This is a genomic window from Streptomyces sp. NBC_01176, assembly GCF_045039825.1.
Classification (GTDB): Bacteria; Actinomycetota; Actinomycetes; order Streptomycetales; family Streptomycetaceae; genus Streptomyces.
Genome location: NZ_CP108600.1, coordinates 8,447,793 through 8,678,478, shown reverse-complemented (window position 1 = coordinate 8,678,478; position 230,686 = coordinate 8,447,793). Strand labels below are relative to the sequence as shown.

General features: G+C 71.0%; 187 protein-coding genes and 4 pseudogenes (2 of these 191 only partly in view). 101 read left to right on the top strand and 90 right to left on the bottom strand.

What is annotated here, in order from left to right:
• Positions 1–27, top strand: the end of a protein-coding gene (locus OG199_RS37740; RefSeq protein ID WP_405833320.1) for a SpoIIE family protein phosphatase. The gene continues 2,136 nt to the left of window position 1, outside the view; the window shows 27 of its 2,163 coding nt (coding positions 2,137–2,163); its start codon lies off the left edge, out of view; its stop codon occupies positions 25–27.
• Positions 28–307: 280 nt separating this feature from the next.
• Here the strand turns inward: OG199_RS37740 and OG199_RS37735 are convergent, their stop codons facing one another.
• Both OG199_RS37735 and OG199_RS37730 read right to left on the bottom strand, forming a co-directional pair.
• Entirely contained in the window at positions 308–850 is a 543-nt protein-coding gene (locus OG199_RS37735) for a GNAT family N-acetyltransferase (RefSeq protein ID WP_356802539.1), read from the bottom strand.
• A gap of 112 nt (positions 851–962) precedes the next feature.
• Positions 963–2,024, bottom strand: coding sequence for a hypothetical protein (locus tag OG199_RS37730; protein ID WP_405833318.1), 1,062 nt, complete (start codon positions 2,022–2,024; stop codon positions 963–965).
• 72 nt (positions 2,025–2,096) lie between these two features.
• Here OG199_RS37730 and OG199_RS37725 point away from each other — a divergent pair, with 72 nt between their 5' ends.
• Positions 2,097–2,357 (top strand): hypothetical protein, encoded by a 261-nt coding sequence (locus OG199_RS37725; RefSeq protein ID WP_356802543.1) that lies wholly within the window; start codon positions 2,097–2,099, stop codon positions 2,355–2,357.
• 786 nt (positions 2,358–3,143) lie between these two features.
• Here OG199_RS37725 and OG199_RS37720 read toward each other — a convergent pair.
• Together OG199_RS37720 and OG199_RS37715 are read right to left on the bottom strand one after the other, a co-directional pair.
• Positions 3,144–3,887, bottom strand: a complete 744-nt coding sequence (locus tag OG199_RS37720) for an SOS response-associated peptidase (RefSeq protein ID WP_405833316.1) — start codon at positions 3,885–3,887, stop codon at positions 3,144–3,146.
• Positions 3,888–4,090: 203 nt separating this feature from the next.
• Complete coding sequence (locus OG199_RS37715) at positions 4,091–5,107, bottom strand: LysR family transcriptional regulator (protein WP_405833314.1); 1,017 nt, start codon at positions 5,105–5,107, stop codon at positions 4,091–4,093.
• 133 nt (positions 5,108–5,240) lie between these two features.
• Between OG199_RS37715 and OG199_RS37710 the strand changes: the two genes are divergently transcribed.
• Both OG199_RS37710 and OG199_RS37705 read left to right on the top strand, forming a co-directional pair.
• Positions 5,241–5,936 (top strand): type 1 glutamine amidotransferase domain-containing protein, encoded by a 696-nt coding sequence (locus tag OG199_RS37710; protein WP_405833312.1) that lies wholly within the window; start codon positions 5,241–5,243, stop codon positions 5,934–5,936.
• Between the two features lie 496 nt (positions 5,937–6,432).
• Positions 6,433–7,143 (top strand): SDR family NAD(P)-dependent oxidoreductase, encoded by a 711-nt coding sequence (locus OG199_RS37705; protein ID WP_405833310.1) that lies wholly within the window; start codon positions 6,433–6,435, stop codon positions 7,141–7,143.
• Between the two features lie 267 nt (positions 7,144–7,410).
• Here OG199_RS37705 and OG199_RS37700 read toward each other — a convergent pair whose 3' ends face one another.
• Complete coding sequence (locus OG199_RS37700; protein WP_405833308.1) at positions 7,411–8,253, bottom strand: helix-turn-helix transcriptional regulator; 843 nt, start codon at positions 8,251–8,253, stop codon at positions 7,411–7,413.
• 101 nt (positions 8,254–8,354) lie between these two features.
• On the opposite strand from OG199_RS37700, the gene OG199_RS37695 reads away from it, so the two are divergent.
• Together OG199_RS37695 and OG199_RS37690 are read left to right on the top strand one after the other, a co-directional pair.
• Entirely contained in the window at positions 8,355–9,158 is an 804-nt protein-coding gene (locus OG199_RS37695; RefSeq protein ID WP_405833306.1) for an SDR family NAD(P)-dependent oxidoreductase, read from the top strand.
• A 446-nt stretch (positions 9,159–9,604) separates the two neighbouring features.
• A complete protein-coding gene (locus tag OG199_RS37690) occupies positions 9,605–9,889 on the top strand; it encodes a hypothetical protein (protein ID WP_405833304.1) in 285 nt (94 codons plus the stop codon).
• 636 nt (positions 9,890–10,525) lie between these two features.
• On the opposite strand, the gene OG199_RS37685 is transcribed toward OG199_RS37690, so the two are convergent.
• The 3 genes from OG199_RS37685 to OG199_RS37675 form a co-directional block, all read right to left on the bottom strand.
• Positions 10,526–12,073 carry a histidine kinase gene (locus tag OG199_RS37685; RefSeq protein WP_405833303.1) on the bottom strand — a complete coding sequence of 516 codons (1,548 nt, stop codon included), beginning with the start codon at positions 12,071–12,073 and terminating at the stop codon, positions 10,526–10,528.
• A gap of 225 nt (positions 12,074–12,298) precedes the next feature.
• A complete protein-coding gene (locus OG199_RS37680; protein ID WP_401801983.1) occupies positions 12,299–13,306 on the bottom strand; it encodes an amidohydrolase family protein in 1,008 nt (335 codons plus the stop codon).
• A gap of 46 nt (positions 13,307–13,352) precedes the next feature.
• Positions 13,353–15,050 (bottom strand): FAD-dependent monooxygenase, encoded by a 1,698-nt coding sequence (locus OG199_RS37675; protein WP_356805229.1) that lies wholly within the window; start codon positions 15,048–15,050, stop codon positions 13,353–13,355.
• 221 nt (positions 15,051–15,271) lie between these two features.
• Between OG199_RS37675 and OG199_RS37670 the strand changes: the two genes are divergently transcribed.
• Positions 15,272–16,540 carry a cytochrome P450 gene (locus OG199_RS37670; RefSeq protein WP_356805231.1) on the top strand — a complete coding sequence of 423 codons (1,269 nt, stop codon included), beginning with the start codon at positions 15,272–15,274 and terminating at the stop codon, positions 16,538–16,540.
• A gap of 606 nt (positions 16,541–17,146) precedes the next feature.
• Here OG199_RS37670 and OG199_RS37665 read toward each other — a convergent pair.
• On the bottom strand, positions 17,147–17,401 hold the full coding sequence (locus OG199_RS37665) for a hypothetical protein (RefSeq protein WP_405833300.1): 255 nt from the start codon (positions 17,399–17,401) through the stop codon (positions 17,147–17,149).
• A 70-nt stretch (positions 17,402–17,471) separates the two neighbouring features.
• Positions 17,472–18,116 carry a TetR/AcrR family transcriptional regulator gene (locus OG199_RS37660; RefSeq protein WP_356805234.1) on the bottom strand — a complete coding sequence of 215 codons (645 nt, stop codon included), beginning with the start codon at positions 18,114–18,116 and terminating at the stop codon, positions 17,472–17,474.
• A gap of 73 nt (positions 18,117–18,189) precedes the next feature.
• Here OG199_RS37660 and OG199_RS37655 point away from each other — a divergent pair, with 73 nt between their 5' ends.
• Positions 18,190–18,849, top strand: coding sequence for a hemerythrin domain-containing protein (locus OG199_RS37655; RefSeq protein ID WP_405833299.1), 660 nt, complete (start codon positions 18,190–18,192; stop codon positions 18,847–18,849).
• On the top strand, positions 18,846–19,823 hold the full coding sequence (locus OG199_RS37650) for a hypothetical protein (RefSeq protein WP_401801977.1): 978 nt from the start codon (positions 18,846–18,848) through the stop codon (positions 19,821–19,823). Before OG199_RS37655 ends, OG199_RS37650 begins: the two co-directional genes overlap by 4 nt.
• Positions 19,824–20,180: 357 nt before the next feature.
• Here the strand turns inward: OG199_RS37650 and OG199_RS37645 are convergent, their stop codons facing one another.
• Positions 20,181–20,768, bottom strand: coding sequence for a TetR/AcrR family transcriptional regulator (locus tag OG199_RS37645; protein ID WP_405833297.1), 588 nt, complete (start codon positions 20,766–20,768; stop codon positions 20,181–20,183).
• Positions 20,769–21,307: 539 nt separating this feature from the next.
• Here OG199_RS37645 and OG199_RS37640 point away from each other — a divergent pair.
• The 5 genes from OG199_RS37640 (at position 21,308) to OG199_RS37620 (ending at position 24,805) form a co-directional block, all read left to right on the top strand.
• Positions 21,308–21,706: a nuclear transport factor 2 family protein gene (locus tag OG199_RS37640; protein WP_148014332.1), complete on the top strand. Its 399-nt coding sequence runs from the start codon at positions 21,308–21,310 to the stop codon at positions 21,704–21,706.
• 478 nt (positions 21,707–22,184) lie between these two features.
• A complete protein-coding gene (locus tag OG199_RS37635) occupies positions 22,185–22,505 on the top strand; it encodes a nuclear transport factor 2 family protein (RefSeq protein ID WP_405833296.1) in 321 nt (106 codons plus the stop codon).
• A 3-nt stretch (positions 22,506–22,508) separates the two neighbouring features.
• Complete coding sequence (locus OG199_RS37630; RefSeq protein WP_405833295.1) at positions 22,509–22,637, top strand: hypothetical protein; 129 nt, start codon at positions 22,509–22,511, stop codon at positions 22,635–22,637.
• Positions 22,638–23,041: 404 nt separating this feature from the next.
• Positions 23,042–24,265 (top strand): MFS transporter, encoded by a 1,224-nt coding sequence (locus OG199_RS37625; protein WP_405833294.1) that lies wholly within the window; start codon positions 23,042–23,044, stop codon positions 24,263–24,265.
• A gap of 42 nt (positions 24,266–24,307) precedes the next feature.
• The gene (locus tag OG199_RS37620; RefSeq protein ID WP_405833292.1) at positions 24,308–24,805 is read left to right on the top strand and encodes an Rrf2 family transcriptional regulator; all 498 of its coding nucleotides are present in this window, start codon (positions 24,308–24,310) and stop codon (positions 24,803–24,805) included.
• Positions 24,806–25,034: 229 nt separating this feature from the next.
• On the opposite strand, the gene OG199_RS37615 is transcribed toward OG199_RS37620, so the two are convergent.
• Positions 25,035–27,734, bottom strand: coding sequence for an alpha-L-rhamnosidase C-terminal domain-containing protein (locus OG199_RS37615; RefSeq protein WP_405833290.1), 2,700 nt, complete (start codon positions 27,732–27,734; stop codon positions 25,035–25,037).
• A gap of 454 nt (positions 27,735–28,188) precedes the next feature.
• Between OG199_RS37615 and OG199_RS37610 the strand changes: the two genes are divergently transcribed.
• Positions 28,189–28,977, top strand: coding sequence for a PIG-L deacetylase family protein (locus tag OG199_RS37610; RefSeq protein WP_405833289.1), 789 nt, complete (start codon positions 28,189–28,191; stop codon positions 28,975–28,977).
• 442 nt (positions 28,978–29,419) lie between these two features.
• Here OG199_RS37610 and OG199_RS37605 read toward each other — a convergent pair whose 3' ends face one another.
• Positions 29,420–29,812, bottom strand: a complete 393-nt coding sequence (locus OG199_RS37605) for a hypothetical protein (protein ID WP_405834794.1) — start codon at positions 29,810–29,812, stop codon at positions 29,420–29,422.
• A 327-nt stretch (positions 29,813–30,139) separates the two neighbouring features.
• Here OG199_RS37605 and OG199_RS37600 point away from each other — a divergent pair, with 327 nt between their 5' ends.
• The gene (locus OG199_RS37600; protein ID WP_405833287.1) at positions 30,140–30,727 is read left to right on the top strand and encodes an immunity 21 family protein; all 588 of its coding nucleotides are present in this window, start codon (positions 30,140–30,142) and stop codon (positions 30,725–30,727) included.
• A gap of 27 nt (positions 30,728–30,754) precedes the next feature.
• Here OG199_RS37600 and OG199_RS37595 read toward each other — a convergent pair.
• Together OG199_RS37595 and OG199_RS37590 are read right to left on the bottom strand one after the other, a co-directional pair.
• A pseudogene (locus tag OG199_RS37595) lies at positions 30,755–30,967 on the bottom strand (transposase); the annotation flags it as partial.
• 72 nt (positions 30,968–31,039) lie between these two features.
• Positions 31,040–31,807, bottom strand: a complete 768-nt coding sequence (locus OG199_RS37590) for an alpha/beta hydrolase (RefSeq protein WP_405833286.1) — start codon at positions 31,805–31,807, stop codon at positions 31,040–31,042.
• 407 nt (positions 31,808–32,214) lie between these two features.
• Between OG199_RS37590 and OG199_RS37585 the strand changes: the two are divergent.
• Positions 32,215–32,929 (top strand): annotated as a pseudogene (locus OG199_RS37585) (helix-turn-helix domain-containing protein); the annotation flags it as partial.
• Between the two features lie 58 nt (positions 32,930–32,987).
• Here the strand turns inward: OG199_RS37585 and OG199_RS37580 are convergent.
• The 5 genes from OG199_RS37580 to OG199_RS37560 all read right to left on the bottom strand — a co-directional run bounded on the left by OG199_RS37580 (position 32,988) and on the right by OG199_RS37560 (position 37,628).
• Positions 32,988–33,620 carry a DUF6368 family protein gene (locus OG199_RS37580; RefSeq protein WP_356806148.1) on the bottom strand — a complete coding sequence of 211 codons (633 nt, stop codon included), beginning with the start codon at positions 33,618–33,620 and terminating at the stop codon, positions 32,988–32,990.
• Between the two features lie 112 nt (positions 33,621–33,732).
• Positions 33,733–34,680: a WD40 repeat domain-containing protein gene (locus tag OG199_RS37575; protein ID WP_405833285.1), complete on the bottom strand. Its 948-nt coding sequence runs from the start codon at positions 34,678–34,680 to the stop codon at positions 33,733–33,735.
• 146 nt (positions 34,681–34,826) lie between these two features.
• Positions 34,827–35,642 carry a hypothetical protein gene (locus OG199_RS37570; RefSeq protein WP_405833284.1) on the bottom strand — a complete coding sequence of 272 codons (816 nt, stop codon included), beginning with the start codon at positions 35,640–35,642 and terminating at the stop codon, positions 34,827–34,829.
• A gap of 182 nt (positions 35,643–35,824) precedes the next feature.
• Positions 35,825–36,676, bottom strand: a complete 852-nt coding sequence (locus tag OG199_RS37565) for a maleylpyruvate isomerase family mycothiol-dependent enzyme (protein WP_405833283.1) — start codon at positions 36,674–36,676, stop codon at positions 35,825–35,827.
• A gap of 331 nt (positions 36,677–37,007) precedes the next feature.
• Positions 37,008–37,628, bottom strand: coding sequence for a TetR/AcrR family transcriptional regulator (locus OG199_RS37560; protein ID WP_401801947.1), 621 nt, complete (start codon positions 37,626–37,628; stop codon positions 37,008–37,010).
• 83 nt (positions 37,629–37,711) lie between these two features.
• On the opposite strand from OG199_RS37560, the gene OG199_RS37555 reads away from it, so the two are divergent.
• Together OG199_RS37555 and OG199_RS37550 are read left to right on the top strand one after the other, a co-directional pair.
• Positions 37,712–38,656, top strand: coding sequence for an aldo/keto reductase (locus OG199_RS37555; protein WP_401801946.1), 945 nt, complete (start codon positions 37,712–37,714; stop codon positions 38,654–38,656).
• Between the two features lie 1,332 nt (positions 38,657–39,988).
• Positions 39,989–41,437, top strand: coding sequence for a BTAD domain-containing putative transcriptional regulator (locus OG199_RS37550; RefSeq protein WP_401801944.1), 1,449 nt, complete (start codon positions 39,989–39,991; stop codon positions 41,435–41,437).
• 194 nt (positions 41,438–41,631) lie between these two features.
• Here OG199_RS37550 and OG199_RS37545 read toward each other — a convergent pair whose 3' ends face one another.
• Genes OG199_RS37545 through OG199_RS37530 form a run of 4 tightly spaced genes read right to left on the bottom strand, consistent with a single transcriptional unit; the run spans position 41,632 to position 46,056 of the window.
• A complete protein-coding gene (locus OG199_RS37545; RefSeq protein WP_405833281.1) occupies positions 41,632–42,732 on the bottom strand; it encodes an SIS domain-containing protein in 1,101 nt (366 codons plus the stop codon).
• 49 nt (positions 42,733–42,781) lie between these two features.
• On the bottom strand, positions 42,782–43,591 hold the full coding sequence (locus tag OG199_RS37540; protein ID WP_405833279.1) for a BtpA/SgcQ family protein: 810 nt from the start codon (positions 43,589–43,591) through the stop codon (positions 42,782–42,784).
• A gap of 18 nt (positions 43,592–43,609) precedes the next feature.
• Positions 43,610–45,178, bottom strand: coding sequence for a pyridoxal phosphate-dependent aminotransferase (locus OG199_RS37535; protein WP_356800937.1), 1,569 nt, complete (start codon positions 45,176–45,178; stop codon positions 43,610–43,612).
• A 23-nt stretch (positions 45,179–45,201) separates the two neighbouring features.
• Positions 45,202–46,056 (bottom strand): TauD/TfdA family dioxygenase, encoded by an 855-nt coding sequence (locus tag OG199_RS37530; protein ID WP_405833278.1) that lies wholly within the window; start codon positions 46,054–46,056, stop codon positions 45,202–45,204.
• A 392-nt stretch (positions 46,057–46,448) separates the two neighbouring features.
• Here OG199_RS37530 and OG199_RS37525 point away from each other — a divergent pair, with 392 nt between their 5' ends.
• The 19 genes from OG199_RS37525 (at position 46,449) to OG199_RS37435 (ending at position 66,311) form a co-directional block, all read left to right on the top strand.
• Positions 46,449–47,129: a cupin domain-containing protein gene (locus OG199_RS37525; RefSeq protein WP_405833277.1), complete on the top strand. Its 681-nt coding sequence runs from the start codon at positions 46,449–46,451 to the stop codon at positions 47,127–47,129.
• A 3-nt stretch (positions 47,130–47,132) separates the two neighbouring features.
• On the top strand, positions 47,133–48,770 hold the full coding sequence (locus tag OG199_RS37520; protein ID WP_405833276.1) for a class I adenylate-forming enzyme family protein: 1,638 nt from the start codon (positions 47,133–47,135) through the stop codon (positions 48,768–48,770).
• 94 nt (positions 48,771–48,864) lie between these two features.
• On the top strand, positions 48,865–50,235 hold the full coding sequence (locus tag OG199_RS37515; protein ID WP_405833275.1) for an aldehyde dehydrogenase family protein: 1,371 nt from the start codon (positions 48,865–48,867) through the stop codon (positions 50,233–50,235).
• Complete coding sequence (locus OG199_RS37510; RefSeq protein ID WP_356800942.1) at positions 50,232–50,783, top strand: hypothetical protein; 552 nt, start codon at positions 50,232–50,234, stop codon at positions 50,781–50,783. Before OG199_RS37515 ends, OG199_RS37510 begins: the two co-directional genes overlap by 4 nt.
• Complete coding sequence (locus OG199_RS37505; RefSeq protein ID WP_356800943.1) at positions 50,780–51,778, top strand: aldose epimerase family protein; 999 nt, start codon at positions 50,780–50,782, stop codon at positions 51,776–51,778. Before OG199_RS37510 ends, OG199_RS37505 begins: the two co-directional genes overlap by 4 nt.
• 11 nt (positions 51,779–51,789) lie before the next feature.
• Positions 51,790–52,062 (top strand): phosphopantetheine-binding protein, encoded by a 273-nt coding sequence (locus OG199_RS37500; protein ID WP_356800944.1) that lies wholly within the window; start codon positions 51,790–51,792, stop codon positions 52,060–52,062.
• On the top strand, positions 52,046–53,047 hold the full coding sequence (locus OG199_RS37495; protein WP_405833273.1) for an LLM class flavin-dependent oxidoreductase: 1,002 nt from the start codon (positions 52,046–52,048) through the stop codon (positions 53,045–53,047). The genes OG199_RS37500 and OG199_RS37495 overlap by 17 nt, the downstream gene beginning before the upstream one ends.
• 146 nt (positions 53,048–53,193) lie before the next feature.
• Positions 53,194–53,523 carry a putative quinol monooxygenase gene (locus tag OG199_RS37490; RefSeq protein ID WP_401801928.1) on the top strand — a complete coding sequence of 110 codons (330 nt, stop codon included), beginning with the start codon at positions 53,194–53,196 and terminating at the stop codon, positions 53,521–53,523.
• A gap of 74 nt (positions 53,524–53,597) precedes the next feature.
• Positions 53,598–55,052, top strand: a complete 1,455-nt coding sequence (locus tag OG199_RS37485) for a pyridoxal phosphate-dependent decarboxylase family protein (protein ID WP_405833272.1) — start codon at positions 53,598–53,600, stop codon at positions 55,050–55,052.
• Entirely contained in the window at positions 55,049–55,966 is a 918-nt protein-coding gene (locus tag OG199_RS37480; RefSeq protein WP_356800948.1) for a phytanoyl-CoA dioxygenase family protein, read from the top strand. Before OG199_RS37485 ends, OG199_RS37480 begins: the two co-directional genes overlap by 4 nt.
• Positions 55,967–56,054: 88 nt before the next feature.
• The gene (gene hppD / locus OG199_RS37475) at positions 56,055–57,158 is read left to right on the top strand and encodes a 4-hydroxyphenylpyruvate dioxygenase (protein ID WP_405833270.1); all 1,104 of its coding nucleotides are present in this window, start codon (positions 56,055–56,057) and stop codon (positions 57,156–57,158) included.
• Positions 57,155–58,303 (top strand): alpha-hydroxy acid oxidase, encoded by a 1,149-nt coding sequence (locus OG199_RS37470; protein ID WP_405833269.1) that lies wholly within the window; start codon positions 57,155–57,157, stop codon positions 58,301–58,303. Before hppD ends, OG199_RS37470 begins: the two co-directional genes overlap by 4 nt.
• A complete protein-coding gene (locus OG199_RS37465) occupies positions 58,300–59,640 on the top strand; it encodes a PLP-dependent aminotransferase family protein (RefSeq protein WP_405833268.1) in 1,341 nt (446 codons plus the stop codon). Before OG199_RS37470 ends, OG199_RS37465 begins: the two co-directional genes overlap by 4 nt.
• Before the next feature lie 157 nt (positions 59,641–59,797).
• On the top strand, positions 59,798–60,970 hold the full coding sequence (locus OG199_RS37460) for a pyruvate carboxyltransferase (protein ID WP_356800952.1): 1,173 nt from the start codon (positions 59,798–59,800) through the stop codon (positions 60,968–60,970).
• Positions 60,967–62,370 carry a 3-isopropylmalate dehydratase large subunit gene (gene leuC, locus OG199_RS37455; RefSeq protein ID WP_405833267.1) on the top strand — a complete coding sequence of 468 codons (1,404 nt, stop codon included), beginning with the start codon at positions 60,967–60,969 and terminating at the stop codon, positions 62,368–62,370. The genes OG199_RS37460 and leuC overlap by 4 nt, the downstream gene beginning before the upstream one ends.
• Before the next feature lie 10 nt (positions 62,371–62,380).
• Complete coding sequence (gene leuD / locus OG199_RS37450) at positions 62,381–63,001, top strand: 3-isopropylmalate dehydratase small subunit (protein ID WP_356800954.1); 621 nt, start codon at positions 62,381–62,383, stop codon at positions 62,999–63,001.
• Between the two features lie 9 nt (positions 63,002–63,010).
• Complete coding sequence (locus tag OG199_RS37445; protein ID WP_405833264.1) at positions 63,011–64,036, top strand: isocitrate/isopropylmalate dehydrogenase family protein; 1,026 nt, start codon at positions 63,011–63,013, stop codon at positions 64,034–64,036.
• A gap of 62 nt (positions 64,037–64,098) precedes the next feature.
• Positions 64,099–65,154: an SAM-dependent methyltransferase gene (locus OG199_RS37440; RefSeq protein ID WP_405833262.1), complete on the top strand. Its 1,056-nt coding sequence runs from the start codon at positions 64,099–64,101 to the stop codon at positions 65,152–65,154.
• Positions 65,151–66,311, top strand: a complete 1,161-nt coding sequence (locus OG199_RS37435) for a pyridoxal phosphate-dependent aminotransferase (RefSeq protein WP_405833260.1) — start codon at positions 65,151–65,153, stop codon at positions 66,309–66,311. The genes OG199_RS37440 and OG199_RS37435 overlap by 4 nt, the downstream gene beginning before the upstream one ends.
• Positions 66,312–66,589: 278 nt before the next feature.
• Here OG199_RS37435 and OG199_RS37430 read toward each other — a convergent pair whose 3' ends face one another.
• The 3 genes from OG199_RS37430 to OG199_RS37420 are packed head-to-tail and all read right to left on the bottom strand — an operon-like array spanning position 66,590 to position 69,692.
• Entirely contained in the window at positions 66,590–67,183 is a 594-nt protein-coding gene (locus OG199_RS37430; protein ID WP_405833258.1) for an HD domain-containing protein, read from the bottom strand.
• Between the two features lie 50 nt (positions 67,184–67,233).
• Positions 67,234–68,442, bottom strand: coding sequence for a cytochrome P450 (locus tag OG199_RS37425; protein ID WP_405833256.1), 1,209 nt, complete (start codon positions 68,440–68,442; stop codon positions 67,234–67,236).
• Positions 68,439–69,692: an MFS transporter gene (locus OG199_RS37420; RefSeq protein WP_401801898.1), complete on the bottom strand. Its 1,254-nt coding sequence runs from the start codon at positions 69,690–69,692 to the stop codon at positions 68,439–68,441. Before OG199_RS37420 ends, OG199_RS37425 begins: the two co-directional genes overlap by 4 nt.
• A gap of 162 nt (positions 69,693–69,854) precedes the next feature.
• On the opposite strand from OG199_RS37420, the gene ileS reads away from it, so the two are divergent.
• The 7 genes from ileS (at position 69,855) to OG199_RS37385 (ending at position 82,683) form a co-directional block, all read left to right on the top strand.
• A complete protein-coding gene (gene ileS / locus OG199_RS37415; protein WP_401801895.1) occupies positions 69,855–73,007 on the top strand; it encodes an isoleucine--tRNA ligase in 3,153 nt (1,050 codons plus the stop codon).
• A complete protein-coding gene (locus OG199_RS37410) occupies positions 73,004–74,557 on the top strand; it encodes an amino acid adenylation domain-containing protein (protein ID WP_405833253.1) in 1,554 nt (517 codons plus the stop codon). The genes ileS and OG199_RS37410 overlap by 4 nt, the downstream gene beginning before the upstream one ends.
• Before the next feature lie 3 nt (positions 74,558–74,560).
• The gene (locus OG199_RS37405; protein WP_356800963.1) at positions 74,561–74,857 is read left to right on the top strand and encodes an acyl carrier protein; all 297 of its coding nucleotides are present in this window, start codon (positions 74,561–74,563) and stop codon (positions 74,855–74,857) included.
• Entirely contained in the window at positions 74,854–75,900 is a 1,047-nt protein-coding gene (locus OG199_RS37400; RefSeq protein ID WP_405833250.1) for a GNAT family N-acetyltransferase, read from the top strand. The genes OG199_RS37405 and OG199_RS37400 overlap by 4 nt, the downstream gene beginning before the upstream one ends.
• Positions 75,901–76,334: 434 nt before the next feature.
• Positions 76,335–78,965, top strand: coding sequence for a valine--tRNA ligase (locus tag OG199_RS37395; protein ID WP_405833248.1), 2,631 nt, complete (start codon positions 76,335–76,337; stop codon positions 78,963–78,965).
• 249 nt (positions 78,966–79,214) lie between these two features.
• The gene (locus OG199_RS37390; protein ID WP_405833246.1) at positions 79,215–80,369 is read left to right on the top strand and encodes an FUSC family protein; all 1,155 of its coding nucleotides are present in this window, start codon (positions 79,215–79,217) and stop codon (positions 80,367–80,369) included.
• A 490-nt stretch (positions 80,370–80,859) separates the two neighbouring features.
• The gene (locus OG199_RS37385; RefSeq protein WP_405833244.1) at positions 80,860–82,683 is read left to right on the top strand and encodes an ABC transporter ATP-binding protein; all 1,824 of its coding nucleotides are present in this window, start codon (positions 80,860–80,862) and stop codon (positions 82,681–82,683) included.
• 33 nt (positions 82,684–82,716) lie between these two features.
• On the opposite strand, the pseudogene OG199_RS37380 reads toward OG199_RS37385, so the two are convergent.
• The 5 genes and pseudogenes from OG199_RS37380 to OG199_RS37360 form a co-directional block, all read right to left on the bottom strand.
• A pseudogene (locus OG199_RS37380) lies at positions 82,717–82,977 on the bottom strand (GNAT family N-acetyltransferase); the annotation flags it as partial.
• Positions 82,978–83,024: 47 nt separating this feature from the next.
• Positions 83,025–84,998 (bottom strand): discoidin domain-containing protein, encoded by a 1,974-nt coding sequence (locus OG199_RS37375; RefSeq protein WP_405833243.1) that lies wholly within the window; start codon positions 84,996–84,998, stop codon positions 83,025–83,027.
• 152 nt (positions 84,999–85,150) lie between these two features.
• Entirely contained in the window at positions 85,151–88,714 is a 3,564-nt protein-coding gene (locus tag OG199_RS37370; protein WP_405833242.1) for a choice-of-anchor D domain-containing protein, read from the bottom strand.
• Between the two features lie 590 nt (positions 88,715–89,304).
• On the bottom strand, positions 89,305–92,496 hold the full coding sequence (locus OG199_RS37365) for a discoidin domain-containing protein (protein WP_405833241.1): 3,192 nt from the start codon (positions 92,494–92,496) through the stop codon (positions 89,305–89,307).
• Positions 92,497–92,969: 473 nt separating this feature from the next.
• Positions 92,970–93,911 carry a MerR family transcriptional regulator gene (locus OG199_RS37360; protein WP_405834792.1) on the bottom strand — a complete coding sequence of 314 codons (942 nt, stop codon included), beginning with the start codon at positions 93,909–93,911 and terminating at the stop codon, positions 92,970–92,972.
• Positions 93,912–94,035: 124 nt separating this feature from the next.
• Here OG199_RS37360 and OG199_RS37355 point away from each other — a divergent pair, with 124 nt between their 5' ends.
• The 3 genes from OG199_RS37355 (at position 94,036) to OG199_RS37345 (ending at position 96,749) form a co-directional block, all read left to right on the top strand.
• Complete coding sequence (locus OG199_RS37355) at positions 94,036–95,556, top strand: alpha/beta hydrolase (protein WP_405833240.1); 1,521 nt, start codon at positions 94,036–94,038, stop codon at positions 95,554–95,556.
• Positions 95,557–95,801: 245 nt separating this feature from the next.
• Positions 95,802–96,074, top strand: coding sequence for a DUF4190 domain-containing protein (locus OG199_RS37350; protein WP_356809507.1), 273 nt, complete (start codon positions 95,802–95,804; stop codon positions 96,072–96,074).
• Between the two features lie 228 nt (positions 96,075–96,302).
• Entirely contained in the window at positions 96,303–96,749 is a 447-nt protein-coding gene (locus OG199_RS37345) for an ATP-binding protein (RefSeq protein ID WP_401801877.1), read from the top strand.
• 293 nt (positions 96,750–97,042) lie between these two features.
• Here the strand turns inward: OG199_RS37345 and OG199_RS37340 are convergent, their stop codons facing one another.
• Positions 97,043–98,812, bottom strand: coding sequence for a lectin (locus OG199_RS37340; RefSeq protein ID WP_405833239.1), 1,770 nt, complete (start codon positions 98,810–98,812; stop codon positions 97,043–97,045).
• A 17-nt stretch (positions 98,813–98,829) separates the two neighbouring features.
• Positions 98,830–101,628, bottom strand: a complete 2,799-nt coding sequence (locus OG199_RS37335) for a PQQ-dependent sugar dehydrogenase (protein ID WP_405834790.1) — start codon at positions 101,626–101,628, stop codon at positions 98,830–98,832.
• A gap of 537 nt (positions 101,629–102,165) precedes the next feature.
• On the opposite strand from OG199_RS37335, the gene OG199_RS37330 reads away from it, so the two are divergent.
• Both OG199_RS37330 and OG199_RS37325 read left to right on the top strand, forming a co-directional pair.
• On the top strand, positions 102,166–102,804 hold the full coding sequence (locus OG199_RS37330) for an RNA polymerase sigma factor (protein WP_401801872.1): 639 nt from the start codon (positions 102,166–102,168) through the stop codon (positions 102,802–102,804).
• Positions 102,801–103,862, top strand: coding sequence for a CU044_5270 family protein (locus OG199_RS37325; RefSeq protein WP_405833238.1), 1,062 nt, complete (start codon positions 102,801–102,803; stop codon positions 103,860–103,862). Before OG199_RS37330 ends, OG199_RS37325 begins: the two co-directional genes overlap by 4 nt.
• A 117-nt stretch (positions 103,863–103,979) precedes the next feature.
• On the opposite strand, the gene OG199_RS37320 is transcribed toward OG199_RS37325, so the two are convergent.
• Complete coding sequence (locus tag OG199_RS37320; protein WP_405833236.1) at positions 103,980–104,828, bottom strand: LysR family transcriptional regulator; 849 nt, start codon at positions 104,826–104,828, stop codon at positions 103,980–103,982.
• Positions 104,829–104,932: 104 nt separating this feature from the next.
• Here OG199_RS37320 and OG199_RS37315 point away from each other — a divergent pair, with 104 nt between their 5' ends.
• Positions 104,933–105,676, top strand: a complete 744-nt coding sequence (locus OG199_RS37315; RefSeq protein ID WP_405833235.1) for an SDR family oxidoreductase — start codon at positions 104,933–104,935, stop codon at positions 105,674–105,676.
• Between the two features lie 173 nt (positions 105,677–105,849).
• Positions 105,850–107,235: an MFS transporter gene (locus OG199_RS37310; RefSeq protein ID WP_405833234.1), complete on the top strand. Its 1,386-nt coding sequence runs from the start codon at positions 105,850–105,852 to the stop codon at positions 107,233–107,235.
• Positions 107,236–107,283: 48 nt separating this feature from the next.
• Here OG199_RS37310 and OG199_RS37305 read toward each other — a convergent pair whose 3' ends face one another.
• From OG199_RS37305 to lnt, 4 genes are all read right to left on the bottom strand, one after another.
• Positions 107,284–109,206 carry a helix-turn-helix domain-containing protein gene (locus OG199_RS37305; RefSeq protein ID WP_405833233.1) on the bottom strand — a complete coding sequence of 641 codons (1,923 nt, stop codon included), beginning with the start codon at positions 109,204–109,206 and terminating at the stop codon, positions 107,284–107,286.
• A 78-nt stretch (positions 109,207–109,284) separates the two neighbouring features.
• Positions 109,285–110,085 carry a 3-hydroxybutyrate dehydrogenase gene (locus OG199_RS37300; protein WP_405833232.1) on the bottom strand — a complete coding sequence of 267 codons (801 nt, stop codon included), beginning with the start codon at positions 110,083–110,085 and terminating at the stop codon, positions 109,285–109,287.
• Positions 110,086–110,145: 60 nt separating this feature from the next.
• Positions 110,146–110,619 (bottom strand): NUDIX hydrolase, encoded by a 474-nt coding sequence (locus OG199_RS37295; RefSeq protein WP_401801855.1) that lies wholly within the window; start codon positions 110,617–110,619, stop codon positions 110,146–110,148.
• Between the two features lie 119 nt (positions 110,620–110,738).
• Entirely contained in the window at positions 110,739–112,352 is a 1,614-nt protein-coding gene (lnt, locus tag OG199_RS37290; RefSeq protein WP_401801852.1) for an apolipoprotein N-acyltransferase, read from the bottom strand.
• A 298-nt stretch (positions 112,353–112,650) separates the two neighbouring features.
• Between lnt and OG199_RS37285 the strand changes: the two genes are divergently transcribed.
• Positions 112,651–113,724 carry an O-antigen ligase family protein gene (locus OG199_RS37285; RefSeq protein ID WP_405833230.1) on the top strand — a complete coding sequence of 358 codons (1,074 nt, stop codon included), beginning with the start codon at positions 112,651–112,653 and terminating at the stop codon, positions 113,722–113,724.
• A 47-nt stretch (positions 113,725–113,771) separates the two neighbouring features.
• Here the strand turns inward: OG199_RS37285 and OG199_RS37280 are convergent, their stop codons facing one another.
• A complete protein-coding gene (locus OG199_RS37280; RefSeq protein WP_356806012.1) occupies positions 113,772–114,317 on the bottom strand; it encodes a hypothetical protein in 546 nt (181 codons plus the stop codon).
• A 106-nt stretch (positions 114,318–114,423) separates the two neighbouring features.
• A complete protein-coding gene (locus OG199_RS37275; RefSeq protein WP_405833229.1) occupies positions 114,424–115,209 on the bottom strand; it encodes a glutamate racemase in 786 nt (261 codons plus the stop codon).
• Between the two features lie 58 nt (positions 115,210–115,267).
• On the opposite strand from OG199_RS37275, the gene OG199_RS37270 reads away from it, so the two are divergent.
• The gene (locus tag OG199_RS37270; RefSeq protein ID WP_405833228.1) at positions 115,268–116,443 is read left to right on the top strand and encodes a glycosyltransferase; all 1,176 of its coding nucleotides are present in this window, start codon (positions 115,268–115,270) and stop codon (positions 116,441–116,443) included.
• 4 nt (positions 116,444–116,447) lie between these two features.
• Here OG199_RS37270 and OG199_RS37265 read toward each other — a convergent pair whose 3' ends face one another.
• Positions 116,448–117,791, bottom strand: a complete 1,344-nt coding sequence (locus tag OG199_RS37265; RefSeq protein ID WP_356800995.1) for a TerD family protein — start codon at positions 117,789–117,791, stop codon at positions 116,448–116,450.
• Between the two features lie 293 nt (positions 117,792–118,084).
• Here OG199_RS37265 and OG199_RS37260 point away from each other — a divergent pair, with 293 nt between their 5' ends.
• The 4 genes from OG199_RS37260 to OG199_RS37245 all read left to right on the top strand — a co-directional run bounded on the left by OG199_RS37260 (position 118,085) and on the right by OG199_RS37245 (position 122,812).
• Entirely contained in the window at positions 118,085–118,531 is a 447-nt protein-coding gene (locus OG199_RS37260) for a DUF6643 family protein (protein ID WP_405833226.1), read from the top strand.
• Positions 118,532–118,575: 44 nt separating this feature from the next.
• On the top strand, positions 118,576–119,403 hold the full coding sequence (locus OG199_RS37255; protein WP_405833225.1) for an MOSC domain-containing protein: 828 nt from the start codon (positions 118,576–118,578) through the stop codon (positions 119,401–119,403).
• A gap of 215 nt (positions 119,404–119,618) precedes the next feature.
• On the top strand, positions 119,619–120,224 hold the full coding sequence (locus OG199_RS37250; protein ID WP_401801836.1) for a hypothetical protein: 606 nt from the start codon (positions 119,619–119,621) through the stop codon (positions 120,222–120,224).
• Between the two features lie 158 nt (positions 120,225–120,382).
• Positions 120,383–122,812 carry a right-handed parallel beta-helix repeat-containing protein gene (locus tag OG199_RS37245; protein WP_356800991.1) on the top strand — a complete coding sequence of 810 codons (2,430 nt, stop codon included), beginning with the start codon at positions 120,383–120,385 and terminating at the stop codon, positions 122,810–122,812.
• On the opposite strand, the gene OG199_RS37240 is transcribed toward OG199_RS37245, so the two are convergent.
• Entirely contained in the window at positions 122,782–125,181 is a 2,400-nt protein-coding gene (locus OG199_RS37240; RefSeq protein ID WP_405833224.1) for a hypothetical protein, read from the bottom strand. The genes OG199_RS37245 and OG199_RS37240 overlap by 31 nt on opposite strands.
• A gap of 281 nt (positions 125,182–125,462) precedes the next feature.
• On the opposite strand from OG199_RS37240, the gene OG199_RS37235 reads away from it, so the two are divergent.
• Positions 125,463–126,293 carry a DeoR/GlpR family DNA-binding transcription regulator gene (locus OG199_RS37235; protein WP_356800989.1) on the top strand — a complete coding sequence of 277 codons (831 nt, stop codon included), beginning with the start codon at positions 125,463–125,465 and terminating at the stop codon, positions 126,291–126,293.
• 110 nt (positions 126,294–126,403) lie between these two features.
• Positions 126,404–126,883 (top strand): SRPBCC family protein, encoded by a 480-nt coding sequence (locus OG199_RS37230; protein ID WP_405833222.1) that lies wholly within the window; start codon positions 126,404–126,406, stop codon positions 126,881–126,883.
• Between the two features lie 59 nt (positions 126,884–126,942).
• Here the strand turns inward: OG199_RS37230 and OG199_RS37225 are convergent, their stop codons facing one another.
• Positions 126,943–128,067 carry a PLP-dependent cysteine synthase family protein gene (locus OG199_RS37225; RefSeq protein ID WP_401801828.1) on the bottom strand — a complete coding sequence of 375 codons (1,125 nt, stop codon included), beginning with the start codon at positions 128,065–128,067 and terminating at the stop codon, positions 126,943–126,945.
• Between the two features lie 363 nt (positions 128,068–128,430).
• Between OG199_RS37225 and OG199_RS37220 the strand changes: the two genes are divergently transcribed.
• Complete coding sequence (locus tag OG199_RS37220) at positions 128,431–128,754, top strand: hypothetical protein (RefSeq protein ID WP_168526651.1); 324 nt, start codon at positions 128,431–128,433, stop codon at positions 128,752–128,754.
• Between the two features lie 262 nt (positions 128,755–129,016).
• Complete coding sequence (locus tag OG199_RS37215; RefSeq protein WP_356800986.1) at positions 129,017–129,541, top strand: ATP-binding protein; 525 nt, start codon at positions 129,017–129,019, stop codon at positions 129,539–129,541.
• A gap of 65 nt (positions 129,542–129,606) precedes the next feature.
• Here the strand turns inward: OG199_RS37215 and OG199_RS37210 are convergent, their stop codons facing one another.
• From OG199_RS37210 to OG199_RS37200, 3 genes are read right to left on the bottom strand one after another with little or no spacing between them, the layout of a single operon-like run.
• The gene (locus OG199_RS37210; protein WP_405833220.1) at positions 129,607–132,168 is read right to left on the bottom strand and encodes an ABC transporter permease; all 2,562 of its coding nucleotides are present in this window, start codon (positions 132,166–132,168) and stop codon (positions 129,607–129,609) included.
• Positions 132,165–132,923: an ABC transporter ATP-binding protein gene (locus OG199_RS37205; RefSeq protein ID WP_356800984.1), complete on the bottom strand. Its 759-nt coding sequence runs from the start codon at positions 132,921–132,923 to the stop codon at positions 132,165–132,167. Before OG199_RS37205 ends, OG199_RS37210 begins: the two co-directional genes overlap by 4 nt.
• Positions 132,920–133,228: an SHOCT domain-containing protein gene (locus OG199_RS37200; RefSeq protein ID WP_356800983.1), complete on the bottom strand. Its 309-nt coding sequence runs from the start codon at positions 133,226–133,228 to the stop codon at positions 132,920–132,922. The genes OG199_RS37205 and OG199_RS37200 overlap by 4 nt, the downstream gene beginning before the upstream one ends.
• 208 nt (positions 133,229–133,436) lie before the next feature.
• Here OG199_RS37200 and OG199_RS37195 point away from each other — a divergent pair, with 208 nt between their 5' ends.
• The 3 genes from OG199_RS37195 to OG199_RS37185 all read left to right on the top strand — a co-directional run bounded on the left by OG199_RS37195 (position 133,437) and on the right by OG199_RS37185 (position 135,669).
• Positions 133,437–134,021 carry a TetR/AcrR family transcriptional regulator gene (locus tag OG199_RS37195; protein ID WP_405833218.1) on the top strand — a complete coding sequence of 195 codons (585 nt, stop codon included), beginning with the start codon at positions 133,437–133,439 and terminating at the stop codon, positions 134,019–134,021.
• 125 nt (positions 134,022–134,146) lie between these two features.
• Positions 134,147–134,731, top strand: a complete 585-nt coding sequence (locus OG199_RS37190; RefSeq protein WP_405833216.1) for a DUF4865 family protein — start codon at positions 134,147–134,149, stop codon at positions 134,729–134,731.
• Positions 134,728–135,669, top strand: coding sequence for a phosphotriesterase (locus OG199_RS37185; RefSeq protein ID WP_405833214.1), 942 nt, complete (start codon positions 134,728–134,730; stop codon positions 135,667–135,669). Before OG199_RS37190 ends, OG199_RS37185 begins: the two co-directional genes overlap by 4 nt.
• A 182-nt stretch (positions 135,670–135,851) precedes the next feature.
• On the opposite strand, the gene OG199_RS37180 is transcribed toward OG199_RS37185, so the two are convergent.
• Both OG199_RS37180 and OG199_RS37175 read right to left on the bottom strand, forming a co-directional pair.
• Entirely contained in the window at positions 135,852–137,093 is a 1,242-nt protein-coding gene (locus tag OG199_RS37180; RefSeq protein WP_401801812.1) for an ROK family protein, read from the bottom strand.
• Positions 137,094–137,151: 58 nt separating this feature from the next.
• A complete protein-coding gene (locus OG199_RS37175) occupies positions 137,152–137,856 on the bottom strand; it encodes an alpha-ketoglutarate-dependent dioxygenase AlkB (RefSeq protein WP_356800978.1) in 705 nt (234 codons plus the stop codon).
• A 123-nt stretch (positions 137,857–137,979) separates the two neighbouring features.
• On the opposite strand from OG199_RS37175, the gene OG199_RS37170 reads away from it, so the two are divergent.
• Complete coding sequence (locus OG199_RS37170) at positions 137,980–139,128, top strand: methyltransferase (protein ID WP_405833212.1); 1,149 nt, start codon at positions 137,980–137,982, stop codon at positions 139,126–139,128.
• A gap of 136 nt (positions 139,129–139,264) precedes the next feature.
• Here the strand turns inward: OG199_RS37170 and OG199_RS37165 are convergent, their stop codons facing one another.
• Positions 139,265–140,134: a class II fructose-bisphosphate aldolase gene (locus tag OG199_RS37165; protein WP_356800976.1), complete on the bottom strand. Its 870-nt coding sequence runs from the start codon at positions 140,132–140,134 to the stop codon at positions 139,265–139,267.
• Between the two features lie 33 nt (positions 140,135–140,167).
• Positions 140,168–141,058 carry an SIS domain-containing protein gene (locus OG199_RS37160; RefSeq protein ID WP_405833210.1) on the bottom strand — a complete coding sequence of 297 codons (891 nt, stop codon included), beginning with the start codon at positions 141,056–141,058 and terminating at the stop codon, positions 140,168–140,170.
• Positions 141,059–141,200: 142 nt separating this feature from the next.
• Between OG199_RS37160 and OG199_RS37155 the strand changes: the two genes are divergently transcribed.
• Positions 141,201–141,980 (top strand): DeoR/GlpR family DNA-binding transcription regulator, encoded by a 780-nt coding sequence (locus OG199_RS37155; RefSeq protein WP_405833208.1) that lies wholly within the window; start codon positions 141,201–141,203, stop codon positions 141,978–141,980.
• A gap of 21 nt (positions 141,981–142,001) precedes the next feature.
• On the opposite strand, the gene OG199_RS37150 is transcribed toward OG199_RS37155, so the two are convergent.
• Complete coding sequence (locus tag OG199_RS37150; protein WP_405833206.1) at positions 142,002–144,095, bottom strand: GH92 family glycosyl hydrolase; 2,094 nt, start codon at positions 144,093–144,095, stop codon at positions 142,002–142,004.
• A gap of 290 nt (positions 144,096–144,385) precedes the next feature.
• Between OG199_RS37150 and OG199_RS37145 the strand changes: the two genes are divergently transcribed.
• Genes OG199_RS37145 through OG199_RS37135 form a run of 3 tightly spaced genes read left to right on the top strand, consistent with a single transcriptional unit; the run spans position 144,386 to position 146,903 of the window.
• Positions 144,386–145,525 carry an ABC transporter ATP-binding protein gene (locus OG199_RS37145; RefSeq protein WP_405833204.1) on the top strand — a complete coding sequence of 380 codons (1,140 nt, stop codon included), beginning with the start codon at positions 144,386–144,388 and terminating at the stop codon, positions 145,523–145,525.
• Complete coding sequence (locus OG199_RS37140; RefSeq protein WP_266696940.1) at positions 145,522–146,232, top strand: ABC transporter permease; 711 nt, start codon at positions 145,522–145,524, stop codon at positions 146,230–146,232. Before OG199_RS37145 ends, OG199_RS37140 begins: the two co-directional genes overlap by 4 nt.
• Positions 146,229–146,903: an ABC transporter permease gene (locus OG199_RS37135; RefSeq protein WP_266696941.1), complete on the top strand. Its 675-nt coding sequence runs from the start codon at positions 146,229–146,231 to the stop codon at positions 146,901–146,903. Before OG199_RS37140 ends, OG199_RS37135 begins: the two co-directional genes overlap by 4 nt.
• Positions 146,904–146,982: 79 nt before the next feature.
• Here the strand turns inward: OG199_RS37135 and OG199_RS37130 are convergent, their stop codons facing one another.
• The 4 genes from OG199_RS37130 to OG199_RS37115 are packed head-to-tail and all read right to left on the bottom strand — an operon-like array spanning position 146,983 to position 151,202.
• Positions 146,983–147,594, bottom strand: coding sequence for a GTP-binding protein (locus OG199_RS37130; RefSeq protein WP_401801796.1), 612 nt, complete (start codon positions 147,592–147,594; stop codon positions 146,983–146,985).
• Entirely contained in the window at positions 147,545–147,976 is a 432-nt protein-coding gene (locus tag OG199_RS37125; protein ID WP_266705695.1) for a DUF742 domain-containing protein, read from the bottom strand. The genes OG199_RS37130 and OG199_RS37125 overlap by 50 nt, the downstream gene beginning before the upstream one ends.
• Before the next feature lie 59 nt (positions 147,977–148,035).
• Positions 148,036–148,509 carry a roadblock/LC7 domain-containing protein gene (locus OG199_RS37120; protein ID WP_356800997.1) on the bottom strand — a complete coding sequence of 158 codons (474 nt, stop codon included), beginning with the start codon at positions 148,507–148,509 and terminating at the stop codon, positions 148,036–148,038.
• A 2-nt stretch (positions 148,510–148,511) separates the two neighbouring features.
• Positions 148,512–151,202 (bottom strand): ATP-binding protein, encoded by a 2,691-nt coding sequence (locus tag OG199_RS37115; protein ID WP_405833202.1) that lies wholly within the window; start codon positions 151,200–151,202, stop codon positions 148,512–148,514.
• A gap of 452 nt (positions 151,203–151,654) precedes the next feature.
• On the opposite strand from OG199_RS37115, the gene OG199_RS37110 reads away from it, so the two are divergent.
• The 3 genes from OG199_RS37110 (at position 151,655) to OG199_RS37100 (ending at position 155,037) form a co-directional block, all read left to right on the top strand.
• Entirely contained in the window at positions 151,655–152,617 is a 963-nt protein-coding gene (locus OG199_RS37110; RefSeq protein WP_405833201.1) for an ABC transporter substrate-binding protein, read from the top strand.
• A gap of 100 nt (positions 152,618–152,717) precedes the next feature.
• Positions 152,718–154,319, top strand: a complete 1,602-nt coding sequence (locus tag OG199_RS37105) for an aromatic amino acid ammonia-lyase (RefSeq protein ID WP_405833199.1) — start codon at positions 152,718–152,720, stop codon at positions 154,317–154,319.
• 232 nt (positions 154,320–154,551) lie between these two features.
• Complete coding sequence (locus OG199_RS37100) at positions 154,552–155,037, top strand: DUF6924 domain-containing protein (RefSeq protein ID WP_356800969.1); 486 nt, start codon at positions 154,552–154,554, stop codon at positions 155,035–155,037.
• Positions 155,038–155,077: 40 nt separating this feature from the next.
• Here OG199_RS37100 and OG199_RS37095 read toward each other — a convergent pair whose 3' ends face one another.
• The 6 genes from OG199_RS37095 to OG199_RS37070 all read right to left on the bottom strand — a co-directional run bounded on the left by OG199_RS37095 (position 155,078) and on the right by OG199_RS37070 (position 177,203).
• Positions 155,078–155,857, bottom strand: a complete 780-nt coding sequence (locus OG199_RS37095) for an alpha/beta fold hydrolase (RefSeq protein ID WP_401801785.1) — start codon at positions 155,855–155,857, stop codon at positions 155,078–155,080.
• A gap of 61 nt (positions 155,858–155,918) precedes the next feature.
• The gene (locus OG199_RS37090; protein WP_405833196.1) at positions 155,919–157,055 is read right to left on the bottom strand and encodes an alpha/beta hydrolase; all 1,137 of its coding nucleotides are present in this window, start codon (positions 157,053–157,055) and stop codon (positions 155,919–155,921) included.
• Complete coding sequence (locus OG199_RS37085; protein WP_405833194.1) at positions 157,052–159,736, bottom strand: thioester reductase domain-containing protein; 2,685 nt, start codon at positions 159,734–159,736, stop codon at positions 157,052–157,054. Before OG199_RS37085 ends, OG199_RS37090 begins: the two co-directional genes overlap by 4 nt.
• Positions 159,737–159,811: 75 nt before the next feature.
• Positions 159,812–174,418, bottom strand: a complete 14,607-nt coding sequence (locus OG199_RS37080; RefSeq protein WP_405833192.1) for an SDR family NAD(P)-dependent oxidoreductase — start codon at positions 174,416–174,418, stop codon at positions 159,812–159,814.
• Positions 174,419–174,752: 334 nt separating this feature from the next.
• Positions 174,753–176,480 carry a fatty acyl-AMP ligase gene (locus OG199_RS37075; RefSeq protein ID WP_405833190.1) on the bottom strand — a complete coding sequence of 576 codons (1,728 nt, stop codon included), beginning with the start codon at positions 176,478–176,480 and terminating at the stop codon, positions 174,753–174,755.
• A 507-nt stretch (positions 176,481–176,987) separates the two neighbouring features.
• Positions 176,988–177,203 (bottom strand): hypothetical protein, encoded by a 216-nt coding sequence (locus OG199_RS37070; RefSeq protein ID WP_194280770.1) that lies wholly within the window; start codon positions 177,201–177,203, stop codon positions 176,988–176,990.
• Positions 177,204–177,492: 289 nt separating this feature from the next.
• Between OG199_RS37070 and OG199_RS37065 the strand changes: the two genes are divergently transcribed.
• Entirely contained in the window at positions 177,493–178,809 is a 1,317-nt protein-coding gene (locus OG199_RS37065) for an MFS transporter (RefSeq protein ID WP_405833188.1), read from the top strand.
• Between the two features lie 451 nt (positions 178,810–179,260).
• Positions 179,261–180,021 (top strand): annotated as a pseudogene (locus OG199_RS37060) (maleylpyruvate isomerase family mycothiol-dependent enzyme).
• Here OG199_RS37060 and OG199_RS37055 read toward each other — a convergent pair.
• A complete protein-coding gene (locus OG199_RS37055; RefSeq protein ID WP_405833186.1) occupies positions 180,008–180,472 on the bottom strand; it encodes a MarR family winged helix-turn-helix transcriptional regulator in 465 nt (154 codons plus the stop codon). The pseudogene OG199_RS37060 and the gene OG199_RS37055 overlap by 14 nt on opposite strands.
• 85 nt (positions 180,473–180,557) lie before the next feature.
• Between OG199_RS37055 and OG199_RS37050 the strand changes: the two genes are divergently transcribed.
• Both OG199_RS37050 and OG199_RS37045 read left to right on the top strand, forming a co-directional pair.
• Positions 180,558–182,036 (top strand): MFS transporter, encoded by a 1,479-nt coding sequence (locus OG199_RS37050; RefSeq protein ID WP_405833184.1) that lies wholly within the window; start codon positions 180,558–180,560, stop codon positions 182,034–182,036.
• A 202-nt stretch (positions 182,037–182,238) separates the two neighbouring features.
• Positions 182,239–182,520 carry a DUF6332 family protein gene (locus OG199_RS37045; RefSeq protein WP_356802677.1) on the top strand — a complete coding sequence of 94 codons (282 nt, stop codon included), beginning with the start codon at positions 182,239–182,241 and terminating at the stop codon, positions 182,518–182,520.
• Here OG199_RS37045 and OG199_RS37040 read toward each other — a convergent pair.
• The 3 genes from OG199_RS37040 to OG199_RS37030 form a co-directional block, all read right to left on the bottom strand.
• Positions 182,481–183,146, bottom strand: a complete 666-nt coding sequence (locus OG199_RS37040) for a response regulator transcription factor (protein ID WP_266696957.1) — start codon at positions 183,144–183,146, stop codon at positions 182,481–182,483. The genes OG199_RS37045 and OG199_RS37040 overlap by 40 nt on opposite strands.
• On the bottom strand, positions 183,143–184,408 hold the full coding sequence (locus OG199_RS37035) for a sensor histidine kinase (protein WP_405833182.1): 1,266 nt from the start codon (positions 184,406–184,408) through the stop codon (positions 183,143–183,145). Before OG199_RS37035 ends, OG199_RS37040 begins: the two co-directional genes overlap by 4 nt.
• Positions 184,409–184,616: 208 nt before the next feature.
• Entirely contained in the window at positions 184,617–185,354 is a 738-nt protein-coding gene (locus tag OG199_RS37030; protein ID WP_356802682.1) for a TetR/AcrR family transcriptional regulator, read from the bottom strand.
• A 147-nt stretch (positions 185,355–185,501) separates the two neighbouring features.
• Here OG199_RS37030 and OG199_RS37025 point away from each other — a divergent pair, with 147 nt between their 5' ends.
• Positions 185,502–185,951 (top strand): nitroreductase family deazaflavin-dependent oxidoreductase, encoded by a 450-nt coding sequence (locus OG199_RS37025; protein ID WP_356802684.1) that lies wholly within the window; start codon positions 185,502–185,504, stop codon positions 185,949–185,951.
• 261 nt (positions 185,952–186,212) lie between these two features.
• Here the strand turns inward: OG199_RS37025 and OG199_RS37020 are convergent, their stop codons facing one another.
• On the bottom strand, positions 186,213–187,418 hold the full coding sequence (locus tag OG199_RS37020; RefSeq protein ID WP_405833179.1) for a geranylgeranyl reductase family protein: 1,206 nt from the start codon (positions 187,416–187,418) through the stop codon (positions 186,213–186,215).
• Between the two features lie 183 nt (positions 187,419–187,601).
• Between OG199_RS37020 and OG199_RS37015 the strand changes: the two genes are divergently transcribed.
• The gene (locus OG199_RS37015; protein ID WP_356802688.1) at positions 187,602–188,957 is read left to right on the top strand and encodes a dipeptidase; all 1,356 of its coding nucleotides are present in this window, start codon (positions 187,602–187,604) and stop codon (positions 188,955–188,957) included.
• A 182-nt stretch (positions 188,958–189,139) separates the two neighbouring features.
• Here the strand turns inward: OG199_RS37015 and OG199_RS37010 are convergent, their stop codons facing one another.
• On the bottom strand, positions 189,140–190,180 hold the full coding sequence (locus OG199_RS37010) for an NUDIX domain-containing protein (RefSeq protein WP_405833177.1): 1,041 nt from the start codon (positions 190,178–190,180) through the stop codon (positions 189,140–189,142).
• Between the two features lie 138 nt (positions 190,181–190,318).
• Positions 190,319–190,513 (bottom strand): hypothetical protein, encoded by a 195-nt coding sequence (locus OG199_RS37005; RefSeq protein ID WP_356802692.1) that lies wholly within the window; start codon positions 190,511–190,513, stop codon positions 190,319–190,321.
• Positions 190,514–190,656: 143 nt separating this feature from the next.
• On the opposite strand from OG199_RS37005, the gene OG199_RS37000 reads away from it, so the two are divergent.
• The 4 genes from OG199_RS37000 to OG199_RS36985 all read left to right on the top strand — a co-directional run bounded on the left by OG199_RS37000 (position 190,657) and on the right by OG199_RS36985 (position 195,420).
• Positions 190,657–191,145: an excalibur calcium-binding domain-containing protein gene (locus OG199_RS37000; protein WP_401801749.1), complete on the top strand. Its 489-nt coding sequence runs from the start codon at positions 190,657–190,659 to the stop codon at positions 191,143–191,145.
• A gap of 88 nt (positions 191,146–191,233) precedes the next feature.
• Positions 191,234–191,911, top strand: coding sequence for a PASTA domain-containing protein (locus tag OG199_RS36995; protein WP_405833175.1), 678 nt, complete (start codon positions 191,234–191,236; stop codon positions 191,909–191,911).
• Between the two features lie 210 nt (positions 191,912–192,121).
• Complete coding sequence (locus tag OG199_RS36990) at positions 192,122–192,919, top strand: transglutaminase domain-containing protein (RefSeq protein WP_405833173.1); 798 nt, start codon at positions 192,122–192,124, stop codon at positions 192,917–192,919.
• Between the two features lie 455 nt (positions 192,920–193,374).
• Entirely contained in the window at positions 193,375–195,420 is a 2,046-nt protein-coding gene (locus tag OG199_RS36985) for an NPCBM/NEW2 domain-containing protein (protein WP_405833171.1), read from the top strand.
• Positions 195,421–195,695: 275 nt separating this feature from the next.
• Here the strand turns inward: OG199_RS36985 and OG199_RS36980 are convergent, their stop codons facing one another.
• On the bottom strand, positions 195,696–196,658 hold the full coding sequence (locus tag OG199_RS36980; RefSeq protein WP_356802702.1) for an ROK family protein: 963 nt from the start codon (positions 196,656–196,658) through the stop codon (positions 195,696–195,698).
• 195 nt (positions 196,659–196,853) lie between these two features.
• Between OG199_RS36980 and OG199_RS36975 the strand changes: the two genes are divergently transcribed.
• Both OG199_RS36975 and OG199_RS36970 read left to right on the top strand, forming a co-directional pair.
• Positions 196,854–197,918 carry a LacI family DNA-binding transcriptional regulator gene (locus OG199_RS36975; protein WP_356802732.1) on the top strand — a complete coding sequence of 355 codons (1,065 nt, stop codon included), beginning with the start codon at positions 196,854–196,856 and terminating at the stop codon, positions 197,916–197,918.
• 125 nt (positions 197,919–198,043) lie between these two features.
• Positions 198,044–198,214: a hypothetical protein gene (locus OG199_RS36970; protein WP_405833169.1), complete on the top strand. Its 171-nt coding sequence runs from the start codon at positions 198,044–198,046 to the stop codon at positions 198,212–198,214.
• 333 nt (positions 198,215–198,547) lie between these two features.
• On the opposite strand, the gene OG199_RS36965 is transcribed toward OG199_RS36970, so the two are convergent.
• Entirely contained in the window at positions 198,548–199,852 is a 1,305-nt protein-coding gene (locus OG199_RS36965; RefSeq protein WP_405833167.1) for a DUF6986 family protein, read from the bottom strand.
• Positions 199,853–200,030: 178 nt separating this feature from the next.
• Between OG199_RS36965 and OG199_RS36960 the strand changes: the two genes are divergently transcribed.
• Positions 200,031–200,933: an endonuclease/exonuclease/phosphatase family protein gene (locus tag OG199_RS36960; protein WP_405833165.1), complete on the top strand. Its 903-nt coding sequence runs from the start codon at positions 200,031–200,033 to the stop codon at positions 200,931–200,933.
• 56 nt (positions 200,934–200,989) lie between these two features.
• On the opposite strand, the gene OG199_RS36955 is transcribed toward OG199_RS36960, so the two are convergent.
• The 5 genes from OG199_RS36955 to OG199_RS36935 all read right to left on the bottom strand — a co-directional run bounded on the left by OG199_RS36955 (position 200,990) and on the right by OG199_RS36935 (position 204,231).
• Positions 200,990–201,952, bottom strand: coding sequence for an electron transfer flavoprotein subunit alpha/FixB family protein (locus OG199_RS36955; RefSeq protein WP_356802710.1), 963 nt, complete (start codon positions 201,950–201,952; stop codon positions 200,990–200,992).
• Between the two features lie 74 nt (positions 201,953–202,026).
• Positions 202,027–202,812 carry an electron transfer flavoprotein subunit beta/FixA family protein gene (locus OG199_RS36950; protein WP_405833164.1) on the bottom strand — a complete coding sequence of 262 codons (786 nt, stop codon included), beginning with the start codon at positions 202,810–202,812 and terminating at the stop codon, positions 202,027–202,029.
• A 208-nt stretch (positions 202,813–203,020) separates the two neighbouring features.
• Positions 203,021–203,530 carry a flavin reductase family protein gene (locus OG199_RS36945; RefSeq protein ID WP_356802714.1) on the bottom strand — a complete coding sequence of 170 codons (510 nt, stop codon included), beginning with the start codon at positions 203,528–203,530 and terminating at the stop codon, positions 203,021–203,023.
• A gap of 80 nt (positions 203,531–203,610) precedes the next feature.
• Positions 203,611–203,691 carry a putative leader peptide gene (locus tag OG199_RS36940; protein ID WP_351629460.1) on the bottom strand — a complete coding sequence of 27 codons (81 nt, stop codon included), beginning with the start codon at positions 203,689–203,691 and terminating at the stop codon, positions 203,611–203,613.
• A 126-nt stretch (positions 203,692–203,817) separates the two neighbouring features.
• Complete coding sequence (locus OG199_RS36935; protein ID WP_405834786.1) at positions 203,818–204,231, bottom strand: TlpA family protein disulfide reductase; 414 nt, start codon at positions 204,229–204,231, stop codon at positions 203,818–203,820.
• 75 nt (positions 204,232–204,306) lie between these two features.
• On the opposite strand from OG199_RS36935, the gene OG199_RS36930 reads away from it, so the two are divergent.
• Both OG199_RS36930 and OG199_RS36925 read left to right on the top strand, forming a co-directional pair.
• Positions 204,307–204,723, top strand: a complete 417-nt coding sequence (locus OG199_RS36930; protein ID WP_405833161.1) for a DUF4395 domain-containing protein — start codon at positions 204,307–204,309, stop codon at positions 204,721–204,723.
• Positions 204,724–204,910: 187 nt separating this feature from the next.
• Positions 204,911–205,639, top strand: coding sequence for a lysophospholipid acyltransferase family protein (locus OG199_RS36925; RefSeq protein ID WP_356802718.1), 729 nt, complete (start codon positions 204,911–204,913; stop codon positions 205,637–205,639).
• Between the two features lie 4 nt (positions 205,640–205,643).
• On the opposite strand, the gene OG199_RS36920 is transcribed toward OG199_RS36925, so the two are convergent.
• The 5 genes from OG199_RS36920 to OG199_RS36900 all read right to left on the bottom strand — a co-directional run bounded on the left by OG199_RS36920 (position 205,644) and on the right by OG199_RS36900 (position 210,279).
• Positions 205,644–206,336: a B3/4 domain-containing protein gene (locus OG199_RS36920; protein ID WP_405833159.1), complete on the bottom strand. Its 693-nt coding sequence runs from the start codon at positions 206,334–206,336 to the stop codon at positions 205,644–205,646.
• A 22-nt stretch (positions 206,337–206,358) separates the two neighbouring features.
• Positions 206,359–206,931: a transglutaminase domain-containing protein gene (locus tag OG199_RS36915; RefSeq protein WP_405833158.1), complete on the bottom strand. Its 573-nt coding sequence runs from the start codon at positions 206,929–206,931 to the stop codon at positions 206,359–206,361.
• 98 nt (positions 206,932–207,029) lie between these two features.
• Positions 207,030–208,103 (bottom strand): low specificity L-threonine aldolase, encoded by a 1,074-nt coding sequence (locus tag OG199_RS36910; protein WP_356802724.1) that lies wholly within the window; start codon positions 208,101–208,103, stop codon positions 207,030–207,032.
• On the bottom strand, positions 208,100–208,846 hold the full coding sequence (locus tag OG199_RS36905; protein WP_356802736.1) for an SDR family NAD(P)-dependent oxidoreductase: 747 nt from the start codon (positions 208,844–208,846) through the stop codon (positions 208,100–208,102). The genes OG199_RS36910 and OG199_RS36905 overlap by 4 nt, the downstream gene beginning before the upstream one ends.
• A 35-nt stretch (positions 208,847–208,881) precedes the next feature.
• Positions 208,882–210,279, bottom strand: a complete 1,398-nt coding sequence (locus OG199_RS36900) for a DUF6421 family protein (protein ID WP_405833156.1) — start codon at positions 210,277–210,279, stop codon at positions 208,882–208,884.
• Positions 210,280–210,712: 433 nt separating this feature from the next.
• On the opposite strand from OG199_RS36900, the gene OG199_RS36895 reads away from it, so the two are divergent.
• On the top strand, positions 210,713–211,396 hold the full coding sequence (locus OG199_RS36895) for a glycerophosphodiester phosphodiesterase (RefSeq protein ID WP_402181227.1): 684 nt from the start codon (positions 210,713–210,715) through the stop codon (positions 211,394–211,396).
• A gap of 84 nt (positions 211,397–211,480) precedes the next feature.
• On the opposite strand, the gene OG199_RS36890 is transcribed toward OG199_RS36895, so the two are convergent.
• Positions 211,481–212,023, bottom strand: a complete 543-nt coding sequence (locus OG199_RS36890) for an N-acetyltransferase (protein ID WP_356802730.1) — start codon at positions 212,021–212,023, stop codon at positions 211,481–211,483.
• 269 nt (positions 212,024–212,292) lie between these two features.
• Between OG199_RS36890 and OG199_RS36885 the strand changes: the two genes are divergently transcribed.
• Positions 212,293–212,685, top strand: coding sequence for a VOC family protein (locus OG199_RS36885; protein WP_405833153.1), 393 nt, complete (start codon positions 212,293–212,295; stop codon positions 212,683–212,685).
• Positions 212,686–212,836: 151 nt separating this feature from the next.
• Here the strand turns inward: OG199_RS36885 and OG199_RS36880 are convergent, their stop codons facing one another.
• Together OG199_RS36880 and OG199_RS36875 are read right to left on the bottom strand one after the other, a co-directional pair.
• Positions 212,837–213,400, bottom strand: a complete 564-nt coding sequence (locus OG199_RS36880; RefSeq protein WP_356804951.1) for a MarR family transcriptional regulator — start codon at positions 213,398–213,400, stop codon at positions 212,837–212,839.
• Positions 213,397–215,076: an FUSC family protein gene (locus OG199_RS36875; protein ID WP_405833152.1), complete on the bottom strand. Its 1,680-nt coding sequence runs from the start codon at positions 215,074–215,076 to the stop codon at positions 213,397–213,399. The genes OG199_RS36880 and OG199_RS36875 overlap by 4 nt, the downstream gene beginning before the upstream one ends.
• Before the next feature lie 203 nt (positions 215,077–215,279).
• Here OG199_RS36875 and OG199_RS36870 point away from each other — a divergent pair, with 203 nt between their 5' ends.
• The 3 genes from OG199_RS36870 (at position 215,280) to OG199_RS36860 (ending at position 217,910) form a co-directional block, all read left to right on the top strand.
• Positions 215,280–215,870, top strand: coding sequence for a DUF5134 domain-containing protein (locus OG199_RS36870; protein ID WP_401801724.1), 591 nt, complete (start codon positions 215,280–215,282; stop codon positions 215,868–215,870).
• A gap of 113 nt (positions 215,871–215,983) precedes the next feature.
• Positions 215,984–216,919, top strand: a complete 936-nt coding sequence (locus OG199_RS36865; protein WP_356804947.1) for a M56 family metallopeptidase — start codon at positions 215,984–215,986, stop codon at positions 216,917–216,919.
• A gap of 292 nt (positions 216,920–217,211) precedes the next feature.
• Positions 217,212–217,910: an HAD family hydrolase gene (locus tag OG199_RS36860; RefSeq protein WP_405833150.1), complete on the top strand. Its 699-nt coding sequence runs from the start codon at positions 217,212–217,214 to the stop codon at positions 217,908–217,910.
• Between the two features lie 22 nt (positions 217,911–217,932).
• Here the strand turns inward: OG199_RS36860 and OG199_RS36855 are convergent, their stop codons facing one another.
• Positions 217,933–218,178, bottom strand: a complete 246-nt coding sequence (locus tag OG199_RS36855; RefSeq protein WP_168526749.1) for a DUF2630 family protein — start codon at positions 218,176–218,178, stop codon at positions 217,933–217,935.
• A 186-nt stretch (positions 218,179–218,364) separates the two neighbouring features.
• On the opposite strand from OG199_RS36855, the gene OG199_RS36850 reads away from it, so the two are divergent.
• On the top strand, positions 218,365–219,039 hold the full coding sequence (locus OG199_RS36850) for a helix-turn-helix domain-containing protein (RefSeq protein WP_356804944.1): 675 nt from the start codon (positions 218,365–218,367) through the stop codon (positions 219,037–219,039).
• Here OG199_RS36850 and OG199_RS36845 read toward each other — a convergent pair.
• Entirely contained in the window at positions 219,027–220,529 is a 1,503-nt protein-coding gene (locus OG199_RS36845) for a hypothetical protein (protein ID WP_356804943.1), read from the bottom strand. The two genes, OG199_RS36850 and OG199_RS36845, sit on opposite strands and share 13 nt — an antisense overlap.
• Positions 220,530–220,722: 193 nt before the next feature.
• Here OG199_RS36845 and OG199_RS36840 point away from each other — a divergent pair, with 193 nt between their 5' ends.
• On the top strand, positions 220,723–221,376 hold the full coding sequence (locus tag OG199_RS36840; protein ID WP_356804953.1) for a DUF305 domain-containing protein: 654 nt from the start codon (positions 220,723–220,725) through the stop codon (positions 221,374–221,376).
• A 37-nt stretch (positions 221,377–221,413) separates the two neighbouring features.
• Here the strand turns inward: OG199_RS36840 and OG199_RS36835 are convergent, their stop codons facing one another.
• Positions 221,414–221,881, bottom strand: a complete 468-nt coding sequence (locus tag OG199_RS36835; RefSeq protein WP_356804942.1) for a DUF6214 family protein — start codon at positions 221,879–221,881, stop codon at positions 221,414–221,416.
• A 207-nt stretch (positions 221,882–222,088) separates the two neighbouring features.
• Here OG199_RS36835 and OG199_RS36830 point away from each other — a divergent pair, with 207 nt between their 5' ends.
• Together OG199_RS36830 and OG199_RS36825 are read left to right on the top strand one after the other, a co-directional pair.
• Positions 222,089–223,468 carry an FAD-dependent oxidoreductase gene (locus tag OG199_RS36830; RefSeq protein WP_356804941.1) on the top strand — a complete coding sequence of 460 codons (1,380 nt, stop codon included), beginning with the start codon at positions 222,089–222,091 and terminating at the stop codon, positions 223,466–223,468.
• A gap of 210 nt (positions 223,469–223,678) precedes the next feature.
• The gene (locus OG199_RS36825) at positions 223,679–225,034 is read left to right on the top strand and encodes a nucleobase:cation symporter-2 family protein (RefSeq protein WP_405833147.1); all 1,356 of its coding nucleotides are present in this window, start codon (positions 223,679–223,681) and stop codon (positions 225,032–225,034) included.
• 45 nt (positions 225,035–225,079) lie between these two features.
• Here the strand turns inward: OG199_RS36825 and OG199_RS36820 are convergent, their stop codons facing one another.
• Positions 225,080–225,439, bottom strand: a complete 360-nt coding sequence (locus OG199_RS36820) for an ArsR/SmtB family transcription factor (RefSeq protein WP_405833145.1) — start codon at positions 225,437–225,439, stop codon at positions 225,080–225,082.
• A gap of 162 nt (positions 225,440–225,601) precedes the next feature.
• Between OG199_RS36820 and OG199_RS36815 the strand changes: the two genes are divergently transcribed.
• Positions 225,602–226,681 carry an NADH:flavin oxidoreductase/NADH oxidase gene (locus OG199_RS36815; protein ID WP_405833143.1) on the top strand — a complete coding sequence of 360 codons (1,080 nt, stop codon included), beginning with the start codon at positions 225,602–225,604 and terminating at the stop codon, positions 226,679–226,681.
• Between the two features lie 49 nt (positions 226,682–226,730).
• On the opposite strand, the gene OG199_RS36810 is transcribed toward OG199_RS36815, so the two are convergent.
• Positions 226,731–227,744, bottom strand: a complete 1,014-nt coding sequence (locus tag OG199_RS36810; RefSeq protein WP_405833141.1) for an alpha/beta hydrolase — start codon at positions 227,742–227,744, stop codon at positions 226,731–226,733.
• A 302-nt stretch (positions 227,745–228,046) separates the two neighbouring features.
• Here OG199_RS36810 and OG199_RS36805 point away from each other — a divergent pair, with 302 nt between their 5' ends.
• Positions 228,047–228,520, top strand: coding sequence for a carboxymuconolactone decarboxylase family protein (locus OG199_RS36805; RefSeq protein ID WP_401801707.1), 474 nt, complete (start codon positions 228,047–228,049; stop codon positions 228,518–228,520).
• Positions 228,521–228,737: 217 nt separating this feature from the next.
• Positions 228,738–229,502: an SDR family oxidoreductase gene (locus OG199_RS36800; RefSeq protein ID WP_356804931.1), complete on the top strand. Its 765-nt coding sequence runs from the start codon at positions 228,738–228,740 to the stop codon at positions 229,500–229,502.
• 203 nt (positions 229,503–229,705) lie between these two features.
• Here OG199_RS36800 and OG199_RS36795 read toward each other — a convergent pair whose 3' ends face one another.
• Positions 229,706–230,443 (bottom strand): SDR family NAD(P)-dependent oxidoreductase, encoded by a 738-nt coding sequence (locus tag OG199_RS36795; protein WP_356804929.1) that lies wholly within the window; start codon positions 230,441–230,443, stop codon positions 229,706–229,708.
• Positions 230,444–230,614: 171 nt separating this feature from the next.
• Between OG199_RS36795 and OG199_RS36790 the strand changes: the two genes are divergently transcribed.
• A protein-coding gene (locus OG199_RS36790; RefSeq protein ID WP_405833138.1) for a TetR/AcrR family transcriptional regulator crosses the window boundary here: on the top strand, positions 230,615–230,686 show its 5' portion. 552 nt of this gene lie beyond the right edge of the window; 72 of the gene's 624 nt are visible here — the first part of the coding sequence; the start codon lies at positions 230,615–230,617; its stop codon lies beyond the right edge, outside the window.

The window sequence follows — 230,686 nt, the reverse complement described above, 5'->3', positions numbered from 1 at the left end:
AGGACCGAAGACCGCTGCGCCCGGTAGGTCGCTCGACGACGGACTGCCGCGACTGACAGCAGCTCCGGCCGCGGACGGGCATCGGGCGGCCGAAAGGCATCTCGTGGGCCGGCTCGCGTGTGCACGCGCACACCGAGATGACCGTCAAGGACAGCCCACCAGCGAAGATCCCCCGCCGCCGAGCGTCGCCCGCAGCCGATCGGTCACCGAGTGCGTTCGCGGTCGGGGCGCGTGGCGGGGAGCGTGAACGCTCGTCCGGCGGATCGTGCGGGTGTCCGCCGGCAGCCGTTCATCAGGACATCCATGCTCAGGGGCGGTTCAGACCCCACGTCTGCAGGGCGTAGGGGCGCCCCTTCTCCTCCCCCGTGACCAGCGGCACGTCGAGCAGTTCGAAGCCCGCCTTGGCAGCCACGGCGACACTGGCGGCGTTCTCGGCCTCCAGTTCCAGGATCACCTGCTCCGTGCGCAGCTGCTCGAAGGCGTAGGAGGCCATCACCCGCACCGCCCGCGACGCCAGACTCCGGCCACGGTGCGCCGGGCCGACCGCGTAACCGATCTCCGTGCCCTCGGGGGCACGCCGCAGCATCACCTCGCCGAGAGGTGCGCCGCCGTCGACGGTGATGGCGAGCAGGATGGCCGTGCCCTCCGCCCGCAACTGCCGGTCCCGGTCCAGCCGTGTTCGGGCGGCCGCTTCGTCGAAGGGGGAGACGATCGGTGTCCAGTACGCGATGTCGGGGTGGTCGAACAGGTCCGGCATCGCGGCCAGGTCCGCCTCCGTCCAGTCACGGAGGACGAGGCCCTCCCCCGAGAGCTCGATCCGCTCGGGAAAGGGCGACAAGGTACTGCTCACGGTGCGGACCTCCCTGGCCTGTTCAGGACAGAACAAGATAGCCGGGGAGCCGGGCGAGACGAGAGGCGCCCTCGGCAATGCGGCCCCCGAGTGTCCCTGGGGGCCGCATGACTCACTCCGCCGGGCCGCGCACGACCAGGTCCTGAAGGCGGGCGGACGTCCCGTCGCGCCGCGCACGCCACAGCCCGTACTTGGCCAGTAGCCCGTTCGAGACGGTCAGCAGGTTCTTGAACGGAGGTGCGGCCAACCCCTTTGATGTGTGAGGTGCGTAGACGGTGCCCTCCTCCGTGACGGTGACCCAGCCGGTGAGCGTCCGCATTCCCAGGCCGACACATTGCGGCTCGAAGGCGTGGGCGAGGAAGCCGGCTCGACGGCCGCCCGGCGGGAGCAGTCCACGTGGTACGTCGAGGTGCAGTCCCGCGCCGTCGTGGCCCGTGACTCTCACCGGGACGATGACCGGAAATCCGTCCGCCCCTCGGTAGGCCAGCAGTCGATGCGGCAGCCGGCGGATCCGCCGCGCGACCGCGGTGACGTCGAGGCGTGGGCCGGTACCGTTTTTCGGTGCCGTCTGTTCCCTTGGTGGTTGCGGCCAGGTGGTGCCCGTGACCGCTCTTGCACCTCGGGCTGCCAAGTCCTCCCACACGGCGACACGTTCGAGCTCGACGTCGACGAAGACGCGCTCTTGGTGGTATTCGCGCAGTAGCCAGTCCCACAGCGGCCCGTGCCTGGTTTCTCCGAGGAAGGGCACCGAGGCCCGCATCAGCTCGGCCAGACGTTCCCGCGAGGGGCGCAGGTCGACCGACGCGGTTCCCTGGGCCAGCACGTACGAGCTGCTCGCGGCAAAGCCGTGCTCACGGGTGTGATAGGCCAGGGAGACCTGCGGGTTGTGCAGGATCCGTTCCAGTTTCTTCGGCTCTTCGTGTGCCAGGCAGTCGGACACAGTGCCGCGTACCGTCACGGCCGCGGCGTGCAACGCGGTACGCACTGTTGCGTCACTGGCCCCGTCATGGTCGGTGCGGGGTCTGGCCGTCCCGCTCGGATCGCCGTCGGTGCCGCCGCCGTTCAGGGCGACGGCGGCCAACTGGTCGAGTGCCGCGTCGAGTCGCTCATGCTCTTCGCTGAGCGACTGGAGCTCGTGCGCGGCGGCTGGCCGGTCGCGACGATCCGAGGCCACAGGTCGTCGTCCTCGCTCTCGTGGTGATGGCGCAGGTTCTTCACCCCGCAGGCGCACCGCCTCATCAGCGTCATGCCCGCCTCGGCACCCATGCTCACCGGCCTCAACTCGGCCACCCTGTACGTCGGCGTCTCCCTCGCACCGTTGGTTGGACAGGCCGGGATCGCATGGACCGGCGCTCACCGGCTCGGCCCCATAGGCGCCGTGCTCATCCTCGCCTCCCTCGCCACCGCGGAGCGGGCCCACACCGTCATCCGCCGCCACACCCCGCATCCCGCGCCCACCTCCCGGACGGCACGGTCCACATCGCCCGAGGCCACCAGGGCCACCTGACCGACAGTCAGGAGGCCTGGACACACAAGCCACGTCTCGGCGGCACCGCCTGACCAGCGGGCATCAGCGATCGCACTTCGGTTGAGAGACTGCTTCTCAGTTCGTCTTTTGTCCTCTGCCCGCGTCGTACGGCGGTGACGGTTGGTTCCAGACGTCATCACACCTGCTGACGATCTGACGGAGTTCGCGGGCAGTTCGAGGCGACAGGGCCTGCGTCACGGCGTCGAGAAGAGCACGCGCTTCAAGGGGATTGCCGCAGCAGTACCAGTGCACGTTGCCCCACTCGTGGTCGTGCCACAGCTCGCGCTCGGGACGACGGACGTAGTCCTTCCACAAGCGCACGGCCGCGCTGACGTCGCCTGGCTGCAGATAATTCCGGGTGCGCTCGAGACGGTAGACCTCGGACAGTGCACGCGAGGACAGGCCGTCGATGACGGGGTTTGCGTCGGGTCTCCGGTGGCGGCGGGAGCTGCCGGCCCGGATGTGTCCTGGCCGTCTACGCGGCATGGACCTTTCGGTTCGTCGTCATGTCGAACATGGTGCCATGACTCCGAACGGCATCTCGAACGGGTTCGCTCGTCCGGGGATTCGCCCGGCATGCGCACGTCCCTCGCACAATCCTGCGTTCCGCCACGGCATCAGTTTCATACGAAGGCCACAGAGGTGAGAGTGCTGGACCGCCTGGCCGGCGGGACGCGTTCGCCCTGACGCTGCCGGCCGAGCACCGCCGTGGGCACGGTGCGTCGTACGGCGCCCTGATCTGCGGCCATCGCCGCGGTCGCGCGCCTACACGGTGATCTCGTCCAGGAGTTGTGGGCCGTTGTTGCGGACGCTGTTGACGGTGGTGGAGACCGGCCGGGTGTCGAGATGACCGTCGGCGGGCTGGGTGAGCAGCGCGCGCAGGTCGGCGGGGTCCTGGTGGTGGGGGTCGAGCCAGGCGTCGTAGTGGCCGGGTGTGAGGGCGAGGGGCATGCGGGGATGTACGCGGCCGGCCGCGTCGGTCGCTTCGGTGGTGAGGATGGTGCAGGTCGTCAGCCAGGCGTCCGGGTCGTCGTCCTGCTTGATCTCGGGGTTGCGCCAGTACTCGTACAGGCCGGCCAGTGCCATCACCTGGTCGTCCTCGGGGTGGATGAAGTACGGCTGCTTGTGGGCCTTGCCGGTGGTCTCGTCCTTGACCTGCTCCCATTCGTAGAAGCCGTCGGCCGGCAGCAGGCAGCGGCGTTTGAGGAACGCCCGGCGAAAGGCGGGCTTCTCGTGCACGGTCTCCACCCGCGCGTTGATCATCCGTGCGCCGATCTTCACGTCCTTCGCCCAGGACGGGACGAGGCCCCAGCGCAGTGTGCGCAGCTCCCGCCGCGCCGGCGCGGCGTCCTCCTGCTCGCGGGGCGCGCGTTCGAGGACGGCCCACACGGTGTCCGTCGGGGCGACGTTCCAGTTCGGTGCCAGCGCTTCTTCGGGACGCCGGTCGGCGACCTGGAAGAGCTGGACCAGGTCCGCCGGGCTGCGAGTGGAGACGTAGCGGCCGCACATGCAGCCACTGTGCCACCACCGCTTCCGGACCGCCGGTCATGCCGTCCACGGGCCGATGGGTGTCGGAACCCGGGCTCGTAGCGCGTCATGCGGTGACGGTCCCAGGGCCACGGCGGCGATACGACCCGCGACACGACCTGCGTGGAGGAGCGCGTGAGCACGCCGAGAAGACCGACAGCGGGAGCACGCGGGGGCGGCCCCCGTCACCAGGACCGGGCCGCCGTGAGGAGTTGCTCCCGGACGGCGGTGACCGGCGCGCGGGAGGGTGCGCCTGCCCGCTCCACCAGGAACCCCGTGTTGATGGGCGGGTCGTCCGGCGTGAGCAGTGGCACCAGTGCGCCGGACGCCAGCTCGGTCTCGCACAGGTAGCGGGGCAGGACCGTGACCCCCGCTCCCGCGGTCACGGCGGCCAGGACTCCGCGCAGGTCCGGTACGACGAAGGCGGGCCGAGCGGTCAGGCGGGTCCGGAAGACATGGCGCCAGTAGCGGCGCAGGATCGGCAGGTCCTCGGCGTACGCCACCAGGGGGACGCCGCGCAGGGGGCCCGGGTCGTCGCAGTCGACCGGTCCGATCCGCCGGGCCCACGCCGGAGACGTGACCAGGACGAATTCCTCGTCCATCAGCGGGACGGACACCAGCGTGCGGCCGCGCGGCCGCACTGCGGACAGGACCAGGTCGAAACGTCCGGTGTGCAGCCCCTCGAGCAGGTCCTCGGCGAGTCCGTGGGTGACGCGCAGCAGTACGCCGCGGTCCGCGAGCGGCGCCAGGGCGGGCACCGCCCGGGCCGACAGCATCTCGGCGGGGCCGCCCAGATGCACCGGCTCCGGCGGTGCGTCCAGCCCCGTACGGCCGCGGTCGGCGACTTCGGCGAGGGCATCCAGCGGCCCGGCGATCTGCCCGGCCAGTTCGTCGGCCACCGTGGTGGGGGCCACTCCGCGGGGAAGCCGCTCGAAGAGCTGACGGCCCAGTTGCTGCTCCAGAGCGCGCACTTGCGCGGTCACGGTGGGCTGGGAGATTCCCAGCACGCGGGCGGCGGTGGTCAGCGAGCGGCCCCGGTGAACGGCGAGGAAGGTCCTCAGCAATCCGATGTCGAGGGGCCCGCCGGCAGTCGGAGCGATCGAGCGGGCCCCCTGTGCCTCGTCCTGGCCGACTTCGGCCACGGCCCGGCGTCGGCCGGTACCGGACCGGGCGGCATTTTCATCGGATTCCTGATGACCCATGTCAAGGATCCTATTGGTTTCCTGATGGAAGGGCGATCTAGGGTCGTCGACGTTCCGCCGCCGTGCACCGGCGGCCACGACCCCGCGCCCCCTGAAGAGCAGGGGCCATGGGCCAACCAGGGAGTACCCCGAGATGTCAGAGATCCTTCTCGTGCTGACCGGCACCGACCACGTCACGCTGACCGACGGCACCGAGCACCCCACGGGCTTCTGGGCCGAGGAGTTCACCGCCCCGTACCGGGCCTTCACCGAGGCCGGCCACCGGGTGGCCGTCGCCACCCCGGGCGGCGTCGTCCCCACGGCCGACCCCGTCAGCCTCACCCCCGAGGTCAACGGAGGCCCGGCCGGCGCCGCCGCTGTCGCGGCCGCCGTGGAAGCCGCCGCCGAACTCCGCACTCCACTGACCCTGGCGGATGTCGACCCCGGCCGGTACGCCGCCGTTTTCTACGTCGGCGGTCACGGGCCGCTGCAGGATCTGGCCCAGGACGCCGACTCCGCCGGACTGCTGCGCGCCGTTCACGCGGCCGGTACACCGTTGGCCGTGGTCTGCCACGGAGTGGCCGCGCTGCTCGCCACGGAGGACGCGGACGGTCTCTCGCCGTTCACCGGCTACCGGCTCACCGGCTTCAGCGCGGCGGAGGAGCGGCAGACCGGACTGGCCGACCGACTGCCGTGGCTGCTGGAGGAGCGGCTGGTCGCCCTCGGCGGCATCTACTCGGCGGGCGAACCGTGGGCGCCGCACGTCGTCGTCGACCGCACCCTGCACACCGGGCAGAACCCCGCCTCCTCCGCGCCGCTGGCCGCCGCCCTGCTGAAGACCCTCGGCTGACCCGGGCGGGCAGCCCGGCACGTTCCACTCATCCATGGAAGTCCCCCTGTCACTCCCGCTGGCGCGCGGCACCGTATGGGGTTGGACCTCGGGCCGCACACTCGGCTGCTTCTCCGCCGCCGCGATCGCGGCAGCGGTCTGGGTACGAGTGGAGCGGCTCCATCGCCCGCCCGGTGGGCGGTTCGGTGGCCGGCGCCCCGCTCGCCCCCGCTCGTCCCGGCCGCCGGCTCCTCGGGCCACCATCCGGCCGCCGAGAGCCGCTTCACGTTGGGCTTCGCGCTCGCCGGTGGAGCGTTCGCTCCGGTCGCGGCGCTCCCCCGCTTCGGTGTGAGCGGATCCCTCAGTGACTCCGCCTCGTACCGGCCGTCGGACGCCGCGGGCAGCCCCGCGCCGGAACCGGTCCGCCGGCCCTGAGGCCGTCCCCCGGACGCACATCCCTTCACGCAACCCCTGTCGGGCGGCACCCGCGTGCCGCCCGACCCGAAAGGTGTACGACATGGCAACGATCCTCATCACCGGAGCCTCCGACGGCCTCGGCCGCGCTCTCGCCGAGGACCTGGCCGCCGACGGCCGGCACACCCTGCTGCTGCACGGCCGCGACCAGGGCCGTCTGTCGGAGGTCGCCGCGGCCACGGGCGCCGAGACCTACCGGGCCGACCTGTCCTCGCTCGCCGAGGTCCGGCGGCTCGCCGCCGACGTCGCCGACGCGCACGACCGGCTCGACGTGCTCGTCAACAACGCCGGAGTCGGCTTCCACGCCGCCGGCACCAGCCGGCTGACGTCCCCGGACGGACACGAACTGCGCCTGGCCGTGAACTACCTGGCGCCCGTCCTCCTGACCCGGGAACTCCTTCCGCTCCTGCGCCGGGCGAGGCCCTCCCGCGTCGTCAACGTGGCCTCGGTCGGGCAGCAGCCGATCGACTTCGACGATCCGCAACTCACCCGCGCCTACACCGATGTCGCCGCCTACTGCCGGTCCAAGCTGGCCCTGATCAGTCACGGCCTGGACCTCGCCGAGGAGTTGTCCGGCAGCGGCATCACCGTCAACAGCCTCCACCCCGCGTCCTACAGGAGACGGGAGTGGCGGCCACCCGGCGTCTGGTCGACGCTCCCGAACTGGGCGGCGTCACCGGGCGGTACTTCGACGGCCGGAAGGAGGCGCGGGCAGCGTCCGAGGCGTACGACCCGGAGTACCGCAAGCACCTAGCCGCACTCACTGAGTCGCTGCTCTGAATCCCCGACGCCGAACACCACCCCGGCGCGTCCCGGCAAGATCCGGCCACGGCCTCGGACGGACCTCCCGCGTGACCGCCGTGACCGCGCTGGACGGCGCCGACGGCGACGCCGGACCGCAGCGGTCGTACCGCGGGACACCGCCGGCCGGACCGTCGAGGAACTCTCCGACCCGCGCGCCGCCTTCACCGGCCTCCTGGGCGGTCGGCGGCGTTCGCCGCGGCGGCGCGTACCGGCCCGGTCAGGGTCTGGGCGCCGCGTTCCAGCTGGCCAGGATCGGCAGGACGCGGGCCGTGGGAGAGTCGGGCTCGGTCGTGTAGACGACCAGCCGCTGGTCGGGCTCGTGCGGTGCGCAGACGATCTCGATGTCGAAGGACAACGGGCCGGCGGCGGGATGCTCGACGCGTTTGGTCACCGACGCGTAGTCGCGGACGGTGTGGTCGTCCCACCACCGGGCGAAATCGCCGTCGGTGATCCGCAACTCGTCCACCAGCACCGTGAGGAGGTTGTCGTACGGGCGTCGGGCGATCTCCCTGCGCATCGTGGCGACGGTGGCCGAGGCGAAGTCGGCCCAGTTCATGATCCGCTCGCGTGCGACCAGGTCCTGGAACATGAAGCGGACGAACGACGCCCCGGGCTCCAGCGGGCGGCCCAGTACCGCTGTCAGCAGGTTGTTGCGGGCCAGGACCTCTCCGCGGTGGCCGAGCAGCAGCACCGGGACATGGTCCAGCGTGCGCATCAGCCGCAGCAGCCCGGGATCGGGGCGCTGGGCCGCCTGCGGGCTCGCGGTGCGGTGCCGCGCGGTGGGTGCGGCGAGGTCGTGGAGATGCGCGTGTTCGACCTCGTCGAGGCGTAGCGCGCGGGCCAGTGCGTCGAGCACCTCGGTGGAGATGTTGGCCTGGCGCCCCTGTTCGAGGCGGCTGTAGTAGTCGGGGCTCAGGCCGGCCAGCACGGCGAGTTCCTCCCGCCGCAGCCCGGGCACCCGCCGGGCACCGGGAAACGCTTCGATGCCCGCCTGGGACGGGGTGAGGCGGTCCCGGCGGGAGCGCAGGAACGCCCCGAGCGCGGAGCGGTCGCGTGACATTCCTCCAGGGTAGGCGGGCCGCCGGCGCCCCGGGTGGTCCTGCCGTGCCCAGGTTCGTCCTGTCCTGGCCCGGCTCCCGGGGCCGCCCTAGAAAGGGACCCATGACTTCTTCACTTCACACGAACGACAGCACCCCTACCGTCCCCGGCTCCCGGCTCACCGGCCGCACCGCCGTTGTCACCGGCTCGACCAGCGGGATCGGCGAGGCGATCGCCCGCGTCCTGGCGGCCGAGGGCGCACACGTCGTGGTCAGCGGCCGGCAGCGGAGCAGCGGCGAGCGGGTCGTCAAGGAGATCCGCGGTGCCGGCGGCCGCGCCGACTTCGTCGCGGCGGACCTGGCAGGCAGCTACGAGCAGCTGCGGGCCTTCGCCGCACAGGCCGCGGAGGCACTCGGCGGCCGAGTCGACATTCTGGTCAACAACGCCGGCATCTACCCGGCGACGCTGACCGAGGACCTGCCGGACACCGACCTCGACGCCATGCTCGCGGTCAACATCCGTGCCCCGCACGTCCTGGTCGCCGCGATGGCTCCGGCCATGGCCGAGCGGGGCAGCGGTGTCATCGTCACCATCGGCTCCTGGATGGCGCGTCTCGGCACTCCTTACGGAGCGATGTACAGCGCGACCAAGGCCGCCGACGAGCAGCTCACCCGGAGCTGGGCCGCGGAGTACGGGCCGCGCGGCGTGCGGGTGAACACGGTCGCGCCCGGAGCGACCCTCACGCCCGGCAACGAGCAGGCCCGCGCCGCGCTCGACGCCATGACCGCCACCACTCCGGCAGGCGTCGTCGTCCGGCCGGACGACATCGCCAAGGGCGTCCTGTACCTCGCCGGCGACGACGCGACCATGGTCCACGGCATCACGCTCTACGTCGACGGCGGCATCTCCGCCACCCGCCCGGCCTGATCCGGGGGCGGCCGGGATCAGGCCGGCAGGATCAGGCGCGTGCCGACCGGCTCACCGCCGAGGTTGCACCTGGCCGGGCGGCGGTGGGGCGTGGAAGGACCTGACAGGCGCGGCATCAAGCCGGATGGGCGTCCGTCCTGTCGTGTCGGGAGCCGGGGCCACTCCTCTACCCGCGCCTGTCCACGCACCGTTCGACGGTGTTCCGCTGCCGGGGGGATCACGGCCGAAGGTCCGGCGGCCTGCCGCCGGACCTTCGGCCGCGCCGACTACGGGCGCCAGGCGGTCCGGCTGATCGACCGAAGAGGCAATGCTGCGTGGACGCGCCGCGCGGTGGGGCCGAGGCGGATCGATTCGCCACGGGACGGTGCTCCTAGGGTCGGGCCCGCAACACCGTCGCCACCGCCCTCGGCGCCCTCACCCTGGTCCTGGCGCTGCCGGGGTCGGCCTTGGCGGCCACCGGCGACTTCACGTACAAGTACGTCACCGACCTCGGACACGAGGAGCAGGTGACCCTGCACAATCCGCACAGCGGCAAGTGCATCGACCTCTACGCGGTCGGCGACGACGAGGTGCCCGCGGGCTACGGCCCCCACAACCGGACCGACACCCCCGTGACCGTCTACCGCGGCTCGAACTGCACGGGTGCCCAGTGGCGGCTTCGAGCGCACGGCAACCCGGCCACCGATCAGCTCGAAGTGCGCTCGGTGCGCTTCGACGCCCCGAACAGCTAGGCCGTTTCGTTCGGTTCATCGTGCTGACCGGATGAGTACGCCGGCGAGGCGGATGGCGACGGTCTTGTCGTACCGGGCGGCGGGACCGCGCCGTTGCTTCGACGCGCCGCTCAACGGCGTCGCGCCGCTCAACGGCGTCGCGCCGCTCGACGGCGTCGCGCCGCTCGTATGCCTCGTGGTCGAAGGACGGTGGCCTGCCGCCGCGCCGGCCCCCGCGACGTGGGCGAGCGCGTTGGCCCGCCGGGACACGGGGACGACGCCCGGATGCTGCGGCCGCGCGGGCGGTCGCGGATGGCGCGAGAGAAGTACGACGGTGCCGCCCGCTGCGGCAGGCGGCGGTGCACGGCGTGCGGGCAGGTGATCAGCCCCTGGCCCCCCGTGGGCACCGCAGTCCGCCGACATTCCCTGGTGCGGCCCGCCTTGACAGTTGCCGACGCGCTCGGACATCACCACTCCAGGACGAGCACGGCCGGGTCCTCTGCGGCCTGCGCCACCCCAACTCGGCCTACGGACAGCCCAGTGACACTTCATGGGCGGCCGCGGCGAGCGGGAGGGCTCAGAACGGCTGCCTGGTACGGGAAGTCCGGACGGAAGCGGGCCCGCTCATCGAGGCGCCGGTGAGCAGAACGCCGATCGTCATGTCCGGCTCCCCGGCACTGCCTCCGGCGTCGCACCGTCCTCCACCGTGGCGGAACGCAGGGGAAGTTCAGCGATCACGGTGAATCCGCCCTCGGGCCGCGGTTGCGCGGTGAGGTTCCCACCCACGCTGGCCGTCCGCTCTCGCATGCCGATCAGTCCATGGCCGGTTCCCTGCTGCGGCCCGTGCGGGATCGCGCAACCGTCGTCCTCGACAGTGACCGTCAAGCAGTATCGTCCGAAGCTCAGGTGCAGCCGCGCCTTGTCCGCGCTGCCGTGCTTGCGCACATTGGTCAGAGCCTCCTGGACGATGCGGTAGGCGGCCAGATCGACCGCGGGCGCCAGCGGATGGGCATCTCCACTCCGGGTGCACAGGACGTAGAGACCGACGCGTTCGAACGAGGCCAGGAGATCCGGGAGCTGCGCCAGGCCCGGAATCGGATCCCGCGGTGCATCGCCGTCGTCGCACTGGCGTAGCAGGCTCACGGTCGCGCGCAACTCGTCCAGCGCGGACCGGCTCGCTTTCTGGATGTCCACGAGAGCGGCCAGGATCTGCTCGGGCCGCTCCTTCCCCACATGGACCGCGACGCCGGCCTGAGCGTTGATCAGGGCGATGTTGTGGGCGACGATGTCGTGCAGCTCACGGGCGATCCGGACGCGCTCGGCCGCCACCCGCTGCCGTGCCTCCTGTTCACGGGTCCGCTCCGCGTGTTCCGCGCGTTCCTCCACGGCCGCGATATAGGCACGGCGCGAGCGCACCCCGTCCCCGACCGCCGCCGGCAGCGCCGTCCACGCCAGCATCGCGGCGCTGCCCGGATGCAGCCACGAACCCGGCTCGTACACCACCTCCGCCCCGACGAGTACGGCAGCCGAAGCCGCCGCCACGCCCCAGGCGGCACGGCGGTCGGTCAACGCGGCCACCGAGTAGACCGACACGATGACCGGGCTTGTCACCAGCGGACTCTCGCGGAACCCGAGCACTTGGAACGCCGCCCCACAGCTGACCGCCAAAGCCGCTACGGCAAAGGGGTACCGGCGGCGCCACGGCAGCGCGAGGCAGCCCACGGCTGCGAGCAGGACGGCAGGCCATCTCAGGTCGAAGCGGTGCTCGCGCGGAATGATGGAGGCGGCCACGACGGACAGCACGAACAGCCCCAATGCCACTGCCACGTCAGAGGGCCTGCCGCGGAGGCCACGCCCTGGCCTGCTACCGATGCTCACCGCCATGGCACCACCGTAGGGACACCGCCCGCGTGCTGCTTGCCGGCGAAGGCGGCCGGCGGCTTGATTTCCCAGCCCCGAGGGCCCAGCACCACCCCGGCGGGAGTTGATCTCTTTGAGTGATGAGCGGCTACGAGACTGCTTCGCCGGATCGATCGTCGGTTCACATGGCGCTGGACGCGTGGACGCTCCGGTGCCGTCCTCGGCCGCCAGGCCCGGATCGATCCAGCCGGGCCCGGTCCAGACGGCCGGAGCGGCCATCAGGCGGCCGGAAAAACCACCAGCATGGGACACGCACTGACGGCGCTCGCCGGCGGCGGTGGGCACGGGGATGTCCTCGGAGAGCGTTTCACCCGGCGAGGCCGAGCATCCCGACTCGGTGCGCGTCTTGGAGACGTGACGGAACCCGCCGCCACGGATGATCGTCCGTGGCGGCGGGTTGGATGCGGAGCGGTCGTGCGGCGGTCGCGATCAGCGCGGCGTCGTCGAGGCGTCCGCCGGTGTGGGTGAGGAGATCGCACCGGATGTGCTGCGGACTCGGGCCCGACCGGGTCAAGCCCAGGCAAGCGCCGGTATCAGGCGCAGCGCGTTGTCCCGGTTGATGCCGCGGAGCTGGTGGCCGGCGATGGCCGGGTCGCTGTCCAGGGCCGGTGCCGCGATGTCCGAGACGATGTGGGCGGGGGTGGGCGGCCAGTCGGTGCCGAAGAGGATCCGGTCGGGGTCGACCGTGGCCATGAGGGTGGGGGTCGAGGACGGGGACATGGGGCCCGCCGTGTCGTAGTAGAAGCGGTGCAGGTAATCGCGTATCCGGGACGGTTCGATCTCGGGGGTGAGGTGGTTCCCGAAGAGCTCCAGGCGGGTCGCCAGGTGCGGGAGGAAGCCGCCGCCGTGCGGGAGGACGAAGGTGAGGTCGGGGTAACGGTCCAGGGTGCCGTTGAGGATGAGGTTGATCGCCGCGCGAGTCGTGTCCATGAGGAAGTCGCACATGAACGGCGGCAGGCCCGGGACACCCACCCCGTCGGCGTTGCCACCGGGTACGTCCATCGGGTGCGTGCTGATGATCGCGGAGCGGTCGTTCAGCTCGGCGAGGAGACGGTCGTGGGAGGGGTCGCCGAGATAGACGCCGCCCGCGCTGGTGCGGGTGCTCACCCCGACGGCGCCGAGGTCGTCGAGGCCGTACTTCAGCGACCAGCTCGACAGGTCGAGGTCGTCGAGGAAGACCGGCGTGAAGAAGGCGAAACGGGTGGGGTGGTCCGCGGCGATCTTCGCCGCCGCCTGCAGCGCGACCCGTGCGCTCTCCTCGCGCTTGCCGCGCTCCTGGATGCGGCCGAGCATCGCCACGGTCATGACGGTGGTGCGGATTCCCGTACGGTCCATGAGGGCGAGCGCGGAGTCGAGGTCCCAGCGGGTCCACCAGGGCAGCTTGTCGCGCCTGACCAGGCCCTCCGCCTCGGCCCAGTCGAGCCAGTCGGGTGCGGTGAAGTGGTGGTGGACGTCCACGCGGGAGGTCCGGGCGTCGTCGTCGGCCGCGGCGGACGCCGAGGAGTGGGGAGATATCATCGTGGGCTCTTTCTCCGTTCGTAAGCGGCGTTCAGATGGGGGTCCCTCAGACACGCCCGTCGGACACCGTCGCCAGCGGCTGCTCCGCCGCGGCTTCGGTCACGGCGTTCGGTGGCGTCTCGCGGCGAAGCACCGTCATCAGCGTGTCCGTGAGAGCCCGTTCCGGGTCCGGCACGAGCCTGGGCGACCGCCATGCCACGAAGCCGTCGGGGCGGACGAGGACGGCACCGGTCTCCGCCGTGCCGTGCACCGCCGCCCAGTCGGCCCCGTCCTCGGGGACCAGGTCATGGTTCGCGCCGACGACGTAGGTTTCCACCGGGATGCCCAGGCGGGCGGTGACATCGCGGGCCGCGGTGCGCCAGGCCTCGCCTCCGGGGCCGGTGAGGACGACGAAGGACCCTTCGTAGACGTCCAGAGTGGAGATCCGCCGGCCGTCCCGGGTGGTCACCCACATGTGCGGGGCGCGGCTCCCGGGAGCGCCGCCCAACTGGAACTGGTCGGGCACGATCGCGGCGTCGGGGTCGGCGCCGACGACGGCGCCCGACGGGTAGCGGTAGCACAGGGCCACCGTCAACGCGTCGGCCGGACCGTCCTTGCGCTTCTTCTCCGGGGTGTAGCCCGGGTGCTGTTCCTCGTTCGCCTGGAACAGGGCGCGGGCGGTCGTCGCGAGCGCGACCGGCCGACGTTCCGTCTGGTAGGTGTCGAGCAGCCCCGGTCCGGCCCAGCCGCGCAGGGCGGCCGCGATCTTCCAGGCGAGATTGTGGGCGTCCTGGATACCGGTGTTGGAGCCGAAGGCCCCGGTGGGGGGCATCTCGTGCGCCGAGTCACCGGCCAGGAAGACCCGGCCCTGGCCATAGCTGTCGGCCACACGGTCCGCCGCGTGCCAGGGGGCCTTGCCGGTGACCTCGACGTCGAGATCGGGGACACCCGCCGCGGCTCGGATGTGGGCGACGATGCGCGCGTCGGTGAAGTCGTCCAGCGTCTCGCCCCGGTCCGGGGCCCAGGGGGTGTGGAAGACCCACTGCTCGCCGTTGTCCACCGGCAGCAGGGCGCCCTCTCCCGCGGAATCGGTGATGTAGCAGACGACGAAGCGCCTGTCACCGACGACGTCCTGCAGCTTCTTGCTGCGGAACGTGACGCTCACGTTGTGGAACAGCGCGCCCGGTCCCGACTGGGTGATGCCCAGCCGCTCGCGCACCGGACTGCGGGGCCCGTCGGCGGCCACGAGGTATCGGGCGTGCACGATGCGCGTCTCGCCGCTGTCCCGGTCCCGTACCTCCGCGTGCACCCCTTCGGCATCCTGCGTGAAGGACACCAGCTCGGTGCCGAAGCGGATGTCGCCGCCGAGGGAGCGGGCGTAGCGCAGAAGGACCGGCTCGAGGTCGTTCTGGCTGCACAGGCACCAGCCGGACGAGGTGATCTGCGACAGGGAAGGACCCGTGTCGATGGCCTTGACGATCCACCGGCCGTCACCGCCGGAGAGCGTGCTCACCTGGAGGACGCCGTCGTTTCCGGACAGGGCGCTCGCCGCGGCGTGGATGTCCTTCTCGACGCCCGCGGTCCGGAACAGCTCCATGGTGCGCAGGTTGTTCCCACGGCCGCGGGGGTGGGTGGACGTCGCGGCGCGACGCTCGACGAGAAGGTGCTCGACGCCGAGGCGACCGAGAAAGACTGACGTGGACAGGCCCACCAGGGAGCCGCCCACCACCAGAACCGGTACGGATTCCACGGCTCGTCTGCTCATCGACTGATCCCCAATCGTCTGTCGTCATCGTCTGTCGTCCGAAGCCGAACGCTCCAACCGTGGGAGACGGCGCTCGGGGCCTTTCCATTCGGCATCAACTCTTCGCGCGCTTCACGGGCTCCGCACCTCCTGTTGCTCCGATTGCGACGCCGCGTCCCGACGCCGCACCGGATGGGCTAAGGACGTTTGCTGACGGCTGCCTGCCGGGAACCGTCGAGGCCATGACGCGAACCCCCATGCAGACCGAACCCGGATCCGCGGACCCCGTGGCCGCCGCCTCCCGATGCACCGCCGACTTCCGCGCCAATCCGCACCCCGTGTACGCGGAGTTGAGGAAGACCGCCCCGGTGTGCCCGCTGCAGCCGCCGCACGGCGTGGAGACCTATCTGATCACCCGTTACGACGACGCGCGCGCCGCGCTGGCCGACCCCCGGCTGAGCAAGGACATGTACGGCGCCCTCGACGCGTACCACAGCATCTTCGGCGACTCCTCCATCGCGCTCGACGACAACATGCTGTTCTCCGACCCGCCCAAGCACACCCGGCTGCGGAGGATCGTGCAGGGTGCCTTCACCCCGCGCCGCGTGGAGATGCTGCGCCCGCGTATCCAACAGGTCACCGAGGAACTGCTGGAGCGCTGCCCGACCGACGCGTCCATCGACCTGCTCCGGAACTTCGCGTTCCCGCTGCCGCTCCAGGTCATCTGCGAACTCCTCGGCGTACCGGAGGACGAACGCGAGCGCGCCCACCAGTGGGCCGGGACCGTCGCGAAGACCGGATTCGGCCCGGAGGCCAAGAAGGCTCTCGAGGAGGCCGAGGGGAAACTGCGCGACCTCCTGGTCGACCTCGTGGCGCGCAAGCGCAGCACGCCCGGCGACGACCTGATGAGCGCGCTCATCGCGGCTCAGGACCAGGACGGCGCTCTGACGGACCATGAGCTGGTGTCAACGGCGTGGGTGCTGTTCTTCGCGGGTCACAAGACCTCCGCGTACCTCATCGGCAACGCCGTCTTCCATCTGCTCTCGAAGCCGGACCAGCACCGCGCGGCCCTCGCGAGCCCCGAGGCCCTGAAGCAGGCCGTCGAGGAACTGCTGCGGTACGAGGGGTCGGTGGAGAGCTCCACCTTCCGTCACGCCACCGAGGACATCCCGATGCGCGGTGTGGTGATCCCCAAGGGCGCCCTCGTCCAGATCGCCATCACCTCCGCGAACCGCGACCCGGAGGCGTACGCCGAACCCGACCGGCTCGACGTGTCGCGCACGGGAGGCCAGCCCCACCTGGCCTTCGGGCACGGACCCCACTACTGCGTCGGGGCGCCGCTGGCCCGCCTGGAGATGCACATCGCGCTCACCACGCTGTTCCGCCGGTACCCAGAGATCACGCTGGCCGTGCCCCCGCACGAGGCGCGCTGGCTGACCGTGCCCTTCCCTGCGTTCCGCGGACTCGTCGAGCTGCCCGTGGTGCTCGATCCGGAGCGGATCGCCGACTGAACGGCTGAACGCGGCGCCGAACGGTGCGCCCACTGCCGTGGTCCGGCTCGTGCTCGGGTGCGATCACCAGGCCGGCCGACCACGCATCACACGCGGCGCTGGGCGACGGCGGACAACTCGGACAGCACCCATCGTGAGCGCGGCCACCGCGCCACTCGATCGACCGGTCGTCGTCCAGGATGCTGTCGGGCTCCTGGACGCCGAGGCCGAACCGCTGCCCGGATACGTTCGGTCCACCAGGAATCCGACCGCACTCACGGCGTCCTCAGGGTCGAGGTCGTCCCGTGCTTCCGGCCCGAAACTCGTCGAGGGCCCGCGACCCGGCCTCACGGGCCCGGTCGGCGGAGACGAGGCGCGCGCCCGCCTCACCTCGCCTCGCCTCGCCTCGCCTCGCCTCGCTGGAGCACACCGCGCGCATCCCGTCGACTCGCGCCTCCGCCGAACGGAGGCCGGCGGAGGCGCGGGTCGGGTCGGGTCGGGTCGGGTCGGCGAAGCGCGCACGGCCACTGGCTCTACTGGATTGCCGCATCCGCCGGCGCCGAGCCGGCGTCATGGAGACGCCGGGCCCGACGCGGCACGCCGCGCTCAGTACTGGGTGCTGAGCGGTCAGCGCTGATAGATGGTGTGCACGCCCTTGGCCATCTTCGTGCAACGGCCTCCCGTGCCGAGGCCCTCGCGGACCCAGATCGTCCGCACACTCGACGCGAAGGTGTAGCCGCCCCCGGGGCCGATCCTTTTCCCGTTCTTACTGCTCGTGTACACCCACTCGTCGCGAGTGCCGCCGTCCGCGTACTTGGCGTGGATCTGGACGCAGGCCGCCTTGTGGTCGTACTTGGTGTCATCGAGTCTTCCGTCCACCATGATCCGGCCATGGTCGAGGGGACCCCTGTCCCCGTGCGCCCCTGCCCCCGCGATGTCCCAGTGCGTGGTCCTAGCTCGAACTGGCTGGGGAACGATCAGGCAGAAGTGCGTGACGTGCCGAGCGGGCAATCCAATCCTGCGCCCGCTCGAACGGCCATCCACGCTCGCCGACGAGCGTGATCCAGGCGTGCGGCCCCAGATAGAACCAGAGCAGGTCGATGGCCTCAGCACGGTCCACCCCGGCGCGGAGCGCATCGAGCTCGGCCAGGCGATCAGCGACCAGGGTCAGAGCATGGACGTAGCCGTCGGCTCCCTTGTCGAGGACGGCCTTGACGGCGGGCTCGCCGGGCGGGTTCCGGTAGAAGACTTCGTACACCAGGTCCCAGTGACGCTCATGCGTGAGCCGGGTGCCCGCGGCCGTCAGGTCGATCACGGCGCGCGGATCGTCGGCGGCCTCGACTGCCGCGAGGGTCGTGGCGATGGCGGGGTCGGTGAGTGCCGGCTCCAGAAGAGCCGTCAGGATCCCGGGCTTGTTGCCCACGCTGCTGTACACGGTCGGTACGGCGACCTTTGCCGCGTCCGCGATCTCCGCGACGGTCACGCCGGCGTACCCACGCGCGAGGAAGAGCGCATGCGCGCTGCTCAGGATGGCTTCGCGGGTGGCGGCCGCCGAGCTGACGCGTCGGGTCGAGGTGTACTTCCGGGTCGTCGTCACAGACGCAGTGTACCGCGTGCACGATAGGTGACTATATTGACAATAGGCTCCTATAATGAATATGTTGCGCTACATGACACTGACACCCCCCACGGACGTACCGGCGGTCGTCGAGACCCGGCTGGCCCACGACGTCCACCGAGTGGCCACCACGCTGCTGGCCGAAGCAGCCCTCGACGCCTCGGTCCCCCTCGACGCGACCGTGCAGCTGCGCGACTTCCTCGTCGCCAACCTCCGGCACCACCACCAGACCGAGGACGACGACCTGTGGCCCCTGATCACCGCGAAAGCGCCGACAGCCGCACAGGCGCTGGGCTCGCTGACCGACGAGCACGACCAGCTGGACGCGGCGCTCGACCGGCTGGCCGGCGTCGCCGTCCACGACGGTGCGGCCTCCACAGGTGAGGCGGCGGTTCGCGCCGAGCTCTACGACGCCGCGGTGACGGTCCGAGACGTCGTGCACGACCACCTGACCCATGAAGAGCCCCTCCTCTTCCCAGCGCTCCGCGAGCACGTCAGCCCTGCGGAGTGGCAGGACTTCGCACAGCGCGTGATCGCGACCACTCCCCCCGTCGCAGGGCACCTCATGGTCGGCTTCCTCGACGAGGTGGGCACCCCCGCGGAGGTCGAGTCGGTGCTCGCGGGCCTGCCGGAACCGGTGCGCCCTCTGGTCCCCGCGATGCGCCTCCAGGCCGCGGCCGATCTCGGCGTCCTCCGCGGGACCGACGCATGACGTTCGCACCGCTCAGGTGGCCCGACGCCGCGGACCCTGTGATCAGGGGCGACCTCACCGTGGCGGTCGCCTATGTCACTCCGGCCGGCGGCGCCGTGGTCACCAGCGTCTCCCCGCTGGGCCTCGGGAACCGTGAGGCCGGGCGGGTCGGGTTCACCACCTCGCTCGGCTTCCCGAAGAAGCTCGAACGGATCCTGCGCGACCCTAACGTCGCCGTCGCCTATCACACCCGTGAACACGGCTTTGCAGCCAGTGACGCGTACGTGCTGGCCCAGGGCGCCGCGTCGGTGGACATGCACCCGTCGCCGGAGCGCCTGGCAGAGCTGATGCGTGCCTCCGAGCCGTTCCTCGGAGAAGTGAGGCGTGGGCCGTTGTGGGACTGGCTCCTGCGTGAGTACCACCAGGAACGCGTCTTCGTGGACATCGAGTTGCAGCGTGTCGCGGTGTGGGAGAGCCTCTCGGCCCGAGGGGCGAGAGCGGTCACAGGCGTCGCTTGGCCTCAGTTCCCGGCGGAGCAGGACGCACCGAAGAACGGCACGGGCCCGCGCGTCGACGTCGCCGTGGTCGCCCGTCAGGTCCAGCGACTGCCGCACCGGCTTCTGGCCTATCGCGGCGCGGACGGTCTGCCCGTCATCGTCCCCGTGAGAGTCACCGGCCACGACGAGGCCGGACTGCACCTGGAGGTCCCCGCAGGGCTGCTTCCGCCCGGCGGCCGCAGGGCGGGCTTCCTTGCCCACGCCTTCCAACCGCAGTGTGTCGGGCTGGGAATGCGCTCGCTCACCGGCTGGCTCACGGTCACTGAGAAAGAGGCCGTCTACGCACCGCACACGTCCAAGGGACTGGCCGCTCCCCCGTACAGGACGCTGCTGACCGTCTCCAACGGACTACTGGCAAAATACGGGCTGTGGCGTGCGCAGCGTGACGGTACCTCCGCCCGCCTGCACGCCCTCGCTGCCCAACGCCTGACGGACTGACACTCCCTTCTGTCCGCGGTCTGTCGGAAGAACCAGCCGCCCCTGTACGCAAGGCCCAGCGTCAGCGCCTGTCACTGCGGATCACTCAGCAGCCGGGCGGACCCATTACCTGGCGGGATCCATTTCGCGAGACTCGCTGAATCGCGATAGGCCTAGCAGAGTCCAGCACGATCGTGTCCCCTTCGCCTGCGCTGCCTCTTTGGACGTCGAGGCGTTCGCCAATGAGCGCGGTATGCGGCCGGGGTCGCGTGCGCTCCCGGCCGTGGGGTTCGACAGGGAGGACCGAATCCCCCGCCCCATCCGTACTTGCGAGTCAGGATCGGCTTCTCCCCCAGGGCCACTCGATCGACACGTGGTTCAGGGGCGCGGGAGGTTCGCCATCGCGGAGCGGCCGATCTGGACGAGGGCCGAGGCGTCCATGTTGGTCTTGGCGAGGAACTCGATGCCCTGCAGGACTGCGAGCAGCAGGCCGCCCACGTCCTCCGGGCTGGCGTCCGCCGATAGGTCTCCTTCTCGCTGCGCGTCCTTCACGCAGGCGGTCAGGAGGTCTTGGATCTCCTGGTACGTCGTGCGAGCGCGCGCGGTGACGTCCGGCTCCTGAGCGTGCAGTTCGGAGGTGCTGCCGGCCAGGAAGCAACCGCGCCGCTGGATGTCGTTCGCGTAACCGCGGGAAGCGCCGTCAAGGAGGTTCCCGAGTCGCTCAAGTCCCGTGCCCGGCCCGGTCAGCGTCCGCCGGACGCCGTCGAGCTGCTCGTCGCGGTAGTCGTCCAGTGCGCGCAGGAAGAGCTGGCGCTTGTCACCGAACGCCCCGTACAGGCTTCCCTTGCCCAGCCCGGTGGCGGCCATGAGGTCGTCCATGGATGTGGCGGTGTATCCCCGGTTCCAGAACTGCTCGCGCGCGTTCTGTAGAACCTGGCTCTCGTCGAAGCGTCGTGGGCGACCCATCAGGCCAATGTAACAGTTGTTGACCCATCGGTCCATTAGGGTGCGTTGCCAGCCACCCCCAGCATCTCCGAGGACAGGGATGCGACCTTCCTGCACCTGACGCATCGCCGCTCCCGATCCACTTCCACTTCGCACCAACAGTCAGCAGTTGTCGCCGAGAGCACATGCGTCGATACATCCCGCATCGAAGAGGGAGGTATCTGTCCGTCGCAGGAGGACAGGCATTTCCACGGTGCGGCGATCGAGTCAACCACCCCCACACGGCAAGGCCCGCTTGATCGACAGACAGGGGTCGCCCGGGGCGGCCCCGTGCGATATCGCCACAAAGGCGGCCACGGGCTCGGCTGCACAGAGTGACCTCCGCGACAACGCCTCTTCTTGACCGTTCAGTCCATATGTGTTTGACTCGACCGCGAGACTGCAGCTCATATGCCCCGGTATGCCCTTCGGATGAACACCTCCTCCCCGCCGCGCCGCAGGAGCCGCGAAGCGCCGGCGGGCTGCAGCTACCCCCCTCCACGGAAGAAGGATGCGCAAACATGACCACACGCGAGGTCGTCGAAAAGTTCCTCGGTCTGCTCGGCGCCGGAGACCCGGATGCCGTGGCGAAGGTCTTCGCCGAAGTGATCGACTGGTACGTCCCCGGATCTGACCAGCTTCCCTGGACGGGACGGCGCACGACGCCGGCCGAGGTCGCCGACTACCTCAGGGTCCTGGGCGAGAACATCGTGCCGGAAGAGAACGTCGACAAGGTCGAAGCCCTGATCGTGGAAGGCGAACACGCCGTGCTCCTGGGCGAGTTCACCCGCACCGCAAGAAGCACGGGCCGCGTCTACGAGATGCCCATCGCCATGCACTTCCAGGTCGTCGATGACAAGATCAGCAAGCTGTACCTGTACGAAGACACTGCCAAGGTCGCACAGGCATACGCGCAGTAAGAGATCCGAGGCGTGGTCTCCACCCGCCCCTTCGGCGAGCCCCGCCGGGGGTGACTCAGCACCCCTCACGAGTGGACGCAGCGGCCACCGCTGCCTCCACATACGCCCCCGGACGACCGGCCGCAACGGGATCATCCATCCCTGGCCCAGCGGCTGACGGTCGGCTCCGGGATCCTGCACAGCGAGAAGAGGGCTCCGGCTCCCTCGCCCAAGGGGATGCGGCACGCATCACCGGCTCCGAAGGCCAACGCATCAGGGCAGGCGGCCCGGCGCGGAGGTACTGATGCGGGAAATGGACACAACCATCAGCTCTCGGTGAGCCCACTCCGTGACGCGGCCGTGTGCGGTCGACAGCCGGTTCACAACAAAACCCGCCCCGCACGAGTCATGCCGGTCAGGACAGGTGCCCGGTCGAGCGCCCGCAGTGGGTCCGCCGCACCTGACGTACGCAAGACATGAGATTCTCAAAGGAGTCAGAATGAACGAGAAGCAGAGCGCCCTCCAGGCAGCACGCGAAGAGGCAGCAGTCAGGTACTTCCGTATGGTGGACTCCGCCGACCCGAAAATCCTCGACCTCTTCACGGACGACGCCCAGATGTTCTTCCCGAAGTTCGGTATTGCCACCGGGAAGGATCAGATAGCAGCCTTCGCCCAGGGATTCGCCGGACAGATATCCTCGATCCAGCACGACATCCCGGGATTCACCGTCATATCCTCCGGACATTACGTGGTCACCGAGGGTTCAGTACGGGGCACCACCACGTCCGGCGCCGCGTTCCCTGACGGAACGGCGTCCTAGGGGTTGTTCTGCAATGTCTTCGAGTTCGAGGGTGAACGCATCAAGAGGCTCCACATCTACGAAGACCCGGACTTCGCCGGTACGCACGCCGACGGGATCATCTGGGGCCAATCAGTGCGCGGCAACATCTAGCCCCTGCCGTCAATCTTCTGCACTCCCGCACTCTCTCCAGGAAGGAGGGCGGGGCGGGGCAAGAAGCCATAGTTTCGGTGGTCGCACGCACCAACTGCTGTGACTGATATTGGCGCCTAGCCAGTCGATTCGTACAGGACAAAATCACGACCTCAGTCGTAACAATTGTCGTTACCTTCAATCCACTGGCGGGTGAACCCCCATGTGACAGCGCGAGGAGAAGACGGCTGTCGTGACGGGCGCCAACCAGCGGTGCGGCCCGGGAATCCATCGGTCCGGGCGCTCGTCTCGTTCCTCAGGTCACGTCGGTGTGACCGATGCCGCTCCCGTCCCAGGGCGGCGCAGCCTCCGCGCACAACGCGGCACGGGCCCCCGCGGCCCCCGTCCTTTCCAGGAGAGAAAGCATGAGTGAGCATTCCAGCGCGGCATCGGTCGTCCGCCGTCCGGAGCCGATACAAGTGAGCGCCCACGGCAAACCTTCACCGCTGAGCGACTGGCCGGCCGTCGTCTCGGTGGCCTTGGTGTCCTTCGTGCTGGTGCTCTCGGAATTTCTGCCGATCGGGCTCCTGCCTGTCATCGGATCCAGCCTCCACGTCACCGTCGGCACCGTGGGACTGGTCGTCGTCGTGCCCGGTCTCATGGCTGCGGTCACAGCGCCTCTGCTCACCATCGCCTCAGGAAGGCTCGACCGGCGCAAGGTTCTGATCGCGCTCGCACTGTTCATCGCGGCCTCCAACGTCCTGGCAGCACTGGCCCCCAACATGGCGGTGATGGCAGCGGCCAGGATCCTGCTCGGTGTCGGCGTCGGCGGATTCTGGGCGATGGGTGCCGGCGTCGCCGCCCGACTGGTGCCCGCCGACGCCGTTCACCGGGCCACGTCGCTGATCACCGCAGGCATCTCGGCCGGCACCGTAGTCAGCCTGCCGCTGGGCGCATTGGTCGGCCATGTAGCGGGGTGGCGAACCGCGTTCGTGGTTGCCGCCGGTGCTGCCCTGCTCGCCCTTGCGGCTCTGGCGCTGCGACTGCCCTCGCTGCCGCCCACCGGAGCCATCCGGATGGCCACGCTCACGTCGTCCCTGCGCAGTCCCGCTGCCCGCATCGCCCTGCTGGCCACCGCTCTGATCTTTTTCGGGCACTTCGCGGCCTACACGTACATCACCCCCTACCTTGAAGAGCAGGCGCATTTCGGCTCGTCCGCCGTGACACTGGTCCTGCTCGGATACGGCGTGGCGGGACTGGCCGGCAACTTTGCCGCCGGCGCGGTCATCGGCCGGAGCCTGCGTACGGTCTACGTCACCGCCGCTGTCCTGGTCGCCGCCGCGGTCGGTCTGCTCAACACGCTGACAGGCGTGGCACCCGCAGTCGTCCTGCTCGTCATGATCTGGGGTGCGGCCTTCGGTGCGGTGCCGTTGGCGCTGCAGACATGGATCCTGCGCGCGACCCCCGAGGCTCCGGAGAGCGGCATGGCGCTCCTGGTCAGCGCATGCCAGATCGCGCTCGCCGCAGGGTCACTCATCGGGGGCATGGTCGTCGACGGATACGGCACCTCGGCCGGCTTCGCCCTCGGCGGCGCGCTCGCCCTGCTCAGCGCGGCCACCCACATCCGCCCGCGCCTGCCCCGCGCATGAACCTGGCCGCGAGCGTGAAGTCCGGCCGGCAGGAGGGAACGAGTGAGCGCGAACAGCACAATGACCACTGCGGTCCATGTGCTGACCTTGATGTCCCTCAACCATCAGGCCAATGAGGTCACCACCTCGCAGCGCATCGCGGAGAGCGTCAACACGCATGCCGTGGTGATCCGCCGATGCCTGGGCGATCTCCGCAGAGCCGGCCTGGTTCGATCCAGGAGGGGAGCCGGAGCAGGCTGGGCCCTGGCCCGGGAGCCCGAGCACATCACGCTGCTCGAGGTGTGCTCGGCCGTGGACGCCGGGAGCCCGTTCGGGCTGCACCGCACGCCGCCGAACTCCGCTTGTCCAGTCGGCTTCCGAATCCGGCCGGCCCTGTGCGTGGTGTACGGCAGCCTGGAGGAGCAGCTGCGGAAGGAACTGGCTCGCACCACGATCGCCGATGTGCTGCGAGAGGCTCTCGTTCAGCAGCGACAGAGGATCCGAGGGCTCCTGGGCCCGGCTCCGGAACGCACGAGCACGACATCACTTGCTTCGAGCTGAGCTGTTCGGGCAAGGACCCGAAAACAGAGGGATGCGGCGACCCCTGGACCTCCGCCCTCACCAAGGTCCAAGGCGTCTACGTCGAGTCGCGCTACAGCGACTCCCACAAGTCCGCCTGGACACACATCAGTTCATCACGGCCAAGCTGCCGGCGCTGCTCACCTCAGGACATTGTGGTGCCTGCCACAGCGAACTGTGGCAGGCACCAGGGCGTTGCCCGAGGCGTCAACTAACGTGAGGTGACCTTGTAGCTTCCGTGCTGCTTCACCTTCAGGTAGACGTAGCCGGATTCGAAGTGGCCGCCGGTCACTCCAGGCGCCGCGGTGAACGCCCCGTGGCGCCACACCACCTTGCCGTTGACGGCGACGCTCCGGGCCCGCCCGGAGACCGGGATGGCAAGGGTGCCGCTGGTGCCCTTGGGGGAATCGACGGTCAGAGTGAACCGATCTGCGCCGGGCTTTGCGGTCCAGTGGACGTCGATGTCTCCGTGCGGAGTAGGCACACCTCCTCGCGCCCAGGTGAGGTCTCCAGGGTGGGGTTGAACCGTCCAGCTGGTGTATCCCGCTGTATCCGGTCGAACGCCCAGGACGTAGCTGGACAGTGCGGAGGTCGGGGCTGTGGACCATCCGTGGGACAGGCTCGCCCCCGCCCCCAGGCCGGGCGTGCCGTCGCGGCCGGAGATGTTCTCCCACATGGTCCCGGTCTGGTTCGGTCCGGGAGCGATCATGTGGCCCCACACATTGTGCAGGAGCTCCTGTGCGTTCGCGGTGTCGCCGGCCGCCAGACGTGCCTGGAGTTCGAACCCGCTGACGAAAGGGCTGACCAGATCTCTGTTGCCGGCGTCGGAGGAGAAGGGAAGCGGTCCGTAAGGGGTGGTCCACAGGGCCGACTTGAGCTTGGCCAGGATCTCCGCCTGCTTCGAGGTCGGCGCGACTCCGTACAGGACTGCCAGGGCGTTGGCGTCCTGGGCGACTCCGGACTGCGTGTCGCTGATTTTGTAGAGGCCACTCTTCGGGTCGTATAGACGTTCGTTGATCCGCGTCCTCAACGCCTCCGCGTCGGCCTTGTAGGCCGCGGCTTGTGAGGCGTCTCCCGCGGCGGTCGCCAGTGCCGCACCGTCCAGCAGCGCCTTGTAGTAGAGGATGTTGTAGGCGGATACCTCGCCGCCCTTGTCGCTGTCGTAGAAGTCCCAGTCTGCGCCGTCGACTCCGGCTCTGGTCGAGAACAGGCCGTTCGCGTCCAACCGCGTCGCGTTCCAGGCGAGTTCACGCTTGACGGTGGGCCACTCCTTGGCGACGAAATCCTTGTCACCGGTGTGGAGGTAGTAACTTGCCAGGCCTGAGACGAAGTACATGGAGTACGTGGCCGAGTAGGTCGTCGTGTCGCCCGGGGTGAGCGGTCCGAGGTGCGGCACGCTTGCCGGGTGGAGGGCGCCGGGAACGAATCCGCTGGAAAGCTGCCGGCTGCCCAGCAGGTTCAGGGACTGCTTGATGTACTCCGGATTGTTCACGGAGTAGTAGTCGGTGAGGCCCTCCACCAGGATGTCGCCACTCCAGATGGCACGGTCACGCCTGGCACCGTCGAGGACCGACGCCAGCGCGTTGGACCCCGGAGGAGTGAAGTCGGCGAGCGTGGCAGGCGTGGTCAGAGGATTGCTGTAGAGCGTCTTGCCTGTACCGCTGACGACGGTGAGGTCCTTGAAGGCCGCCTCCTCGTCGCCGAACTCACGAAAGCCTATGGTGCCGGTCGGACAGGCAACGGCGCCGGAGGGCAGAGCCGACGTGTCGGCACGGTCGACCTGCGTGCCGTCCAGCGAGATCGTCATGCTGGTTCCGGACACCGTGGTGGCCACTGTGTGCCAGGTGCCCTCGTCCACGGGAGACGGCAGAGCCACAGAGCCGAGGCTCGTGTAGGCCCCGTCATGGACATTGAACTTCTGCAGCGTGTTCGGGGCACCGCCGGTGTCGGTGCTGTCGTCGAGGATGAAGAGGTAGCCGTTCTGCGTGTTCTGCGCGCGTACCATCCATCCGGCCTGGTTGTGAAGGATCTTGGTCCGGAAGGTCGTCGTGTAGTCGCTCCAGTCGGATCCGCGGTTCAGGACCCCGGCACCGTCATTGATCTTCGACCCGCCGGCATCCATGGCACCGTCCTGGACGGACCAGGTCCCGGGAAGGGAGTTGGTCGGAACGAGATTGGTCTGCAAGGTGTAGGCACCGGCGTACCAGATCTTGTTCAACTCGTCCGAACTCGAGAGGAAGTGGCCCCCGTATCCGCTTGCTTGGGTGCGGTCGGCGATGTACTTGATGCCCACCTTGCTCAAGGTGAGGCGACCCGGCGTGGAAAGCGTGATCTGCTCGTACCGCTCACCTCCCTGCGCGGAGCGGTTGGTGATCGTGCCCGGCCCGGACACCGGATAGGTGTCGAACCGGGAACTGTCCCCGTCGGCCCAGGGCGGCGACCCGTCACCGGACGGGGTCATGTACTGCAGGCCCTCGCTGTACGCCGCCTTCAGGGTCGGGGACCCGGACTTGGCGGAGACGGTGAAGTAGGGCAGACCGCCTACCTCTTGGCCGTAGTCGAGAAGGACGGTAGGTGCTTCTCCGCTGCCGTCGTAGGTCAGCGTCGCTCCGCCGGAAGCGCCGCACAGGAGGTTTCGGGCGCCTTCGACCGCGCCCGTTGTGCTGACCACGGAAACCGGGCAGACGTCGGATCGCTTCGGAGTCCGGACGTACTCCCGCCAGTCGCTCGTGGCCCGGGGCGCCTTGGACTGGGCCGCGTGTTCTGCGGGGACGGGAGCAACCGTCGCCGCTGCGGCGGAGATTGCCATCGGCTGGGCGATCAGGGCGACGATGAGGGCAAGGCCCAGCGAGAACGCCGCACCAGCCACACCACGTCTGCGGGGCAGACGCCTTCTACCAGAAATGATCATGCGGACTCCGAGGTTGCGATGCTGCCTTGAGGGCCCAGCCGCGACGACGTTCACGAAAGAACGGGCAGGCCAGAGTGGGTTCGTGACGGCTCAAAAGTTTATTGAAACGATTCATTCCGATTCTGCAAGACGCAACGTATGCAGAAGCTGTAGGTGCGTCAACCCATAACGCAGGACTCGTCGCGTCGACCCGGCCCGTTCCGTGCCGTGTCCCAGGGGATGCTCGCGATGTAGCTGCCGATCACAGTGATTTCGGCGAAGGTTCCACCCCGCAATCACGGGCGTTGGCGGTCTCCACGTGGTCCGCGCGCTTGCGAGGAGGCTTGGACGTGGCCTCCCGATCCCCCGCACGAAGTACGCGTCGCCCCCCGCCAGCGGGGGCAGTTCCCCAGCGTCGGCTGCCGCGAGGCCCCGGCGCCTTGTCCAACAGTCACCGCGAGAAGGGGCACGACCTATGACCGCATCCGCGTCAGCATCCGCATCCTTGCCCTCACTACTCGGCGTGTTCGCTCACCCCGATGACGAAAGCCTCCTCGCAGGAGGCGTCCTCGCCCAACATGCCGCCGGAGGCGCACGCACCAGGGTCATCACCGCTACATGGGCTCCCGACAGCCACAGGGCGGCCGAGCTCGCTGAGGCACTGACAGTCATCGGCGCCGGCCCTCCACGCATGCTCGGATACCGCGACGCCCGCAACGACGCATCGGCGCCTGAGAGCCCTCGATTCTGCGATGCTCCCGTTGACGAGGTCATCCTCCAATTGGTCGCTCAGCTCCGGGAGTTGCGTCCCGACATCGTGGTCACTCATGACGCCGTCGGTCAGCTGACCGGCCACCCGGACCATCGCCACACCCACCGGGTGACCCTGCTCGCCGTCCAGGCGGCTGGGCTCGCCCACCTCTACCCCGACGCCGGCGAGCCCTGGCAGATCCGCTCACTCTACGCAGCCACCCACCCGCACTCGGGCGTCGGTGCCCTGGGACCCCTGCTGACCGACGTCGGCAAGACCGTACTCTCCGTCCCGGACGAGTACGTCACCACAACCGTCGACGTGACGACCTGGGCCGACCAGAAGTGGCGCGCAATCACCGCACACCGCGGCGAAGTCGCGCGCGCACGCTCCCTGCCCGGCATCCTCACCCGCCTGCCCGAGGACAGCCGCCGCACGATCATCTCCACCGAGCACTTCACGCGCCTCTCGGCTCTGCCTGTCCCGGGAAATCCACATCAGCTGACGACCTGAGATTCAGAGCTACCCGTTACTCGCAAAGGCCGCCAACCGGTGGCCGCACCCGATTCGATCTGCGGAATTTCACAGCCTCCCAGTTTCGCGAATTACCCACCTCCTTGTTCAGGGATTCGAGCAGGAGCGGACCGGCATATGCGACCCCCGGCCGCCGAAGTCGCTTCGCCGCTGTCCGGCGCATGGACGAAGTCCGGCCTCGGAGTTCGCGGATCGCCTAAACGGCGGCGTCGAGAGCATCCGGACCGAGCACGGCGCCGCTCGCCTGGACAGACAGCGGCCCCTGGCCCGTCACCTCGGCAACCGCGGACGGATGAGCGACACCGTCCAGGCCATCGGCGACCTGCTGTCTGATCAGCAAAGCGTGCACCGGCCCCGACACGGCAGGGCTGAACTGCGCTCCACGTCGCCCCACCGCCTGCCGTGTACGGGCTTGTTGGACTCATTTTTGCGCCGGCCCAAGGACGTACCGCATCAGTTCCGCGTCCTTTTTCGGAATCGCCAGGTCGTACGTCCCATCAGCCGTGACCACTTCATACTGCTCGAACTTCGGCGCCATAGGCACTCTTTCGCCAGTGGGTTTGATACCGAAGGGTGGCCTCAAGGTCGCACTCCTGCTTCCCCGCCGATCGCTCCACACCGGCTCCTCCCCCACGACCAGGCGCAAGGACCCCGACCTGAGCCGCGCGATCTGCTTGCCGCGGCCGACCGACACCATCGCCGCCCCACCGATACTCCTCGTGAAACCCACAACCTGAAGCGGCCGCCCGTTCCTGAAGTCCTCGATGTCCTGCGCGGGCGTACGCCGCCGGACCCACGTCCAGCGCAACAGCACGTCCAACCCGGTCTCCGTTCCTGCGGAGCGCCGTGCTGTCGTCATTCCCTGCCCCATCAAATCCCCACTCCCACAATTGCCGGCCACCGCACCAGGACAGTGCGCCGCGCGCGATCGAACTTGCTCTGAGGACACGAAGTCTGCCGCTTGGTCCTCTCGTCCAGGACAGAAGTCGCCGGACTCTCCGATCATCCGCGGCGACGCCGCCGCATACCTGGCCAAGGGCTGTCCCGTAACTGCACGTCGCCGCAGACCCTGGGCCGTTCCTGTCCTGAGTGCCCATCGGCCGCCGTAGGCGTTGTCAGTGGGCGCGGGCACACTGACGCCATGAGCGTTTCTTCGTCTACCGAAGCCCACGCGTCCCACACCTCTCCTGTGTGGGTGGAGTCGATGGGCGGTCCTTTGATCGTCATCCCCGTCTCCGCGTTGCCTGCATGGCGTGGGTGTACGGAGACCGGGGTCATGGCGGGGGACGCCACCGCCCCGGACGACTACGACCGAGCCTGCGCGGTGGACGATCTGGCCGGTGTGATCACCGTTGGCGAGCACGGTGCGCAGGCACTGGTGCTGGCGGACGAGCCGGCCACCAGCTGTTACCTACCCGAGCATCGGGCCTTCCTGCGGTGGCTTGCCGCCGACTCCGAGGCCGAGCTGACGGCGGCGGCCAGGGCTGTCCTGGCAGACCCCGCCACCGCGTGGGAGGAGTGCGGCACGTGGTCGTCGGACGGTCCAGCCACACTCATGGACTCCGCCGAAGCAGGCTCCGCGCTGGACATCGAGTATCCCGGCGGCGGGATGCCCTCCCAGGCATGGGTTTCGCTGCCCGCCGGCCGCTGGAGGGTCCGAGCCACCCGTACCAAGGCGGACGAAGAGAACTGGGTCGGCCTGGTCCAGATCCTGCCCATCGAATCTTGAACGGTCAGGTGCTTCGGTCGAGTGCGGTCACGCGTTGCGCGAAAGGTTGTACAGAGGGGCGATGCCGAGCACCGCGTGGTGCACGCCTTCGCCTTTCGACCGGCAGTCGCGGAGGATCTCCCAGGTCTTCATCCGCGCGAAGGCGTGCTCAATGCGGGCGTGGACCTGCTGGTGTGAGCGGTTGCGGTGGTACTCCTGCTCCCACGTGGGCAGTTCCTTGCCCGGCCACCGATGGTGGGGCGGATACGCGACCTCAACCCTGGCCGCGGTCGCGGCGCCCGACCGGCAAGCGGGACGCCGCGACCGCTCAGGTCAGGCCGACGCGGTGACCCCTCCGCCGAGGTGCCGGGCGAAGAACCGGACCGCGCTGTCGACCTCGAACCGGGGCAGCTCCTTGTGCTTGCCCGAGTTCACGTGCAACGACTTCTCCTTCGAGGCGAAGGCGTCGAACAGCGCGAGACCCTCCTCGCGCGAGATGTGCTCGTCGTCCCACTGCATGTCGAACTCGACCGGGATGGTGATCTGCTTCGCCCTGTCGGCCAGGGCATCGGGCCAGTGCTGACCGAAGACCGCGGCGGTGACCCTGGGTTCGATCGCCACGAACGGTACGCCGATCGCGGTTCCCATGTTGATGCCCCAGAAGCCGACCAGCCCGTCGGTGCCGATCTCCGGGAGTTCCTGGAGGGCATCCAGGGTCGCCTGGTACTCGGGCACGGCGAGCTCCGCCAAGTGGTGGTTGTAGCGCACGACGATCGGGCCTTCCGGCTCGCCCGCCGCCCTCGCCCGGAACAACTCGGCGATTTCCGCCTCGTCGTGCGCCGTACGCGGCCGGTCGCCGTGACCGGGCGCGTCGATGACGGCGACGTGGAAACCGCAGCCGGTCACGAGGCGCTGGGCGCGGCCGGACATCGCCGGGTGCTTCTTGTGGTTGCCGCCGCCGTGGGCCATCAGAACCAGGGGCGCGCGATCGGCCGCGTTGGAGGCCGGTGACCAGAGGACGCCGGGGATACCGCCCACGGTGAAGTCACGTTCGAGGATGCCGTTCGACGACGACCCGGCGGTGAACTGCAGAGAGCGCATAGGTGTTGCCTTTCGGGAGTGCCTTGTTGTCGAGGCGCTCCCGGCGACACCTACGTCAATCGCCGGCCGTGACGGCAAGGGGGAGCACCCACATGGATACGGCGTTCATGGGTCTCACCTCCTCAGACGGTGTCACGGTCGACCGAAAGTTATCAGAACGACCATCACCCCTCCAGCCCTTTTCCCCGCCATGTGATCACAGCCCCGGGCAGGCCCTACCTGCCGACCGGGTGACAACTCGTCGTCCCATTCAGAGCTGGGCGAACGTTGCCCGACGCGGCACTGGTAATTCATTGCCACCACGACGTGAACGCACGCGACAACCACGCCCACACGGGCAACGGCCAACGCGATCAACGCACGGCCGCGCATTCCAGTGATCCCGGCAATGGGCGCCCGACCGGACCGTGTTGCTTGTTCGGCCGGCAGGACCGCGTCGGGGTACTCACCGTCGTCGTCCCAGCCGTCGCTACCGGCGGGCGACGACGCTGCTGGCCTCGCCGGAGGGAACCGGGTGCCGGTGGTCGCCACTTGGTGCAGGCTGACGAGCACACCGTCGGGGATGTGATCCATCCATTCAAATGAAACGGGCTTGGCCTGCCTGGTCCCTCGGTGGGCGGAATGCCGTCTCCGCCAACTGACCGATGGTGACGCAGACTTGGTCATCGCAACGGCCACCGCCCGCCTCGTCGAGCTCGGCCAGCCGTTCACCCGCTGGTCGCTGCGCAAGCTGATCGCCTACCTGTGCAAAGTGCACGGACCGGGTGATCCGCATCGGCCGTGAGACGTTACGGTGCCTGCTCGCCCACCGCGGCGTCGACTTCCAGCGCCGGCATCCGTCGCTGAGCGAAGAACCACAAGGTCGAGCTGTGGTTCACCCCGGCCTACGCCTCGCGGGCGAACCCGATCGAAGGGCGCTTCGGACCCCTGCGGCAGTTCACCATCGCCATCTCCCACCACCTCAACCACACTGTGCAGACCCGGGTCCTGCATGCCTACCTCCGCCGGCGCAACGCCAACGCCCGCCACCGCGACGCCCTGGCCGGCGAACGTAAGGAACGCGCCGGCATCCGCAGCGAGAAAGGCATCCACTGGGCGGTCGGCCCGCCCTCGCCGCATGCTCAGGCAACATGGCGAACGATCCAGGTCACAGCACCACCTTCGCGATGGTTTGTCTGGGTTATTTGACCAGCCGGAAGGCGGGGTGCCCCACCCAGGCCCGCAGGAACTCCACCGTTCCGAGCGCCATCCAGTCGTCGTCCGCGATCCCCGACACCCCCGGAAGGCCGGCGACGACCGACGCCTGTCCGTCCAGCAGCTCGGCTTTGGCCACGCCCCCGATGACGTCCATGACAGCGGCGGTCAGCAGGGCCGTGGCCACGTGGTCGATCTCGCGATTGCAGCCGGCGCTGACGTTGACGGCGTGGGTCGGCCTGAAGCCGAGGATGGCCTGTACCTCGGGCTCGTCCGCGTGCTCAGCCTCGAAGAGGCTCTCGTCGCCGACACCCGGCCCCATCAAGTAGACCAGGAAGGGGCGACGCCAGTCCTCTCGCCGCGGATTGAATCCCACCAGGGCCGTGAGCTCCTCGTCCGCGGAGGTGTTGCCGAGGAGTGGCAGCGGGAACGGCTTTCTCCAGTCCTCCTCTCGCCTGTCCTCGACACCCAGTCGCTCCGCGGGCACGTTGACGTCGAAGAACCCGGGCCGCTTCTCAGCGAAGTGGGAAGAGAGCCCCACCATCAACGCGCGGAACTCCCGCAGCGCATCCGGGGAGAGCGGATCCGCCAACTCGATGACCAATGTCGGACCAGACATGCTGGAAGCCTAGTTTGATCGGTTCCGCGACCGCTCAAAATTGTTCCCACACCGGAGCCAGCCGGTCCGAGCACCAACACCGCCAGTCCGGCGAACCAATGCGGCCAGAGCACTAGCCGACGCGGAGTGCGCACGCGTGGATCACGATGTCGCCCTGCACGGTACTTGTGGCCAGGAGAGCCGTCCCGTCCGGCTGCGCAAGGGCACTCACGACAGAGCTTCTCAGAAGGAGGTCGATGGCCTCACCGGTGTCCGCGTCCCAGGCGCGGACGACCTCGTCGGACCCTGCAGCAAACATCACCGCTGTCCCTCCGACACGCGCCGTTGCGAGGGCATACACCTCGGCCCTGATCTCGATCGGTGGGCCGGCCTGCGCTCCGGTCGCCGCATTCCATCTCTTCAGTACACCGTCTTGATCGCCGGAGACGAACAAGAGCCCCTCGGCAGAGGGCAGCGCCCGGATGAGGGAGACCCCGGAATCATGTCCCTCGACAGGTTCACCCAGCTGGTGTCCGCTGGCCGCATTCCACCGCCAGATCCGGCCGTCATCGTCGCCGGAGACCAGTACACCCCAACCGTCAGGAGAAGGTACGAAGCCTACGGCCGTCATGATTCCCCGGCCCTTCGATGGTGTGTCCCCCAGCGGCTCACCCGTGACCGGGTCCCACCGGTACACCACGCCGTCGTGGCCCGCACCCAGGAGAATGGGGCGGCCGTCCGGCAACACCCCGTCGGCGACGGCCCAGATGGTCCACCCCTCCCAGGTCATCTCCGGCAGGCGACGCCCCGTCAGGGCGTCCCACCACTCGATGCCGTCTTCCGTGGCGATGGCAAGCCGGAGACCGCCGCCGGAAATCCGCACCAGGGCCTTGTCATTGCAGCCGGACATGCCCTCGCGGTCACACCAAACCTTGCCACCAGTTCGGATGTCCCAACGGCTGACCTCCCACCCGTCCGCCACGGAAGAGAAAAGGAGAGGGTTCCCGTCCTGCCCCGTCCCAAGCAGAGGCCCCGCCATGTGGCCGGATCCGGACGAGAACCTGGCGATCTCCTGCACCATCAAATGCCGCATCCGCATCCCTCTCCCCCATCCGCCTCTCCTGCCCCTGTGATGGTGAAGCGCACACTCGCGTGCGGGCAAGCTCCGCCATTCGAGAATCTGCGGTGCGACGCCTTTGACAACAGCAGAGCGGATACCGCCGGGTATCACTCGAAGTCGAGCCGGCGACCCCATTCGTCGCCCCAGCCACCGCGCCAGACGGCCAGTCCCGCGTAGGTGAAGAGGCAACCGACGCCGATGCCCCATTCATCGCCTTCGTAGCGGATAGCGGGGTCCGCGAGGGCAGTGCGGAGATCCTCAAGAGGAATGACGGTGAAGGCATCGCTGCCCTCGTCCGGACAGTGCTGGACCTCGATCCAGCCTTCGCGGACGAAGGGCAACAACGGGGCAAGTTGCCGATCCACCCAGGCCAGGCGCTCAGCGGTGCCCAGGGCGGCCGGCGGATCCTCCCAGATCCCGAACGCCCCGGTGAGCATGCCGCTGAATTCGGCCGCGCAGACCAGGATTTCGCGTTCCTCGACACTCAACTCGTCCCAGGTGGGAAGCGCACTGGTGTCGGCGGTCGGATGCGCGCCGTCGAACCAGCGCTCACCCACTGCCTGCGGGGCCGTGAGACTGAAGTGGCGACGCGGTCCGGGGCTCCACAGCCAACTGATCGGATCGGTGAGGACCTCTACGAGTTCCTGCCCGACCACCAGGACAGGGGGGACGGCGCGGTAGCTCTCGCCCTCGTGGACGGTCAGCAGCCCGCGTTCGGCGAGATCGAGGGCCACGGTGGCGAGTCGCGGGACCAGAGCGCGTTGCTCGTCCTCGGTGTAGCTGCGCGGGGGCGGCGCATCCGCGACACCGGCCCAGCGCAGTGCCACGCCATAGTTCTGGACCGTCCCGGCCAGGGAGTATCCCGAAATGGCACGACGCATGAGCGTCTGTTCAGCGATCGTCAGCGATTCCCAGGAGTCCACGACGTGCATGATCGCACTGCGAACGGGGTGGAGCCGTAGTCCAGTCCTGCCAGGTCTGCCGGCTGACCTGGCGAGTGCCCTGCGCTCGTTACTGAGCTTGAACGGTTGTTGCCGGCTGCCACGCGTGACTGCCGCCGACACGGCGACTCACCGCGGCCATGGACCTCAACGCGCAGCGTCCATCAGTGGACGACGGACACGATCTGGCAGGCGGCTTCGGCGATCTGGCGTGCTCCGCTGATGCGGGCCCGGGCGAGGGCAGTGCCAGGATCGATGCCGCGGGTGCAGAGTCGCCAGGCGGTCTCCGCGTCCAGCATCACTGACGCGGTGGGCCGGCCGCGGGGTTCTTCGGCCAGTGACCAGCGGTCCGCGGTGGCGGTCACGGTCCAGGTGCCGACGGGTGGCTCAACGATGACCATCTGGAGTTGTGTCCCGGCGGGTGCGGCCGTGTGGCGCAGTGTGTGGGGCAAGGCCCTCATGAAGGTGTCCAGGACCGTGGAGAGAGCGTGGAACTCCAGGTCGGTGTCCTGGCCGGTGGCATGGCGGATCTGCTGGCGGTGGGTCCAGTACTCGGTGAACTCCCGGGCGATGTCCAGCCACTTGGGCGCCGGATCGGCCCCGGCCCACGACACTGTCAGGCCCGTGGCGTCGAGGTCGTCGCCCTCGAATTGTCGGGCGACCTGGGTCCCGGCCAGTTCCAGGGCCTCGATGAGCTCGGTGGGACGGTGATCGGCGTGGAGATCGATCCATTCCTGGTTGACCCGGTGGATGAACGCCTCCAGCGTCTCTCCGACCCCTTTGGCCCGCTGATGGCTCTCTGTGCTCCGGCCGAGGCGGCCGTGGTAGTCGCCGAGGATGTGGGTGGCAAGATCGCGCACGGTCCAGCCCGGCACCGCAGCCCGGCTCCACTCCTCGCGCCGCAGACCGCGCAGCAGGTCGAGGAGTGACACCGACTCCGGCCCGAACAGTGGGCGAGCGTCGATCGGCTTGCCCAGCCAGGACGGGTGGGATACGTCGTCGGACCGGAGACTCATGGTCAAACCCTGTCAGTCGAGAGGCTCGGTTTTCCATCGAATACCCCTCACCTCACGAGGCGCCGGACGGGCACGATCGACCCACCGAGCCGCATACGAGCTCTCCATCCAACTCGTCTTCCAGTCAGGCTACTTGGGCGTCGTCGGGCCGCAGCGTCCGGGTGATCCCGGGAGTACCGGTAGCGCCTCGGCTGCTCGGCGACCTGGTGACCGTCGAACGGTGAGCGTCCACCTCCCGCGTCGTCCGCGGACGACGTCGCAGCGGAGGCTTCGGTCCGAGCGGGCACGGGCGCCTGGGTCGGCTCCCTGCTTCACGTGCCGTCGACGGACGTCACCGGCGCTTCGGCTCGAGGGCCGGGCGCAGCGCGTCGACGATCAGGTCGAGGAGTTGTTCGGCCCTGTCCTGCGCGTCGATCGCCGCGGTCGAGAGGAACACGCCGAGGAGCATCATCGTGACGTCCTCCGGATCGACGTCCGAGCGCAGCGAACCGGCCTCCGCCCCGCTCCGCAGCATCATGGTGATGACGGCCGTGATGCGTTCCCGCGTCGCGGGCGTGGCGATGCTGCCCGACGCCCAGCCCGCGCGCAGCGTGTCGGACATGCCCCGCTTGATCTTGAAGAACGCCGCGTACCGAGTCATCCAGGCACGCAGTGCGGCTGCGGGTTCAAGCTCGCCCAGAAGCACCGTCGCACTGGACACCACCTCGTCGAGCTCCGCGGCGTAGACGGCCTCCACGAGTGCCTCACGCGTGGGGAAGTGCCGGTAGAGCGTGCCGATCCCGACGCCGGCCGTGCGGGCGATCGCGTCCAGCGGCACGGTTTCCGTCGTCGCCGCGAAGGCGTCCCGGGCGGTGGCGAGGAGTCTGTCGCGGTTTCGGCGTGCGTCGGCGCGTGCCGGGCGGTCCGGGGCGGCCGCACTGCGGTCGGTGGGCGTGGGCTCACTCTCAGACAAAACGGAGGACCTCCGGTTAGTGCTACGGTGGACGAAACGGAGTTACTCCGCTTCTTCCATGGTCCCACCGAAGGAGAACGCAGATGGCCGTCCCCGCCCGAATTCCTGAGGTCACCGCATCCGGCGCGCCGCGCGCCGGTGGCACCGGACGGCTCGCGGGCCGCACCGTGTCGCGGATCGGCTTCGGCGCGATGCAGCTGGAGCGTCTGCGGACCGACCGCGGGGCAGCGGTCGCGATGGTGCGACGTTGCGTCGAGCTGGGAGTCGACCACATCGACACCGCCCAGTTCTACGGCCACGGCTTCGCCAACGAAGCGATCCGCGAAGCCGTCCGCCCCGAGGACGACGTCATGGTGGTCAGCAAAGTGGGCGCCGAGCCCGACTCCGAGGGTCCGCTCCCTCTCCGCCTCGCACAGCGCCCCGAACAGTTGCGCGCCAGCGTCGAGGACAACCTGACGACCCTTGGAATGGACCAGATCCCGCTGGTCAACCTCCGCCGTACGGACACCGGCCCCGGCCTGCGCGCCACGGGGGATCAGCTGGTCGCCCTCGACGACCAGCTCGAGGTGATGACCGCCCTGCGCGACGAGGGCAAGATCGGTGCGATCGGCCTCAGCAGTGTCTCCCTCGACGTTCTGCGCAGCGCCCTGCCCGCGGGCATCGCGTGTGTGCAGAACGCGTACAACCTCCTGGCCCGCGACGACGAGGACATGCTCCGACTGTGCCTGGACGAGGGCATCGCCTGGGTTCCCTACTTCCCCCTCGGCAGCGCCTTCGACCGGATGCCGAAGGTGACCGACGAACCGGCCGTCATCGCCGCCGCGCGTGAGTCGAACGCCTCACCCGCACAGGTCGGACTGGCCTGGCTGCTGCACCATGCCCCGAACGTGTTGCTGATCCCCGGCACGGCCGACCCGGAACACCTGGAGGCGAACGTGAGGGCCGGAGCGGTCACGCTCGACGAGGCGACGCTCGCCACCCTGGACGCGGTCCGGGGCCGATCCGGAGACATCGCACTGAACCAGTGACCGACCCGTTCCGGATCGAGGCTCCCGCCCCGCCGATGAACCCTCACTGACGCGCAGTGGGCACGGATCGAGCCGTTGCTGCCGGACGGACGTCGTGATGTGGCGGTCGGTGGCGGGGGGCGGGATCGGTCGGGGCGGGATCGGTCGGGGGCGGGATCGTCGGCAGGTGAGACGCGATCGCGTCCAAGTACCGCGCGGTGAAGCCGACTTGCGACCCGCCGTCGGAGTTCGGCGCACGGAAGGGCGTTCACTTCACACAAGATCCACCTCGCCGCCGACAGCCGCTGCCGGCCTACTGCCCCTCGCTGTCACCCCAGACGGGCCGGCGACGCACCCGCGCCCCCGCAGGAGGCCAACCCGCCGCCGATGCCGAACGGCGCGACGCGGGTGTGCGGTTCGGGCCTCAACAAGTCCCCTGGCGTGTTGGAGAGTTGCGGCCCGCACCCGCCGCCCTTCCGGCCGCGGCCGTCGCAAAGCTCCATCGCCGAGCTCGACTTCACCGATGGCGGCGAGCCGAGTGTGCCTCGATGAAGCGGGGTGCCGGGCCGGGACATGTGGTTCGCCCTGGCGACCGACAGGTGGGCGAGGGGGAGATGAGGTCCGCCCTTACCACATGATCGGCCAGTAGGAGAACAGGCCTGTTCGGCTTCGCCCGGCATTTTTGGAACGTTCCATTGTTTCCCCTACCACCTGTCTGCCGAGGTATCCAGCCTGCGGCTGTGGAGGCCAGAATTCCCGTTGTCCGGAGGCGGTGCCTCCGGGTGGTGTGACACACGAGCCCGAAGTGTCGCGTGTCCCGAGAAACGGTTCGATGCGCAGAGAGGCGGTCATGATGAAGCCGGTACGGCTCCAGCTCAGTGCCCGGGGGATTCCTGAGACACGGCACGACATCGCCACCGGACCGGCCGCCCGCCTCCCACTCCCCCACCGGAGGATTCGAAGACTCGGGTGCATCGAACTTCGATCGACGGGGAGTCATGTCGGGATCGGCGGCGGCGGACGTCGCAGTGCATGCGAAGCAGAGCCCGGACGATCCGGCGCTGTTGCTCGGCGGCGCACGGCACGAGGTCATCACGTACGCCCAACGGTTCGGGGCGGCGCGCTGGACGGAATCGGCGCACAGGACCCCGCGCGGCTCCGCCGTGGAGGCCCCGGCGGATCCGGTCCTCGGATCGCGGGCCGCCCGGCGTCCTCGACCCGGGCCACGGCCGGCCGCCGCCGCTCATGAGCGGCGGCTCACGCGAACACCCCGGCCAGACGACGGCGACGACGACCACGACGTTCACAGGAAGTGCAGGTGCTATGAAATTCGAGGTCCTGGGCGGACTGAATGTGACCCGTGCGGACGAACCAGTGCCGTTGGGTGGCTTCGTCAAGCGCGGTCTGTTGAGTCTGCTGCTCCTGCACTCCAACCGGGTCGTCCCGACGAGCCATCTGCTGAATGCCCTGTGGCCCTCGGGCACCCCCGCGACCGCGCGCAAGATGCTCCAGAACGCCGTATCCGACTTACGCCGCATCATGAACGAGGAACAGGCGCAGGCCGATGCGCCGATCCTGTTGACCCATCCGCCGGGCTACCTTCTGCGGGTCTCGGCCAAGGACGTCGACCTTTCGCGTTTCCAGCAACTCGCCGCGGCCGGCCGGGCGTCACTCGCCGAAGGTGACCACGAGTCGGCACGAAAAACACTGCGGGCCGCACTCGGCCTGCAGAGAGGACCGATTCTGTCGGAGCTGGCGGAGGAGGGCGTCGTATGGCCCGAGATCGAAGCTCTTGAGAACTTCGTTCTGAACGTCCGCGAGGACTGTTTCGAGACGGAACTGGCGCTGGGGCGCCACCGGGCGGTTCTCGAGGAGATGGAGAACCTGCATATGAGCCACCCGTCGCGCGAGAGGCTGTCGGGACAGCTCATGGTCGGCCTCTACCGATGTGGCCGGCAACTCGACGCGCTCGCGCTGTACCAGCGCATCCGGTCGCTGCTCGACGACGAGTTCGGCCTGGAACCCGGCCACGACCTGAAGGCCCTCCAGACCGCCATCATCACCCAGGATCCGGCACTCTCCCTGCCGCCCACCGTCCCCCCGGCCAGACAGGCCTCGTCCCGCGATGTGCTCCTGCACCCTTCCGTAGGCGGCACCCCCGCCGCTCCCCGGCAGCAGCGCCACGATGGAGTCATTCCGCTGCCCCTCCTCGCGGCAGATCGCAAGCCGGAGCTGATCAGCGTCGTCATGGTCAAGATCCAGGTCAGTTCCTGGGACGGTGATCCGACACCTGAGGAAACCGTCGAGATCGTCCACAACGCCTCGGTGGGCATTCACCGTGAATTCGAGAAGAACAACGGGACGATCCGCATGGGGATGGGAGAAATCTCCTTCAGCTTCTTCCGCGGTACCGACGTACCCAGGGACCACGCGAACCGTGCGATGCGTGCGGCGACAGCGATTCACCGGCATTTCGGCGCCGGGACCCTGTCGGGTGTGGCCGGCCACAGATACACCGTGAGTTCCAGGATCGCGGTGGCCACCGGAGAGGCAGTCCTGCAGTGTGGAACCGGCGGCGGGAACGACCTGGGGATGACAGTGATCGGCGGCGTGATGGACCGGTGCACGCAGCTTCTGCGCTTCACGTCCCCCGGCGAGATCCGGGTCTGCAAGGCGACACACCAGGCCACCCGGTCCGAGTACGCCGTGGCCCATGAGCCCGTCGGCGGCTGGAAGGTGCTTGCGCCGCTCTCGTCCCGCGGTGAGGCGCGCGTCAGCGACGGGCTCCACGAGGTGGGGTGAAGCGCAGGCACCATCTGCGACCGCTTCTGACGCCTGACATGCTCAAACAGCACGCGGACCGGCCCTGGGCGACCGGTCCGCGTGCCACTCCCTCGCCCCACATGCCGACACCTCCGCCGAGGTGTCGGCCGCCGGTCGAGCGGAAACCCGCTACCAGCACGGAGTTTTGACGGGCTGTTATTGATCGGGCCCGGTCAGGTTCGAGCGGGCTCGTCGACGGCCGGGCCGGTGCGGAACGGCGTGCGCCCCAGGCGCTGCGCCGTACGGCAGGCGAGCAGCCCGGCGAAGACGTGGTAGAGCAGGGGTGAGAACTCCTCCCTGGAGCGCACCGCGACGGGCAGCACGGCACCGGCGTGGCGGGCCACCTCCACATCGTCCCGGTGGGTCACCGCGACGACCCGCCTGCCGAGTTCCTCGGCCTTGGCCGCGATCTCGACCGCCCGCCAGTAGGAACGGCCCGGCGGCGCGATGACGAACACGGGCATGTCGTGCGGAGCGGCGAACCGTTCCACGTGGTGCCACTCCTCCAGGTCCTGGCCGCGGGCGAAGACGCCTGACCCTTCGATGAGTTTGGCGGCGGAGAACAACGCGGTGCCGAACCCGGGCCCACTGCCCGCCATGACCGCCACGGGGGCATCACTGACCAGGGCCGCGACTTCCCGGCACCGGTCCCCCGACAGGTCGACGGTGGCAGCCAGGCCCTCGTGCAACGAGGTCAGTTCCCGCTCCAAGTCCCGTGTCTCGTCGGCGGAGTGACGGCCCCGGGCCTGCCCAAGTCGTATCGCCAGGAGCAGCAGACCCAGCAGGCTGGCCTGATACGTACGGATCCCGGGTGATCGCTCGGGCCGTGCCAGAGGCAGCGAGAGCGTGTGTTCGGCCGTCTGTGTCAACGGGCTGCCAGGTACACCGGTCAGCGCGAGGGTCAGCGCGCCATGCCGACGGGCCCGGGCGACCGCCTGAACGACCCGCGGTGTGGAACCCGACGACGAGATCCCGACGACCAGGGGCCTCCCGGGGCCGAGCAGATGCGACCACGGCGCCTCGTACTCCAGGAATCCCAGTGCCGCCGTGGCGACACAACTGGTCTGCGCGAGCGACCGGAACGCCAGCTCGACCGCGTGACCGGCGTAGTACGAGTCGCCGTCACCGACGAGGTGGACGGATCCCACCGATGCCCAGTCCGCGGAGGCGAACAAGGCATCCCTTTCCCGGCTCACCGGGCCGACCAGTTCCCTCAGATCGGCGGCGAGGCTCTCGACCTGCCGCACCATCACCTCGGGTTCAAGCGTCTCCACGAGTATGTCCCCCTCCCCTGTTCTCCGACGCCGCCACGGTCATGGTGTTTCACCGCTCCAAGCCTCGGACGATCTCCATGTAGGCCTTCACCCGGTCGACGTCGATGGGGCCTCCCCAGCCGTCGAGTTCCAGACAGGTGCCCACGAACGCTCCGTCCGCGACCGCCAGCAGCCGTGCCGCGTTGTCGTGCTTGGTGTTGCCGGCGAGCAGGACGGGCAGGGCCGGAGCGGACCGGCGTGCGGAAGCGACCATGTCGAGCATCTGCTGCTCGTCGGCGTGGGAGACGCAGATCGCGTCGGCGCCTGCCTGCTGTGCGTCCTTGGCCACCCGGCCGGTGGGCCTGCCGCCGCCCAGCCAGCTGAAGTGCATGGAGTCGGCGTCCGCGATGATCCTCACATCCTGTGCGTTGATCTTCTGGCGGTACTCCATGACCTCCAGCGGGTTGGCCTGCACGAGGCCCTGCGCGGTGAGCGTGGCCCCCACGAGGGTGCCGACACGTACGAAGCCGGCTTCGGCCACCTTGGCCACCGCCAGGGATGCCTTCACGGCGTTGCGCATCAGTTGGACGCCGACCTGGAAGCCGTTCCCGCCCGTGGCCTCGACAACCGCCCGCACGACAAGGGCCATGGCGGCGACGCGGGCCGGGTCGGCCTCGTCCTCGGTGCTGTAGACCCGGTCCACTGTCTGGATCAGGCAGCCGTCCGCGCCTCCGTCCCGCAGCGCGACCGCCGAGCGGACGGCGTCATCGAGAATCGTCCCGAGGCTGCCCTCGGAGTGGTACGGGGTGCCGGGCAGAGGCCTGAGGTGGACCATCCCCAGGATGGTCTTGCGGCCGTTGGCGTGGAAGAGCTCCGTCATGTGTGCTTCCTTCCTTGGTCATCCCACAGGCACCGACAGATACGAACCGATACGGGTGATCGCTTCGGACAACTGGTCCCAGGGGCGCGCGGTGGTGACGCGGACGGCTCCGCCGGACAGGCCGAACGTCAGGATGGTGGGGAACACCGAGACGCCCGTCTCGCGAAGGATGTCGCGGAAGCACAGGTAGGAGTCCGTCCAACCGGTGAACTCGACGGTCGTGTTGATGGAGCAGCGCGGCACGATCACCGCCCCCGAGGCCTCACGGAGCCGGGTGGTGGTTGCCTCGCGCAGGGTGGTCAGGGACTCCTGCCTGAACAGCCGTTCGCTGCGGTACGTCTGGTAGGCGGCCTGCAACTGGTCCAGATCCACCTGGTAGGCCTTTTCGAACTCGGCGGCCTGGCCTGCTCCTGGAGTGCCCACCCCTTCGAGCAGCCAGCGTTCCATCCGGGCCACGACCTCGACCAGGGTGTAGAAGAAGGACGGCGGCCCGCCGAAGGCCGTTGACGCGTACTCGTAGTACTCGGCGACGAAGTCCTGGTCCGCGAGGAACCAGCCGATCTTCAGCCCGGGTGCGGACCAGGTCTTGGACAGACTCGACACGCGGATGACGTTCGGTGCGGCCCGCGCGGCCGATCGCGACTCCGGCGGGCCGAGCCACTCGTGACATTCGTCCAGAATGATCATTGTTGTGGGTGCCGCGGCGCGGATCAGCTGCGTGAGTTCCTGCTCCGAAACGACAGCGCCGGTCGGGTTCGCCGCGGTCTGGAGCATCACCATGGGGGTGTTGGGAGTCAGCGCCGCGATGAGCGGGCCCAGCGACATCTGGCCGTCCTGGCAGGGAAGCGGCACGAGCCGTACCCCTCGCCGCCGTGCGATGGACTCCACCAGCGGCGGGTAGTTGGGGGTTCCGCAGAGCACGGGCTCCCCGAGATCCGGGGCGTTGTGCAGGACGAAGTCCGCCAGCGAGCTGATGGCGAATGTTCCGCCCATCGTCATCGCGACATTGTCGACGGTGTACCGGGCCCCGGCGATGCGGGCGGTTTCGTATGCCGCTATCGCCTCGCGGGCGGGGACCCGCCCTCGCGAGTCGGAGTACCCGTACCAGTCGCGGTCCAGGGCGAATTGGATGGCGCGTTTCAACGCGGAGGGCAGTCCCCAGCGTTCTTCGTCGACCGACCCGCTGGACAGGATGAGATGGCTGTCCGAGTGGAGGTCCCCGTACAGATCGTCGCGAAAGTACCAGTTGAACATCTCCTTGACGAAGCGCACCGTGGCACGGGAGGAGAGAACCTCGGCCGGGTCGACCACGCGGTGCGGCCGGGCGGTCCGCCACCCCTCCGCGAGCCAGGGCCGGTGGGAACGGTGCCCCAGCTCGTGCTCGATCCGCCCCAGCCACAGGTCCCGCAGCTCCAGGGGATCACGAGGGTCACGGGCCCGCGCGAACACCTCGAGCACCCGGTCGTCCACACCGGGATCGAACGTGCGACGACTGCCACCCGCTGTGTGTGAGAGGGCGGCGGCGTGGCGGGCCTCCTCGGGGACGACGCTGAGCCGGGGTCTGGGGACAGCGGCGAAAAGCTGCATGCCTTCTCCTTGGGACACGGGCGCTACTTGATCCGGAGGCGCTTGAGGTGCCGGCGCCGGGCGGGGACGGAGGATGTGCCGGCTCTCCTGCCGTGGAAGTAGAAGGTGTTGTCGATGGCCAGCAGCAGACCGCGCTCCCACCGCACACCGGTGTGGCCGCCCGGTGCGTACATGGCCGTCAGCAGGCCGCGCAGCACGGTGTTGACCGTGTCGGATGTGATGTCGGGGGTGGTGTCGGTCCCGCTGTACGTCCACTCCAACGGCTCCGCGAGAAAGTCCCGGAAGGAGAAGACCTGGCGTCCGTCGACGTCCCTGAGGATCGGGGGCCCCTGGGCATTGCGCCGGTACCTCGTGCGGGACAGGGTTTCCCGTTCACGGGGTGTGAGCCGGCTCCCGATCGCGTCCATGGGAGCCAGCACGGTCTGGGCCGCGCTCGTGACGTCCCCCGGTTCACAGCACATCAGCACGATGTAGCGAGGCTGCTCCGCCACCGGGCGGCCGCTGCCCTCCGTGTGCAGAGACAGGGGGTTGGCGGCGAACGGCTGCAGAGCGACGTTCTCGGTCCGCGACCGTTCGCCGACGAGATTGAGCACGACGTCCAGCGAGACCCTGGGAAGCACCGCGGGGTCGGTTTCCGGCAGCGGGGTGCCCAACACCTCTCCGAACGCGCGGAAGCGCTCGTCCGACAGCGGCCGGTCAAGCAGAGCCCCGGCCAGGCCGTCCTTCTCCAGCCGGCCGACGAAGTCGTCGAGCGCCCGGCCGGGGAAGTCCTCCGCGGAGACCTCGGGGACGGTCAGCAGCGGAGGTGCGAGCTCGGAGCCGAGCCGCTCCAGGAGGTCCGCCCTCGGAGCGATATGCGCATCTGTGGTCCCGCTCACAAATATTCCATGCATCATCTGCTGCGCTCCGAATTCCTTGACCGGTGAACGGCGCTCCGGCGCACGGCGATGGACCGGGCCACCACGCCCGTGGGGCTCGCAAAACGCCGTCGACTTATTCAAGGTATGCGGAGCGGTCGCCCAGACAATCCCCCTGCCTCATTCTCCGGTAACCGGCGGGTAATGAGTTGAGCAGCCGTGGGCGGCCAACGACCTGTCAGTGGAAGGAGGAATTCCCGGCCCCTTGCACCGGTGGCAGGCAATCGTCCTATCGTGGCAGCAGCAAGAAGCGCAAACCTTGCCTTCCCGAGGAGCAGGGGCTGTTGGCGGCCCCGCTTTCCCTTTGCCGACGAACCTGTATCAGAAATTCCGGCATGCTGGAAAGGGCTGACGTGAGCAATACAGTAGAAAAAACCCTAACAACGACGCTGCTACAGCGACTGGAAGCGGCACTCCAGGATCCGGATCCGGCGAGCCGGCAGCGCAAGGCCGAGCGGATCACCGCGGTCCTCGACAGCGAGACGGCCCGGAAACCGGACACCGGCACCACCCCGCTGCTGATCTGCGACTGGGCCGACGACCTGGGAGCCGAGGGAAAGGTGCAGAGCCTCGGCATCGAGTCGGTTCCGGGCCCGACGAAGGTGGCCAAGACCAGCGCCGCCACCGGACGTTCGCTGCTGTCCAACGGGCACCTCGGAGCGGACATCCTGCATGTTCCCGCTGGTGAGGGCTTTGCCCCGCACACCCACCCCGGGGACCACCTGCTGTTCGTCCTGGCGGGCGAGGGCACCATCTCGGTCAACGGCCAGATCGTGCCGACCGGTCCGGGGCGGGCGTACATGGTCGACGGTTCCGTCGTCCACGCGGTCGGCGCGATCACCGACCACACGATCCTTTCGATCGGTACACCGCACCGGGCTCTGGACAGCGAGGACCGGCAGTCGCTGACCGCCTACGCCGCCCTGCTCAACCCGTTCGGCTCCATCCACTGCCTGATCTGCGACGTCGCGGCCGACAGCGGCGAGGAACTGGAGTCCCTGGGCTGCACGCACTCCCCGCACCGGTTCGGCTGACCGATGACTGTCGTCACGGCACCCGAAGGCGTCGGGCGGGAGGACTTCGAGCGCGTCCACACCTACGGCGGCATCCCCTTCGGCCCCTCCGGGAAGGCCGGGGCCACCATGCCCGCCCGGCTCTCCGCGCGCGCCCGCACCCGGGGCGACGACCCGTTCCTCACCACCTTCACCGAGAAGGGAGAGGAACACACCCTCTCCTACCGCGAATTCGAGCAGCTCAGCCGTCAGGTGGGCGCGTGGCTCGACCAGAAGGTGGGTGTCGTCGCCGGCGACGTGGCAGGGCTGCTGCCGGCGAACGACGCCGTCTCGCTCGCGGCTCTCTTCGCCCTTCAGCGCTCCGGGTGCGCGGTGCTGTTGCTCAACCCCGGTGACCCGCCGGACCGCCTGCGACAGCAGACCGGCCGACTCTCGGCGAAGGCGGTCCTCCGGTCCCCTTCCGTTCCGGACGGCGTTCTCACGGAGGCTGTCGAACTGCCGGCGGCCCCGCGTCCGCATCCTGACGCGACAGCGGGACACCCGCCCGACGCCCCACTCGATCCATGGTCGGACGCTCTGTACTTCGGCACGTCGGGTTCGACCGCTGCCTCCAAGCTGGTCGCCCAGTCGCACTACAACGCGGCCGCGAACGCAGACGCCCTGGTCCGCCACCACACGTTGGTGCCCGGTGACCGGTTGCTGGGCTGCCTGCCGATCCACCATGTCAACGGACTGCACTTCACCGTCTTCGGAGCGCTGACGGCCGGGGCGCATCTGGTCCTTGCCCGTGAGTTCGATCCGTTCGGATATCCCGACCTCGTCGAACGGTTCAAGCCTCGTATAGCCAGTGTGGTCCCGAGCATCCTCGAAACGATCCTTGCCGTCCGGCAGCCGGTCCTGCCGTCCACCTTCGACTACTTCGTCACCGCGGCCGCACCGCTGACCACGGCGACCGCGCGAGCCGTGGCGCACCGGGTGGGAGCGCGCGTCCTGCAGGGCTACGGACTCACCGAGACGACCAACTTCTCCACGACGATGCCGGCGGACCTGCATGAGGACACCTACCGCCGGATGCTGCTGGACACCGACATCCCGTCGATCGGCACCGCCTTCCACGGCAACGACGTCGCCGTGCTGACCGACAGCGGGGATCGCGCCGCGCCCGGGGAGACCGGTGAGATCTGCATGCGCGGACTCAATGTCATGACGCGGTACGTCGACAACCCGGAGGCGACCTCGCAGGCATTCGCCGGCGGCTGGTTCCACTCCGGCGACCTCGGTCGTCACCACGTGGACGCGCAGAGCGGCCGGACCTTCTTCGTCATCACCGGCAGGCGGAAGAACATCGCCAAGGTGCGCGGAGAATCGGTCTCCCTCGAGGAGATGGACCGCGTCCTGCGGTCGGTTCCCCAGGTGGTGGACGCGGCGACGGTCGCCCTGCCGCACCGGTTCCTCGGCGAGGAGGTCGTGGCCGCCGTGGTGCTGGCGCCCGGCGCGTCGGACGTCGACCTCCGCCCGGCGCTCTCGGCCGTGTTCTCTCCCGCGGTGCACCCCAGCCGGGTGGCGAGACTCGAAGCGATCCCGAGGACACGCACCGGCAAGATCCTGCGGCCCGAGCTCACCCGGCAGCTGTCCCGCTCCGAACCCGAAAGAAACCCGTGACCGCCTTCGGACAGCCCCGGCGGTCGTGAGAAGCAGACGCGACAGCGGGGCCGGCGTACGTCGACACCCACCGCACTCCAGGACAGGAGTCCCCATGTCCTTGCAACAGGACACGACCCAACTCACCGACCCCCGCACCGGACTCGTACGACAGGAGATACCGGTCAGCGGCGCACGCACGGTGGTCGGCGCGGTGGCCCGCGCCCGGCAGGCACAACCGGCCTGGGCGGCACTGACCCCGGCACGGCGCTCCCGGCTGCTGCTGCGGCTCGCGGAAGCGATCGAGGACCACGCGGACGAGTTCGTGGCCGCCGAGCGGGCCGGTACCGGCAAACCCGAGGCAGAGGCCCGGGGCGAGGTCGAGCAGAGCGCCGATGTCCTGCGCTTCTTCGCGGGAGCCCTGCGGACCGGGACCAGCCCGGCCGCGGGCCACCTGCTCCCAGAACGCGAAAGCTGGGTCCGATGGGAACCGCTGGGCGTGGTCGCCGCCATCGTCCCCTGGAACTATCCGCTCCTGATGACCGCGTGGCGGGCCGCGCCGGCTCTCGCGGCCGGTAACACCGTGGTGGTCAAGCCGGCGGAGACCACACCCGACTCCGCCGTGACACTCGGCCGGTACTGCGACGAGATCCTCGGGCCGGGAGTCCTGACCGTGGTGCCCGGGGACCGGGAGACCGGGCGTCTGCTGGTGGGCACCCGCGTCGACGCGGTGGCGTTCACGGGAAGCACCGCGGGAGGCCTCGATGTGGTGCGGAGAGCGGGTCTGCGCCGGGTGAGCCTCGAACTGGGCGGCAACGGCCCCGCGGTGGTCCTCCCTGACGCGGGCGAGGACACCTATGGGGCACTCGTCCAGGCCTGCACCTACAATGCCGGCCAGAGCTGTGCCTCCCCCGCCCGGGTCATCACACTGCGCGAGAACTACACGGAGGTCGTCGAGGGCCTGGCGAAGGCGATGGCGGTCAAGTCCGCCGGAACGGACTTCGGACCGCTCAACAATCCGGACCAAGTGGCCCGTTACGACCGCATCCTGAAGAGCAGTGCCGCCGGAATCCGGCACGTCGCCGACATCGCCCCGCAGTCCGGCGAGACGCGGGGCTACTGGCGTCCCGGCCAGATCCTGGCGGACCTGCCGTCCCAGGACCCCGCCGTGCACGAGGAGATCTTCGGACCGGTGCTGACCGTCCAGGCAGCGGCCGGCTACGACGAAGCGGTCAGGATGGCCAACGGCGTCCCGCAGGCCCTGGGCGCCAGTGTCTGGAGCGACTCGATGGACACGGCCCTGGCCCTGGCCGGTTCGCTCGACGCGGGGGAAGTCTGGGTGAACTGCCACCTGGAGCAGACCCCCGAACTTCCGCACGGCGGGCGCCGAGGCTCAGGACACGGCACCGATCTGAGCGTGCTCGCGCTCTCCGACTACCAGCGGCCCAAGACCGTCACGGTCCGCCGCCTCGGGCCGGGGCGATGACCGGGAGCACGGCGGTGGACTGGACCTGGGAAACGGCCGGAGACCCGGACGAAGTGCACGCCCTGCTCTGCGCCTGCGACGGCTACCAGGCGCGGAAGTACGGGTCGGCGGCCCCCGTACGGGACACCGGAACGACCGCACGGCGCGTGCACGCGGGCGACGTCCACCTGCTGCGTCATGACGGCCAGGCCGCCGGAATGTTCACGCTGTCCTGGGATCCGCCGTTCGCCCTGGCCCCGGACGACTTTCCACCGGCCGTCAGGCCGGCCTACCTGGGACGCCTCGCCGTCGCCCCGCGGTGGCTGGCCGACAGCACGCCCACCGGGGCGACCTGCGTGCGCCGCGCCCTGGAACTGGCGTCGGCCCGAGGAGCGGACGCCCTCCGTTCGGAGGCCAACCCGGACCTGGCCGACACCGTGAAACTGCTGGAAATACTCGGCTTCCGCCGCCACGGCGGCGTTCGCACGGACAGTGGGGGACGCCGATCCGTACGCCTCCAGAGGAGCTTCGCCCCCGGCCCCGTCGCCGGACCGGAGGGAAACGGATGAACATCCGCAAGGAGGCGGTGGGCAGCACGCGCGGACACTCCGGCCAGGGCCCGACCACGGTCGACTCCTACACGCTGGACACCGGCAACGGCCTCAGCGTGGTGATCTGGACCTACGGCGCCTCCACGGTCGAGGTCCTGACACCGGACCGGTCCGGCCGGGTGGACAACACCGTGGTCCGCCTCCCGGACCTGGACAGCTACCAGGACAGGCGACGCAACCCCTACGTCGGGGCGACGCTCGGACGCTACTGCCGGATGGTCGGGGACGGGAGGATCCGGCTGGACGGCGTCGAGCACCGGCTCGACCGGAACGAGGGCACGCACCACGTCCACGGTGGCAGCATCGGATTCGACCGCTACGTGTGGGAAGCCGACGCCGAGCACCGGGACGACGAACTCGTCCTCCGCCTCGGGCTGGTGACCCCTGACGGCGACCAGGGCTACCCGGGGACGCTGTCCGCCGAGGTCGTCTACCGAGTGGACCGCGACCGTCGGCTCACGTTCGAGTACCGGGCCACCTCGACGGCGCCCACCGTGGTCGGACTGACCAACCACGCCTTCTGGAATCTGGCCGGGTCGGGCACCGTCGACCACCACCGACTCGCCGTCAACGCCGACCGGGTCATGGTGTTCGACAGTGAGCTGCTGCCGCTCCCCCAGCCGCCCGCTCCCGTCGCCGGCACCGCACTCGACTACCGCGAACCGCGGCCGATCGCCGGTGCCCTGATCGACAACTGCTTCGTCCTGGACGACCCGGCCTGGGCCGCAGAACTGTACGACCCGGCCGGCGGGCGCGCCATGCGGGTGTTCACGGACCAGCCAGGCCTGGGCGTGTACTCGGCGGACAAGTTCACCGACCGCCCTCGCGGCGGCCTGTGCCTGGAGGCCGGCGCCCTCCCCGACCCGCCCGGCCGGGACGTCTCCCCCTTCTCCCGGCTCGATCCGGGTGAGGTCTACCGCCACCGGACAACGCACGAGTTCCTGATCCGCTGAGGAGGCCAGGTATGGACCCGACTCTCGCTACCGTGACGCAGGTCGTCCGGGGTGTACTGCCCGAAGACCAGGCCGCGGCGCTGTCAAGTCCCGACAGCCGGCTCCACTCGCTCCGGCTCGGGTCGCTGGAACTGGTGAGCCTGCTGGTCGCACTCGAGGAGACCTTCTCCGTGCTGCTGCCCGCGGACGTGATGCACCGCAGCACCTTCGAAAGCGTTCGTACCATCACCGAAGCGCTCCAGGCGGCGCTCCGCAAGGAGGGCCCCGATGCCGGTTCACGGTGAAGCCGTCCGGTTCGGTGTCCACTCGGGCCAGCAGAACCAGACGTTCGAGGAATCCCTGGTGCTGTGGCAGCGCGCCGAGGCGCTGGGCTACCAGTGGGCGTCCGTCTTCGACCACTTCAGGCCGCCGCTCGGCGGCCCCGGCGGACCCTGCTTCGACGGGATGACACTGCTGGCCGCGCTGGCGGCGCGGACCAGCCGGATCCGGTGCGCCCTCCTGGTCTCCGCCCCTACCTGGCGGCACCCCGCTGTCGCCGCCGTCATGGCCGCGACCATCGACCACATCTCCGGCGGGCGTCTGGAGTTCGGCCTGGGCGCGGCGGGCCCCGACCTCGGCTACACGCAGTACGGCATTCCCTTTCCTCCGGCCGGGGCGCGCATGGACCTGCTGGACGAGGCATGCCGGGTGACGCGGGCACTCTGGACGGAGGAGGTCTCCGACTTCTCCGGGCAGTATGTCCAGTTGAACTCCGCCCATTTGGCGCCCAAGCCCCTCCAGTCGAGGGTTCCGCTGGTGATCGGCGGCGACGGCGAACGGCGGCTGTTGCGGATCGCGGCCGAGCACGCCGACATCTGGAACACGCTCGCCGGCACTGCCGAGTCCTACCGCCGCAAGTGCGAGGCGCTGGCGCGGCATTGCGCGGATGTCGGGCGAGTTCCGGAGGACATCCGCAGGTCCGTCACCTTCCGGGCGGTGCTGGCCGAGGACGAACGGGAGGCCAGGGCCCGCAAAGCCGAACTGCTGCGGCGTCTTCCCGCGGATTCCCCGTTGTTGGACGAGTACGTGACGTTCGGGACGCCCGAACAGTGTGTGGCCGACCTGCTCCGCTTCCGTGAACTGGGCGTCACGGACTTTGTGCTCGGGGTCCGGCCGCCGATCGATTGGCAGACGGTCGAACTGGTGGCCCGGCAGGTGATGCCCGCCGTGGCCTCCGCTCAGCCACCGGACCACGACGCCTTCGGAGTTGGAGCGGTTACCGCCCAATGAGCACGAGATGGATTCTGGCCATTCGCGTGCCTCAATGCCAAGCGTAATCTCGGGTACGGAGTACCTCGTAGTCGGCATCCCGGAAAATATCGGTTCTCCCCGGTGCGTGAACAGGCTGAGGAACCAGAGCAGGAGGCATTGGATCAATGGTCACCGTACTCGAGACCTGGCGGCTCACGGACGAATTCGCCGACCAGGCCCTGGAATTGATGCAGGAGATGGACGAACTGGTGGGACCGCCGGCCCACGTGGACCCCGGGTGGTGTGAGCACGGTCGTTTCTTCCAGCGTCAGAGCAAGCCGGGCGAGATCTGGATGATGTACACCTGGCGCAGCCGGGCCGAACACGAGGAATTCATCAGGAACGAGGAACTTCTCCTCGCTGATTTCTACGCCAAGTACTGTGCCGGACCTCGTGAGATCACGTACTTCACTGAGCTCCCGGTGGACGTCGATGCCGTCGACAGCAGCGCCTGAGAACGGGGGGGAAGAAGATGCCTGAGGAAGTAGGGGATTGGGATCCGGCTGTATTCGAGGAGCACGGCCGTGAAGTGATCTCCTTGATCCGCGAGCACTTCGAGACCATCCGGGACGTACCTGTGGCCGTCCCGCAGCATCCTCAGGAGCTGAAGGACGCGTTGCGGGCGGACCTGCCCGAGACGGGTGAACACTTCTCACGCATCCTGGCCGATACGCGCGAGAAGGTGATTCCCGGTCTCGTGCAGTGGAACCATCCGTCGTTCCACGGCTATTTTCCCACCTCCGCGAGCCTGCCCGGCGTCCTGGCTGAGACCGTGACGGCGGCACTGAACGTCAACTCCATGCTGTGGCAGACCAGTCCAGCCGCCTCCGCCCTCGAACAAGTGGTGCTGCGCTGGGTCGCACGCATGGCTGACTACCCGGAGGACGCGGACGGCCTCCTGGTCACCGGTGCCTCACTGGCCAATCTCTACGCCTTGACGGCGGCGCGGGACCAGGCCCTCGACTTCGACGTCAGGGAACAGGGCATCGCCGGCCCCGACGTGCCGACGCTGCGCATCTATACATCGGACCAGGCCCACAGCTCGATCGAGAAGGCCGCGATCACCCTGGGGACGGGACTCGCCAATGTCATCCGGGTGCCCTCCGACGAGCTGTACCGCATGCGGCCGGATCTGCTGGACGAAGCGATCCGGCGCGACCTGGCCGCGGGCTTCAGGCCGTTGGCCGTGGTCGCGACAGTGGGGACCACGGCCGTGGGCGCGGCGGACCCCCTCGGCCCCATCGCGGACGTCTGCGCCAGGCACGGCGTCTGGCTGCATGTCGACGCCGCGTACGGCGGCCTCTATCGCATCGCGCCGTCGCTGGCCGGCGCCCTCGAGAGCCCTGCGGTCGGGGACTCACTGGTGGTCAACCCACAGAAGTCCCTGTTCGTGCCGCTGGACGCGACCGCGCTCTACTGCCGTCGCCGGGGCGCGCTGGCGAACACCTTCCGGCTTGTCCCCGAATACCTGAGGTCCACGCACGAAGGCGACACCTACGACTTCATGGATCTGTCACCTCAGCTCGGCCGTGGATTCCGGGCCCTGAAGCTGTGGTGGGTGATCAGGTCATTCGGACGTTCCGGGCTGGCCTCTCGGCTCGACCACTCTCTCGAAAACGCGGACTGGCTGCGCAGGTCCGCATCGCGGCACCCCGACTGGAGCTGCCCGGTCTCGTCGGACTATCCCTTGGTGTGCCTGCGCTACGAACCCGAGGTGATGTGTTCGGACGACCGGCTCTCCAAGGTCAGGATTCAAGAGGCAGTTGATGAACTGAATGCCCGGATCCTCAGAGCGGTCAACGCTTCCGGCACCATCTTCCTGTCGCACGCCGTAATCCGTGACGGCTACGTGCTGCGGTTCTCGATCGGCAACATCCGTACGTCCCTCGGCGATGTGGAGCGGGCCTGGGACGAGCTCAACCGGATCGCCAAGAGGGAGCTGGCGGAGTTCCTGTCGGAAAAAACCTGGACGGAAACAGCATGAGGGCAACCACAAGAGAATTCACCCTGACCGAGGCCGAGATCGAACTCCTCCCCTCCGACAGTGATGTCGAGTTCTACGCAGAACACGGTTGGTACCTGTCGAAGAAACTCTTCAGCGACGAAGAGGTGGAGCAGCTGGAGACGGCGAGCGAAAGGTTCTACGCCGGCCACGTGGACCGGCCGCTCCCACACCGTCCCCCACGGCTGGCCTACTGGAAGCCGCAGGACGGGCCGGTTCAGCGGCACAACGACTACATCCACTACGAGAGTTCCGACATCGGCGCCATTCTGCGCAAGCCGCTCCTGGGAGCGGTGGCGGCACGGCTCTCCGGAGCGGCGGAGATCCGGGTGTTCCAGTCCACCCTCATCTACAAGCCGCCGCGCCCGGACGAGCCGAGCAATGTCGTCCCCTGGCACTTCGACGGCGACTACTGGGCCACGTCGGTGTCCGAGCGCATGCTCACCGCGTTCATCCCTTTTCACGACTGCGGCGAGGACATGGGAACCATCACCATGATCGACCGCAGCAGCAGGTGGCAGGAGGCGAACGAGGAGAGCGTCACGTCGATGCACTTCGCCGACCGTGACCGGAACGACCTCGAATCCATCCTGGAGAGGAACGCCAGGTTCAATGGGACCGAGGTGAAGAAGGTGCCCATGATCATCCCCAAGGGGCACGCAAGTTTTCACCACAGCCACACTTACCACGGTAGCGGAGAAAATCGTTCCACACTGCCGCGACGTGCCATTTCGCTGCATCTGCAGGACGGCGAGAACGCCTATCAGGAATTCCGCCTCCGCAACGGTGAGAAGGCCTCGTACAACCATGACTTCCTGGTCCGCCGGACACCGCAGGGAACACCTGATTACGCCGATCCGGAGTTCTGCCCGGTGATGTGGAGGGGCACTGCGTGAAGGTTCGCCGCGAGGCAGAGCACACGACCCGACCGAGCCTCCGGTGCACGCCCCGGATCATCGGTCACTGAATTTTAGGAGTTCCCCAATGGTCCGCGCTTCCCAACCCGCCGCGCTCCCCGAGCTGACGGTCAATCACGTCGAGTTCTACGTAGCCGACGCCCTGCAGCAGGCTGCCCAGTTCGCAGCGGAGTACGGCTTCGACCCCTTCGCCACGTCGGGTGAGCTGGGTGGACACAGCGATCACTTCTCCATCGCCCTGCGCCAAGGGGGCATCGTCCTGGTGGTCACCGAGCCTCGCTCCGCAGACCATCCCGCCCATTCCTATGTCTCGGCGCACGGCGACGGCGTCGCCGACATCGCGCTGCGCACCACCGACGCGCGCGCCGCGTTCGGCCGGGCGGTGGAAGGCGGTGCCCGGCCCTTGACTCCGCCCGCACAGCCGGACGGCTCCCCCGGCGGTCTCACGGCCGCGATCCACGGCTTCGGTGACGTGCGGCACACGTTCGTCCAGGCTCCGGACCGGGTCGGCGACAAGATCTTCCTCCCCGGCTTCCCCGACACCGCGGAGCTCGCCCCGCACGCCGGCGCCGCGCTGCTCGACATCGACCACTTCGCGGTCTGCCTGCATCCGGGGACCATAGACGCGGCGGTGACGTTCTACGAGTCGGCACTCGGTTTCCGCCTGGTCTTCGAGGAACAGATCGGCGTAGGCACCCAGGCCATGCGATCCCGAGTGGTGCAGAACGAGTCACGCACCGTCACCCTGACCCTGATCGAGCCCGACCCCACCTCGGATCCCGGCCAGATCGACGCCTTCCTCGACAGCCATCGCGGCGAAGGGGTCCAGCACATCGCGTTCCGCACCGATGACGTGGTGGGCACTGTTTCGACGCTGGGCGAGCGAGGCGTGCGGTTCCTGCGGACTCCGGACTCCTACTACGACCTGCTCGGCAAGCGGCTCACACCCACCGGACACACCACCGAGGATCTGCGGCGGCTCCATGTGCTGGCGGACGAGGACCACGGCGGGCAACTGTTCCAGATCTTCACGCAGTCCACTCACCCACGCCGCACGTTCTTCCTGGAGATCATCGAGCGGCTCGGCGCGAACACCTTCGGCAGCAGCAACATCAAGGCTCTGTACGAGGCCGTCGAAGCCGAACGGGTCAAGACCGGGATTCTGTCGTGATCTCCTCGGCCTCGGACTCCCGAGCGCTGTTCGACATCGGTGATGCCGAGCAAGCGGCATTCCGGGCGCTCCCGAGGCACGTATGGGACTTCATCGACGGAGGCAGCGGCAGCGAGTCGACTCTCGTGGCCAACCGCACCGCCCTCGACCGGATAGGCCTGACACCACGGGTACTGACGGGTGTCACGCGGGGCGACAGCACCGGGGAGTTGCTCGGCAGCCCGGTGTCCATGCCGCTCGCCGTCGCTCCCATGGCGTATCAGCAACTCGTGCACCCGGACGGCGAACTCGCGCTGGCGCGCGCGGCCCGGTCCGCCGGAGTGGTCTTCATCGCGAGCATGCTCAGCAGTCACACCGTCGAAGCGATCGCCGGCGTCGGCGCCGAGACCTGGTTCCAGCTCTACTGGCTGCGCGACCGGGACCGGACCGAAGAGCTCATCGAGCGCGCCGAGGCATCGGGCTGTCGTGCGCTCGTCCTGACGGTGGACGTCCCACGGATGGGACGACGACTGCGTGACATGCGCAACGCCTTCACCCTGCCGAGCACCGTGACCGCCGCCAACCTGGATGCTTCACCGGCCGCCGGGCGTGGATCCACCGCCCACACTGAGCAGCCGGGCAGTTCAGCAGTGATGGTGCATACGGCCGAGGCCCTGGATCCGGCCTTGAGCTGGGCGGACCTGGAGTGGGTTCGCGACCGCACCGGTCTCCCGTTGGTACTCAAGGGAGTGATGGACCCCGCCGACGCGGCCAGAGCGGTCGACGCGGGGGTGGACGCGATGGTGGTCTCCAACCACGGCGGGCGCCAACTGGACGGGGCGCTGCCCAGTATCACCGCCCTGTCGACGGTGGTGCGGGAGGTGTCCGGCCGTTGCCCCGTCCTGGTGGACAGCGGGATCCGCAGCGGCACGGACGTGCTCAGGGCGCTGGCGCTGGGCGCCTCGGGAGCGCTGATCGGCAGGCCCGCGCTGTGGGGTCTCGCCGCGGGCGGGCAGGACGGCGCCTCGAGGGTGCTGCGCCTGCTGCACACCGAGCTGGAGCACGCGATGACACTCGCCGGATGCGCGGATCTGTCATCGGCCCGCCGGCTCACCACGACGGCGCCGGCCGATGCCCTCGCGGCACACGGCGGGACAACGTCATGACCACCACGGTGCGGCAGGACTCAGGCATCCATGCCGCCGGGCCGGCGACGTTGCGGATCGAGTCGCTGCACGGCTCCCTCGACGACCCGTCGCTGGACTCCATGAACCTCCTCAACGAGGTGGCGCAGCGGTTCCCGGACGCGGTCTCCTTCGCGGCGGGCCGGCCCTACGAGGGCTTCTTCGACGTCGAGGAGGTCCATCGTCACCTGCGGACCTTCTGCGAGCATCTGAGCGTGGTCCGTGGGTGGTCCGAGGAGGAGGTCCGCCGGCTCCTCTTCCAGTACGGCCGGACCAAGGGCGTCATCCACGACCTGGTGGCCAAGAACCTGGCGGTCGACGAGGGCTTCGAGCCCGACCCGGAATCCGTCGTGATCACCGTGGGCTGCCAGGAAGCGATGTTCCTGGTGCTGCGCGCGCTGCGGACCGACGACCGCGACGTGGTGCTCGCTGTGTCGCCCACCTACGTCGGGCTCACCGGTGCCGCTCAGCTGGCCGATCTGCCGGTGCTGCCGGTGCGCGCCGGGGATCACGGCGTGGACCTTGAAGATCTTGCGCGTACGGTGCGGCAGGCGAGAGCCGAGGGCCTGCGTCCCCGGGCCTGCTATGTGATCCCCGACTTCTCCAATCCGCTGGGCGTCAGCCTTGATCTGGACACCCGGCGGCGACTGCTCGACCTGGCCGAAGAGCTTGATCTGCTGCTGCTGGAGGACAATCCGTACGGCCTGTTCCCTGCGGGCTCCGCCAGGTTGCCCACCCTCAAGGCTCTCGACACCCGCCGGCGCGTGGTCTACTTCGGGTCGTTCGCCAAGTCGGCGCTGCCCGGTGCCCGGGTCGGCTACGTCGTCGCCGACCAGCTGGTCACCGACGACACCGGCCGACGACTTGGGCTGCTGGCCGACCAACTGGCCAAGGTCAAGAGCATGTTGACGGTGAACACCTCCCCGCTGGCCCAGGCCGTTGTCGCGGGCAAGCTGCTGGAGAGCGACTACAGCCTCGCCCGGGCCAACACGCGTCAGGCGGAGCTGTACCGCAGCAATCTCCAGCTGATGCTGCGAGGCCTGGCCGAGCGGTTTCCACCTGGCTCCGGAGTCACCTGGAACACACCCGGCGGCGGGTTCTTCCTCGTCCTGACGGTGCCGTACCGCACCGACGACGCGCTGCTGGAGCATTCGGCGCGGCAGCACCGGGTGATCTGGACCCCCATGCACCACTTCTACGCCGGACGCCGGCACACCCACCAGATACGTCTGTCGTTCAGCCTCCTTCAGCCCCAGCAGATCAGGGCGGGCCTGGACGGCCTCGCCGCTCTCGTCCGCGAACAGCGGTCCGGGCGCTGAGGGTGCGGAATCCGCACACGCTTACCTGACAATGTGCGGCGAATGGAATGAGACCGCTGTGGTAGCACGCGGAATTCCCCTACATTCGATTTGACGACGAAGATCGACGCACTGCGCGGACTCGAACAGGTAATCAACCCGAACGGCGGTAGGAACAATGCGCCGGATACGCATTTTTGACGCCACGCTTCGTGACGGGGAACAGGCCCCGGGCAATGCGATGTCCCCCCAGCAGAAGCTGGCGCTCGCCCTGAAACTTGAGGAACTCGGAGTCGACACGGTCGAGACCGGCTATCCCGGTTCCTCACCGTCCGACTTCGAAGCCACCCAGTTGATCGCGAAGTCCCTCACCACAGCCGGTTTTTCCACGTTCAACCGCTGCTCGCGTGAGGACATCCGCCTGTCGATGGAGGCGGCCGGGGGCAACCCGCGCCACCAGGTGCAGGTCTGCTGCACCGGCAGCGACATCCATCTGCGCCACAAGCGCGGCATCACGAGGGCGGAGGCCCTCAGTGAGGTCAGCGACTCCGTCCGGTACGCCCGGTCGCTGGGCGCCCTCGACATCAACCTCGCCGTCGAGGACGCGAGCCGCGGAGAGCACGAGTGGATCCGCGCATTGGTCGGTACCGCGGTGGAGGCCGGGGCCACCGCTGTGACCCTCGCCGACACCACCGGCTTCGCGACCCCCCAGGAGTTCGCCGCACTCATCGCCGCGGTGCGTGCCTGCGTATCGGACGACATCGTGCTCGCGACCCACTGTCATGACGATCTCGGACTCTCCCTGGCCAACGCTCTGGCCGGCCTCGCCGCCGGAGCCGACGAGGTCCAGGCGACACTCGCGGGCATCGGTGAGCGCTCCGGGAACACCGCGCTCGAGGAACTCGCGGCGGTGTTGTCGTACAAGGGCGCCGAACTCGGCATGGAGACCGGCATTCGCACCGAACTGCTCGACGAGGCGTTCGAGTTGCTCTCCGGTGCCATCTCGCTGGAGCGCCCGCGCAACAAGGCGATCTTCGGAACGAACTCCTTCGCCACGCAGGCCGGAATTCACCAGGCGGCCATGCTGCAGAATCCCGTCACCTACGAATTCATCAGGCCCGAGAGCTTCGGACGTCAGCGTGCTCTGCTCGTCGGACGGCATTCCGGCAGGTCGATACTGCGGCACCTCCTGGGACAGCTCGCGGTACCCGCCGACGACGACCTGGTGAGCGAGTTGTACCAGGAGTACATCGCGAACCGGCCGAACGGTGACTGCGACGAACTGGACGTCCTGCGTGCCAAGCTGGCCGACAGACTCGGCGTGCCGCGGAGCGTGGGAGCCACGGCGTGAACGCGGCTGCGACGACACTCATCGACAAGCTCTGGCGGAACGCGGTCGTGTGCACGGAACCCGACGGCCCCGATCTGCTCTACGTCGACCTGCACCTGGTGCACGAGGCGACCTCACCGCAGGCGTTCGACGGGCTGCGGCTGGCCGGCCGCCCGGTGCGAAGGCCCGATCTGACACTGGCGGTCGAGGATCACAACGTGCCGACCGACTCGCTGACCGTCTCCGACGCGCTCAGCCGGGAACAACTGCACGCGCTGCGCCGCAACTGCGCCGAACACGGTGTCGGCCTGTTCCCGCACGGCCACCGCCGGCAGGGCGTGGTCCATGTCGTCGGTCCCGAACTCGGCCTCGTCCAGCCCGGCATGACCGTGGTGTGCGGAGACAGCCACACCTCCACCCACGGAGCCTTCGGTGCGCTCGCCTTCGGCGTGGGAACAAGCGATGTCGAGCACGTGCTCGCCACGCAGACCGTGGCGATCCAACAGCCGAAGACGATGGCGGTGGAGTTCACCGGCACTCCGGCCGACGGTGTCACCGCCAAGGACCTGATGCTCGCCCTGATCACGGAGATCGGCGCCAACGGCGCGCACGGCCACATCGTGGAGTACCACGGCGAGGCGGTACGCGCCCTCTCCATGGAGAGCCGGATGACGATGTGCAACCTCAGTGTGGAGGCAGGCGCCAGGGCCGGACTGATAGCACCGGACGAGACGACCTTCGCCTACCTCGCGAACCGGCCCGGCAGTCCGTCCGGGCCGGCCTGGGAGGACGCGCTCGCCCACTGGCGCACCTTGACGACGGACCCGGCAGCCGTCTTCGACCGCACCGTCACCGTCGACGTCTCCGGACTGACCCCCTGGGTGACCTGGGGAACCAACCCCGGCCAGTCCGTGCCGCTCGGCGGAGCGGTTCCCGATCCCGACAGCTTCGCCGACCCGGAGCAACGAGCCTCGGCACAACGGGCACTTGCCTACATGGACCTCGTACCGGGCACACCGATGCGGGAGATCGGCATCGACACCGTCTTCATCGGCTCGTGCACCAACGGCCGTATCGAGGACCTCAGAGCCGCCGCGGACGTACTCCGCGGCCGCCGGGTCGCCGACGGCGTACGCGTGCTGGTGGTCCCCGGCTCCATGGAGGTCCGCACCCAGGCGGAACAGGAAGGCCTGCACGAGGCCTTCACCGGGGCGGGAGCCGAATGGCGCCTGCCGGGCTGCTCCATGTGCCTGGGCATGAACAGCGACCGGCTCCCCGGCAGGCAGCGCTGCGCGTCCACCAGCAATCGGAACTACGAGGGACGACAGGGACCACAGGCGAGGACGCACCTGGTCTCCCCCGCCATCGCCGCGGCGACCGCGGTCGCCGGCCGCCTCGCCCTCCCCGCAGACCTGGCCTGAGGAGATCCTCGTGGAACCGCTGAGCACCCACACCGGGAGATGTCTGCCGCTGCGCCGCAGCAATGTGGACACCGATCAGATCATCCCCAGCGAACACTGCCGGAGCCTGTACCGGACCGGATACGCCGACGCGTTGTTCGCCCGCTGGCGATCGGACCCCGGCTTCGTGCTGGGACAGCCCGAACGCGCGGGCGCGACCGTCCTGTTGGCCGGCCCGCACTTCGCCACCGGCAGTTCGCGTGAGCACGCCGTCTGGGCGCTACGGGACTGGGGCATCGCCGCCGTCATCGCGCCGAGCTTCGGCGACATCTTCGGCCGCAACGCGCTCAAGAACGGCCTGCTGGCCGTGGTGCTGCCGGAGCCGGACGTCGCCTGGCTTCTCCAACAGGCGGAGGACGACAGCGACTTCGAGGCCACCATCGATCTGCGGGACTGCCGGGTCTCGGCCGGCGGACGGAGCTGGACCTTCGACATCGACGGGCGCGCACGGCGGATGCTGCTCGCGGGACACGACGACATCACCGCCACCCTGACGAGGGAGGCCGCCATAGCCGCCCACGAGAAGGCACGCCGGCCCTGGCTGCCCGTGCTGACACCCGGCATCGCACCGGTTCCCACGGAAACCCGCTGAGGACCGGACATGTCAGTCATCGCTGTCATTCCCGGCGACGGTATCGGGCCCGAGGTGGTCGAGCAGGCCCTGCTGACCCTGGACCAGCTCCGGCTCGGCCTCGACTTCGACGTTCTCGACCACGTCAACGCCGACACGTTCCTCCGTACCGGAGTGGCGCTGTCCGACGAGGATTTCGAGCGGGTGAGCTCCAGCCGTTCGGTGCTGCTCGGGGCGATCGGAGACCCTCGGGTCGGCTCGCCGGCGTACGGCCGGGGCGTCCTGCTCCGCCTGCGCTTCGAGTTGGACCTGTACGTCAACCACCGCCCGGCGAAACTGCTGCACGACCGGCTGAGCCCCCTGAGGGCGGACAGTGCGCGGGCCGTGGACTGCGTTGTCGTCAGGGAGAACACCGAAGGCCTCTACACCGGCGCGGGCGGTTCGGTGCACGCCGGTTCGGAGCACGAGGTCGCACTGGACGTGGAACTCAGCACGTATCACGGGACGGCTCGTATCGTCGACTACGCGTTCTCCATCGCCCGCCGTGAGGTGTGCATGGTGGACAAGGCGAACGCCGTGGAATCCGGCGGGAGTCTGTGGCAGCGATGCTGGCGGGCAGCCGCGTCACGCCATCCCGACAAGGCCTCCAGGCACCTTTACGTCGATGCCGCCGCGATGCAGATGGTCACCGATCCCACCGGATTCGACGTGATCGTGACCAACAACTCCTACGGCGACATCCTCAGTGACATCGCGTCCGCGGTGGCCGGCGGGATCGGCACGGCGGCGTCGGCCAATCTCAACCCGGAACGTGGCTTCGGCCTCTACGAGCCCGTCCACGGCAGCGCGCCGGACATCGCGGGCAGACAGATCGCCAATCCGGTCGGCGCCATCCTCAGTGCCGGGCTGCTCATCGACGACCTGGGCCACCACGAGGCGGCCGCCGCCCTGCGAGCCGCGCTCTCCCAGGCCGTGGCAGCCGGAGAGACCACCCCCGATCTCGGTGGCTCGCTGGACACCCGTCGTGCCGGCGAGGCGATACGAGCCCGGTTGTGAAACAGGCGGACGCCCCGCGCGGCGCCAGACATCCATCAGGACACCCAATGACAGGAGTGACCATGTCCAGCAGGGCCGAGTCGGTCGAGGTGCTCGACGCGTCGGTGCAGGAGGAGTGGAAGGCGGTCGCCGGGACCGGCGCCGCCGGACTCGCGTCGTCATACGTGCTGTGCAACGCGGTCCTGGGACTGGCACAGACCGGGGTCGCGGCCCGGCTGTCGCGCGAGTGGAAGCCCCTCGCGGACCTGATCCCGCCGGGCGCCTACACCGAGCTGGCACGCAACGTGCTGCGCTTCGTGGGAGTGCGCGGCCTGGTCGAGTCGCGGGGGGACTCCTGGCGCCTGACCCCGGACGGCGCCGCCCTGTTCGGTGAGGTGCCCGAGGCGGTGATGGGCTACTACACCGAAGCCTACGGGCCGGTGCTCAGGAACATCGAGGGACTCCTCACCGGACGCCTCCGGTACGGTGCCGACGTGGCGCGCAACACCGAGGCGCTCGGCCGCCGCTGTGAGGTGCTGTTCCGCAGCGTCGGCATGAACGTGGTCCGCGACCTGGTCGGGAAGTACCAGGCCAAGCGTGTCCTGGACCTCGGCTGCGGAACCGGCGGCCTGGTACTCGATCTGTGCCGGGAGGACCCCCAACTGCGGGCGGTGGGCCTGGACATCGCCGAGGACGCCGTGGCGCTCGGCTCGAAGCGGGCGGCGGAGGAAGGCCTCGACGACCGTGCGTCGTTCGTCGTCGGCGACGCGTTCGCGCCGCAGGACTGGCCCGAGGCCGCCCGGGAATGCGATCTCTTCATCGCTGTCGGCGCCGTGCACGAGCACTTCCGGGACGGAGAGGCGGCGGTCGTCGAACTGCTGCGCGCCTACTCGGATCTGCTCGCGAGCAAGCCGGGCAGCGTACTGGTGCTCGCCGAGCCCGAACTGTTCACGGACGCCGAGGACGCGGACTTCTTCCTGGTCCACGCGCTCACCGAACAGGGTTTCCCGCAGCCCCGGGAGCCGTGGCTGAAGGTCATCGAGGCGGCCGGGCTCACCTGCCGACGGGTCCTTTCGGTGCCCAACACCATGTTCCGTTTCGCGTACTACGAGATCACGGCCGGAGCGGCAGCCCGGTGAAGCCGTCTCTGCGGGCGCAGGCGGTCGCCCCCATGGAACTGGCCGGGCTGCAGCGTCTGGCCGGGTCCGGCGCGCTGGACATCGCGTTGGGCATACCCCCGGGCGACCCGCCTGCCGCCGTCGTGGAGGCCGCGGTGTCGGCCCTGCGCCAGGGCCGGCACCAGTATGCCGATGCGGCGGGGCTGCCCGAGTTGCGTGCCGTGATCGCGGAGGACGCTCTGCGCACCCACGGGGTGGTCGTGGACCCCGACACCGAGATCACGGTGACGGTGGGCGCCACGGAGGCGTTGCTGACCGCCCTGCTGACCGTCACCGATCCCGGTGACGAGGTCCTGCTGCTCGAACCGTACTTCGAGCTCTACCCCGGGGTCGTCGAGCTGAGCGGAGCGGTGCCGCGCTTCGTCCGGCTGGAGGCGCCGGACTGGCGTCTCACCGAGGAAGCGGTGACGCGCGTGCTCTCGCCGCGGACCCAGGCCGTGGTGCTGAACACGCCGCACAATCCGACCGGTCGGGTTTTCGACGCCCAGGAGCTCGACCTCCTGATGAACGTGTGCCAGGAGCACGGCATCGTCTGCATCACCGACGAGGTCTACGACTGCACGGTCTTCGACGGGCGCCGGCATCTGTCCCCACTCGCGATGCCGAGCGCGCGGTCGAACAGCGTGATCGTCGGCAGCCTGTCCAAGAAGCTGCAGATGACGGGGTGGCGCATCGGGTACTGCATCGCCGACCCGGAGACGACGGCGGTGCTGCGCAGGATCCACCAGCACACCACCGTGGGCACCAACCATCCCCTGCAGTCCGGTGCCTCCGCACTGAAGGCATCCGATGTCCTGGACGGCCAACTGCTGTTCCAGGAACGGCGGGACGAACTGGTGGCCGGCCTGTCCTCACTGGGATTCACGGTGCGTCCTCCCGAAGGTGGCTGGTTCGTCTTCGCGGGCACCGAAGCCCTCGGCTGGCCCGCACGGGCGCTCTCCCGCCGCCTGGCGGAATCAGCGGGCGTCCTGGTCGCACCGGGCTCTCCGTTCTTCCGGCGGCCGGAGGACAGCGACCGATGGATAAGAACGACATTCGTCCGCGGCGCCGAACCCATGCGAGAGGCGCTCGACCGGATGGCGGAGTTCCTCTCGGCCGAACCTCCGCCGTCCACGTGATCTCGGCGGGTGGGTCATCGTCGGCCGGCCCACCTCCGTGAACCTCCCCGCGGCGGGGCCCACCTCCGCCAACTCCCCTGCGGCGGGCAGGACTTCACGCGGACGTTGCTGCCCTGCACGTCGGTGACACCCGCGGCCTGCTGCGAGTCCCTCGGTGCGAAGCCGGTCTTCACCCTCTGGGCGTCCGGCCGTCCGCAGGCCGGACCGCAACGGCCTGACTCCCGGGACGGCCCGGCAGCCCTGAGCCCTGCCGTCCTGAGCCCTGCCGACCTGAGCCCTCAGGCACCGACGGGGAAGGAGGCCTGGAACGCCAGGCGACCGTCGGCCCCCTCGCCGATACGGGCGAGAACCCCGTCGAGCGCGATGAACTCCTCCCACACCGCCCGGCCGGTCACTTCTGCCAGCCGAGCCACGAGGAGATCCTCCAGGTCGGGAACACGCTTGTTCTTCCAGATCTTGTCGGCCAGGCTCACCAGGAGGTCGTCCAGACCGACACGGGACTCCGCCCACGACGCATGGGTCGCGGCGAAGCGGGCCAGCCTCGGGCTGACGCCGTGCTGGAGCAGAAGAGTCCGCCCCGCCTCCTCGTGCTCCGCCCCGGGTCCGGAGAGCTCGGAGACGTGCACCGTCTTTCCGACGTCGTGCGTCGCCGCTCCGAACAACACGGCCTCGCGGTCGAAGAGCACAGCGGGGTGGGTCAGGCCCACCCAGTCGGCCAGCTGATGCGCCACATCATGGACAGCTCGCAGGTGAGCCGCCAACCGCGGCGGACTTCCCAGCTCCGCGAGCAACTCCGCGACACGATCCGGCAGAGGGAGCAGAGGCGGGTCGGCGGTGCCGCCCATGGCCCGCGCCAGGAGGGTGTTGGTCATCACCACATGAGGGTACTGACCTCAACCGCCCTGAGGGCGAACGTCGAACGTCACCAGGCGACGGGGAGTTCGACGGGCCCGAAGGTGCCCATGTGGGCGAAGGAGATCTGCTCGACGGGCACGGCGAGCCGGAGATCCGGGAGCCGCCGCAGCAGCGTGGGCAGCGCCGTCTGGAGGTCCGCCCGCACCAGACTCTGCCCCAGGCACTGGTGACTGCCGTGCCCGAACGCGAGGTGGCGGGGAGCGGTGCGGCCGATGTCCAAGGTGTCCGCGGAGTCGAACACCGAGCCGTCCCGGTTGGCCGCGGACAGGCTGACGAACACCCCGTCACCAGCGCGCAGCAGTTGGCCGCCGATCTCGATGTCCTCGGTCACGACCCGGGCGAAGCCGGCGTCGGCCGCGGAGAGGTAGCGCAGCAGTTCCTCCACGGCCCCCGCCAGGAACGCGGGGTCGTCCGTGTCCCGCACCCTGGCTCGCTGATCGGGAGCACCGAGCAGGGCGAGGACACCGAGCCCGATCATGTTCGTGGTCGCCTCGTGCCCTGAGATCAGCAGCAGCAGGGCAAGGTCGGCCAGTTCGTCCCGGGTGATGCTGCCGACGGCCAGCTGCTCGGTGACCAGCCGGCTGATGATGTCGTCGCCGGGCCGGCGCTCCTTCACCGCCGTCAGCTCACGCAGGAACTCCCGCATCTCCGTCCCGGCCTGTTCCACCTCCTCGGCCGAGGAATGTGTGTCGAGCAGCGAGATGCTGTGCTTCTGGAAGAAGTCGTGCTCCTCGTACGGGATCCCGAGCATCAGTGAGATCACCAGGGAGGGGAAGGGAAGCGCGAACTCCGCCACCAGGTCGGCGGGAGACCCGTGGAGCATCATCGTGTCGATGAGGTCGTCGGCCAGTTCCTGGATCCGGGGCCGTAGTTCGGCGGTCCGCCGGGCCGAGAAGTCACGGGCCACCATGCTCCGCAGGCGGGTGTGGTCCGGGTCGTCCATCCGGTTGAAGGAAGCCCGCAGGGGTGTCATGACCTGCGAGGCCGGCGACACCGTAGGCATGTCCTCGCGAGCTCCGTCGCTGCTGATGCGCGGGTCGGAGAGGACGGCGCGGACGTCCTCGTAGCGAGTTGCCACCCAGGCCTCGCGCCCGTTCCACAGTCTTACGCGGCGCAGGCCCCCGGCCCTGTTCCACGCGACGTAGGCGGCCGGCGGGTCGTACGGGCAACCGGTGCGGGTGGCCGGGTAGTTCGGAAGGTCGGCGTCGATGTTCACGAGACACCCTTCATGGGACTCGAGGGCAAGGAGGAGGAGTCGAAGTACTGCGCGCGGGTCTCCGCCGCCCAGCGGACGGCCGGGCCCATGGCCAGTGCGGACAGCAGGAACGCTCCGCCGAGGACGAACCAGCCGGGGGTCCCGTACCGGATGAGCAGGGACGTCAGAAGGACCGGCGCGATCATGACGGAAGCCGCGTAGCCGGTGAAGAAGAAGCCCTGGTACTGGCCCTGTTTCTCCGGTGGTGCCAGTTCGAAGCTCACCACCCACGCCGCCGCGGACAGCACCATCTCGCCGTAGACGTGGACAGCGCCGCCGAGGACGAGCAGCAGGCTCGCGGTGAGGGCCGTTCCCATGGACGAGAGCGCGAACAGCACGCAGCACAGCAGAAGCGCCACTCCGGAGCGCCGGAACGCCGCGACGGCCAGGGGCAGGTCGTCCACCTTCTTGGCTATGCCGACCTGGAACGACACCACGCTCGCGGTGTTGACCAGGAACAGCAGGGTCACAAGCCATCGGGGGGCGGTCGTGTGACTGACGATCCACAGCGGAAGCACGATCTCCAGCAGCACCGCGTACAGGGACAGCACCACGCTGATGAGCGTGATCACCGCGAACGGGCGGTCGCGCAGCACCGCCAGCCGGGGCTCACCCGGGGCGGCCGCGGGCGCGGGAGCCGTCTGGGGCAGCGTCCTGAGCAGCAGCGCGGAGACCAGGAAACTCAGCGCGTCGAGGACCAGGACGACGCGAAAGGCGTTGTCGGTCCCTGCCTGTATCGCGAACCCGGCGAGCAGCGCGCCCGCCGCGACTCCGGCGTTGTTGACCGAGCGCAGGTAGGCGCGGGTGCGGACGAGATCCGTGCCTTGCAGGACGGCGGCGAGGGTCGCTTGGAGGGCCGCTCGGCCGCCTCTCTCCAGTACGACGAACGCGCAGGCCACGAGCACGAATTGGGCGAACGAGCCGACGAAGAGGTAGCCGGCGGCGGCGATCCCGTTGAGGGCCACCAGCGCGGCGGCAGTATCCCGGGGGCCTCTGCGGTCCGCGAGGTGGCCGAGCGGCACCCCGGCCAGCAGGCCGACCAGGCCCGCGATACTCAGCCCGAGTCCGAGTCGCGCCGGGGTGAACCCGATGACTTTAGTGAAATACAGGGCCGAACAGGTCATGAAGGCGCCGTTGCCCATCGTCATGAACAACGTCGCCGACGTGAGGCTGCGAGCGGGCCCGCGGGCGGGGAATATTAGTTTGGCCACGAAGCCGGATCCTAGACGGAGCCAGGTAATTCGGCAGCCATTGTTCCAGCGGGCAGGAATGACCGCACAATTACTCGGAATCCCTAGACTGAAGGCCTTCTGGCCTGCGCGGCCACGACAGGGTCTGCGACGCGAGTACCCGACCGCAAGGAGTGTCTGGTCATGGCGTATCCGAAAACAAAGCCGAGCGAAGGCGTGCCGGCGCGTCCATTCCTTCCCGGCATCGAACAAGAGGTCCTGGAATACTGGGAGACTGATCAGACCTTCCGGGCGAGCGTCGAGGCGCGCTCGACGGAGACGAACACCGGAAATGAATTCGTCCTCCTCGACGGACCCCCGTTCGCGGACGGCCTGCCGCACTACGGCCATCTGCTGGCCGGCTATGCCAAGGACGCGGCCTCGCGCTACCAGACGATGCGCGGACACCGCGTCGAACGTCGTTTTGGTTGGACCTGCCACGGTTTGCCGTCCGAGATGGAAGCCGAGAAGCAGCTGGGCATCTCCTCCAAGCGCGACATCGAGGCGCTGGGAGTGGCCGAGTTCAACGAGGTCTGCCGTACCTCGGTGATGCGTCACACCAAGGAGTGGCGCGACTACGTCACTCGCCAGGCCCGGTGGGTGGACTTCGACAACGACTGCAAGACGATGGACCTGGACTACATGGAAAGTGTCATGTGGGCCTTCAAGAGCCTGTGGGACAAGGGCTTGATCTACCAGGGTCACTCGATGTCCTGGTATTGCGGATCCTGTGAGACGACGCTCTCCGATTCCGAGAGCGAAGGCACCATGGACCACCGGGACACCGGCCGGGAGCGGTCGGATCCGGAGCTGACGCTGGGGCTGCGGCTGGAGACGGGCGAGTTGGCGCTCGTCTGGACACGGATGCCGTGGACGCTGCCGTCCGCCCTCGCGATCGCGGTACATCCCCAGGCCGAGTACGTCACCGTCGAGCACGGCGGAGAACGTTATCTGCTGGCCGCGGAACGCCTGTCGGATTACGCTCACGAACTGGGCGAGAGCCTCACCGACCGAGTGGTGGCCACGGTCCTGGGCTCGGAGTTGGCAGGCCTCCGGTACACCCCCGCGTTCGGCTTCTTCGCCGACCACGACGGCGCGCACCAGGTGCTCGCGGCGACCCATGTGAGCACTGCCGAGGGAACCGGTGTCGTGCCGGTCGCCCCCGCCTTCGGCGAGGACGACAGGGCTGTCGCCGAAGCGGCCGGGATCGCCCTGGTACTGCCCGTCGACGAGGGGTGCCGGTTCACCGACGAGGTGCCGCCCTACGCCGGGCGGTCGGTCCTCGACGCGAACCCCGCCATCCTGCGCGATCTCGAGGCCTCCGGTGTCGTGCTGCGCCAGAAGACGCATCGTCACACCTGCCCGCACTGCTGGCGGTGCGGGACGCAACTGATCGAGCGGGCCGTTCCGTCCTGGTTCCTGGCCCTCGGCGGTATACGCCGCAGGATGCTCGAGCTCAACCAGCAGATCACCTGGGCGCCGGAACGCGTCCGCGACGGGCAGTTCGGCAAGTGGCTGGAGAACGTCCACGACTGGAACATCTCCCGGAACCGGTACTGGGGCGCTCCCATGCCGATCTGGGTCTCGGACGACCCCGCGTACCCGAGGACCGATGTCTACGGTTCGCTGGACGACCTCCGGCGGGACTTCGGAGTGCACCTGACCGACCTGCACCGTCCTGCCATCGACGAGCTGACCCGGCCGAATCCCGACGATCCGACCGGACGTTCGACGATGCGCAGGATCCCCGAAGTCCTGGACTGCTGGTTCGAAACAGGATCGATGCCCTTCGCCCAGGTCCACTACCCGTTCGAGAACGCGGAGTGGTTCGAACGCCACAGCCCCTGCGACCTGGTTGTCGAGTACCACGCCCAGACCCGCGGCTGGTTCTACTACATGCACATCCTGGCCACGGCACTGTTCGACCGCCCGGCGTTCCGCAGCTGCTCGGTTCTCGGGGTGGTGCTGGGCACCGACGGTCATGCCATGTCCAAATCCCGGAACAACTACCTGGACATCGCCGGGATATTCGACCGCGACGGCTCGGACGCGATGCGCTGGTCACTGATCAGCTCGCCGCTGGTGCGGGGCGGTGACCTCGTCGTCACCGACCGCGGCAGCCAGGACGCCGTGCGCCAGGCGGTCCTGCCGTTGTGGAACGCCTGGGCATTTCTCGCGCTGTACGCCGGGACTTCGAACGTCGAGAGCCGGTGGCACACGGGAAGCCGGCAGGTGCTGGACCGGTATCTGCTCGCCAGAACACATCTTCTGGTGGCCACCGCCACCGAAGCCATGGACGCCCACGACCTTTCGGCGACGTGCGCGGCGGTCCGGGACTTCCTGGACGTGCTCACCAACTGGTACATCCGGTGTTCGCGCTCCCGGTTCGCGTCCGGAGACGCCGACGCGATCGACACCCTGCACACGGTGCTCGAAGTCCTCTGCCGTCTGATGGCACCACTGCTGCCGATGATCACCGAACAGATCTGGAGAGGGCTGACCGGCAACCGCTCGGTCCACCTGAGCGACTGGCCGGACGCGTCGGACCTCCCGGCGGACGACGCGCTGGTCACCGCGATGGAGCGGACGCGACAGATCGTCTCGACCACCCTGTCCCTCCGCCGGGCGGACGGCCTGCGGGTCCGGCTGCCGCTCGCCACCCTGACGGTCGTCGCCGACGACAACGCCGCCCTCGAACCGCTCGCCGGGCTGATCCGTGAACAGGCCAACGTCAAGAACGTCGTGTTCGCCACCGACATCACCCCCTACGGGAAGTTCCAGCTCTCGGTGAACCCACGGGCGTGCGGCCGCCGTCTCGGCAGCCGCACCCAGGAGGTCATCGACGCCGTCGCGGCCGGCTCCTGGACCAGGGAACAGGATGGCGGCATCACCATCGCCGGGATCCCCATGCGGCCCGAGGAGATCGAGCAGCACCTGGTCGCCGACGCTCCGGGGGCCGCGGTACTGCCCGGCGACGCCGGCCTCGTCGTGCTCGACACCCGGGTCACCGAGGAACTGGCCGCCGAGGGGATGGCCCGCGATCTGGTGAGGGTCGCGCAGCAGGCCCGCCGGGCGGCGGGACTCCAACTGCTCGACCGGATCAAGCTGACGTTCGAAGTACCGGACGACGTGGCCACCGCCGTCAGGCCCTATCAGGCGTTCATCGCGCGGGAGACGGTGGCCGACACCGTTCACTACGGTCCCGCGGGCCGGGAGGTCTTCACCGGATCTGTCGGAGACGGTGCGCAGGCCAGGGCATCGGTGAGCGCCGTACTCTCCGGAAGGAGCGCCCCGTGACAGAGGTCGGGCAACGCCTCGAACGGCTGGTGTCCGCCCGGGCCCAACACCGCCCCGGGGACTGCGCGGTGGTGGACGAGGCCGAGCGGCTCAGCTTCGGCGATCTCGAGCACCGCAGCAATCGTGTGGCCAACGCTCTCGTCGCCGGCGGTCTGCGGCCGGGGGACCGGGTCTGCCTGCTGGTTCCGAAATCGGCCACGGCCATCGCCGCCGTCCTCGGAGTTCTGAAGGCAGGAGGCGTCTGTGTTCCCCTCGACGCGGCGAGCCCGATGCTCCGGCTGGCGTCGGTGGTGCAGCAGTGCGCGCCCTGCCGGCTGATGGTCGCTCCCGAGTGCGCCGCCGTCGCCGAACGGCTCGTGGAAGAGGTCGATCCGCACGCGCTCAGCGGCGTCTTCCGGCTCGGGGAGGAACAGTCCGCTCCCGACACCGCCCCGGCGCCGGTCCCTGCCGGTGACTGCGCCTACATCCTGTTCACCTCCGGTTCCGCGGGCCGGCCGAAAGGCGTGGCCATCACCCACGGCAACGTGGCTCACTTCGTCGCGTGGGCCAACCGGCATTTCGGACTGCGGCCCGGCGACCGGATCTCGTGCCAGCTGCCGCTGCACTTCGACGGCTCTCTCTGGGACGTGTTCGGAGCGCTGTCCGCCGGAGCGGAACTGCACCTGGTCTCCGGGCGGAGGAACCTGTTTCCGAGCACGGTCGCGGAGTTCATCAGGGAATCGCGGTTGACCCAATGGCTCACCGTGCCCTCGGTGATGACGTCGATGGCCGGTCTGGACGTGGTGGCCCACGGAGACTTCCCGGAGCTGCGAAGGGTGTTCTGGGGCGGGGACGTGCTCTCGCTCCCCGTCCTGAGGTACTGGATGGCACGCCTGCCCCACGTGCGGTTCACGAACATGTACGGCCCGACGGAGACGACCATCGTGTCCAGCTGCCACACCCTGTCGGCGATTCCCGACGGGGACGCGGCGGCCGTACCGATCGGCCGACCGGTACCCGGCAAGTATTTCCGGGTACTGGACGGCGACATGCGTCCCGCGCAGCCGGGCACAGTCGGTGATCTGCACATCTCCGGCGCCGGGCTCACACCCGGTTACTGGGGTGACCCCGCGCTGACGGCGAAGGCCTTCGTCGAGTGGCCCTCCGGGTCGGGCACGCGCTGGTACCGGACCGGCGACCAGGCGAGGGAGGACAGCCAGGGAGTGTTCCACTTCCACGGGCGTGCGGACCGTCAGATCAAGTCGAGCGGTCACCGCATCGAGTTGGACGAAGTCGCCGCCGCGCTGCGGGACCTGCCCGGACTGAAGGACATCGCCGTAGTCAGCGTCCCGGCCCCCGGCGCCGAGGGCAACCGGATCTGTGCGGCCTATGTCCCCCTGCCCGGCCCCGGACCCAGCCCCGCACGGCTACGAACCGCCCTCGCGGCGAAACTGCCGCAGTACATGCTTCCTTCACAGTGGCGTGCATATGAATCCCTGCCGTTGAACGCCAACGGAAAGATCGACCATTTGGCACTGCGGCAGGATTTTCTCGACGAGAGGATTGGGTGAGGAATGAACGGACATCCCGAGCAGGAAGAGGTCAGCCGGATCATTCTGGAAAACCTGCGGGACAAACTGTTCCTGGAGGGGGTGACAGAGGATACGAACCTCGTCGATTCCGGTAAGATCGATTCCGCCGGATTCATTCGGCTGTTCGTTGTCCTGGAGGAAGAGTTCGATATCGAGGTCACGGCCCGTGACCTGTCCTTGGACCGGTTCCAGTCAGTCCGCAGCATCAGCGAGTTCGTGATCGAGAAGCGGCGCCGGAGCAGCGCGAGCGGAAGCTCCGTGGAAGCGGGTCGGGCATGAGCGACTACCGGATCACGGGATACACGCCGCATGACCGGCAGGCCGTCGTCGGGTTCCAGCAAATGCTCTGGCAGGGCGGCCCCCAGGGCAACTCCTCGTATCTCGACTGGAAGTTCGCCGACAACCCGTACCTGGACGACCGTTACGTCACCCTGGCATGGGAAGGGGACGAACTCGTCGGCATGCTCGGAGTCTTCGGATCGTCCTGGGAGGTCGACGGCCACGGCAAGGTGATGTTGCCGTGTCTCGCCGACACGGTGGTGGCCCCCGCCCACCGGGGTGGACCGCTGTTCGGGCTCATGCTGGACTGGGTCATCGACCGCCTGCACGCCGACGGGGTGCCGTGGCTGCTCGACTTCGGCGACCAGCCCGCCGGACCGGCGATGCTGATGAACGGCTGGACGGCGGTCGGGCCCTGGCCGGTCGCGGGCGTCGAGCGCGAGGTGCCGCTGATTCCCCAGGGGGCGTGGGAAGACCTGGAGGCCGTTCAGGGTTCCCGGTCGGGAGCGGTGATCAGGCCCCTCGTGACCAGCTCTCCCGACATGCCGATGCTGGCTTCCAAGCTTGCCTCCCACGGCAGTGTTCGGGTGGTCCGTGACGAGGAGTACTTCCGCTGGCGGGCCGCGAACCCGCTGGCACGTTACTTCCACCTCGTCGCGGAGTCGAACGGGACGGTCGGATACCTGATCGCTCATCGCACTTCGGTGGACACCGACGACGGCCCCACCCCGACCACGATCGTGGAGTGCGAGGCCGTGGACGACGACATCTGGTACGACCTGATCGAGACGGCTCTGGCCACGGTGCCGGGCAAGGTGGTGACCATGTGGGTGCGCGATCTGCCCCCTCCCCGCATCCAGGGGATCGAGTCACTCGGCCTGTCGCTGACGGAACCGAGCGGGCGGTTGAGCCAGGACATCCACCTGCCCAAGCTCGTGATGCGCTCCACCGGTGTGCTGGACGGCCAGTCGTCGGAGCTCACCACCCTGAGCTCCCCCTCGGTATGGGACATGCGCGGTGTCTCCGGACGCGGCTGGCGTTGAGTCCGGCAGCGGGCGCCCGGAGCCGGGACGTCGGGAGGTGTGACGTGTCGGATCCGTCGACCAACTGGCCGACAGGGTAGTTGAGTTCCCGGAGCAGGCACTGCCCCTTCGGCAACGAGAGGGCGAGCGCGTCCGTGCTCGCGACGCAGGGGGCCAGGACAAGCCGACCACCGCCTACGCAGTCCTGGCCACCACGCTCCACCCCGCGGCCTCCGCACACCCAGGGCCTGCTCCACTCATCGGACCAGCGCCGACACCCTCACCGGGGACAACCGCCGGGCCCAGCCCCTGACGGCCGAACACCCGCTGCACCGTTCCACCCTCAACAGCCAAGTCCTGCACGGCCGCAAACCGTCGAGTTCCTCACGAACAACAACCCCCACGGACCGTCAGATCAACATGTCGATTCTCCGCGAGACCCTAGAATGGCCGGCGTGACCGACGAAATTCATCGCCCCGGAAGCGGGCCGAACAGCGCACCCGAACTGCCGACCCAATACGCGCCGGCCGAGGTAGAGGTACCGCTGTACGAGCGCTGGGTGGAGCGCGGTTACTTCGAGGCCGACGCGAAGAGCGGGAAACCGGCCTACGCCGTCGTCATCCCGCCGCCGAACGTCACCGGGTCGCTTCACCTCGGCCACGCTTTCGAACACACGCTGATCGACGCGCTCACGCGACGCAAGCGGATGCAGGGCTTCGAGACTCTGTGGCAACCGGGCATGGACCATGCCGGCATCGCCACACAGAACGTCGTGGAGCGAGAGCTCGCCAAGGAGGGCAAGTCGCGCCACGATCTCGGGCGGGAGGCGTTCGTCGAGCGGGTGTGGCAGTGGAAGGCCGAGTCCGGTGGGCAGATCGCCGGGCAGATGCGCCGCCTCGGCGACGGCGTCGCCTGGAGCCGTGACCGGTTCACCATGGACGAGGGACTCTCCCGAGCCGTCCAGCAGATCTTCAAAAGGCTGTACGACGACGGCCTGATCTACCGCGCCGAGCGCATCATCAACTGGTGCCCGCGCTGCCTGACCGCCATCTCGGACATCGAAGTGGATTATCAGGACGACGACGGCGAGCTGGTCTCGCTGAAGTACGGCGAGGGTGAGGAGACACTGGTCGTCGCGACCACCCGCGCCGAAACCATGCTCGGCGACACCGCCGTCGCCGTCCACCCGGACGACGAGCGCTACGCACACCTCGTCGGCAGGCACATCAGGCTGCCCCTGACGGACCGCACCGTCCCGGTCGTCGCCGACGCGCACGTCGACCCGCAGTTCGGCACCGGCGCGGTAAAGGTGACGCCGGCACACGACCCGAACGACTTCGCCATCGGCCAACGCCACGGCCTGGAGTCGATCAGCGTCATGGACGAGCGCGGCATCATCACCGTCCACGGCCCCTTCCTCGGCCTGGACCGGCTCGAGGCGCGCTCGGCGATCGTGGCGGCGCTGCGGGCCGAGGGCCGGATCGTCGCGGAGAAGCGCCCGTACACGCACTCCGTCGGGCACTGCTCGCGCTGCAGGACGACGCTGGAGCCGCGACTGTCGTTGCAGTGGTGGGTCAGGGTCGAGCCTCTGGCCAAGGCGGCGGGCGACGCGGTACGCGACGGCCGGGTGGACATCCACCCGACGGATCTGTCACAGCGGTACTTCGACTGGGTCGACCACCTCAACGACTGGTGCATCTCACGTCAGTTGTGGTGGGGCCACCGCATCCCCGTCTGGCACGGACCCCACGGCGAGACCGTCTGCGTCGGCCCCGATGAGCAACCCCCGACCGGCGAAGGATGGACCCAGGACCCCGACGTACTGGACACCTGGTTCTCGTCCGGTCTGTGGCCCTTCTCCACACTGGGGTGGCCGGAAAAGACACCGGACCTGGAGAAGTTCTCTCCGAACTCTGTCCTGGTCACCGGCTATGACCTGCTGTTCTTCTGGATCGCACGGATGATGATGTTCGGGTTGTACGCACTGGACGGACAGGTCCCCTTCCGTACCATCGCGCTGCACGGCATGGTGCGCGACGAACACGGCAAGAAGATGTCGAAATCGTTCGGCAACGTGGTCGACCCGCTGGACTGGATGGACAAGTACGGATCGGACGCGGTCCGCTTCACCCTGGCCAAGGGCGCCAACCCCGGCACCGATGTGCCGATCGGCGAGGACTGGGTCCAGGCATCCCGAAACTTCGCCAACAAGATCTGGAACGCGACCCGCTTCGCGCTCATGAACGGTGCGACGGTCGACGGTGAGCTCCCGCCGAGCGACGAGCTCTCGGCGACCGACCGCTGGATCCTGTCCCGGCTCAACACCATGGTCGCCGAGGCGGACGCGTACTACGACGACTACCAGTTCGCGAAGCTCGCCGACGCCCTCTACCACTTCGCGTGGGACGAGATCTTCGACTGGTACGTCGAACTGTCCAAGCCGTCATTCATCGCGGGCGGCGACCGGGCCAAGGTCTCCGGTCGGGTCCTGGGCGAGGTCCTGGACGTCACCCTGCGCCTGCTGCACCCGATCGTCCCGTTCGTCACCGAGACGCTGTGGACGACGCTGACCGGCGGGGAATCACTCGTCGTCGCCGACTGGCCCAAGGACAGCGGATTCCGCGACGCCACCGCGGAAGCGGACATCGGGAACCTCCAGCAGGTGATCACCGAAGTCCGTCGCTTCCGCACCGACCAAGGACTGCAGCCGGGCCAGAAGGTCCCCGCCCGGCTGGAGTTCTCCAGCACGCGGCTCGCGGCCCACGAGGCGGCCATCCGGCACGTGCTGCGTCTCCAGCCGGAGGGCGACGCGTTCGACGCGACAGCCGTCCTGCCGGTCGCCGGCGCCACCGTCGCACTCGACCTGTCGGGAACGATCGACGTCACCGCCGAACGCAGGCGTCTGAGCAAGGACCGGGACGCGGCGCAGAAGGAGATCGTCCAGGCGAGCGCCAAGCTCGGCAACGAGGCCTTCCTGGCGAAGGCGCCGGACCACGTGGTCGACAAGATCCGCGGGCGGCTGACCAAGGCCGAGGCGGACGTCGCCCGCCTCACCGCGCAGTTGGACGCACTCACGGGGTCGTAGCGGGGCGGGAGCCGAGGTGGGGCCCGCACCGGCAGTTCACGGCAGGAGACCTCGCCCACTTCGGCGCCCACCGCTTCCGCGAGGCGCACGCTGTCGCCTTCGCTGCTCCCGCCCTCCAGAGCGCCTTACTGAAGGCCCGCTGTCCGGCGTTCCTGCGCGCCGGCCGCTTCCTCCTCGATCGGGCCGGCCCCATCGACCGTGTCGGACATCATGCTGTAAACAACGACAAAAGCTGTCACCCTCGAGGCCATGCAGGATTCCATCGTCTTGCCGGGGTACCCCCTGGCCAAGAGGGCGAGGTCGGCACGTCACCTCACCGACCGGTTGCGCGGTAAGCGAAGCAGCCAGGCGGTGTACGGCGTCAAGACCCTGGCCGCGACCATGCTCACCTGGGGTGCGGTAGCCCCGTGGTCCCCCGGGGGGCACCCCTACCTGGCCGTCACGACCGCTCTGCTCGCGGTGAACGCCTCCACGGTGTACCGATCCGTGACGCAGGCCGCGCAGAACATGGTCGCGAGGGTGGCCGGGCTCGTCCTCGCCGTGGTGACCGCCCGGCTGCTGGGACCGACCGCGGGCGGCGTCGTGGCCATCGTGGTCGTCGCCGTCCTGGCGGGCCCTCGCCGTTCCACGGACGACCGTGTGCAGATCGCCTCCACCGCGCTCATCGCACTGGCCGCCAGTGCGGCCGACCCCGTGGGCAGCCTGGTGTCCCCCGTGCTCCAAACCCTCGTCGGCGCGGCTGTAGGCGTCGCGGTGAACGCCCTGGTCCTGCCTCCGCTCTACCTGGACGAATCCGACGCCGCCGTGCGCGGCCTGGCCCACGACATGGGAACCCTGCTGCGTGACATGGGTTCCGGTCTGGCCCAGCGACACCTCACCGTCAAGGCCCACACCTGGCTGCACCAGGCGCGCCACCTGGAAGAACGCTTCACCAGCGCGCAGGAGGACGTGCAACGGGCCGACGAGAGTCTGCGCTGGAACACTCGGTGCGTCGCGCATGCCCGCTGCGAGGACCTGACGTACGCCGAGGCGTACGGCGCCCTGCGCGGAGTCTCGCTCCAGGTCCGGGGGATCGCGCGGACCCTGGCGGACAACGCCCACAACGATCACGCCGACCACCACCTGGGGCAGCAGTTCCTCGACCGGTACGCGGAGACCCTGCGGCTGGCCGGAGACGCCGTCCAGGGATTCGCCGGACCACGTGCGGCCACCGGCCCGTCGGAGGCGGCTCCCCGCGGGCAGCTCCGCGAAGCGATCGACGAGGCGCAGGCCTGGCACGACGCCATGACCGACCTGATCGGCGGGGGCACCCTCGTCAAGCCGGGTGCGTGGTACGTCTACGGCTCGCTCATGACCGACGTGGAGCGGCTGCTCGCCGACCTGGACCACGTCGGCGCGCACTGAACTCCGGACTCCCCCGCGAGGGCTCCCCGTGGAGCCGCGCCGACGTCGACGAGGGCGTCGAAATCGGTGAGCCACCGGAGACCGCGGACCGTCGTCGCCCTACCACCGAAGGCACGCGTCCGTCAGGGACGCAGGACCTTCCGTAGCGCCTGCGGGAAGCAGCGAGGGCGCGGGGTTCCCCGGCCGCGTCGGCGGGTTGTCCGTGCCGGGGAGTCGGGTCGAGTGGTGCGGGCTGTCGAATCGGCCGAGAAATGCTTGGACCGGGCGGTCGCCCGCGCGGGACACTGCGGTCCGTGGCGGAACGTGTGAGTGCGATCACCCGCGGTCATCGAGTGCGCTCAGCCGCCCGTCGCGGGTGCCTGGCGCGCCAGGGGCGACGTGACCCTGCGCACCGAAGCTCCGTACGACCGTCCGACGACGCGACAGTGCCCCGCCGCCGTGGCCGCGGCGGTCGGAGGGGATGTCGTACATACGACACCACGGGGGTGGAATGGGATCGCAGGCACCACCACGCACGTCCCCGCCGGGCAAGGGCTCGGTGGTTCTCGCACTGCGCTACTACACCCGCGAACTGACCCGGCGGCGCCGGCTGACGGCACCCGCGCTGCTGCTCCCCGCCGTCGGCAACATCGGTATCAGCTACGTCGCTCCCCTCATCGTCGCCAAACTCGTCGGCCGGATCGCCGACCACCCCGCGACCACCGTCGACTCCACGCTGCCGTACGTCCTCGCCTTCGCCGGCGTCCTGCTGCTCTCGGAGGCGCTCTGGCGCATCGGGCTGCACTGTCTCAACCGGCTCGACGCGCGCGGCATCGAGCACCTGTACGTGATCGGCCTGGACGAACTGTTCGCCAAGGACGCCGCTTTCTTCCACGACAACTTCGCCGGATCGCTGACCAAGCGGGCCCTGAGCTTCGCCTCGCGCTTCGAGGAGTTCGTCGACACCCTGACCTTCTCGGTCGTGGGACGGTTCGTCCCGCTCGCCTTCGGCGCCGTGGTGCTCTGGCGCTACGCACCCCTTCTCGTCGTCGGGCTCCTCACGATGATCGTCCTGACCGCGGTGTGCGTCGTCCCCTTGATCCGTCGCCGTCAATCGCTCGTCCGCCAGCGCGAGGAGGCGATCGCCCGGGTGTCGGGCCACGTCTCCGACAGTCTGATGAACATGGACACGGTCAGGGCGTTCGCCGCCGAGGAGCGGGAGGCCGCCGAACACCGGTCGCGCGTCGCGGAGTCACGGCGCCTCACCCTGAGATCGTGGGACTACGGCAACCTGCGCATCGACACCCTGGTCGCACCGATGTCCGTGCTGACCAACGTCCTGGGCCTGCTGCTGGCCGTGGCGCTGGGCGGAGGTGACCTCGGTGTGGAGGCGGTCGTGGTCGCCTTCACCTACTACAGCAACGCCACGCGGATCATGTTCGAGTTCAACCAGATCTACCGGCGCCTGGAGAGTTCGATGACCGAGGCCGCGCAGTTCACCGAGCTGCTGCTCACCTCGCCGACCGTGCTCGACCCGCCCTCGCCGGAACCCCTCGGCTCCCATGCCGCTGACGTCCGCTTCGAACGGGTCTGCTTCGCCCACGCGGGCGCGCGCCCCCTCTTCGAGGGACTCGATCTGGCGGTGGCCCATGGATCGAAGATCGGACTCGTCGGCCGGTCCGGCGGCGGCAAGACCACGCTCACCCGCCTGCTGCTGCGGATGACGGACGTCGACGCCGGCCGCATCCTCATCGGCGGGCAGGACATCAGCAGACTCCGCCAGGCCGACCTGCGCGGCGCCATCGCCTACGTGCCGCAGGATCCGGCCATGTTCCACCGCACACTGCGGGACAACATCGCCTTCGCCCGGCCGGACGCCACCGACACCGAGATCCGGCGCGCGGCCGAGGCGGCACACGTCACCGAGTTCAGCGACGCGCTCCCGGACGGCTTCGACACCATCGTCGGCGAGCGCGGCGTCAAGCTGTCCGGCGGACAGCGCCAGCGGGTCGCCCTCGCCCGCGCGATCCTGCGTGACGCGCCGATCCTGCTGCTCGACGAGGCGACCAGCGCCCTGGACTCGGAGAGCGAGCACCTCGTCCAAGAGGCCCTGTGGCGGCTGATGGACGGCAGGACGGCGCTCGTGGTGGCGCACCGGCTGAGTACGGTCGCCAAGATGGACAGGCTCGTCGTCATCGACCGTGGACGGATCGTCGAACAGGGCACCCACCAGGAACTGCTCGCCACGAACGGCGCCTACGCGAAGCTGTGGCAGCACCAGTCCGGCGGCTTCCTCGACGACAGCCCGGCCCGGAGTGGCGGGTGGTCCGGTTGACCGGAGGCGCCCTCCGCGCTGTCGCGCACGAGCTCAACCGGACGGCGTGACCGCGGACCACACGCCCAACCACTGCTCGGCGCCCCACTCCTCGAACCGTTGCAATTCGGTGAATCCCAGCTTCGCCGCCAGGCGCATCGAACGGTCGTTGGCGGTCCGGGGGCGGAGCACGACCGGCTCGCCGGGAAGTGCGCCGGCGAACCAGCCGAGTGCCGCCGCGCACGCCTCGGCGGCGTACCCGCGACCCCATGCCTCCGGCAGCACAGCGGGCCAGACGACGGATCCGAGCTCAGTCATGGAGGGCATCTTGTCCCGACCGTGAGGCCGAGGCGCTCTCGTCATCAGGCGCCGAAGACCTGGAACTCCGAGACCTGCCCGGCCGGCCAGCCGCTGTTGGCGGTGAAGGTGAGTCGTACGTGGCGGGTGGTGACGGTGGAGGGGAGCGTGAGGGTCGCGGTGTTGCCGGTCGCCGGGTCGAAGGTACGGGCCGCCGAGGCGAGCAGCTGGGCGAAGGTGCCGCCGTCCGTGCTGCCCTGGACGGAGATGGTCTGGGTGCGGGTGCTCCAGGCGGTCGCCGGGGGGAGCTTGAGGACGATCCGCCTGACGCCCGTGGAGGCGCCCAGGTCGACCTGGACCCACTGCGGGAAGGCGTTGTTGACGGACTCCCAGTAGGTGTTGGCGTCGCCGTCGTTCGCGTTGCCCGAGCCGTACGTCTGGGTGTGACCGCTCTCCGTGGTGGGTCGGTGGAGGGCAAGGTCGACATCGCCGGAGGGGGCGTCGGTGGTGGCGGTGACCTGGTTGGAGGGCTGCGACACGTTCCCCGCCGCGTCGAGGGCGACGACGTCGAAGGTGTACGCGGTGGCCGCGCCGAGTCCGGTCACCGTGAACGAGGTGGCGCCGGTGGTGCCCACCTGGGTGCTGGTCGAACCGGACACCTGAAGGATCCGGTAGCCGGTGACACCGACGTTGTCGCTCGAGGCGTTCCAGGCCAGCGAGACGGAGTTGCCGGTGTGCCCGCTGACGGTCAGCCCACCCGGCGCGGCGGGCGGTGTGGTGTCACCGCCGGTGGGGACGGTCGGCTGGGTGGGACGGGTGGCGGTCAGCGCAATCTGGCCCTTGAGCATGCGGCCGCCGTCGCCGGTCAGGCGCAGGTAGTAGTCGGCGGAGCAGGCGGTGCCGTCCTCGTCGAGGGCGAGGAACCCGGAGTTGGTGGGCACCCAGGCCTGGGTCTCGGCGGTCTTGGCGATCTGGTTGCCCTCGTTGTACTCGTCGAACATCGAGATGTAGACGCCCTGCGCCCCGGCCCGGACCACGTTGTAGAACTGCCGCCACATGAAGTCGCCGTGCGCGCGCTGGCGTCCGGACAGGTCGCCGGGCAGGACGCACGGCTGGTAGTCGATGCCGTTGGCGTTGCAGTCGGCCTGGTCGCCGACGGTGTAGGTGTTGTAGGCGTTGTCGGCCTCGGTCACATTGCCGATCGCGCCGACCATCCACGGCGAGATCATGTGGAAGGCGTGGTAGACACCCAGGTAGCCGGCCCGTGAGCCCCCGGTGCCCGTCCGCCATTCACGCGGGACGCCGCCGATGACGTAACACCCCTGGCCCTTGAACCAGTTGATGACGTCGAGGCATGCGTCGGCGGTGAAGGGGTGGTTGTTGTCGTCGAAGCCGAAGCCCCAGATGCACACGACCGGCTTGCCGTTCTGCTTCGCGTACGCCGAGGACGCGGTGTGCGCGGACATCTTGTTCGTCCAGTCCGTCTTGATCTCGGACTGCATGTTCGTCCAGTCGGTGACGTCGTACATGATGTAGAACTTCCGCCCGTACGACTCGGCGGCGCTGCGCACCTTGGTCGCCATGGCGTCGCGGGTGGGGCCCTCGCCGCCGGTGGGGTTGAAGCGCTGCAGGGCCGCGGTGTCGATGCCGTTCTGCTGCATCCACAGGAAGTGCGTGTTCACCGTCTGCTGGTCGTACGAGGAGAACAGCGTGGCGGGCCGGCCGTTGCCGAAGGCGGCGTACGACGTCTGGTACGTCCTGGTGTAGTCGCGCATGTCGGGCCAGCACTTGATGCCTGTGTTGGACGGGGACGGCGGCTGGCCCCAGTTCTGGGTCCAGTGCCACCAGCCGTTGATGGGTGCGCCGTCGCCGACGCACGCGAACCAGCCCTGGTAGCCGACGCTGATCTTGCCGACCACGTCGCCCGGCGAACCGGCCGCCGAGGCGGGTTCGGCGAGTACGGTCTCGGCGACTCCCATCGTTCCCACCGCGGTGGCCGCGATCGCGGCCTGCAGGAAGACCCTGCGTGTGACACCCATCTGGACTCCTCAGGTCGGCTGTCGACTTCCGTCGACCACGGGCGTGCGGACTCGGGTGACCGGCACCGGCCGTGACCCTGTGGGGGCCCGGCCCGCCGGATCGGGTGGGTGCCGCCGGGCACGAGCGCGCCCGGCGGCACCCACGGGTCGGATCAGGTGTCCCAGACCTGGAACTCGGAGATCTGGCCGGCCGGCCAGCCGGTGTTCGCCGTCAGGTTCACCCGGAAGTAGCGTTGGGTGGTCGCCGCGAACGTGATGGTGACCGTGTTGTTGGTGGCGGGGTCGAAGGTGTACGTGGCCGACGACTTGACGGTGGTGAAGGCGGAGCCGTCGGTGCTGCCCGACAGGGACAGCGTCTGGTTGCGGGCGCCCCAGCCGGCCGGGAGCTGGAGGACGACTCGGCCGGCGCTCTGCGCGGAACCGAGATCCACCTGCACCCACTGCGGGAAGGCGTTGTTGGTGCTCTCCCAGTAGCTGCCCTGGTTGCCGTCCGTCACGTTCGACGACGCGTACACGTCGCTGTGGCCGGACTCGGTGGTGGGCTTCCCGGCCGCCAGGTTCTGGTGTGCGGCGCCGGCCCCGGTGCCGGTCAGCGCGACCGTGGTCGTGCCGTTCGACGCGTTGCTGGCGATGCCGAGGTCGCCGGTGCGGGTGCCGGACGCGGTGGGCCTGAACGTGACGGCCACCGTGCAGGAGGCGCCCGCCGCGATCGAGGCCCCGCAGGTGTTCGTCTGCGAGAAGTCGCCCGTCACGGTGATGCCGGAGACGGCCGCGGCCGCGGTACCGGTGTTGGTCACCGTCACCGTCCGGGCGCTGCTCGCGGTGTTGAGCGCCTGGGTGGGGAAGGACAGCGACGTCGGGTCGGCCGACAGGGTCGCGGGCGAGGAGCCGCCACTGCTGGGGAACACCTGGAAGCCCGACAACTGGGCCGCGTTCCAGCCCGTGTTGGCGCTGATGTTCACCCGCACGTACCGCGCGGTGGTGGAGTTGAACGTGATCGTCGCCGTGTTGTTGTTGGCGTTCGGGTCGAAGGTGTACCCGGCCGAGGCCTTGATCGTCGAGAAGCTGGATCCGTCCGTGGACCCCTGCACCGACAGGGTCTGTGTGCGAGCCGACCATGCCGTCGCCGGCGGGAGCTTGAGCACGACCTTGCCGATGCTGAAGTTCTGGCCGAGGTCGACCTGGGCCCATTGCGGGAACGAGCCGTTCGCGCCCTCCCAGTACGTCGACGCGTCCGGGTCGGTGAGGTTCGAGGGGACGTACGGGTTGCTGCTCGAACTCGCGGTCGCGGGCCGTCCGGCGGCGATGTCGGTGCCGCTGTCGATGCCGCTGCCGGACAGGGAGACGGTGGTCGGGCTGTTGTTGGCGTTGCTGGTGACGGTGAGGTTGCCGGTACGCGGTCCGCCCGTGGTGGGCTTGAACCCGACGTTCACCGTGCAGGACGCGCCGACCGCGAGGGTGGCGCAGTTGTTGGTCTGGCTGAAGTCACCGCTCGCCGCGACGCCCGAGATGTTCGCCGACGCGGTGCCCGAGTTGGTCACCGTCACCTTCTGCGCGGCGGCCGACGAGCCGACCACCGTGCCGTCGAAGGACAGGCTCGCCGGGTCGGTGTTCAGGACCGGGCCCGGCGCGGTGCCGGTACCGGACAGGCTGACCGTGTTGGTGGTCCCGCCCGCGTTGACGGTCAGGGATCCGTTACGGCTGCCGGTCGCCGTCGGCGCGAACTTCACACTGACGGTGCACGAGCCGTTCGCCGCGATCGACGAGCCGCAGGTGTTGGTCTGGGAGTAGTCGCCGCCGGCGGAGATCGACGAGACGGATGCGGCGGTGCCGGTCGGGTTGGAGACCGTCACGGTCTGCGCGGCGCTCGTCGAACCCGTCGCGACCGAACCGAAGTTCAGCGCGCCCGGGGTGGCCGTCACGCCTTCGGACGGGTAGGGCGGGTAGACCGGAGCCGGCCAGCCACCGCAGTACGGCGTGCCGCTGATGCCGGAGTTGCCGCCGCCGTCGGTGACGGCGAAGTTCCCGCCCGAGCAGTTGTACACCGGGGACGAGTAACCGACTCCGGTTGCCGTGACGTTGGTGAACTTGGCGGCGCCGCCGGTCTGCTCCTGGAGCGCGAAGGTGCCGGTTCCGGCGATGGTCACGTTGTTGAGGTTGACCCCGCTGATGGTGCCCTCGACCCACTGGACGGCTTCGTACGGGCTCTGCTGGATCAGCGCGTTGGTCACGTTGACCGGACCGGTGATCGCGCCCTGGCTGCCGTCGAACCACAGTGCGCCCACACCGAACTGCCAGTTCGGGTCGAGACTGCCGGCGCGGATCATGGTGTTGTCGGAGATCGTGGTGGTGCCGACCGGCGTCGAGGTGAAGCGCTGCCCCACATGGATGCCGCCGCCCTGGGCGAGGCCGGTGTCCACCACCCGGTTGCCGCTGACGGTGTTGTCGTGGCCGCCGTAGATCGCGATGGCGTTGGCGAGGATCTGCAGGGATACGGTGTTGTTGGAGATCGTGTCGTGGGCGTCGGCACCGATACCGGAGTCCGCCCAGGTCGCGATGCCGTCGTCACCGGTGTTGCGGATGTCGCTGTTGGTCACCTTCGAGTTGGTGACGGCGCCGTGGAAGTTGATGCCGTCCGCGGTGGTGTCACGGATGCGCATGCCGGTGAACGTCAGCCCGTCCATCGGCCCGTCCATCCAGGCGCCGACCTTCATGTGGTCGATCCACACGCTGGAGACGGTCGAGTCGCTCATCGCGCCGCCGATGCCGTTGACCTGGGCGCTGTCGTCGCGTTCCTGCACATTGCCGAAGATCGCGAAGTTCTGCAGGCGCACGCCGGTGCTCGCGGAGGGCGCGGAGTTGCCGTAGAAGCCGGGCGCCGTGCCGGTGACCGTCGAGTACCACATGCCGGCGCCGGCGATCGTGACGTTGTTGACGCTGATGTGGCCGGGGATGTTGTAGGTGCCCGGCGGGATCCACACCGTGCCGCCGGGTCCGGCGGCGCTGATCGCGGCGTTGAAGGCGCTGGTCGCGTCGTTCGCACCGGTCGCGTCGGCGCCCTTGCTGGTCACCGACACCGACCCCGAGGGTGCGGTCAGGGCGGCGCCGACCTGCTCGAAGTCGGCGAAGTCGATCGTGTACGAGGAGGCGGTGTCACCGGAATCGACCTGCAGCTTGAAGGTCGTTCCCGCCGGATAGGTGGTGGAGAACAGGCGGTGGGCCTCGTCGTAGAAGTGGTGCGGGTTGTTGCCCGGCGAGTTGGTGAAGGGGTAGCTGCCGTAGTACCAGCTGTAAGCGTTGGTCAGGGTGAAGTCGGGCTGCTTGACGCCGTTGACGTACAGGGACAGCGGGGCGGTGTAGACCGAGCCGTTCGAGGTGTCGGGGATGCTGTACCGGAAGTTGATCGAGTTGGTCGCCACCGGCGTGGTGAACGTGACGTACTTGCCGGTGCCCTGGAGCGTCGTCGCCTTGCGGTACGACGCCTCGTCGGCCAGCTGGCCCTGGGTGTAACTCGGGCCGATGGGTGTGCCGTTGGTGGCGGAGTTCTCCGCCTGCACCTCGACGTACGGCAGGCTCGCGCCGCTGCCGCCCGTGGCGGCGGCCGCCGCCGCCAGAGCGGGTTGGACAGTCAGAGCCAGGACGCCGACGGCGGCCACCATCGCGGTGGTGACCGCCCAGACGAGGGCTCGTCTCAGATCTCGGATGGAATGGAACACTGGACCACTCCTTTCATCACGAAATGCCGGAACTGTTCGACTGGCGCCGCCGGGGAGGGAGGGACGGGAAACAAGTGAGAACTCAAGCAATCGGCGCAGACCGGCGCGGAGCCGGCACACCTCGCCGGACCCATGGACCGTGATCGGCGAAGCGACTCGAGGGGAGGTGGGGGACGGGGGGAGGTGAGAGGGGGCGGTGACGACGCAAGGGGGACCGTAATATCCGTGACATGAACGCGCAATAACTGAACAGGACTTTGCAATATAAAAAATGTAGCCCGCAAGATCTAATGTGAGGCTTCGGGGCTGCGGCCGGTACCCGGCTGCCCAGGGGGTGGCGGGACGAGGGAACGGGCGCGCTCCGTGGCCCGCTCCGACAAGCCGTGCGGGACACCCCGGTTCGCCCGGTCCGTTCCAGTGGATCGGCGCCGGAACGCGCGGTGCGCGGTGGCTCGCGCGCGAACGCCGGCGGTGCTGTCGCGCGGCCGACGTCACCCGGCAGGACGGGCGGTCGCGCTGCTCTCCGGTGGCCCGAGCGGGTCGACGGTGCCGCCGGACGGGGTGGCCGGCGGCACCGTCGAAGGGCGGGGTCAGGAGTTCCAGATCTGGAACTCGGACACCTGGCCGGCCGGCCAGCCGCTGTTGGCGGTGACGGTGACGCGGAAGTAGCGCTGGGTGGCGGCGGGGAAGGTGAGCGTGACGGTGTTGCCGTTGCTCGGGTCGAAGGTGTAGGCGGCCGAGGACTTCAGGGGCGTGAAGGTAGTGCCGTCGGTGCTGCCGCCGAGGGTCAGGGTCTGGGTGCGGGCGCCCCAGGTGGCGGGCAGCCGCAGGACCACGCGGGAGGCGCTCCGGGCCGAGCCCAGGTCGACCTGGACCCACTGCGGAAACGCGTTGTTGGCGCTCTCCCAGTAGGAGCCCTGATTGCCGTCCGTCACGTTCGACGACGCGTACACGTCGGTGTGGCTGGACGCGCTGGTGGGCTTGCCGGCGGCGAGGTCGGTCTGGGTGCCGCCGGTGCCCGACAGGGCCACCGTGGTGGGGTTGCCGGTCTGGTTTCCGGTCAGGGTGAGGGTGCCGGTGCGGGTGCCGGACGCGGTGGGTTTGAAGGTGACGGAGACCGTGCAGTTCGCTCCGGCGGCCAGGGAGGTGCCGCAGGTGTTGCTCTGGGCGAAGTCACCGCCGGCGGTGACCCCCGTGATCGAGGCGGTGCCGGAGCCGGAGTTGGTGACCGTGACGGTCTGCGCGGCGCTGGTCGTGTTCACCGTCTGGTCGGCGAAGGTCAGTGAGCCGGGAGACGTGGTCAGCTTGGCCGACGGCGAGCCGCTCCCCGCGGCGAGGACGAGGTGGTTGATGTTCCAGCCGCCGCTGTCCTGGTGGAGAGTCAGAGTCTGCCGGCCGGCGGGCAGGACCACGTGTGTGGTCACGGTGGCCCACGTCTGCCAGTCGCCGGTGGCCGGCAGGTCGACGGCTCCGGTGAGGTCGGTGCCTGCCGTGTCCGACAGGTGCAGCGCGCCGGCCACCGCGGACGGAGCCGCCACCCGGAGACCGAGGGTGTAGGTGCCGGCCGTGGCGACGTCCACGGTGTAGCGGAACCACTGTCCGCCGCTGGTCCAGCCCAGGTTGTAACCACCGCCGGTGTCCGCGGTGTTGTCCAGGTCCACCCCGTCGGCACGGTAGGCGTTCGCGTTGCCGTTGACGGAGGTGACGTTGTAGGCCAGCCCCTGGCCGCCCGTGTCGTAGTCCTCCGCCTGCACCGTGCCGGGCACGGCGGCCGGGGTGCCTCCGTAGGGTCCCTCGGGGGCGGCCGGCGGCCAGTCGTTGTCGCTCAGCGTCGCGACGAATCCGCTGGAGTTGTTGACGAAGGCCGAGGCGCCGGACCCCAGCCCGGTGACCCGGTTGCCGGTTATCGTCGCGGAACCGGTGGGCGCGGGGTAGAACGGCGGCGAGATCGCGATGCCGTTGCGGCCGGGATTGCTGACCGTGTTGTCCCGCAGCAGGGTGTTGGTCGAGGTGGAGAAGCCGATCCCGTCGTAGAGGGAGCCGGTCACGGTGTTCCCGGTCACCGTGACCTTGTCGACGATCCCGGCGTTCTGTCCGTCGCCGCCGTTGCCGATGTGCAGGGCGGGCTGGCCCTGGCTGTAGGCGTTGCCGCCGGAGCGGACCACGGTGTTGCCCGTCACGGTCGCGGACAGCAGGTCGCTGCCGTTGACACCGAAGCGCCCCGCTCCGAGACCGATGTAGCGGGCCGTGTCGCTGATGTAGTTGTCCTTGACCTGGTGACCGCTGCCCCCGTAGATCCCGACGCCCTTGCCGCCCCACGGGGCGATCGAGGTGTTGTCGCTGACGGTGACATTGGTCATCGGGTTGTAGTAGGTCTTGGAACCGTCGCTGTTGGTGTTGTAGTTCACCGAGTTGATGGCGATCGCGTCGTCCCCGGTCCCGCGGACGAAGTTGTCGGTGACCGTCAGGTTGTTCCCGGTGTCCGCCCCCAGCGACACGTTGTTGACGTTGATCCCGTCCGCCCAGATCGACGTCAGGCGGCTGTTCTGCACCTTCCCGCCGGTGCCGGAGGCCCAGAAGCCCGACATGGTGTGCTGGGTCCAGATGCCGTCGGCCAGCCAGTCGGTGCCGGTGGTGTCCATCGCGCCGCCGTCCCCGCCGATGGTGCTCCGGCTGACGGCGTTGGCGTCGATGTGGAAGTCCCGCACGGTGCAGGAGGTCAGATTGAACAGTGCGGGCAGCGGTGTGCTGTTGGGGACCGGGACGTCACGGTAGATCGTGCTGTACCACATGCCCGCACCCGCGAGGGTGATCCCCTGTGCGTTCAGTCCTGCGGTGCCCTTCACATAGAAGGTGCCCTGCGGGATCCACAGGGTTTTGCCCTGCGACCGGGCCTGGTCGATGCAGTTCTGGATGGCGGCCCGGCTGTCCACCGACTGGCTGTCGGCCGCGCCGTTGGTCGGATGGTCGTCCGCCACCGCACCGCAACTCGTGATCGAGATCGAGTTCGCCGGCTGTGTCAGCGGCGCCGGCGGGTTCTCCACGTCGAGGGAGTCCACGTCGTAGAAGGACGCGCTGTTGTCGGAGTCCTTCCGCAGCGAGAGCGTGGCGCCCGCCGGGATCGGGGACCCGGTGACGAAGGTGTGCGACTCGTCCCAGAAGACCCTCGGGTCGCCGTCGGCGGGGTTCTGGTTGTCGCTCGTGTTGTAGTTGCCGTTGCCCTCGTACACCCAGGTCTGCCGCGAGTTGAGATTCAGCGCCTGCCGGAACACCCCGTTGACGTACAGGTTCAGTGTTCCCGTCGCACCACCGCCGGCTGCCGAATCCGGCATGCTGGCGCGGACGTTGAGGAAGGAGATCGGCCGCCCGGTGGTGTTCGTCCACTGCACCGACTGGCCCGTGCCACCCAGGTGGACATAGGAATGGCCCGAGGCCTCCAAGGCGGCGCTCGAGTACTGCGTCGTCGGCGCCGAGGTCAGCGACCGTACGGCCGCGCCTCCGCCCGGCGTTCCCTCCTCGGCCTCGTAGACCGAGAACGGAGTCGTCGCACCCACCGCCGCCGCGCTCGCTGCCGTCTGTGTCTGTGTCTGTGTCTGTGTCTGTGTCTGCCGGGGAGTGTGGGCCGTCGGGCCGGCCCGGAGCGCCTTGGACGGTGGCGCCTCCTGTGTGGCGGCGGCCGGTAAGACGGACACGCACATCGCGCCGACCGCGGCGACGGCGGTCACCGCCAGTCGGCCCCCGGCGCGGCGGATGCCGCGCCGGGGTCTCGGGATTGTCAGCATGTGATGCTCCTTCAGGAGTGCGGGAAACCGGCGCCCCGACCGTACAGAGCCCGCATCCACCCCGCTAGATTCCGACGAAGCAAAGAATGAACTCTGCAAGCACATGCAAGTGGCTTGCGAAGAGCTGCAAAATATCGATGTCGCATGACACGGGCTCGGCATCCTTCCGGAACGGAGATTCCCGTCGCGGTGCGCACCTGCAGAGGGTCACGAACGGTCGGTGCTCGCGGGGTCGGCCTGTCAGGCCGACGGATCGTGCTGCTGCGGTTGCCCTGCCCCGCCCACGTCGCGGGTGTTCGCCTTCATACGGCTGCTACCGCTGATCGACCGCTGTGAACAGCCCGGGTCGCGGCCTTCATCGCCGTGTCTCGGACCGTCCACCACTCACCCCGCCGTCTGCACCTGGACAGGGCCGTGATGTCGCTGGTTACGGTCGACGGCGGCGGCCTTCAGCTCCCCTGCTTCGTCGTGATCTACGCGGCCGCGGCGTTGTCCCGCTCCAGTGCCGCGCACAGCCAGTCGTCCGCGGAGCCCGGGGTCGGTTCCGGCCTGCCGCCCGGCGGCGTGAGCACCACCGCCGTCAACTCCCAGTACCGGTCCAGGCGCGGCTCGGCGGCGAGCCGGACGGCCAGCAGGCGGCGGAACTCTCGGCTGTCGCGGCTGCCGTACGCGCTCGCGTAGGCAGCCACGTAGGCGTCCAGCGCCTCACCCGGGTACGGATCCCGTGCCCGCCGCAACGGGGGGCCCGCGAGCTCGTACGCCTCGGCGAGGCCCGCGTACAGCGCGGCCGCCCCATTGGCCCCTGCCACGCGGTGCACCTCCGGCTGGGGCTGTCGGCCGCCCGGGCAGGGAGCCGTCGTCATCGCATACAGCTCGGCGAAGGCGAGCACCTGCGCCGGGTCCGGCTCGTCGGGCGGCTGCGGAACGGCCACCTCCAGGAACGCCGACGTCGCCCGGGCCGGCATCCGCGGCGGCAGCCAGGCACGCCAGAAGCGGGCCAGTGGCGCCGTGCTCGGCGGGACTTTCACCGCGCCGACCAGTCGCAGCCGGTCCGCCCGCTCGACGGGCGGGCACTCCCGCACCAGCCGCAGCGCCGCCTCCCGCCAGCGCAACGCCCTCACCTCACTGCCCAGTTCGCGCAGACGACCCGCGACGGCGTCCTCCAGCACCCGGCCCGCCGCACCCTCGTCCTCGACGACCCGGCGCACGTCCGGCAGGGGCAGGCCGAGGGTCCGCAGGGAGCGGATCAGCCGCAGCCGTTCCAGCGCCTCAGGGCCGTAGCGGCGGTGCCCGCCGCCGCTGCGGGGGGCCTCGGGCAGCAGACCACGGTCGGAGTAGAAGCGGACGGTCTTCACCGTGACACCCGCACGCTCGGCGAGCTCACCGATGCTCCAGACAACCTCGTGCGACGACAGTTGAACCTCCCTCTGGGGGAGTTCCTACGGTACCGGCGTGCGCGGCCCGGGCCCACGTCCGGGTTCGCGGACCTCGGCGTACGCGAACGGCGTGACGTCAGGTGTCGGACTCGAGGAGACAGTCATGGCCGTGTTCATCATGGTGGCGGGCGTGTTCACCGGCGCAGGTGTGTGGCAGGAGACAGCCGCGCGGTTGGCGGCTGCGGGCAGCGAGGTGCACGCGGTCCCGCTCACCGGAGTCGACGCGGGCCGGCCCGCCGCGTCGGACCGCGTCGGTCTGGAGACGCACATCGCGGACGTGATCGCGGTGATCGACGCGGTGGGCGCGGCGCCCGGACGGGAGATCGTGCTCGTCGGCCACGACTACGGGATCCATCCGGTGCTCGGTGCCGCCGACCGGCGGCCGCAGCATGTCGCCCGCGTCGTGTACCTGGACTGCGGAATGCCGCAGAACCGCGTCCCGGCCCTGGCCGCCGTACCGGACCGGATCCTCCGGGCACAGCTGGCTGACCGGGCTCAACACAGCGGCATCGAGGGTGAGTTGGCGCCGCCCTCCGGTGACGAGTGGGAACGCTGGGGAAGTACGGACGGCCTCTCGGCCGCGGCACTGGAGCGGCTCACCGCCCTTGCCGTGCCGCAGCCGCTGGGCACCCTGCTCCAGCCGCTGCGACTGACGGGAGCGGTGGCCGCGCTGCCCACCACCGGAGTGCTGTGCACCCGAAACGGCGTCGGTGTCGACGTGGTGCAACAGCGCGTCGATCTCGGCGACCCGGCGATGGCGGCCCTCACCGAACCCCAGGTCACCTTCTTCGAACTGCCCACCGGTCACTGGCCGATGCTGTCCTGCCCCTCCGCACTGGCGGACGTCCTGCTGCGGGCCGCGGCCGGAGAGGGGCGCCGCCTGCGACCGGTCGACGCCTCCGCAACTCCCGTCCACCTCCGCCCGTTCCCGCTGGAGGTACCCGAACTTCCCCGTGACCGCAGGGGACATGTCGACCTGTACATCCCGGACGCCAAGGGCCCTCGACCGGCCGTGGTCTTCGTGCACGGCGGCCCGGTGCCCGCCGGAGCCCGGCCGACCCCGCGCGACTGGCCGACCCTGGTGGGATACGCCCGCCTGGCGGCCGCCGAGGGCGTGATCGGCGTGACCCTCGACCACCGGCTGCACGATGTCGGCGACTTCGAACGCGCCGCCGCGGATGTCACCGCCGCCCTGGACCTGGTGCGGGCCGATCCCCGGGTGGACGCCGACCGGATCGCCCTGTGGTTCTTCTCCGGCGGCGGCCCGCTCACCGCGGACTGGCTGAGGCACCCCCCTGCCTGGCTGCGCTGCCTGGCCGCCTCGTACCCGATCCTGGCGCCGCCGCCCAACTGGGGTTTGACCGGCAGCCGGTTCCACCCGGTCCGGGCGGTCACGCAAGCGGGCGCCCTGCCCCTCGTCCTGCTGCGCGCGGGGCGGGAGACACCCGAGATCGCGGCCACCGTGGAGGCGTTCGTTTCCGCAGCCAAGGACTGCGGGGCACATCTGGAACTGGTCGACGTACCGAACGGCCACCACGGCTTCGAGACCCTCGACGCCACCGAGGAGACGCGCCTCGCCCTGCGCCACGCGATGCGCTCGGTGGTGACCCGTCTGACCTCCTGACACCGCACTGTCGGCAGCCGCTGAATCGTCCCTCACAGTGCGGCGGGCCCCTCCGGTCGCGGTGCGACGGCCGGGCCCGGTCAGTCGCCGCACCGACCCCTCCCGGCGTCCGGCCTTCACCCCAACTGTTCGCGGAGTGAGGGAGCTTGGTGACGACAGTCAGGCATGACCTGTCGATGTCGGGTAACCCGAAAGAGACTGAAAGGGCCACACGTAACGTACGGCGACATTTCGGGAGAAGAGTTATGACGAGCTACAGCGGAAGCGGTGCGCAGCGGACGAGCCGGACCAGCGGTCTGGCGATCGCGGGACTGGTCTGCGGCATCGTCGGCCTGTTCATCCTGCCGATCATCCTGGGACCGCTGGCGATCGTTTTCGGTGCCGTCGCACTGCGTCAGACCGCGAGCGCGATGCCCAAGTGGGACATCGGCCTGGGTGTGGCCGACCTCGTGCTCATGGTCGTGATGTTCGTCGTCGCCGCGAACAACGGCGGCAGTGTCTTCTGGCACGTCGGCTGACCAGCCGGCACGTCAGGTATGCACAGCTCCACGGCTCCAGGTGTCACCGCGCCCGCGCCGCCCCGCCCCAGGGGTCGCGTGGGCGCGGTGCCGAGATCCGGCCGAGTGCAGCGGTCGTCCGTGTGGAGGACGACCGGTCGGCGCGATCGGAGCGCCTGCCCGCACGAGGCCGGGGTACCCGGCTCCTGCACGGACCTGGGCGGACAACGGCAAGGAAGTGAAGACACAGTGGCAGTCAAAGCCATGGGCTGGGCGCACTCGTTCGCGGTGTCGGGAGGCGTGCGGGCCGGACGACAGTGGACACGGAACCATCTCAGGTCCCTGCCATGGGCCGCCGAGGAACCCGACACCGCTGACGCGGTCGTCCTCTGCGTGTCCGAACTGCTCACCAATGCCCACGTTCACGCCCACAGCGACGCCCACCTCGTCCTCACCTGGGACGGCGACTGCCTGCACGTGAGCGTCCACGACGAGGACCCCACCCTGCCCCGGCAGCGCGACCCGGAGCCCGGCGCGACGTCCGGACGGGGAATGGGCATCGTACGCACCCTCGCTGACGACTGGAGCATGAAGTGCCAGCGGCACGGCAAGACGGTGACCGCGTGCTTCCGCCCGGCCGCCGCCCATCGGGAGACGGAGGGCCCGGCGCGCGCGCCGGCCTGCCCGGCCGAATAGGGAAACACATGCGGGGCGCATACCGGTTGCGCCCGGTGCGGGAGCCAGGCGGTGCGACGGCTGATGCCGACTCAGAAGCTGCGGCCAGGACCAAGATCAAGACCGCGACGCCCCTCGTACGCCTTCAAGCTGCCGTGGGCCGGCAACCAGTGCTTCGTCGTGGGCGCACCTGAGCACCCGGACCAGGACACCACCCGCCGCGCCGAGATCGCACCGGCCCGGCAGCCCTTCACCGTGCCGACTCCCCCGGCCGGCGGGGACCCCCCTCGGAGGGAGCCCCCGCCGGCCTCGGGTCAGGGCAGGGTCCATTTCTGGTTGGCGTTGGCATGGCAGGTCCACAGGTGGACGGGCGTGCCGTCGTTCCAGGTACCGCCTGACGCGTCAAGACACTTGCCGGACTGCGGGTTGCGGACCGTACCGTCGGACTGGGCGGCCCAGGTCTGCGCACCCGAACCGTTGCAGGTCCACAACTGGATCCTCGTCCCGTCGGCGGCGGCACCACCGGAGACGTCGAGACACTTGCCCAACGCCCGCAATGTGCCGTCGCCGGAGACCGTCCACTTCTGGGCCAGCGATCCGTTGCACGTCCAGATCTGCACCTTGGTGCCATCGGCGGTCTGAGCGTTGTCGACGTCCAGGCACTTGCCGTTCACCCCCCTCACCTCACCCGAACGGGTTCCCGGATCCTGCCCGCCGCCCCCCTTGACGCGGATGTTGCGGAACGAGACGTCGTCCCCGTCCCCGTGGTTCTGGAGACCGATGTATCCCTGGCGAAGGCTCCGTACGGGATCGGTGTTGGTGAAGTCGTTGATCTTCCGCCCGTTGAGGAAGATCTCCAACCGCTCCCCGGTGACCCGGAGTTCGTACGTGTTCCACTCCCCCGGTGGGTTCAACGCGGAATCCCGCGCGGCCAGGTCGGCGGACTGGAAGCCGTACACGGCGCCCGTGGTGCGGTCGGCGGTGTCGGTGGAGTCGATCTGGATCTCGTAGCCGTTGTTCACCGCCGACCACGGGTCGTCGGAGGACGGGAAGCCGATGAAGACACCGGAGTTGTCGTCCCCGGCCATCCTCCAGTCGAGCTTGAGGGAGTAATCGCCGGTGAACTCCTGGGCGTTGTACCAGAGCAACCCCATCCCGCCCACGGAGCTGAGCGTGCCGTCCGCGAGGCTGAACCGCCCCGGGCCGGCCTGCTTCCAGCCGCTGGTGGACGAGCCGTCGAACAGCGGCGTGTAACCGGTCTCCGGGCGGCAGTCCGCGTCGGTCATGCCGGCCGCCCAGCGGATGCCGCCGAGGAGGTGCCGCCGGAAGGCCGGATCGGTGTACGACTCGTCGGTGTGGCCGCCGCCGGTGTAGAAGGCCCGCCCGCCTTGGTAGTCCTTGCACCAGGCGATCGGGTGGTCGCCGGACATGTTCCCGCCCGAGTAGCTGGACTCGTCGAGCGAGGCCAGGACGTGAGCGGTGGTGCGCGGGTTGGTGCGGTAGTTGTACCACTCGTCCGTGCGCTGCCAGGAGGAGCCCAGGTGCGCGGTGGCGTCGTGCGCCCGGTCCTCCACCTTCACCGTCGCGGACTGGATGGCCGGGTGCGAGTGGAACAGCGCCCCGGCCAGATCTTCGTAGAAGGGCCAGTCGTACTCGGTGTCGGCGGCGGCGTGGATGCCGACGTATCCGCCGCCACCCTTGACGTACTGCTCGAAGGCCGTCTGCTGGGCGGTGTTCAGCACGTCGCCCGTCGTCGACAGGAAGACGACGCTCTTGTACTGGGCGAGGTTGCCCGTCGTGAAGGCCTGCGCGTCCTCGGTCGCGTCCAGGGTGAAGTTGTTCGCGGTGCCCAGGGCGCGCAGGGCGGCGATGCCGTCGTCGATCGAGTCGTGGCGGAAGCCCGCCGTCTTGGAGAAGACGAGGATCTTGTACGCCGGGTCGGCCGCCGCGAGCGGCCGTGCTCCAGCGGTCACGGAATCGGTGGCCGACCGGCTCACCGCGCCGGGCAGCGCCGTGGCCTGCGATGACAGGCACAGCGTGGCGCCGACGAACAGGCCGAGGGCCGCCTTCAGGTACGTACGCATGGTCGGTCTCCTCCCTCCTACGGCAGGGTCCATTTCTGGTTGGCGTTGGCATGGCAGGTCCACAGGTGGACGGGCGTGCCGTCGTTCCAGGTACCGCCGGACGCGTCGAGGCACTTGCCGGACTGCGGGTTGCGGACCGTGCCGTCGGGCTGGGCGGCCCAGGTCTGCGCACCCGAACCGTTGCAGGTCCACAACTGGATCCTCGTCCCGTCGGCGGCGGCACCACCGGAGACGTCGAGACACTTGCCCAGCGCGCGCAGCACGCCGTCGCCGGAGACCGTCCACTTCTGGGCGACGGACCCGTTGCACGTCCAGATCTGCACCTTGGTGCCATCGGCGGTCTGAGCGTTGTCGACGTCCAGGCACTTGCCGTTCACCCCCTTCACCTCACCCGAACCGGCGCTGCCGCCCGAGGTGGTGAAGGAGAACTCGTCCAGGTCGAAGAGCGCACCGCCGCCGCCCTTGAAGACGAGGTACAGGGAAGTGGAGCCGCTGGGCTGGTTGCTCAGGCCGGCCGTCACGTCCTGGAAGGTCTCCCATCCGCCGGTCACCGGCACGGTCGCCGTGCCGAGCAGGGTGCCGGTCGTGGAGCCGGAGCGGACCTCGATGGTGCCGCCCGCACCCCCGGAGGAGACCCGGGCAGAGAACCGCGTCGCGTTGCCGAGGGCGTACGGCCGGAACGAGATCCAGTCGCCGTTCTCGATGTTGCCGACGGTCTTCCCGCCGTGTGCGGGACCGTGCGAGATGACGTCGACGCCCGCGGAGGCGCCGTAGTGCTCGCCCTGCCGGTGGCCGGGCTGAAGGACGTGCTGGTCGTGCGAGGTCAGCGCGGGCTGGCCGCCGGCACCCTTGTCGGTGTACTCGGCGTCGATCACGCCGAAGATGTTGGCGTTGGGGTCGTGCTCGCCGTCCGCCAGGGTCTGCAGTGTGCCGCTGCATCCGGTGGTCGAGGTCTGCGGGTGGCCGTGGCTGTCGTGTCCGACGATGAAGGTGACCTTCACCTTGGTGCAGTCGACGGTGCCGTCCTCGGGGTCGGTCACCGTCACCTTGAACGGGATGGCGGCGCCGAAGTCGTAGATGCTTCCGTCCAGGGGCAGGTCCAGCTTCACCGTGGGTGCGGTGTTCCCCACCGTGATCTGCACGGAGGCCGTGGCGGACTTGCCGGTGGTGTCCGTGACCTTCAGCGTGGCGGTGTACTGGCCGTTGGTCGCGTAGGTGTGGGAGGGGTTGGCGGCGGTGGAGGTGGCGCCGTCGCCGAAGTTCCAGGCATGGCTGAGGGCGTCACCGTCCGGGTCGGTGCTGCCGGCGGAGGAGAACGCGACGGCCAGGGGCGTCTTGCCCGAGGTGACGTCGGCCTTCGCCTGCGCGGTCGGGGCGAGCCCGTCGGTGACGTGCTCGATGCGGTACAGGGCGGAGTTCTCGTCGCCGCTGAAGTAGCCGGTGCCGTAGTCGAGGACGTACAGGGCTCCGTCGGGGCCGAAGGCCATGTCCATCACCTGGGTGCCGGCCCAGGGGAAGGGATTGATGGACTGCACGGCACCGTCGGTACCGGCCTCGATGCGCTTGATCCAGCGGCGGCCGAACTCCCCGGCGAAGAAGTCACCGTCGAACTCCTGCGGGAACTTGACCTCGGAGGTGGAGGCGGCGTCGTACCGGTAGACCGGGCCGCCCATCGGGGACTCCGAGCCGTTGCCGAACTCCGGGACGGACGCGCCGTCGTAGGGGATCCAGGCGGGCTGGACGGGAGGCAGGTCGGTCAGGCCGGTATTGCGCGGCGAACTGTTCTTGGGCGCCGCGCAGTTGAAGGCGGACCCGGAGGCACCGGTGGCGAAGTCGTAGTCGATGTAGGCGTCGTTGTCACCGGTGCAGTACGGCCAGCCGAAGTTGCCGGCCTTGGTGATCCGGTTGAACTCCACCTGCCCGCCGGGTCCGCGCGTGGGGCTGGCGGTGCCGGCGTCGGGACCGTAGTCGCCGAGGTAGACGGTGCCCGTGGGCTTGTCGACGCTCATGCGGAAGGGGTTGCGGAAGCCCATCGCGTAGATCTCGGGGCGGGTCTTCGCGGTGCCGGGCGCGAAGAGGTTGCCGCTCGGGATCGCGTACGACCCGTCGGCGTTCACCTTGATCCGCAGAACCTTGCCCCGCAGGTCGTTGGTGTTGCCCGCCGAACGCTGGGCGTCGAAGGCGGGATTGCGGGTGGCGCGCTCGTCGATCGGGGTGTAGCTGTCCGAGGCGAACGGGTTGGTGTCGTCGCCCGTGGACAGGTACAGGTTCCCGGCCGCGTCGAAGTCGATGTCGCCCCCGACATGGCAGCAGATGCCGCGGGAGGCAGGCACGTCGAGGATCTTCTTCTCGCCGGCGAGGTCCAGGGTGCCGTCGGTCCTCAGAACGAACCGCGACAGCCGATTGACCCCGTCGAACGGGGTGAAGTCGGCGGCCGTGCCGTCCGCGGGGGCATCACCGGCCGGGGTGCTGAGCTTGGGCGCGTAGTAGAGGTAGAGGTACCGGTTGGACGCGAAGCCGGGGTCCACGGCGACGCCCTGCAGACCTTCCTCGTCATGGTTGTAGACGTCCAGCTTGCCCGCGACGGAGGTGGTCCCCGCGGCGTTCGTCAGCCGGATCGTGCCGTCCCGGGCGGTGTGCACGACCGAGCGGTCCGGCAGTACCGCGAGGGTCATCGGCTCACCCGTCTCGGCCACGCCCTTCGCCAGCGTGACCTGCTGGTACTCGACGGCGGCCGCCTTCGGTGCGTCGACCGGATCCGCCTGTTGTGCGGCGGCCGGTGCGATCGGGAGCAGACAGCCGACGGCGCAGGCCATGGCGGTCACCAGGTGACGGACACGTCTGTGTCCGAGCGGTTTTTTGCGCACAGAGGTCTCCCATAGTGGGGTGGGATGACGACAGCCCTCGCCGGACTGCCAAGCGGTGCACAGGCGCGCGCCGTCGCGCCGGCCATCCCGGCCACAGCAGCGCTATGACCGGTTCATTTCAAGAAGTTAGCGACCTTTGTAAATCTCCGTAACCCACTGAGCACAACTTCCCAAGACTTTTTCCCCACCAAGGACAAAGTCGGGTTCCCGCGGACGAGGGAGGCATCCCGAAGGGGTGCGTCCGGTGCGGGCGCGCGGCCCGTGGTCGAGGGTGCAGGTCCAGCATCGATCCGAGGTCGTTTACTATTCAAACAAACACAGAGGGGTAGTCACCGCGGTCGGCAGCCACAGCTCGCGCCGCGCCCCGTCGAGGGACGATCGGCCCATCGAGGGCACGCAACAGTGGGGTGCCGAAATCCTGCCGCGCCTCACCTGGCTGTGACCCACCTCACGGGAACTGGCCCGGTACGACCGACAGGTACCTGCGTGAAGCAATCCTTGCGAGCTCGTCTGCGAGCCGGCGATCCAGAAGCCTTCCGCCAGCTGTTCCAGGAACTGGGCCAGGCGATCTACGCGCATGCCTACAGGGCTACGGGTGACTGGTCGGCGGCCGAGGACGCGGTGTCGCTGACGTTTTTGGAAGTGTGGCGTCTGCGGGAGCGGCTGGAGGAGGGTGACGAGAGCGTCCGCCCGTGGGTGTACGGCATCGCCACCAACGTCCTGCGCAACCGCGGACGGGCGGCGCGTAAACATCAGCGGATCCTGGCCCGTTTCCCGGTACCGGAGACGGTGCCGGACTTCTCCGACGAGGTCACTGAGCGCATCGACGACGGTGAAAGACTCGCAGCCGCCAGAGCGGCGGTGGCCAGGCTGCGCCGCGGGGACCGCGACGTCTTCATGCTGTGCGTCTGGTCCGACCTCAGCTACGCCGCGGCGGCCGAAGCCCTGGGCATCCCGGTCGGCACCGTGCGCTCCCGGCTGTCCCGGGCACGTGCCCGTCTGCTCAAGCTGACGGAACAAGAACTGGGACGCGCGAGAAAAAGAGTGGAACCCCCTGCGGACATCCGACAGATACAGGGCGACCGCACACCCGCGGTCCGGTCGATACAGGAGAAAGCCCGATGAACGCTCCGAAGCACGGTGACGAGGTCGAGCGCCAGGAGCTGTCCCACCTGCTGCCGCGCCCCGGCACGCCTGGTCTCTCTCCCGCCCGGTCTCAACGTCTCGAGGAATATCTGATGCAGGAAGTCACCCAGGTCGGCGCGCAGGCCCAGCCGTCTCCCGCCGCGAAGCGCGGTATACCCCGCTGGAGCCTGATCGCCGCGCCGGTCGCGGCACTGGCCGTCGCCGCCGCCGTCGCCGTCAGCGTCACCGGGTCCGGCACGGGGCCCGCTGATGACAGTGTGGCGATGGCATCGGTCATCACCGTGCAGCCTGCCTCGGCTCACGGCGCCACCGCCTTTCTCAGCCAGGTCGCTGCTGCGGCCGGCAAGCAGAAGTCCCCGGTCGTCGGTGCCCACCAGTTCATCTACGTCAAGAGCAAGGTCGGCTTCACCCACCAGGTCAAGCAGCGCACCATCGGCGGCCCGGCCAAGCTCGACGCCGTCCACCAGCGCGAGGTGTGGCTGGCTGCCGACCCCTCCAAGGACGGCCTCATCCACGAGGGCGGCCAGAACATCACGATCCACAACAGCGGCGCGGGCGTGGTCAACCCCGACGCAGCGTCGCAGCCCCCGAGGCCGGGCACCGTTCCGCAGATCGCCTCGCTGTCCACGGACCCCGACGCACTGCTGAAGCAGATCTACTCCGCCACCCGCGGCGAGGCTCCGGGCAAGGACGCGGCCGCGTTCAACTGGGTCGGCGACACCGTGTCCGAGTCGATCGTCCCCGGAGACGTGGCCTCCGCGATCTGGCGGGCCGCCGCGAAGATCCCCGGCGTCGTCCTCGTCAAGGACGCCACCGACGCGGCCGGCCGGCACGGCGAAGCCATCGCCCACGTCTCGAACGGGGAGCGCACGGAATACATCTTCGACCGCGACACCCACCTGTTCCTCGGAGAGCGCAGCTACCTCGTCAAGGACACCCCGGAGGGCAAGGCCGGCATGCTCACCGGCACCAGCGCCATACTCTCCCGCGCCGTCGTGAACAAGATGGGTGACCTGCCCGCGGGCGCCCGCGCCTGACCCCCACACACCCCAACCGCCCGGCTGCTGACCACCACTCAGCAGCCGGGCGGTCTCGTTCCCCCAACCGGCGCCAACACGGCCGGGCTTGAGGAGAGACACCGTCGTCCGACTCGCTCACAGGGCAGTGGCGGCGCGGACCAGCCCCGCGACCGCCGTGGAGCGACTGTGCGGGGGCCAGGCGATGACCGTGGTGACGCGGGGGGCGTCGGGAACCGGCACGGCGGTGAGGTCCTCGCGCAGGCCGGTGCGGCCCGACTCCGGCACGACCGCGCAGGCGCGGCCGAGGGCGATGAGCTGGGTGAGCTGCGTGTGGTCGCGCACCTGCGGTCCGGGGCCGTCCGGGAAGGTGCCGTCAGGGCGGGGCCAGCGGGGCAGGGGCAGGTCGGGAAGGTCGGTGACCTCGGCGAGCCGCACGTGGGGGCGGGCGCTGAGAGGGTGGCCCGCCGGGAGGATCGCGAGCTGCCCCTCGGAGTGCAGGTCCTCGGTGTCGAAGCCGCCCGTGTCGTCGAATGGCCGATGCAGCAGGGCTACGTCGGCCCGGCCGTCGTGCAGCAACCGTGCCTGCTCGCCCGGCCCGCACAGCACGACGTCCACGGCGACCGCGTCGGGCTCGGCGGCGTAGGCGTCGAGGAGTTTCGCCAGCAGTTCACCGGAGGCGCCCGCCTTCGCGGCCAGGACCACGGCGGGGCGGCCGGTCGCCGCGAGAGCGGCCCGGCGGGTGCGCCGTTCGGCGGCCTCGACGGCGTCCAGCGCCGCCCGCGCCTCCCGCAGCAGCACCGCCCCCGGTCCGGTCAGGGCGACACCCCGGCTGCCGCGCTCCAGCAGGAGGGTGCCCAGGCGCCGTTCGAGCCCGCCGATCGCCCGCGACAGCGGGGGCTGGGCGATCCCGAGCCGCTGCGCGGCCCGGCCGAAATGCAGCTCTTCGGCGACCGCGACGAAGTACCGCAGCTCACGTGTCTCCACCCCGCCAGCCTAACCGCGACGGCCAGGAGCGATACCCGGGCGGTATCGCCGTCCACCCAGTCGGTCTTGGACGCCCTGCCCGGCGGGGGAGAAGTATCGCTGTCATGAGTGAGACGAACACCGTGAACCACCACAAGGTCGCGCTGGTGACCGGAGCCAACAAGGGCATCGGGTACGAGATCGCCGCCGGGCTCGGCGCCCTCGGCTGGTCCGTCGGAATCGGCGCGCGGAACGAGGAGCGGCGCGAGGCCGCTGTGGACAAGCTGCGCGCGGCCGGAGCCGACGCGTTCGGCGTGCCGCTGGACGTGACCGACGACGCCAGCGTGACAGCGGCGGCCCGGCTGATGCAGGAGCGGGCCGGGCGGCTCGACGCGCTCGTCAACAATGCGGGGATCACCGGCGGCGGACCGCAGGAGCCCACCACGGTCGACGTGAACCGGGTGCGGGCGGCCGTGGAGACCAACGTGATCGGCGTCATCCGCGTCACCAACGCCCTGCTCCCTCTGCTGCGCCGCTCGCCGTCGCCGCGGATCGTGAACGTCTCCAGCAGCGTCGGCTCCCTCGCACTCCAGACCACGCCTGGCGCCGAGACGGGCCCCATCTCCATCGCCTACGCTCCGTCGAAGACGTTCCTCAACGCCGTCACCGTGCAGTACGCCAAGAAACTGGCCGACACCCACATCCTGATCAACGCCGTCTGCCCCGGCTTCACGGCGACCGACCTCAACGACTTCCGGGGAGTGCGCACCCCCCAACAGGGCGCAGCCGCCGCGATCCGGCTCGCCACCGTGTCGGCCGACGGGCCGACGGGCCGCTTCTTCGACGACGAGGGAGAGGTGCCCTGGTGACGCGCTACGACTCCGGGCCGATCAGAGAACCGCCCGTCCGCGAACCGGCATGGTGGCCGCACGCATAGCCACCCTCCGAACTATGTTGCCCCACCACATGTGCCCCTGACCTGCGTCTTCCTACGGTGTGCCCACACGTACCCGTCCCCACGGCACACAAGGAAGTGGCGCACATGGCCTCCGCGGCAACCGCTCCCCCACCACCCGCCAACCTCAAGCGCATCGTCGCCGCCAGCCTCATCGGCACGACCATCGAGTGGTACGACTTCTTCCTGTACGGCTCGGCGGCCGCGCTCGTCTTCAACAAGCTCTTCTTTCCCGGCTCCGACCCGCTCGTCGGCACGCTGCTGTCGTTCCTCACGTACGCGGTCGGTTTCGCGGCCCGGCCCCTCGGCGCGCTGGTCTTCGGACACTACGGGGACCGGCTCGGCCGTAAGAAACTGCTCGTACTCAGCCTGTTGCTGATGGGCGGGGCGACGTTCGCGATCGGTCTGCTGCCGACGCACGCGACGGTCGGCGCGGCGGCCCCCGTGCTGCTGACGGCCCTGCGCCTCGTCCAGGGCTTCGCTCTGGGCGGCGAGTGGGGCGGTGCCGTCCTGTTGGTGTCCGAACACGGGGACGCGAAACGGCGCGGGTTCTGGGCCTCCTGGCCGCAGACCGGCGCACCCGCGGGGCAGCTCCTGGCGACCGGCGTGCTCTCGCTGCTGACCGCCACCCTGTCGGACGACTCCTTCGTCGCCTGGGGCTGGCGGATCCCGTTCCTGCTGTCCGGCGTGCTGGTCGTCGTCGGTTTGTGGATACGTCTGTCTGTCGACGAATCGCCTGTGTTCAAGGAGGCGTTGGCGCGGGCCGAGGTGCGGGGGCGGACGCGGGGGTCCGCCGCGGAGAGGCTGCCGCTGGTGTCCGTGCTGCGTCACCACTGGCGCGACGTCCTGGTCGCGATGGGCGCTCGTATGGCGGAGAACATCAGCTACTACGTGATCACCGCCTTCATCCTCGTGTACGCCACCACGTCGGCCGGCGTCTCCCGGCAGACCGCGCTCAACGCGGTACTGGTCGCCTCCGCCGTGCACTTCGCCGTCATCCCCGCGTGGGGCGCGCTGTCGGACCGGATCGGCCGCAGGCCCGTCTATCTGCTGGGCGCCGCCGGAGTGGGCCTGTGGATGTTCCCCTTCTTCTCACTCATCGACACGGGCGGCTTCGGCAACCTGGTCCTCGCCGTCACCGTCGGGCTCGTCCTGCACGGCGCGATGTACGCGCCCCAGGCCGCCTTCTTCTCCGAGATGTTCGCGACGCGAATGCGCTACTCCGGCGCCTCGATCGGCGCCCAGTTCGCCTCGGTCGCCGCGGGCGCCCCCGCTCCGCTGATCGCGACCGCGCTGCTGTCCGACTACGGCAGCTCCACGCCGATCTCCCTGTACGTCATCGCGGCGGCCGTGCTGACCCTGATCGCGGTGGGTGTCGCCGAGGAGACCCGGCACCGCGACCTGGCCGGCGTGGCGGACCACGACGGGACAGAGGTGGCCGAGCAGGCGACGGATGCGCGATCCACGGCCTGACCGCTCCGCACGTCCTCATCTCCCGGCCCCCGTACTCGTGTACGGGGGTCAGTGCCGTGCGGCCGTGGACAACCGGTGCAGCCGCAGGGCGAGTTGGATCTCCAGCACCCGGGCCGGGCTCTGCCAGTCCTCCCCCAGCAGCCGGCCCACCCGCTCCAACCGCTGGGCCACCGTGTTCACATGGACGTGCAGGTCGTCCTTGGTGCGCGCCGGGCTCATCCCGCACGCGAAGTAGGCGTCGAGAGTGCGCAGCAGATCGGTTCCGCGCTGCTGGTCGTAGGCGACGACCCGGCCGATGGTCCGCCCGACGAAACCGGAGATGTCGCGGTCCCCGGCGAGCAACAGCCCCAGGAACCCGAAGTCCTCGGCGGCGGCGCCGTCCCCGGTGCGCCCGAGCAGGCGCAGCGCTTCGAGACAGCGCTGTCCCTCCGCGTACGCCGCCGCCACCGCTTCGGGGTGCGCGGCGAGGGCTTCGAGGGGTGCCGAGGCGCCGACCGTGACGGCCTCGTGGACCGCGGTGCCGAGCTGTCCGGCCGTGCGGCGGGCCAGGTCGGTGGCGGTCTCGTCCTCGCCGAGCGGGAGCAGCAGCACCGTACCGCCGTCCCTTGCCGCGGCCAGTCCGTGTCCGGTCGCGGCCAGATGGGACGCGGCGGACCACAGCCGTCGACGGGCGTCCGCCTCGCGTTCGGCATCGGCGGTGGATGTGTCCAGGCGCGCGGCAAGGACCACATGGACGGCGTCCAGGTCGGCGTGCAGGCGGGTGGCGCGCTCGCGCAGCAGGCGTGGGTCGCGGTCGCGGGCGTCCAGCAGATCGTCCAGCAGTTCGCCGCGGACGCGCTGTTCGGCCTCGGCGGCCGAGCGTCGGGCGAGCAGGAGCAGTGAGGTGACCATCGCGGCGCGCTCAAGGGTGCGCTGGTCGACGGGGTCGAGGTCCGGCTGTCCGCCCAGCACCAGCGCGCCGAGCAGCTCTCCCCCGGCCGCCACGGCCGCGACCCAGTCCCGACCGTGTCGCACCGCGTGGCCCTCGGCGCGGGAGGCCTGGAGGGCGGCGTCGGGTGCGGTGTCCGTCCCGGTGAACTCGACCGGCCCGTCGAGTACTTCGGAGACCGCGGCGGCCACGTCATGGACCCCGCCGCCGCGCAGCACCAGCTCGGCGAGGCGGTCGTGGACGTCCGTGGCGCGCTCGATGACTCCGCTGCGGTCCCGGATGATCTCGTTGGCGCGGCCCAGACGGTCGAGGGCCGAGCGGGTCTCCGTCAGTCGGTTCGCCGTGTCGATGGCCGCCGCGGCCAGCGCCGCGAACGAGCCCAGGAGGGCGATCTGCTCACGCTCGAAGATCCGTGCCCGGCGGTCCGCGGCGAACAGCACTCCGATGACGTGCCGCCCGATCATGAGGGGTACGCCGAGGATGGCCACCAGGCCCTCGTCCCGTACGCCCGCGTCGATGGCCCGGGTGTGCTGGAACCGGTCGTCCTTGAAGTAGTCGTCGGTGACATAGGGGCGGGCGGTCTGGGCGACGAGCCCACCGAGCCCCTCCCCCATGCCGAGCCGCAGCTGCTGGAAGCGCGCCGCGACCGAGCCCTCGGTGACCCGCATATAGGTGTCTCCCTCGGCCTCGTCGTGCAGGCTGAGGTAGGCGACGTCCGTGCCCAGCAGGGACCGGGCCCGCTGCACGATCGCGCGCAGGACGGCGTCGAGGTCGCGCAGGCCGGCCAGGTCGTGGGCGGTCTCGAAGAGCGCGGACAGTTCGGCCTCGCGACGGCGCCGGCCCTCCATCTCGGAGCGCACCCGCAGGGCGAGCAGCTTGGCCTCTTCGAGCGCGGCGACGCGGGTGGCGGAACAGCTCTCCGCGCGGGCGAGCAGGACCGGCTGTTCGTACGCCTCGGCGGGGGCGCCTCTGGCCAGCAGTTGGAGGAAGGGCGTCTCGGCGTTGTCGGAGCGTTCGGCGGACTGGACGTGATCGCGGGACATGCTCAAAGGATGACCTGTCGTGAGGCCGGCCCGACCGGCCCTGTGGATAACCCGGCCGGCTCGGCGGCGCCGGACCGGCTAGTGCGCCGTCCAGCCGCCGTCCATGACCAGCGACGTGCCGGTGACGAATGAGGCCTGGGGCCCGCACAGATAGGCCACCGCCTCGGCGACCTCCTCGGGTTCGACGAGCCGTTTGACCGCGCTGTCCCGCAGCAGCACCTCGGACAGCACACGCTCCTCGGGAACGGCGTGGGCCCGCGCCTGGTCCGCGAGCTGCTTCTCGACCAGTGGGGTGCGCACGTAGGCGGGGTTCACACAGTTCGAGGTCACTCCATGGGGGGCGCCTTCCAGGGCCGCCGTTTTCGACAGTCCTTCCAGCCCATGTTTCGCGGCCACATACGCCGACTTGAAGGCTGACGCGCGCAACCCATGGACCGAGGACACGTTGACGATCCGACCCCAGCCCTGCCCGTACATGTGGGGGAGCGCGCCGCGGATCAGCCGGAACGGGGCCTCCAGCATCACCGTGAGCATGGTGTGGAAGACCTCGGGCGGAAACTCCTCGATGGGCCGCACCGTCTGCAGTCCGGCGTTGTTGACGAGGACGTCCGTCCCCGCGGCGGCGAGTTCCGCCGCGTCGAGGTCGGTGAGGTCGAGCGGCTGCGGCTCCACGGTGCCCGGCAGGCCCCGGGCCAGTTCGGCGAGTACGTCCAGCCCCGCGGTGTCCAGGTCGACCGCCCGTACCTTGGCCCCGTCGGCGGCCAGCCGCAGCACACAGGCTCGGCCGATGCCGCCGGCGGCGCCGGTGACCAGGGCGGTACGGCCGTCGAGGCCGGACGCGGGGGCGTGGGGGCCCGGGAGGGCGCTGGGCGCGGTCATGGCTCGACCCTAGGCAGCCCGACCGCCCTCCCACATGTGCTCATCCCACACAGTTCCACTTCAAGTCGTGGTGTCGAACCATGCGGGTGCGTGAGACAGGGCCTGCTTGATCCGGAACATCGCGAACTCGTTCAGTTCCGGCAGCGCGTCGACCGAGAACCAGCCGACCTCCAGCGACTCGTCGTCATTGACCCGCGCGTCGCCGCCGACGGCGCGGCAGCGGAACGTGACGTCCATGAACTGGCAGGTGTCATCGTTCTCGTAGGTGACCGGATCCAGGGCCTGGACGAGCACGACACGCTCGACGACGCAGCGCACCGCCGTCTCCTCGAAGACCTCCCGCACGGCGCAGGCCGCGGGCTGCTCGCCCGGATCCGGGATGCCACCGATGACCGACCACTTACCGGTGTCCGAACGCCGGCCCAGCAGCACTCGGCCCTCGTCGTCGAAGACGATGGCGGTGACTCCGGGGAGCCAGAGCAGCTGATGCCCCGCGGACGCCCGGATCGTACGGATGAAGTCAGGAGTAGCCATGGCCCGACCCTAACGGTCCGCTTCCGCCACCCGGCCGCGCGACCCTGCCCGCTCCGCGCCGCAGTACAAGGGCGTGCGTGTTGCGAAGGTCCCGCCTGCCTCGCGACGCCCGGCACGCCCTAGAGCACACCGTCCCGGCGCCCGCGGACCGCCCTGGCCCCGGCCCAGCCGAGCCCGCCCGCCGCGATCAGCACCAGGAGCATCTCGGGGAGGATCCCCATCCGCGTGGCAGGGGTCTGAGACGAACGGAGCGGCACCTTCTGGACCAGTGAGTCCGCCACGAACATCCCGGTCTTCTGGGTGATCTTCCCGTCCGGCATGATGATGGCGCTGACGCCGCTGGTCACCGGCACCGTGACGGTACGGCTGTGCTCCACCGCACGGACCCGGGACATGGCGAGCTGCTGGTAGGTCATCTCGCTGCGGTCGAAGGTCGCGTTGTTGCTCGGCACCGAGATGATCTGCGCCCCGTCCGTCACGGTGCTGCGCACGGCCCAGTCGAAGGCGGCCTCGTAGCAGGTGACGAGGCCGACCCCGGTGCCGTCCATGGTGAAGACGCCGGGCTTGTGACCCCGGCTGAAGTCCTGGCGCACCATCGACGTCCAGTTCTTGTTGATCGCGCCGAGCAGCGAGCGCAGCGGAAGGTACTCGCCGAACGGCTGGACCTGTCGCTTGTCGTACGTGTCCAGGGGGCCCTTCACCGGGTCCCACAGGATCTGCTCGTTGTAGAGCTTGCCGTCCCGCTCGACGACGCCGCCGACCGAGATGGGCACGCCGATGGCCTTGGCCGCGGAGTCGATGACGGCGCGGGCGTCGGCGTTGGTGAACGGGTCGACGTCGGAGGAGTTCTCCGGCCACAGCACGAAGTCGGGCCGCGCGACCTTGCCCGCCTTCACCTCGGCGGCCAGCCGCTCGGTCTCCCGCGCGTGGTGGTCGAGGACGGCGCGCCGCTGGGCGTTGAACTCGAGTCCCGCGCGCGGCACGTTGCCCTGGATCACCGCGACGGTCGCCGTGCCGTCCTCGGCCTTGTCGCTCACCAGTGAACGCGCGGCGAGCGCCCCCGCCACGGGGACCGCCACACCGAGCAGCGCCACCACGGCGGCACCCCGTCGTACGACACCGGTGCGACGGCCCTCGGCGACCTGGCGCACGATCTCGTACAGGCCGAAACCGCAGAGCACCACTCCGAAGCCGAGGACCGGAGTCCCGCCCAGAGCGGCGAGCGGCAGGAAGATGCCGTCCGCCTGCCCGAAAGCGATCTTCCCCCAGGGGAAGCCGCCGAACGGCGCACGCGCGCGGGCGGCCTCTCCCGCGATCCACACGGCGGCGGCCCACAGGGGCCAGCCGGGCAGCCGGGACACCAACGTGATGCCCGCGCCGACGAGCGCGATGTACACCGCTTCCACGGCGACGAGCGCGAGCCACGGCCCGGGGCCGACCTCCACGCCGGTCCACACGAGCAGCGGCAGCAGGAAGCCGAGGCCGAACAGATAGCCGAGCCCGAGCCCCGCCTTCCAGGAGCGACCGCGCAGGACCCAGGCGAAGACCGCGAAGGCGGGCAGCGCCAGCCACGACACCGTGCGCGGCGGGAAACTGACGTAGAGCAGTACGCCGGAGAGCGCCGCGGCGGCGGCCGGAGCGTATCGCCGTGCCAGTCTGGCCCCGCGCGATGCGGTCACGGCGCGGGGTTCGAGCTGTTCCGGCTCGTCTACGGAGGTTGCGGTGGCGGTCACCCGGGGAGTGTACGGCGCGTGACCTGGGCTCCGACAGCACGGTCCGTCCCCGCGACCCTGCTGGAAGCTCCCGCCGCTCCCGATCGGCCGCGGCCCTGGGTTCCGCGCCGCCCGGAGACGGATCACGCGTCCCGGGCGCCGCTCACCGCCCGTCCGATGCATCGTTTTTCTGCGCAAGTCATCCACAAACCGGCGCATCAGCCGTTACGGTGTGCCCGAGCTTCTGACGTGGCCGGATACTGCCATGACGGTCGGGGCTCGTCACGGGTCGGGGGGCGACGGGGTGGGTTCGACGGGGATGACGTCCGCGGCCGGTGCGACGGGCGCAGACGAGAGACAAAACGTTTCGGACGCGGCGGGCGTGATCGTGCTCGGGGCCTGCGCGGTCTGGTCACTGATCACCGCGGCCGTCCACGACGGACGCCCCGAGGGCGTCCTGCTGGCGGTGCTGGCGATGGCCGCCGGCTACGCCTCGGGCCGGATCCTGGGTGCGGTCGTGCCGGTCGCCGCCCCCTGCGCCGGGGCCCTCGCCGGACTCGGCCTGGCCCTCACCGCGCGGTACACCACTCCGGGCCCACAGATCACGGCGCCGCTCGGGCACACCGGCGCCACGGCCGCGCTGCTGACCCTGTCCACCGCGGCGGCGTGCTGCGCGGCCTGGGCGGCGCGCCCGCCGGCGCTGCGGCTCGCGCTGCGCCTGCTGGCCCTCGGGATCACGGTGACCGCCGCGGTCCTCGGCTCGGCCGCGGGGTGCGCCCTCGGCGCCGCGGTGCTGCTGTGCTCGCTCGCCGCCGACCGCGTGCGGCGCCGCGCCCTCGGCCTCGGGGCCCTCGCGCTCACCGCGGCCCTGGTCACGTCGACGACCTGGGCCGTCGCCGAGGACGCGCTCCCGGGCGGGCTGACCGCCTCCCTCGAAGATCAGCTCACCGAGCACCGCGTGCTGCTCTGGCAGGACGCGGTGCATCTGGTCGGCCGGAATCCGGCGCTGGGTGTGGGACCGGGCCGCTACGGAGAACTCAGTCCGACGGTCGCGCTGGCGCCACTGCCCGACGGCAAACCCCACTCCGCCGCACTGCAGCAGGTGGCCGAGCAGGGCGTGGTCGGCGCCGTGCTGCTCGCCGTGCTCTTCTGCTGGGTCCTCTACTCACTCTGGCGGTCTCCGCGGTCCACGCCGATCGCATTGACGGCGGGGGCGGCCCTGACCGCCCTGGCCGCGATCGCGTCGGTGGGCAACGCGCTGAGTTTCACCACGGTGACGGCGGGCGCGGGACTGCTCGCGGGGCTCGCGACGGCTCGGCCGTTGGCGGACGGGAGCCCGGAGGGCGTCATGAGGGAGGACGAGCGTCTCTGGGCACACCGGCTCGAACCGTGAACCCGTGAGTCGGCACCGCGGCCCCATGGCCCTTCAGGCGTACGGGATCAGATCACGGCGCCGGGAGTGGCCGGCCGGAGCCTGTCGCGGATCACCCGTACGGCCGCCTCGGCGTTGTCCACCGTGATGGTGAACGTGTGGCCGTCCCCGAGCCGGAGCACCATGCCCTCGCCGCGCCGGACGATGACGGCGGTGCCCTTCTCGGGACGCCAGCGGTAACCCCAGCCGCCCCACTGCCACGGAGTGACGCTGGGCGCGAAGTCGGCACCGACCACGTCCGAGAGAGGAATGCGGCGCCGGGGCAGCCCGACGTGCCCGCAGCGCACTTCGAGGCAGTCCTTGTCGACCTTCACGGCGACGTGCACGAAGGCGAGCGTGCCGAAGAGGACGAGCAGTCCCGCGGCGATGCAGCCGACGACGGACATGGCGAGCGCGGCCACGCCCGAGGTCCATGTGGACTCGACGGCCAGCTCGATGCCGAGCGCGATACAGGCGGCACCGGCGAGCGCCGGAAGCCACTGGACGCGATTGGTCGCACGCCCGGTCCAGACATCGGAGTGCGGGATGTATTCGCCGTGGGGGTGGTCCCTCATGCCTAAGAGACTACTCATGTTCCGCAGCGCGGGCACCGGCTCGCAGAGCGTCACTGCTCCGCCGGGGCGGTCCGCGGACAGCGGGCGTCCGAGCGGTGACCGACGGTCAGCGGGCGGGGCTGACCGCCTGCAGGAGGCGGCCCTCCTCGTACTCCAGGGCGGGCTCGGGGAGGGCTCCCGCCCGGCCGCTGAGAAGCACGGTGACGGTGCCGTCGGCGGCCGCACCCGGGTCCGGGAACGCGCCGATCCTGCGTAGCGCCTGCGCGGCGACCGCACCGGCGGAGGCGTGCAGGACGAGCGGCGGGCGGCCGGGCCGCTGCACGGCCGCGCGGATCCGTTCGGCGACCAGTTCGTAATGGGTGCAGCCCAGGACGACGGCCCTTACATCGTCGGGGGTCCGGGCGGCGGCCGCGGCGATCGCGGCGTCGATACCCGCCTGGTCGCCGTGCTCCACGGCATCGGCGAGCCCGGGGCACGGCACCTCGGTGACGGCCACTCCCGCGGCGAAGTCACGGATGAGTCCCCGCTGGTACGGGCTGCCGGTGGTGGCGGGTGTGGCCCAGATCGCGACGGGACCGCCGCCGGCCGCGGCCGGCTTGATCGCCGGGACCGTGCCGATCACGGGCACCTCCGGCTCCAGGCGGGCGCGCAGGGCGGGCAGCGCGTGCACGGAGGCGGTGTTGCAGGCGACGATCAGCGCGTCGGGACGGTGTTCCGCCGCCGCCTCTGCGACCGCGAGCGCGCGCTCGGTCACGTCCTGGGGCGTACGGGGTCCCCAGGGCATGGTGTCGGGCGCCGAGGAGAGGACGAGATCGGCGTCGGGCCGCAGTCGACGTACCGCGGCGGCAGCAGCGAGCAGTCCGATTCCGGAGTCCATGAGCGCGATCTTCACCCGGTCACCATAGACGATCCGCCCCGACGGGCCCCCGGGGTGGGGCAGACTGCCGCGCGTGAGTGCCGTCGTGTGGACCGCCGTGGGATCACTGGTCGCCTGGCTGTGGCTGCTGCTCGGCCAGGGCTTCTTCTGGCGTACGGATCTGCGGTTGCCGCCGCGCCGCGAGCCGGACGACTGGCCGTCCGTCTGTGTCGTGGTCCCCGCACGCGACGAGGCCGGGGTCCTGCCCGCGAGCCTGCCGACCCTGCTCGCGCAGGACTATCCGGGACCGGCCGAGGTCTTCCTCGTCGACGACGGCAGCTCGGACGGCACCGGGGAGCTGGCCCGTGAACTGGCCGGCGCGCACGGTGGGCTCCCGCTCACCGTCGACTCGCCCGGGGAGCCGCCCGCGGGCTGGACCGGCAAGCTCTGGGCCGTACGCCACGGCATCGCCCTGGCCCGCACGCGCGAGCCCGTGTACCTGCTGCTGACGGACGCGGACATCGCCCACGCGCCCGACAGCCTGCGCACGCTGGTCGCCGCGGCGCACACCGGCGGTTTCGACCTCGTCTCCCAGATGGCCCGGCTGCGGGTGGAGAGCGTGTGGGAGCGGCTCGTCGTGCCCGCGTTCGTCTACTTCTTCGCCCAGCTCTATCCCTTCCGGTGGATCGCGATGAGGGGGTCACGCACCGCGGCCGCGGCCGGTGGCTGTGTCCTGCTGCGCGCGGACACCGCCGAGCGGGCGCGGATTCCGGACGCCGTCCGGCACGCCGTCATCGACGACGTGGCGCTCGCTCGGGCCGTCAAGGGCGTCGGTGGTCACATCTGGCTGGGGCTGGCCGAGCGGGTGGACAGTGTGCGGCCCTACCCGCGGCTGCACGACCTGTGGCGCATGGTCTCGCGCAGCGCGTACGCCCAGCTGCGGCACAACCCGCTGCTGCTCCTGGGCACGGTCCTCGGCCTCGCCGTCGTCTACCTGGTGCCGCCGGTCGCGCTCGTCACCGGCCTGGTCGTGGGCAGTACGGGGGGCGCGGCGGCCGGCGGGCTCGCGTGGCTGCTGATGACGGCAACGTATCTGCCGATGCTGCGCTACTACCGGCAGCCCTGGTGGCTCGCTCCGCTGCTGCCGGTCACCGCGTTCCTGTACCTCCTCATGACGGTCGATTCCGCGGTCCAGCACTACAGGGGGCGCGGCGCGGCATGGAAGGGCCGCACCTACGCGCGCCCCGACACCGCCCTCGACGAGCGCTGACCGCTCACTTCCTGCCGGGCGTCCAGTTCATGCCCCACCCGTAGACCTGGTCGACGGTGCGCTGCGGGCTCACGCCCCGTTTGGGCACCAGGTAGCGGGCCTCGCGCTGGACGATCAGGTCACCGCCGTTGTTGGTGATCAGGGCGAGGGCGCAGACGGTCGAGGGCACGGTGCACTCGTCGAGCGAGAAGTCGACCGGTGCGCCGTTCGCCGGCTGCAGGGTGACCGTGGCATGCAGGTCGGCGAAGGAGCGCGCTCCTTCGTAGATGGTCACGAAGATGAGGATGCGCCGGAAGCTCTGCCGGCGGTCGAGGTTGACGGTGAGGTTCTCGCCGCTCTCGACGGCACCGGTGCGGTCGTCGCCGTCGAGATGGATGTACGGCGGCTGGTGGAGTGCCCCGAAGGCGTTGCCGAGCGCCTGGACGACTCCCTTGCGGCCGTCGGACAGTTCGTACAGGGCGCACAGGTCGAGGTCGAGGTCCGCGTGCATCGCGACGGCCCGGCCCCGTTTGCTGCCCCACGCCGAGAACTGTTTGCGTGTCTGCCAGTTGAGGTTCACGCGCAGGGAACCGGATGTTCCGCCCTGTTTGGTCAGCGACACCGAGGGCGATTCTTTGGTGAGGGTCACCTTGGACAGGCGCACCGCGGTCCGGGGCGGCGCGGGCGGCGGAGGCTGCGTGGGCGGTGTCGTGGTGGCGGGCGGGGCGACCGGTGGGGGCGGGCCGACCACGCGCGTGCCGGGCGCGGGCGGCGGGGAGGCGGCGGGCGGCGGGGAGGCCGGACGAGGGGAGGAGGGCAGGGCGGCGGGCGGCGCCGTGTGCTGGGGCTCGTCCACCGTGATCCCGTAGTCCGTGGCCAGACCTTCCAGACCGCTGCCGTACCCCTGTCCGACGGCGCGGAACTTCCAGGCGCCCTGGCGCCGGTAGAACTCCCCGAGCACGAAGGCCGTTTCGACCGTCGCGTCCCTGCTGTCGAAGCGGGCGACCTCCGTGCCCCGGCCCGCGTCGAGCACCCGGACGTACAGGCCGGGTACCTGCCCGAAGGTGCCGCCGTCGGCGGAGGCGGCCAGCACCACGGTCTCGATCACGGGCTCCACGCGCGCGAGGTCGACGAGCAGCGTGTCGGTCACCTGACCGCCCGCGTCACGCTTTCCTTCGTGCCGCACGGCGCCGGAGGAGTGCGCGGGCTGGTTGTAGAACACGAAGTCGCTGTCGGAGCGCACCTTCCCGGACACCAGCAGCAGCGCCGACGCGTCCGCGTCGGGCACCCCGGGGCCCGAACTCCAGCCCATTTCGACGCGCAGCGCACTCGTCGGCACCGGAACGTTCGATCCCTTAGACATTGTCATGTCCGCCCCCATCACGTGTCACCGCGCCAGGCCGCGCCCCCGGGCCGCCTCTCCGACCCGTTGCAGACCAACCTATTCCCCGGGGGCCGGGAAGCGCCCGGACAGCCCGGGAAGATCAATGGTCAACCCCCGGTAACCCCTTGGGAACTAGGCCTTTACACGATCTGAACCCGGTTTGGCGCCCTTTTTTGCCGAGTTCGCTCGCATTGGGGATCCCGAGGTGTCGCCGACACGGAAAACAACCCTCTTATCGGTCTCCCCAACCAGCACATCGTGGGCTTAACTTATGTCCCATGACCTCCCCCCGCTCCACCTATGGCGGCGGTTACTACTCCGCGCCGTCCTTCCCGGACACCCCGATCTACGACTCGCTCGTCGCCGAGCGGGGCACCCCTCAGATCGCCCCGATCCGGGTTCCCGCCGCCTACGACACGAGCAGCAGCTACCTGCCCGCGCTCCCGTCGGCACTCCCGGCCCTCCCGGCCGGACCGTCCCACCAGGTCCCCGCCTACGGCGGCTACCCGCAGGCCCAGCAGCCGTCCCCGCTGCAGCAGGCCCCCGCGCCCTACATCCCGCAGCAGGCAGGCGCCCCGCGCGGCTACCCGGGCCCCCAGCAACAGCAGCCGCAGCGCCCGATGGCGACCGGCACCGGCTACGAGGCGATGCGCCCCGCCGCCCCCCGCCCCGCCCCGGCTCCGTACCAGGACCCGTACAACAACCAGCAGTACCGCGGCTACTGAGGCCTTAGGACGGAATTGTCGGCGCCGACTGGCACGATGGCGCCATGGGGAACGCGGAGCTGCACTCGATCCACGTCCATCCGGTCAAGTCGTTCCGTGGTCAGTCGCCACGGGACGCGCTGGTGGAGCCCTGGGGACTGGCCGGGGACCGGCGCTGGGCACTGATCGACGACGGGGGAAAGGTCGTCACCCAGCGCCAGCAGCCACGCCTGGCGCGAGCCGCCGCCGAGCCGGTGCCCGGCGGCGTACGGCTGTCCGCGCCCGGCCGTGCGCCGCTCCACGTCCCGGTGCCGGAGCCGAAGGCCGAGCGCAGGGCCACACTGGACGTCTTCGGCGACAAGGTGGAGGCGGTCCTCGCCGGCCCCGCGGCCCATGTCTGGTGCAGCGAGTACCTGGGGTCCGAGACACGCCTCGTCCACCTGGACGACCCCGCCACCCGCAGGCCCGTGGACCCGGAGTACGGACGACCGGGAGAGACCGTCGCCTTCGCGGACGGCTATCCGCTGCTGCTCACCACCCTGGCCTCACTGGACGCGCTCAACTCCCTGATCGCCCGGGGCGACCATGCCCACGAGGGTCCGCTTCCGATGAACCGCTTCCGGCCGAACGTGGTGGTGTCGGGCACCACGGCCTGGGCCGAGGACGACTGGACCCGCGTCACCATCGGCGAGGTCGCCTTCCGGGTCGCCAAGATGTGCGGCCGCTGTGTCGTGACCACCACCGACCAGGACACCGCCGAACGCGGCAGGGAACCCCTGCGCACGCTCGGGCGCCATCGCCGCTTCGGGTCCCGGCTGATCTTCGGACAGAACCTGGTGCCGGAGTCCACCGGCATCGTGCGGGTCGGAGATCCGGTCACGGTCGTCGCCTGAGCGGCGCGATCGGTTTCCGGTCACCCTTCCGATCCCGTACCGCCCGAGCCCCGCACACGGGAACCGGATGTCCGGGCACGGTCGTTGAGGCTGTGTGAGAAGTTCATGAGAGGACCGCGGGAGGGGTGATTTCGCTCTCTCCTTCCCCGGTCCACGGGTGAACGGCTCCGCCGGGGGTTATCACGGACGCGGAAGGCGGAAGGGGGTGCGCGGTCATGCGCGCAATCGGTGGGCTCTGGCGCTGGCGGCACAATCCGCTGCGCCGCGGGACCGATCTGGCCGAGGCCTGGCTGGCGCTGCTGGTCCTCCTGCTGATCGCCGTCGCCGCTCCCCTGACCGGCGTCGCCGCCGGAGCCGCCGCCGAGCACGCCCTCCAGCAGTCCGTCCGGGAGCAGCACAGGGCCCGGCACGAGGTGGTGGCCACCGTGGTCAGGAAGCTGACGCGCGCACCGCTGGAGCCCGACCCCGAGGCCTCGTCGGCGCAGGACCCGCGCAGCCGTGTGCTCGCCGACTGGACCGCCCCGGACGGCTCCGCGCACCACGGCAGGGTGATCACGGTGCTCAGGTCCCCGCACCGGGGCGACCGCTTCACGCTCTGGACCGACCGGCAGGGCCGGCTGGTCGGCCACCCCCTGGACCCGGCCACCGCGACGACGCACGCGGTGCTGGCGGGGGTCGGCGCGGCCCTCATGACCGTGGTGCTGCTGGAGGCCGCACGACGGCTGATCGTCTGGCGCATGATTCTTGGCCGGTACGCGCGTTGGGATCAGGCATGGGACCGGGCGGGCCCGGACTGGGGCAGGACGGGTACCGGCAGCTGACCGCCTTCCCGCTCCGGTCAACCCTCCGTCTCCGCGCACGCTACGGTGGGACGGCCGGACTGTTCGGCATCGTCGTGAGAAGCTGTTCTTGATCGCGACGGCGTTTCAGCACGGCCTCGCAGGACCCGCGTACGACGAGGTGGGGGCAGAACAGCGCCATGGCACAGGGCACGGTCCAGGTGACGCACACCGGCACCTCGCGGTGGCGGCGCCGCACGGGAGAGTACGCATCGCTGGCCGCCGCCCTGGAGGCGGCCGCCGAGGGCGACGTACTCACCGTCGCCCCCGGTACGTACCGGGAGAACCTCGTCGTCCAGCGCGCGGTGACGCTGCGCGGTCCCGAGGGCTCGCCCGGCTCGGTGCGCATCGCGCCGGTGGACGGAGTGCCGTTGACCGTCCGCGCCTCCGCCGTGGTCCAGGACCTGCACGTGGAGGGCCAGGACTCGGCCGCGCCCGCGCTGCTCGTCGAGGAGGGCACCCCGGAGCTGCTGGACATGCGGATCGTCACCCGGTCCTCGGCCGGCATCGAGGTGCGCGGCGGCGCACGCCCGACCGTGCGCCGCTGCACGGTCGACAATCCGGCCGGCGTCGGCATCGCCGTACTCGACGGCGGCGGTGGGGTGTTCGAGGAGTGCGAGGTCGTCGCGGCCGGGCAGTCGGGCATCGCGGTCCGCGGGGGCGGCCGTCCCCGCCTGGAGCGCTGCCGGGTGCACCACACCTCCGGCGCGGGCCTGTCGGCGACCGGCGAGAACTCCTCACTGGAGGCGGTGGGTTGCGAGGTCTACGAGGTCAAGGGCTCCGGGGTGCAGATCACCGGGCGGGCCGCCGCCCACCTCACCGACTGCGATGTGCACCGTACGACCTCGGACGGCGTCACGCTGGACACGGACGCGGTGCTCACGCTCGCCGACTGCCGCATCCACGACATCCCGGAGAACGCGGTCGATCTGCGCTCCCGCTCGGTCCTCACCCTCACCCGCACCACCGTCCGGAAGTTCGGGCGCAACGGCCTGTCGGTGTGGGACCCGGGCACCCGTGTGGACGCCAACCAGTGCGAGATCTTCGACAGCACGGGCGACTACCCCGCGGTCTGGGTCAGCGACGGCGCCACCGCCGTACTGGAGTCGTGCCGGGTGCACGACGTGCCGGACGCCCTGTTCGTGCTCGATCGCGGCTCGCGCGTGGACGTCGTCGACAGCGACCTCTCCCAAGTACGCAACACGGCCGTCTCGGTGAGCGACGGCGCGACCGCGCAGCTCGACGACTGCCGAATCCGGGACGCCGCGACGGGCGCCTGGTTCCGTGACCACGGAAGCGGCGGAACACTGTCCGGCTGCACCGTCGACGGCACCCAGACCGGTGTCATCGTCACCAAGGGCGCCGACCCCACCATCGAGCGGTGCACGGTCGACTCCCCCGCGGAGGCGGGCTTCTACGTGTCGGCGGGCGGCCGCGGCAGCTTCCACCACTGCCGGGTGACGGGCAGCGGAGGCTACGGCTTCCACGTCATCGACGGCTGCCGCGCGACGCTGAAGAAGTGCCGTACGGAACGGTGCGCACGCGGGGGCTACGAGTTCGCCGACGGCGGCAACGCGGCGGGCGGCGGCCCGGTCGTCGAGGACTGCACGAGCGACGAGAGCGCCGGAGCGCGTTCCCCCGCCCCCGAGACGGCCGTACAGACGTCCGGTCCGTCCACCGGCCTGCTGGGCGCGATCCCGGGCCAGCGCACCACCGAGCAGGAGTCGCCCGCGGGCTCCCCGGAGCCCGAGCAGCCCGCCCGCTCCTCCAAGGCCGTCCTCGGCGAACTCGACGCGCTGGTGGGCCTGGAGAGCGTCAAGCGCGAGGTACGCGCCCTCACCGACATGATCGAGGTGGGCCGCCGGCGTCAGGAGGCGGGCCTCAAGGCGGCCTCGGCGCGGCGCCATCTGGTCTTCACGGGCTCCCCCGGCACCGGCAAGACGACGGTCGCCCGGCTGTACGGCGAGATCCTCGCCTCGCTCGGCGTCCTGGAGAAGGGACACCTGGTCGAGGTGTCCCGCGTGGACCTGGTCGGCGAACACATCGGCTCCACGGCGATCCGCACCCAGGAGGCCTTCGACCGGGCGCGCGGTGGTGTGCTCTTCATCGACGAGGCCTACGCGCTGTCGCCGGAGGACTCGGGGCGCGACTTCGGCCGCGAGGCCATCGACACGCTCGTCAAGCTGATGGAGGACCACCGGGACGCGGTCGTCGTGATCGTCGCGGGCTACACGGCCGAGATGGAGCGCTTCCTCACGGTCAACCCCGGTGTGGCGTCCCGCTTCTCGCGGACCATCACCTTCAGCGACTACCTCCCCGAGGAACTCCTGCGGATCGTGGAGCAGCAGGCCGAGGAGCACGAGTACAGCCTCGGGGCCGGCGCGTCCGAGGCACTGCTGAAGTACTTCACGGCTATCCCCAAGGGCCCCGCCTTCGGCAACGGCCGCACCGCGCGGCAGACCTTCGAGGCGATGGTGGAGCGGCACGCGGGCCGGGTCGCCCAGCTCGACGAACCGAGCACCGACGACCTGACCCTGCTCTACGCGGAGGATCTTCCGGAGCTGCCCTGAGCGTCGCCGTCGGGACGCGGGCCCGGCACCTCGTGCCGCAACCGCGCCAACAGCCGCTCCCGTTCCTCCGCGAAGGCCGGATCCGACTGGTAGTCGGAGTGCCCGAGGATCGGGGCCGGCAGGGGGTTCTCCAGGGTGCGTCCGTAGACCAGCGGGTCCTTGAGGGGCGCGCGGTCGACCTGCGGCCCGCACTCCCCGGGCAGGCGCACGGGGCCGCCGATGGGGTCGGTGAGCCGGTACAGGTTGCGCCAGCAGTCGACCTCGCGGTGCAGCGAGGCGAGGGCCGCCGGCCCGAAGTGGGCGGGGAACCAGCGCCCGTAGAGCCGTTCCAGTGGTGAGCCGTAGGTGAGCAGGGCGACCCGTCTGCGGACCGAGGGCTGCAACTGCCAGGCCGCGGCGGCCGCCAGCACACTGCCCTGGGAGTGCCCGGACAGCACGAGGCGGCCGCCGGTGGCACGGGTCCAGGTGACCATGCGCCAGGTCAGGTCGGGCACGGCGCGCTCGGCGTAGCAGGGCGGCGCGAAGGGGTGCGCGGCGCGCGGCCAGAAGGTGCCGACGTCCCAGAGGATGCCGATCGTGCGGCGGGCCGCCGGGTCCTTGTAGGCGCGCCGGCCCGAGGTGACGAGCAGTATGAAGCCGAGGCCGATCAGCCAGGATCCGAGGGACTGCGCGGTTTCGGCGGCGCCGTGGACGAAGGCGTACGAGCCCTGCGCCGCCCGGGCCGGCGTGTCGCCGGTCGTCAGCGCGCCCACCAGGGCTCCGGAGCCCAGGAGCAACGTCACGAGGGAGATGGTCCCGACGACGAGGGGTGCCTGGTCGGTGAGGGTGGCCACGGCGCGGGTGCCGGCGATGCTGCGGGTGCGGGCGTTGTCCTCGTGTTCTCCCCGGTAGTCGAGTTCCACCGCGCGCGTCTCGCGGGCACGCAGACGCCAGGTGCGCACGGCCAGTCGGCCACAGAGTCCGAGGAGCACGAGCATCGCCGGCGGGATCACGGAGGCCTGCCAGGTCAGCAGGACGGGCGGACCCGGCAGCGAGCCCTGGGTGCCGTCCAGCCAGTCGGCGACGCGTTGGGCCACTCCGCCGGACATCACGCCGCCCAGCGCGCAGGCCAGCATCGCGACGGCGGGTCCGGCCAGACCGCGCATCGCCGTGCGCGCGTCGACGGGGGTGTCCTCTGTTCGCGCGGGACCGGCGCCTCGCGGGAGGGCGCGGTGCAGGACGCCGGCCACCACGGCGAGCGCGACGACGAGCAGCCCCTGGGCGAGGGCGAGGCCGCCGAAGGCCGGGTCGCCGGGCAGCCGGCCCGTCGACTGCCAGCCGGGCCGTGACCAGCCGGCGTACAGCACGGTGACGGTGAGCAGGACGATCGCGCCCACGGGCAGCGCGCGTACCAGGGTCGCGTCGAGTTCCCGGTCGAGCCGGTGCTCGCTGCGTCCGCGGCGGCAGACCACCCACAGCACGACGAACGCGCCGACGGCGAGGGCCGCCTGCAGCAACTGGCCGAGGAGTCCCAGCAGGGCGGGCCCTCCGACCCCGCTGTCGAAGCGGGCCGCGGGGCCGCCGACCGCGGCGGTGACCGTCAGCAGACCCGCGGCGGTGTGCGCCGCGCGCAGCCGGGCCACCAGGCGGCGCCCGTACCAGAAGCCGGGGCGGCCGAGGGCGGTGCGGTCGGTCTCCTCCTCGGGTTCGGCCGCGCGGGACACCGGCTGCTGGGACTCGTACGCGCTCCAGGTGCGGTGGGACAGGTACCACAGCAGGCAGATCAGGGCCGTGGGCACCAGGCAGGCCAGGGCGAGGCGGCGGCCGGGCCGGCTCCACCAGCCGTCGTGGGAGAGGGCCGGGGAGAGGAAGGCGAGCCAGGAGTGTTCCTCGGCGCACGCGCGGGTGCCCGCGCACTGCCAGGCGGCGAGGTCGAGGGCGACCTCGCAGGCGGCGGCGACCAGCAGCACGGTCAGGGTGAGCCCGGTCAGCCGGACGAGCAGACCGTAGAGACGGACCGTGCCGCGGCGGCCGCGGCCGGCGGGGCGCATCCAGTGCGCGAGGTTGACGACCATGAAGGGCAGCAGCAACAGCCACAGGGCACGGGTGCCGTTGCCGGAGGTGAGGTTGCACCACACGTAGGCCTCGGGGACCGGTCTGCCGCGGTAGTCGTCGGGCCGCCGTTCCGCGTCGGCGTCTTCGCGGCGACGGTGGACGGCCGCGACGTCGTCGCCGCTGATCCGCACCGTGCGCGGGTCGTCCAGCATCTCCTCGGGTGTGGTGCCGCCGACTCCGTGGACCAGGAGTTCGAGGGCGGTGTCGGCCGCTTCGGGCCGTTGTGCGGGGCCGGTGAGCTCTCCCGCCGAGGTCTGTTCCCGTGCGCGCTCCATGGTTTCCGTGCTTCCCCCGTGCCGTGTGCGTCGCCTGTGTCATGGGCAGGCACAAGGATCTCCGCCGGGGGCCGGGCCCGCACCGATGGTCACGGAATCTCCCCGAAATGTGTGACAGCACGGCGAAGGGAGAGGAACGGGGACCTCACAGGGAGTGGCGCGACTGTCGGGGCCGCGTGCGAGGATGGGTCGTCCTGCAGGCCTCGGAGAGGGAGAATGGCCACGTGGGAGTGGGTTCGGACGGAGTGTCGGGCAGGGCGGGCGAAAGGACCGGAGCGGACGTGAGTGAGAATCAGAACCTCCTCGCGGAGCAGCGTCGCGCCCTGATCCTCGACGAGGTGCGGCGCCGGGGCGGCGTCAGGGTGAACGAACTGACGCGCAAGCTCGGGGTCTCCGACATGACGGTCCGCCGCGACCTCGACGCTCTCGCGCGCCAGGGTGTGGTGGAGAAGGTCCACGGCGGTGCGGTGCCGGTGGCCGAGGCGAGTACGCACGAGCCGGGTTTCGAGGCCAAGTCGGGTCTGGAGCTGACCGCCAAGGAGGACATCGCGCGGGCCGCCGCCGAGCTGGTCGCACCGGGCACGGCGATCGCGCTCTCGGGCGGTACGACGACCTACGCGCTGGCCCATCGGCTCCTGGACGTGCCGGACCTGACCGTGGTCACCAACTCGGTGCGGGTGGCCGACGTGTTCCATGCCGCGCAGCGCGTCTCCGGTCAGCGGCAGGGTGCGGCCACGGTCGTGCTGACCGGTGGGGTGCGCACGCCGTCCGACTCGCTCGTCGGCCCGGTGGCCGACCAGGCCATCGCCGCGCTCCACTTCGACGTGCTGTTCCTGGGGGTGCACGGGATATCCGTGGAGGCGGGGCTGTCCACACCGAACCTGGCGGAGGCCGAGACCAACCGGCGCCTGGTGCAGTCCGCGCGGCGTGTCGTGGTGGTCGCCGACCACACCAAGTGGGGCACGGTGGGGCTGAGTTCGTTCGCCGCGCTGGAGCAGGTCGACACGCTGGTGACGGACGCCGGGCTGTCGGCCGAGGCGCGTGCGGAGATCGCCGAACACCCGACGCATCTCGTGGTGGCCGGTGAACCGGCGGACGCTACAGACATCTGACGGGCTGTCAGCTAGGGTGACGCTGCTCGTGCGGCGGTCCGCGGTACGGGTGCGCTCCGGTCCTCGTCCGCCCGCGCCCGGGACTCCGTTCCCATCAGGGGGTTTCGCCCATGGCACGCCGTCTGCGCCCGGTCGGTCCCGACTTCGCCGGGACCGCTCCCCTGCGTCTGGTGTTCGCCCGCGAGATGACCGCTCCTCCCGGGGCCGTCTTCCGGGCGCTGGCCGAGGACGTGTCCGGCTGGAGCGAGTGGTTCTCGGCCGTGACGCTCGCCCGGCCGAGCGGGGACGGCACCGGGCGTGAGGTCCGGCTCCGTGGCGGCGCGCGTTTCCAGGAGACCGTGCTGGTGTCCAGGGCCCCCGAGGTGTACGCGTACCGGGTGGACGTCACGAACGCGCCCGGCGCCCGTGCCCTGGTCGAGGAGTGGCGGCTGACGCCGGCCGGGAGGGGCACGCGGGTGCAGTGGACGTTCGCCGCCGACGGGACGGCTCCCTTCCGGGTGGGCCTGAGGGTGGGCCGGGCGGGTCTCGGCCGCGCCTTCCGGGACGCCGTCACGGCGCTGGACCGGCGGCTGGCCTCGGCACACGCGTAGAACCGGCGCGTACGTCGCCTGTCGCGGCGGTTCGCCCTGCGCGCGTGCGCGACGCGGGTTCAGTCGGGCCAGACGCCCGTCTCCAGGAGCGACGCGATGGCGGCCGTGAAGGGCGCGATGTCCAGGCCCTGGTCGGCCAGCCACGTGTCCGAGTAGTACTTGTCCAGATACCGGTCCCCCGGGTCGCACAGCAGGGTCACGACGCTGCCGTTGCGTCCCTCGGTCACCATCTCGGCGACGATCTTCAGCGCGCTCCACAGTCCGGTACCGGTCGAACCGCCCGCCCTGCGGCCGATGGCCTGTTCCAGTGCCCGCACGGCCGCCACGGTCGCGGCGTCGGGCACCTTCATCATCCGGTCGATGGCGCCGGGTACGAAACTCGGTTCCATCCGGGGTCTGCCGATGCCCTCGATCCGCGAGCCGCAGTCGTAGGTGACGTCCGGATCGCCGGTGGTCCAGCCCTCGAAGAAGCACGAGTTCTCCGGGTCGGCGACGCAGATGCGGGTGTCGAACTGCATGTAGTGGACGTAGCGCGCGAGGGTCGCCGAGGTGCCGCCGGTGCCGGCCGTGGCGACGATCCACGCGGGCTCCGGGAAACGCTCCAACTCCAGTTGCCGGAAGATGGATTCGGCGATGTTGTTGTTCCCGCGCCAGTCCGTGGCACGTTCCGCGTAGGTGAACTGGTCCATGTAGTGACCGCCGGTCTCGACCGCGAGGGCGGCGGACTCCTCGTACATCCTGCGGGAGTCGTCCACGAAGTGGCACTGGCCGCCGTGGAACTCGATCAGGCGGCACTTCTCGGCGCTCGTCGTGCGCGGCATCACCGCGATGAAGGGCACTCCGACGAGCTTCGCGAAGTACGCCTCGGAGACGGCCGTCGAGCCGCTGGACGCCTCGATCACGGGACGGCCCGGACGGATCCAGCCGTTGCACAGGCCGTAGAGGAACAGCGATCGGGCGAGCCGGTGCTTGAGGCTCCCGGTGGGGTGGGTCGACTCGTCCTTCAGATACAGGTCGATGCCCCACGCCTCGGGCAGCGGGAAACGCAGCAGATGCGTGTCGGCCGAGCGGTTCGCGTCCGCGTGCACCTTGCGCACGGCCTCTTTGAGCCAGGTCCGGTACCGCGCGTCGCTGTGGTCGACGTCGAGGGTTTCGCCGGTCCGGAACTGCTGGGGGCTGCTCACGGCGGGGCTCCTTACGCATCACGCCGACGCCGGTTCAGATGGTCGGACGCCCCGATCATAAACACCTTGCGCACGCTTCTCACCTGCATAAACACGTCTTTGAGCGACCCAAAGGCACCCCTGGGGCAGGATGTCCGAAGCGATGGGGGCGCACCCGTGCGAGTGCTCCCTTCCCCGCTGTCACCTCGTCCTGCGCACTGGTGCTCGCCGCTGCCTGCGGGCAGACTGCACCGGACGGGACGCTGCCCGCGTCCGACCGCACCGCACGGGACGACGCTCCCGCGGCGGGTGCGCACACCGGACCGCCGCCCGCGCGGCATCCGGGACAGGGCACAGCCGAGGCGCACAAGGGGGCGGGGCATCATGGCGGAGCCGGAGTTCACGGCCACGGGCGTGCGGATCGGGAAGAGGCTGCGCTCGCTCACCCGGGCCGGACAGGTCCGGATCAGCGACGGCAGGCTGGAGCTGCTCACGAGCTACGGCAGCGAGATCGACAGTGCCCCGGTGCAGGCGGTGCGGGCCTCAAGGCCCTGGTTCGCGCCCGAGGACCGGGCGTTGGCGGACGTCAACGGCACGCGCTACTCGCTCACGCTCGGCGAGCACGATCCCGCGCCCGGCAAACCGGGACCGCCCTCGGCACGCCGGTTCATCGAGGCGGTTCGCAGGGCGGCGGGGAGCAGCGGCTGACGTGGTGGCCTCGACGGCCGCGACGGGAGCCCCTTCGCTGCGGCCCCGCGACGGCCCGGAGCGCGAGCCGTGTCCGCCGAACGTGCCGCGAGTTGCAGGACGGCACCCTCTGAGTCACGCTGTTCTCACATCACTCTGGGTTTACCGGCGATAACGCTGCGAACCAGCCGCCGGTCACCACAGCAGGCGGCTGTCCCACTCAGCCACTCTGCTGGATCCGATCTCCGCCTTCTTCCGGACCTCAATTCGGGGAGTCGCAGCCGTGATCAGCCAGCCGAACAGGCATTGCACGGTGGAGCTCCAAGCCCTGCCGTCGCGGATCGGCCAGGTCCGCAGAATCGTTTCTGCGCAATTGCGCTACTGGCATCTGGACCCCTTGATCGACCGGGCCGCGCTCGGCGTGACCGAACTGCTGACCAACGTTCACCTGCACGCCCAGCCGGACAAGGTGTGCACCGTGGAGATCGAGCTGCTGCTCGACCGGCTCACGGTCTCGGTGCACGACCACGACCCCCGCCTGCCCGAGTTGCAGGACGCCGGTCCCACCGCCACCTGCGGGCGGGGCCTGGCGATGGTCGCCGCCGTCAGCGAGAGCTGGGGCGTACGACCGGACGGGGAGTCGGGCAAGGTCGTGTGGTTCACCCTTCCGGCGCCCTCGCCCGCGGTGGCGGCGCCCGTCCTCGCGCCGTACGACACGATCCGCGAGCCCACCCTCCGGCACACCGTCGACACCCTCGACGGGCGCAGGCCCGAACACGCTCCCGCCCGGTCGGCCGTTGCCGGCTGACCGGGCGGTGACCCTCTTCCCGTACGCCACGGGCTGGAGCGGGGGGCCGCACGGCCCCCGACGGCTCACTCCGTGCCGATGGCCCGCAGCACGTCCAGACGTGCCGCCCGTCGCGCCGGACGCAGGCCCGCCAGGGCTCCCGCCGCGAGGCCCACCAGCGCCACCACGACTAGTCGCGCGGGCGGGACCGCGAAGGCGAAGGCACTGTCCGACGTGCCGTCGGAGGCCTTCACCAGGACCCAGCCGAGGAAGGCACCGAGGGCGAGCCCGCCCGCCGTGCCGAAGGCGGCGACGAGGACCGACTCCCAGCGGACCATGGCCCGCAGTTGCGCGCGGGTCTGTCCGACCGCTCGCAACAGACCGAGTTCGCGGGTGCGTTCGTGGATCGCGAGGGTGAGGGTGTTGGCGATACCGAGCAGGGCGATGAGCACCGCGAGCGCGAGCAGCGCGTAGACCAGGGTCAGCATCATGTCGACGCCCCCGGCCGAGGACTGCGCGTACTCGTCGCGGGTCTGCACCTCGGGGTCGCCGTACCGAGCGGCCACCTGCTTCACCGCGGCCTTGCCCTCGGCCGTGCCCACCCCGTCCTCGAAGGTGACGGCGACGAGCGTGTCGGCGTCCTGGGTGCGATGCGGAGCCCAGGCGGCGCGGGTGATGACGTAGTCGCCCGCGAGTTCCGAGCGTCCGTAGACGGCGCGGACGGTGAAGTTCACCTGCCGGCCGTCGGTGAAGGCGAGCCGGGCGGTGTCACCGGTCGTGAGGTGCTGCCTGACGGCCTCGCTCCTGGTGACGGCGATCCCGTCGGCACCCAGGTGGTCGAGCGAGCCCTGTACGGCGCCGAGATCGAAGACCCTGCCGAGCACCGCCGGATCGGTGACGGTCAGGGCACGGCCCTTACCGTCGACCTCGGCGACGCCACGGCCCAGCCCGACGGCGTACTTCACCACGGGCTGCCGTGCGATCGCGGGCGCCAGCCCCGGGCTCAGCCCGCTGCCACCCGCGCCGAACGACGGGGTGCTCACGGCCACGTCCCCCGCGAAGGACCTGGAGACCGTGCGGTCCATGGTGGCCTTCAACGAGGCGCCGAAGACCGTGAAGAGCGAGACGACGGCGACGCCGACCATCAGGGCGCTCGCGGTGGCCGCGGTCCGTTTGGGGCTGCGCAGCGCGTTGCGCCGGGCGAGTGAACCCGTGACGCCCCGCAACCGGTCGAGGGGGACGCCGATGACGCGTACGGCCGTCGAGGACGCGACCGGGCCGAGGACCACGAAGGCGGCGAGAGCCAGTACGGCGCCGAGACCCGCGAGCCACAGGGAGGGAGTGGCCAGGACGCCGGTCAGGGTGGCCCCCGCCGCGAGCACGGCCAGCGCGGCACCCACGCCGGCCCGCGCCCGTGAGGCCCCCGACCGGTCGACGGCCGTCTCGCGCAGCGCCGCCAGAGGTGCGGTGCGTCCGGCGCGTACGGCGGGCAGCAGCGCGGAGCCGAGACAGACCACCACCCCGACCGCGAGCGGCAGCAGCAGGGACAGCCCGCCGATCACCAGATCGCCTGACGGGAAGGGGAATCCGACGGCGGGGAAGAGCGCCCGCAGTCCGGCCGCGATGCCGATGCCGCCCCCGAGGCCGGCGGCCGAGGCGGTCACGGCGACGACGCTCGCCTCCACCAGGGTCGAGACGGTCACCTGGCGGCGGGAGGCGCCGAGGGCCCGCAACAGGGCGTTCTCGCGGGTGCGTTGGGCGACGACGATCGCGAAGGTGTTGTGGATGGAGAAGGTCGCGACGAGCAGGGCGACACCGGAGAAGACGAGCAGGAAGGTGGTGAAGACGGTCAGGAACTGGCTGGAGATCATGTCGGTGTTCTCCTGCGCCGACGCCTGACCGGTGATCGCCTCGACGCCGGCGGGCAGGAGCGGGGTCAGTCCGGCGACGAGCTTCTCCTGGCCGACTCCGGGGGCCGCCCGCACCCGGATGCCCGCGGCCTCGCCGGGCTTCGCGGTGAGGTACTTCTCGGCGTCGGCCTGTGTCATGCCGGTGAAGGTCACCTGCGCCATGCCGTCCTCACCGCCGAACGTCGCGAGGCCCACGATCGTCACCCGGACGGGGTCGGGGGTGCGCAGCGTCGTCGTGTCGCCGATCCTCAGGCCGCCCTTCTTCGCGGCACCCCGGTTGACGACGACCTCGCCGGACTTCGCGGGGGCGCGGCCTTCGGCGATCCGGTACGCGTTGAGCCGGGGGTCCGCGATCCAGTTGCCCGCGAGGGTGGGCGGGCCCTGGCCGCCGATGGGCCTGCCGTGCGCGTCGACGAGCTGGCCCGCGCCCTCGATGTCGGGCACGGCGGCGGCCACTCCGGGGGCCTTCTCGATCGTCCTCACCAGGCCGACGTCCACGGGCCGCCGGACGCCCTGGCTCTCGCCGGGCGTGGTGATGGTGTCGGCGCCGCGGACGACCGCGTCGGTGTTCTTGGCCGCGTTGCCGAACATGGTGTCGAAACTGGCCCGCAGGGTGTCGCCCATGACCAGCGTTCCGGTCAGGAAGGCGACCCCCAGGAACACCGCCACGAACGTACCGGCGAAGCGCCGTTTGTGAGCGCGCAGGGAGGCGACGCTGATGCGGAGCGAGGCGTTCACGAGGGCGCCCCCTTGGTGTCGAGGGCCTTCATGCGGTCCAGCACCTTGTCGGCGGTCGGGGCTTCCATCCGGTCCACGAGGCGGCCGTCGGCGAGGAAGACGACCTCGTCGGCGTGGGCCGCGGCCACCGGGTCGTGGGTGACCATGACGACCGTGCGGTTCATCCGGCGGACCGCGGCGCCCAGCAGGTCGAGGACCTCACCGCCGGCCCGCGAGTCCAGGTTCCCGGTGGGTTCGTCGGCGAAGACGACGTCGGGACGTCCGGCGAACGCCCGCGCCACGGCGACGCGTTGCTGCTGTCCGCCGGAGAGTTCGGAGGGGCGGTGGTGGAGCCGGTCGCGCAGGCCCACGACGTCGACGAGCGCGTCGATCCACTCGGGGGACCCCTTGGCCCCGGCGAGGTCCAGGGGCAGCGTGATGTTCTCCGCGACGGTGAGCGTCGGGACCAGATTGAACGCCTGGAAGACGAAGCCGACGTGATCGCGGCGCAGCAGGGTGAGACGCCGGTCGTCGAGCGTGCCCAACTCGGTGTCCCCGATGAAGGCGGTGCCCGAGGAGAGCGTGTCCAGGCCCGCCGCGCAGTGCATCAGGGTGGACTTGCCGGAGCCCGAGGGCCCCATGATCGCGGTGAAGCGCCCGGCCGGAAAGCCGACGCTCACCCCGTCGAGGGCCCGTACGGCGGTGTCGCCGCTGCCGTACACCTTCACGGCGTCGGTGACGCCCGCGGCCGGACGTGTCGCGGTCACCGTGGTCATGCCGCTCCGCCCTTGCCCGTGAGTCCGAACTGCTCGTCGAGTACGGACAGCCGGCGCCAGTACTCGTCCTCGTCGATCTCGCCGGACGCGAAGCGGCGGCCGAGCACGGCGATCGGCGAGTCGCCCGTCGCCCGGAGGGCCCCGGCCGGACCGAGGTCGCCCCGGGCGCGCCACGGTCCGCGGCCACCGCGCCAGACCGTGCGGCGCAGGACGGTCACGACACCGATCACGGCGGCCGCCCAGACCAGCGGGAAGAAGAGGATCCACGGCCCGGGGCCGCCGTCCCAGTTCGCCAGGGTCTGCATTTCGGGTCATCTCCTCATCGGGTCTGCTGTGTTGCCTCGAGAGTCGCTCCCGCGGGGCCCCCGGGTCGTCGTACGGCCAGCGGCAGTGCGCGTACCTCCGCGGGAGTACGCGGGGCGACCTCGACTGCTTCCCCCGGTCCGGGCGGGGGCTTCCTCCTCGCGCGACCGGGCCCTGTGCCTACTGGTATGTACTTCTGTACCTACTGGTATGTACAGTGACGTCATGGGCACTCAGGAGCGGCTGATCGAGGCGACACGCGAACTGTTGTGGGAGCGGGGTTACGTGGGCACCAGCCCGAAGGCGATCCAGCAGCACGCGGGCGCCGGGCAGGGCAGCATGTACCACCACTTCACCGGCAAGCCCGACCTCGCCCTGGCCGCGATCCGCCGCACCGCCGAGGAGTTGTGGGCGGCCGCCGAGGAAGTGCTCTGCGCACCCGGCTCCCCGTACGAGCGCATCGAGGCGTATCTGCGCCGCGAACGCGACGTCCTGCGCGGCTGTCCGGTCGGACGGCTGACGATGGACCCGGACGTGATCGCCAGCGACGAGCTGCGCGCTCCCGTCGACGAGACCCTCGACCGGCTGCGCGAGTGCCTGGCCGGCATCGTCGAAGAGGGCAAGGAGCAGGGGCAGTTCGCGCCCTCGCTGGACGGCGAGGAGATCGCCGCGACGATCCTCGCCACCGTCCAGGGCGGATACGTGCTGGCGCGCGCCGCCGGCTCTCCCGCGGCCTTCGACTCGGGCGTCCGCGGACTGCTCGCCCTGCTGGCCCCGGACTCCTCCGGCCGGTGAACCACCCGGGCCAGGACGCACCGTGGACCTCACGCACGGCGATCCCTTCACCGGCCCACGGACACATGGCCCGCGCAGAACCCGCAAGCCCCGACGAGCCCGACGAGCCATTCCGGAGTCGCCAGATGCATGCCATGCAGTACGAGCTCACCCTCCCCGCCGACTACGACATGGGGATCATCCGCGCCCGCGTCTCCCGGATCGGGCACCTGCTCGACGGCTGGGAGGGACTGGGCTTCAAGGCGTATCTGATGCGCGAACGCGGCGTGCACGGGTCGCCGGTCGACCAGTACGCGCCGTTCTACCTGTGGAACACCGTCGAGGGCATGAACTCCTTCCTGTGGGGCGGCGCCTTCCAGGGGCTCGTCGACGACTTCGGGAGGCCGGTGGTGCAGCACTGGACGGGCCTCGCGTACGAGGAGGGCGCCGCCGCCGGTGCCCCGGCTCGCGTCGCGGTGCGGAGCCGGCGGCCCGTGCCGGAGGGGGTGGAGCTGTCCGAGGTGATGGCGGACGCGGCGGCCGGGGCCAGGCGGCTGGCCGGTCTCGACGGGGCGGTGTGCGCGGCCGCCGCCGTCGACCCGCGCCACTGGGAGGTGGTGCACTTCTCGCTCTGGGACCACGACGCGCCCGAGACGTCGGGCGAGGTGTTCCAGGTGCTGCACGTGTCGGCGCCGGAGCGCGACCTGCTCCCCCGGGGACCCCGGTGGTGAACACGGTCCGTACGGTCCTCGGTGACGTGCCGCCCGGGGAACTCGGTGTGTGCGACGCGCACGACCACCTCTTCTTCGGCAGCCCCCTGCTCCCCGGTCAGGAACTGCGCGACGCGTCCGCCGCACGGGCCGAGCTGGCCGCGTTCCGCGCGTGGGGCGGCCGCAGCCTGGTGCAGTGGACGCCGTACGGGCTGGGCCGGCGCGCCGCCGATCTGCCGGCGCTCTCCCGTGACACCGGCGTCCACGTGGTCGCCGCGACGGGACTGCACCAAGCCGCCCACTACGCACCGGAGTTGCCGGCGGAACTGCGAGGCAGGCTGGCCGAGGTGTTCGTGACCGAGCTGACGGAGGGCATCGGCGCGTCCGGGGTCCGGGCCGGGATCATCAAGGTCGCGGGCGGCTTCCACGGCCTGGACGCGCACGCCCGCTGGACGATGACCGCCGCGGCCGAGGCCCACCGGGCCACGGGGGCGCCGATCGCCGTACACCTGGAGCTGGGCACGGCCGGCCTCGACGTACTCGACCTGCTGTGCGGTGAGTTGGGCGTTCCACCGCACCGGGTGATCCTGGGCCACCTGAACCGTTCGCCGGACTTCGTGGTGCACCGCCAGGCCGCCGAGGCCGGCGCGTACCTGGCCTTCGACGGCCCCTCCCGGGCCAACCACGCCACCGACTGGCGCATGCCCGACGCCCTGCGGGCGCTCGCCGACGCCGGTTTCGGCCACCGCCTGCTGCTGGGAGGCGACACGACCACCGCGGCGGCGCGCTCGGTCGACGGTGGTCCGGGACTGCCGTATCTGCTGCGCCGGGTCCGGCCGAGGCTCGAACTCGCCCTGGGTGAGGAGCTGGTGGCACAGATCCTCACCGAGAACCCCGGACGCGCGTTCGGCGTGGAGTGGCGTCGGCCCTTCCCCGCCGTCGGACCCACTGAGAGGTGATCGGCGCCGGCTTCGGACGCTCACCCCTGTGCCCTGGCGCCGCGGCGGATCGGGTCGGGGGTGAGCCGACGACGCCGCGGGGCGTCTCAGGAGTGGGCCGGCCTCGCCTCGGCTCGTCTCAGGAATGGGCCGGCCTCGCCTCGGCTCGTCTCAGGAATGGGCCGGCCTCGCCTCGGGTCGTCTCAGGCGTGGGCCAGCGCCGCCGGCGGATCGTCCAGCACCGGCTGCCACGCCAACTCGGCTGCCCCCACCAGGCTGTTGTGGTCCAGCGTGCAGGCGAGGATCGGGACGCCGCCGCTCTGCCCCCACAGGCTGCGGTCGGCGACGACGGCGCGCAGTCGGTCCGGGTCGGCGTCGAGGAGGGTGCGGTGCAGCCCGCCGAGGATGATCCGGTCGGGATTGAGGATGTTGACCAGTCCCGCGAGTCCGAGGCCCAGCCGGTCGATCAGGGCCTCGGTGGCCGTGCGTACGGACGGGTCGGTGTAGTGGTTGCGGATGAGTTCGTTGGACTCCTCGAGCAGGGACACCTCGGGGCCCGGGTCGCGGGCCGCCGCCGTGAGAAAGGCCAGGGGGTCGGCCTCGACGTCCAGGCAGCCGCGGCTGCCGCAGTGGCAGGGGCGGCCCTCGGGGTTGACGGTGAGGTGGCCGACTTCGAGGGCGAGGCCCGAACTGCCGGTGTGCAGGCGGCCGTCGAGCACCAGCGCGCCGCCGACGCCCCGGTGCCCGGTGGCGACGCAGAGCAGGTCACGTGAGCCGCGGCCCGCTCCGTGCCGGTGCTCGGCGAGGGCGGCGAGGTTGACGTCGTTGGCCGCGAAGGCCGGTCCCTGGATGCCCGCCGCGCGCACCCGCTCGGCGAAGATCTGACGTACCGGGGCCCCCGCGGGCCAGGCCAGGTGCAACGGGTTGAGGGCGAGTCCCTCCGGTTCGGCGACGGCGGACGGCACGGCGAGTCCGGCGCCCACGCAGCGCCGTCCGGTCGCGCGGAGCAGTTCGGCGCCCGCCTCGACGACGGAGCCGAGCACCTTCGCCGGATCGGCGTCGACGGTCTCGCAGCCGGGCGCGGTCGCGACGATCCGCCCGCCGAGACCGACCAGCGCGGCGCGGAAGCCGTCGGCGTGCACCTGCGCGGCGAGCGCGACCGGCCCGTCCTCGGCGACTTCGAGACGGTGCGAGGGCCGCCCCTGCGAACCGGCCGCCGCCCCGGGACGCGCGTCGACCCGGATCAGCCCCAGCGCCTCCAGCTCCGCGGCCACCGCGCCCGCGGTTGCCCGGGTCACCCCCAGCTCGGCGGTGAGCACGGCACGCGTCGGCGCACGTCCGGTGTGCACGAGCTCTAGCGCCGGACCGAGCGCACCGCGCCCCCGGTCCAGCCGCGTCCGCGTGTTCCCTTCCCCCGCCACCCGGGGGCCCGCCTTGCCGTTCATGAGGGCGAGTCTCCCATGATCCGCTCGAACGGTGACCCGCCCGGCCGTCCGGAAGCCCTCACCGCCGGCGTGACGTTCCGCTCACCGTTCCGTCACCCGCGGTGCCCGGGCCGGCCGGGAAGCCGCTCACCCGCAGGGTGATGTTCAGGCGCCCGCTCAGCCCGAGTTCGGGCGGCGCCGTGCCCGCGTACACCCGGGGCACCCCGTGGTAGGCCAGTCGGGACGCCCCGCCGAACACGAACAGGTCCCCGCTGCGCAGTTCCACGTCCGTGTAGGGCTTCGTCCGCGTCTCGGCGTTCCCGAACCGGAAGACGCAGGTGTCGCCGAGGCTCAGCGACACGACCGGCGCGTCCGACCGCTCGTCGCCGTCGCGGTGCATGCCCATGCGGGCGTCCGCGTCGTAGAAGTTGATCAGCGCGATGTCGTACGCCGCCGACACCGCGTCGGCGCCGAGCGCGTCCGTCACCGCGCGCCGCCCCAGTTCGTCCAGCCAGGCCGGGAAGGGCTTCACGGGGGCGCCGTCGCCGTCAACGACCGTGCGCGCGTACCGGTAGGGGTACCAGTGCCAGCCGAGGCACACCTGCCGCGAGGTCATCGTGCCGCCGCCGGGGGTGTGGACCGTGCGCAGTCCCGCCGGCGGGCGGGCCCAGGCCCGGCAGGCCTCCAGCAGCTCCCGCCGGAGGCCGGCGTCGAGCCAGTCGGGCAGGTGCACCGCGCCCGGCGCGACCTCCCTGCGGGTACGGGGAAACAGCTCGCCGTCCATGGAACCCATCATCACGCACCGTCCGGGACTCCCCCGTCTCCCCCGTCTCCCGGCCCGGTCTCCGGCGGCCCGTGACGCTCCCCGGCCGGGAGCAGGGCCGTGCTCGGCTAGCCTGGAGCCACGATGAACGACCGTATGACGACACCCTGGGCCGAGTACGCGCTGACCCGATTCCCGGAGGACCCCCGCGACCAGATGCGTGCCTGGGACGCCGCCGACACGTATGTGCTGCGACACCTCGCGGAGAGCGGCACCGCGCTGTCCGGGACGGTCGTGGTGGCCGGCGACCGCTGGGGCGCGCTCACCACGGCGCTGTCGGAACACCGGCCGACGCAGATCACCGACTCCTTCCTCACCCAGGAGGCGACCCGGGCGAACCTGGCCCGCAACGGAGCCGCCGCGGACGCGGTACGCCTCCTCACCACCCAGGACGCGCCGCCGGACCGCATCGACGTGCTCCTCGTCCGGGTGCCGAAGAGCCTCGCCCTGCTGGAGGACCAGCTGCACCGGCTGGCACCCGGCGTGCACGAGGGGACCGTCGTCGTCGGCACGGGCATGGTCAAGGAGATCCACACCTCGACGCTGCGCCTCTTCGAGCGTGTCCTCGGCCCGACCCGCACCTCGCTCGCCGAGAAGAAGGCCCGGCTGATCTTCTGCACCCCGCTCCGGGGACTGGCGCGGGAACCCAACCCGTGGCCGTACCGCTACCAGCTGCCCGACGGCGTCGGCCCGGTCTCCGGCCGCACCGTCACCAACCACGCCGGTGTGTTCTGTGCCGACCGTCTCGACATCGGCACCCGGTTCCTCCTCCAGCACCTGCCGCGCAGCCGCGGCGCCGAGCGTGTCGTGGACCTGGGCTGCGGCAACGGGGTCGTCGGTACGGCGATCGCGCTGGCCAATCCGGAGGCCGAGGTGCTGTTCGTGGACGAGTCGTACCAGGCCGTCGCCTCGGCGCGGGAGACCTACCGGGCGAATGCCGGGGACGGCGACGGCGCGGAGTTCCGGGTCGGCGACGGGCTGACCGGGAGCCCGGCGGAGAGCGTGGACCTCGTCGTGAACAATCCGCCGTTCCACTCGCACCAGGCGACGACGGACGCCACGGCCTGGCGGATGTTCGCGCAGGCGCGCCGCGCGCTGCGGCCGGGGGGCGAGCTGTGGGTGATCGGGAACCGGCACCTCGGTTATCACCTGAAGCTGCGCCGACTGTTCGGCAACAGTGAACTCGTGGCCAGTGACGCGAAGTTCGTGGTGCTGCGGGCCGTGCGGAAGTAACTCCGGGCAGTGCACGGGACGCCGCTCCGCGTTCGTGACGACACGTGACGACACGTGACGGGGCGCGGCGGGACGCGGCGGGACGCGGCGGCACGCGGCCGGACGGCGGTACACCGGCGCCCCTCCCGCCGCGTGGTCATCCGTTTCGGAGTGGAGGTGCGCCGACGACGCCGATGAGACGCGTCACCGCCCGCGCCATCGACTCACGCCCCACACTGAGGTAGGCGCGGGAGTCGACCGCCTCGGGGCGGCCCGCGAGGTACGCGCGGATGGCGCCGGTCATGGCGATGTTCAGGGCCGTTCCTATGTTGACCTTGGCGATGCCGCCCGCTACCGCGGCCGTGAGTTCCTCGTCCGGTACCCCGGAGGAGCCGTGCAGGACGAGCGGTACGTCGAGTGCCGCGGCCAGCCGTTCGAGCCGGTCGTGGTCGAGGGTCGCGGTGCGTGTGGTCATCGCGTGCGAGCTGCCGATCGCGACGGCCAGCGCGTCCACGCCGGAGTCGGCGACGAAGGCGCGGGCCTCGGCCGGATCGGTGCGTGCGCCGGCAGCGTGGGCGTCGAGCGCCGGCTCACCGTTCTTTCCGCCCACCTGGCCCAACTCGGCCTCGATCCATATCCCCCGGGCGTGCGCCCAGTCTGCGGCGGCCCGGGTGGCGTCCAGGTTCTCCTCGTACGGGAGCCGCGCGGCGTCGTACATCACGGAACTGAATCCGGCGCCGGGCGCCTGCCGGAGCAGGTCGTCGCTCTGGACGTGGTCCAGGTGCAACGCCACGGGCACCGAGGCGCGTTCGGCCGCCGCGGCGGCGGCGCGGGCCAGCGGCAGCAGCCGTCCGTAGCGGAACTTCACCGCGTTCTCGCTGACCTGGAGGACGACCGGGGCGTGCGCGGACTCCGCGCCCGCGATGACGGCCTCGACGTGCTCCAGGGTGATGACGTTGAAGGCGGCGACGGCGGTCCGCGCCCCGACCGCGGCGGCGACCAGGTCACCGGTGGCTGCGAGTGGCACAACTCCTCCTTGTCGAGACGCGGTTGAGCGGGCTCAGCGGACCGGGGCGTCGAGGACGACCGAGCGGGTGAGGTGGCGCGGCCGGTCAGGGTCGAGCCCGCGGGCCGCGGCCACCGCGACCGCCAGCCGCTGGGCACGGACGAGTTCGGCGAGCGGGTCGAGTCCGCCGGCCACCCACTGCCCGCCGGTGGCGTGCACCTGTTCGGCCAGACCTTCGGGCGCCTCGCCCAGCATCCAGGTGGCGGTGCCGCGGGTGGTGATGCTGATGGGCCCGTGCCGGTACTCCATCGCCGGGTAGGCCTCGGTCCAGGCGAGCGAGGCCTCGCGCATCTTCAGACCGGCCTCGTTCGCCAGGCCGACCGTCCAGCCGCGGCCCAGGAAGGTGAACTGCCCGCAGTCGACGAGCCCTTCGGGCAGCGGGGTCTCCAGCGCGGTGCGCGCGTCCGCGACCGCGGCGTCGGTGTGCCGTCCGAGGTGGGCGCGGAGCAGGGTGAGAGCGCTGGTCGCGAACCGGGTCTGCACGACGGAGCGCTCGTCCGCGAAGTCGAGCACGACGACGTCGTCCGCGGAGTCCATGACGGGGGTCCGGGGGTCGGCAGTGACGGCGGTCGTACGGGTCCGTCCGCGCAGCCGCCCGAGGAGTTCGAGCACCTCGGTCGTGGTGCCGGACCGGGTCAGGGCGACCACCCGGTCGTACGCGCGGGTGTGCGGGAACTCGGACGCGGCGAAGGCGTCCGTCTCCCCCTGCCCGGAGCCCTCGCGCAGCACGGCGGCGGACTGCGCCATGAAATAGCTGGTCCCGCACCCCACGATCGCGACCCGTTCCCCGGCCGCGGGCAGCGCGTCGCCGTGCGTCGAGGCCAGCTCGGCGGCCCGGATCCAGCACTCGGGCTGACTGGTCAGCTCGTTCTCGACATGGGTCATGTCCTGTCCCTCCCCCAGGGCCCACTTCGGGCACCGATGCTCGTTCGTGCAAGATATAGCGAGCTTTCAAGCACAATCAAGCATTCGATGCCAGAATTGCGGTGCGCTAGGGTCGCGGAGGACCGAAGAACGGAGAGTGCGGATGTCGCGCGACGCCCGCTGGAAGGCGCTGCTCGAACTGCTCGTGGAGCGGGGCCGGCTGGAGGTCGAGCAGGCGGCGGTGGAGCTGGACGTGTCGGCGGCGACGATCCGGCGCGACTTCGACCAGCTCGCCGAGCAGCAGATGCTCGTCCGCACCCGGGGCGGCGCGGTCGTGCACGGGGTGTCGTACGAACTGCCGCTGCGCTACAAGACCGCCCGCCGGGCCTCGGAGAAGCAGCGCATCGCGAGGGCGGTGGCCGGCCTGGTCGCCCCCGGCGAGGCGGTGGGCCTGACCGGGGGCACGACCACCACCGAGGTGGCCCGCGCACTGGCCGTACATCCCGATCTCGCCTCCGGGACGCCCGCCCTGACCGTGGTGACGAACGCGCTCAACATCGCCAACGAGCTGGCCGTGCGTCCTCAGTTCAAGATCGTGACGACGGGCGGGGTGGCCCGTCCGCAGTCGTACGAGCTGGTCGGCCCCCTCGCGAACGGCGTGCTCGGTCAGATCACCATGGATGTCGCCGTCCTCGGCGTGGTCGCCTTCGATGCCGTGCACGGGGCGGCCGCCCACGACGAGGCCGAGGCCGCCGTCAACCGGCTGCTGTGCGAGCGCGCCGAGCGGGTGATCGTCGCGGCCGACTCCAGCAAGCTGGGGCAGCGCGCCTTCTCCCTGATCTGCCCGACCGACCTGGTGGACACGCTGGTCACGGACACGGCGGTCGATCAGGAGACCGTGCGCCGGTTCGAGGAGGCGGGGGTGCGGGTCCTCACCGTCTGACGATGCCGGTCGCCCGGCCCCTCACAGGCCCTTGCGCGCGTCCGCCGTGCGGGTGAGCGTGCTCAGGTCGATGCTGGTGGCCGAGGCCTCGGGAGCGGTGATCTCGATCCCGGGGCGGCCCGGGCGGTGCAGGGTGACGGTGGGGAAGAGGGGCTCCGCGAGGGCCAGTTGTCCGGTGCCGGGTGTCTGCGGATACATGCCCAGAGCGGCCCAGACCGCCCAGGAGGACATCGCGCCGAGGTCGTCGTTGCCGACGAGACCGTCCGGACGGTCGGCGAACAGGGTGGCCAGCGCGCGGCGGACGGTCTCCCGCGCGCGGTCGGGACGGCCCGCGTAGTCGTACGCCCAAGGGGTGTCGAAGGAGGGCTCGTTGCCCAGGTAGGCGTACGGCTCGCTGCCGCCCGCGTTGAGCCGGCTGAAGAAGGTGTCGAGACGGCCGGTGACCGCGGCGCTCCCGCCCATCAGGCGGAAGAGACCGGGGAGGTCGTGCGGGACCATCCAGGTGTACTGGGCGGCGTTGCCCTCCACGTAGTCGGTGGTCTGCGCGGGGTCGAAGGCCGGCCAGCTGCCGTCGGCCGCACGCGGCTGGAGGTAGCCGGTGGCCGGGTTGAAGAGGTTGCGCCAGTTCCCGGCGGCCTTCGCCAGGGTGCGGTACGCGGCGGTGTCGCCGAGTCGGTCGGCGAGCTGGGCCAACGCGTGGTCGCAGACCGCGTATTCGAGCGTGGTGGCCGCCGGACCCCACACGCCCTTGGCGCCCGAGGGGACGTAGCCGAGGGTGTCGTACTGCCGGTGTCCCGGCCGCTGGCGCTCGTCCTCACGGCCCGCCATGGCGGCGCGCAGCAGGCCGCGGGCGTCGAAGTCGGTGGCGCCGAAGGCGTGCACGGCGGAGGCGATCACCGGCAGCGGATCGCCGACCATGACGCCGGTGCCGCCGTTCGCGACGGTCCAGCGGTCGAAGTACCCGGCCTGGAGGCCCTGGTCGAGGACGGACTGCGCGATGTCGGAGGCCTCGGCCGGGGCCAGCAGGGCGATCAGCTGGACCTGGGAGCGGTAGACGTCCCAGCCGGAGAAGTCGGCGTACTGGACATGTCCCGGGCGGGTGCGGTGCACGGCGCCGTCCATGCCGGGGTAGCGGCCGTCGGTGTCGCTGAACGCGCTGGGGTGCAGGAGCGCGTGGTAGAGGGCGGTGTAGAAGACACGGCGCTGGACCTCGGTGCCGCCGCCGACGGCGATACGTCCGAGCCAGTCGTTCCAGCGGGCGCGAGCGGCCCGCCGGACCTCGTCGTACGGACGCCCCTGCTGCTCGGCCGTGACGTTGCGGACCGCGCCCTCGGCGTCGACGAACGAGACGCCGACCCGGACGGTCACCGTGCGGACCTCGGGGGCGAAGGAGACCAGGGCCGCGCCGGGCCTGCCGCCCGGGTGGACGGCGTGGGCGAAGGGGTGGTCGAACGTGGCGTGGAAGTGGAGCCGGTAGCGGTTGTGCGACTTGCAGAAGCCGCCGCTGTCCGTGTATCCGGACAGGGTGTTGGTGCCGATGTCGACCGCTCCGGTGGCCGCGTTGAAGGCCTTGCCCGCGTCGACGCTCAGCGCGGCGGCCCGGCCCGCGGTGGCCGGGTAGGTGAAGCGGGCCGCGCCGGAGCGCTGGGTGGCGGCGAGTTCGGTGCGGATGCCGTTGTCGAACGTGACCCGGTAACTGCCGGGCGACGCCAGCTCGTGGGCGTGCGAGAAGGTGGCCTGCCCGGTCGTGTCGCCGTCGAGCAGGGGCATGAAGGGCACGTTGCCGTAGTCCTTGCACCCGGCTCCGGACAGGTGGGTGAGACTGAACCCTCCGATCCGGTTGTCCCCGTACGCGTAGCCGCCGTGCTGGTAGGTCACCGTGTCCGGGCTCCACTGCACTCCGCCGAGCGGTGCCGTCGCTCCGGGGAAGGTGTTCCCGGCGCCCCCGCCATGGCCGAAATCGGCCCCTCCGGGCGCGGTACCGACGAAGGGGTTCACATAGCGTGCCGGATCGGCGACCGTGTCGTCCGCGACGGCGGGCGCGGTCGGGGCGGTCGTCGACACGACGAGGACGGCGGCGCCGGCCAGCGCGGCCCGGTGGAAGGGGAATCGCACGAGGTCTCTCCGGGCTGTGGCAGGGACTGCGTCCCCGGGCGGCGGGCGTGGGGGACAGTCTCACCGGGCACCGACGACCGCGTCGCACCGCCACGCCCGGAGGTCACCCGCCCGGTGGAGAGCGCGCCGACCGCGGCGGCTCCCGTCGCAACGCACGCTCCACCTGGGCATCACGCGACAGGGAACCCCCTGGGGTGACCGAACGTACGCGCCAACTGGCTAGACTACGCACCCTCGTGCACGTGATCCGGTCACGTCCGAACACAGCCGTTCCCGAAGGGTTTCGACGCTTGATAGCCATCGAAGATGTCAGCAAGCGATATGCCGACGGCACGGTGGCCGTCGATCGCCTGTCCCTAGAGATACCGAACCACTCCATCACCGTGCTCGTCGGACCGTCGGGGTGCGGCAAGACCACCACGCTGCGCATGATCAACCGCATGGTCGAGCCCAGCAGCGGCACGATCCGGGTCGACGGCGAGGACATCACGCGCCGTCCGGTCAACGCCCTGCGCCAGTCGATGGGTTACGTCATCCAGAACGCCGGGCTCTTCCAGCACCGGACGATCCTCGACAACATCGCCACGGTGCCGCGGCTGCTCGGCTGGTCCAAGCAGCGTGCCCGCGCCCGTGCGGCGGAGCTGATGGAACGGGTCGGGCTCGACCCGGGCATGGCCCGCCGCTACCCGTACCAGCTCTCCGGTGGTCAGCAGCAGCGCGTCGGCGTCGCCCGCGCGCTGGCGGCGGACCCGCCGATCCTGCTGATGGACGAGCCCTTCTCCGCGGTCGACCCGGTGGTCCGCCGTGGCCTGCAGGAGGAGTTGCTGCGTATTCAGGGCGAACTGGGCAAGGCCATCGTGTTCGTCACCCACGACATGGACGAGGCCATCACCGTCGGCGACCGGGTGGCCGTGCTGCGCACCGGCGGCAAACTCGCCCAGTTCGCCGCCCCCGACGAGCTGTTGTCGGCGCCCGCCGACGCGTTCGTGGAGGAGTTCCTCGGCGGCGACCGGGGCATCCGCGGTCTGTCGTTCCTGTCCACGCGCGACCTCGCCCTCGACCGCTCCCAGGTCTTCCCGGTCGGCACCGACTGGCAGCAGCTCGCCGGGCAGCAGACCGCTCAGGCACCGGTCCTGGTCACCGACGCCGACGGAAGGCCCCTGGGCTGGGCCGACTTGACGGTGTGGGCGGGCGAGGTGCAGCGACTGGAGCCGTACGGTCAGGGCTTCGAGGTCGGACGGGACTCGCTGCGGGTCGCGCTGGACCGGGCGGTGCTGTCCCCCACGGGTCAGGCGGTCGGCGTGGACGCGTCCGGACGGGTGCTGGGACTCGCCGGCCAGGAGACGGTCGCCGCGGCGATCCGCGCGGCCCGTCAGCGGCGCGCCGCTGACGCCCCCCAGGAGTCCGCCCCCGCGAAGGTCGTTCGATGAACGGCTTCTTCGACATCCCGAGCGACCTCCAGAGCAGCTATGCCGGCCTGATCGGCGGGCACATGCTGGAGGCGCTGGTCCCCGTGCTCGTCGGTCTCCTGCTGGCGTTGCCGATCGGACTGCTCTGCGTCCGCTTCGGCTGGATCTATCCACCGGTGCTGTGGACCACCACGGTGCTGTACGCGATCCCGTCGATCGCCTTCTTCGTGGTGCTCATCGACTACACGGGACTGAGCCGGACCACCGTCATGATCCCGTTGTGTCTGTACAGCCTCGTGGTGATCGTCCCGGCGGTCGTCGACGGCGTCCGCTCGGTCCCCGAGGAGACGAACGCGGCCGCGGCCGCGATGGGCATCGGCACCGTGCGCCGCTACCTCCAGGTCCAACTGCCCATCGCGGTACCGGCGATCATGGCCGGACTGCGGGTGGCGACCGCCTCCAGCATCAGTCTGGTCAGCGTCGGGTCGCTGATCGGCAACCAGGGGGCGCTCGGCAACCTGCTGACCACCGCGATGCTCTACCACCGGCCGCTGCTCGCCGTGAACTCGGTGGTCACCACCGCCGTCCTCGCGGTGCTGGTCGACGCCCTGCTCGTGCTGCTCCAGCGGGTCCTCACCCCCTGGCAGCCGCCCTCGTCCCGCAGGGCCGGGCGCGGTACGTCCACCACGATCCCGGGCCCCACCCGCACACCGGAGAGCGTCTCGTGAACGTACTGAACTTCATGCAGTCCTTCTTCACCGACGGGTCCCACTGGCACGGCTACGACGGCATCCCGCAGCGCGTGTGGGAGCACGTCCAGTACACGGCCGGGGCGCTCGCCATCGCCGCGGCCGTCGGTCTGCCGATCGGCCTGGCCACCGGACACACCGGCCGCGGCGGCAACGCGCTCGCGTTCGTGTCGGCGGGCGCCCGCGCGCTGCCCACCTTCGGACTGCTGGTGCTGATGTTCGTCTGGCTGGGCCTCGGCATCGTGCCCGTGATGATCCCGCTCGTGGTGCTGGCGATCCCCCCCATCCTCATCACGACGTACGAGGCGATCCGCACCGTGGACCCGTCCCCCGTCGACGCGGCCCGGGGCATGGGCATGGCGGAGCGGAAGATCCTGTTCCAGGTCGAGGTGCCCGCGGCGCTGCCGCTGATCCTCAGCGGCCTGCGCTCGGCTGCGATCCAGATCGTCTCGACGGCGACGATCGCGGCCTATGTGAGTCTGGGCGGGGTCGGCCGTTACATCCTGGACGGCCTGTACCAGCGCAACTACGAGAAGGTGGCGGGCGGCGCGGCGCTCACCGCGGTCCTGGCGCTGCTCGTGCTCGTGCTGTTCTGGGCCATCACCCGGGTGGCGGTTTCGCCCGGGGTGCGCAGGCGCCGTACGGCCTGACGCGGAGGGAGCAGCGAGAACAGGAGGAGGGGGACGGGCCGGGCCCGTCCCCCCTTCTCGTGCCGTCACTCCCGGACCGTCACTTCTCCGCGGTGGCCAGGGCGTGTTCGAGGACGACGAGGAGCGCGTCCCGCACCGATCCGCGCTCGCGGGCGTCGAACACGGTGAGCGGCACGTGCTCGCCGACGTCGAGCGCCCACCGTACGTCGTTCAGGTCGTGCTCGACCTTGCCGTCGAAGGCGTTGACCGCCACCGCGAAGGGGATCTCGCGGTGCTCGAAGTAGTCGACGGCCGCGTAGCAGTCGTCGAGCCGGCGGGTGTCGACGATGACGAGCCCGCCGAGGGCGCCCTCGACCAGGTCGTCCCACATGAACCCGAAGCGTTCCTGTCCGGGCGTGCCGAACAGGTAGAGCTTCAGGGTCGGATCCAGCGTGACGCACCCGAAGTCCATGGCGACGGTGGTCGTCATCTTCTCCGGGGTGTGGGAGAGGTCGTCGATGCCCGCGGCGACCGAGGTGATGGACGCCTCGGTGGTGAGCGGTTCTATTTCGGAGATGGCGCCCACCGTGGTGGTCTTGCCGACGCCGAAGCCGCCCGCGATGACCATCTTGACCGGCATCGGCGGCCGGGACGCCTCGGTGTCAGCGCTCACGGATCGCGCCCCGGGAGTCGGGGATAGCTCGGAGACCATCGATAACCCTTCGCAATACGGTGGCGTCGCGGGCGGATTCGGCCTGCGGTGCGTACAAGGCCAGTTGACCGTCGGCGCGCAGATCGTCGGCGAGCACCCTGATCACATTCAAATGCATCCGCAGCTTCGCCGCGATCTCCGCCAGTGACTGCGGCTGGCGGCAGACCGTGATGATGTCGCGGTGCTGGTCGAAGACGAAGGCCTCCAGCGTGGCCAGACCGAGTTCGGTCGCGACGACCTGTGTCTCGATCGGGATCGGCGGCACCAGGCTGTCACCTCCGGCGATCCGTCCCGCGGTCAGCAGGAATGGCCGGACGACCGACGCGGGGGGTTCCACACCCCACGCGCCGTCGTCGGCGGCTGTTGGCTCGCCGGCCGTCATCACGTCCTCACCCTTCACCTCGCGGGTCGTCGCGGCCTTCGCGACGCCCCCGCCGACCGTCAACGGGTCGGCGCGATCCCCACGGTGTTCTTGAGCTCCATGACCAGCTGCGGACTCAGGGCGGCGCCGGCGCGGTTGGCGAAGAGGGTCATCTCGTACGCGATGTTGCCGAGCTTCGCCTCCTTCGAGGCGACCACACCGAGCACCGCGCCCGCGCCCAGCGCGGACACCAGGACGTGGCCTTCCTCCAGGTCGATGATGACCTTGTTGAGCCCGCCGAGACCGTAGTTGCCCGACGCGCCCATGGCGAGGCTGGTGATCCCGGAGACGATGGCCGCGAGCCGCTCCGAGTCCGCCTTGCCGCGCAGTTGGGACACCGCGATCAGCAGACCGTCGGAGGACACGCCGATCACGTCGACGACCCCGGCCGTCTCGGTGGCGAATCGATTGAGCAGCCAATTGAAGTCGGCAGCGGCGGTCTTCACGTCCGTCGCCGGTTCCACGGCCGCGGAGTCCGGTCCACCTGTCCACATGGTCACTTGCTCATGCCTTCCGGGAATGAGGATCTGTTGTTCTCTGTGCTGTGTTCGGTCGAGCTGTCGGGCCGTCCCCCTGAACGGGCCGGTCCGCCGCCGCCCCGGTACCCGGCCGCGCTCTCACGCTCGGCCCGCAGGACGGCTTCCTCGAACTCGTCGATCTCGGAGCGCGCCGCTTCCGCTTCGGCGGTCTGCCAGGCGGGCGGGCGCGGATTGGGGTTGGTGACGGCTTGCCTGGGCAGCCGGGTCGAGGCGGTCGTGGCCTGCAGGGTCGCACCGCGCACGCGGCGCCGCAGCGGACTGGCGCCGCCCTCGGCCGGTCGCGCCGGGGCGCTGCCGGACGCCGCCGGGTCCGGGCCCGAGCCGCGTCCCGAACTCCCCCCACGGGGCGGCCTTCCGAGGTCACCCTCCGTCGTCGCGCGAGGTGACTGGCCGAGGCCGCCGCCCGCGGTACGGGGTGGCAGTCCGAGGCCGCCGACCGCGCCGGTGCCACGCTGCCGTACCGGACCCGCGGCAGCGGTGCCCGGTGTGCCGTGTCCCGCTGCCTCGCGGGCCGCGGCTCCCGGGCGGGTCGGTGCCTCGGGGGCCGTGGCGCCGCCCGGCCGGGGCCGGGCCGTGCCGGGGCCGCCGTAGCCCATGCCGCCCTCGGGCGACGGTTCCTGGCGGCCCGCGTGTCCGGGGGACTCCGCGGCGCGGCTGCGGGCGGGAATCCTGCGGGGCAGGTCCGCGGGGCCCGGCTCAGGGTCGACGGCGGCGGGGCGCGGTTCGGCGAGGCCCGAACGGCGGGGCGGCGGCAGGATGTGCGGGGCCCTGGTCGCGGCACCGGTGGGGTCGGCGAGCAGCAGATGGGACGCGGGCACCGCGACGGTGGCCGTGACACCGCCGCCCGGGGTGCGGGTGAGGACGACCTCGATGCCCCAGCGCCGGGAGAGACCGCCGACCACGAAGAGGCCGAGGACCTCGGTCGGGGCGAGGTCCAGCCGTTCTCGGCGGATCAGGCGGGCGTTCTCCTCCTCCAGCCGCTCGGCGCTCATCCCGAGCCCGTGGTCGATGATCTCGATCAGGGCGCCGCCGCCGGAGCCGTGCCGGGGTCGCAGGACCACCTCGACGCTGCTGGAAGCCGGGGAGAACGTCACGGCGTTCTCCAGGAGTTCGGCGAGCATCAGCGTCAGGTCGCCGACGATGTCGGGAGCGACGGTGACATCGCCCTCGGCGTGCGGGGTGACGCGCTGATAGCCCTCGATCTGGCCGAGCGCGGCGCGCACGATGTTGCTGAGCCGCATGGGACCGGAGTTGAGGCCCGTCTCGCGGATGCCGGCGAGCAGCATCAGGCTGTCGGCGTTGCGCTGGAGACGTACGGCGATGTGGTCGATGCGGTAGAGCCGGTCCAGTACCTCGGGGTCGGTCTCACCGCGTTCCACGGAGTCGATCAGCGCGAGTTGCCGTGCCGTCAGGTTGCTGACGCGGTGGCCGACGTTGCCGAACATCTCGGCGATGTTGCGGCGGCTGACGACCTGGCGCTCCAGCAGGGCACTCGCGGTGACCTGAACCTGGTTGAAGGCTTCGGCGAGTTCACCGATCTCGTCGCGGACCGGCACGGGAACGGCCTCGAGTCGCGGCGGCCCCGCGTCGTCGGCGTCGTCGTCGGCGACCCGGGCGAGTTCGGTCTCGGCGGCGGCGGCCACGTGCTGGGCCGCCTGGGTGAGGCTGCGCACGGTCCGCACCACGGAGCGGCGCACCAGTACCGAGAACAGGATCCAGGCCGCGAAGGCGGCCAGGTTGGCGGCCACCAGCCAGGCCACCTGCCACCAGGCGTCGTTGGACGCCGACTGGGTCTCCGCGGCGATCTCGTTGATGAGCGACTCGGTGATCTTCAGCCGGTTCTGGGCCTGGCGCTCATAGGTCGGGTCGGCGGTCAGCGCGGCCTGGAGCGCGGCGCGCAACTGCGCCGGACTCCCGGCGACCAGACCGCTGGGGTCGACCTGGAGCGCCGCGTAGTGCTGGGCGATGACGCTCTGGTACGCGCTGTGCTCGATCGAGGCGAGTTCGGCACCCTGCTCCTGGCTCGCGAACCGGGTGAAGCGCTCGGCCTGGTAGGTGTACTGCTCGTAGTCGCCGACGGCTCCGGTGTACTCGATGAGCGCGTTGGCGTCGCGGGTGCGGGCCGCGAAGACGCTGGTCTCGAAGGACGCGTGGGCGGTGTCGGCACGCAGCAGCGCGTCGAGCAGGTTGCCGGCGGACTCCGAGGACTCACCGCCCGACTGGCCCAGTCCGAGGCCGTTGATGAGGCCTTCGATCACCGATCCGTACGCCGGGTCGATGTTGTCCGCGGGGATCGGGCCCTGCTCGATGGTCTTGCGGAGACTGTCGAGGCCCTCCAGCTCCTTGAGCGCCTGGGCCTCGGCCTCGGGCAGCCGTTCGCCGTAGGTGGCCCGCACGGCCTCCGCCTGGGTGGTGACCTTCCGCTGCGCCTGGAGGAACGCGGAGGTGTCGGACGCCTTGTCGCCGGGGCGGGCGGCCTCGTGGCGCAGGGAGACCAGGAGCGCCTGCCGGTGCTCGGTCTGCACGCCGTCGATGAGTTTGGTGACCTGTGCGCTGTCCCGTACGAGACGGGCCGTCGCGGCCGCGGAACGGGCCGAGTCCATCTCGGAGTAGACGATGTACGCGATCATCGCGGAAACAACGGCCAACGGAACAATGACCAGGACGTTGAGTTTCCGTCGGAAAGGCCAACGGTCGAGGAGGGAGGGTGTCCGGCCTATTCGGGGAGCCGTGGTCTGCGGCCCCCGGGCGGCTTTCCTGTGCGCGGGCACCAAACCTCCTTGACTTCATTCCCAATTGGAAGCCCGCAGCCCGGGCTGCGTGGACGGGTCGTGTCAGCGCGCTCGGGCCGAGCAAGTGGAACCATGTCCCCCGACTCGGCCAACATTAGCGGTTGCCGCAAGAGTACGGCCATGATCAACCAAAAAGTGACACGGCGATACGTCCGATTCGCCGACTTTTCGAGCGAGTTGCGCACACGCGGTGAAGCCGCCTGGTCTCCATCGGTGATCTATTCGTGTCTTGACGGTGCGTTACTGCGCTCGATTGGATCGACTACACGCCATGCCTTCCGACCGTCGACCCCCATGCACAAGTCTGGATGACCAACGTGACCCACGCCAGAAGCACCCGAACGACCGCAACGTATGCTGTGTCCCTGCTGGTTGTGGCCGCGGCCGCCCTCACGGGCTGCGGTTCCTCCGACGACAACTCCGACGGCAAGGACCCGCTGAAGGGTGACACCGCCAAGGGCGGCACGGTCGTGGTCGGTTCCAACAACTTCCCCGAGAGCATCCTGATCGCCGACATCTACGGCGAGGCCCTGAAGGCCAAGGGCATCAAGGTCAGTTACAAGCTCAACATCGGGAGCCGTGAGACGACCTACGGCCTGATCAAGAACGGCACGATCACCGTTCTGCCCGAGTACAACGGCGCTCTGCTGGCCTACCTGGACGCCAAGGCGGCCCCGACGACGGTCGAGGACACCTCGAAGGCCATCACCGCCGGTCTCGACGCGAAGCTGACCCTGCTGGACCCCTCCGAGGCCCAGGACAAGGACGCGGTCGCGGTGAACGAGGCCACGGCCAAGAAGTACAGCCTCACCGAGAAGTCGACCATCGCCGACCTCGCCGACGCGGCCAAGGACATGGTCATCGGCGGTTCCCCGGAGTTCCAGACCCGCAAGCAGGGACTGGTCGGCCTGAAGTCCGAATACGGCCTCAATTTCAAGTCGTTCAAGGCTCTGGACGCGGGTGGCCCGCTGACCGTCGCGGCTCTCAAGGGCAACAACATCCAGGCCGCGGATATTTTCTCGACCGACCCCGGAATCAGCAAGAACAAGTTCGTCGTTCTCCAGGACCCGAAGAATCTCTTCGGTTTTGAGAACGTCACTCCGCTCGCCTACAAGAGCGGTCTCACCTCCGAGGGGGTTTCCGCCCTCAACGCCGTGTCGGCGAAGCTCGACACGGACGCCCTGGTCGACCTCAACGCCCAGGTGCAGAACGACAACAAGGACCCGCTGGACGTGGCCAAGACGTGGCTGTCGTCCGCCGGACTGTCCTGACGGACGCGCGCCGGCCGGAGCGGAGGTCCGCTCCGGCCCGCTGTCCGTCACCTCGGGGGTGGGGGCGCCCGGGGCCGTGTGGTTGAGGAGAACGTCCGTCATGCTCGAGCACACCGCCGAAACGCCCCCCGGTGACCCGCGCACCGGTCGTCCGCGCGTGGCCGCCCCGCCCGCCGTACCCGGCGAGGTGGCGCTGACGGGCCAGGGTCTCGACGCGCGCGCGGTCGCCCGGATCGCCGGCGGAGCCCCGCCCGCCACCGTGCGTCCGGCGACTCTGGCGGGGATGGAGCGTTCGCACCGGGCCGCCCGGGCACTGGCGGCGGAGGGCACCCGGGCCTACGGACGCACCACCGGTGTCGGAGCGCACCGCGGCGTCACCGTCGAGGAGCACGACGGCGACGGCCATGACCTGCGACTGCTGCTCAGCCACGCGGGCGGCATCGGAGAGCGGCTGCCGGTCCGACAGGTCCGCGCGATGATGGCGGTCAGGGCCAACCAACTGCTGGCCGGGGGCTCGGGGTTGCGCCCCGCGATCGCCACGGCCGTGCTGGGCGCCCTGCGGGCGGGTGCGCACCCACCGGTCAGCGAGTACGGGGCCGTGGGCACCGGGGATCTGACGGCGCTGGCCGAACTCGGACTGGCGCTGTTCGGACACGGCCCGTGGGAACACGACCGGGCGGACGGCGGGGGAACGCCCCCCGAGCCGCTGCGGATCGAACGCGGGGACGTCCTCGCCCTGTTGAGCAGCAACGCCCTCACCCTCGGGCAGTCGGCGCTCGCCTGTCACGACCTCGACGCGCTGTTGCGCGCCGCCCACGTGGTGACGGCCCTGTCCCTGTACGCGATCGACGCGTCCCTGGAGGCGTACGCGCCCGAGGTCCACCTGGCGCACCCGCATCCGCCCACGCAGCACGCCGCCGCGCGCGTACGACGGCTGCTCGGCGCTTCGGGGGCGCCGTGGCCGCCGTCCCCGCGCGTTCAGGATCCCTTCGGATTCCGCTGCTTCCCGCAGGCGCACGGCCCGGCGACGGAGGCGTGGAGCACCCTGGACGAGGTGCTCACCGTCGACCTCAACTCCGCCGTGGAGAACCCTCTGATCGGCTGGGACGAGGCCGGTGGTACCCCGGTCGCGCACCACCACGGCGGTTTCTTCGCCGCCCCGCTCACCCTGGCGCTCGACGGGGTGTGCCTCGCCGTGCTGGGCACGGCCAGGCTCTCCGCCGCCCGGCTCTCCGGGCTCGGCCGCCCCGAACTCACCGGGCTCCGTTCCTATTTGGCCGACGGGGCGTCGGCGGGGTCGGGAATGATGATCCTCGAGTACAGTGCGGCGGCGGCGGTCGCCGAGGTCCAGGCGTGTGCCGCGCCGTCCGCTCTCGGACACGTGGTGCTGTCACAGGGCACGGAGGAGGCCGCGAGCTTCGCCACCCAGGCGGCCCGCAAGACCCTCCGGCTCACCGACGCGTACCGCCTGGTCCTGGGCTGCGAACTGGTGGCCGCGGTACGGGCCCTGCGCCAGCGCGGTACGGTTCCCGACCCGCTGACCCCCGCGGGGCGCGCCTACGCGCGGGCCGCCGCGGTGTTGAATCCGGCGATGGAGGACCGCTCCCTGACGAGCGACGTGGCGAGCGCCGCGGCGCTGCTCACGGAGTTCGCGGCGGCGGAGGGGCACACCGTCGGCACGCCGCCCTCCACATTGCTGTAGAGGCTTCCGGAGCGTGATCGCCCGACCTGGCCGCCGCCTGTTCCTGGCGGCGGGGGAACGGGGACCATGGAGCGCCTCGGTACGTTCGCGGCCCGCCGATGCCGGCCCGTACCGAACCGATCGCGGGGGCGACGGCCCCGACTGCCCTTCCGGACGGCGTGGACGTCGTACCGTCGACCGGTCGACCCACCGCAGTCACCGCAGTCACCGCAGTCACCGAGGAGAACGTTCCATGAACGCGTTGCCCGCCGTCGTCGGCCGGGACGAATTCGATGCGCTGGTCGTCAGGACGGACTACCACGACGAGGTGTCCTGGCGGGCCGTGACGGCCGCCCTGGTGGAGCCCCGGGGCGGCGGGGGCGGCGGGCGGTACGCGGCGGGTCTCCATATCGTGGACGACCCGGCCTGGGCGGAGGCCGGCGTCGACGACGTGGTCGCCGCGGTCCGCGCCGACGAGAACCTGTCGGTCGTCTTCCTCGCCGACGCGACCACCATGCGCGCCGCGCACCACGCGCTGCTGGCGGTCACCACGCTGACGCGGGAGGAGTGCGAGGACGACGAGGACCACCGGCGGCTCACCGAGTTCGGGCGCTCCTTCCGCACCGTCCCCGCGGGGATCCACGACATCCACGCGAACCTGAGCATCGGCAACCTCGGTTTCGAGGAGTACGCCGCGCTGGCGCATGACGAGCCCGAGGGGATCTACCGGGCCTCCTGAACGGCCCTCGGCCCACGGAGTCCGGCGGAAATCCGCCGGCTCACGGCCGGTCGGTCACGAAACCGTCGAGCGCGGCGGTGAGTTCCGTCGGCTTCTCCACGGGCAGTTCGTGGCCGGCGTCCAGGATCCGCACGACGGCGTCCGGATAGGCCTTCGCCATCCGGAGCATCTGCCCGACGGGCAGTTGGATGTCGTAGTAGCCGTGGACCAGGAGGGTCGGGGTGCGGATCTCGCCGAGCCGGTCGAGGACGTCGAAGGACCGCATGGCGCCGTACAGCGTCATGACCACCTCGCGCGGGGTGCCCGCCGAGGTCCGGACGTACTCCCGGATCTCCTCGCGCGGATAGCCCGGGGCGAAGGCGCGCTGGATGTTGGTGGCGACGAACAGCTTGAACGGCACCAGCGTCGACGCGGCCATGAGCAGGCCCCGCCCCCGGCTGTAGGTCATCCGGCTGATCGAACTGACCAGGACCATGCGTTCGACCCGCTCGGGGTGGGCGAGGGCGATGGTCTGGGAGATCATCCCGCCCATGGAGTGACCGACCAGGACGAAGCGCTCGATCTTCAGGTGGTCGAGGACGGCGAGGACGTCCGTCGCCAGCTCCGCGATCGTACGCACCCCCGCCCCGCCGCTCTCGCCGTGCCCGCGCAGGTCCAGCCGGACCACCCGCCGTCTCTCGGCGAAATGCGCCATCTGGTGGTCCCAGCGGTGCCGGTTGGCCGTCCACCCGTGCAGGAACACCAGGGGGACGCCGCCGCCGTCGCGGGGGCCCTCGTCGTCGTACGTCAGCGCGGCGCCGTCGACATCGAGCTGCGGCATGGGGCCTCCTGGGTGCGGTCCGGTTACTGACGGGTACGGTATCCGGCCGCACGGGCCGCCGTCACCGTCGTTCGCCGAGGAATTCGAGGATGTGCCCGAACACGTCGAGGGCGGCGCCCCGGCCCAGGAACGTGTCGAGGTGACCGTAGCCGGGGATCTCGGCGTACGAGACGTCCAGCTGCGGCTGCCGGTGTGTCAGTACCTCGTGGCAGAGCCGCTGCGAGTCGAGCCACAGTCCGTTCTCGCTGCCCGCGAGCAGCAGTACCGGGGTGTCGATGCGGGCCGCCGCGTCCAGCGCGTTGGGCGGCAGCGCCCGGTAACGGTGGTCGGTGTCGTGCCAGCGGACGACCGTGCGGGCCAGTTCGATGCGGCGCAGGTGGGGCAGGATCCACAGGGGCGCGGGCCCGAGGAGTTCCGCGAGCCGGTCGTGGGTGGCGTCGGACAGGTTCTCGTGCACGAAGAGCGAGGCACCCGAGCCCCAGGCGGAGTTGTGGAGGATCTGGCAGGTGGGGTCCGGGCAGGCCGACCCGCGCGACGCGAGGGCGAACAGGGGCGTGTACTTCGACCGCAGGCCCACCTTGCGGAAGTCGACCGGGATGTGGTCGATCCGGTTGCGGAGCAGTTCACCCGCCACCGTCATGCGCAGCGAGGTGCGTCCCGCGAGCTTCGGCGTCAGGAACACACCCTGGGAGACGACGCCCGCGAGCCCGGGCACCAGTCCCGCCGTCATGCTCAGCGACAGGGTGAGGGAGCCGACGCAGTGGGCGACCACGAACAGGGGCCGGTCGCCGAGGCGTTCACGGACGCGGGAGACGGCTTCGGGGATGTCGTACAGGGCGACGTCGTCGTACGTGTACCGCCGGCCGGTCTCGTTGTAGGGGAAGCGGCGGCTGCCCCGCCAGTCGAGCAGCCAGGGCTCGTAGCCGTCGTCGAGCAGCACGTCGACGAGGTTGCGGGTCTCCGGGAGCAGGAACATGTCGGCGGACGCGGTGTGCCCGTGCAGGAGCAGCACGGCGGGCCGGTCCTGCTCGCCGCTGTCGACGCGGGTGAGCGCGAGGCGTACGCCGTCCCGGGTCGTGAAGGGGATCTCCTCGACCCCCGCCGGGTCGAGGCGGTGGCGGAGGGGGTGCGGGGCCGTGGCCGTGCGGACCTTGCGGACCGGCTGCCGGGTGCGGGAGGCGGCGGTTCTGAGGATCATCGGTGGTGCTCCGAGGGGGTCGGGGTGCGGCGCAGGTCGAGGAGGTCCGCGGCGGCCCGGGCGAAGGGGCCGAGCAGCCCGCGGCCCATCTCCAGGCCGAACCACGCGAGCCAGGTCAGCTTGGCGGCCCGTTGTTCCCGGGCGGTCAGGCGCGGATCGACCTTGATGCCGTCGATCTGGTCGCGTAGGTAGGTGTCCGCGGGCACGACCAACTCGCCCGCGAAAGCGGCCGGTTCTCCCTCCCGGCCGATCTCGACGCGCAGTGCGCGGGTCTGCCGCCACACGTCACGGCGGGCGCGGGCGTGCTTGTGGCCCTCCAGCCACCAGCGGCCGCCGTCGGCGTCCCGCAACAGCAGTCGGTAGCGCAGGAGTCGGTGGTGCTGTCCGTGCTGCCGCGGAATGCCCTCCTCGGGGCGGATCCAGACGTCCCCGTCTGCCACGACCAGCGGTTCGGCGTGCACGGCGGGGCACATGAGCTCGCCGCCGACGTCCACCCGCCGCTCCCCCGCCAGTTGGTACATGCTCGCGATGGAGAGGGTCAGTGCCATCGAGCAGGGGGTGTCGGCGGCGGAGCCGACAGGCCCCACGAGGCCCTCGGTCGTCTCGGAGAACCACAGATACGGCTGGTCGTCCTTGTGCGGGAGCCTGGCCAGGCCGTCCTCGGCGAGGCGCTCGAACGTCCTCAGCTGCGCCTGGGAGTCGTAGCGGGCCGGGGGCCGGAGGCCGAGCGCCTCGACGAGTGCGGCGGTGCGTTCACCGGTGGCCGCCGGCCCCTTCAGCGTGGCCTCGCACAGCCTGAGCGCGGTGGGGCTGCGCAACACCCGGGTCAGGAAGTCCAGTTCGGGCACGGGGTCGGCCTCGAGGCGGGCCAGGACGTCGGTGCGCCACTCGTCCCAGTCCTGTACACGTACGTGCATGCCGCCGAACGCCATGTCCTGTACGACGTCGTCGAGGGTGTTGGGCATGCCGGTCAGGTTGTAGTCGTGGCCCCAGGCGTCCGGTTCGCAGACGACGGCGGCCGCGACCCGGCTCACCCAGTCCACCGGCGCCGAGTTCAGGTAACGGAAGGCGGGTACGGTGCGGAAGCGGGCGAAGGCCGAGATGAGCCCGCTGCTGAGGTCCTGCGGGTTGTAGGCACCGGTCCTCGTGTGACCGCCGATGCCTCCGGGGCGCATCGCGGTGACGACCAGGCCGTGGTCGCGTGCCCTGCGCAGCGCGACCTCGGCGGCCCACTTCGTCTGGTCGTAGCCCGCCACGAGACGGTCGGCATGGGCGAGTTGGTCGTCCTCCCCCATGGAGGCGATGCCGACCTCGTTGAAGACCGCGATCGAGGAGATGTGGTGCAGCGGCTTCGGCGGCCCGGTCGCCGCGAGTTCGGCCAGGGTCAGCGCGCCGATGACGTTGCTCTGCCGCAGCGACTGGTAGCCGCGCAGGAAGTCCACGGCCGCCGCCACCCCGACCACGCTGTCCAGCTCGTGGGCGAGCGTGTTCCAGACGTCGTCCGACAGGCTCAGGCGCGGGCGCCGGATGTCGCCCGGGAGCACCGTCACCCGGCGGCGGATCTCCGACGACCAGGGCAGCCGGTGGGTCTTCAGCGCCGCGCCGAGGCGGGCCGAGGCCGCCTCCTCGTCTGCGGCGCGGACGAGGCAGTACACGTGGGCGTCACTGTGCCTGAGCAGGTCGAGGAGCAGGTGGCCGCCGAGGAAGCCGGTGGCACCGGTGAGCAGGATCCGGCGGGGCGGCATCGGCTCGGGCGGGCCGGTCCAGGGCAGACGGTCGGCGAGCGCGAGGTCGGCCAGGATCTGGTCCAGGTCTTGGGGTCGGGCCGAGGCGTACGGGGAGGAGGGGGAGTCGTCGGCGGCCGTCCAGGAGGCGGTCGTCGTCCCCGGCGGTGGGGTACGGGGTGCCGTCCCCGGCGGTGGGGTACGGGATGCCGTCCCGGGCGGTGGGGTACGGGATGGCGTCCCGGTCGACGGAGTGCGGGGTGCCGTCCCGGGCGGGGACGTGCGCGGTATCGGATCCGGCGGGGCCGAACTCCCCACGGGCGCGGGGGTTTCCGACGCATTCGGCGCCGCGGGGGTCGCCGCGGCGCCGACGGCAGCCAGCCAGCGCCGGGCGAGGCTGCGCGGCCGGGCGTCGGCGAACACCTCGTCGAGGTCCATCTCCACGCCCAGTGTGTCCTCCAGCGCCGCGACGAGTTCCACGGCACCGACGGAGGTGCCTCCGGCGTCGAAGAAGTCGGTGTCGGGCGACAGCCGTCCGTCGGGGACGAAGGGGCCGGCCGCCTCGGCGATCGCGGAGGCCAGACCGTCCACGTCGGGTGCGGCGGGGGCGGGCACGGCGTCGCCCCGGCTGTCGGCACCACATCCGGTGCCGTCACCCTCACCTGAACCCGCACCCACACCCGCACCCGGCCCCGCACCCAGGCTCGTACTCGCACCGGCATCGAACGGCGTCACCCCCGCGCCGGCGTCCGTGTCCACGTCCGCACGGCGCGAAACGGCACGCGCACCCGATGCCCCGCCGGGTCGGGCACCGGTCGCGGTCGCTTCGGGCGCCGACGTCAGCCCGGCCCTGGACATCAGGGCCTCCACGCTCAGCCCCCCGTCACCGCGCTCGATCGCCTCACCCGCCGCCCGCTGTCCGGCGTACGACGACGTGTCCTCGTTCACTTCACGCATGAGAGCCCTTCACCCTGTGCACAGTCCTTTCCGTACCGCCGTCACCGACCGGGCCACGCGCCGTGGCCGTCCCGCTCACCGTCGCCGCCAGGAGCGGAAGGCCCGCAGCTGATCGGGCGTGACCACGCTCTCCAGGCGCTCGTCGTCCTGGTCGCCGCCGCCGAGCCCGGCCAGCAGACGCCGGGCCGGCAGGTTGCGCGCGGTGCGCTCCGCCGTCAGGCGGACCTTCGCGCAGCCCAGCTGGTCGGCGCGGTCCGCCAGCCATCGCAGCATCCGTTCCTCGACGCCTCGGCCGAGCGCACGGCAGCTCATCGCCCAGGCGAGGACGTCGAGTCGGCCGCCTTCCGCGCGCAGGGCGAACAGTCCGATCTGCCCGTAGTCGCCGAACCGGTCGCGGGCCGCGGCCGTCCACACCTCGCCGTGCTCCCGCCACCGCGCCAGATCGCCGCCATCGGCCGACCGGGGGTGCAGCACGAACTGATTGGTCCGGCGGACGAGTTGTCCGGCCCGCTCGACGTCGTCCTCGAACAGGGCCCGGATGTCGACCTGAAGCTCCAGCCGGGCGAGGAACTCCTCGAAACCGGCCTGTTCACGGGCCGCGTCCCGTTCCCGTTCCTGCGCGTAGAACCGTGCCCGCAGACCGTCCTCGACCGTCGCCGCCACCGGGACCGCCGGCCACAACCGGTCGAGGAAGTCGCCGAGTTCGGCCGCCGGTGGGCAGGTCAGGGACAGCACCTGCGGCAGCGCCGACCGCATGGCCTCGATCTCGACCGGGTTGTCGTCCAGGTAGAGGAAGCTGTCGAGCCCCAGGCCGAGCGTGCGCGCCGCCCGGGAGAGGCGATCCGGCTTCGGCCCCCAGGTGGCGGAGAACGCGCTGAAGTGCTCGGCCTTCAACAGGCTGTCCGGGCGGTCCAGGACGGCTCGTACGGTGTCCTCGTCGTTGTTGCTGACCAGTGCCAGCAGCACACCCGCGGCCCGCCATTCCAGCAGCCTGCGCGCGAGAAGGGCGCGCGGACCGGTCAGGTCCACCGCTTCCGGGCCGATCTCCCCGGCCACCCCGCCCCACAGGGTCTGGTCGCCGTCCACCGCGATCACCTTCGGCGAGGGACGCCGCACCGCTCGTACGACCTCGGCCACCCGCAGGGCCACCGCCGCCTGGAAGGGTGGTGTGAAGGGAAGGTGGGCCAGCCGATCGGTTCGTTCGTCGAAGCGTTCCGCGACGGCGTGGTGGCGTGTCCAGTCGTCCGCGCGGAGCACCGCGATGCCGGGGGAGCCGGTGAGTTCGGCGGCCAGGTCGTCCTCCCACCGCGTGAAACGGCCCTCCTCCCGTGCGGTGGGCAGGAAGCCCACGATCAGCGGCTTGCGGGTGCGCTCGGACAGGGCCTTCAGCGCCGCCGGGTACGCGGTGCGCAGCTCGTCGAGCATCTCGTCGGTCACCGGGCCGAACCGTTCCAGGTCCGCCGCCCGCAGCAGCACCACACCCATCGCCGACGCGGGGTCGGCGAAGACGCCCGACGGGTCGCGCAGGGCGGCGAGCACCTGGTGGTACGGGGCTTCCGCGATCGTCGTGCCCGTGTCCCGCACGCGGTCGGGCGCTCCGTCCGGTACCCCGTCCGGTGTTCCCTCCTCGCCCGTCGCCTCCTCGATCGCCGCCGCGCACAGCAGGGGCAGGTGGCCGAGCGCGAACGTGGCCGCGAGAGCGAGGGAGCGGCGCGGGCGGGCGGCGGGCTCGCCCCCGACCGGGGCACCCTTCACCGCACCGCCGTTCTCCGCCGCCGCACCGCCGTTCTCCGCCGCCGCACCGCACGTCTCCGCCGCCGCACGGCCCGTGTCCTTCACCGCGCCGATCGTCTCCGCGCCGGTCGTCTCCGCCGCCGCACGGACCGCCGTCGTCGGATCTGCGGCCGCGTCGGCGAGCAGCCGCAGGAACCGCGCCGCCAGGTCGGTGGAGGTCGCCGCGTCCAGGATGTCGAGGTTGTGGTCGAGGCGGACGCGGCCCGCGTCCGGGGTCATGGTGATCATGAGGTCGAGGTCGGAGTAGCCCGTTCCGGCGGGGAGCACCTCCAGCCGTTCGAAGCGGCCGGCGGAGGAACGTACGTAGTTGAAGTACACCTCCACCAGGGGCGCGTTCGCCCGGTGCAGCCCCTGTCCCGCGAGGGTCGGCAATACGTCCGAGAACATGGCGCCCTTGGCGAGGACCCGGTCCAGGCGCGCGTCCGTGCGGCGCAGCACGTCCTCGATCCGCTCCCCCGCCCCGGCCTGGGCGGGGAACGGGACGGGCACCCCGAAGAAGCCCACCGCGTCGTACGCGTCGGCGTGCATCCGGGTGTCGACGGGCACGGCGAGCACGAAACGCTCCCGTTCCCGCGCCCTGGCCAGCAGCACGGTCAGGGTGCCCAGGCAGAAGGCGGCGGGTGTCACGGCGAGCCGGCTCGCGGCCACCGTCACCCGTTCCATGAGCCCGTCGGGTATCTCCACGGTCACGCTCCCGGCCCGGTACGAACGGGTCGCCGGGCGGGGCCCGGCGAGGGTCAGGTCGAGGCGCGCGGCGCCGTGGAAGGCCTCGCGCCAGTCGGCCGTGTCCGCGCCCGCACCGGGGGTGTCGTCGGTGCGCTGGGCCTCGATCAGCAGGTCGAGGTCGCGATTGGTGACGGTGTCGCCGAGCGAGGTGCCGGACAGTTCGGCGTCGATCTCCCCCGCGACGAGCAGCAGCGACTGCAGATCGCTCACCGCGTGGTGCGCGCCGAACACGAGGACCCGATCGTCCTCACCCGCGTCCAGCAACTCGAAGCGCCACAGCGGCGCGTCCGCCAGGGCGAACGGTGGCTCCAGCAGTCGGCGCAGCCGGTCGGCGGCGTCGAGTCCGGCGTCGCGGCTCACTTCGGTCCAGCGCAGGAGTGGTGAGGTCAACTCCCCCTCCACGCGCAACCGCCGGGCCTGTCCGCCGCCACCCGGCATCGCCGTGCGCAGGGCGGCGTGCCGTCCCGCGAGCCGGGTGAGGATGCCGGCAAGCGCCTCGCGGGTGGTCGGCGCGGTGAGCCGTACGGCCAGGCCGATGGTGTGCGCCGCGTCCGGCATGTCCGGCCGGGCGCTGCGCAGCAGCCGTACCATGTCGCGGGTCGCGGGCCGCAGTTCACTCTCGGGTACGCCGGGTGCGCGCTCGGGTCGCCGTTCCCCTGCTCGCGCCCCGGAGCCGCCTTCGGGCAGCACCTCGCCCAGCACCCGTGCCAGGCCTCGGATGTCGGACGCCGAGAACACGGCGGTGGCCGGGAGTTCGGCGCCCAGCTCGCGTGCGAAGGCGTTGCGCAGCCGCACGAGCATCAGGGAGTCCAGGCCGAGTTCCTTCAGGGGCGTGGTCGCGGACATGTCGCCCGCACCGCCGGAGACCTGGCCGACCTTGGCCCGTACGTACGCTTCGAGCCGTGCCGCCCGGTCCCGGTCCGTGGTCGCCGCGAACACCCGCGTGACGAGGCCGTCCGTGTCCCCGGAGGCCGCCGTGGCGGTGATCAGGTCGCCCAGGATCGGGCGGGTGCGGGCGACGTCCGGGTCGAGCGCCAGCATCTCCCGGTCCAGGGCGAGAGGCGCGAGTTGGCGGCGGGAGGTGGCGAGGACCCGCTCGAACAGGTCGCCGCCCTCCTGCGGGGTGAAGGCGATGAGACCCGACCGGCCGGTCTCCGCGGCCCGGGTCCCGGACCCGGCGACCATGCCGACTCCGGCCCAGGCGCCCCAGTCCAGACTCAGTGCCCGGCGGTCGGTGCGGGACAGGTGGTGCGCCCAGGCGTCGAGGAAGGCGTTCGCCGCCGCGTACGGGCTCTGCCCGGCCGAGCCGAGCAGGCCGGCCGCCGAGGCGAAGAGAACGAACTGCTTCGCCTCCGGGACGAGTTCGGTGAGCAGGGCGGTGCCCAGGACCTTGGGTGCGAGCACGCTCAGGACGCGGTCGTCGGTCAGGGTGGCCACCGTGGCGTCGTCGAGGACGCCGGCCGCGTGGACGACTCCGGCGATCGGTCCGGCCGCCTGCCGTACGGCGTCCAGCGCGGCCGTCAGGCCGTCACGGTCGGCCACGTCCGCGCGGGCCGGGCACACGGTGACACCGCGGGCTTCGAGCCCCGTGATCCAGGTCGCCGTGTCCGCGTCGGGCTCGCCGCGGCTCATCAGGGCCAGCCGGCGGGCACCCAGGCGGACCAGCCGCTCGGCGACCACCCGGCCGAGGCCGCCGAGGCCGCCCGTGATCAGGTACACGCCGTCCGCGGTGATCCCGTCGTGGCCGCCGTCGTCGGGGCGGGTGCGGGCCAGTCTCGGTACCAGGCGGCCCGACTCCCGCAGCGCGACGAGCCGTTCGTCGTCCGCGTGCCGCAGCTGCGTCCACAGGGCGTCGCCGCCGTCCGTGGCCGGAAGGTCGATCAGCGTGGTCGACAGTTCCGGGTGTTCCTGGGCCACCGCGAGGCCGAAGCCCCAGGCGAGTGCCTGCTGGGGGTGCGTCACCTGCGTGCTGTCGCCCGCGGCCTGGCTGCCCCGCACGACCACGAACAGGCGCGGGGCACGGCCCCGCGGGCGGTCGGCGAGCGCCCGCACCAGGTGCAGGGTGCTGAGGCAGCAGCGTCGCGCGGCCTCCTCCGCCGTGGCCGCGTTCTCGATGGGGGGTGCGTCGAGCGCGGACAACTGCACCACCCGTTCGGGCGGACCGTCGGCGAAGGCCTCGTCGAGCAGCCGGGCCACCTGCCCCGGGTCCGCAGGATCGAGGACGTATCGGCCGGGGCCCTCGGTATCGAACGTCTCGCCGGTGCGGGCGATCACGTGCGGGGTCGAGGCGGCGCCGAGGCGCTCCGCGAGCGCGGCACCCACCCCGGTCCCGTCGGCGAGGACGAGCCACCTGCCCTGGCCGGCCGGCTCCTGTGCGTCGGGGCGCGGCTGCCAGCGCGTCTCGAAGAGCGCGCCGTCCGCGTGCGTGAGCGCGGTCAGTGCGAACCCCGTCGCCTCCAGGACCAGTTGGTCGTGCTCGTCCCAGAGCCGCAGATCCAGCAGCGCGGAGTCGCCCTCCACGGAGCGCAGTCGACAGGTCGCCCACGCGGGAGTGCCGCCGCGGCCGGTGAAGCGCAGCCGACCGACACCGGCGGGCACGAACGCCCGGCCCTCGGGGGCGTTCGCGGGCAGCGCCGCCGTGTGGAAGGCGGCGTCGAGCACCGCGGGGTGCACGAGATGCCCGGCGGCGGGACGCCGGGCGAGCCGGCCCAGCGCTTCGGAATCCGTGCGATGCCCGTGTTCCAGGCCCCGGAAGGCGGGGCCGTAGTCGATGCCGAGGGCGGTCAGCCCCGCGTAGACGGCCGACAGGTCGGCCTCCTCCCCGCACCGCTCGCGCAGCGCGGCGGGCCCCTCGTCCGCGTCGGGCACGGATTCGGCGGCGCCGGTCAGGACGCGCCCGGTGACATGCCGCTCCCACCGGGCCGGCCGCTCACCGGCGGGAGCGGAAGAGATGGTGAAGTCCCGCGAGCCGTCCTCGGCGGGCTGCAGGACCAGTTGGACCCGTACGGGCCGCTCCGCGTCGAGCGCCAGGGGCCGCTCGAACCGCACGTCGGCGAGTCGCACCTCACCGCCGTCCCCCGCCTCACCACCGGTCTGCACCGAGGCGGCCTCCAGGGCCAGTTCGAGGAAGGCGGCCCCAGGCAGCCAGACCTCACCGGCGACCCGGTGGTCGCGGAGGTAGGCGAAGCGGCTGTCGCGCAGGTCGATCTCGCTCTGGAAGAGGTGCCGGTCGGGTGTGTCGCTGGCCTCGACGTGCGTGCCGAGGAGCGGTGAGCCACCGGCCGTCGCGGCGCCCGGGGCGGGTGCGAGCCAGTGGGGTTCGCGGGCGAAGGCGTACGTGGGCAGATCGACCCGGCGGCCCCGCGGGAACAGCACCGGCCAGTCGGGCGTGTACCCGGCCTCGTACAACTCCCCGAGCCCGCCCAGCAGTACGTCGTGTCCGTCCCGCTGCCGGCTCAGCGAGCCGACGGCCACCGCGTCGATCCCGGCCTCGGCCGCCACCGCCTCGACCGACGCGGTGAGCGTCGGGTGCGGGCTCAGTTCGACGAAGTAGCGGTAGCCGTCGTCGAGCATCCGCCGGATCGTGTCGGCGAAACGGACCGGGCGGCCGAGGTTCGCGTACCAGTGGTCGGCGTCCAGCCGGTCACCGGGCACCGGGGCTGCCAGCACCGTCGAGTAGAGCGGGGTCGGTGTGCGGGTGCCCCTGATGCCGGTGAGCCGGCCGAGCAGGTCCTCGCGGACCGGGTCCATCAGGGGGGTGTGGGAGGCGAACGGGGTCGACAGCCGTCGTACGGGGACGCCCTGCGCGTCGAGCTGCCGGCGCAGACCTTCCAGCGCGTCGGTGTCGCCGGACACGGCCGTGGAGTTCGCGCTGTTGACGGCCGCGACGAACAGCCGGCCCCGGTGGGGTGCGAGCAGGTCCTCGACCTCCGCGGGCGGGAGTTCCAGGGACAGCATGCCGCCCTGTCCGACCAGCGGGGCGACCGCGCCGGCGCGACCGGTCACCACGGCCGCGGCGTCGTCCAGGGTGAGGGCGCCCGCGGTGTACGCGGCGGCGATCTCGCCGAGGCTGTGGCCGACCACGGCGTCCGGCCGGACGCCGAGCGCCCGCCAGGCGGCGGCCAGGGCCGCGTTGAGCGCGAACAGCACCGGTTGCAGGAACTCCGTCCGGTCGAGCGGGGCGAACTCCTCGGGGGCTCGCAGCACGTTGAGGACCGACCAGCCGACGTGACGGTGCACCGCTTCGTCGATCCGGGACAGCTCCTCCTGGAAGGCCTCCGACTCGTCCGTCAACTCCGTCCCCATGCCCGCCCATTGGCCGCCGTGCCCGGCGAAGACGAAGGCCACCTTGCCCGTGCGCCCCTCGTGGGACCGGGCGGGCGGTGTCCGTCCGCTCGCCAGCGCGTCGAGCCGGGCGCGCAGTCCGTCGCGGTCGCCCGCCACGATCCCCACCCGCCGTTCGAAGTGGCCGCGGTGTCGCGCCAGGGTGTGGGCCACGTCCGGCAGAGCGACGTCCGGTGTGAGGTACCGGGACAGCCGCTCGGCCTGCCCGCGTACGGCGAACTCACTGCGCCCGGACAGCACGAACAGCCGCTTGCCGGTGCCGGCTTCGGCCGGGGGCCGCTCCCCTGCCCGCGGGGCCTCCTCCACGACCAGGTGCGCGTTGGTTCCGCTGATCCCGAAGGCGCTCACACCGGCCCGTCGTACGCGCTCCTCCGTGGACGGCCAGGGAGTCGTCTCCCGCAGCAGTCGCAACCCGCTGCCGTCCCAGTCGACATGGCGACTCGGTGTGTCGGCGTGCAGGGTGCGCGGCAGCGCGTGGTGGCGCAGGGACTGGACGACCTTGATCAGCCCGAGCACGCCCGAAGCGGCCTGCGCGTGACCGATGTTGGACTTGAGCGAGCCGAGACGCAGGGGGCGGTGCCGCGGGCGCGAGGCGCCGAAGACCTCCGCCAGGGCGTTCGCCTCGATCGGGTCGCCGAGCGTCGTTCCGGTCCCGTGCGCCTCGACGTGGTCGATGTCGGCGGGTTGCAGCCCGGACAGCTCCAGCGCCCGCCGGACCACCTGCTCCTGGGCCGGACCGTTGGGCGCGGACAGTCCTTGGCTGCGGCCGTCCTGGTTGACGGCGGTGCCACGCAGTACGGCGAGCACCTCGTCGCCGTCGCGGCGCGCGTCGCCGAGCCGCTTCAGTACGACCATGCCCGCGCCCTCGGCCCAGACGGCTCCGTCGGCGTCGTCGGAGAAGGAGCGGCAGCGGCCGGTCGGGGACAGCCCCCGCAGACGGCTGAACTCGACGAACGTCCCCGGTGTCACCATCAGGGTCACGCCGCCGGCGAGCGCGAGGTCGCACTCGCCCGACCGCAGCGCCTGCGCCGCCAGGTGCAGCGCCACCAGCGACGAGGAGCAGGCCGTGTCCACGGTCAGCGCCGGTCCGTTCAGACCGAGCGTGTACGCGAGCCGTCCCGAGGCCACGCTCAGCGCCGACCCGGTGCCGACGTACCCGTCGAGTTGGTCGAGCCGGGAGCCCGCGAGATAGTCGCTGCCGAACATGCCGACGTACACCCCGGTGGGGCTGCCCGCCAGGTCGGCGGGGACGATCCCGGCGCGCTCCAGTGCCTCCCACGCCGTCTCCAGCAGCACGCGCTGCTGCGGGTCCATGGCCGCCGCCTCCTTCGGGGTGATGCCGAAGAAGCCCGCGTCGAAGCGGTCCAGGTCATCGAGGAATCCGCCCTCCCGGGCGTACGACTTGCCGAGGGCCTCCGGGTCGGGGTCGTACAGCGACGTCACGTCCCAGCGTGCCTGGGGGAACGGGCCGACCGCGTCGCGGCCCTCGGCGACGAGGTGCCACAGGCCCTCGGGGTCGTGCACGCCGCCGGGTACACGGCACGCCATGCCCACCAGGGCCAGCGGCTCGTCCGCGGCGGGCGTGGTGGTACGGGCGTGCCGCGGACCGGGCGCGCTCCGCGGGGCCGTGGGGGCGCCCGCGGCGAGTGCGGTGGCCAGCAGGTGCGTGGTGAGCCGGGCCGCGGTGGGGTGGTCGAAGAGCAGGGTGGCGGGGAGCCCGGCGCCGATCCGGGTGCCGATGCGGTTGCGCAGCTCCACCGCCGTCACCGAGTCCATACCGAGGTCGCGCAACGGCCGGTCGGGCCCGACGGATTCGGCCGAGCGCAGGCCGAGTGCCCTGGCGGCCTCCTCGCGGACCAGGGCCAGGACGCGTGCGGCGCGCTCGGCCTCCGGCAGCCGGGCCAGCCGGTCCGTCAGGCCTTCGCTCCCGTCCCGGTCGCCGCGCGGCGCGGGCAGCAGCGAGCGCCACAGCGCCGTCGAGCGGTCGTCCGCGGACGCCGTGTTCTCGCGCAGCCGGGGCAGGTCCAGGGACCATGCGACCAGGTGCGGTGCGCCCCGCAGAAGGGCGAGTTCGACGAGTTCGCGGCCCTGGTCCGGGGTGAGGGCGCGGTGGCCGACCCGGGCCATCCGGTCCAGATCGGCGTGTTCGGCGGCGAGGCCCTCGCCCGCCCAGGCACCGAAGGAGACCGAGACGCCGGGCAGGCCCAGGGCGGCCCGGTGGTGGGCGAGTTGGTCGAGGAAGACGTTGGCCGCGGCGTAGTTGGCCTGGCCCGCGGTGCCGACGACGCCGGCCGCCGAGGAGACCAGCAGGAACAGGTCGAGGGGCACGTCGGCGGTGAGCCGGTGCAGATGGGCGGCGCCGTCGACCTTGGGGCGCAGCACCCGGGTGAGGCGTTCGGGCGTCAGGTCGGCGATCACACCGTCGGCCAGGACTCCGGCGCAGTGGACGACACCGCGCAGTGGCAACTCCGCTGTCACCCCGGCGAGTACGCCGGTCAGGGCTTCGGCGTCCGCGACGTCGCACGCGGCGATCTCCACTTCGGCGCCGAGCGCGGTCAGTTCGGCGGTGACCTCGTCGGCGCGTGCGTCGTCCGGACCCCGACGGGAGGTCAGAAGCAGCCGTGGAACTCCGTGTTCGGCGAGGAGTCGGGCGAGGTGGCGGCCGACGGCGCCGAGACCTCCGGTGATCAGCACCGTGCCGTCCGTGGGCACCGGGCCGGGACGCCCGACCAGGTCGAGGACGACGGGCTCGCCGGACGCGGTCCGCCGTAGTGCCTCGCGCGTGCCGGTGACGGGCAGGACCCGGGCTCGGACGGGAGGTGTCGGCCTGGTGAGGGCGGTGTGCAGCGCCGCCGCCGGTTCTCCGGGGCCGCCTGCGCCACCGGCCGCGAGGGCCAGGGCTGCCGCGGTGGTGAACGGCATGTCATCCGCAAGTACCGCGAGCCCCCGTGCGTCGGCGATCGCCTCGGAGCCGGGTGGCGTCTCGGCGAGGGCGCAGACCCGCAGACCGGCAGCGAGGTCCCCGGTCTCGGCGCCGGCCTCGGTCAGCACACCGGCGCACGCGGTACGGGGCCGCGTGCCGCCGGGTTCGGGGACGGCGACGGCGTGCACCTGGATCCTGACCTGGCCGGGTGCCAGGGCGTGGGGCGCGACCGCGTGCAGGGCGGGGTCCGTCGGGAGTCCGGTCAGTTCGTAGTGGTCCCCGGCCGGAATCCGCAAGGTGTCCGTGGCGCGGGCGCGCACGAGCCGCGGGACGAGCAAGGTGCCCGCCCGGAGGGCGAGTTCGGGCTCGTCGGTGTGCGCCAGGGCAGCGGGGAGGACGTCGCCGGCGGGGAGGACCCCGGAGGTGTCGGAACCGTCGAGGTCGAGCAGCGTCGGTCCGAGGTGCGGGTGTTCGGTCCGGGCGCTGCGGGCCATGCCCCACAGCACGGACTGGGCCAGCCCGGGCACGGTGTCTCCGGCACCGGTCGCGATCGCGCCGCGGGTCACCCACACGGTCCGGGCGGGCAGCCGGTCCGCCGCGCGCGCCGAGAGGTCACGCAGTTCGGCCAGCGCTTCGGCGGCCAACTCCTGTGCGACGGCGGCCGGTTCCGCGTCGGCCGCCGGACGCGGCCAGAACCGTACGAGGATGTCGGCGTCCGTCTCCCGGACCTGGAGGCCCGCCGCCTCCAGGCCGCGTACGGCGGCCTGGACGTCCGGGTCCGAGCGGTCGCCCTGGACGGCCCACACGGCGCCCGGCGCGCCGGCGGGTTCCTCGGGCGCGGCCGTCCACGCCACTTCGTACAGGTGACGGCCGTGCTCCGAGGCGCCGTTCAGGTCCGCCGGGTCGGCGGCCCGCAGCCGTACGCCCTCCAGCCGCCCCGCCAGAAGGCCGTCCGCGTCCCACAGTGTCACGTCGAGGGTGAGGTCCGTCCCGGAGCCGCCCGACCTCCGGACCAGCGCCGTGAGGTCGCCGGAGCCGCCGGGCGGCAGGACACACCGGCCCACCGCGACCGGCAGCAGCGCCCGGCCGTCCGGCGCACCGCCCGTTTCCGGCGCGCCGTCCGTATCCAGCGCGGCGGCCACATGCAGCGCCGCGTCCAGCAGCGCCGGGTGGACGGGGTAGGCGTCGCTCTTCTCCCGGGCCACGGTGGGCAGGGAGAGCCGGGCCAGCAGCTCGCCCTCGACGGTGGTCGGGACCGCCGACCGGACCCCCTGGAACGCCGGGCCGTAGCCGAGGCCGAGGGCGCTCAGCCGCTCGTACGTCCGCGTGCTCCAGACGGACGCGACGGCCTCCGGCCACACCGGCAGCGGGGCGGGCGGCGCCGGGACGGGCCCGGCCGCCGAAGCGGTCGCGTGCAGGGTCCAGTCCGGGTCCTGCCGGCCGCGCGGGCGGCCGTGCACGGTGATCTCCGGTGCGGGGCCGGCGGTGACCACCTCGACGGACACCTCGACCGTGCCGGACTCCGGCAGGACGAGGGGCGAGAGCAGGAGCAGGTCGGTCACGTCGCCGGGAACGTCCGGGCGGGCCACCGCGAGGGCGGCGCGGCACAGCTCCATCAGAGTGGTGCCCGACACCACGGTCCGTCCGAACACGCTGTGGTCGGGCAGCCAGTCGGCGGTGGCCGGGGACCACTCGTTGCGGAAGGTCCAGCGGGTCTCGTCCGCGGACTGCAGCTGAATGCCGAGCAGCGGGTGCGCGGCGCGGTCGAGGAGTCCGGGGGCCGCGGCCGAGGGCTCGGGCTCGATCCAGTAGGACTCTGTGTCCCAGGCGTAGGTGGGAAGTTCGACCGTCTCCGCGTCGGGCACCAGCCGGTGCCAGTCGATCCGCCCTCCGTGGACGTGGAGTTCCGCGGCGGCCCGGTCCAGACAGGCCGGTCCGTCCTCCTCACGGCGCAGCGATCCGACGGTGACGAGGTCCTCGTGGCCTGAGTCCTCGGCGACCGTGCGCACGGCGGTGAGGAGGGAGGGGTGGGGGCTGAGCTCGACGAAACAGCGGTAGCCGTCGGCCACCATGCGCTCCACGGTGGACGCGAAGCGGACGGGTTCACGCAGGTTCGTGTACCAGTAGTCGGCTTCGAGTTCCTCCGTGACCGGCTCCCCGGTGACCGTCGAGTACCAGGCGACGGGGGTGGGGCAGGCGGTGACGCCGTCGAGTTCGCCGAGGATCGTCGCGCGGAGCGGCTCGACCCCGGCGCTGTGGGAGGCGTAGTCGACGTCGAGGCGGCGGACGAACACCTGCCGCCGGTCGAGGTCGGCGAGCAGGGATTCGAGCGGTTCCGCGTCGCCGGCGATCACCGTCGAACGGCCGCTGTTCACGGCGGCGACGGAGACCCGGCCGCCGAGCCCGGCCAGGTGTGCCTCGACCTCGGTGTGCGGCAGGGCGACGACGGCCATGGTGCCGGTGCCGGACAGCGCGGTCAGGGCCTGGCTGCGCAGGGCGACCACCGCGGCCGCGTCGTTGAGGCTGAGCGCGCCGGCCGCACAGGCCGCGGCGACCTCGCCCTGACTGTGCCCGATGACCGCGTCCGGTCGTACGCCACGGGCCCGCCACACCGCGGCCAGGGAGACCATCACGGCGAACAGGACCGGCTGGACGACGTCCACCCGCTCCAGGGACGGGGCGCCCACGTCGCCGCGCAGGACGGCCGCCACCGACCAGACGGTGAACGGGCGCAGTGCGGCGTCGCACCGGTCGAGTTCGTCCGCGAACACCGCGGAGGTGTCGAGCAGTTCGCGGGCCATGCCGGTCCACTGGGCGCCCTGGCCGGGGAAGACGAATGCCACCTTGCCCGGCGGACACGTCTGCCGGGGGCCCACGAGGAGCTCGGTGTCGGGCCGCCCCGCGGCGAGTGCGCGCACAGCGCCGAGCAGTTCGTCGCGGTCGGCCGCCCGGACGACGGCGCGGTGTTCGAAGTGCGTGCGGTGGTGGGCCAGGGTCGCGGCCACGGCGGGCAGCGTCGCGCCCGGCCGTGCGGCGAGCGCGTCAAGCAGGCGGGCGGCTTGTCTCCGGAGGGCCGGCACGGTGCGGGCGGACAGGGGGAAGAGCGCCGCGGCGCGTCCCGTGCCGGGCTCTTCGGCGTCCTGTCGCCGCGCGGGCATGGCGGACGCGAGCGTGGCGGACGCGGGCATGGCGGACGCGGGCATGCCGGGCGCGGGCATGGCGGACGCGGGCATGCCGGGCGCGGGCGCGACCGGTCGCGCCGCGTTCCGCGGTGCCTCCTCCAGGATCACGTGGGCGTTGGTTCCGCTGATGCCGAACGCGCTCACCCCGGCCCGCCGCACCCGGTCGTCGTCCCGCGGCCACGCACTGGCGCCGCTGTGCACGCGCAGGCCGCCGCCGGCCCAGTCGACGTGCTCGGTCGGGGTCTCGGCGTGCAAGGACGCGGGGAGCAGTTCGTGGCCGAGGGAGAGGACCGTCTTGATGACGCCGGCGATACCCGCCGCGGCCTGGGTGTGGCCGATGTTGGACTTCAGGGAGCCGACACCGAGGGGCCGGTCCGCCGGGCGTCCCGGTCCGAACACCGAGGCCAGCGCCCGCCCTTCGATGGGGTCGCCCAGCCGCGTACCGGTGCCGTGCGCCTCGACGTGGTCCAGGTCCTCCGGGCGGAGTCCGGCGTCGTCGAGCGCCGCGCGCAACACCCGTTCCTGAGCGAGGCCGTTGGGAGCGCTCAGGCCCTGGCTGCGGCCGTCCTGGTTGACCGCCGAGCCCTTGACGACCGCGAGGATCCGGTCGCCGTCCCGTCGCGCGTCGGCAAGTCGCTTGAGCAGCACCAGACCACAGCCCTCGGCCCACACGACGCCGTCGGCCGCGGTGGAGAACGGGCTGCACCGTCCGGTCGGCGAGAGTCCGCGCAGTCTGCTGAACTCGACGTGCCCGCGCGGCGTCACGAGGAGCGTGGCGCCACCCGCCAGGGCGAGGTCGCACTCACCGCTCGCCAGCGCTCGCGCCGCCAGGTGCAGGGCGACGAGGGAGGAGGAGCAGGCGGTGTCGACGGTCACGGCCGGACCCTGCAGGCCGAGGGTGTACGCGATACGCCCGGACGCCACGCTGGACGCGGAACCGGTGCCCACGTGTCCGTCGAGCTGCTCCAGGCGGGCCGAGGCGAGGTATCCGCTGTCGTACAGGCCGATGTAGACGCCCGTGGAACTGCCGTTCAGCGTCTCCGGGACGATCCCGGCGCGTTCGATCGCCTCCCAGCCGGTCCGCAACAGAAGCCGCTGCTGGGGGTCCATGGCCGCGGCCTCGCGCGCCGAGATGCCGAAGAAGGGCGCGTCGAAGCGGTCGATGCCGGTCAGGAATCCGCCGCGCAGGGTGTACGCCTTGCCGGCTGCCTCCGGGTCGGGGTCCAGAAGCGCACGGGTGTCCCAACGGCCCGCGGGTACCTCGCCGACGGCGTCCTCGCCCTCGGCCAGCAGCCGCCACAGGGCCTCGGGGTCATCGGCGCCACCGGGGAATCGGCAGGCCATGGAAATGATCGCGATGTCGCCGTCCGCCCGCACGGGTGCGCCGGCCCGAGCCGGAGCGGGAGCCGGGACCGGATCGGCCGTCAGGGCGGGTCCTTCGCCGAGGACCGTCTCGGCGATCGCCGCGATAGTGGGGTGGTTGAAGACGAGGGAGGCCTCCAGGGGTCGGCCGAGCCGCTCCGCCAGCTCCGCCGCCAGCGTCACCAACTGCCTCGATCCCAGGCCGAATTCGGCGATCGGACGATCCGGGGCGACGGCCGACGGGGCGAGTCCGGCCGCCTGGGCGACGGCCGACGTCAGCCAGGCCCGTACGTCCTCGGAGGTCGTCGCGGGCATCTCGGGGGACTGCTTCGGGGACTCGTTCGCAGGCATCTGGGCAGGTGTCCTCGTGAACTGGGGCTCAGGTGGATGCCGTACGGCCGCCACGGCGGAGCGCACGGGTACGGCTGATGCCGCCGGCAGACGGCAGACGGCAGACGGCAGACGGCAGACGGCAGACGGCAGACGGCAGACGGCGAACTCGGCTGGTTCTCGGCGGGTTTCGGGGCGCCCGGGTGAAGAACGGCGCCACGTACGGTCAGCCCCTGCGGACGGCCGGTGCACGCCTGGATGCGGGGACCGCGCACGGCGGAGCGACCCGGCGCACCTCACATGACGATCCGGGACCCGCCGACGGCGCGTGCGGGTGCGCCTACGGCGGCCGCCGTTATCCCGGGACGGGCGCGCCGACCGGGGAGAGAGTGCCGTCGAGGTACGCCGTCCGGGTGGCGCGGCGCTGGATCTTCCCGCTGGACGTCTTCGGAATGGTGCCGGGGTGGACCAGCACCACATCACGCACCGGCAGGCCGTGGGCCTCCCCGATCGCGCTGCGGATCAGACCGACGATCTTCTCGGACTCGCCCAGCGCCTCCGGGGCCGTCTCCGCGACGACGACCGGCTGCTCGCCGTCCTCCTCCCCGGCGTCCACGGAGAAGGCGGCGGTGCACCCTGGCCTCAGCGCCCAGTGGGACATCTCGGCGGACAGTTCCAGGTCCTGGGGGTAGTGGTTGCGGCCGTCGATGACCAGCAGGTCCTTGAGGCGTCCGGTGACGAAGAGTTCACCGTCGCGCAGGAAGCCGAGGTCGCCGGTGCGCAGGAAGTGCCCTTCGCGGTCCTTCAGGGTGGCCCGGAACGTCTGCCGGGTGGCCAGGGCGTTGCGCCAGTAGCCCTTGGCGACGCTCGCGCCGGCGACCCAGATCTCGCCGACCTCGCCCTCGGGCCGTTCCTCCTGCCGTTCGGGGTCGGCGACGACCACGGTGATGCCGGAGCCGGGCCGGCCGGAACCGACCGCCGCCGCGTCCGCCGCTCCGGCATGCGGCCCGGCCCCCGTGGACTCGACCAGGGTGGGCGGGGCCTGTACCGAGCCGCCGGTGACGATGAGCGTGGCCTCCGCCAGGCCGTAGCACGGGTACAGGGCCTCCCGGCGGAAGCCCGCGGCGGCGAAGGTCTCGGTGAACCGGCGCAGGGTGGCGGCCCGAACGGGCTCCGCGCCGTTGAAAGCGACCCTCCAACGGCTCAGGTCGAGCCGGTCGAGGAGTGCGGGCGTCGCGTGCTTCAGGCACAGCTCGTAGGCGAAGTTGGGGCCGCCGCTGGTGTGCGCGCCGTAGTGACTGACGGCGTTCAGCCAGCGCTCGGGGCGGTGCAGGAAGTGCAGCGGCGAGAAGAACGTGGCGGTCACACCGAGGTGCACCGCGTTCAGGACCGGGCCGATGAGTCCCATGTCGTGGTAGACGGGAAGCCAGCTGACGAAGAGTTCGTGGTCGTACTCCTCGATCACGTCGGGGGTGTGGCCCATCCGTTCCGTGATGACCCGTTCGTTGTCCAGCAGGTTCCCGTGGGTCACCATCACCCCGCGCGGGGCGGAGGTGGATCCGGAGGTGTACTGGAGGAAGGCGACGGTGTCCGCGGTGAGATCGGGTTCGCGCCAGGAGCCGGCCGCCTCGTCGGGAATGTCCTCGGTCGCGACGCAGGTGATCCCGGCCAGTTCCGGCAGGTGCTCCGCCATGCCGGCCAGGGCGGCCATCTCGTCACGGCCGCCCAGGATCACCTTGGCGTCCGCGTCGGCGATCAGGCGCTTCGTCCGGAGCAGGGCGCGGTGGTTCTGCGACCGCCCCTGCGGAGGCACGCCCGGCACGGCGACGACTCCGGCCGAGAGACAGCCCAGATAGCCGGACATGAACTCGAGCCCGGGTGGATAGAGCAGCATCGCGCGGGAACCGGCCAGTCCGCGTTCCTGCAGCCAGGCGGCGACGGCCCGGGACCGCTCGGCCAGCCGTCCGTAGGAGATGTCCTGGATCTCTCCGTCGCAGTCACCCGTGACGAGAAACCGGTAGGCGGTCCGGTCAGGCTGTCGGGAGGCGTGCGCGGTCAGTAAATCGACCAGGGAACGAGCCATATGAGGTGTCTCACCTGTTCGGATGAGTGAGCGAGAAAACTGGAGTTCGAAGGCCGCGTCACAGATACGCGCAGATGCCGTGTCCGCCTGGCCCCCTTGCCAGAGCGTCCGTTTCGACCAACCCGCCCGAGGAGCAACGGAACTGCTTCCGCCCGCTCCCCGCGACCCCCGTGCGACTTGCTACCAACGAGTAGGACGATAGCAAGACTTGACGCTCCGACCGATGTAACCCCGGGTAGAAATCGCGGAATTGCACGGTCCGCCCGCCGAACACCGTTCCCGGTCCCCTGAATTGGCTGGTGCACGCCGGGAAGGAAGTGAATATGTGTGTCGCGTCACCCACTTCGAACAATGTCCCGCTCATCGACAACGCGGGAATGCGGCCGATCCGCCACCCGCACACCGCCCGGCCCGTCGTCACGCCCGTGGCCGCACGCTCCGTTCCGGGACAAGAGTGAGGCGGACCGCGCGATGCGCGGTCCGCCGAATACCCTCGCCGTCGTGGAATTACTGGCTGACGTTGATGGCCTGGCCGGCCCCCGAGTCCGCCACCGACCACGAGGAGTGGTCGTTGAGCGCGGCCGACTCGTTGTGCGCGGAGATGTTGGCGACGTGCTTGGTGACGTTCACCGTCTTGCCGATGCTGAACTTCAGCCGCCCGAGAGCCTCACGGCCCGGCAGCAGCTCCGCCGACTCGGCGTCCAGTTCACGAGGATCCATCATGATCAATTCCCCCTAAGGAATCGGTGCACTGTGCTCGTCGGGCGCGGTCAGGTTCCCCCCGGGCCGTGCCCAACTACGTCGGACGAACTGTCCAACGAGATTGGACACTAGGGGACGGAGCACCCCCACCGCAAGGGATTCAGGGGAGACGGCAGGGACTGAATGGACGTTCGAATAGACCACTCGCCCCCGACCCGTCACCCCGATCCCCCACCACCCCGCTCCCCCGCCCCGCAATTGCCCCGCGAACGACCTTGCCGCAGCTCAAGCACGCGCTTACCGTGACTTTGTGCCGAACATAAACAAAACCCGAACGCGCAACGTAGCGCCGGACAACGGCAAGGACCTCACCCGCCTCCGGATCGCCCTCACCGCCTTCTTCGCCCTCGACGGGTTCGTCTTCGCCGGGTGGGTCGTCCGTATCCCCGCCATCAAGGAGCAGACCGGCGCCTCGGCGAGCACGCTCGGGCTCGCGCTGCTCGGAGTCTCGGCCGGCGCGGTGATCACGATGACGCTCACCGGAAGGCTGTGCCGGCGGTTCGGCAACCACCCGGTCACCGTCGTCTGTGCGGTCATCCTCTCGTTGAGCGTGGCACTGCCGCCGCTCACGCACTCCGCGGCGGCCCTGGGCGCCGTGCTCCTGGTGTTCGGCTCCGCCTACGGCGGGATCAACGTCGCGTTCAACAGCGCCGCCGTCGACCTGGTCGCCGCGCTGCGACGGCCGATCATGCCCAGCTTCCACGCGGCGTTCAGTCTGGGCGGCATGATCGGCGCGGGGCTCGGCGGACTGGTCGCGGGATCACTGTCCCCCACCCGCCATCTACTGGGGCTGACCTTCATCGGCCTGCTGGTCACCGCCGTCGCGGGACGGGTCCTGATGCGTGAGGAGGCTCCGGCGGCACCGGACCGTCCGCACCACGGCGACGCACCCGGCACTCCGGACCGTACGCACCACGGCGACGCACCCGGCACTCCGGACCGTCAGGACCACGACGATGCTCCCAGGGCATCGGACCGTCCGCGCGCCACCGAGGAGCGGGAACCCCGCCGCACGGACTCCCGTACCCGGGTGCTGGTCCTCGTCTTCGGCGTGATCGCCCTGTGCACGGCGTACGGCGAGGGAGCCCTGGCCGACTGGGGGGCGCTGCACCTCGAACAGGACCTCGAGGCCCATCCCGGCGTCGCGGCCGCAGGCTACTCCTGCTTCGCGCTCACCATGACGATCGGACGGCTCAGCGGGACGGCGCTGCTGGAGCGGCTCGGGCGGACCCGGATCCTGGTGGTGGGCGGTGCGACGGCCGCGGCCGGCATGCTGCTCGGGTCGCTCGCCCCCTCCGCGTGGGCCGCGCTCCTCGGATTCGCCGTCACCGGGTTCGGCCTCGCCAACATCTTCCCCGTCGCCATCGAACGCGCCGGCACCCTGGCCGGACCCGGCGGGGTCGCCGCCGCGTCCACACTCGGTTACGGCGGCATGCTCCTCGGGCCGCCCGCCATCGGGTTCATGGCCGACTGGTTCTCCCTGCCCACGGCGCTCACCAGCGTGGCCGCCCTGGCCGCCGTGGCCGCCGTCATCGGCTTCACGACCCGACGGGTCGCGGTGGCCTGATGCCGACCGGTGGGGGTGGCCGAGGACACCGGCCGCCCGGCGAAGGCCACCGCCCGTGAGCCGGGGACCGGGTCACACGGTGGTGCCCGGTCGCGCGGTGGCAGGGTGGGTCGGCGTTCCACGAGAGCCGTGTGGGAGGTGTGCCGACGGTCGCCCCGGTCGCCGAGACGGACGGTGTCGGGGTCGGGGTCGACGACTTCGTCGGCGGACAGGGCGACTCCGGTCGCGCCGGCGTTCTCGTCCAGCCGCTCGCAGCGCCGGGTGCCGGGGATCGGAGATCGGCACGATCCACGGGTGCCGGGCCGGCAGGCGGCGCGAGCGCCGTCTGCCCGAGGGCCGACCTTGTAGGGCCGACTCGCGGGCGAGGTCGACGAGCGCCTTTGTCCACGCCGCGCCGCTCCTCGGTGAACCGCCGGACGCCAGCACGCGGTTCGTCCGGCAGACTCACCGCATGGACGTTCCGGAATTCGTGGAGGCCCTCGACGCGGAGGGCCGTTCGCTGGCGGCGGCGGCCGAGGAGGCGGGACCTGAGGCCGAGGTCGCGACCTGTCCGGGCTGGCAGGTGCGGGATCTCGTACGGCACACGGGCATGGTGCACCGCTGGGCGACGACGTTCGTCACCGAGGGGCACACCGCGTACTACGGGGCGGCGGGCTGCCCGCACTCGACGGCGCCGAACTCCTGGCCTGGTTCCGCGACGGCCACCGCCGGCTCGTCGACAGCCTCGCCCGCGCCCCGCGGGATGTGGAGTGCTGGAGCTTTCTGCCCGCGCCGTCGCCGCTCGCCTTCTGGGCTCGGCGGCAGGCGCACGAGACGGCCGTGCACCGCGTCGACGCGCAGTCCGCGCTCGGCGGAACGCCGGGTACCGTCGCCCCGGCCCTCGCGGTGGACGGGATCGACGAGTTGCTGCGCGGCTTCCACGGGCGGGCGCGGAGCAAGGTGCGCGCACAATCACCCTGCGTGCTGCGCGTGCGGGCAACGGACGCCGACGCGGTGTGGACCCTGCGGCTGTCACCCGAACCGCCCGTGAGCGAGCGGCATCCGGCTCAGGGTGCGCCGCAGGGCGGCGACGCCGACGTCGACTGCGAGGTGTCCGGTCCCGCCGCGCGGCTCTATCTGGCGCTGTGGAACCGGCTGCCGTTCCCGACGGTGACCGGCGACGGCTCACTCGCCACGCTGTGGCGGGAGACGTCCGCGGTCACCTGGCGCTGAAACGGGCGGCGTGATCGCGGGCGCCGTGGTCGGGGGCGCCGTGGTCGGGCGTGGTCGGGTCGCCCGCCAGCATCCGCGCGAGCACCGCGCGTTGCAGCGGCAGCACCTCACGGTGCAGGTCGAGCCCCTTGGGCGTGAGGGACACCCGCACACCCCGGCGGTCCTCCTGACACATGCCGCGTGTCACGAGACCGTCCTTCTCCAGTCGGGCCACCAGCCGGGACAGCGCGCTCTGGCTCAGATGCACGCGTTCGGAGATCTCCTGCACACGGTACGAGCAGGCGCCGTCCGCCCCGGTGTCCCCGGCCAGCACGTCGAGCACCTCGAAGTCGCTTGCGCCCAGGCCGTGTCGGTGCAGCACACGGTCGACCTCGCACAGGGTGCGCGCATGCACCGCGAGGATGTCGCGCCATTGGTCCACGAGCACCTGCTCGGCCTTCTCCGCCGCCATGGGCGCACGGTAGCAAAGAATCCCCTTTGTTGCATCGGAATTAAATGCATTTGCATTGAATGCATGTGCATGTACTCTCTCCGTCATGACCTCCCCGCTCACCACTCCCGTGTCCCTGGGACGCTGGACCCCCCGACTGTGGGGCACCCTGCTGGTGCTCTGCGCCGCGATGTTCCTGGACGCGCTGGACGTGTCGATGGTCGGCGTCGCGCTGCCCTCCATCGGCTCCGAACTCGATCTCTCCACCTCGACGCTGCAATGGATCGTCAGCGGCTACATCCTGGGATACGGCGGACTGCTCCTGCTGGGCGGACGCACCGCCGACCTGCTGGGCCGCCGTCAGGTCTTCCTCGTGGCCCTGGGCGTCTTCGCGCTCGCCTCACTGCTCGGTGGACTCGTCGACTCGGGCCCGCTGCTGATCGCCAGCCGCTTCATCAAGGGCCTGAGCGCGGCGTTCACCGCGCCGGCGGGCCTGTCGATCATCACCACGACCTTCCCCGAGGGCCCGCTGCGCAACCGCGCCCTGTCGATCTACACCACCTGCGCGGCCACCGGCTTCTCGATGGGTCTCGTCCTGTCCGGCCTGCTCACCGAGGCGAGCTGGCGCCTGACCATGCTGCTGCCGGCGCCCATCGCGCTCCTCGCGCTCCTCGTCGGCATGAAGCTCCTGCCGCGCAGTGAACGGGAGAAGGACCACAACGGCTACGACATCCCGGGCGCCGTTCTCGGCACGGCATCGATGCTGCTGCTCGTGTTCACCGTCGTCCAGGCCCCGCAAGCCGGCTGGGCCTCGGCCCGCACCCTGCTGTCCTTCCTCGCGGTCGCCGTCCTGCTCACGGCCTTCGTCCGGGTCGAGCGCCGCTCACCCGGGCCCCTGATCCGGCTCGGGGTGCTGCGCTCCGGCAGCCAGATCCGGGCCCAGCTCGGCGCGATGGCGTTCTTCGGCTCGTACGTCGGGTTCCAGTTCCTGGTCACGCTCTACATGCAGTCGCTGCTCGGATGGTCGGCGCTGCACACCGCGCTCGCCTTCCTGCCCGCCGGCGCGCTGGTCGCACTCTCCTCGACCAAGGTCGGCTCCGTGGTGGACCGTTTCGGTACCCCGCGACTGATCGCCGTGGGTTTCGCACTGATGGTCGTCGGCTACGCGCTGTTCCTGCGCGTCAGCCTCGACCCGGTGTACGCGGCGGTGATCCTGCCGACGATGCTGCTGATCGGCGCGGCCTGCGCGCTGGTCTTCCCGTCGCTCAACATCCAGGCCACCAACGGCGTAGACGACCACGAACAGGGCATGGTCTCGGGCCTGCTCAACACCTCGGTCCAGGTGGGCGGCGCCATCTTCCTGGCCGTCGTGACGGCTGTCGTGACCGCGAACTCCTCCGAGGGTTCCTCCCCGCAGGCCGTCCTCGACAGCTACCGGGCCGGCCTGCTGGTGGTCACGGGCATCGCCGTGGCGGGGCTGCTGATCACCCTGCCGGGCCTGCGGACGCGGCGCCCGCGGGGGTCCGTCGTGGTCGCCAGGTCCGTACAGGAGACGTCACAGGAGCGGGTGCCGGTCCGCGACTGACCCGATCCGCCCGGCCGCTCGGGCCACCGGGCCACCGGGCCACCGGGCCACCGGGCCACCGGGCCACCGGGCCCATCATCGCCCGGCCCCACCGTCCCACGCGTTCCACGGACCGCCCCGATCCATCCCGTTTCGTTCCCAACTCGGCGCGCCCGGCCGGGCATTCCTTGCCCGCCGGGCGCGCCGCACGGACACTTGCCGGATGAGACCGACACGTACGCAGGACCAGCGGGACGCGATCACCGTGGAGATCGGTTACGCGTTGTTCAGCGCGGCGTTCGCGGCGGCGCTCGCGCTGGGGGCGGTGTCCGGCCCCGCGCTGCTGTTCCATCTCCCCCTCGCGGTCGAGAAGATACTGATCACCTCGGGGGTAATGCTGGCCGTGGCGCTCTTCGCCGTACGTGTCGTCACGGTGCTGATCCGTTTCGGCCGCGCGGCCGGCGCTCAGCCCAGCCACCCCGGCCGGACCAATCCCGACTCGTAGGCCATCACGACCAGTTGGGCCCGATCGCGGGCTCCGAGCTTCACCATGGTCCGGCTGACATGGGTCTTGGCGGTGAGTGGGCTGACGACAAGTCGCCTCGCGATCTCGTCGTTGGACAGACCGATACCGACCAGCGCCATCACCTCCCGCTCCCGTTCCGTGAGTTGGACGAGGAGACCAGCCGCCGCCGGCTCCTTCGACCGGGCCGCGAACTCGGAGATGAGCCGCCGCGTCACCCCCGGCGACAACAGCGCGTCGCCCTCGACCACCGCCCGTACCGCGCGCAGGAGTTCGTCCGGCTCGGTGTCCTTGACGAGGAAACCGGAGGCACCGGAGCGGATCGCCTCGAAGACGTACTCGTCCAGCTCGAAGGTGGTGAGCATGACCACCTTGACGTCCTTCAGGTCCGGGTCGTCGGTGATGCGACGGGTCGCGGCCAGCCCGTCCAGCACCGGCATGCGGATGTCCATCAGAACGACGTCGGGCCGCAGTGCGCGTACCTCGCGCAGCGCCTCGTCGCCGTCGGCCGCCTCACCGGCCACCTCCAGGTCCGCCTGTGCGTCGAGCAGCGCCTTGAAGCCTGCCCTGACCAGTGACTGGTCGTCGGCGAGCAGTACGCGGATCACCGGTCCTCCTTGATCTGAAGGGGAAGTACGGCCAGTACCCGGAATCCGCCGTCGGCGCGCGGGCCCGCCTCGATCGTGCCACCGAGAGCGGCGGCCCGCTCCCGCATGCCGGCCAGCCCGTGCCCGCTGCCGCCCGCGTCGGCGCCGGTCCCGGGTCCGTCGTCGTCGATGCGCAGCCGCAGCGCGTCCCCCGACGACTCGACCCGCACACGCGCGTGCCGCGATCCCGAGTGCCGTACGACGTTGGTGAGGGCCTCCTGGACGATCCGGAACGCGGCGAGGTCGATGCCCGGCGGCAGCTTCGGGGGCGTGCCCCGGACCTCGACGGTCAGGCCCGCGGCCGCCGCCTGCTCGACGAGCTCGGGAAGCCGGTCGAGTCCGGGCGCCGGAGCCCGCGGCGCGTCACCGGGCGCACGCAGGGTGGCGAGTACCTGCCGGACCTCGCCGAGCGCCTCCTTGCTCGCCTCCTTGATGGTGGTGAGCGCCGAACGCGCCTGTTCCGGGTCGGAGTCGAGGAGCGCGAGGCCGACGCCCGCCTGGACGTTGATCACCGAGATGCTGTGCGCCAGCACGTCGTGCAGTTCGCGGGCGATCCGCAGCCGCTCCTCGTCGGCGCGCCGCGCTGCGGCCTGCGCGCGCTCGGCGCGGTCGCGGGCCCACTGCTCTCGACGGACGCGGACCAGTTCCGAGACGGCCACGATCGCCACGCCCCAGGTGGCGACGCCGATCTCCCGGGTCCAGGAGACCGCCCGGTCCCCCGTCGGCGGCAGCCAGTGATAGAGCCAGTGCGCCATGAGCAGATGGCCGAGCCAGAGCATGCCGATGGCCGCCCAGGCGGCTCGGCGGTGTCCCGCCACGACCGCGCCGAAGCAGCCGACGGCGGCCGTGACGAAGACGGGCCCGTACGGGTATCCGGCGCCCAGGTAGACCAGGGCCACCGCTGCCGTGCCGAAGGCGACGAGCACCGGACGACGCTGCCGCCACAGCAGCAGACCGCACCCCACGAGCAACAGCGCACGGGCGAAGGGGTCGAGCGCCGTGCGGTCCCCCTCCTGGGCATGCGCGGCGAACTGCGAGCCGACCAGCACGAGGACGGTGAGCAGCAGGGTGGAACGCCAGGGCAGGCGGCCGGCACGCCCCTCGGCGTTCCCCGGATCCCCACCGGTCCACCCGGGCGCCCGGCTCCGCCCCGGGGGCCCGTGCCGCCACCACGGCGGTCCACCGCCCCACGCCGGAGACCTGGGGGTTCGCTGCTCTTCCATGACGGCCACGCTAGACGCCACGGTCCGCCGACGGCGTCAGCCGGACGAGGTGATCACACGTACTCCCGACGGAGTAGCGCCGCCGGCCGCACACCACCGGGCCGCACCCCACGCCACCACCCGCCACCACCCGGCTTCCCCCGCGGCTCCGCCACCCGCCACCACCGGGCTCCCCCCGCGGCTCCGGTCCGTCGCCCCGGGTACTCCCTCAGGAGCCGGCCCGGCCGCCGTCTCCGCCCGCCGCCCCCGCGGACTCCGGGTACACCAGTCCCACGCCGTGGGCGAGCTGGTCCGCCGCGTGCCGGAAGAACTCCTCCCGGTCCTCGACGACCCTGTTGAACTGCCCGAAGACCTCGAAGCCGATCAGGCCGTAGAGCTGCGCCCAGGCGGCCACGAGTGCCACGACGGCCTCGGGCGGGAGGTCGGGGGCGAGATCGGCGGCCAGCCGCCGCGCCTCCGCCCGCAGACCGGCGGGCAGCGGGGTGCGGGCCACGCCCTTGCCCCGGTGGGCGTCGCGGACGATCCCGATCAGGAGCAGCCCCACACGGGACGCGGCCGGGACGGTGGTCTGCGGCGCGGTGTATCCGGGCACGGGCGAACCGTAGATGAGCGCGTACTCGTGCGGGTGTTGCAAGGCCCAGGCGCGCGCCGCGACACAGACCGCGACCCAGCGTTCGCGCGGGCCGCCCGCCGCGGCCTCGGCGTGCGCCGCCTCCGCGCTCTCGCCGAGCGAGTCGTAGGCGTCGATGATGAGCGCGGTCAACAGGTCGTCGCGGCTGGGGAAATAGCGGTAGAGCGCGGAGGAGGCCATACCGAGCTCGCGGGCGACGGCGCGCAGCGAGAGCTTGGCGGCCCCTTCGGCGGCGAGCTGTCTGCGTGCCTCTTCCTTGATGGCCGCGGTGACCTCGATCCTGGCTCGGGCGCGTACTCCTCGTGCGGTCGTCATGGGAGGCAGTCTGCCACGTTTCCAGAGCACTGCACACAAACGAGAGCACTGCTCTTGCTTTGGATCACCGCTCTCGTGCAGACTGCTCTCAAGCGAGAGCAGTGCTCACAAAAGCGAGCGGCGCTCTCTCATTCGATAGGGGTCATCATGTCCACGCATGTCCAGAAGCCCGGCTGGTTCACGGTCAACGTCTTCAACCGCGCCGTGGCCTGGATGACCCGTCGCGGCCTCAGTGTCTGGGGATCCCGGGTCCTGGCCGTCCGCGGCCGCAAGAGCGGCGAGTGGCGTACCACTCCGGTCAACCTGCTCACCGTGGACGGGCGGCACTACCTGGTCGCGGCGCGTGGCCACGTCCAGTGGACGCACAACATGCGGGCCGCGGGCGGTGGCGAGCTGCGCCTCGGCAAGCAGGTCGACGTCTTCACGGCGACCGAGGTCACCGACGACGACAAGGTCCCGCTGCTGCGCGCCTACCTCAAGCGCTGGAAGGCCGAGGTCGGCGTCTTCTTCAAGGGGGTCGGTCCCGACTCCTCCGACGAGGAGCTGCGCCGCATCGCCCCCGACCACCCCGTCTTCCGAGTCGTGGTCGGGAACTGACCGCTGCCGGCCGGGGAACTGACCGCCGCTGCCCGGGAATCGGCCGGCCTCCGCGTCGCCCGCGGAGGGCTCGGCGCGAACCCCCGGCTGCCGAACCCCCGGCTGCCGAACCCGGGGCCGCCGGCCCCACGCGCCCGGCCCGGCCGGCCGACGCCCGCGGATCATCGATCCGACGCCCGCCGTCCGTCACGAGGCCGTCGCGCGGGAGCCGTCCGCACCCGGATCAGTCGAGCCGCGACGCGCCTGGACCGCCGGGCCGGCTCACTTGTCGAGTGCGGTGAGGGCACGCCCGGCCAGCGGGTGCGAGCGCACGAGTTCACCCAGCGTGGTGGAGCCGCGCGTGATCCGGGCGAACGCGTTCCAGGCGGGCCGGAAGCCGGTCAGGACCGCGTGCAGCGTGCCCGGCCGCCGCTCGAACGCCGTGAGCATGCGCTTGCCGACGCTCATCTCGACGCCGAGCCCGGCCTTGATGGCGAAGGCGTAGTTGAGCGCCTGGCGGCGGGCGTCCACCGCGTCGTGCGCCTCGGCGATCCGTACCGCCCACTCCCCCGCCAGCCGGCCGGAGCGCAGCGCGAAGGAGATGCCTTCGCGCGTCCACGGTTCCAGGAGACCCGCCGCGTCCCCGCACACCAGCACCCGCCCGCGCGACAGCGGCGAGTCGTCGGCACGGCAGCGCGTCAGGTGTCCCGAGGAGATGCTCGGCTCGAAGCCGGCGAGCCCGAGCCGGGCGATGAAGTCCTCCAAGTACCGCTTGGTGGCGGCGCCTTCACCGCGGGCGGAGATCACGCCGACGGTGAGGGTGTCTCCCTTGGGGAACACCCAGCCGTAACTGCCCGGCATGGGACCCCAGTCGATCAGGACCCGACCCTGCCAGTCCTCGGCGACGGTCTCCGGCACCGGGATCTCCGCCTCTAGGCCGAGGTCGACCTGGTCGACCTTCACCCCGACGTGCGCCCCTATGCGGCTGGCGCTGCCGTCCGCGCCGACCACCGCCCGCGCCAGCACCGTCTCGCCGCCCTGCAGCACGACGGCGACGGTGCGCCGGTCCGGTACGGCCGATCCGTGCTGCTCGACCCGCGAGACCGTGACGCCCGTACGCAGCTCGGCGCCCGCCTTCTGCGCGTGCTCGACGAGCTGCTGGTCGAACTCGGGCCGGTTGATCAGCCCGAACAGCATCTGCTTGGAGCGCCGGGTGCGGGTGAACTTGCCGTCCAGCGAGAACGTGACCGCGTGCACCCGGTCTCTCAGCGGCAGCTCGAAGCCGGGTGGCAGCGCGTCGCGCGAGGGGCCGATGATTCCGCCGCCGCACGTTTTGTAGCGCGGCAGGTCCGCCTTCTCCAGCAACAGGACACTGCGTCCCGCGACCGCTGCCGCATAGGCGGCGGAGGCGCCCGCCGGCCCCGCGCCGACCACGACGACGTCCCACACCGTCTGTCCGTCGTCCGCCGAAGTGTTCTCGCTGCTCACGATGGTCTACTGCTCCCAGTCCAGCCGTCTGCCGCACCTGTCTCCCGCATCCTACGGGGGCGTCGCCGCAGGCCACTGTGGGAGGATCGGCAGCGTATGCGCCCTGCACACCAGTGCGCGCGTGCGCACCACCCGGTCACCCGTACACAGAAGTACAACGTCGCACCCACAAGGAGCGTGCCCATGTCGTCGAATCCGGTCGCCGAGACCGTCGCCTCGCTGATGCCCGCGGCAAAGGCGGAGCTCACCGAACTGGTGGCCTTCAAATCGGTGGCGGACTTCGACCAGTATCCGCGCGTCGAGAGCGAGGGCGCGGCCAACTGGATCGCCGACGCCCTGCGTGCCGAGGGCTTCCAGGACGTGGCGCTGCTCGACACCCCGGACGGGACGCAGTCGGTGTACGGGTTCCTGCCCGGCCCCGAGGGCGCGCGGACGGTTCTGCTGTACGCGCACTACGACGTGCAGCCGCCGCTGGACGAGGCGGCCTGGACCACCCCGCCGTTCGAGCTGACGGAGCGGGACGGCCGTTGGTACGGGCGCGGGACCGCCGACTGCAAGGGCGGCCTGGTCATGCATCTCCTCGCGCTGCGCGCCCTGAAGGCGAACGGTGGCGTCCCGGTGAGCGTCAAGGTCATCGTCGAGGGTTCGGAGGAACAGGGCACGGGTGGTCTCGAGCGCTACGCCGAGGAGCACCCGGACCTGCTGACCGCGGACACCATCGTCATCGGTGACGTCGGCAACTTCCGGCTCGGTCTGCCCACGGTCACCTCGACACTGCGGGGAATGACCCTCGTACGTGTCCGGATCGACACCCTGGAAGGCAACCTGCACTCGGGGCAGTTCGGCGGCGCGGCACCGGACGCGCTCGGGGCGCTGATCCGGGTGCTGGACTCGCTGCGCGCGAAGGACGGTTCGACGACGGTCGACGGACTGACCGGTGACGCGCGGTGGGAGGGGCTGCAGTACGACGAGGAGGCGTTCCGCCAGGACGCCAAGGTGCTCGACGGGGTCGAGCTGATCGGCTCCGGTTCGGTCGCCGACCGCATCTGGGCCCGTCCGGCCGTCACGGTCCTCGGCATCGACTGCCCGCCCGTCGTCGGCGCCACTCCGTCCGTGCAGGCGGGCGCCCGTGCGCTGGTCAGCCTCCGGGTGCCGCCGGGCACGGACGCGGTCGAGGCGACCAAGCTGCTGCAGGCCCACCTCGAGGCGCACACGCCGTGGGGCGCGCGGGTGAGCACCGAGCGGATCGGGCAGGGCCAGCCCTTCCGCGCCGACACCACCAGCCCCGCGTACACGGCGATGGCGGAGGCGATGGCGGTCGCGTACCCGGGTGAGGAGATGCAGTCGGCGGGCCAGGGCGGTTCCATCCCGCTGTGCAACACGCTGGCGTCGCTCTACCCGCGGGCGGAGATCCTCCTCATCGGGCTGAGCGAGCCGGAGGCACAGATCCACGCGGTGAACGAGAGTGTCTCGCCGGACGAGTTGGAGCGTCTGTCGGTCGCGGAGGCGCTGTTCCTGCAGAAGTACGCGGCGAGCTGAGCACTCCCGGGAGAGGGCCGCGCCTCACGACGAGGCGCGGCCCTCCACCGCACGCCGGGCGAAGTTGCGGCGCCGTGCGCGATGCGAGGGTCGCGGGCATGTCCGCCGCACGCGGCGGCGGGAGCCCGTACCTCTGACTGATTTGCCGTCAACTCGCTGGTGGTGCACCGGAATCGAGTGGCTCAGCCGACCGGGACGCCGGCCTCCAGATAGAGCGCGGCGCCACGCTCCCGCGCTCTGAGCGCCCACCGCAGCCGCTCGTAGCGCACGGGGGGCAACAGGTCGGCCGCCTCCTGTTCGGTGACGAAACGCCAGGCACGCAACTCCGGTCCTGGCAGCAGCAGTCGGTGGGCTTCGTCGGAGCCGAGCAGGCCGCCGTCGTAGAGGAGGCGCAGACCGCCGTAACCGGGCGGCGCGGGCGGTTCCCAGTCCACGACGAGCAGGCCGGGTACGTCGTCGAGTTGTATGCCGGTCTCCTCGGCGACCTCACGCATGCCCGCACGGGCGGGGGCCTCGCCGGACTCGACGACACCGCCGGGAAACTCCCAGCCGGCCTTGTACGTCGGGTCGACGAGCAGCACCCGGTCCTGCTCGTCGAAGAGGAGTACGCCCGCGGCGAGGGTCTCGGAGGTGGGTTCGGGGGTCTGCACGATGTCACAGGCGGGCACACCACCGGTGCGGACCGCCTCGGCGATGCGCAGTGCGGTGTCGTACGGGGTCAGTGCGCTGGTGTCGACGAGGTGGGCGTCGGTGGTGAGCCAGGAGGCGAGCGCCGTGCGGTAGGGCTCGATGTGGTCGTAGCACCACTGGCGCATCCGTATCTCGCCGTCCGGCAGGTCCTCGGGTATCTCCCGGTCGGCGATGCGCTCGCGCAGGATCGTTTCCGCCGGAGCGAGGAGGACATGGCGCACCTCGATCCGGCGCGAGGCGAGGCCGCCGAAGATCTCGTCGCGGTACTCCTGACGCAGTAGGGTCATGGGGACCACGAGGACGCCGCCGAGCTCCGCGAGCATGGCGGCCGCGGTGTCGACCACCAGGCGCCGCCAGATCGGCAGGTCCTGGAAGTCGCCGACCTCGGCGAGGTGTTTGGGCGGCAGCAGTTTCGTGAGTCCGCCACCGATGACCTCGGGGTCGAAGAGCGTGCTGTTCGGGATCAGGTCGATCAGTTCCCGTGCGGTGGCTGTCTTCCCCGCACCGAACGCACCGTTGATCCAGACGATCACGGTTCCCCCTCTTCTGTTGGCCCCCTGTGGCTTGCCCGCTCCACCCTGCCACGGAAACCAGCCCCTGATGAGGGAGCCGAACAGCGCGGCGCCGTCACCCGCCGCGGGGGCACCGGCGCCGCGCGCGGGCTGCTCGGCTCAGCCGTTCCGGTCCGGCGTGGAGTCGTCCGTGTCCAGGCTGTCGCTGCTGAGCGTGTGATCGACGGAGCTGAGCGTGTCGTCGACGTGCAGGTCGCCGAGGGCGCTGCTGTCGAGGGCGTGGGACGGGGTGATCGCCGCGACGACGAACCCGGTGGCGAGGGAGGCGATGGCCAGCATGCTGCGCTTCTTCATGCCCGGTTCAACTCCGAAACCGGCGACGGGTCACGGCCCGGTGACGACAAGTCACGACTCGGTCACGCAGAGCCCGCTCGCCCCTTCTGGGCACATTCACGCCCCTACCGTCATCCCACTCGAAACATCCCAGGGGGGACGACATGACCAATCCGTACAACCCGGGCCCCACCGGTGCGCCCCCGGCCGCCGACGTCCGCACCGCGCCGGGCTGGGCGCGCAAACGCTACGTCGTGCCCGCCCTCGCAGTGGCCCTTCTCGTCGGGGTCGGTATCGGCGACAGCGGTGGGGACTCCACCGAGTCGGCCGCGGCCCGGACCCGGCCGACACCCGCCGTCACCGCCACCGCGACCGCCACGGAGACGGCGACCGAGACGGTCACCGCGACACCCTCCGCCACCGTGACCGTACGGGCGACGAGGACCGTACGTGCGACGGTCACCGCGCGGCCGGCCGCCGCGGGCGACGGCAGCGACGACAGCGACGACAGCGGTGGAAGCGGCGGCGGAAGCGCCGAGTACTACGAGAACTGCACCGCCGCGCGTGCGGCGGGTGCCGCTCCCGTGCACGTCGGGGACCCCGGCTACGGCCGCCATCTCGACCGTGACGGGGACGGGGTGGGCTGCGAGTGAGGCGCCACGGCCTCGCCTGGCACCCGGAACCGCCCGTCCGTCACGGGTCGATGACGGTCGGCCCGGCAACTCGCCGTGTGCCGTTTCGATGCTGTTCAGTGTATTCCGTCTGCACCAGCACCACTTGGGGGAATACGTGCGCACCCGGATCATCAGTGCCATCCTGCTCACGGTCGGCGTCGGCGGTGTCGTCGCCTGTCAGCCGACCGACGACGGCAAAGCGACCGGCACTTCGGCCCCGACCACCACGGCCTCGACGCCGAAGGACGGCAGGCCGACCGCGGCCGAGCGGAGAACGGTGCCCGACTTCGTCGGTATGGGCCTTCAGTCCGCTCAGGACAAGGCGCAGAAGCAGGGCTTCCGCTCGCTGAAGTCGCACGACTCGCTCGGCCGGGACCGCCACCAGATCCTCGACCGGGACTGGAAGGTCTGCACACAGAACATGAGGGCCGGCACGACGGCCGGCACCGACACGACACTGGACTTCGGCGCGGTGAAGCTCGCCGAGACCTGCCCGGCGAAGGATGTGCCGGCCCCGTCCACGGCGGGCGGGAAGCTTCCGGACTTCACGGGGAAGTCGGTGAAGGCGGCGCGGGCGGCACTCGACTCCGGCACGTCGTTCACGGTCAAGGACGCGTCCGGCTCGCACCGTTGGATCCTGGTCGAGAGCAACTGGAAGGTGTGCACCCAGTCTCCGGCCGCCGGCGCCGCACTCCGCGGCCAACCCGTGGAGCTCACAGCGGTGAAGTTCGACGAGCCCTGCTAGCGAGCACATCGCGCACAGCACACCGCAGCCCACCACGGCACGGTGCCGTGCCGTGCCGTGCGGTGCGGTGCGGTGCGTCGCGTGGGGCGCCCCCAGTTGAGCGCAGGGCAGCGCAGGACAACCGTGCACGCACCACAGTTGAACGTGTTCAAATCCTCTGTCACGATACTTCTCGTCACCCGGAGGGTGCCGGACGAGAGGACCACGGTCATGACGAGCTCGCTTCTCACGCCCCGAGGCCGTACCCGCACCGGCACGACCGGCGGCGGAACCGTGGCGGGGAGCACGGCCCCGACACGGATCCTCGACTGGCGGCATCCTCAGGTCACCTCGTTGCTCCGGCGCACCGACGCACCGGCGGCCTCGGTGGGCGTCTCGGGTCCCGCCCATCGGACGGAGGTCCTGCGTCGGGCCCACCGCCGGATCGTCGCGGACGTGCAGCCCGTGTACTCGGTGCAGGACGAGCGGCCCGTGTCGGAGGTGCTTCGCCGTGGCCGCGGATCGTGCAGCCAGCGGCTGGCCGTGCTCGAGGCCGTCGCGCGGGCGTCCGGGGTGGCCACGCGGGTGCGCGGCCTGCTGGTGGACGGGACGTTCTGGTACCCGCGCTTTCCTCGGTTGCACCGGATCGTCCCGGACCAGGTTCTGCTGGCGTGGCCGGAATTCCACCTCGCGGGCCCGTCGTCGGACGACCGCTCCGCCGCGCCCTGGTTGGCTGTCTCGGAACTCTTCGGCGGCCTGGACGAGTTGAGCGAAGGACAGGGCGGCGGCTTCACCAACACCGGTGCGGAGACGCTCTTCGAGGCGTTGTCCAGGACGGCGATCGACTGGGACGGCGCGACGGCCTGCCCCGCCACCGGTCCCACCTGCGATCTCTCGGCCTATGTCCTGGCGGATCTCGGTCACTTCGACTCGCGCGACGAACTCTTCGCCCGGCACGGCCAGACCCTCTGCCCGATGGCGCGACTCCTGGCCGAGCCCGTCCTGGGCCGCCGCCCGGCAGGCGTCTAGGGGCGACCGGGAAGCGTCACCGACCCAGGTCGATACCCGGCGGGCATCGGGGCGCTGCGGCGAACAAGGCAACAGGGCAACAGGGGACCGTGCTCGCGCCGCTCTGTCGGCCGGGCCGGACCGCACGTCGGCGAAGGGCGCCGTCGCGTCGGGTTCAAGTCCCCGGCACCGACGGAGTTTCACCAGGACCTCCGATGTCCCGCCGTGCCTTCGCGCACGGCCATGCCCTCCGGCGACGACTGCGCCGCACACCCCCTCAGGGCGCCAACCAACACAACCGAACGCGAGATTCGGATCCCATCGCCACACTGTGGCGCCGTCAAGGGTTCTGACGGGATATCAGACAGTCCTCGCCCTCCCCTTCCAACAGACTCCGACACGTCCTACCGTAAACGCGCACGCTTGTCGCGGACATGCAGACATCTCGTCTTTCGCGAGCTCGGAGGAACGTAACGATGCGTCACCTTCACACCCGCACAACCCGCAGCAGATTGGTCGGAGCGCTCGTCGCGGGACTGTTGTGTACGACCGGTCTCGCCGCACCGGCCCTGGCCTCTCCCGCCCCGGACCCGGCCGCCCCCACCCCGGCGCCGGCGCCGGCGGACGGTCTCGCTCTCACCCCGCCGATGGGCTTCAACAACTGGAACTCCACGCACTGCCGGGAGGAGTTCAACGAGACCATGGTCAAGGGGATCGCCGACCTCTTCGTCGAGAAGGGCCTCAAGGACGCCGGGTACGAGTACGTCAACCTGGACGACTGCTGGGCCCTGCCCTCCCGGGACGCGGACGGAAAGCTGGTCGCGGATCCGGCCCGGTTCCCCGACGGGATCAAGGCGGTCGCCGACTACGTGCACGCCAAGGGGCTCAAGCTCGGCGTCTACACCAGCGCGGGGACGAAGACGTGCGACAGCGCGGGCTTCCCCGGCGCCCTGGGCCACGAGTACAGCGACGCCCGGCAGTTCGCCGACTGGGGCGTCGACTACCTCAAGTACGACAACTGCAACAACCAGGGCGTGGACGCCAAGCAGCGTTACACGACCATGCGGGACGCGCTGCGGGCCGCCTCCGGGGAAACCGGGCGCCCCATCGTCTACAGCATCTGCGAGTGGGGGGAGAACAAACCCTGGGAGTGGGCGTCGGACGTCGGCCAGCTGTGGCGCACGACCGGGGACATCAGCGACAACTGGGGCTCGATGCTGTCGATCCTCAAGCAGAACCTGCCCCTCGCCCCGTACGCCGGTCCCGGGCACTGGAACGACCCGGACATGCTGGAGGTCGGCAACGGCGGGATGACCGACACCGAGTACCGCTCGCACTTCTCGCTGTGGTCGATCATGGCCGCACCGCTGCTCATCGGCTCCGACCTGCGCAAGGCGACCCCCGCCACCTTCGACATCCTCGCCAACAAGGACGTCGTGGCGGTCGACCAGGACCCGCTCGGCAAACAGGGCACCGTGCTCTCCTCCGAGGGCGGACGCTGGGTGGTCGCCAAGGAGATGAAGGACGGCAGCCGGGCGGTGGCGCTGTTCAACGAGACCGGCAGCGCACAGCGCATCGCCACCACGGCGGCGGCCGTGGGACTGCCGGCCGCACCCGCCTACACGCTGCGCGACCTGTGGCAGCACCGGAGCTACAACACCGCGGGCGGCATCTCCGCGACCGTCCCCGCGCACGGGACGGTACTCGTCCGCGTCTCGGCCGGACACGGTTGGGCCGAACAGCCACCCGCCGTCGAACTCGGCCTGGACGGTGCCCCGTTGGTGGAAGCGGGCAGGCCGGCGACCCTGACGACGACGGTCACCGACCTCGGCCGCACGACGGCGCGACACGCCGCCGTGACGCTCAGCGGACCCGCGGACTGGACGATCAGGGCGGCGTCACGGACCACCGCGCCGGCGGTGCCGACGGGCCGTTCGCTGCGCACGAAGTGGCGGCTCACCGTGCCCGCGGGCACCGCCACCGGATCGTACGACCTGACGCTGCGGGCGACGTACCGCTCCCCGCGCGGTGCGCGCGTCGAGACCGTGCTGCCCGTGACGGCCTCCGTGGTCGTGCCTCCTCCCTCCGGCAGCTCCTCCCTCGCCGACCTGCCATGGATGTCGGCGGCCAACGGGTACGGACCCGTCGAACGCAACACCAGCAACGGCGAGAGCGCCGCGGGCGACGGTCATCCGATCACCGTCGGCGGCGTCGTCCATGCCAAGGGTCTCGGTGTGCACGCCGCGAGCGCCGTCGAGTACTACACCGGCAAGGAGTGCGAGACCGTGACCGCGGACGTCGGAGTCGACGACGAGAAGGGCGACAAGGGCAGCGTCGCCTTCGAGATCTGGGCGGACGGCACCGAGGTCGCCTCGACCGGGGTGCTCACCAACACGATGCCCGCGCAGCCGCTCTCGGCCGACGTGAGCGGCGCCCAGGTGGTCCGCCTGGTCGTCACCGACGGCGGCGACGGGATCGACTCGGACCACGCCGACTGGGCCGACGCGCAACTGACCTGCTGAGCCGCCCGACGACCCGCTGAGCGGCCCGACCGGGACGACGGGAGGGCCGGTCGGCCACCCGCGGTCGGCCGAGTGGGTGAGCGGCTCTCCCGGAGGGGTGAGCCGCTCACCGGCCTCGCGACCGCGTGCACGACGTGACGACCGACACACCGAACCGACAAGCTGATCGGCCGACCCACCGGCCGGAGAACCGACTGCCCGGATGCCGCGTTGCCACGGGCCCCGACCGGTCACCCGGTTCCGATCGCCCCGACCGGTCACCCGGCCCGCAGCCCTCAGCCGCCGACCGGCGCGGCCGTCTGGTTCGGCTGCTGCTTGCGGAGCGCGGCCGCCGCCGCGCCGACCAGACCGGCGTCCGTGCCCATCAGCGCGGGCGCCACGGTCAGCCGCCGCACGAAGGACAGCGTCGCGTAGTCGCCCAACGCCCTGCGCAGCGGGTCGAGGAGCACGTCTCCCGCCTTGCCCACACCGCCGCCGATGACGGCGATGTCGATCTCGACGAGGGTCGCGGTGGCCGCGATGCCCGCCGCGAGCGCCCTGGCCGCCCGCTCGAAGGAGGCCACCGCCACCGGATCGCCCGCGCGGGCGGAGTCGGCCACCGCGGCGGCCGAGGTGTCGCCGTCGGGTCCCGGCCGCCAGCCGCCCTCCAGGGCGCGCCGGGCGATGTTCGGACCGCTCGCGATGCGCTCCACGCAGCCCCGGGAGCCGCACGGGCAGAGGTCGCCGTCGAGGTCCACGCTGATGTGCCCGATGTGGCCCGCGTTGCCGGTGGGGCCCGCGTGCAGCTGTCCGTTCAGGACGAGGCCGCCGCCGACGCCCGTCGACACCACCATGCACAGCGCGTTGTCGTGACCGCGGGCGGCGCCCTGCCAGTGCTCGGCCGCGGTGATGGCGACGCCGTCGCCGATCAGCTCGACGGGCAGACCCCCCGTGGCCTTGCGGACCCGCTCGACCAGCGGGTAGTCACGCCAGCCCGGTACGTTCACGGGGCTCACGGTGCCCGCCGAGGCGTCCACCGGGCCCGCGCTGCCGATGCCGACGGCCGCGGCCCTGCTCCACAGCGGGGAGAGAGTGAGCTCACCGACCACGGCCTCCACGGCCCCCATGACGGTGTCGCCGTCCTCCTGCGCGGGCGTCGCGCGCTGCGCGCGCAGCAGGATCCCGCCGCGGCCGTCCACGAGCGCTCCGGCGATCTTGGTGCCGCCGATGTCGAGCGCGGCCACGAGGTCGGTGTGCATCAGTGTCAGTTCTCCTGGTGAACCTTGCGAAACAGGGCAGACCGGTCTCGCGATGGGGAGCGCAGGCCGGAGAATGCGGTGAACAGTGTCTCCCGCATCTGACAACGTTGTCCAGGCTCTATGCTCGACGCCACATCCTCATACATCCCCATGGACCGTCGCATCACCGGGGACGACAGGAATGGCCGCATCCCCGTGGACGACAGGACAGGACAGCACATCGTGGCAGAGACCGCCCGCCGATCCGAGAACCGTTACGGCAACCGCCCGACCATGAAGGACGTGGCGGCGCGTGCCGGCGTGGGTCTCAAGACGGTCTCACGCGTGGTCAACGGCGAGCCGGGCGTGACCCCGGACACCGAGCGCCGGGTCCAGGAGGCCATCGACGCGCTGGGCTTCCGGCGCAACGACAGCGCGCGGGTGCTCCGCAAGGGCCGCACCGCGAGCATCGGCCTCGTCCTGGAGGACCTCGCGGACCCGTTCTACGGTCCGCTCAGCCGCGCGGTGGAGGAGGTGGCCCGTGCCCACGGCGCGCTGCTCATCAACGGCTCCAGCGCCGAGGACCCGGAGCGTGAGCAGGAGCTGGTCCTCGCCCTGTGCGCGCGCCGGGTGGACGGCCTGGTCGTCATTCCCGCCGGGGACGACCACCGCTACCTCGAACCCGAGATCAAGGCGGGCGTGGCCACGGTGTTCGTGGACCGCCCGGCGGGACAGATCGACGCCGACGTGGTCCTCTCGGACAGTTTCGGCGGGGCCCGGGACGGCGTGACCCATCTGATCGACCACGGTCACCGCCGGATCGGCTTCATCGGTGACATGCCCCGCATCCACACCGCCGCCGAGCGGCTGCGCGGCTATCGCGCGGCCATGGAGGACGCGGGCATAGCGGTCGAGCCCGCCTGGATGTCCCTGGGCGTCACGGACCCGGAGCGGGTCCGTGACGCCGCGGAGGAGATGCTCTCGGGCGACTCCCCGGTCACCGCGATCTTCGCGGGCAACAACCGTGTGACGGTCACCGTGGTCCGGGTCCTCGCCGAGCACGGACGTCCCGTCGCCCTGGTCGGCTTCGACGACATCGAGCTCGCGGACCTCCTCCAGCCGGGTGTCACCGTCGTCGCCCAGGACGCCGCCGCCCTCGGCCGCACCGCCGCCGACCGACTCTTCCGCCAGCTCGACGGCACCCTCCTCACCCCGGAACGCATCGAGCTGCCGACCCGTCTGATCACCCGCGGCTCGGGTGAACTGCCGCCCTCGGCCTGAGTCGTGGCCGTCCGGACCCGCGCGTCCTCGAAGCGCTCGGTCCCGCCGCGACACCTCTCGCGTACCCGCCGGGTCACCCGGGTGCGTGACCCGAGGGGTACCGACTCCTCGACGGTGAGCGGCTGTTGCCGCTGACGCGCCGGATGTACGAGCGTCGCGTGCCGGTCGTCGCGGCCGGGGTCCCGTACCGGTCCGCCCAACTCCGGTTCAGGACGGCCCGGTACGGGGTGGGCGGCACGGTCAACGTGGTGCGGGCACGCGTCGGGAACGCCGTGGTCGGCGTTCGGGCCGGGTGAGCCGGGCTGGGCAGGTGTCGGTGTCGCCCGTCCACGCGCCGGGCGTGGCGGGCGAGTTGTGCCCTTTCGGCGGCCGCTCACCGGGAGGCGCGGGGCACGCCTGGCCGTCGTGCGGGACACCGTGGCGGTCGACGCGGACGGCCGGGTGTTTCGCCGAGGTGAGGCTCACCACCGCGTCCGGGACCGATGAGGTACACGCCGACGGGTCGGGCCGCCCTCGGCGCCGGCCGCGGGACGGCTCGTCGACGGTTCCCCGCGTTCCCCCCGTTCCCCGAGCCCGCGCAGCCCTCGTAGCCCGCGCAGCCCGCGAGCCCGCGCAGCCCTCGGGACGCTCTACTTCGCCGAAGCGGTCAGGTCTCCGCGCCTCGGCGCGGCGAAACCCTCCAGGTCCGCCCGCGTCAGACCCGCCAGCCGGGCCACCTCCGCGATGTCCAGGGCGCCGCAGTCCAGACCGCGCAGAAGGTAGCCGCTGAGCGCCTTGGCGGTGGCGGGTTCGTCCATGACGTCGCCGTCGGTGCGGTTGACATAGCGGGCCAGGCGTCCGGCGGCCTGCTCGTAGCCCTCGCGATAGAAGGCGAACACGGCCGCGTAACGGGTCGGGATGTGGCCGGGGTGCATGTCCCAGCCCTGGTAGTAGGCGCGGGCCAGGGCGCGACGGGTGAGGCCGTAGTGCAGTCGCCAGGCGTCGTGCACCTTCGCCGTCGGGCCGACCGGCAGCACGTTGGTGGAGCCGTCCGAGACGCGTACGCCGGTGCCGGCGGCGGCGACCTGCATGATCGCCTTGGCGTGGTCGGCGGCCGGGTGGTCACTGGCCTGGTGGGCGGCGCTGACGCCGAGGCAGGCGCTGTAGTCGAAGGTGCCGTAGTGCAGGCCCGTGGCGCGGCCCTCGGCGGCCTGGATCAGCCGGGCGACGGTCGCGGTGCCGTCGGTCGCCAGGATCGACTGGCTCGTCTCGATCTGGATCTCGAAGCCGATCCGCCCGGGCGTGAGACCGCGCGCCTTCTCGAACTCCTCCAGCAGCCGCACCATCGCCGTGACCTGCTCCGCGTACGTCACCTTGGGGAGGGTGAGGACCAGCCCGTCGGGCAGGCCGCCCGCGTCCATCAGACCGGTGAGGAAGACGTCGAGCGTACGGATCCCCCGTCGGCGGACCGATGCCTCCATGCACTTCACGCGGATGCCCATGTACGGAGCCGCCGTACCGTCGGCGTACGCCTGTGCGATCAGCCGGGCCGCGCGAGCCGCCGCCTCGTCCTCCTCGGCGTCCGGACGCCGGCCGTAGCCGTCCTCGAAGTCGACACGCAGGTCCTCGATGGGCTCCCGCTCCAGTTTGGCCCGTACCCGGTCGTAGACGGGCCCGGCGAGGTCGTCGGCGAGGCCGAGGACCGCGGCGAAGGAGGCGGCGTCGGGGGCGTGCTCGTCGAGGGCCGCGAGCGCCCGGTCGCCCCAGGAGCGGACGGTGTCGGCGGCGAACGCGTCCGCGGGGACGTACACGGTGTGGACGGGCTGCCGAGTGCCGGGGTCTCCGGGGTAGCGGCGCTCCAGTTCGGCGTCGACCGGGGCGAGAGAGGCGCTGATCTCCTCGCTGACGGCGCCCGCGAGGCTTGTCGCCACGTTCTCCTGCTGGCCCTTGCCCATCCCACACCCTCCTGTTTTCCGCTTCACGGAATCAACAATCCGTAGAGCGAAGTTATCCATGGCGCTTCTCGTGGTCAACACCTGTCCGCACCCTGGTCCGTCGCCTTCTCTCCTGCCCCGTGCCTTCTTCCGCGCACCGCCCGCACCCCTCATGCTGGCCGTGCGGGGAGGGGATCACATGTCGAACATCCGCCGGGTGACCCGGCGCCTGGGCCTGCGGACCGCGGTGGCCGCCGCGCTGACCGTGCCCCTGCTCGGGTCGGCGTCCGCGTCCGCCGGCCGCGGTGGTGGCGGTGGCGGCCCGCGACTGGGCGTCATGACATTCAATCTGCGCTTCGCGAGCACCGCCGAGCCGCACAGCTGGGCCACGCGCCGTCCGGTGATGCGCGAGCTGCTGCGCCGGGCGGCTCCGGACGTCATCGGCACCCAGGAAGGCCTCTTCCCGCAGTTGCGCGACATCGCGTCCGATCTCGGACGGCGTTACGACTGGATCGGCACCGGCCGCGCGGGAGGCAGCCGTGACGAGTTCGCGGCGGTCTTCTACGACACCGAACGCCTCGCCCCGGCCGCATACGACCACTTCTGGCTCTCCGACACACCCGAAGTGATCGCTTCGAACACCTGGGGCGGTTCCCACATCCGCATGGTCACCTGGGTCCGCTTCCGTGATCTGCACGCCGGCGGGCGGGAGTTCTACGTCCTCAACACCCATCTGGACAGCGGGAGCCAGTACGCACGCGTGCGTGCCGCGGCGCTGATCGGGCAGCGGATCGCCGGTCTCGACCGCGCCCTGCCGCTCGTGGTGACCGGCGACTTCAACAGCGCCGCCCACAAGAACCCGGTCTACGACGCGCTGCTGGACGCCGGTCTTGTCGACACCTGGGACACCGCCACCGAGCGCGGCGCCCCGTACGGCACCTTCCACGGCTACGGACCACTGCGGCCGGGCGGCGACCGCATCGACTGGATCCTCGCCACGCCCGGCGTGCGCGCGGACCGGACGGAGGTCGACACCTTCTCCCTGGACGGGCGGTACCCGAGCGACCACCTGCCCGTGCGGGCGACACTGCGCCTGGGATGAACGAGGCCCCCGTGACCGCGCGGGCGGTCACGGGGGCCTCGTACGGCCGGACTCGGTCAGCCCTTGCGGGTCTTGATCTCGTCGGTGAGCTGGGGGACGACTTCGAAGAGGTCGCCGACGACGCCGTAGTCGACGAGGTCGAAGATCGGGGCCTCGGCGTCCTTGTTGATCGCGACGATGGTCTTCGACGTCTGCATGCCGGCGCGGTGCTGGATGGCGCCGGAGATGCCGGAGGCGATGTACAGCTGCGGGGAGACGGACTTGCCGGTCTGGCCGACCTGGTTGGAGTGCGGGTACCAGCCGGCGTCCACCGCGGCACGCGAGGCGCCCACGGCCGCGCCGAGGGAGTCGGCGAGGTTCTCGATGACCGAGAAGTTCTCGGCACCGTTGACACCACGGCCGCCGGAGACCACGATCGCGGCCTCGGTCAGCTCGGGGCGGCCGGTCGCCTCGCGCGGGGTACGCGCGGTGACCTTGGTGCCGGTTGCCTTCTCCGAGAAGGACACGGTGAGGGCCTCGACCGCGCCGGCGGCCGGGGCGGCCTCCACGGCGGCGCTGTTGGGCTTGACCGTGATGACCGGGGTGCCCTTGGAGACACGGGACTTGGTGGTGAAGGAGGCGGCGAACGCGGACTGCGTCGCGACCGGGCCCTCCGCGCCGGCCTCCAGGTCGACCGCGTCGGTGATGATGCCGGAGCCGATACGGACCGCGAGGCGGGCCGCGATCTCCTTGCCCTCGGCGGAGGACGGGACGAGCACGGCGGACGGGGACACGGCCTCGTACGCGGCCTGCAGCGCGTCCACCTTCGGCACGACCAGGTAGTCGGCGTACTCGGCGGCATCGTGGGTGAGGACCTTCACCGCACCGTGCTCGGCGAGCACCGCGGCGGTGTCCCCGGCACCGGGGCCGAGGGCGACGGCGACGGGCTCGCCGATACGGCGGGCCAGCGTCAGCAGCTCCAGGGTGGGCTTGCGGACGGCGCCGTCCACGTGGTCGACGTAGACGAGAACTTCAGCCATGGGACTTCTTCTCTCCTGCTAACAAAGATGAGGGACGGTCGGCGTGTCGGGGTTCAGCGAGCCTCGAACGGGCCTCAGATGAACTTCTGGCCCGCGAGGAACTCGGCGAGCTGCTTGCCGCCCTCGCCCTCGTCCTTGACGATCGTGCCGGCGGTGCGCGCCGGACGCTCCGCGGCGGAATCGACCTTGGTCCAGGAGCCCTCGAGACCGACCTCGTCCGCCTCGATCTCCAGGTCCTCCAGGTCCCAGGACTCCACCGGCTTCTTCTTCGCGGCCATGATGCCCTTGAAGGAGGGGTAGCGCGCCTCGCCGGACTGGTCGGTCACCGACACGACGGCCGGCAGCGCGGCCTCCAGCTGCTCGGAGGCGGTGTCGCCGTCCCGGCGGCCCTTGACGACACCGTCCGCGACGGACACCTCGGACAGCAGCGTGACCTGCGGGACACCCAGACGCTCCGCGAGCAGCGCCGGGACGATGCCGGCGGTGCCGTCGGTGGACGCCATGCCGGAGATGACCAGGTCGTAGCCGGCCTTCTCGATGGCCTTGGCGAGCACCAGCGAGGTGCCGATGGCGTCGGTGCCGTGCAGATCGTCGTCCTCGACGTGGATCGCCTTGTCCGCGCCCATCGACAGCGCCTTGCGCAGCGCGTCCTTCGCGTCCTCGGGACCCACGGTCAGCACCGTGACCTCCGCGTCGTCCGCCTCGGCCGCGATCTGGAGCGCCTGCTCCACCGCGTACTCGTCGAGCTCCGAGAGCAGACCGTCCACATCGTCACGGTCGACGGTCAGGTCATCGGCGAAGTGCCGGTCGCCAGTGGCGTCGGGCACGTACTTCACAGTGACAACGATCCTCAAGCTCACGCCGGCTCTCCTACTGCATCGTCATTTCTGGGCTGCCTTCTTTCAGGCAGCATAGGCGCCTGAAGCGGCCGATCCCGGTCGGGGCGGCCCGCGCTCCGAACGAAATATTACTCGCCAGTACATCCAGTTCCTGCCCACTGAGCAAGCGCTTTGCACTGTGACCTTGGCAACGCTGTGTAACCGACGAGTAGGTTCGAAAACGGCCGGGTCAGTCGCGCAGGCCGTTGAAGCCGCCCTCGTGGTACAGGAGCGGGCGCCCGGCGCCCGAGGGGTCACCGAGGACGACCTCGGCCAGCACGATGCGGTGGTCCCCGGCCGGGACCCGAGCGACGATCCGGCACACGAGCCAGGCCAGCACGTCGTCGAGGACGGGAACGCGTTCGGGTCCCGCGCGCCACCGGGTGGGCGCGCCGAAGCGGTCCGCGCCGCTCCTGGCGAAGGTGGCGGCCAACTCCCGCTGGTGCTCGCCGAGTATGTGCACGCCGACGTGGTCGGACTCGGAGATCGCGGGCCAGCTCGACGCGCCGGAGCCGACGCCGAAGGAGACGATCGGGGGTTCCGCCGAGACCGACGTGAGCGAGGTGGCGGTGAAACCGACCGGCCCCCCGTCGCCCTGGGCCGTGATCACGGCGACACCGGCGGCGTGCCGCCGGAAGACGGAGCGCAGCAGTTCGGGCGAGGCGAGCTGGTAGGTGCCGAGGCCGGGCGTGGCCGTCATGGAGTTGTCCTCACTGCGAGAGGTGTCGTGGGTGTCCCCCGCTCGGACGGCGCCGGGGGCGGGAGAGGGTCCGCGGGTGCTCAACGGACCGGACAGCACGCACTGGCGGTGCGGGCCAGGTCCACGTGGACACGCTCGAAGAGAAGGAGTTCCGGGGGCATACGGTCAGGCTGACGATAGCTGGCCCGTGCAGTCAAGTGCGGTCGGGCCTTTGGGAGCTGTCTCACCGTCGCCTCACAGGTGGAGGGAGTCGGTCCGGGGCGGCCGGGTCACGGCGGTCCGCCGGGTCACACGGCCTCACCGAGCGCCGCGATCACATCCGCCTTGCGCGGCTGGCCGGTCGCGCGGCGCACGATCCGTCCTTCGGCGTCCAGTACGAGCACGGTCGGCGTCTTGAGGATGTCCAGTTCGCGGACGAGGTCGAGGTGGTCCTCGGCGTCGATCTCGACATGGGACACGCCGGGCACCAGCCCGGCGACCTCGGTGAGCACCCTCCGGGTGGCCCGGCAGGGGGCACAGAAGGCGCTGGAGAACTGGACGAGCGTGGCCCGTTCACCGAGCCTCTCCCCCAACTCCGCCGCGCCGAGACGTTTTCCGCCGTCGCGTCCGCGCACCCTCACCCTCCCGCTCCGCCGCCGGTGCAGCAGTCCGTATCCGCTCGCCGCGGCGAGCACCGCCAGGCACACCACGAGTCCGCTCATCATGTGCACAAGCATTCATGAGACCGCAAAGATTCCCGGGGCCGCGGATCGCCCCCGCTGCGGAATGCTTGATTCATGGACATCGATGTGAGGGGGCCGCGGTTCGGCGCGGCCGTGACGGCCGTCGTCCTGGCGGTCGTGCTGATCACCGGCAGCGCCTGGCTACTGGCCTGGCAGACACTGGCGTTCGCGCTGGGCGCGGCGGGAGGCGTGGCGCGCTCGCCGTACGGCCTGCTGTTCAGGACCGCCGTACGTCCCCGGATCGGGCCGCCGACCGAGTTCGAGGCGCCGGAGCCGCCGCGGTTCGCCCAGGCGGTCGGGCTGGCGTTCGCGGCGGTGGGGCTGGTCGGTTACACGGTGGGGCCCGACTGGCTGGGGCTCGCGGCGGCCGGTTGCGCGCTGGCGGCCGCGTTTCTGAATGCGGCGTTCGGGTACTGCCTGGGATGCGAGATGTACCTGCTCGTACGCCGGGTTTCCGTACGCGTGCAGTAAAGGCGAGTTAAAAGACCGAGGTGGATCACGGGGAAGACGTGACGAGGATCTCGCCGCCGCGAGGCACCAGGACTGGCCACTCGTCCGTTCTTCGGGCACGATCTGCGCAATGCCGTAAACCTACGGCTGCGTAACTTTCCCGCCGGGGGGACCCCTTCCCAGGCAGAGAGAAGGGTCCACCCCGTCCATGGCAGAGCTTGTCTACCGTCCCGTCGTCGGTCTCGCCCACACGTTGTTCAGGGCCTGGGACCTCAAGATCGACTGCAAGGGATCGGAGAACATTCCGCGCTCGGGCGGCGCCGTGCTGGTCAGCAACCACATCAGCTACCTGGACTTCATCTTCGACGGCCTGGCCGCCCTGCCGCAGAAGCGCCTGGTGCGTTTCATGGCGAAGGAGTCGGTGTTCCGGCACCGGATCTCCGGTCCGCTGATGCGGGGCATGAAGCACATCCCGGTGGACCGGAAGCAGGGGGAGACGGCCTATCAGCACGCGCTGGACTCGCTGCGTTCGGGCGAGATCGTCGGCGTCTTCCCCGAGGCGACCATCTCGCAGTCCTTCACACTGAAGAGCTTCAAGTCCGGTGCCGCGCGCATGGCTCAGGAGGCCGGTGTCCCGCTGATCCCGATGTCCCTGTGGGGCACCCAGCGACTGTGGACGAAGGGCCACCCGCGCAACTTCAGGCGCAGCCACACCCCGATCACGATCCGGGTGGGCGAGCCGGTGGAGGCCCCGCAGGACCAGTACGCGGGCGCCATCACCCGGCGACTGCGCGAGCGTGTCCAGGAGCTCCTGGAGGCGGCGCAGCGCGCCTACCCCGTCCGCCCCAAGGGACCGGACGACACCTGGTGGATGCCCGCACACCTCGGCGGCACGGCACCCACGCCCGAAGAGGTCAAGGCGGCCGAGGCACGCTGAATCGTCACTCCGGGGCGTGCACCGTGATGCGTGCCCCGGGGCTGAACTTCTCCAGCAGCTCCGCGAGTTCGGCGGCCGCCGCCTCGATCCCGGCCACCATCATCGGCGCGAGGCCTTCCAGCAGGAAGATCGCGGAGGTGGACTCCTCCGTGAGGCGGGTACGCGGCCCCTGGCGCCAGTTCCAGCGCCGGCAGGTCACACCGGCCCCGTCGCGCCACACCACTTCGCCCGCGTCCGGGTGCTCGACGGTCCCTGCGCCGCCCGCGACGGTCACGAACTCCTCGTCGCCCGTGGCCCGTACGAGCCGCATCCCGCCGCTGACGTGGTCGATGTCCTCACCGCCGACCGGGATCAGGTGGGCGACGCTGATCGCGTTGTAGAGGTCGACCAGCAGGTTGATCCGGGGCAGTCCGGCGTCCGACAGGGCACGTCTGGCCAGCGCCTCCGCCGAGTTGCGGGTGCGCGAGGGCTTGGAGCCGAAGGCCGTGTAGACCTCCCGCCAGGCCGTCATGTGCGGGTCCTCGTGCGGGGCGCGGCCGTCCAGTCGGCCGGCCAGCCGACGGGCCGCGTCGTCGAGCAGCGCCGAAGTCCCCTCGGTGCTCGGCCCGTTGGCGAGTCCGTACGCCTCGACGGCGACGTGCGTGAAGCCGGGCGCCAGGGCGCGCACCTCGTCGGACACGGTGAGCGTGAGAGTCATGATCCGCGGTGCCTGCCTTGCCTCAGAGTGCGGTGGGGAGCGTCTTCCAGAGATGCGGCCGGTCGGGGGCGGCCCTGAGGGCGCTCAGCACGACCGGATGCGGTTCAGCGTACAGGACTGGATAGTCCAGCTCATTGGACTCCGGGTCGGGCGTGAAGGCGAGCCGTTCGCCGTCCAGGGAGAACTGCGCGTCCACCCCCGGCTTGTTGCCGCGGGGGTCCTGCCGGTGCCAGGCCCCGTGGAAGCGGACGGCCACCAGCCCGTGCACCTCGTCGAACTTCTGGTAGCAGAACGCCGTCGGGATGTCCTCGGCGCGCAGCAGCGCGGCCAGCGCGTGCGCCTTCGCGTAGCAGATGCCGGTGCGCCGCTCCAGGACGTCGGAGGCGCGCCAGGTGACCCGCGGATCACCGGAGTCGTGCGAGTGCGGGATGGTGTCGCGTACGAATTCGAAGGCCGCCTTCGCATAGCCATACGAGTCCACGGCCTCCCTCGCGAGCCGGGCAGCCGTCTCCCGTACCAGCGGATGACGGTGGTCGATCACCTCGTCTTCGGCCAGATAGGCGGAGAGGTCGGGATTTTCCTGGATGAGCTCCATACCCGCAGAGCATAGGAATACGGCCGACCGCGAGTCAATGACTTTTCGGTCGACCGTATATCTATGCAGTGCACCTCACTGGAGGGACACGATGCGCCCTAGTGGTGGGCCATCTCTTCCTTGAGCGCGGCCAGGAACCCGTCGACGTCGTCCTCGGTCGTGTCGAAGGAGCACATCCAGCGGACGTCGCCCGCGGCCTCGTCCCAGAAGTAGAAGCGGTACCGCTTCTGCAGCCGCTCGCTCACGTCGTGCGGGAGGCGGGCGAAGACCGCGTTGGCCTGGACCGGGTGGAGGATCTCCACTCCGTGCACCGAGCGCACGCCCTCGGCCAGCCGCTGGGCCATCCCGTTGGAGTGGCGGGCGTTGCGCAGCCACAGGTCCTTGGCGAGCAGCGCCTCCAACTGCACGGAGACGAAACGCATCTTGGAGGCCAGCTGCATCGAGAGCTTGCGCAGGTGCTTCATCTGCCGGACGGCGTCCTGGTCGAGGACGACGACCGCCTCCCCGTACAGTGCGCCGTTCTTCGTCCCGCCCAGGCTCAGGATGTCGACGCCGACCGCGTTGGTGAACGTCCGCATCGGGACGTCGAGGGAGGCGGCCGCGTTGGCTATCCGGGACCCGTCCAGGTGCACCTTCATGCCGTGCGCGTGGGCGTGGTCGCAGATCTCACGGATCTCGTCGGGCGTGTAGAGCGTGCCCAGCTCGGTGCTCTGGGTGATCGAGACGACCTGCGGCATGGCGCGGTGCTCGTCGTCCCAGCCGTACGCCTGCCGGTCGATCAGGTCGGGGGTGAGCTTGCCGTCGGGCGTGGGGACGGTGAGCAGCTTGAGGCCGCCCATGCGTTCGGGCGCCCCGCCCTCGTCGACGTTGATGTGCGCGCTCTCGGCGCAGATCACCGCGCCCCAGCGGTCGGTGACCGCTTGGAGCGCGACGACGTTGGCTCCAGTGCCGTTGAAGACCGGAAAGGCCTCCGCCGTGGCCCCGAAGTGGCTGCGGATGATCCTCTGGAGGTTCGCCGTGTAGTCGTCCTCGCCGTACGCGACCTGGTGGCCGCCGTTGGCCAGCGCCACGGCCGCGAGGACCTCGGGATGGGCACCCGCGTAGTTGTCGCTGGCGAAGCCGCGGACGGCCGGGTCGTGGTGACGCCGGGCGTCGGTCTTCGGGGGGTTCACGGCTTCTCGGTCAGCCACAGACGTTTTCCGTTCACTTCACCGGCGGGCAGGTCCCAGACGCCCGCGATGGACTCGGCCAGCGCGGCGACGTCGGTGAAGCCCGCGAACTTCGCGTTCGGGCGCTCGGCGCGCATCGCGTCGTGCACCAGTGCCTTGACGACCAGGATGGCAGCCGCGGAGGTGGGGCCCTCCTCGCCCCCCGCCTTGCGGAAGAAGTCGGCCATGGCCAGCGTCCACGCCTCGGCGGCGGCCTTGCCCGCGGCGTAGGCGGCGTTGCCCGCGGTCGGCTTGCTCGCGGCCGCGGCGCTGATCAGGACGTACCGGCCGCGGTCGCTGCGCTGGAGCGCCTCGTGGAAGGCGAGCGAGGTGTGCTGCACGGTGCGGACGAGCAGCAGCTCCAGGAAGTCCCAGTCGTCCAGACTCGTCTTGGTGAAGGTCTCGCTGCCGCGCCAGCCGCCGACGAGGTGGACCAGACCGTCGACACGGCCGAAGTCCTTCTCGATGCGGGTGGCCCACTCGCGCGTCGACTCCAGGTCGAGCAGGTCGACCGTGTCCCCGACGACGGTGGCGCCGCCGTGCCCGTAGCGGGCCGCGTCCACGGCCTCCGCGAGCCGCTCGGGGTCGTTGTCCGAGCCGACGACGGTCGCGCCCGCGTCGGCGAGCCGGGCCAGCGTCGCGCGTCCGGCGGGTCCACCCGCGCCGGCCACCGCGATCACCGCACCGCTGAGAGCTCCGTTCGCCATCTTCTTCGCCTCCTGAGCGTCCTCGGCGCGGGCGCTCACGCGGCGACCCGCTCGGCGCCGGCCGCGGTGATGCCCTTGGTGGAGGCGATCACGTTCTTCAGCTTCTTGGAGAGCGCCTCATAGAACATGCTCAGCGGAAACTCGTCCGGAAGCACGTCGTCCACGAGCTTACGCGGGGGAAGGTCAAGATCGAGGGCGTCCGGGCCCTTGGCCCAGCGCGATCCCGGGTGCGGGGCGAGGTAGGCGGAGACCAGCTCGTACGCCTTGAACCAGTGGACGAGCTTGGGGCGGTCGATGCCGGCCCGGTAGAGGTCCTCGATCTCGGCGCACAGCTGGTTGGTGACCTGCGGGGCGCGCTGCCAGTCGATGTGCAGCTTGTTGTCGGTCCAGCGGACGACATCGTGCTTGTGCAGGTAGGCGAAGAGCAGCTGACCGCCGAGGCCGTCGTAGTTGCGGACGCGGTCGCCCGTGACCGGGAAGCGGAACATCCGGTCGAAGAGCACCGCGTACTGCACGTCACGGCCGTGCTGGTGGCCCTCGGCCTCCAGCTTCACGGCCTCCTTGAAGGCGGTGAGGTCGCAGCGCAGCTCTTCGAGGCCGTACATCCAGAACGGCTGCCGCTGCTTGATCATGAACGGGTCGAAGGGCAGGTCGCCATGGCTGTGGGTGCGGTCGTGGACCATGTCCCACAGCACGAAGGCCTGCTCGCAGCGCTCCTGGTCGTCCACCATCGCCGCGATGTCCTCGGGCAGCTGGAGGCCCAGGACGTCCACGGCGGCCTCGGTGACGGCGCGGAAGCGGGCGGCCTCGCGGTCGCAGAAGATGCCGCCCCAGCTGAAGCGCGCCGGTGCCTCGCGCACGGCGATGGTCTCCGGGAACAGGACGGCCGAGTTGGTGTCGTAGCCCGCCGTGAAGTCCTCGAAGGTGATCCCGCAGAACAGCGGATTGTCGTAGCGGGTGCGCTCCAGCTCGGCCAGCCAGTCCGGCCAGACCATGCGCAGCACGACCGCCTCGAAGTTCCGGTCCGGGTTGCCGTTCTGCGTGTACATCGGGAAGACCACCAGGTGCTGGAGGCCGTCCTCACGGTTCGCGGCGGGCTGGAAGGCGAGCAGCGAGTCCAGGAAGTCGGGAACCTGGAAGCCCCCGTCGGCCCAGCCGCGCAGATCCTTCACGAGCGCCTCGTGGTACGCCGCGTCGTGCGGCAGCAGCGGGGCGAGCCGCTCGACGGCGTCTATCGCCCGGCGCACGACGAGATCGACGTCGGCGGCATCCGGGGCGCCCTCCGCCTCGAAGTCGATCGAGCCGTCCTTGGACTGCCATGGCCGGATCTCCTCCACGGCATCCTTGAGCACGGGCCAAGCCGGGTGCTCCACCACCCTGCCCACGGGAGGAATCTGCTCCTCCATACCCACCTGCACAAGAATTTCCGTCATGTCTCATCCTCCACGGGAGAACCTCGCGTATGCACACCGTATGTAAATGAGGTTCCTTCTCGCAAGGGGAGTCTCGATAGATTATCCTGCGCTACCCCCACCTTCACCGCTCTTTTTCCTGCCATACACCACCTGGGCAACCACTTCCGCCAAGCGGCGTCGAGCGTTCCGGGGATCCGCGAGAAGCCGCGACAGCGGTCCGGGGCCACCGTGCGGGCCGGAGGACCGGATGCGTCAATCCGCACGGGACTCGCCCACCCCCGGGTGATCCGAACCGGCCAGGCAGGGCGTGTCCCGCCCGGCCGGGACACGCCCTGCCTGGCGTACGAGCGGGTACATCGCGGGGCCGGGCCACTAGGCTGCGGCCTTGCCGCGTGGGCGCCGCCGGGACCACGCGTGCGCAGAGCCGCCGTCGACGGAAGCGAGTCGCGTCTTGAACTTCCTCACCATCGGTCATCGCGGAGTGATGGGTGTCGAGCCCGAGAACACCCTCCGTTCCTTCATCGCCGCCCAGAACGCGGGCCTCGACCTGATCGAACTCGATCTGCATCTGAGCAAGGACGGCGCGCTCGTCGTCATGCACGACGCGGACGTGGACCGTACGACCGACGGTTCGGGGCCGATCTCCGAGATGACGCTCGCGGAGCTGCGGGCCCTGGACGCCGGGTGCGGTGAGCGCGTACCCGTCTTCGAAGAGGTCCTGGACGCCGTCAGGGCGCCGTTGCAGGCCGAGATCAAGGACACGGCCGCGGCGCGGGCGCTGGCCGACGTGATGCACCGGCGCGATCTGGTGGGGCGCGTCGAGGTGTCGTCGTTCCACGACGAGGCGATCGCCGAGGTCACCCGGCTCGTGCCGGGCGTCCGCACCGCGCTCATCGCGAGCCGCTACGGCGTCGACGTCGTGGACCGCGCCGTAGAGGTCGGTGCCGCGACCGTCTGTCTGAACATCCGCCGCCTGACCCTGGAGGTCGTCGAGCACGCCCGCAAGTCCGGTCTGAGGATCATCGGGTGGGTGGTGAACACCCAGGACCAGCTGCGGCTGGTGCGCGCGCTGGAGCTGGACGGCGCGACCACCGACTACCCCCAGATCAAGCGCACCGGCCGTTTCACGGCGTGACGTCCGCGCCGGCAGCCGGACGACCAGGGCACACGACGCCTGCGCACACGACGCGTGCGTTCGCGCCCATGGCCTCGCCGGCCGTCAGGCCAGCGGCTTGACCAGCAGCTCGAACCGCAGGTCGTCGCGCTGCGGGACACCGAAGCGCTCGTCGCCGTACGGGAACGGGGTCATCCGTCCCGTACGGCGGTAGCCGCGCCGCTCGTACCAGGCGATGAGGTCGTCGCGTACGGAGATCACGGTCATGTGCATCTCCGCGACCGCCCAGGTCTCGCGCGCGTACCGCTCCGCCTCGGCGAGGATCACCTTGCCGAGGCCGCCGCCCTGGAGTGCCGGACTGACCGCGAACATGCCGAAGTAGGCGTGGTCGCCACGGTGCTCCAACTGACAGCAGGCGACGACGGCGCCGTCCCGCTCGACGGTCAGCAGCCGGCTCTCGGGCGCCTTGATGACGGCGAGCACGCCTTCCGGGTCGGTCCGCTGCCCCTCGAGGATGTCCGCCTCCGTGGTCCAGCCGGCCCTGCTGGAGTCACCGCGGTACGCGGACTCGATCAGCGCGACGAGAACGTCCACGTCCGCGTCGGTGGCGTCGCGGAAGGTCAGTCCGTGGGAGGGGGCGGTGTTCATGGAGCGATTCCTCGAATCTCTGCATCTCTGCATCTCTGCATCTCTGCATCACTGGCGCGGCTCGGGCACCGCCGAGCGTAACGCCCCGGCCAAGGGCCGTTCCATGATGCCCGGCGGGCGGACGACGCCGGCCGGGGCACCCCGCCGGATCGCCCTTCGTCGCCCCGGACGAGGAGGCCCCTCGGACCCCCTCGCCGTGCGACGCACCGCGGCCGACGCCGCGCGCTGATCCACCGGGGATCACGGGACAGCCCCTAGGCTCCGGGGACATGGTGCATGTACTGAGCAGCCGGACCCTTCTGCGCCCTGCCGACCCGGAGCGCTCCCGCGCCTTCTACGGCGGGCAGCTGGGCCTCGCCGTCCACCGGGAGTTCGGCACGGGGCCGGAGCGCGGCACGGTCTACTTCCTCGGCGGCGGTTTCCTGGAGGTCACCGGCCGCGGTGAGGTGCCGCCCTCCCCCGCCCTCAGGCTGTGGCTCCAGGTGGCCGACGCGGCCGCGGCGCACAAGGAGCTGACCGCCGCCGGCGTCGAGGTCCTGCGTCCGCCGGTGAAGGAACCCTGGGGGTTGATCGAGATGTGGATCGCGGATCCGGACGGCACCGAGATCGTGCTGGTGGAGATCCCGGCGGATCACCCCCTGCGCCACCGGCCCGGGATCTGAGGGCACCCGGCGGACGGGGAGCGGACCATCGGTGCCGCCGCCACCCGGTCGAGGGGCGGCGTGAGGGGCGACCAAGGGCCCGCGGAGCACGGCACGCCGGCACCGACGCCGAGCACACCGGGCGGGGTCCGCGGCCGCCCCGCGGGCTCGCTCAGCCGCGCGCGGCCCCCAGACGACCCTCCAGCTGACCGAGCAACTCCCCCAGCAGCGAGGCGAGTTCACGCTGACGGGCGAGGTCGATGCCGGACAGGGCCGTCGTCTCGTAGGCGAGTTGCTGGGGCAGGATGCCGTCGACGAGCTCGCGTCCCGCGTCGGTGAGCCGGACGTGCGCGACCCGGCGGTCACGGGTGTCGCCGCGGCGTTCGACCAGGCCGCGCTCGGTCAGCTGCTTGAGTCGCTTGGTGACCGCCGCGCCGGAGGAGAACGTCTCGCGGGCGATCTCACTGGGGGTCAGCTCGTGCCCGGTACGGCGCAGCGTCCCGAGGACGTCGAACTCGGGGCGGGTCAGCCCGGCCCGGCGCAGCGGGGCGTCCTCGGCCTGCTGGAGGAGCGCCGCCGAGCGGTTGATCCGGCCGATGATCTCCATCGGTCCGGTGTCGATGTCGGGATGCACCGCCCGCCATTGCTGCACGACCGCGGCCATCGTGTCGCCGGGCACCGCCGCCCGTCCGGCACCGGTGTCCCCGCCCGCCGCCCGCCCGTTCGCTGCCGTCATGCCTGTGCGCCCTCCACGGAGTGCAGTCCCTGCCGTCGTACCGTCGCGGCGAGCGTACGGTGTCCGGACCGTTCCACCCGCATCACCCGCTCCTCCGGCAGGGCGCGTTGCCACCATTCGCCGGCCGCGGCGTCGGCGGTGGCACGCAGTTCGACGACGGCGCCGGCCAGCTCGCGGCGGGCGGACTCCAGAGCACCGGGCGCGGGACACTCGGAATCGAGGAGCCGCACGGCGCGTTCGTCGGCGCGCTCGACCGCCTCGAGTGCGTCCTCGACGCGGTGGCCGGCCCGCCGGTTGGTGACGGCGACCGCCGCGGCGAAGCCGACCAGCGCGCCCACCAGGGTGTCCACGACCCGGTCGGTCATCAGCTCGCCGGGCCGCTGGATGTGGGCGAACTCGGTGATGAGCAGGGCCATGGGGGTGACACAGACACTGCCGAGCCAGTAGTTGCGGCCGATCAGGACCTCGGCTCCGAAGTTGAGGGCGAGGCAGCACAGCACGAGGGCCGTCTGACCGAGGTGGGCGAGGGGGGCCAGGGCCGCGAAGACGAGTACGCCGACGAGGTTGCCGACCACACGCTGCACACCCCGGCTCCAGGTCAGGGTGACATTGGTCTGGTAGAGCGAGGCGGCGGTGACGAGGGCCCAGTAGGGACGGCCGACACCGAGGGCGAGCGACGCGTAGCCGGCCAGCGCGCAGCCGAGCGCGACGCGCAGCGCCATCGGGGCGAGTGGGCCGAGCCGTCGAAGCAACGGCCGCTCTCCCACGGCGAGTTCGGCCTCCACGCCCAGGAGTTCACCGGCGGCCTCCCCGAGGTCGTCCGGGTGCGGCACGGGACCGGTGCCGCGCAGGTCGCGAGCCCAGCCGCGCAACCGCTCGGGCTCCGTGTCGGCCGGCGCGGCGATCGCGACCTCGGCCCGTACGACGAGCCGTTCGAGGGCGCGCCGGGGCGCGGAGCGGGCGCCGGTGGAGAGCAGCGACTGCCAGGCCCCGTGCACGGCGGCGGCCGCGGCGGCGCGGGCCGGGGCGGATCCGGCACCGGCGCCGCGCGTCCCGGCGTACGCCGCGGCGGCGTTGAGCGCGTGCGCGGTGGCCCGCCGCTCCGGTCCGTGCGGGCGGAGGAGTCCCGGGGCCATACCGACGATCCAGGCCCAGCCGCCCGCGACGGCGCCCAGCGCGAGATGGCCGGGGACCTCGCCGAGCGTCTGCGGCACGAAGAGGGACGCGGAGCTGATGAAGCAGAGGACCACATGGCCGGGCGGTCCGACCCGGGTGGCGTCGCACAGCACCTTCTGCACGGCGGCCAGCAGGGCGCCGACCGTGACCAGCAGGACGGGGCTCGTGGTGACGGAGGCCGCGGTCAGGGCCACGGCGAGTCCGGTGAGCATGCCCAGCACCACCCGGGCGAGGGTACGGGCCCGGGCGGCGTAGGGGCGGTTGTGGGCGTAGAGCGCGCAGAGCGACCCGGCCATGGTGTACATCGCCAGGTCCAGCCGGCCGAGCGCCAGGAGGGTCAGGTTCGGCGGCGCCACCGAGACGACCACGCTCAGGGCGGGCTTGAACCAGATGTCGGAGGGCCGGCCGAGGCGGAGCACCCCGGCCAGCGGGAGGCGACGCGCGCCCGAAGGGGGGCGGGGGCGGCGCACCCGGGGAGTCTGGGGGGTCGCGGTGCTCATACGGTGAAGAGTAGCAGATATTTTACGAGTAAAACACTCGCGCAGCATATATCGGCGCCGGCACACCTCCCCTCCCGCCTGCGGCGCTCCCCGTACGCTCCCCCCGAATGCACCCTTGCGCCCGGCCTTCACCGGCTTGCGCACCGCCGCGCGCGGGCATGCCCGGTCCGACGTCCGACAGCGTCGAGCGGGGGAGGTACGCGGTGCACGGACCGGCTTCGCCCGGCTGGCTGCTCGTCGCGCTGTGCGCGGCGACCGGGGCCTACTGTCTGCTGCGGATGCGCAGCGCGGTCGAGGAACAGCGCCGCACGGCAGGCGGTGAGGCGGTCATGGGGTTCGGCATGGCGGCGATGGCCGTGCCCGCGGCCGTGGCCGCTCCCCCGCACTGGGCCTGGCTCGGGTACGTCGCGGTGTTCGGTGCGGCCGCCGTGCGCGCACTGTGGGCGGCCCGCGGCGGCCGGCATCATCTGCACCATCTGGTCGGGGCCTGCGCGATGGTCTACATGGCGGCCGTGATGGCCGCCTCCCCCGGGCACCACCACGCGCACGGCGGTTCCGGGGTGCCGCTGGTGACCGGGGCGCTCCTTGTCTACTTCACCGCGTATGTGCTGCTGTCCGGGTTCCGGCTGCTGCCGGTCGCCGCCGTGGCCGCCGGCACCGGGAGCACCGGGAGCACCGGGACGACGCTGCCCGGGCCCGCCCGGCCCCCCGGGTGGGGCGATCGTCCCGAGCTGTCGCGGGCGTGCCGGCTGTCGATGGGGATCGCGATGCTCGCCATGCTGGTCACGCTCTGACACGTCCGCGCACCCGGGAGGCGCTCACGCCGTGCCCCACGAAACCGTGGTGTACGTCACTTTGCCGTCGCGGCCCGTATCCCCGGGCGACGCTCCGCTCATAGGCTTCAGCCATGATGGTCCCCGCGGCACTGTTGCTGCTCGGCGCCCTGGCGGCCGTGGTCGCTCCACGGCTGCTCGCCCGGGCGGACTGGCCGGAGCGCGAACCCGTGGTCGCCCTGTGGGTGTGGCAGTGCGTGGTGGCGGCCGTTCTGCTGTGCTGTGCGCTGTCCATGACGCTGAGTGCGGCCGCCGCGTGGATGGCGGTGCGCGGCCATGTGTTCGCCCCCGCGCCCCACTCGGTCGTGAACGCCTACGCGTTGAGCACCGGTGACACCTGGGCCGCGACGACCGCGGTGGCACTCGCGTGCGGCGGCGCCTGGACCGCGGCCATGCTGGTGCGCGAGGTGCTGGGCGCACGGGCGCGCCATCGCCACAGTCGAGCCGAACTGCGGCTGCGCGCACCGCTGTTGCCCGGTGAAGAGCCCGGCAGCGATCGGCTGGTGGTGCTGGAGGGCGAGCGTCCTGACGCCTGGTTCCTGCCCGGACCCGCACCCCAACTCGTCATCACCACGGCCGCGTTGCGCCGTCTCAAGGGACGCCGCCTGGATGCCGTGCTCGCCCATGAGCAGGGGCACGCGCGGGCCCGGCACGACTGGCTGCTGCACTGCTCGGCCGCCCTCGCCGTCGGCTTCCCGCAGGTCCCGGTCTTCGCCGCGTTCCGTGACGAGATGCACCGGCTGGTCGAACTGGCCGCGGACGACGTGGCGTCCCGCCGTTTCGGCCGTCTCACCATCGCCCTCGCGCTGGTGGAACTCAACGAGGACCGGGGCGTGTTCGGCCCCTGCCCGACCCCGCAGGCCCATCTCCCGGCGCGGGTGCGCCGCCTCCTCACCCCCCAGGACCGGCTGACGCCGTCGCGGCGACTGCGTCTGACCGCGGCGGCCACTCTGGTGCCGGTCATCCCGCTGCTGGTGACGTTCGTACCGGCGCTACGGGTACTCGGCTGAGGCGTCCCCAGCGGCCCCACGCCCGCACCGCTCCGGACCGCTCCGGACCGCTGCGAACCGCTGCGAACCGCTCCGGACCGCTCCGGACCGCTCGCAACGAGCCCCCACCCGCCGACCGACACCGACTAACCGCCCGGCCGCGTGCGGCTCGGGGCGCGCCGACTCCTCGGACGTCCTCGGCGGCCGGGGCGTCGGCGCTCCGGCGGTCGCGCGGGCGGTGACCCGGCACGGACGCCCGCGCGGCTCGGTGCGCCCTTGACCCGTGCGGGCCGCGCCACGAAGGATCGCCCTCATGACGATCAAGTGCGTGCTCTTCGACTTCTCCGGAACCCTGTTCCGTGTCGAGTCCACCGGGTCCTGGCTGCGTGCCGTACTGGCGGAGGCCGAAGTCGCCCTTCCCGAGGAGGAGTTGACACGGAAGGCGGCCGATCTGGAGGCCGTCGGCGCGCTCGCCGGCGGCGCCGCCCCCGCACGGGCGCTGCCGACGGAACTCGCCGAGCTGTGGCGGCGGCGCGACGAGAGCGCCGCGTCGCACCGAGCCGCGTACACCGGCGCGTCCCGGCAGGTGCCTCTGCCCGATCCCGCGCTGCACGAGGCGCTGTACGACCGCCACATGAGGCCGGCAGCCTGGCGGCCCTATCCCGACGCGGCGGAGGTGCTCGCCGCACTGCGCGGGCGCGGGGTCGCGGTGGGCGTGGTCAGCAACATCGGCTGGGACCTGCGGCCCGTCTTCCGCGAGCACGGCCTCGACGCGTACGTCGGCGCCTACGTCCTGTCGTACGAGCACGGCATCCAGAAACCGGACGCCCGGCTGTTCGCGGCCGCCTGCGAGGCGCTGGGGGTGGCACCCGAGGACACGCTGATGGTCGGGGACGACCGCCGTGCCGACGGAGGCGCCGCGGCGCTGGGCTGCGCGGTGCACTTCGTGGACCACCTGCCCGCGGCGGCCCGGCCCGACGGGCTGCGGCCGGTGCTGGACCTGGTCGACTGACCGCCGCCCCAGCCCCCGCCTCTCAGCTCTGGTAGCCCTCGACCTGCGAGGACGGCCGTACGTGGGCCTCGTCCGGGTTCTCCCCGAACTCGGTCTTCGCGCGCCGCTGACGCAGCAGGTCCCAGCACTGGTCGAGCTCGCGCTCCAGCTGCCCGAGCCGCTGATGTTCGGTGTCGGAGTCGATCTGCCCCGACGACAGGGCGTCGCGGAGCTGTCGCTCGTCGTCCACCATCGCCGTGATCTTCGCAAGGATCTGCTCTTGGTTCATGTCCGTAAGCCTCCTCGGGACTCGTGCCCACTGTAAGGAGATCCTCCCCCGCACCGCACGTCCGCCTGAGACGTTCCCCCGCGACGCCCCAGGCGGACGGCAGCCCGAAGCCGACCCCTGAGGGGGTCGTGACCCGGACGGCCTGAGTATAGTTGGCTGGCAGCCAGTCAACACAGGAGTTACAGGATGTCTCCGCGCAGCCCGTCGGTCAATGAAGAGCTGCGGCGGCGTTCCCGGGAGCGACTCCTTCAGGCCGCGCTGGAGCTGGTGAGCGAGCGCGGGTACGACGCGACGACGCTCGGGGACATAGCGGATCGCGCGGGATCCGCACGCGGGCTGGTGTCGTACTACTTCCCCGGCAAGCGCCAGCTCGTGCAGTCCGCGGTGCACCGGCTGATGCATCGCACGCTGGAAGAGGGGCTGGAGCGCGAGCCGCGCACCGCGGACGGCCGGGAACGGATGGCGCGGGCCATCGACGCGGTCCTCGGCCTGGCCCGGGACAGACCGGTCCTCATGCGTCAGCACATGGCCGGGATCCTGCAGGACGAGGGGTTCGTGCAGTGCCCCGAGCAGCAGCGGCTGGCGCAGCTCCTGCGGGAGACCGTCGCCGGCCACGGCTCGCCGGACGCGGCCACCGACTACCCGATGCTGCGCGCGCTGCTCATGGGCGCGGTGTACGCGGCTCTGGTGCCGGGTGCGCCGATGGCGGTACCGACGCTGCGGGCGGAGCTGTTCGAGCGCTACGACCTCGACTGGGAGATGGGTGTCCCGCCGGACACCGAGGTGCCCGGCGGGACGAACGGGGCGGACCTGTCACGGTTCTTCACGACCGGCCGCCTGCCGGACGATCAGTCGAAGTAGTCCGGCTGGGTCTGGACGTTGAGCTCGCGCAGGTGGACGCGCTTGGCCGGGTCGGTGCGCCGGTCGCTGAGCTTCAGGACGTCGAAGCCCTTGGCGATGTCGTTCGAGTAGATGTAGCCGTTGTAGTAGTACGCCGACCAGGAGCCGCCGACCTGGAGCGTGTCGGTGCTCAGCGGGCCGCGCTCGAAGTAGGCGATCTCCTTCGGGTGGACGGAGTCGGTGAAGTCCCAGACGGAGACGCCGCCCTGGTACCAGGCCTGGACCATGAGGTCCTTGCCCTTGACCGGGATCAGCGAGCCGTTGTGGGCCACGCAGTTCTCGGTGTCCGCCTGGTGGCGGGGGATCTTGTAGTAGCTCCGGAAGACCAGCTTGCGCCGGTCGCCCTTGCCGACGATGTCGTAGATGCCGTCGGCACCGCGGTTCGGACCGATGGCCGCGTTGCAGGTGGCCGCGCCGCCGCCGCCCAGCTCATCGGTGAACACGACCTTGTCGGCCTTCTGGTTGAAGGTCGCCGAGTGCCAGAACGCGAAGTTGACGTTGTCCTCGACCTGGTCGATGACCTTGGGGTGTTCGGGGTCCTTGATGGAGAACAGGATGCCGTCGCCCATGCAGGCGCCCGCCGCGAGGTCCTTGGAGGGCAGCACGGTGATGTCGTGGCAGCCGGTCGTCTTGGAGACGCCCGGGTTGGTGGGCGAGCCCGGATTGCCGCCACCGTCGGATCCCTCACCGGGGAAGAGCACCGGGAAGTTCACCACCGCGGCCTTCTCGGGGGCGTGGCGCGGCACCTTGATGACCGAGATGCCGTCGTGCGGGGGCTGGCAGTCGGGGAACGTGGCGCTCGGCGAATACGAGGACACGTAGATGTAGACGTTCTTGCGCTCCGGCACCAGTGAGTGGGTGTGCGAGCCGCACGCGGTCTCGACGGCGGCGACGTACTTCGGGTTCGCCTTGTCGGTGATGTCGAAGACCTTCATGCCCTCCCACGAGGACTTCTCGGTCGCGGGCTGCGTGGTGCTGTTGCAGGAGTCGTCGCTGCGCGAGGAGTCGGTGGACAGGAAGAGCAGGTTGCCGGAGACGGAGATGTCGTTCTGCGATCCCGGGCACAGCACCTGGGAGACCGTCTTCGGGGCCTTCGGGTTGCTGATGTCGAGGATGCGGAAGCCGTCGTAGTTGCCGGCAAACGCGTACTTGCCCTGGAAGGCCAGATCCGAGTTGATCCCGGGCAGGGCGTCCTTGGGGATGTTGGTGAGGTGCTGGACGTTGTCGGAGTGGACGATCTCGTCCTGTCCGGGTATCTCGCCGCTCGCCACCGCCGCCTTCACCTCGGCGGCGTCGCTCCGGGAGACCTTCTCCCGCGCGGCGGGACCGTCCCCGGGATCGGGGGTCGCGGCCGCCGGGCCGGCTGTGAGCAGCGCGGCCAGGAGCCCGGCCGCGACAGCGGCAACTCCCAGGCGTCTGTGCCGCGTTCGGGGATCGTTCAACAGGGTCACTGCGTCCTCCCTTGTAGCCGTTCGCAGAGGAACGGTTCACGGACCCCAGAAGTATCGTCCGTCCCATGCGCTGATCAACAGATGGCAACGTACTCGTAATGAGAGTTTTTGATCAGACACGTTCGGAAGCGTGCTAGGACGGTCATGAACACCCGTGAGGTGTAAGCCGATCCGTGTGTCCCAGGAGGTCGCCGTGCTCTTCCGCCGTTCACCCCGTGCTTCCCTGGTCACGGCTTCGCTGGTCGTCGCCGTCCTCGCACTCGGGGCCTGCGACGGCTCGGACGCCCCGGCCAAGTCCGGTAAGACGGGCGGGCCTTCGGTGATCGCGCCCGGTAAACCCGGTGAGGCGGCCGAAACGCTCTCCGCCGACGACGCCGCGAAACAGCGCACCGAGGACGACTCCCCCAACTCGGCGGACTTCGCCTACGCCCGGATGATGATCGAACACCACACCCAGGCACTGGAGATGACCCGGCTCGCCCCGCGGCAGGCCGAGTCCGGCCGGGTGAAGGCACTCGCGGCACGCATCGCGGCCTCCCAGGGACCCGAGATCAGCACGATGAAGGGCTGGCTCGACGCGCACGACGGGGACGGGCACGCCACGCGACACCGGCACGAGGCGATGCCCGGCATGGCGACCGAGGCCCAGCTCAAGGCGTTGCGCGTGGCCCGGGGGAAGGTCTTCGACCGGCTCTTCCTGAAGCTGATGATCACGCACCACGACGGGGCGGTCTCGATGGCCACGGACGTGAAGGCGCAGGGCAACAACATCCAGATCGAGGAGATGGCCGACGACGTGATCGCCCAGCAGACCAGCGAGATCAGCAGGATGCGCGCGATGTCGTGACGGTCGCCGGCCTTCGGAGGCACCGCCGTCGACCTGTTCAGCGGCGGACGTGACGGGGGGTCAGGAATCCTTCGTCGCGTGCCCCGGCGATCAGCCGCAGTGACCTGCGCCGGCTGTGACCGGTGGCGCACATGACCGCCAGGACGGGATCCGCCCCGTCCTGCTGCGCGGCCCGGTACTCCTCGGCGACCAGCCGCCGCCCCTCGACGCCGCTCGGCCACGCGCGGCGGGCACGGCCGGACAGCGGCCCCGCGGCGGCCCCGGCCCGCGCCGCGGCGTCACCGCCGCACGCCTCGACGAGGGGCTCCTCGATCCAGTCCGCGAGCGCCGTGAGGTCGTCCAGGGACAGCGGAGGCTGGGCCCGGACGTCCTCGATGCAGACCCCCTCACCGGCCGTCACCGCGAGCACGTCGACCCGGGCGCCGTCCGCGAAGTCGATCCGTACGGAGAACCACCGCGTGACGTTCTCGTGCTCCCGCACCTCCCACGCGGGCCACACGGACACCGAGCCCTCCGGCCGATCACGATCAGAAAGACTGAGAAAGGATGCTTCCAGCACGTGCAGAACGTAACCGCGTGATCACACTCCATACGAACGGACACGCACACGTGTGCCGCGCGCCGCACCCTGTCAGCGGGCCATGAGTGGTGCGATGCTGGAGCCATCAGCGATCTCCTCGGGATGTCCGGGTTTCGGGTTGGGAGTTCCGCCGTGCTGCATGTCGCCGTTGTCGGCTCGGGGCCCAGCGGGGTCTACACCGCGCAGAGCCTCGTACAGAGCGGTCTGCCCGACATCCGGGTGGACGTCCTCGACCGGCTGCCGTGCCCGTACGGCCTGGTCCGCTACGGCGTGGCCCCCGACCACGAGAAGATCAAGTCGCTCCAGAACAATCTGCGCGCCGTGCTGGAGGACGAGCGGGTGCGGTTCCTCGGCGGTGTCCAGGTGGGCCCCGGCGGCGTGCCGGCCGCGCGACTGCGCGAGCTGTACCACGCGGTGGTGTACTGCGTGGGAGCCGCCACCGACCGCCACCTCGCGGTCCCCGGCGAGGAGCTGTCCGGCAGCTGGTCCGCGACCGAGTTCGTGTCCTGGTACAGCGCGCACCCGGACTCCGTGACCGACGGAGCCGCCGGATTCGTGGACGGCACCCGCTCGGCCGTGGTCATCGGCGTCGGCAACGTCGCGGTCGACGTGACCCGGATCCTGGCGCGTGGCGCGGCCGAGCTGAGCCCCACCGACATGCCGCAGGCGGCGCTCACCGCGCTGGCCGCCAGCAGGGTGACGGAGATCAGCATGGTCGGGCGGCGCGGTCCGTCGCAGGCCCGCTTCACCACCAAGGAACTGCGCGAGCTGGGCGGGCTGCCGGACACCGACGTCGTGGTGGACCCCGAGGAGTTGGCCCTCGATCCGCAGTATGTCGACCCGTCGGCGCTGCCGGCCGCCCAGCGCCGCAACGTGGAGGTGCTGCGCGGGTGGGCCGCCGCCCCGGCGCGGGGCCGTCCGCGCCGGATCCGGCTCCGTTTCTTCCTGCGCCCCGTCGCGCTGCTCCCCCGCGTCGGCGAGCCGGACGGCGCCGGCGGCCGGGTGGGCGCGGTGCGCTTCGAACGGACGGTGCCCGACGGGCAGGGCGGGGTGACGGGCACGGGTCGCCACGAGGACATCGCGGCGGAGCTGGTGCTGCGCTCGGTGGGCTATCGCGGGGTTCCGCTCGAAGGGCTGCCGTTCGACGCGGAGCACGGCACGGTGCCGCATCTCGCGGGGCGGGTGCTGCGCGACGGCGCGGTCGCTCCGGGCGAGTACGTGGCGGGCTGGATCAAGCGCGGCCCGACGGGCGTCATCGGCACCAACCGGCCGTGCGCGAAGGAGACGGTGACCTCGCTCCTGGAGGACGCGCCCGATCTCGTACGACGCGAGGTGCCCGACGACCCGCTCGCGGCGTTGCGGGCGGACGGCCTCGCGCCGGTCGAATGGGCCGGCTGGGAGGCGATCGAGCGGGCGGAGGCGGAGCTCGGGGCCTCCCTCGGGCGGCGTGTCGTGAAGCTGCCCGACTGGACGTCCCTGATGACGGCGGCGGCGCGGACGGCGACCTCCTGAGGGTTCTCCGGTAAGGGTCCGCCGGCACCCTCCGTCCGCCCCTTCGCGCGAGGGTCCGGCGGAGTCGCTCGGGGTGGTTCCGTGGGCATGACACACACCGGCAACAGACCGGAAATCAACAAACTGTTCAAGCCCCCTACGGTCTCGTGCTGTTCGGAGGTTCCCCACACCGTCCGGCCGCCCCGATCCGCCGCCGCCCCAGGAGCGCCCATGGCAACCACCGCACCCGTGCATCCCGTCGACGAGGTCCCGCCGGTACGCAGTCTGGCCGCCTTCGGGCTGCAGCACGTGCTCGCGATGTACGCGGGAGCCGTGGCCGTTCCGCTGATCGTGGGCGGCGCGATGAAGCTGTCGTCGGCCGATCTGGCGTATCTGATCACCGCCGACCTGCTGGTCTGCGGCATCGCGACCCTCATCCAGTGCGTGGGTTTCTGGCGCTTCGGCGTCCGTCTGCCGATCATGCAGGGCTGCACCTTCGCGGCGGTCTCACCGATGGTGCTCATCGGTACGACCGGGGGCGGACTGCCCGCGATCTACGGGTCGGTGATCGTCGCGGGCCTCGCGATCATGCTGCTGGCGCCGGTCTTCGGCAGGCTGCTGCGCTTCTTCCCGCCGCTCGTCACCGGCACCGTCATCCTGATCATCGGGGTCTCCCTGCTGCCGGTCGCGGGCAACTGGGCCGCCGGCGGCGTGGGCGCCAAGGACTTCGGCGAGCCGAAGAACCTCGCGCTCGCGGCCTTCGTCCTGGCCGTCGTCGTGGGGGTGCAGCGGTTCGCGCCGCCCTTCCTGAGCCGGATCGCGGTGCTGATCGGCATCGCGGTGGGCCTCGCCGTGGCGGTGCCCTTCGGATTCACGGACTTCGGCGGCGTCGACGACGCCGACTGGCTGGGGGTCAGCACGCCCTTCCACTTCGGGGCGCCCGCCTTCCACGCCTCCGCGATCGTCTCGATGCTGGTCGTGGCGCTGGTGACGATGACGGAGACGACGGGCGACCTCATCGCGGTGGGCGAGATGACCGACCGCAGGGTCGAGCCGCGCACGCTGGCCGACGGGCTGCGCGCCGACGGGCTCTCCACGGTCCTCGGCGGCGTCTTCAACACCTTCCCGTACACGGCGTTCGCGCAGAACGTGGGTCTGGTCGGCATGACCCGGGTACGCAGCCGCTGGGTGGTCGCCGCCGCGGGCGGCATCCTCGTACTGCTCGGCCTGCTGCCCAAGCTGGGTGCGGTGGTCGCGGCGGTACCGGCGCCGGTGCTGGGCGGCGCGGGGCTGGTGATGTTCGGGACGGTCGCCGCGAGCGGGCTGCGCACCCTGGCCGAGGTGAACTTCAAGGGCAACGACAACCTCACCGTCGTGGCCGTGTCGGTCGCCGTGGGCGTCCTGCCGGTCGGGGTGCCGGCGGTCTACGAGAAGTTCCCCGACTGGTTCCAGACGGTGATGAACAGCGGGATCAGCGCCGGTTGCCTGACGGCGATCGTCCTGAACCTGCTCTTCAACCATCTGCCGGGCAGGCCGGGTGCGCAGGACGGCGCCGCCGCTCCGGAGGCACCCACGGTCAGCGCGTAGCAGCTCGGGAGGCACGCGCGGTCGTCGGCCGGCCAGAAAGGGACCTCAGCGGTCGCCCCGCTCCGACTCCTGGCGGGCCGCCGCGGCGAGGATGCAGCCGATGAGTCCCGGGAACAGCGTGTCGAGGTCGTCCGCGCGCAGCCCGTTCATCTTGGCCGTGCCGCGGTAGACCTGCCGGATCACCCCGCTCTCCCGGAGCACCCGGAAGTGGTGCGTGGTGGTGGACTTGGTGACCGGCAGGTCGAAGTGCGAACAGGACAGCTCGTCGCCGTCGGCGGCGAGCTCCCGCACGATCCGCAGCCGCATCGGATCGGACAGCGCGTGCAGCACGCCCTCCAGGCGGATCTCCGCACACGCGGGGTGCGCGAGATCCCGGCTGCTGCCGGCGGGGGCGGCGGTGGTCACGGCGGCTCCAGTCCTCGGGGCGGGCCCTCTTCCGGCAGCGTGTCCGGCAGGCTGGGCTCCACCGCTTCCCATTGTACGAGACCTCTCGTAGTTTGACACTTACCGTACTACGATGTTTATCGTAATAGCCACAGCCCGGTCCCGCGACGAATGGAGTCCTCCGTGAGCGCGCTCTTCGAGCCCATCACCCTGCGCGATCTGACCATCCCCAACCGGGTGTGGATGCCCCCGATGTGCCAGTACTCGGCCGCGCCGGAGGGACCTGCGACGGGCGCTCCGAACGACTGGCACCTCGCCCACTACGCCGCCCGCGCCACCGGCGGCACGGGCCTGATCGTCGTCGAGGCCACCGCCGTCTCCCCCGAGGGCCGGATCAGCCCCTACGACCTCGGCATCTGGAACGACACCCAGGTGCAGGCGTTCCGCCGCATCACGGGTTTCCTGCGTGGCCAGGGCACCGTGCCCGGGATCCAGCTCGCGCACGCCGGGCGCAAGGCGTCGACCGACCGCCCCTGGACGGGCGGCGCGCCGGTCGGTGAGGACGCGTACGGATGGCAGCCGCTTGCCCCGAGCGCGCTGGCCTTCGACGAGCGCCATCCGGTACCGGCCGAACTCACCGTGGACCGGATACGGGAGATCGTCGGCCAGTTCGCGGACGCGGCCCGGCGCACCCTGGACGCCGGCTTCGAGATCGTGGAGATCCACGGCGCCCACGGCTACCTCGTCAACGAGTTCCTCTCCCCGCACTCCAACCGGCGCACCGACGAGTACGGCGGCTCCTACGAGAACCGCGTCCGCTTCGCCCTCGAAGTCGTCGACGCCGTCCGCGAGGTCTGGCCCGAGGACAAGCCCCTCTTCTTCCGCATTTCCGCCACCGACTGGCTGGACGAGGGCGGCTGGAGCGCCGACGACACCGTCCGTCTGGCCGCCCGGCTCCAGGAGCACGGCGTGGACCTGCTGGACGTCTCGACGGGCGGCAACGCCTCGGGCGTGCACATCCCGGTCGGGCCCGGTTACCAGGTCCCCTTCGCCGCACGGGTGAAGGCGGAGACCGGGCTGCCCGTCGCCGCCGTCGGCCTGATCACCGACGCCGAGCAGGCCGAGAAGATCGTCGCCAACGACGAGGCCGACGCGGTGCTGCTGGGCCGCGAACTGCTGCGCAACCCGTCGTTCGCCCGCCTGGCGGGACGTGAGCTCGGCTCGGACGTGCACGTGCCCGAGCAGTACCACCGCTCCGTCTAGCTCATGTGGGTGTGCGGCCGTCCACGGAGCGGGTGGATTCCCTGTCCGGTCAGTTCCCCAGCAGCCGGCGCAGCCACCGCAGGCGGGCCGCCTTGGTGTCCTGGGACAGGGCGGCCCGTGGCGCCAGCTGGTCGTACCCGTGGAAGCCGCCCGGCCAGACGTGCAGTTCGGCGCGACCGCCCGCCTGCCACATCCGCGTCGCGTACGCGACGGCCTCGTCGCGGAAGGTCTCGGCCGAACCGACGTCGATGAACGCCGGGGGCAGTCCGGCGAGGTCCCCGGCGCGCGCCGGGGCGGCGTAGGGGGAGACGTCCGGGCCGCCGCGCGCGTCGCCGAGCAGGGCCGTCCAACCGGTGTCGTTCGCCGTGCGGTCCCACATGCCCACCCCGGCCATCTGGTGGCTGGACGGGGTGTCGTTGCGGTCGTCGAGCATCGGGCAGAGCAGTACCTGCCCCAGCAGCGCCGGGCCGCCGCGGTCCCGGGCGAGCAGGGCGAGGGCCGCGGTCAGGCCGCCTCCGGCACTGCCGCCTGCGACGATGATCCGGCCCGCGTCGAAACCCAGTTCCGTGGCGTGCTCGGCCGTCCACACCAGTCCCGCGTAGCAGTCCTCGACGGGCGCCGGGTGCGGATTCTCGGGCGCGAGACGGTACTCCACGGACACCACCGCCGTGCCCAGTTCCCGCGCCCAGTCGAGGATCTCCTCGACCCCGGTGCGGCGGTCGCCGACCACCATCCCGCCACCGTGCGCGTGGTAGATGACCGGCACCGCGGCATCGGTCCCCGTGGGCCGGCAGACGAGCAGCGAGACGTCCGGGGCGCCCCGCGGCCCGGGAACCGTGCGGTCCTCGACCTCGAAGGCACCGTCCCCGGTCAGGTCCGGCTCCGCTTCCTCGAACGCCGCCATGCTCTCGCGCAGGGCCGGGATCATCTCGGGGTGCAGGGCGGGCGGCATCTCGTCGGCGACGGCGTCGAGGGCGACGGCGAGTTCCGGGTCGAACGGCGGGGGCGGACCCACCCGGAAGCGCTCGTCCCCGGCGGAGGGTGCGGAAGGTACGGCGGTCATCGGCTCTCCCTGCGTCACGGTCACGCCCCTGTGACCACTGTCGTCATGGTGCCCCGGGCCGGCGGTACGACCGGAGCGACATACGGCGGGGAACTCCCGCCGCACGGTGGGAACGCTCCGCGGACACGACGGCGGTGCCCGCGCCCCCGGGCGTTCGTGGTTCGCGGTGCCGGAAGACAGTGGTGCGCGACCCACCGGGGTGGCACGAGATCCAGGTCACCCCGGCCCCCTGTCACACATCGCCCCGCCACCCCGGTCATAGGTGTGTACCCCCAAACGTCGTCGATCGTCAGGAGATCACCGTGGAATCGCGTCTCAACTACTTCGGCCACCCGCTCGCCGGCAAGGTGCTGAAGCACATCAACACGGCCGGCAAGGCGGTTTCGGACACGACGCTCCCGCACGCGGTCCAGGAACTCGTGAAGATCCGCGCGAGCCAGATCAACGGCTGCGGCTTCTGCACCGACATGCACACCAAGGACGCCGCCGCGGCGGGTGAGACCGCGCAGCGGCTCCACCTGGTCGCGGCCTGGCGTGAGGCCACGGTCTTCACCGACGCCGAGCGCGCCGCACTCGAACTGGCCGAGCAGGGCACCCGCATCGCCGACGCCGCCGGCGGTGTGACCGACGAGGCGTGGGCCGCCGCGGCCAAGCACTTCGACGAGGAACAGCTCGTCGCCCTGATCTCCCTCATCGCCATCATCAACGCCTACAACCGCATCAACGTCATCAACCAGCAGCCGGCCGGTAGCTACCAGCCCGGCCAGTTCGGCTGATCGACGCGCGCCCGCCGGGGCACGACCGGTCCGTCTCCACGCCGCCCCGACCCACGGCGAGGAGGCGGGCCACCGGCGTTGGGCGGTTGCCCGGCCGGGGGGGGGGACTTCACCACGACGACAACGTCCGGTGCGCGAACCGGCCTTCTCACCCGACGGCTCACGCGCCCGCGGACACCTGCTTCTCCGTCCCACCCACATCGAAAAGGGGAAACCCATGCCCAGCTCAACCACCCCCCGTTTCACCGACCGAGTCGCCATCGTCACGGGGGCGGGGTCGGGCATCGGCCGCGCCACCGCGATCGCCCTCGCCGAGTCGGGGGCGCATGTCCTCGGTGTGGGACGCCGGAAGGACGCCCTGGAGGAGACGGCTCTCGCCCACTCCCGCATCGCGGTCCTGCCGCTCGACATCCGAGAGGAGAACGCCGCGGACACGGTGGTGGCCACGGCGGTGGAGCGATGGGGCCGGATCGACGTGCTGGTGAACAACGCCGGCGCCACGGCCGTGATGCCTCTCGCCCAGAGCGACCGGTCGGTCATCACCAGCCTGTTCGACCTCAACGTGACAGCGCCGAGCATGCTCGCCCACGCCGCCCTGCCGCATCTGCGCGACTCCTCGGGTTCCATCGTCAACGTCTCCAGCACCTACGGGCACCGCCCCCTGGCCGGCGGAGCCCACTACGCCGCCACCAAGAGCGCCCTGGAGCAACTGACCCGGAGCTGGGCGCTCGAGCTCGCGTCGGACGGGGTACGGGTCAACGCGATCGCCCCCGGACCCACCACGACGGACGTTCTGGTCGCGGCGGGCCTCTCCCAGGACACCATCGACGAGCTGCGTGCCCACGAACGCGACCGCATCCCGACCGGCCGTCTCGGCGACGCGGAGGACGTCGCGGACTGGATCCTGCGCGTCGCCGATCCCATGAGCACGCACCTGACCGGTCAAGTGCTCACCATCGACGGGGGACTTGAGCTCGTCTGACCGGCGATGCGACCACTACGGGCGGCTCACCTTCCACGGCCGGGCGAAACGCGCCCGGCCGTCTCCCCGGCCTGGCGCGGGCCGGACCCCGCCCGGTCCGTCACCCACGACCGGAACGGGGCCGCGCCGATCACCCGGCACCGGACCACCGGACGAGCTGTGCGGTCCGACGCCCGGTCCGAGGTGCGGGAGGGTGACCGGACTCAGCGGGTCTGGTCGGTGGGCCGGATCAGGATCTCGTTGACGGCGACGTGCTCCGGCTGGGAAAGCGCGTACAGAACGGCGCCGGCGATGTCCTCCGCCTGGAGCGTCCGCATGGACTCGGCCATGTTCTTCGCCATGGTCCGTATGGCCGGGTCGGTGATGTGGGTGGCCAGCTCGGTGGCCACGAAACCGGGCTCCACGACGACGACCCGCACGCCCTGCTCGGTGACCTCCTGGCGCAATGCCTCGGAGAAGGCGGTGATGCCGAACTTGGTGGCCGAGTACACCCCGCTCGCGGCCGATGACGCCCGCCCCGAGGTCGAGGAGATCTGCACCACGGCCCCCTTGCTGCGGAGCAGGTGCGGCAGGGCGGAGTGGACCGCGTACATCGATCCGAGCAGGTTGGTCTCGACCATGCGCGTCCACTCCGTGGTGTCCGCGCCCAGGATCTGCCCGCTGAGCATCACGCCCGCGTTGTTCACCAGCACGTCGAGGGCTCCGAAGCGCTCGACGGTCGCCTCGACCGCGTCACGCACCGACTGCGGGTCGGTGACGTCCAGTTCGAGGGCCAGCATCTCGCCGGGGGCGTCCGCCGCGAGGGACCGCACCCGGTCGGCCCGCCGGGCGCCGGCCGCGACCCGGGCTCCTGCCTTCGACAGGGCGATCGCGATGGCCCGTCCGATGCCCGAGGACGCACCGGTGACGAGGACGACTCTGCCTTCCAGGGTGTTGCTCACAGGGTTCTCCAAGAAGTTCGTGGTTCGAAGTACCGGACCCGCCGGGGGCCCTCAGGCCGGCCGGGAACAGACGGCCCAGAAGGTGACCGTCGGGTCATGTTTGAAACCGTAGCAGCTAAAATGACCCTGCGGTCATGTTGGTGGTAGTCTTCTCACCGTGAGGAGGCACACATGACCGGGACGACGGCCGCCACCGGCCAGCGGGCGGACATGGTGCGCAATCGACGCCTGCTGCTGGAGGCC

Excerpts from the sequence above, each read along its gene's own strand:
- OG199_RS37725 (WP_356802543.1), top strand. The coding sequence starts at position 2,097 with ATGCCCGCCTCGGCACCCATGCTCACCGGCCTCAACTCGGCCACCCTG.
- OG199_RS37720 (WP_405833316.1), bottom strand. The coding sequence starts at position 3,887 with ATGTGCGGCCGCTACGTCTCCACTCGCAGCCCGGCGGACCTGGTCCAG.
- OG199_RS37715 (WP_405833314.1), bottom strand. The coding sequence starts at position 5,107 with ATGGGTCATCAGGAATCCGATGAAAATGCCGCCCGGTCCGGTACCGGC.
- OG199_RS37710 (WP_405833312.1), top strand. The coding sequence starts at position 5,241 with ATGTCAGAGATCCTTCTCGTGCTGACCGGCACCGACCACGTCACGCTG.
- OG199_RS37705 (WP_405833310.1), top strand. The coding sequence starts at position 6,433 with ATGGCAACGATCCTCATCACCGGAGCCTCCGACGGCCTCGGCCGCGCT.
- OG199_RS37700 (WP_405833308.1), bottom strand. The coding sequence starts at position 8,253 with ATGTCACGCGACCGCTCCGCGCTCGGGGCGTTCCTGCGCTCCCGCCGG.
- OG199_RS37695 (WP_405833306.1), top strand. The coding sequence starts at position 8,355 with ATGACTTCTTCACTTCACACGAACGACAGCACCCCTACCGTCCCCGGC.
- OG199_RS37680 (WP_401801983.1), bottom strand. The coding sequence starts at position 13,306 with ATGATATCTCCCCACTCCTCGGCGTCCGCCGCGGCCGACGACGACGCC.
- OG199_RS37675 (WP_356805229.1), bottom strand. The coding sequence starts at position 15,050 with ATGAGCAGACGAGCCGTGGAATCCGTACCGGTTCTGGTGGTGGGCGGC.
- OG199_RS37670 (WP_356805231.1), top strand. The coding sequence starts at position 15,272 with ATGACGCGAACCCCCATGCAGACCGAACCCGGATCCGCGGACCCCGTG.
- OG199_RS37665 (WP_405833300.1), bottom strand. The coding sequence starts at position 17,401 with ATGGTGGACGGAAGACTCGATGACACCAAGTACGACCACAAGGCGGCC.
- OG199_RS37655 (WP_405833299.1), top strand. The coding sequence starts at position 18,190 with ATGACACTGACACCCCCCACGGACGTACCGGCGGTCGTCGAGACCCGG.
- OG199_RS37650 (WP_401801977.1), top strand. The coding sequence starts at position 18,846 with ATGACGTTCGCACCGCTCAGGTGGCCCGACGCCGCGGACCCTGTGATC.
- OG199_RS37645 (WP_405833297.1), bottom strand. The coding sequence starts at position 20,768 with ATGGGTCGCCCACGACGCTTCGACGAGAGCCAGGTTCTACAGAACGCG.
- OG199_RS37640 (WP_148014332.1), top strand. The coding sequence starts at position 21,308 with ATGACCACACGCGAGGTCGTCGAAAAGTTCCTCGGTCTGCTCGGCGCC.
- OG199_RS37635 (WP_405833296.1), top strand. The coding sequence starts at position 22,185 with ATGAACGAGAAGCAGAGCGCCCTCCAGGCAGCACGCGAAGAGGCAGCA.
- OG199_RS37625 (WP_405833294.1), top strand. The coding sequence starts at position 23,042 with ATGAGTGAGCATTCCAGCGCGGCATCGGTCGTCCGCCGTCCGGAGCCG.
- OG199_RS37615 (WP_405833290.1), bottom strand. The coding sequence starts at position 27,734 with ATGATCATTTCTGGTAGAAGGCGTCTGCCCCGCAGACGTGGTGTGGCT.
- OG199_RS37610 (WP_405833289.1), top strand. The coding sequence starts at position 28,189 with ATGACCGCATCCGCGTCAGCATCCGCATCCTTGCCCTCACTACTCGGC.
- OG199_RS37600 (WP_405833287.1), top strand. The coding sequence starts at position 30,140 with ATGAGCGTTTCTTCGTCTACCGAAGCCCACGCGTCCCACACCTCTCCT.
- OG199_RS37590 (WP_405833286.1), bottom strand. The coding sequence starts at position 31,807 with ATGCGCTCTCTGCAGTTCACCGCCGGGTCGTCGTCGAACGGCATCCTC.
- OG199_RS37580 (WP_356806148.1), bottom strand. The coding sequence starts at position 33,620 with ATGTCTGGTCCGACATTGGTCATCGAGTTGGCGGATCCGCTCTCCCCG.
- OG199_RS37575 (WP_405833285.1), bottom strand. The coding sequence starts at position 34,680 with ATGGTGCAGGAGATCGCCAGGTTCTCGTCCGGATCCGGCCACATGGCG.
- OG199_RS37565 (WP_405833283.1), bottom strand. The coding sequence starts at position 36,676 with ATGAGTCTCCGGTCCGACGACGTATCCCACCCGTCCTGGCTGGGCAAG.
- OG199_RS37555 (WP_401801946.1), top strand. The coding sequence starts at position 37,712 with ATGGCCGTCCCCGCCCGAATTCCTGAGGTCACCGCATCCGGCGCGCCG.
- OG199_RS37540 (WP_405833279.1), bottom strand. The coding sequence starts at position 43,591 with ATGACGGAGCTCTTCCACGCCAACGGCCGCAAGACCATCCTGGGGATG.
- OG199_RS37535 (WP_356800937.1), bottom strand. The coding sequence starts at position 45,178 with ATGCAGCTTTTCGCCGCTGTCCCCAGACCCCGGCTCAGCGTCGTCCCC.
- OG199_RS37520 (WP_405833276.1), top strand. The coding sequence starts at position 47,133 with ATGACTGTCGTCACGGCACCCGAAGGCGTCGGGCGGGAGGACTTCGAG.
- OG199_RS37515 (WP_405833275.1), top strand. The coding sequence starts at position 48,865 with ATGTCCTTGCAACAGGACACGACCCAACTCACCGACCCCCGCACCGGA.
- OG199_RS37510 (WP_356800942.1), top strand. The coding sequence starts at position 50,232 with ATGACCGGGAGCACGGCGGTGGACTGGACCTGGGAAACGGCCGGAGAC.
- OG199_RS37505 (WP_356800943.1), top strand. The coding sequence starts at position 50,780 with ATGAACATCCGCAAGGAGGCGGTGGGCAGCACGCGCGGACACTCCGGC.
- OG199_RS37500 (WP_356800944.1), top strand. The coding sequence starts at position 51,790 with ATGGACCCGACTCTCGCTACCGTGACGCAGGTCGTCCGGGGTGTACTG.
- OG199_RS37495 (WP_405833273.1), top strand. The coding sequence starts at position 52,046 with ATGCCGGTTCACGGTGAAGCCGTCCGGTTCGGTGTCCACTCGGGCCAG.
- OG199_RS37490 (WP_401801928.1), top strand. The coding sequence starts at position 53,194 with ATGGTCACCGTACTCGAGACCTGGCGGCTCACGGACGAATTCGCCGAC.
- OG199_RS37480 (WP_356800948.1), top strand. The coding sequence starts at position 55,049 with ATGAGGGCAACCACAAGAGAATTCACCCTGACCGAGGCCGAGATCGAA.
- hppD (WP_405833270.1), top strand. The coding sequence starts at position 56,055 with ATGGTCCGCGCTTCCCAACCCGCCGCGCTCCCCGAGCTGACGGTCAAT.
- OG199_RS37465 (WP_405833268.1), top strand. The coding sequence starts at position 58,300 with ATGACCACCACGGTGCGGCAGGACTCAGGCATCCATGCCGCCGGGCCG.
- OG199_RS37460 (WP_356800952.1), top strand. The coding sequence starts at position 59,798 with ATGCGCCGGATACGCATTTTTGACGCCACGCTTCGTGACGGGGAACAG.
- OG199_RS37445 (WP_405833264.1), top strand. The coding sequence starts at position 63,011 with ATGTCAGTCATCGCTGTCATTCCCGGCGACGGTATCGGGCCCGAGGTG.
- OG199_RS37440 (WP_405833262.1), top strand. The coding sequence starts at position 64,099 with ATGTCCAGCAGGGCCGAGTCGGTCGAGGTGCTCGACGCGTCGGTGCAG.
- OG199_RS37430 (WP_405833258.1), bottom strand. The coding sequence starts at position 67,183 with ATGACCAACACCCTCCTGGCGCGGGCCATGGGCGGCACCGCCGACCCG.
- ileS (WP_401801895.1), top strand. The coding sequence starts at position 69,855 with ATGGCGTATCCGAAAACAAAGCCGAGCGAAGGCGTGCCGGCGCGTCCA.
- OG199_RS37405 (WP_356800963.1), top strand. The coding sequence starts at position 74,561 with ATGAACGGACATCCCGAGCAGGAAGAGGTCAGCCGGATCATTCTGGAA.
- OG199_RS37400 (WP_405833250.1), top strand. The coding sequence starts at position 74,854 with ATGAGCGACTACCGGATCACGGGATACACGCCGCATGACCGGCAGGCC.
- OG199_RS37390 (WP_405833246.1), top strand. The coding sequence starts at position 79,215 with ATGCAGGATTCCATCGTCTTGCCGGGGTACCCCCTGGCCAAGAGGGCG.
- OG199_RS37385 (WP_405833244.1), top strand. The coding sequence starts at position 80,860 with ATGGGATCGCAGGCACCACCACGCACGTCCCCGCCGGGCAAGGGCTCG.
- OG199_RS37375 (WP_405833243.1), bottom strand. The coding sequence starts at position 84,998 with ATGGGTGTCACACGCAGGGTCTTCCTGCAGGCCGCGATCGCGGCCACC.
- OG199_RS37365 (WP_405833241.1), bottom strand. The coding sequence starts at position 92,496 with ATGCTGACAATCCCGAGACCCCGGCGCGGCATCCGCCGCGCCGGGGGC.
- OG199_RS37355 (WP_405833240.1), top strand. The coding sequence starts at position 94,036 with ATGGCCGTGTTCATCATGGTGGCGGGCGTGTTCACCGGCGCAGGTGTG.
- OG199_RS37350 (WP_356809507.1), top strand. The coding sequence starts at position 95,802 with ATGACGAGCTACAGCGGAAGCGGTGCGCAGCGGACGAGCCGGACCAGC.
- OG199_RS37340 (WP_405833239.1), bottom strand. The coding sequence starts at position 98,812 with ATGCGTACGTACCTGAAGGCGGCCCTCGGCCTGTTCGTCGGCGCCACG.
- OG199_RS37335 (WP_405834790.1), bottom strand. The coding sequence starts at position 101,628 with ATGGCCTGCGCCGTCGGCTGTCTGCTCCCGATCGCACCGGCCGCCGCA.
- OG199_RS37325 (WP_405833238.1), top strand. The coding sequence starts at position 102,801 with ATGAACGCTCCGAAGCACGGTGACGAGGTCGAGCGCCAGGAGCTGTCC.
- OG199_RS37315 (WP_405833235.1), top strand. The coding sequence starts at position 104,933 with ATGAGTGAGACGAACACCGTGAACCACCACAAGGTCGCGCTGGTGACC.
- OG199_RS37310 (WP_405833234.1), top strand. The coding sequence starts at position 105,850 with ATGGCCTCCGCGGCAACCGCTCCCCCACCACCCGCCAACCTCAAGCGC.
- OG199_RS37305 (WP_405833233.1), bottom strand. The coding sequence starts at position 109,206 with ATGTCCCGCGATCACGTCCAGTCCGCCGAACGCTCCGACAACGCCGAG.
- OG199_RS37300 (WP_405833232.1), bottom strand. The coding sequence starts at position 110,085 with ATGACCGCGCCCAGCGCCCTCCCGGGCCCCCACGCCCCCGCGTCCGGC.
- OG199_RS37295 (WP_401801855.1), bottom strand. The coding sequence starts at position 110,619 with ATGGCTACTCCTGACTTCATCCGTACGATCCGGGCGTCCGCGGGGCAT.
- OG199_RS37285 (WP_405833230.1), top strand. The coding sequence starts at position 112,651 with ATGACGTCCGCGGCCGGTGCGACGGGCGCAGACGAGAGACAAAACGTT.
- OG199_RS37280 (WP_356806012.1), bottom strand. The coding sequence starts at position 114,317 with ATGAGGGACCACCCCCACGGCGAATACATCCCGCACTCCGATGTCTGG.
- OG199_RS37265 (WP_356800995.1), bottom strand. The coding sequence starts at position 117,791 with ATGACAATGTCTAAGGGATCGAACGTTCCGGTGCCGACGAGTGCGCTG.
- OG199_RS37260 (WP_405833226.1), top strand. The coding sequence starts at position 118,085 with ATGACCTCCCCCCGCTCCACCTATGGCGGCGGTTACTACTCCGCGCCG.
- OG199_RS37255 (WP_405833225.1), top strand. The coding sequence starts at position 118,576 with ATGGGGAACGCGGAGCTGCACTCGATCCACGTCCATCCGGTCAAGTCG.
- OG199_RS37250 (WP_401801836.1), top strand. The coding sequence starts at position 119,619 with ATGCGCGCAATCGGTGGGCTCTGGCGCTGGCGGCACAATCCGCTGCGC.
- OG199_RS37245 (WP_356800991.1), top strand. The coding sequence starts at position 120,383 with ATGGCACAGGGCACGGTCCAGGTGACGCACACCGGCACCTCGCGGTGG.
- OG199_RS37240 (WP_405833224.1), bottom strand. The coding sequence starts at position 125,181 with ATGGAGCGCGCACGGGAACAGACCTCGGCGGGAGAGCTCACCGGCCCC.
- OG199_RS37230 (WP_405833222.1), top strand. The coding sequence starts at position 126,404 with ATGGCACGCCGTCTGCGCCCGGTCGGTCCCGACTTCGCCGGGACCGCT.
- OG199_RS37220 (WP_168526651.1), top strand. The coding sequence starts at position 128,431 with ATGGCGGAGCCGGAGTTCACGGCCACGGGCGTGCGGATCGGGAAGAGG.
- OG199_RS37205 (WP_356800984.1), bottom strand. The coding sequence starts at position 132,923 with ATGACCACGGTGACCGCGACACGTCCGGCCGCGGGCGTCACCGACGCC.
- OG199_RS37200 (WP_356800983.1), bottom strand. The coding sequence starts at position 133,228 with ATGCAGACCCTGGCGAACTGGGACGGCGGCCCCGGGCCGTGGATCCTC.
- OG199_RS37195 (WP_405833218.1), top strand. The coding sequence starts at position 133,437 with ATGTACAGTGACGTCATGGGCACTCAGGAGCGGCTGATCGAGGCGACA.
- OG199_RS37190 (WP_405833216.1), top strand. The coding sequence starts at position 134,147 with ATGCATGCCATGCAGTACGAGCTCACCCTCCCCGCCGACTACGACATG.
- OG199_RS37180 (WP_401801812.1), bottom strand. The coding sequence starts at position 137,093 with ATGAACGGCAAGGCGGGCCCCCGGGTGGCGGGGGAAGGGAACACGCGG.
- OG199_RS37175 (WP_356800978.1), bottom strand. The coding sequence starts at position 137,856 with ATGGACGGCGAGCTGTTTCCCCGTACCCGCAGGGAGGTCGCGCCGGGC.
- OG199_RS37170 (WP_405833212.1), top strand. The coding sequence starts at position 137,980 with ATGAACGACCGTATGACGACACCCTGGGCCGAGTACGCGCTGACCCGA.
- OG199_RS37160 (WP_405833210.1), bottom strand. The coding sequence starts at position 141,058 with ATGACCCATGTCGAGAACGAGCTGACCAGTCAGCCCGAGTGCTGGATC.
- OG199_RS37155 (WP_405833208.1), top strand. The coding sequence starts at position 141,201 with ATGTCGCGCGACGCCCGCTGGAAGGCGCTGCTCGAACTGCTCGTGGAG.
- OG199_RS37140 (WP_266696940.1), top strand. The coding sequence starts at position 145,522 with ATGAACGGCTTCTTCGACATCCCGAGCGACCTCCAGAGCAGCTATGCC.
- OG199_RS37130 (WP_401801796.1), bottom strand. The coding sequence starts at position 147,594 with ATGGTCTCCGAGCTATCCCCGACTCCCGGGGCGCGATCCGTGAGCGCT.
- OG199_RS37125 (WP_266705695.1), bottom strand. The coding sequence starts at position 147,976 with ATGACGGCCGGCGAGCCAACAGCCGCCGACGACGGCGCGTGGGGTGTG.
- OG199_RS37120 (WP_356800997.1), bottom strand. The coding sequence starts at position 148,509 with ATGTGGACAGGTGGACCGGACTCCGCGGCCGTGGAACCGGCGACGGAC.
- OG199_RS37110 (WP_405833201.1), top strand. The coding sequence starts at position 151,655 with ATGACCAACGTGACCCACGCCAGAAGCACCCGAACGACCGCAACGTAT.
- OG199_RS37105 (WP_405833199.1), top strand. The coding sequence starts at position 152,718 with ATGCTCGAGCACACCGCCGAAACGCCCCCCGGTGACCCGCGCACCGGT.
- OG199_RS37100 (WP_356800969.1), top strand. The coding sequence starts at position 154,552 with ATGAACGCGTTGCCCGCCGTCGTCGGCCGGGACGAATTCGATGCGCTG.
- OG199_RS37095 (WP_401801785.1), bottom strand. The coding sequence starts at position 155,857 with ATGCCGCAGCTCGATGTCGACGGCGCCGCGCTGACGTACGACGACGAG.
- OG199_RS37090 (WP_405833196.1), bottom strand. The coding sequence starts at position 157,055 with ATGATCCTCAGAACCGCCGCCTCCCGCACCCGGCAGCCGGTCCGCAAG.
- OG199_RS37085 (WP_405833194.1), bottom strand. The coding sequence starts at position 159,736 with ATGCGTGAAGTGAACGAGGACACGTCGTCGTACGCCGGACAGCGGGCG.
- OG199_RS37080 (WP_405833192.1), bottom strand. The coding sequence starts at position 174,418 with ATGCCTGCGAACGAGTCCCCGAAGCAGTCCCCCGAGATGCCCGCGACG.
- OG199_RS37075 (WP_405833190.1), bottom strand. The coding sequence starts at position 176,480 with ATGGCTCGTTCCCTGGTCGATTTACTGACCGCGCACGCCTCCCGACAG.
- OG199_RS37070 (WP_194280770.1), bottom strand. The coding sequence starts at position 177,203 with ATGATGGATCCTCGTGAACTGGACGCCGAGTCGGCGGAGCTGCTGCCG.
- OG199_RS37055 (WP_405833186.1), bottom strand. The coding sequence starts at position 180,472 with ATGGCGGCGGAGAAGGCCGAGCAGGTGCTCGTGGACCAATGGCGCGAC.
- OG199_RS37050 (WP_405833184.1), top strand. The coding sequence starts at position 180,558 with ATGACCTCCCCGCTCACCACTCCCGTGTCCCTGGGACGCTGGACCCCC.
- OG199_RS37045 (WP_356802677.1), top strand. The coding sequence starts at position 182,239 with ATGAGACCGACACGTACGCAGGACCAGCGGGACGCGATCACCGTGGAG.
- OG199_RS37035 (WP_405833182.1), bottom strand. The coding sequence starts at position 184,408 with ATGGAAGAGCAGCGAACCCCCAGGTCTCCGGCGTGGGGCGGTGGACCG.
- OG199_RS37030 (WP_356802682.1), bottom strand. The coding sequence starts at position 185,354 with ATGACGACCGCACGAGGAGTACGCGCCCGAGCCAGGATCGAGGTCACC.
- OG199_RS37025 (WP_356802684.1), top strand. The coding sequence starts at position 185,502 with ATGTCCACGCATGTCCAGAAGCCCGGCTGGTTCACGGTCAACGTCTTC.
- OG199_RS37015 (WP_356802688.1), top strand. The coding sequence starts at position 187,602 with ATGTCGTCGAATCCGGTCGCCGAGACCGTCGCCTCGCTGATGCCCGCG.
- OG199_RS37005 (WP_356802692.1), bottom strand. The coding sequence starts at position 190,513 with ATGAAGAAGCGCAGCATGCTGGCCATCGCCTCCCTCGCCACCGGGTTC.
- OG199_RS37000 (WP_401801749.1), top strand. The coding sequence starts at position 190,657 with ATGACCAATCCGTACAACCCGGGCCCCACCGGTGCGCCCCCGGCCGCC.
- OG199_RS36995 (WP_405833175.1), top strand. The coding sequence starts at position 191,234 with ATGCTGTTCAGTGTATTCCGTCTGCACCAGCACCACTTGGGGGAATAC.
- OG199_RS36990 (WP_405833173.1), top strand. The coding sequence starts at position 192,122 with ATGACGAGCTCGCTTCTCACGCCCCGAGGCCGTACCCGCACCGGCACG.
- OG199_RS36985 (WP_405833171.1), top strand. The coding sequence starts at position 193,375 with ATGCGTCACCTTCACACCCGCACAACCCGCAGCAGATTGGTCGGAGCG.
- OG199_RS36980 (WP_356802702.1), bottom strand. The coding sequence starts at position 196,658 with ATGCACACCGACCTCGTGGCCGCGCTCGACATCGGCGGCACCAAGATC.
- OG199_RS36965 (WP_405833167.1), bottom strand. The coding sequence starts at position 199,852 with ATGGGCAAGGGCCAGCAGGAGAACGTGGCGACAAGCCTCGCGGGCGCC.
- OG199_RS36960 (WP_405833165.1), top strand. The coding sequence starts at position 200,031 with ATGTCGAACATCCGCCGGGTGACCCGGCGCCTGGGCCTGCGGACCGCG.
- OG199_RS36955 (WP_356802710.1), bottom strand. The coding sequence starts at position 201,952 with ATGGCTGAAGTTCTCGTCTACGTCGACCACGTGGACGGCGCCGTCCGC.
- OG199_RS36945 (WP_356802714.1), bottom strand. The coding sequence starts at position 203,530 with ATGACGGCCACGCCCGGCCTCGGCACCTACCAGCTCGCCTCGCCCGAA.
- OG199_RS36940 (WP_351629460.1), bottom strand. The coding sequence starts at position 203,691 with ATGCCCCCGGAACTCCTTCTCTTCGAGCGTGTCCACGTGGACCTGGCC.
- OG199_RS36935 (WP_405834786.1), bottom strand. The coding sequence starts at position 204,231 with ATGAGCGGACTCGTGGTGTGCCTGGCGGTGCTCGCCGCGGCGAGCGGA.
- OG199_RS36930 (WP_405833161.1), top strand. The coding sequence starts at position 204,307 with ATGGACATCGATGTGAGGGGGCCGCGGTTCGGCGCGGCCGTGACGGCC.
- OG199_RS36925 (WP_356802718.1), top strand. The coding sequence starts at position 204,911 with ATGGCAGAGCTTGTCTACCGTCCCGTCGTCGGTCTCGCCCACACGTTG.
- OG199_RS36920 (WP_405833159.1), bottom strand. The coding sequence starts at position 206,336 with ATGACTCTCACGCTCACCGTGTCCGACGAGGTGCGCGCCCTGGCGCCC.
- OG199_RS36915 (WP_405833158.1), bottom strand. The coding sequence starts at position 206,931 with ATGGAGCTCATCCAGGAAAATCCCGACCTCTCCGCCTATCTGGCCGAA.
- OG199_RS36905 (WP_356802736.1), bottom strand. The coding sequence starts at position 208,846 with ATGGCGAACGGAGCTCTCAGCGGTGCGGTGATCGCGGTGGCCGGCGCG.
- OG199_RS36900 (WP_405833156.1), bottom strand. The coding sequence starts at position 210,279 with ATGACGGAAATTCTTGTGCAGGTGGGTATGGAGGAGCAGATTCCTCCC.
- OG199_RS36890 (WP_356802730.1), bottom strand. The coding sequence starts at position 212,023 with ATGAACACCGCCCCCTCCCACGGACTGACCTTCCGCGACGCCACCGAC.
- OG199_RS36885 (WP_405833153.1), top strand. The coding sequence starts at position 212,293 with ATGGTGCATGTACTGAGCAGCCGGACCCTTCTGCGCCCTGCCGACCCG.
- OG199_RS36880 (WP_356804951.1), bottom strand. The coding sequence starts at position 213,400 with ATGACGGCAGCGAACGGGCGGGCGGCGGGCGGGGACACCGGTGCCGGA.
- OG199_RS36875 (WP_405833152.1), bottom strand. The coding sequence starts at position 215,076 with ATGAGCACCGCGACCCCCCAGACTCCCCGGGTGCGCCGCCCCCGCCCC.
- OG199_RS36865 (WP_356804947.1), top strand. The coding sequence starts at position 215,984 with ATGATGGTCCCCGCGGCACTGTTGCTGCTCGGCGCCCTGGCGGCCGTG.
- OG199_RS36860 (WP_405833150.1), top strand. The coding sequence starts at position 217,212 with ATGACGATCAAGTGCGTGCTCTTCGACTTCTCCGGAACCCTGTTCCGT.
- OG199_RS36855 (WP_168526749.1), bottom strand. The coding sequence starts at position 218,178 with ATGAACCAAGAGCAGATCCTTGCGAAGATCACGGCGATGGTGGACGAC.
- OG199_RS36850 (WP_356804944.1), top strand. The coding sequence starts at position 218,365 with ATGTCTCCGCGCAGCCCGTCGGTCAATGAAGAGCTGCGGCGGCGTTCC.
- OG199_RS36825 (WP_405833147.1), top strand. The coding sequence starts at position 223,679 with ATGGCAACCACCGCACCCGTGCATCCCGTCGACGAGGTCCCGCCGGTA.
- OG199_RS36810 (WP_405833141.1), bottom strand. The coding sequence starts at position 227,744 with ATGACCGCCGTACCTTCCGCACCCTCCGCCGGGGACGAGCGCTTCCGG.
- OG199_RS36800 (WP_356804931.1), top strand. The coding sequence starts at position 228,738 with ATGCCCAGCTCAACCACCCCCCGTTTCACCGACCGAGTCGCCATCGTC.